The organism is Erwinia tracheiphila (assembly GCF_021365465.1).
GTDB classification, from domain to species: Bacteria; Pseudomonadota; Gammaproteobacteria; order Enterobacterales; family Enterobacteriaceae; genus Erwinia; species Erwinia tracheiphila.
This window is the reverse complement of sequence record NZ_CP089932.1, coordinates 1,037,734-1,264,029: the sequence shown is the minus strand read 5'-3', so window position 1 is coordinate 1,264,029 and position 226,296 is coordinate 1,037,734. Positions and strand designations below refer to the sequence as shown.

Genomic DNA, 226,296 nt, shown 5'->3' with positions numbered 1-226,296 from the left:
CAGCTGGCGGCGCTGCGCCCGGCATTCACCGTGGCAACATGCTCAAACCAGCGGGTGGTGTCCAGCCCCTGCTGTGAGGCCAGCCGCTTATCCCGTTTTACCCAGCCCAGCCCGCCGTTGTATCCCGACAGCGTCATGGCCATACGTTCGCAGCTGTTGGCGGCGCTGATGCGCTGCCACAGCCAGCGGTCATAGCTGACCAGCGCCCGGATGGCCCATGCAGGATTAAACGGCTCACGGCTGTTCAGCCCCGGCATCAGCTGACTTATCCAGTCAGCGGTGACGGGCATAAACTGCGCCAGCCCCAGAGCGCCAGCCGGCGAGACCGCATCAGGTCGCCAGCCACTTTCCTGATGCAGCTGCGCGGCGAAATCGGCCACCGGCGCAGACAGCCCCCATTCAAGCCGGGCATTACGGATCACATCGTCGCGATACTGCAGCGCGGACTGCGGAGGCTGGGCTGCGCGGGCCTGACTGAAGAAGCCGCCACACCAGAGCAGCCAGGTAATCACCAGGATGCCAGCAAGCTGCCACCAGAAGCTGTATTTATCGTTGCGTGGCTCGCCATGCCTGATGGCGGTTACGCCCAGACCAAAGGCGAGCAGGATGATGAAAGTGATTTGGGGCCAGTTCATGGTCACAGCCCCGTCGCTACGGCCAGACAGACTGCGGCAACGATCAGAGCACGGCGGATTAGCGCAGCGGAAAAGACCAGGTGAAGGCCAGTCTGAACGGGGAAGCGACCATCAGCCATCAGCCTGTCATCGTGCTTCAGATACTGACCTGGACGGGCTTTGGGGAATAGAGAACGATCAAGCCAGTAGCCCAGCACTGCTGCCAGCGTGATGAGCGACAGCTTGTAGACAACCACCGGCAGCTGCTGGGGCGATACCAGACCGATGGTGCCGAGCAGCAGCACAGAGGTCAGCAGCCAGCCGCTGAGACGGGGCTTTTTAACAGGGGGAATGAATTTTTTCAGGTTTTTCATGGGTGTCTCCTTGTGTAGTGGAGACAGCATCACAAATGTAGCGGGATACGGATTTTAAAGCGCGTTATAAGTGTTCGCAGAGGGAAGCGGCCAGAATGGTGGCACACAAAACACAGGGGAGGCAAGCACGATGACTGAACCGAAACAGCCCGGTTTTAAAAAAGGGTTCCTCTTTGGGATCAGAACCGGAGAGAAAAATAAAACTTACACGCTAAGCGTGGATGCATGTTGCCCAACCGAAGCGATTGCAGAACTGAAAAACGCGCTGGATGCACTTGAAGAGGGAAGAAGTCATTTCGCCAGCGGAGAAAACAACGTCATGATGATTGGCAATGTGGCGGCGACATCACGATTTAAAGCCGCATCTGATCCTGCTACTCAGTTATCCTGCGACCAACGAATACTGGAAGCGGAATCAGCAGTTCCCAGAACGGTTCTTCCTCACCAGTCTTAACCGGGGCCGCTTCTCCCGACCAGTAAAGCCAGGCCCGGTGATACAGTTCCAGCACCGGGCAATCACTGTTCAATAACCTCATATCTCCGCGATGCACCGGCTCATCTGTGATGACTTCATATATCGGTGCCGTTCTGATTTCCTCTTCGCCTCTCTCATCGGCCAGTAATCCCCGGAACTTCCTGACTTCACTCAGATGCTGACAGGCAAACAGTGACTGATAACGGGAGGGTTTGTCAGGAAAATGGCTACGGCGAACTAACTCAAACACCAGACCGACCAGCAGACTTCTGCTGACTCCGCTGTCATCTTCCATTTTAGGGCCGGGATTATAGAGATAGTTATGACCGTGCCTGGAAAGACCATCGGGATACATCTGATGAAGGAAAGCGGCCAGCTCCGGCACTTCAGGTTCGTATTTTACGGTAATTACATGGCAAGGCGAAGGCAGACGATTAGCGGAATCAAGTGTGTAATACGTTCCCATTCAGAAAACAATCCTTATCGAACAAACACTGCACGTAGGTTACACATCCAGTAAATTGCGTTAATAGAAAACAGTTATCCATAAATCTCATCCTGACAGTGAAAGAACGACCAGCCCGGTGCTCGAACACCGGACTGGTCATCAACCCACAGGTATGCACTGTGAGCCGACCAGGGTTCAGTCAGTCTTGCGAGACCAGACTAGCCTGCCATATTTTCACTGATTGCAAAAGGCTTACGGATAATGAAAGAACAATCTTTACCCATCGTTCCCTGGATTGGCGGAAAACGTCGTCTGGCCAGACACATTCTGCCACTGTTCCCGGCCCACACCTGCTACGTGGAGCCGTTCTGCGGCGCAGCGGCGCTCTATTTTCTCAAGGTACCCAGCAAAACCGAAGTCATCAACGATATCAACGGCGAGCTGGTGAACCTCTATCGGGTGGTAAAACATCACCTGGAAGAGTTTGTCCGCCAGTTCAAGTGGGCGCTGGTCAGCCGTCAGATATACAATTGGCTGCAGGATACGCCGGTAGAGACACTCACCGACATTCAGCGGGCGGCCCGGTTCTACTACCTGCAGAAACAGGCGTTTGGAGGCAAGGTCGCCGATCACACTTTCGGTACCTCCACCACCAGTGTGCCGCGCTTCAATCTGCTGCGTATTGAGGAGGAACTGTCTATGGCACACCTGCGCCTGTCGAGAACGCTGATAGAGCATCTGGACTGGCACCAGTGCATAGAGCGATATGATCGCCCCCACACGCTTTTCTACTGTGATCCACCGTACTGGGGAACGTAAGGCTATGGCGTGGATTTCCCTATAGGTAACTATGTCCACATGGCGGAGCTGGCGCGGAGCATCAAAGGTAAAATGATTATATCGGTGAACGATATCCCGGAAATGCGGCAGACGTTTAACGGACTAAACATTCAGACAGTTGATATCAGCTACAACTTGAAGGTCACAGGTAAAGCTACGCCAAGGAAAGAATTGGTGATTTGTAATTTTTAATTAAATAAAATCGTTAATAGGCCGCCGAATTTGAACCCACTTACAATGGATAACGCTATGAAATTTAAGACTGCTGTTCTGATTTCTACCTTTTTAGTCGCTGGAAATACTATGGCTGATAGCGTTATGAAAGCTGAATTTCATTCATTACAAGAATGTCTGTCAGCTATAAAGGCAAATGGTGGCGAACCACTCAAAATCATTCAGGATAAGCCAGACATGGTGACTGGACGATTGCCAAACGAGAAAATGTTCGCCTGCGAAAAGAAAGAGACAGGGTCTAAAGGCACTTACTTTGAAGGTTGGTTTATGGTCAAAGATTAACAGTTTTGTCGTGGCAAGAGCTTAGGCCTTGCCACCTTACTTTTTTTTGATAAGCCTTTCCCGATAAGCAGTTAACTCAACCACATTCCCTTTACCGTGAAATTCTTATAAGCCCTCTCCCTACCCAGCAAACTTGCTTGGTTTTGGTTGAGTGAGGACTTTGCCGACCTCAAGAATAGCCCTCCGCTGCTCAGGACTCATATCATCAAACGCATCCATCAGAGCCTGTTTCTCCGTTGATATACCCTGCACTGATTTAGTCCCATCTCCCAAGATAAATTGTTCACCAACACCTGTGAGAAGCCAATTGAGGTTTATACCCAACTGTGTGCATAGCTTCGTTAGGCCTGCAATATTAGGTTCCCTGTCGCCATTCAAATAGCTTTGAGCGGTACGGTAAGGTAGCTCGCAAATCTCAGCGAACTTTTTGATTGAGCTGATTTTCTTTTCTTTTAGTACTTCTTTTAATCGCTCAGCTATACACATTTGCGTCTCTTTCGTTGCTTTATACACGTTTGCGTATATAATCTATCACACATAAGGCAAACATCATTGCATCAACAAAGGAGACAACGATGACTGCAGAACAAGTCAAATCACTCTTCCGACAGCGCGGGGTCACTTTCACCCGCTGGGCTGAAGAAAACGGCTACAGCCGCAATGAGGTCTACCGGGTTCTTAACGGCTTCACCAAAGGTCGTTACGGCAAATCACACGAAATTGCCGTGAAGCTGGGTCTGAAACCAGATTCAAATGCGGCATAACGTTTTAGCCCGTGTAACAGATTATCACATATCGCAAAAAGGGGAATGTGACATGAGTAAGGCAAATGTATCCAGTTCTGGCTCCCGCATCCTGCGCGTTCTTAAAGCACTGCGTGGCCACGCTCTGAACGGTGTTTCTAACGGTGAACTGGCATCGGATCTGGGTGAGTCACCGGCGAATATCAATCGTGCGCTTAATACCCTTATCGAAGAAGGACTGGCCCTGAAACTGGATAACGGACGTTTTGCCCCTGGAGTCCAGCTTTTGCAAATCGCCATGGCGCACAGTACCGAAATGGCGCGGGCACAGGATCGTATCAATGAAATTAACCAGCGTGTTATGGCTGGCAGTCGCTAAGGAGTTGAAATGGGACGAACAAAATCACAACCAGTTGAACTAGTGGAAGATGCTCCGCTGAGTGATGACCTCAACGTTAAACTGAGTGCTATGGCCGAACATCATGCATTGATTCTTCAACAATTCGGCGATGGATTACCATTTGACTCACTGCGTTATGAAGACAAAATTCGGGGGCATCTGTCACGAAGTGCTGAAGAAATACTGTCTGCAGGCCGGGCGCTTATTGTTTCTAAAGAACTTCTTCCTCATGGCGAATGGTTAGACTTTTTAGCTCGGTTGGGTTTGGATCGGACGGTTGCATGGCGCATGAGCCAAGCTGCAATAAAGTTTTCAAATGTTGCTGCGCCACAACATTTGCTGGAGGCAGCTGGTACTAAAACCAAGTTGTTTGAACTTATGGTTTTGGATGATGAAGAACTTACCGAGTTGAATGATGGCGGCACTGTTGCCGGGCTTGAACTGGATGATATCGGGCGGATGACCAGCCGTGAACTGAAGGCTGCTCTGCGCGAAGCCCGCGAAACCAACGCTGCACAACAGTGTGTTCTCGCTGACAAGAATGAGAAGATTGACGCGCTCTCCACCAAACTGGAGAAAAAATCCCGCATTCAGCCGCCTAAGCCTGATGAAGAAGTGAAGAAGCTCCGGCTGGAGGTCGCGGCTATATCTACGGAAGCAGAGTCCGCTATCACTGTTCGTCTATGGGTCTTCCCCTGTTGTGGTGGCTAAGGGCATTATGATGGCAGTCTTGATTTTCTGAGGAGTCTGCCATGGACGAAAAGTCCCTCTATGCCCATATCCTTAACCTGTCCGCACCGTGGCAGGTAAAATCCCTTTCTCTTGATGAAAAATCTGGTTCAGTGACTGTGATTGTCGGCATTGTCGGGCACACTCAACTGACCTGTCCAACATGCGGTAAATCCTGCCCCATACATGACCACCGGCGTCGCAAATGGCGTCACCTCGATACCTGTCAATTCACCACGCTGGTTGAAGCTGATGTACCCCGCATTGACTGCCCCGAGCACGGTTGCCAGACACTGCCGGTTCCGTGGGCGGGGCCAGGCAGCCGCTACACCCTGTTGTTCGAAGCCTTTGTTCTTTCATGGCTGAAAATTAGCACCGTGGATGCTGTCAGAAAGCAGCTCAAACTCAGTTGGAATGCCGTGGACGGCATCATGATGCGCGCAGTAAAACGAGGCCTGGCCCGGATAAAACAACCCTTATCGGCCCGTCATCTCTGCGTGGATGAAGTCGGGTTCAAAAAAGGACACCAGTACGTCACCGTTATCTCTGACAGGCAGGGACGCGCTTTGCAACTGACCGACGATCGCGGTGTAGAAAGTCTTGCCAGTTATCTGCGTAGCCTGAGAGATCACCAGCTTGAAGAGATAAAAACGCTGTCTATGGACATGAACACGGCCTATATCAGTGCTGCACGCATCCATCTCCCCAATGCCGTGGATAAAATCGCCTTCGATCACTTCCATGTGGCAAAAATGTTGTGCGCCATCGTTGATAAAACCCGTCAGGCTGAGATGAAACAGATCCCGTCGTCAGACAGGAAAGACGCCCACCGCTCACGCTACTTATGGTTTTACAGCAAACAAAATCGCTTTGGGCGCCGCGCTGAGAGGTTAGAAGTTGCCCGGCTGGTGTTACCGCAAACGAACCAGTGCTGGGTAATGAAAGAGCTTGCCCGCGATCTGTGGCACCGCCGCTATGACGACCATAGCCGTAAGTTGTGGCAGGAATGGATGGCGATGGCTAAAGACACCGGCATACCACTCATGGTCAGCATTGCCCGCATGGTGGCAAAGCGGCTTTACGGCATTCTGAATGCGATGAAAAACCGGGTATCGAACGGCAATGCGGAGTCTCTGAACAGTAAAATACGGTTGCTGAGGATCAAGTCACGGGGCTTCAGGAATAAAGAACGGTTCAAGCTGGGCGTAATGTTCCACTACGGGAAGCTGAACATGGCGTTCTGAGTCTCCCACCATGATCGGGGAAGTCCCTCGTCTATACAGCGCTTTCGAAACCCTTTGCGCTTACTGCTCAGATAACCAAATTGATACGCCAAGGGATTTTATGGCCGGGCTTATCTGCGAGCTGGAATACGCGGCCCGCAGCCTGCGCTCTACCTTTGACCTGCCTGATGAGCCTACTGGAAATGCTGCCCCGTCCTGGCTGACCGAACCTGAACCAGAGATAAAACGGCAGGAGGCATAACCGATGAGTGCCGCCCTGACTGAACGACTGGTATCTGTTGCCCGCGCGGCGCGTGATGCGGGGCACGGTAATCGTGGTGCGATATACGATGCTGCCTGCGCTGAACTGTGTATGTCCCGCGCAACGTTGCTGCGCAAGCTGAAGGAGGTTTCCGTGACTGATAAACGTAAAAAGCGCACCGACGCCGGACAAAGTACGTTGACCCGTAAAGAGGCTTCACTGATATCCGCCACGCTGCGCGAATCTACACGTAAGAACGGCAAGCGCCTGTATTCCATCGCTGATGCGGTGAAGACCCTGCGCACTAACGGCTTGATTACTGCAGGTCGAATGGATGAAGAAACCGGCGAGTTCTTTCCGCTATCAGAGGACACCATCAGCCGCGCCCTGCGTAACTATGGCCTGCACCCGGAACAGTTGGACGCCCCGGCCCCGTCATCCGAAATGGCCAGCCTGCACCCCAATCACGTCTGGGAGATTGATGCTTCACTCTGCACGCTTTATTACCTGAGCAACGGCCATAAGGGATTGCAGGTAATGGACAGCGCGCAATTTTACAAGAACAAACCCGCCAATATCGCCCGCATCGCCAGTGACCGCGTATGGAGCTATGAGCTTACCGACCACACCAGTGGCTGGATTTACGTTGAGTACGTGATGGGCGCGGAGTCCGGTGAAAACCTTTGTTCCGTTCTTATCAATGCGATGCAGGAACGCGGCGGCGCTGACGTGCTGCACGGCGTGCCAAAAATACTCTACCTCGACCCCGGCTCTGCCAACACCGCTGGCATGACGAAAAACATGTGTAAGTCGCTGGGCATTGAGTTGATCGCACATAAGCCGCATAACGCCCGCGCAACAGGTCAGGTGGAGAAGGCTCGCGACATTATCGAACGTAAATTTGAGCCGGGCCTGAAATTCCAGCCTGTTAATAGTCTGGAAGAGCTCAATGTAAAAGCTGCGAGGTGGCGTAGCCACTTTAATGCCACGGAAATACACAGCCGCCACCGTAAAACCCGCACGGATATCTGGCTGAAAATCAGCGCTGAGCAGCTGAAGAAAGCGCCGTCTGTTGAGGTATGCCGCGAACTGGCGGTGGCCGCGCCGGAAAGCCGTAAGGTCACATCAAAACTGCGGGTGCCGTTCCGGGGCGCTGAGTTTGATGTTTCGACGGTGCCTGGCGTCCTGGTCGGCGAAAAACTGATGATTACCCGCAACCCATGGCGCAGCGATGTGGCGCAGGTAGTGCTGACCGGCGAAGACGGCCACGAGACGTTCTTCCTGGTTGAAGAGGTCAGAAAGAACGAGTTCGGCTTTGCCGAAAGCGCGGCGGTATTTGGCGAAAGCTACAAAGCCCTGCCGGAGACCCCGGCACAGACAGCGGCCAAAGAAATCGAAGCGCTGGTCACCGGCACGGATAACGCCGCCGATGCCGCAGCGGCCCGCAAGGCGAAGGCGCTGCCGTTCGGCGGGCGACTTGACCCGTATAAACATATCGACGACACCACGCTTCCGGCCTATATGCCGAAGCGCGGCCAGGCTTCAGACGTGCGCGGGCCGCGTATTGAGCAGCGTCCGCTGACCCATGTGGAAGCGGCAAAAATCCTGCGCGAGAAGTTCTCGGCCTGCGGGCAGACGTGGACACCAGAGCATTATCGCCAGTTAGCGGCACAGTACCCGGATGGCGTACAGGAAACCGCACTGGACGAAGTGATGACCACCCTGACCGCTCCGGCCCACAACAGCGTTATCAGCACTGTTAACGGCAACTGAGGAGGAAGACATGCTGGTACTGAAGCAACAACTGAAAGAGGCCCGCATCCCGCAGGCGGCAGTGGCAAGAGCCGTCGCCGTTTCCGAGGCCACGCTGGCCCAGATTGTGAACCATAACGAGTGGCCCCGCACCAGCCCGGAGGCGGTGCGCCAGCGTCTGGCGTCGTATCTGGAAAGTCAGGGGATTGATACAGCGAAGAGTTTTGATGCTGTACAGGGCGCAGCCACGCCCCGTACAGCGGGGACTACCGATAAAACCAACCTCAGTGAGGCAGAGAACATGTTACTCAAAAAGCAGGTGTTATTTCCAGCAACCAAAAAAGCGTTTGGCCTTTTCCGTGACCCGTTCGCCGATGAAGCCATGCAGGGCGCGGACGATGTGTTCACCACGCCGGATATCCGCTACGTGCGTGAGGCACTGTTCCAGACCGCCCGTCACGGTGGTTTCCTGGCGCTTATCGGCGAGTCCGGCGCGGGTAAATCCACGCTGCGCCGAGACCTGATTGAACGCGTCAACCGCGAGAACGCGCCGGTGATTGTTATCGAGCCATACATCATCGCCATGGAAGACAACGACGTGAAGGGCAAAACCCTGAAGGCGGCTGCTATCGCCGAGGCCATTAACAGCACCATCGCGCCACTGGAGAGCATCAAACGCAGCCAGGACGCCCGCTTCCGTCAGTTGCACCGCGTCCTGAAGGACAGCAGCCAGGCGGGCTTCAGCCACGTTCTGGTGATTGAGGAGGCCCACAGCCTGCCCATCCCGACACTGAAGCACCTCAAACGCTTCTTTGAGCTGGAATCGGGCTTTAAAAAACTGCTGTCCATCGTGCTGATTGGCCAGCCGGAGCTAGCCGACAAACTGTCCGAACGCAACATGGAAGTCCGTGAGGTCGTCCAGCGCTGCGAGGTGGTTGAACTGCTGCCGCTGGACAACAGCCTGGAAGAGTTTCTGACGTTCAAACTGCAACGTGCCGGTAAGCAGCTGGCCGACATCATGGACGCCAGCGCAGTGGAAGCCATCCGCGCCCGTTTGAGCAATGCGGGCAGTAACCGTAAAAGCATGGTCAGCCTGCTATATCCGCTGGCCGTCAGTAACCTGGTGATAGCGGCCATGAATCTGGCCGCTGAAATCGGGGTTCCGCAGGTCAACGCCGACGTCGTCAGGGGGGGTTTAACCATGAAATCCATAACCGATATCAACCAGCAGCTGGTTAGCCTGCAGTCCGCAATAGCTGTGCTGAACGCAATGCACGCCACCGTGCAGAGCGTGATGATTTTGGGTGCCATGCCGGTAATCCGCATCGCCAGAAATGGCCAGTGTGTCCGAATGATCGAACAGGGTAAGGCAAGCTACAGCTACATCGGCCATAACGGCACGGGGCGGTTTCGTCAGGGAACATTTCCTTTGTACGGCTGCCGTGTCTTCTGGTCGGAATCGTTAATTAACTGAACCGGAGAACCAAAACGATGAGCGAAGTAAATAAAGAAGACTACATGAAAGACCGCAAGGGGCGTCTGGTACCGGTTGACCAGGTGTCTGACTATGACCTTGCAATGGATTCTTTCGTTAAAGAACAGGTTGCCGCCGCGAAGGTTAAACGCGACGAACTCAGCGACTTCAAGCGTCGTGCCTTTGATGAGTGCTATGCCTGGCTAGACCTTGTGGCCGAGAAATACGGCAGAACGCGCGGCGGTGCCAAAGGCAACGTAACCTTCAGCAGCTTCGACGGTGGCCAGCAGATTACCATCCGCGTGCAGGAAACCCTGACGTTCGGGCCAGAGCTGCAAATTGCCAAAGACCTGATAGACGAGTGTGTCACCGAGTGGTCGGAAGGCGCGAACGCCAACCTGCGGGCCATCATCAGCGATGCTTTCCAGGTGGACAAAGAGGGCCAGCTTAATACCGGGCGTATTCTTTCCCTGCGCCGCGTCAAGATTCAGGACGAGCGCTGGAACCGGGCAATGGAGGCCATATCGGAATCGCTGCAGGTGGCCATGTCCAAAACCTATATTAATTTCCGGGAGAAAGATAAAGACGGGAGGCTGATTAATATCCCGTTAGATATAGCTGCCATTTAATTTTAATTCATTTTCTTTTTATTTCGGCGTCAGCGCCGTGGGCTTCTGCACGCCGAAAACAGCCCGAGGAATATTTATGTCTATCAAATGCATTCACTGTAAAGAAGAAGTTGAGGACATGGTTGCAGTGCAAACAACGCTCATGCAGTCATCAATTGATAATGACTGGCACGTCGACTTAATTCTTGCCTGCACTCACTGTGGCCAGCAGTACAACACCTTTGTATCGGTCATGGACTTTGAACCACTGGGGGCACCGGATGAACATTAATGTGCCAACAACGTGTGAAGATGCAACACGCTGCCTTGCTCGACTGAACTCTTTGAACGCCATCAACCAGCGTGCGGTCATGATTAATCTCGGTGTACTTAAGGCGGCCCGCAGTGAAATTCTTGCCCACGTTGAGCTAAACGGAAAAGGTATCATGACTGATTTGGTTCTCAACGCACTAAACAGCGCTATTAATGAGGGCCAGTAACCATGTGGGTACTTATTTTCTGGATGGCATCCCCATTCTCTATGACTTTGAGTGACGCCATGCAACCGACTCTGACATTACATACGCAGGAATTTAACAGCGAAAAAGCCTGTCGGGATGCTTTCACCGCTATCAAAAAACTCAATGATGGCGATTACAAACTTCGTGGTGTATGCACACCAAAGGACTAAACCATGCCAATGACTGATAAAGAAAAAATGCTGGAGAAGTTAAAAAAAACTGCTGGCGCTGGCTAAATCCGATAACCCCCATGAAGCTGCACTGGCCCTGCAACGCGCCCAGAAACTGATGCAGGCGTATAACATCACCCAGGCTGACCTCGCGCTCAGTGATATTGACGAAAGCGTCAGTGACTACTGGGCCGCAGGTAGCGTTAATCCGCCACGTTACATGTTGGGTCTGCTGGATATTATCCAGGTAGCATTTGGGGTTAAGTCTATTATTCATTCCGGTTTTAACTCCAGCGTTGGCTTTTACGGTAATAAAGACCGGGTCGAACTGGCCTCGTATACATGGGAAGTACTGGCCAGACAATTAATCGTGGCCCGTAAAAACTATATCCAGCAGCAGAATAAAAGAATCAAAAGCACGACCAAAACCAGCCGTGGTGACAAATTTGCCGAAGGCTGGGTACTGGCCGTGCGCAGTGAAGTTCATCTGTTCGCGATGTCCCGTGAGGAATGGGAACTGGCCAGCCTCTGGCTTGAGAAAAAATACCCCGACTCAGGTACAACCACGGGCCGTGGGGCCGGAAAATCCCGTGACGCAGACATGTCCCGCCACGTCGGTTACAAAGAGGGAGAAAACGTCCGGCTACATCAGCCTGTCAGCGGGCAGGAGCAGCGGAAACTGGGGAGCAGCTTATGATGGCTGAATCTGTTGTATGCACCCTGTTCTGGTATAGCTGCGTAGGCTGGTGTACTGCCGAACTGCATCGTCATTCGGGTTTTTACTCACGTTACAGCGGTGCCAAATACTGGATTAGCTGGGCGGTGATGTTCCTGTGCTGGCCTGTGGCCCTTCCTTTATATGTTGACTACGTAAAGGGACAGTCAAAGGGGGGAGATCTGTGATGACTAAACAGCGCCTCATACAGCTTATTCATATTGCCCGTAACGATCTGCAAATGGACGAGGACACCTACAGACAGATGCTGCAGGGGCTGACAGGCAAAGCTTCCACGAAAGGAATGGACGTTACCCAGCTTAACCGCGTAGTGGAATCCATGAAGAAAAAGGGCTTTCGTATTAAACCTGCGGGAAAAGCCAAGGCCGGTTTACCGCTGGATACCCACCCACAGTCGAAAAAAATCCGTGCACTATGGCTTGAAATGGCCTCAGCGGGCATCGTCCGTGACAGTTCAGAGCAGGCGCTGGCGCTGTGGGTTAAACGGGAAACAGGCATCAGCGCGTTACGCTGGCTCAGCAATGAGCAGGCCAGTAACGTTATTGAGAAGCTGAAGAAGTGGCAGCGCAGAGCTGCGGGAGGTAAGCAATGAGCGACCTGAATCAGTTTCGTAGTAAAGGGCCTGAACTGTTGGTGGAACTAGCTCAGCACACCTCTGAAACCGTGCGCGAGATTATTGATATTGAACCCGCGATTGCCGACCAGATTGGTCAGGCCGTTGCTAACCGCATGATGCAGGTCTGGGGAGGGCAAAACGTCTATTTTCCGATGGGGATGGTCTGGAAGGTCAGCCAGCGCGATCGGGAAATCTTCCTGGAGTTTGACGGGCGCAACCATCATGAACTGGCCCGCAAGTTTGGCGTTTCGCTACAGTGGGTCTACAGCGTGGTGAAGCGGGTCAGAAAAGAAGAAATGGATCGGATGCAGGGCAAACTGTTTGATGGTGAACCCGATGCCGATACGGGGAAAAAGGAGTAAATTCTGGAATCAGGCTGGTGCGAATTGTGTTTTTTTTCGGGCCGGTCTGATTTTCACATACTGTAACGTGTACTAGCTCAGACCTGATCTGACAGTTACCGGTTATTTATACAGGTGTCTGTCAGATTACATCTGGTTCAGATTTTTTTCTGCCCAGACTCGTTTACCATCAAGTAACGTGGCCATTGGCGTACGCCCGCAGCACATTTTTCCCTGATGAGTTCGCTCATTATTGTAATGCCACAACCAGTTGTCCAGATCCGTTTGCAGGCTCTCCAGGTCTTCGTATAACTTCTTACGGAACGTAACCTGATAAAAATCCTGCAAAATAGTTTTATGGAAGCGCTCGCAGATGCCGTTCGTCTGCGGAGACATCGCCTTCGTTTTTGTATGGTCGATATCGTTGATGGCCAGATACAGCTGGTAATCATGCTGCTCCACCTTACCACAGTACTCCGTTCCCCTGTCGGTCAGGATCCTCAGCATCGGCAGTCCCTGAGCCTCGTAGAACGGCAGTACGCGATCATTGAGCAGGTCTGCGGCGGTGATCGGCGTTTTACTCGTATACAGCTTGCAGTGTGCCACTTTCGAGTACGTATCCACGAACGTCTGCTGGTAGATACGACCCACACCTTTCAGATTGCCCACGTAGAAGGTGTCCTGCGACCCGAGATAACCCGGGTGAGCAGTTTCGATTTCTCCGCTGGCCTCGTCATCGTGGGCCTTCTTCTCCAGCGCTGCGATTTGAGCGTCGGTAAGCACGATGCCTTCTCTGGCGACCTTTTCCTCAAGTGCCTTCAGGCGTTTACGGAAGTTCTCCAGGTCGTGCCGTTGCCAGATGGAGCGCACGCCGCTACCGGAGATAAACACGCCTTTTTTACGCAGCTCATTACTGGTCCGGTGTTGCCCGTGGGCCGGGAACTCAACGGCATATTCAACAACAGCGCGTTCAGTGGCTTCGTCGGCGCGGTTCTTCAGGTTGGGGACGCGGCGGTTCTGGTTAATCAGCGCATCGATGCCGCCTTCAGCAGCCAGTTCCTGATAACGGTAAAACGTGTCGCGTGACACGCCCATGATCTTGCAGGCTTTTGATACGTTACCGAGTTCTTCGGCGAGATTGAGCAGGCCGGCTTTGTGTTTGATGATGGGATTGTTAGTATGAATCATGAGAGTTACCTCGCGTTTTGTTTAAGGATTAGACACCCATATCAAAACCGGTAACTCTCAACCTTTCAAGGTCCAGTGTCAGATCAAGTCGCGACTAATACATGTAACGTTATTACATATTCCGTCCAGTCTCTTCCCATGTTGACCCAGTTTTTCCCATAATTATCTCACTTATTCCCTGTCATTTATCTCAAGTCTAATCAATTGATGATGCCGAGGGCCTGGGAAAGTTCCATTTAAAAAGGGTTCCATGATGAACATAGAACCCTTTTTACCGCATAAACCGGATCGGTCAACCGATCCTTAAATGATCGGCATTAACCCTTGACCCGACGATGTTTCTCCAAACGTTCAAAATCCTCCTGAAGGGCTTCTCGTTGAGAACCATCCAGACCAACCTGTTTCAGGTACAAATAAAAAATCCCGGGTACGGTTATAAAAATAAAACCAGAAACAAGATGAACCCGCGCACCGACGGAATTGATGGGGATCTCATTAGAACTGAGTCCATCAGCTAACCAACGCCAAAAGACCTCTCCGGGAGTTATTCCCCCATCGCCTTCATTGCCCTGTTTTTGTAATAGTGAAGGAGCGAGGTCAGTCGTTTGAGGGGCACAAAAGTCGGATGTTGAAAATGCCGCTTCGGGAGCGATATCATCGATGGCGTCTGACTCCTGGTTTATTTCGGCAACCTGAACTACCTGAGCCACTTCAGCAGTAAGTACAGGATTATCGGCAGGCATAGGGCCTTCATCTTCGTGAGGGCCGTCCCCGAACTCCTGTTCTGTCTGGTTCACCGAAACAAACACCTCAACCGCCATTAATGACAACAGAGCCTGCATATCTTCCTCAACGCCGACCACCGTTTCAGGCGCCAGGACCGTCTCAGCCAAAGGTTTATTGTTGATCGGCGAATCCAGAGCTGAGCTTAGTAACACCTCCGTTGCTGACGCTGTATTTTCTTTGGGCTGATTTAATGTCTCTGCCGGCAGCTGCTCCTCAACGAGCGGAGAGTCGGTGCTGCTGACTGCACTTTGCAAATCAACAACGGGTACTGAAGAGGTGATATTTTCTGTAGTCGGCGCCACCGACGGTAAAGCTACTGTCAATGTGTCGGAGATGGATGCCGGTGAGGGCGCTACGGACAGGCTATCGCCGCGCGCCAGTTTAGTCGCTTCCTGAATAATGTCGTCTATTACAGATAATGCGCAGGGTTGTCGGGAAGCAATCGTCATCAACGAGTGTGTAGCCGCTGGCAGTGTTGATAGCCAGTCGAGGACCTCTGCAGGCAGTAGCCGTGCCGCAATCATTGCACTTTGGCTTGTTGTCAGGGGCGGGGCTGGCGAGGTCGACCTGAAACGAAAACGGTAGGGTTCACTCGGTACCGTCAAACCTGGTAACCAGGCGCGACCACTCCGGAACTCCCCCTGCAGCTGGCTCAACAACGGCAGGTAGTGCCAAAGCGCAGCGTAAAACACCACGACATTCCATTGTACATTCTGGGCCGATTGTTCTTCCGGTGCCGCCCCAGGAGGCAGCATGTGCCCTTTGGCCAGGCGCACCGCATATGTCGTCGTCTGCAATGTGACATCAATCAAGCCCCCTTCCCTGGCATACTCACCCTGCAGCGTTGCCGGCAATACCTGCATCAACGTCATGAGCTGTTTCAATGGCTGAAGATAGAATTGTTCATAGAGGTCTTTGGGAAGCGCACAATTTTCCCATAACTGCTGTAAGCATTGCTTACGCGGTGCCGTGCTCAAAAGCTGCTCTGCGGACGCGGGCATATAGTAACCAGCAGGCCCTCTTGAGCCTGAAGTGCTTGCCGTCGGCTTTGCCGGCATATCCCGGGTACCAACAAGCAGCTCTTTGATGGCCTTCAGCATGCCAGGCCTCCAGCGATATCTCCTTCGCTGTCTATCAACACCTGCAGTAAATCATTCAGTACCAGCGTTTGCTGGGCACGGGTTACAGCGACATACAGCAGATTGGTTTCATCGGTACGTTCGCTGTCGGCCATCAGGGGATCCGTAATATCCGCAAAGTCATGGTTCAATACCACCACAGGCCACTCCAGTCCTTTGCTGCGATGTGCAGTCGAAACGGTTACCTGAGCCTGACTTTCCTCAATGACTGCATGCTCACGCATAGCCTGCAGCTTTTGTGGTAGTGGGAAGTACTGATCAAGTAACCGAAGCCCTTGGTTCATTTCGACATCTTTGGTCGCTCTGGCAACCGACTCAAACTCCTCAAAGTTACGGTATTCTCGTGCCAGCAATGGGGATTGCATACGCTCAGGCATATCAGCCGAGAACCAGTACAGATCCTCCAGTTCTTCTGTTTTGTAGCCGGCGATACCGCCAACCCAATACACCTTTTTCCCCGCTAGGCTGGCTTCAAGCGCTACTCCAATCACGCCTGCAATCGTCCGACTAAGTACGGCCACGTGTTGTGACCAGTCCTCTTCCGATAAACTCGCCACTACGTTGTCTTCTCCACCGTTACCGACCACGGACAGTGTTTCTCCCTGCCGTTTAAGCAGCATATTCGCGACCCTGGCCACTGCTGGACCAAACCGAAAGCTGTGCGTCAGACAAAGTTGATCGGCGTCAACCAGTTGCTCAGCGTCGAGCGCATTCTCAGCCCCCCGGAATCGGTAAATTTGCTGATGGCGGTCGCCGACCATTACTACGTTACATTGCTGTGTCAGCACCAGAGCTTGTGTCACAGGATTAGCGTCCTGTCCTTCATCAAACAGCACCGTATGCCAGCGTTTGGCGAGATCGGGTTGTGAAAGCTGATACAGCTTGAGGTAAATGTCATGGGTGACAGGAAAAGAGCCATCCTGACGGACCGACTCGCGCCAGAGCAGCTGCGCCGCCGCCAAAATTTTGTCAGCGGACAGGCCACTACGTGCCTCTTCATCAGGAAGATGCTGAAGCCCGAATTGGCTATCACCACTGCAGAGGAATGCATTGAAGGTCGTGATGGCCACGCGAGCTAGCGGCCAATGGCGCGTATTGAGTTGACGGGCAACATCAGTGATCCGCAGGTTGGCCGTCAACCGCCGTTGATAATGGCGCCCAAAATTGGGCCAAGCCAGTTGATGAGATGTCTTGCATTCAACGTTAAATGGGAATTTTTGTTCTGCTTCATCTCTCACCGCCCGGTTATAGGCAAGGTAAAGCATCCTGCAGTCCGGGTTCGCCTGCGCAAATCGCACCAGAGTGGATGTTTTGCCAGTACCGGCGAACGCCCTGACCACAAGGCGATGGCCAGACCAGCCGATGATGGCGGCCTGTTCAGGTGTATCAGAATAAGACATCAGCAGCACTCCGTAATCACATAACCGACACTATCCTGCTCAGATCAAGACGATATCCACCACAAGAAAACCTTTTCTCAAAAAGAAAAGATTTCTATGGGTGGGTAGCCTTACGTTGCATTACTCTTGCTGTAGCCTTAAAAAAACGCTGAATACCATGGTGTACGCACCATTAATATTCAGCGCCTAATAACATTGCAGATATATAATTAATACACTTGCCCGACATACGGCTTTTTTCGACTGCAGGTTGTTGTAGAACCCGCCGTTCAGGAAGGTCTTCGACCCCAACCACTCGATATCACGCAGCGTGGCCTTGTCCGTCGTCTGCCCCTGGTCGCGGTTCTGCCAGGTATACAGTGCCAACGCGTAACAGTCGTTGGTGAAGTCCTGCAGCTCCTTCGCCAGCCCTGGGTTGTTGACCCGGCTGTGCTGGACCTCAAAGCGGACCTGCCGCAGGTCCGGCCGGCACGGGATGGTAGCCACGGCCGCCGATGTGATCCCCTTCGACAGCTTATGCACCACCAACCACCACACCGGCACCTTCGCCGTCTGGCCGTTCATGCTCGACATGATGTTGGCGTATCCGGTTTCATCCGGCTTTTTGGGTGTCCAGGTACCGCAGGTTGCCGCCCGGCTGCTGTCATATTTGATGGTATCCAGGCTGACATTCATCAACGGCAGGCAGCAGGCAAGCATCACGAAGAACGCACCATAAAGCAGGTTCTCGATGCGTGGCAGGGACAACATCCCTTTATTGCCCTCATCCTCACCTTCCTCACGCACCTTCAACCAAATGGAGACCACTTTGAACAACAACGGCAGCACAAACAGCCCCGTACTGACCAGCAGCTCCCACAGGCCGTTGTTAATCAGCCAGCCGAGCAGCGTCAGGAAATACTCCAGATAGCTGTTGGTCATCATAACGTCAGCCCTCCGCCAAAGAGGCTGTATTCACATGCCAGGGCAAATACCGCGCAGGCGATGGCCATGCGCTTGAGGGGCTGTCGGTATTCCGGTTTGCAGTCCGGCGCGTGCCAGATTTTCCAGAATCCCCAGGCCAGCACGGCGTATAGCGCCAGGCGCCAGCTCAGCCAGCCATAACGGGTGCTATGCACCCAATCACGCAGCGCGGCACTCTCTCCTGGGTGATTGACACCCCAGTGGGCCATGCCCAACGCCACTATCATCGCAATCACCAGCATGCCCAGCATCTGCAGGACACGCTTTGCCCGGTGACCGAGCCGGCCGCCCCTGCGGGGCGACACACCTTGTTTATCTGTTCCAGTCATTGATGCATCCCCACGATTACTGGTCGCTTTCCGGTACGGCCAGCTGGTTGAACTTGGTGTCCGGGCTGTCAACCGACTGACGCTGCGGGTTGGTTTCCGCACGGTTGTTCTCGCGATCGATGATGGTCAGCACCGCGTTACGGGAAATCTCGCGTTTCATCTCCATCTCGTTTTTCAGCGCCGTGATTTCGCGGTCCAGCGCCTCGATACGCCGATCACCCTCTTCCATCGCCATTTTCTGGACTGCGGCATTGGGCTCTGACATGCCGGTGGTGACCATACGGCGCATGATAAAGGCCGTTTCAATGGTGTCCGCCATCGCCAGTTCACTGGCCAGGCGGCCGACCAGAGCAGCATTATCCGGGTCGCGCTGCAGTGCCTTGATGACACCGGCGGTCACCGCCAGGCTGCCTGTTTTGAGTTTGGCCAGGTTGGCCGAAGTGGGTTTCTCTGCCCCGTTGACCAGTTTGGCCAACTGCTCGTTATTCTCCTTCGTCGCCTCTTCCAGCATCGGGGCAAAGCCGGTGCCGGCCACGGTACTGCCTGGCTGTTCGCTGCCTTCCCCGCTGGTGCATTGTGCCGCATCTTTACAGGTGCGCAGGGAGGAATCCCCCAACACCTTCACCACGGCAGCTGCCGCTTCTTCACTGCTGGCATATTTGGCACAGGCACCACCGGTGCAGCTGCTGCCGGATACGCTGGAGGTACTGGTGACCGGCAGCGCATTCATCATGTTGTAGCCGTCGGCCGCCAGGTCATGCGTGGGCTTGATGGCCGGCTGGCCGGCGCCACCCCGCTTCTGACCACCGATCCAGGTCTGGCCGGATTGTCCAGTCACTTTCTCCGTGGCATTCATCGACCGCACCGCATCGGCATCCCCGTTATTGATCAAGCTTTTCGCTTCCTCCATCGCAGCGGCCTGACTCCAGCCACCGGAGTCCGCCATATCCATCATACGTTTGGAGAGGTTCTGACAGTTCAACTGCGCCTTGTCGAATGCGACACCGCCCTGCAGCACCCCATTGGTCAGCATTTCATACAGTCCCGGGTTGGCACGCTGGATAGCCATCGCTGGCAGGCTGGCCACCGCGCCGGTGGCGCCCTGAATGACGGTGCCCATCAGGTTCTTGAAACCGTCGGTGACGCCATTAAGCTGATTACCGATCGTCGTCTTCAGGTCAAAGTTGCCGCACATCAAATCCGAGCTCCAGCCCAGGTTCATACCCAGCCGCTGCATGTTGCCGCGCGTCGCCGGCTGTGAAATCACCGAACCGCCACCCAGGGAGTAAAACAATTTGTCCGAAACCGCGCCGCTGGCGCTCTTCCCGTACCCCACGTTGCTGTCATTCACCTGGGGCAACGAAATGCCAAACAGGGTGCCGTCATTGTCATCAGCGTGCGCGTTCACGCCGGCCAGCGTCAGGCTGCCGGCAATCAGCAGAGACAGCAGGCTACGCCGTCCCCAGAGAGATTTATTCATCGTGTTATTCATCGTTCATGCCTCAAAAGTCCGTGCTGTAGAGGAAACGCTGCCCGCGGCGCTGGCAGCAGCTATAGGGTTGCCACAGGGCAAAGGCGGCATTGGCATCTGCTGCCGGCGGATGGTCACCGTCCGGGAACACGGCGCAGGACTGGCTAAGCTGCGGCGCCAGGCGCTGCCATTTGTGGTTGCTGGTTCCGGTATTTTCCTGAACGGCACCCGGTGGCCAGTATCCCTCCGAGCGCTGGCCCATCAGGGGCTGGTAGACGTGGGGCTGGCCAGAACGGGTGATGATGTCCGCCACCCGCTGCGCCACCAGGGCACCGGCTTTGTCGTCATCGACCTGGGTCACAAATCCCGACCGAGGATAGACGTTGCCCCACATATTCGCGGCCGCCTGACTGCCAACCTCACGTTGGCCAGGCACCAATGCTTCGGGATAGAGGGATTCGGGCATACCGGTACGCCATGCCAGGCTGTCCAGCGTGCTGAGGAAATACGGCACAAAAGGGGTCGCGGCGGTGCGGCACGAATAGCCGGCAATGCTGCCGCCAATCAGGGACGTCGCCGGATGGCCAATGGCATCGGCATACTTGAAGTGGAGGTTGGTTTTACGTTGCCCGGGCGTTTTCAGCTCGTTGTTGCCACCGCCGGCAGACACGCCGCTCAGCGTACTGGTAATACTGCTTTCCAGCCCGCCGGCTGCCTGGCTCACCATCGACATTTCACTCCAGGGATTACCTCCCTGGGTGTTATACGCTGACACCACGGCTTCCGGGATAAAGTGGGTGACCTTGACGGAGGTCCGCACCTTGCAGCCAAACGGCGTACACAGCAACCAGTAGCAAATGCCGCTGACGCGCCAGCTGATGCAGGCCTGCGATACGGCACTGGCAACAATCTGCGCGCTGTTCAGCGCGGCGTTCGCCGCCGGCACGCTGGCGGCAGACAACATAATGGCCACGCTGAGGGATTTGAGGGTAAGCCGAGGTTGCCCCGCAGGCACACCATAAAAAGGGGTTCGCTGCATATCACTGCCCCCCCGATGACTGGGCGCGCAGTGCCAAAGCCTGGGCTACGTCAGCCGTGCCATACACCACATCCCTGTTGTCAAACACGACGGCCGGTACTTTTGTCACGCCCAGTTCCCAGGCACGCACCACCGCACGGTACACTGTGGCCAGCTCCTGTTCATGAGCTTGCCATTGCGGTGATTGCAGCACAGCTTTAGCCTGGCGTTCTGCGTCATCAGGGTTCGACGACAGCTCACCAAACGTCTGCGCCTGCAGCTGCTCTGGGCCATCGAGATAAATAACAGATACCGAGGCATCATTGTTGATCGGGGGATGGTGAGAATCGGTATAGAGTACCGTGCCGGCAAGCACCGATGCCGGCATCAGCAGAGGGAACAACGTCAGCAACGTGCTGATTTTCATGGCGTGCACTCCTGCATGGATAGAATCCACACAGGGTGCTACGACGTGGTCAGAAAGGCAGCAAAGAAGTCTTTATGAAATTTTGATAATTATTTTCAGAAAACAGCCGCCTTACGCCTTAGCTGACGCCAGCCTACGTGCCGGGAGAAGATACTGACGTTCAACGACCATACTGATGAGCATTTACGCAGCCTCCGTTCCTTTAACGTTCCCGGCATGCCAGATAATGTAGAGCGCATCGGCGGATACACTACCGGTCTCGTAGGCGTAAAATGTTTCCATTAATTTTCGCGGCACGTGACGAAGGTTCGCCGATAAACGATCTTTTGTAGTAAGGTAATAGTTCTCTTCTGAGGATTTGATGTAATTATCCTCTATATAGTCTTCAATATCCTTATGATTTGACATAAACCCTTGACCTGATGGTGCCGGAAATGCAACAGCAACGCACCCGGTATCCTGTGCGATACGAATTGCCACATCAAAATAGCACTCAACAATCGAAGAGACGTCATGTGATGCCATCGCCGCCTTTACTGGATTTATAGCACGTATTACTAACGTCTTTTTATCATGATCCACCCTGGAAATTGCCTCAAAATAAAGTAACGCCATTCCCTCAAGCTTTTTCCCTTCAGACGGGAATACAAGTAAATGTACGTTACGCGCTTCCTGCCACATTTCGGTATTCCCAGCAGAACACAAGCCAACGGCCTGTTTAGCAAAGAATGCCGCCGGAGATTGTGATACAACAGCCCGCATCGTACTGTTTATTCCGCTCATTTTAGTCTGAGCGAAACGTTTTTTCTGCCCCACGGCCCAGTGTAAATATATTTGAAATACCAGACGTCGGGTTCGCTCAATCGCCTGAACGAGCCGTGCTTTTGGCGTCACTGTTTCCACGTCTTTGGCTCGGTCCAGCCGCGAGGCCAGAAAAGTAGCATCAGCGTCACTTAGTGCCCCGACGAACTCCGCTACCCGCATGTCCAGTGCATCACCAAGCTCCAAATTAAAAAGATTAACGAGCGACTCTGTCATCTGATGAGCCAGTAACCCGACATCCTCCCGGATTTCAGTTTGTTGACCTTCGTCGCCATAAAATTCCGCACGAATACGGGCATCACACCCGGATATTGCTAGCAGTACGCCAAGATGCTGAGACAGTCCCCAGACATCCACCGCCTTATCACCCAGTCGTGCAGCTTTGAGATGACGACAGGCTCCGCGCATATCCTTCCTGAAACTGGCGTTAAAATTCGCGGAGAACGCCAGCGCAGCGGACAACGCCTGCAAACCCCGCGGATCTATTTCCACACTGGTCTCAAGCTCTGTTTGCTGCCAGATCATTGGGTAAGTTAAAGCACAGGGATTTCCAACGACGTCCGACGTTTTGCCGGTCACCTTTGGCCAGCGTGCTTGTATGGTTTCCGCATCAGTACGGTAAACCAGTGCCACCATATCCGCTTCCTGCAGAGTCAGTGTCGCGTTATCTGGCCCAAGCCCCATAAGAAGCCCGTCCAGTTGTAATTTAAGCTCAGCGATTCTGTTGCGCAATTGCTCCGGTGATTCATCAATATGAATCAACAGACTGTGCAGCAATATTCCTCCGGTCATTTCGAGGATAATTTTTAATTTTGGCGCAAGGCGTATCTTCATACTTTGCCGCACAAGTTGGCTTTGCCTTCTGTATTCTTCTCTCTGCGCGTCGTTCGTATCAAATGGAAACCTGCCGAGAGTATCACTCTCATGCTGTCTCAGTAGACTTTCCACACACGCCATATTACCCTTTAATAAAGTAAAATCCTTACGTTCAAAGGCGTCGCCCAGTAACACGCGGCTGACGACATCATTACTGTACCAAAGACCTATCTCCCTGATACCCATGGCGTCGTGATAATACCAGTTGAGTAAAAATGGCATTCCGGTAATCCCGCGTTCCTCACGGACATACCTCAATAAAACAGGACCGAGTGGCGCAAGCTTCAGGGCCTGCTGGAGATGAGAAAAGGTCTGTAATTCCCCTGCTGCCAGTAAGTACTGGAAAGCGTCAATGTATCCCCCTGCTACCGCCTTAGTGAGCCATTCAGCAATATCGTCCACTGATTGCCCGACTGCGGGTTGCGCAGCAATGTGCAACCATGCGTCAAGGCTGGCAGCACATAGCTGTCTGTAGCAGCATTGCAATGCCAGCACAGCCCCTGCATGACCATACCCGTGAGAGTCAAGTACCCTCAAGTAGGCGTCAAGATCACGGTATGCAAAAAGGTAATCCTCTGCTTTAGCCAACTGGCAAAAAGAGAGCGCGTACGGTTTCGCCAGCAACGCGATCAGATTCCGGACAGGTGCTGATTTATCATCCCCTTCTGCCTCACGAAGGATGAGTTTTTGGCATGCTTCCAGAGCATCGATATCAGCACCATGTTGCAATAAGGCGAAGGCAAAGGCATGGTTACATTTTTTGTCAGACCAGAGTAACGTTTTAAACCGAACCATATCGTGGGCGCTTCGGACATTCAGCGCCTCCATCAAAAATACCCACCGGTCCGGCTCAGCGCGCATCACCTGATCAGCCATCTTTTCGACAATAATCGACAGTTCATTGTCTCTGAGGCTCAGTCGGCTCAGGTTCTCCGTCAATCGCTGCACATCAAACATCCACAACGGCAACTCGATAAGTCTGACTATCCAGAGCGATGCAACACCGGCATTTCGGAACAGAGTAACAACCTGACGAAAAGCCCGGATCTCATCATAAGATGCCTTTTGAGCATATCTGGACTGGCTTTTGTCTTTGGGGAGCAATTTCAACTCATCAACAGACCTGATAATTTGCAGTTCAACCAAAGCAAGAACCAGCTTTCCATTAGCTCGATGGTTCCAAAAATCATTGTATAACTGGTCGATTACCTTTTTTTGCTCAACGCCTAATTTTATAAATACGCGCATCCAAGGAATATCAACATGTCGCATACGCTGCCCGACACTAAACATTCCCTCCGTCGGTAGATGCCTTATGGCATAATCGAAGGTCTCGCTGTAGTCTTCGCCAAAGAATGTCCGCCTAGCGTTAAGGCGATAGACGACAGCCCGACCTTCGTAAGAACCCACCGGGCAGATTAACATTTTTGCCCTGAAAGCCAGAAGCCGATCAGGCAGGAAGCCCATCAGGTACTGTCCGAACTTCATCATTTTCGTCACACGGAGGGGAATCTGCTGCGGGATGCGTAACGCCTTGCGTATGTGGTCTTCTGCTTCAGGGGTGTTCTGAAGAATGGTCTCGGTGTAATAGTCCAGATGCTCCCGAAACGCTGTAATGGTGTCTCGCAGTTTTTTGAACAGATGCATCTGCTCATAGGCATATAACTGACGATCCCTCCGGCTTAATTCACTGATGACTTGTGTTCGAAACTCACGGTAAGCCACGTGCTCCACTGAATTTTTCACGAAAAACTCCTCAATCTGTAATTTTGTGGCGTACTCTTCCTGATATTTCACATAGCAATCAACGAATTGAATACATAGCCAGAGCTAACTAGCATCCCGAACGACTAGAACACAACCTGGAACCTGCTGCAGTAACGCGTCGTCCATCGATTCCCCCCCTTCAGAACCCGGCCTTTGAGGCTGTGGGAAATGAGCCTGCCAATGTTTCATGAGGCTGAAGGACATATCACGGACGTATTCAAGGGGGAACGTTCATCGCTGACCAGCAGTACGTTGACGGTGAGGTCACGACAACCTTCTGGCAGAGGCATGCAGCCTTCGGTAAAGGCACAACGCGAGAAATCAGGCATAGCAGAGTCCTTTTGCTTAACGAAGGCTTAAGCATCGCATAAGAAAAGTGCAAAGGAAAACCTCCTGGTACCAACCACACTACAATCAGTCGTTCAGTACTGCAAAAACGGCTTCTTTGATAAACACCACCGTGTCTGTTAAAAAAGGAGATACTGACACCGACTGAGCATCTTCAAATCTGCCAGTTTGACGTCTGATAAATTTTGCCTCAATGACATGACTGTCCCGATTAACCACTTCCATAATGATGGTTTCATTAAATTTATCGCTAATTCCATCGGTAAGCTGAATTTTTATTAGCGAACCTTTTGTTATAGAGGCGAGAGTTACTTCATCGAGTAAAGGTTTTGGCTCGGCCAACTGCTCAAGTTTCATCTGCAATGATCCTCGCTGATTATTTAACCATGGCAGTATAACAGGATGCTACATCAGGTTACTGATATCCCCAACGCATTAAAAACCGGCCCAAAGGCCGGAAAAAAAGCTATGCATCGTCTTTAGAGAGGAAGAGTCTTCTCGCCTCAGGGTAGACCAAAACTACGTAACCCGAAATCGCTCGCACAGCTCGCTCAGGTGGAGAAGCAGGTACACCACATCCGCCGCATCAGGCACGGTGACATACCAACGCGGATGATCGTACTCCTCCGGCTGGGGCCACAACGTACTGCCGGTCACCGTGATCAGCACATCGATGCAACGCCCCAGTCGGCCCTCGAGATGCAACGCAACGCTGGTACGACTCCCGATGCGATGCGGGTGGGCCGTAAGTTGGACCGGCCCCAAGAGCCGATCTCGGATAGCCGCACAGAACGTCTCAAGCCGCCGCGCATCCGTTTCGCTTAAGGTGGCCACACCCTGCGGAGGAAGGGTAAACAACGACGGTTCACGACAAATCTGGCCATGCGGTCGAACAACAGGTTCCGGGTATTTCAGGGTCATCATGCTACCGCTGCCTCCCCGTTCGCCGTCAGGCCACGCAGGCGGTCAAGCTTTTGCGCCACCTTGCGGGCCGCCTCGAGCTCGCTGCAGCCAAATTCCTGCATCAGCGCGCGTCGCTCGGCCTTCTCTTCTTTCTCGGTCATCCCCAGCGCCAGGTACAGGCTCGGCGGTACCGCACGGAACAGCGCCTCGAGTTTTTTCGACAACACCACGCCTTCGGTATAGCACCCGGACAGCTTACTAGCTGACAGCAGTACCGCTTTTTGCTCCTCGGTCAGGGCTTTGAAACGGGCAATGTCGTTGACCTCCTCCGGCGGCATGGTCAGACAGACCCACCACTCCGCCATGTTCAGCATCTTCTCGGCAATGTCCGGGAAGTCTTTTAAGTTCTGTGTCGCCAGCCACAGCCAGGCGCCGAGCTTACGCCACATCTTGACGATTTTGGTCATGTACGGTGCCAGCAGCGGATTCACCGTCACGATATGCGCTTCATCCACCGCAAACACGATGTCCCGCTCCGAGTACTGGTCCCGCTCGGCAATGTTGTTGATGGTGTTGGTCAGGCTCACCATCGTCAGCGCCATCTGCGCCTCATAACCCTCACGCGCCAGATGCCCCAGGTCAATCAGGGTGACATCCGCCTCTGGCCACAGGCTACCTTCACGGTTAAACAGCTCCGCCTCGAAGCTGCCTGCCTGGGTAAACATGCCCAGCGCTTCCGCCATTTCGGCCGCTTTGGCCCGACGCTGTGGATTGCGCTTTTCGTTGGCCGTGTCGTTAGAAATAGCGTACAAGGCGTTCTGCAAATCAGACGGTAACATCTGGCACTGTTCGTCAAAGGCGCTTTTCGCCGCCATCAGCAAGGCTTCGCGGATCATTGCCCGGTCAGCCCGTTTTAACTCCGCTTCTTCCTTCTGGTCACCGCCGGTGATCATCATGCGCGCCGAGATCTCCATCTCCCCCAGATAATCGCGTTTATCCTCATCTTCGTCGTCCGCATCGATATCACGCAACTCACTTTCATCCAGCTCCAGTGAACTCAGCTCCTCGATAAGCTTATGTGCGAAAGAGAACGGCGGCAGAGACACGCCACTGCCCGGTTTGATGCTGATTTTATTGACCGTCAGCCCCTGGCTTTCAAAGTAATCAGCGAGCAACCCAAACGAGTTGCCCGCTTCAGCAATGAACAGACGAGGCCGATGTATCACCATGGTTTGCGTCAGCGTGGCGCACAATGTCGCAGACTTCCCCGCGCCGGTCGGCCCAAAATACAGCATATGGGCATTCTGGCTGCGGTCATGCTTGTTGAGCGGGTCAACCGTCAGAATATCACCACCGCGGTTGAAAAAACTCAGTCCGGGATTGCCCGTTCCCGTTTCACGCCCGGTCACCGGCAGCAACCCCGCCAGGTGCTGTACCCAGGTCAGGCGGGTGTACCAGTGTTTCTTGTCCGTCTCCGGGTTAAAACACATCGGCAGCGCCCGCAGGTAGGTATTGAGCGGCGCCACATCAAACTCCGGCCGTACCGGTTGCAGGCCGGCGCCAAGCAGCACGTTGGTCAGATCGACACGTTTGTGATTGAGCGTGGTCAGGTCGCCGGCACGCAACAAGAAAGTGATGCCGGCACGGTACAGCTTATGACGATTACCCAGGAATTCCTTGACCTGTGCCACATCCTGACGCACGCGCCCGGACTCGGTATTCTCACCGACTGCGTTCTTGGACAGCTTGTTAAAATCGTTTTCCAGCGTGTCCTGCGGCTGCACCACGATGGTCATACAGACCATTGTCCCTTCCGGGAACATATCCATCAGCGCGTTGATTTTCTTCTCGCCACGCTTCTTCTCACCGGTGATGGTGCCGGGCTCTGGCGGCCGGCGCAGCTTCTCGACCGGAATGGCACAATGCGCCTGATTATCGAACCACCACACCCCCTGGTCCGGATCGGACACGGGCGGGGTGAACAGCAGGGTTTCGGCAAAATCGTTCTGCACCGGCATGGCACCTTCCGGCGTGTCACGACTGTCAAAATAGGCGGCGTCACGGTACAGCGTCCCTTTATCCACCCACTCAGGGCTGGGATTAAAATGACGCAGCAGCCAGTCGTGAACCTGGCCGCCATTTTGCCGCACACACACCACGCCTGCCCCGTTCAGCGCCCCCGTCACGCGCTCACAGGTCTGATTCAGCATGGCGATCGGCGGCATCGGGTCGGTATTGCCCTTGCCAATCCAGCGATACACCACCATGCGGGTCCGGCGTTGCTGCCCACGCCATGGTTGATCGGTGATCAGCGTATCCTTGAACAAGCCTTCCGGACGGGCAATACCGCGCATATGGCGCTCGGTTTCTTTCAGCCAGGACTCAGACAGTTGAGAGCCCTGCGCATGCGACTTGATATACCCTCTCAGCCGGTCAAGGTACGCATCGACGTTGTTCTCATCCTGGCAAAAGAACTGCACTACCCAGGGGTTTTCGTCATGCTCGTCAAATGAGTCCTGCAGCGCGTCTTCCACCGTGTCGCGCATTTGCTCCAGGCGATCGTCAGTGCGTCCTTCGGTTGCCACCGGCGTAATATCAAATACGGCCCCGGCGGACACACCGTCATCCAGCAAAATACACTGCTCACGGTCGAGAAACTCCGCCCAGGGCAGGTAATCAACGATGGAAGGATTGGCGTGATACACCTGTTTCTCATCCTTTACCGTCATCTTGCCCGGGCGCCGTAACGATTCACGTCCGTCAACGGACAGCGGCACGCCGTCCTCGGTGGCGATCACGGTGTCCTGGACAACTGTTGCCGGCACCGCCGGCGTCTTGCGCGTCAGGCGCTTTTTATCAAACAGGGAAAATCGCATCAATAGGCCTCCGTCCGTTCACCCGGCATCGCATACTGCACCTGGCTGTAGAACGGGAACACAGTGCTGTACCCCGGCACCGGCGCGTTTCCGTCCGCCAAGTGCGGGAACACGTACATCACCAGGTCGGGGTTCGGCAACCGTGGGAACTGCTGGCTGATTTCGCTTTCCTGCGTGCGGCTGTTGCCTGGTTTTCGCTCTCGGTGAGCGGCCGGAGCAGACTGTCGCGCGCTGCTACAGCATTGCGCGCCGTTCCACCGCCATCCTCACCCTGCCACAATTCCAGCATCGAGCTGTCGCCCGGTGGCAGCATTTCCTCTTTCGATGTCGAACAGCCGGCCAACGCCATGACGCTGACGATGGCAGCGGTCGCCAGGACTCGGTTAAACAGGTTTTTCCGCATGATTATCATTCTCTTATAAGCAAACGTTAATCCAGCCCGCCGGTGCTGCCGTCTTCGCCAGGCAGGCTGAAGTCGTCGTAACGCACCTTGCGCCCTTTGGTCTCAAAGTCGATCGCCAACTGGCGAGTAATGTGCACGGCCAGCTTCTGACCCGGCGGAACGTACACGGCGTCGAACATCATGCCGTAGCTCTCACGCACCCAGTCGGCGGTCTCTTTCATCCCGCCGGACAACGCCTTGCCCAGCACCGCCTGACCGGCATTACCGGTCATGGTCGAGGTGATGCCATTCACATTGTTTTGCGTGGTGTATTGCCCCTGACTGATCCCTTCCCCGGCGGCGCTGGCGGCCGACAAGGCGGCGATCGTCGGCAGGTAGGTCGAGGCATTAGACTTACGCTCTCCACCGATGCACGGAATGCCGTTGTCATCGGAGATCCAGCCAATGCCGGCGGTGGTGCTGACATCCTTCGCATTACTGCCGGCATTATTGTTACTGCCGTTGGCATTCATATTGGTGTTGGGTTTTGGCAGGGTTCGGACCGTCCCGTCCGCAAACACGAAGGTGATGCTGTTGACCTGGCCGCGCACACACGACAATGTCCAGTCCCCGCTGGCGGTCCCCGAGACAATCGCCCCTTCCACGTCCGGCAGCTCAATGCCGTTCGCTGTCAGGTTGTCTTTGCCAATCATCAGCTTGAAGGGATAGGGATCGGTCACCGTGCCGTTGATCGGCACGCGGCCCAGCAGCGCCGTCATGGACCGACTGCCCACCAGGGTGGAATTCTCTGGCAGGGTAAACACCGGCTCGGCGTTCTCCTCCGCCCCTTTTTCATTGGTGTGGCCCTTCACCTGCTGCTCATAGGCAGCTTTTTGGCGCGTGATCGCATTGTCGGACAGGAACGACGTCGGGAACTGCGGGCCGTCTTTCGCGCTGTTCGGATTGCGTGGGTCGGGTTCTTTCATGTCCTTCGGCCCGACCCACATCAAGCCATCCTGGCCTGGGGCGGCACCACCTTCCCCCGCGCCCACGCCATCCAGCCCCAGACCGAGCGGGATATCACTGTCGCTTTTCGTCTTGTCTTTGTTTCCGGCCAGTTGGTCAGTCAGCGTCTGGATTTTCCCCATCAGCGTCTGCTGCTCCTGCTGAAGCTGCTGCTGACGTTGCTGCGCCTGTTTCTGGTAGCCGGCCACGGCCTCGTTGACCTGGCCGGAGACATTGGTATTGCGTTTGCGGAGCGCTTCGTTTTCTTTCAACACCTTGTCGATGTTGCTCTGCAGCTCGGCCTGCTGAGTCCGGGTGGTGCGCAGGGTGCCGACCAGGGTACGTAGCGTGTCTTCTGGGGTATCCCCTTCAACGCCCAGGGCGCGCAACTCCTCCGGCGACATGTTGGCCAGGACGTTATGCGCCTGCTGGGGCTTCTCCGGCGTTTTATCGTCTTTACAGGCTTTGAGCCCGACGACAATGGACGCTGCCAGCACGCCGATCACAATCACCTTCGGCAACATGTTGGATTTCACATCAGCCATGGTTTGCCCCCTTCTTCGCCGCTTTTACGGCTTTGCGAACCACTGACGGCTCCGCAACAAACGCCCCGTCCGGGCGACCGGCAGTGACTAGGTACAGCGTGGTGGTGTCCTCCGGGGTTCCCACCGGACCGAGATAGCGGTGCTGGAAGGTCGCCGTCACAAATTGCCCCTGTAGCACCCGCGGGTCCAGTGTGATTTTACGGCTGGCGGTGTTCTGCACTTTTAGCGCCACCACGTTGCGACTGCCAATGCCCCAGCCGCCCAGCGGCGTGATGGTCACCGGCTCTGACGGGTACAGGGTCGCGATACGTTTCGGCAGGTGCGGATTAACCGGGTGAATGCCGGGCACCGCTTCAACCGTGCGTACCGGGCCGTACAGGCTTTGTGCCGCGTAACGTGTCAGTACCACCGGCAGTGGCGCGTTATATTTGATTTTTTTACGCTTCGCCTGGGTGCCATCATCCCCCCCGGGTGTCGCGTTGGTTCCCCCTGAAGCCGCAGGCGTGTCGTTACTGCTGCTGACCGATGTCACATCACCGCTGTAGACAATGCGCACCGGCTCGGCGGAGCCTTTGTCCGATGCAGTCACATCGAGGAGAATAACCTCCCCATTTTCGACGTCCTGCAGCTGCAGACGCGTTGGCGGAAACGCGCTGTCCGCCTTCAGGTAAACCGCACCACCGCTGCTTTGCACCCGCAGCTTGCCATTCAGCGCCGGCGGGAAGCCGACACGGACATTTTTATCGGCAAACAGCACCCGCTCCTTGCCGACGGCCAGCGGGATTTGCAACGGGATACGCTCCCATTTCATCAGCTCTTCCGCCTGGGCAATCGGCACGGTGAACGTCGCCGCCAGGGGAAGCACGCTCAGGGAAAGCGCCAGAACACGTGCTTTCATCATTGGAATACTTCTTTTTTCTCAGGCGTGGGTTCCGCCGGCGCCGCAGCCAGACGCTGTGGCATGCTGTCGTAACAATCCAGGGCCAGACCAAACTCATTGCGCTCCGGGTCCCCTTCTGCGCGCACCACTTTCAGCGGGTAGCGTGTCAGTGCGCGCTTCACCGGTTCGCCGGCAAAGGACTCGTCCGCCACCAGGTCAAGGCGTACCACCCAATTATCACGGCCTTTCACCGTCACCGGACTCTGGTTATAACGGCCGTTGTAACCATGCTCGGGAATTTCGAACACCACGCGCGTCCTGCCGGCAAGCTCGCCGCTTTCGCTGCGCTTTTTGGCGTCCGCCTTCAGGAAGCGTGCGCAGGAGTCCGTCAAATAAGGGGACAGCGCGGCAATCTTGGCCGGGTAATCCGCCTCACCGTTCTTTGGCCAGGCATTGAGCTGTTGGAAAATGTAGAAACCAAAACTGTAAACCGTGGAGGGAGGAACCTCCCACCAGGCACGGGTAGAGCCGCTGCGCAGGTCGGGGGGATTGTGGATAGTCAGGTTATCCGGCGCCCGCATCCAGCCGATGCTGGCCACCAGAAGGAAAACAACCAGCACGCCGCAGGCAATGCGCAACGTGAGAATGTGCTGGTCGCGGTTTTTAACCGCATGTCTGAAACGGCTCATTGGGACCTCTTTACAACGCGGCTGCGACGCAACGACCAGCCCTGTTTGTCGATAATCAGGGTGGGATCACCCCACCCCATGCGACGTTTACGCGCCTCGAGGCGCTGCCAGATATAATTCTCCGGTTTACCGCGATTAAGGCGCGTCAGCCGGCTGCCACCAAACCAGATGACGAGGAGGGGTGTCACCACCATGCCGGTGGGTATCACAACCCAGCCGGCAAGGGGGAAAAAAGGCAACGACACGAGCAGACCCAGCCCTACACCCGCCAACGCCGCCAACCCCATTTCCGGGGTGGTAAAGCCCCGGAAGACAACAGGTTCAGCGTTAAGACGGTCAGGCAAAAAACGGATAGTCTGCATCGCAGGCCCCCCTTAGAACAGGATTTCGGCAGACTTGCCAACCAGCCAAATAACAGTCACCAACAGCACCACACCGACCAACACAATGGCGCCGAACTTGGCCCAGGTTGCTTTGCCATCACGTACTTCAGCAAAGGTGTGAATGGCGGCATTGGCGACAATCAGGAAGGCCACCGCAGCAGCGACCAAACCAATAATGATGATCCCATCCTGGAAATAGCCTTTGATGGTATCCATCAGACCACCACCACCACCGGAGGACGGGGGTTCAACAGAGGGTAAGGCCGCTTGTGCCGGCTGACTGGCGGCATAGGCCAGGGAAGTCGCCACCGTGACTCGGGCAGATAAATGACGGAAAAAACCAACTACAGCATTCATAAAACTTTCCTTTTGCAGTGTGAAAATAACAACGTGTAAAACTGTCCTGCGTCGCGCTCAGGTCAGGTCAGCTGGCAAACATCCAAATCGAGACAACCAACAAAAGAACGGTTTTGATGACGAAGTGAACCAGTGCCCCATTCCGTACTTTTTCGTTGCTCCACCCCTGGTACACATCGATCAGTGCCCAGGCCGCCCAAACAAACAGCGTAGCCAGCAAGCCGCCGATGCAAATCAGCGACAGGATATTGACTTCAATCCCACCGCTCGCCGCATTGAAGGCCTGTTCCTGTGCACCGGTCATGGCCATCAGGGACGCTCCCGCCGGTAGTTGCCGGCCACGGCGCTGCCATCACGGGGTTGCGCGCGTGAAGGCTCGAGGTAACGATCGATACCGGCATTGATGGTCTTGAGGTCGGCAGTGGCGCGGGCATAGTCAAAGAAGAAACGGCCACGCTCAGACGGATCAGCCTGAACGGCGGCAACACGTGCACGTTCAAGCGCCGCCTGCACCTGAATCAACATGCGCTGGGCAGAAGCCAGCTCATCTTTTTCAGCAGCCTGGGCAGGCAGTGCGGTCAGGAGAGTCATTCCCAGCAAACAGCTGGCACCGAGACCGCGAACAACGGAGATAGTCATACACAAGCACTCCTTAACGATTTAGGGTGCTGTCAGGGTGCGATAGATGGGGCGAGAGGTCAGTGGATAACTCTTTATGGAATTTTGATAATTTTTACTCACTTCGGGGGGCCGGGGAGGCTGAATCTATTCAGAGGAGTTGTAATCAACTGACGCGCCGCTACGCGCCTTGTCTGCTGACGGCAGCGCACAAAAGCCAGTTTTGTACGCCGCCGTCCAGCCCGGTTTTCAGGGCTACAGGTATTTTTTGAAGGAGGCCGTGGTCACTGTCACCGCAACACCGAGCAAAATAGCCGCCGGCAACAACAGCAGATTGGGGTATACCGCCGTTGACCACGACAGATACAGCATGCAGGGGATGTACACTGCTGGCTTTACCATGCGTTTAGCATGATGGTAGACAAAGCTCGATTCATAGCCGGCACCATAACGCCGAACATCACGCCGCCCCAGGCCTTCCGTCAACGCGACTAACACCACCAGTATAAACAGCGGGATAGATAGCACCAAAATAGTCGTCCGCACCAGGGTGATGACGGTGACATAGACCGTCGCCACCAGGTACTCTTTGAGCGTGGCGGCCAACCAACCACTCCAACTGTTCAGCTCCCTGGCAACCGCATTCTGGCTGTGTACCTGGGTGTCATACGCCTGCTTAATCCAGTCCAAAAAGCCACTGTCCACGAAGGTCCATTGATACGCCATCATAATCCAGCGGGTGACAGTCACCGAAGGTTCAGACAGCAGCAAGCTGCGCGTAAACTCCGATGACAGGTACCCCAACTCGGTGTTCATCACGGCTTCACTGTGCGACGCACCCAGCTCTGGCCAGAAGAAGGCCATCCCGACATATTCAATCACCAGGCTCACAAACAACGAGGCAAAAAACATCCCGATCAGCATCCATGGCCAGCCCCACAGCAGGTTGTATAACAGCCCATGTTTGCGGGGTTGTACGGGCTGCTGAGGCTGATTATTCACCGTTTGTGGCATTCAGCCCTCCTTGGATGGCAACATCCGGCATTACCGTGCTGGCTGACCACCAGGACTCGCTGGTACGATAGTTGCGCTGCATCTCCTCGGCAATCTTCTGCAGGTTGGCAGGCATAAGCGCATCATCCCTGTCACCGCTGGGCAGCGGCATCCGAATTTTCCACAGTTGACCGCCTTCCAGTAGCGCGAACGCCTGTCCTTTCGGCAGGTTAATCACATCCGCCGGGGCAAGCAGTGGGGCTTTTACGGTACCGACGCGGTCCTGGGTATTGGAAGTAAAATCCTGTCCCTTCTCCACATCGGCCGTATCGGCATGCCCTGATACCAAGGTTTTGGTGTAGATATCCACTTCCGGCAACTGTGTGGTGAGTAACTGCGCGGTCCGGTTCTCACGCACGCGGAGCATGATCAGGGTATTGAAGTTCCCCGTGACCTGAGCCGCCTTGGCGGTACTGCCGATGCGCGCCTCGATATCCGACTCGGTTTGCGTGTAGGCCGTCACCTGCATACCGGCGCCACCACCTTTGTTGATAAGAGGGATAAATTCGTCCCCCATCAACTCATTGAACTCGTCACAGTGCAGGTTGATCGGCAGTTTACCGTCTGCCCGGGTCGGCAACCCGCCGTGCATGCCGTGTTTATAGATATGGCCGGCCACCGACACCAGGTCGGCAAACATGCTGTTGCCGACGGCAGAGGCGACCACCCCGTCCGACAAGGCATCCAACCCCACGTAGACAATACCGCGCTTGCGGATGACCTGCTCCCAGTCAAAAATGGGCCTCGGATCGCTCATATCCATATAGTTTGGCGCCAGGAGTTCGGCGGTCTTGCCAGTGGTAAGTTTTTCCAGCAGCGGCAACAGGGACGCCACAATTTTATCGAAGTAGGTACGGTCATAACGGACGGCTGACCGCAGGCCATCGAGAATGGGGTCATACAGCTGCTTGCCGGCCTCGGAACTCAGCGCCATTTCCACCGCCATGATTTTTATCGCGTTCGGCTGGCCCTGCATATTGCGCGGTACATCGTCCTCCGTCAGTACCTGCAGGCTGTTGTCGATTTGTTGCTGCAGCGCCGGCATACGTGCTTCTATCACTTTCTTCGCGTAGGTCTCATACAGTTCACTGATGTTGTTCACATACCGGGTGATCAACTGATAGTCCGGACGCTGCCCCAACGCGACCAGGGCACGCGCCACAATATTGACGAATCGCCAGGCAAACTCACGGAACGCAGCACTATTGCCCTCCCCGCTCAACTGCCCGGAGATACGGCCAGCGACCTCAGAGACGCGTTCAAAACGTCCAACGGCGTTATAGCGTGCCGAGATATCCGGCCAGCCCAGATGGAAGATGAACAGCTCTTCCCCGCGACCGGCGCGGTGGGCTTCAGCCCAGACACGCCGCAGCAGGTCAGCATCCCCTTTTGGATCAAACACGATGGTGATATCGCAGCGGCGTATATCCTGGGTGATAAGCAGCTCTGCCAGGCGGGTCTTGCCTACGCGGGTAGTGCCCAGCACCAGGCTGTGGCCCACACGTTCGCCCAGCGCCATCGAGACATCAAGCTCATCGGGTTCAATGCCGTGAATGGCCGGGTTTCCTCCAACCGGTGGCAACGGCCGCACCGGGTTCAGCGGGGAGTCCTTGCGCAGCAGCTGGGACAACCATGGCAGGGTGTATTCGGTTTTGAGCTCCAGACGGCGCGCCATCTGGTACAACTGCGGCGGTTGGACATATTTTTCCACTTCCGGCCGACGGGTATCCATCAGGCGCTGGGTGTGCTTTTGCTGCCAACGGAAACCCCGCCCCAGGAACAGCCGCTGCCTGCTCACCGGGATCTGTCGGCTTTCCATGACATAGCGCGGTAACCGACGCAGATTACGGCGATAACGGACCACCCGCAGGCCCTGCCGTGCTCGTACTGCGGACAGAACAGCAAACCCGCCGGCGGTGACATAACTCACTGACGGCGCCAGGGCGACCGACCAGGGAGCAACAAAACAAATCGCAGCCGCAGCACCGGCAACGATCGCGGTATTCAATTCTACCGCCGGGCGCAGCAGCGCTTCCATCACATGGCGATTACTCATGCGCCCTCCTTGCCAGGAGCAAACAGGCGTTTCCACCAGGAAACGGTCTTCGGTGTGGCACCCGGTTCGAGGTAACGGATTTCAAGCTGGCGACGTAACTGCTCAGCATCCCCGGCCTGATGCAGGACAAACCGCTGCTCCCCGTCATTGCCGGTCGTATCATCCAGTGTCACCGTAACCTCAGTGTGCCAGGTGTCCACTTTCCAGCCGGGAGTATCATCACGGGAAACCGACACCCGGCGTGCTGACAGTGCCAGATACACGCCCCGCGACCGCAATACCGACACCATAGCTGACAGGGCCTCACACGCTGTCATAAATGCGTGGTCGACCTGATACTGGCTCAGAGAGACATTGTGTAGTTGCGTCACGCCATACCCCAGCAGATGGAAATAAAAACGCGCCAGGCAGCTGCGGTGATTGCCATCCGCGCTAACATACCAGTCCAGTCCGTCCAGGCTGACAAAGCTCATCCCGTTATGGGGTTGTGTGGCTTCGGTGTAATAATCCGGGTTGCTTTCAATAAGCGGGATGTTGATATCCATGCGTTTGCCCCGGTGCAACAGGTCAAGCCAGCTCATCCCGGCATACTGCGGGTGGTCGGTGCCCACGATACGGAACACATTAAGGCTCCCCCGATCAGTCCAGTAATGACGGGTGATAAAATCTTCGGCCTGCCGGTACCCAACCCGACTCCAGGGCTCAATCTGCGTATCGGCCCAGGCCGGCTTATTCGCTGACACGAGCTCAATAAAAGGCTTGTCGTTCATGACACTCTCCCTTCAGAGACATGGGATATACTCCGTTTGGTTACCGTATTTCCGGATAAAAAAGACAGCCACTCTGTATTGCCGGCAAGCAACGCAAGCAGCTTTCGGCCACTGACCAGGTGGACGTGGGGATGGTTCTGCAACAACACCCGGCTCAACTGGCCGGTACGGCCGGTATGAATGAAAAAACCGTCGCAATGGTGATGTCGCAGCAACGCACCAAAACTCGTGATATGGGACGGTGTGATAGCCCGGCCGTAACGTTTGGCCTGGATCAGGTATTTTTGGTCACCGATGATGACCTGACCGTCCAGACCGCCGTCGCTGCTGTAGGAGGTATTGCGGATAACTGCATACCCCTGACGTTCAAACGCCAGAAGCAACAGCTCTTCAAATACATAGGGGTTGATTTTGCGCAGATAGGCCAGACGCTGGCCATCACCGCCCAGCAGCGGTAAGCGCGCCAGTACCCGCGTGGCCGTCGCCTGATATCGGCGGTGGCGCCGACGGCTGGCTGTCTCCCGGCCACGGCAGTTCAGCCCCACCATAACAGCAACAAACAACACAACCAGCACAACCGTCAGCACAGGGTTTACCATTAATGCTGCGGCGATGTGTTGCGCCGATATCATGGTGTGACCTGCTGGGACAAACCGGTATCAGTGATGAGTACCGGGTAATTCGACAGCTGCAGCCGGCGCGCCAACTCACTGCCGGAGGCCGGCGCCATCGGTACCCCCGGCGCCAGCTCACGCAGTGCCTGCAGTGCAGGCAGGTTACTGACGTTAACGACGAGACCCGCAGCATGCCGGGATTTGAGTTGTTCCGCATTCGCCTGCAGCCAGAGACGACTGGCATCGTCATCACCCACAATAAACAGCGAACCAATCCCGGGCAGTTGCAGCGGGCGCGCCTCTACCACACCCGGCGTCAGCTCCGGTGTCATCACCGGCAATACGGTCACTTCAACTTCATCAGCAGAGGCAGGGGCTTGCGGCATGGCCGGCGGCGCTGCCGCGACACCCTGCCGATTAATCCCCTCAAAATAAGGTGATGCGTCATCGCCACCGACATCGGCGATCACGTTCAGGTTGGCCAATGCCGTGGTGGTCACCAGACTCAGGCCGAACAGCAGAAAATTCATTTTTTTCATGATTATGGGTTCCGTGGTTCAATCCAGGTCAGCGCCGCCGTTTGTGCCGGTAACACCGTAGCCGTGGGAGTTGTACGGGCTCCCCTGACCGGGGCGGTCCCCCTGCCATTCAGGCGTGCCAGCTTGCCACTCACGATGGATTTATACCGGGCTGCCGGGGCGCCGCCGGCGGGGTGGTGATAGCACCCGGCGGCAACCAGCCAGCTTCCGGGATTACGGTCATAGCATTCCCGCAGGATGGCCGCTACCGCGTTGAGGTTGGTGTAAGGGTCAAACGCCTCCCAGGTCGACGTGAAGTGATGGCCGTTCCAGCCCAGATTGACCTAGGCAATCCCGACATCGATGCGCTTGCGAGGATGCGTTTTCAAAAAGTGCTGCAGCGCTTCCCAGGCCTGCAGGCGGCTGGCGTAACGATACCCTTTGCCGGCCACGTTAATGGTCCAGGGCCAGGGACGCTCCACATCCGGGGCCGGGCCGGCCCCGCGGGTCACCAAGATGATGCTTTTCGGCGCCATCGATGTCTCGGCCAGCGCCACCGAATACAGGGACTCCGGCGGCACCCCGTGACGCAGCGCCACCTCCCGGTAACCGGAAGGCACCTGTTGGGTAGCAGCATGAACGACGCCACCGCTCACAACGGTGAGGAGGGCAAGCAAGGGCAACAGCCCCCGGGTCAGAACGCGGCGAGTGTCCATCCGTTTTCCCCTTGTTGCAGCACCACCGGCATCAGGCCGTTGCCGAATTTCATCCAGCGGCCACCGTCATGATTGAGCGTGATTTGACGTGCGCGCACCTTGTCGACGGGAATGTGATGCGCCTTCGCCCACTCGCGCAGCAGACTGTCATTACCCTTGCTGTCAACCAGGTAAATGTCGACCGGCCGATTATCTGCCAGCACCGCCGCCAGTCGTGCATCACACTGACCGCAGTCCTTCGCTTGCACGAACAACGCCAGTCGCCCGCCGGTGTCATGTGCGATACCGGCCGCATTCCCCATGTTCACCGGTAACACACCAAGGCGCTGCCAGGCCGCATCTACCTCACGCTGGAACTTGAGTTCTTTCTCGGTGCGGGCGAACTCCTGCTTTACCCACAGCTGCGCGTACTTTTTACGTTCGGCATCGCTCTGTGCCTCGATGCCAAGGGCAGTTAACGGATCAAGCCCCGGAGACTGCGTCCCGCGAGGGCCATCCATCAACTGCTGATAACGCTGGTACTCTTCCCCACTGAGGCCCCACTGCCTGCCCTGCTGCGCCGTCTTGTTGGCCTGGCTCTGCTGAATCTCGCTCAGGGTAGACTGGCTGTTCTCAATCGTCGTCTGCTGCGCTGCCTGTGATAACGGGCTCAGCAGCATCAGGGCAATCACGCTGTATTTCAGTTTCATCATCTTCTCCTTACTGAGCGCTGACGGTCTGCAGGCGGCCGTTCACACGAAATGTCGCCTGCCCATAGCCGGCACTGACCAGGGTCCAGCCGGCGACCGACTCCCCTTCCCCGATTAACCGCACCTGCGACAAATCACTGAACCCCAGCGGCGCCACAGCCGCAAAGGCCGATGTCCCGCGCTGCTCCACCCCGGTCAGCACGAATGGCGCTTTGCGCGCCACACGAGGTACCGCATTACGCGGGGAGGATTTGATTGGCGTGGGCTTGTGCTTTGGGATGATTTTGGCGGTGGCTGAAGGTGCGGCGGGTACGTCCGTTGAGGGGGCTACAGTCGGTACAGGCTTTTCAGTCGCTGACTTTTTCACAGACTCAATGCTGTCTTTCAACGCATTCAGCTCGACCTGTTGCGCCTGCAGCTGCTGCTCAAGTTTCTACGGTAGCCCATTGGTTAGCGTCAGCGCCCCAACCTGCCGCATGAGCGAGTCCTGACGCTCAGCCAGGCTTTTAAGCTGTTTAGCCTGCGCCTGAAGCTCATCGGCCATAGCGTTCATGCCATCCTGCGGCGCCAGTGCTTTCTGTGCCTGCTCAAGCAGGGCAATACGCTGGTCCACATGCCTGATAGTCCCTGAGCCGACAAGGCCTGCAACCAGGACAACAACGACGCCGGCCGTTGCCCCCAGAAGGTTTGGCTTCGCAGCAACCCTTTTTTTGCCGGTGTCATCGGCATCATTTCGTCATTATGCTCAGTCATTTTTTCAGCCACCCGCCGGTTGTCGGTACCGCGTTAACGGGCTGAGGTGCAATGACCGTCGCAGCAGGATGCGCTGAAACCGCCCTGGCTGGCGCCACCGCCACCGGCGGAAGCTGTGTCGCCGGCAACTGATACCCGTCACGCAAACTGTGGCAAACAACACGCTGTACGTCGTCTACCTCAAGCTGCCACGCGGGGCCGGCCAACACTTGCAGGGCAGTACGCAAACGCATCGGCCCCAGCTGGTACTGCACCGCCGGCAGCGCCTGGCGGTACAGCACGCCGTTTGCCGGTCCGGTCGCGCACAGTGAATAGCCCGACTGGCGCAGCGCATATCGCAACGCGTCAGCCACCGTCGGTTTTACTGATGCCGGAATACGGATATCGATGATTTGCGAGAGCGGATCACGCTGAACGGCCGCCGGGTCGGTGCTGACCAGTAAATAACGGTCATAGCGCACGACCTCCGGCACCTGCCCGTAAGCATCCGGGCTGACCGGTTGAACGTTGCGGGTGACGGTAACCGAAGGCGTGATAGGGGAAATATCGCGCTGCTGCAGTGGCTGCTGAGTAACGCACCCGGTCAGCATGAGTGCTGCCAGGGAAGAGACGAGAATTGTTTTTTTCATCCGGAAGGTTTCCTGTTCAGTGACTATTGACAGGTGTCACTGTGCGGTTACCGCCCGGGAGGCTCAATTAACAACTCTTTATTACAAAATAAAAAAAAGCGCCAACCAAGGGTCAGCGCTCATACTGTCGCTCCTGATTTACTGCTCTGGGTAGAAGTCTTCATCCAGGATCTGAACCGAAGACCAGACACAATTATCAGGGAAACCATCGAGGCCGGTCTCTTCTGCCGCACTTGCGACAGCATCAGACCACACCTCTTCGAGCCATTCCGCGTCTGCAAGGCAGACTTTCAGACTTGGCGTTTTACTTATACGCAAGCGTACTGATTTACGCTGCTCTTTTATTGTTCGCTGCCAACTTGAGCCACGACGCCCCGGCTGAAATTGCCACTTCAGAAGGTGAGCCAGTAAAACCGCCATCCGGCTGGCCAGTTCGCGCTTTTCACTCTTGCCCACGTCCTCAATCTCCTCGGCAATGTTTTCAATATCCAGTTGGCTAAGTTTACCGGCACGCAGTAACGCCGCCTGTTCATTCGCCCAGGCGACCACGTCGGTATCGTAACGAGTTCCCATGGGAGCCTCCGGTATAGTAGATAGAAAAACTGCACACAGCAGACGCTATGTGCAGTATGTCAATGAATGCCATCCAGGTCAAAATGGGATGTCATCATCAAAGTCCATCGGCGGTTCATTGCCGGCAGACGCCTGAGTGGGTGTGCCACTGTGGGTCGGTTGCTGAGGTTGCCCCCAACTACCAGACGTTGAAGGCCCCGGGTTATCGGTCTGACTACGACCACCCAGCATCTGCATCGTGCCGCCTACGTTAACGACTACCTCGGTAGTATAGCGATCCTGGCCGCTCTGATCTGCCCATTTACGCGTGCGTAAAGCCCCCTCAATATAGACCTGCGAACCTTTACGCAAGTATTCGCCGGCAATTTCAGCGAGTTTGCCAAACAGCACCACACGGTGCCATTCGGTTTTTTCTTTCTGTTCGCCGGATTGTTTATCACGCCAGGTCTCGGAAGTCGCAAGCGACAGGGTGGCAACCGCGCCACCATTTGGCATGTAACGGACTTCCGGATCCTGGCCAAGGTGGCCAATCAATATGACTTTGTTAATTCCACGTGAAGCCATGATGCTTTCTCCTTATGCCCACTCACGTTGAGTCCAGGCACCAGTGGTGAACGCCTGAACCACTTTTTTATGGGAACTGAAGTATTCTTCAGACTCACGGGAAACAGGTCCCTCATGATTCGCCGTACCGACATAATAACCGCGACCACTTTTGAGCACCTGTAAAGGTAAAGTAAAACCGGACTCTGCTGCCAGAATTCCTGTTGAATTATTCATGATGTGTTTCCTTAATAAAGAAAACAGACCTCCCTGAAGGAAAGTCTGTTATTCAGGGAGGTAAGGGTAAAAATAACTCAGAAAGAATTTTCAGCGTATTGTTGCTGTGCGGAACCTTGCTGAGGCGGCGTAGAGTCGGATTTCTCAGCCTGATACACCTTTTCCTGACCGATTTTGATCCAATCGACCTTGATAAGGCGGGCTTTCAGGCTGACGCGCTGTTCACCGGCATGTTCGCCGCTATTGAGCGTGAAGATGTCCGTTTTGGGATTGTTGAGCACAAAACCAATCAGGACTTTTTTGTCTTCATCAACTGACTTTTGACAGCGGTTGATCAGGCTGCTGGCTTCTTTACCGGCGACCGTCACATCAAAACGCGTGTAACTGGCGTTATCGGTAGGACCCGAGAGTCCATTGACGACACAGCTGATAAAAGTGCCATTCGGGCCATTGACTTGACGAATGTTGCTGAGGTACCCCATGCCCTTGATAGTCAGGTTGAAGTATTCAGTTTTGGTGGATGCTTGTTGAGTTTGAGTAGACATGATGTTTTCTCCAGGAGTAAAGATTCGGTGACGGAGAAAAACACCTTCCCTGACGGGAAAAGTGTTTCCCGTCGGGAGTCTGCAAAGTCGTACGTCAGTGCAGACTGTCTTGATTGTGAAATGGACCTTCATCACCGCTAAGTGATCTCCGTTCTCAAAGGCTAAACGGAGTTACCGCCACATGGGCTTCCTCTTTCAGGCTACGAGGCTATTGGCAGTCACCCGAAGGTGCTTCTCACAGAGTGCTGAAGCATTGGCTGGTTGTCCGAAGACAACAAGTAAGCCTGTTCATTTTTAATGCAAGCACCGAGAGTGTCAACCGTAATGCTTTCTGGAATCGACGCCCGGGGCGCGATACCGAAGTCTGCCGGGGCATTCTTTCTTTTGATGCCGCTTTTGAGCAGAGCTATCAGGAAAGCGCCGTGCGTAAGGCCACCGCAGAGCAGCGGCACCTGTTACTGCTGCCGTCCGAGGCCGTCACCGTAAACAATGGCATCTTTGTCCTGAAAGCGGGCGGGAAATTGCAGGGCCGCGAGAATCGCTACCACAACGAGCAGCTACTGAGTATCAGGCCCAATAAGATTGTGGTGCGCTTTGACCCGGCGCAGTTACACGCCAGCGTGTTGTGTTACACCCTGGACGGACGCTTTATCTGTGAAGCCGCCTGCATTGAGAAAGCCGGATTTGGTGACACTCAGGCCGCCCGTGAGCATCACCGTAACCGTAACCGTTTTGTTAAGCGTACCAAAGAAGCAACGGCTGCACAGCGCCGCATGACCGCGCTGGAAGTGGCAGAGCGGATGCCCGATACCTTGCCACCGGAACCCCCTGAAAGCCGTGTTGTAGAAATCTGTCGTCCTGCCGGTAATACCGTGCGCCGTGAATGGGCAGAGGAACAGCCTGAGACCGGCTACGACCATGCCTTTGAAAATGCCGTTGCCTGCTTACACGAGCAGCAGCAGAAAAATAATCTGGGAGTATAACCATGAGTAACGTACTGGATTCAGCTCACGCACAGACCGCGATGGCGGATGTCCGCGCCGCAATACGCGGGACGGTTGAGCGTGACGATGTGACCTACAGCACCATCGCCCGTGAAAGCGCGATTTCATCAACGGCACTCTCGCAGTTTATGAATGAAAGTTATCCGGGTGATAACAGCAAGATTGCCGGTCAGCTCTCCGTCTGGCTGGAGAATCGCAGCCGCCGGGCAAATGAAATGCCGGAAGCGCCTGATTTTGTAAAGACCAGAACCGTCCGACAGATATGGAGTGCGCTGCAATACGCCCAGCTGGCCCAGTGCATCACCGTTATCTATGGCAGCCCCGGCGTGGGCAAGACCCGTTCCTTACAGCAGTTTGCGGCAGAGCGTCCGAACGTCTGGTTAATCACCGTCTCGCCTTCCCGCGCCAGCATCAGTGAAGCACTGTATGAGATGGCGCTGGAGCTGGGTGTCGGTGACGCGCCGCGCCGGGCAGCTGGGCCGGGCTGTACGCAGGAAGCTGCGCGGAACGCAGGGCCTGCTGATTATTGACGAGGCCGACCACCTTGATTATCCGGTACTGGAAGAGCTGCGCATCCTTCAGGAAGAAACCGGTATCGGGCTGGCTCTGGTGGGCAATCATCAGGTGTACGCCAGGCTGACGGGCGGCAGTTCCCGCAGCGTTGATTTTGCCCGCCTGTTCAGCCGAATCGCCAAAAAAGTGGCCATCCTGAAGACAAAACGGGATGACATCACGGCGATTGCCGATGCCTGGGGACTGACGGGTAAGGCCGAACGCGCACTGATCCATACGCTGTCAGAACGCCCGGGCGCATTACGCACCGTTTCCCATACGCTCCGTCTGGCCACCATGTTTGCCAGAGGGAGCAACGAAGCCCTGACGGAGAAGCATATTCGCGCCGCCGTCAAAGACCTGGAAGGAGTACACGCATGAGACGTAAAGCAACACAGTTGGTTAACGCGGTGGGATGGCTGGAACGCCGTAACGTTCAAATCAGACGGGTCAGTACCGAACGCGCCAGACCACTACTGGAAATTGTGCTCCCGTGTCTGGACCTTATCCGACGGTCTAAGGAACTGACTGTTACCCGCAATGGCTGCATGAGCAAAGCGTATACCGCTATGGTGCAGGGCTGCATTATTTACTGGAGTAAGGAGAGTCATTATGAATAAAGACACTGAACAGACTGGCTACCGCCAGAACGCTCAGGGCCATCTGGTGCCGCAAAACCTGATCCGTCCGATTGATATGCTGCGTGATGATGTCGTGATGAATATTGTCGAGGCTGCCAGGGCATTGCGTCAGGCTATGGCAGATTTCAAAGCCGCATCCATGAAGCAAATCGGGGACTTTATTGATTTGTCATCCAGAGAGTACGGCGTTGAATATGGCGGTACAAAGGGAAACGTCACCCTGCCAAGCTTTGATGGCCAGTTCAAAATTATGCGTGCGATTGGCGATCACAGGGTCTTTGACGAGCGTATCCAGGCGGCTAAAAAACTGATCGATGAGTGCGTGGTTGAATGGTCTGACGGGGCTAACGTCAATCTGATAGCGATGGTCGATCATGCTTTCCGCGTCAACAAGCAGGGGCGTATTGATATCAATCAGGTTCTTGGATTGCGCCAGCTGGCTATTGACGACCCACGCTGGAACGAAGCCATGTCAGCCATTGCCGATGCCATTCAGGTGACGGGAACCAGTCAGTACCTGCGTATCTATCTGCGCCAGCCCAGTGGTAAATATGAACAAATCAGTCTGGATATATCGGGGGTTTAGCATGAGTAAGGAAAAGCAATTTGTTGAAGATATGATCCGATGCCGTGGCATAGATTTTGCCCGACTTGGCATGATGGTTGAAGTGTACGGCGAACCGGGAACTATTGTTGGCATGAATGGCAGTGCTAATCTGGATGTTGTTTTCGTTAATCAGTTGAAATACGGAAAGAAAAAACACAACTGCCATCCGACCTGTGGAGTTAAGTATTTTGACGCAGAAGGGAATATTATTGCCGATTACACAAAGAACGGCTCATATTAGCCTTTAAAGTTTCCACGCTAGCGACTTAATTCTTATCACCCTGAGTTTTTATTGGCGTAATCGCGTCGGGCACACTTACGCCAGAATCAGACATCAAGAGGTATTTATTAATGGATAAACCACAATTAATCAGGCTAATCCATGTAGCCAAAGGAAAGCTGAAACTGGATGATGAAACCTATTGTTTATTGCTGTCTAATACGGCTAACGGTAAATCCAGTTGCAGTAAAATGAGTCACGGCGAATTATTAAATGTTTATTCGGAACTGCAACAGCGGGGATTTAAACGCTCTTTTAAAAAGAGTTCAGTGCGGGTTAAACCCAATTCAAAGGGAAAACCACGCACTGAGGAGATTGCTAAAATCCGCGCCATCTGGGGCACCATGTTTCGTCACGGTTTCGTCAGCAGCGACGGCGAACTGGCGTTAAATGCTTACGTTAAGCGCATGACCTCTCAGCTCAACAACGGTGAAGGCGTTGCCGAGGTGGGCTGGCTTGATGGCTGGCTGGCGTACCGGGTACTGGAGTGCCTTAAACAATGGCATATCCGGCTGATGCTGGCGTTTCTGACAGCACGCCGCGTGGCTCATCCGGTGAATCCGGTTACCGGGAATGCATCGCGTGATTACGACATCATTACCGATGCTTACGAGGCCAGCTTATGAAACTGTCCCGCTGTCCTGTCTGCCACACTGACTGGCACCTTGAGGCGTTGTGTGAAGATGATGCCAGCCGCCAGTTGCTTAAAACGCTGGCTGACCTGCCCGGAAGCTGTGCCCGCCATCTGGTGGCCTATATCGGGCTGTTTCGCCGTGAGAAAGCCAATCTGAGCAACAGCCGCGCATTGAAACTGGCCACTGAGGTACTGGCGCTTTACAAGCCCGGGCGGGTGCTCTCACATGCGTTGAGTGAAACGGTAGACCGTATCAGAGAGAAACGGCTACAGGGAGATAAGAAACCGCTGTCAAACCATAACTATCTGAAAACCGTCTATCAGTCATCAGAGCAGGTGTTTGCGCAAAGCAGTAGCGTCAGCGCCCGGGAAAAACAGCAGCCCGGCAACGGTTCTGACAGCAATGAAGCCTGGTTCAGGCAAATGGAAAGGATGGGCGTTGATGTCAGCACGCTGCCCGGCGGCAGCGAGTGGCTCAGACGTCAGGAGGATGTATGAACGATAATCTACAACTGTTTGATGATGACCATGCTGAACTGGGGCAACTGCTTGACCGGATGGACACGATCCCAACAGGGGAGCTGCACGCACGCTGGCCCCAGTTGCTGGCCGATATGGTTGATCTCTTCTGTGCCGAGCTGCAACGACAGGGATATGACGAGGTGGCCGCCCGCCTGTCAGCCGGTAAACTGGTGGGGGCGCTGGCAAATTATTATGGGGGCCGGGCGGTTTATCTGCCAACCGGTGACGCACTTCGCGCAGCATTACGCGATAATCAGCTGTTCGATGAATGGAGCCGTTCGCGGGGGAATGTGGATGTTCTGGCCAAAAAACACACGCTAACGCATTCCACCGTGTATGCTATCCTGCGTCAGCAGCTGGCCCTGCACCGTAAACGATATCAGAGGGATCTGTTTACTTCCGATCCGGAATGAAAATAAATTCCCCGGCAATTAAAACACGCTTATCCTGGCGGGTTTTGTTTGACCCGCCACAAACCCACCTGACCATCCCCCCGCGTAATGATGAGCTACCGATTATCAACAGGTAGCGATTATGATCCCCTACAGCGTTACATTTATTCATGCCATTGATTATATGCTCACGGCGGAAGGCGGCTATGTTAATGACCCTGCTGACCGTGGCGGAGAAACAAAATTCGGCATCAGTAAACGCAGCTATCCCGCACTGAATATCGCCGAACTGACACAAGAGCAGGCGAGTGAAATTTACTATCGTGATTACTGGCTAAAAACCGGATGTGATCGGCTACCCGCCGGTATTTCCCTTGCCGTGTTTGATGGTGCCGTACAGCACGGGTACAAAACCGCTATCCAGCAGCTACAGCGTGCCCTGCGCGTGGCTGACGATGGCATTATCGGTGCCCGAACGCTGGCGGCGACAGAAGCTATCCAGCCTTTGTTACTGTTCGTCCGCCTGATGAACCAGCGTTCACAAACCTATGCCCGCATTATTGCGCATTCACCGGTTCAGATCCGCTTTATGAACGGCTGGTTTAACCGCCTGGACAAGCTGACAGCGTCCGTTCTGGAGGTGCTTTAATGACCTCGCCCACCATGTCGGTCTGCCTGCTGCAAAAGCTGCTCCCCGAACTGCGTAATCCGCGCTATCGCCGCACCTATTTTGAAGCGCGTGAACGCTGCCTGCATCTCGCACTGGCGGGCGAGTCTATTGACGTGGTGCCGCTCTACAGCCATAACGCCACTTACCAGTCTTTTTATCGTCAGGGCTGGCAGAGCGTGACCGCTCAGGATATCCGCCTGGCTAAAACGGTGGGAATAAGCGCTGAAGTGGCCCGACAGAAAATTGAAAAACTCATTCGGGAACAACATGCTGACTAATCTTAAACAGCTTATCAGTAACCCTGACGGCCACCTTTCAACCTCAGACACCATGCTGTGCGGAGCCTTTATAGCCAGCACTGCCGTGCTGCTGTGTTCTGCATGGCAGGGGAACCTGGATGAATGGCTCTATATTGGCTATCTCACCGCCTGGGTCATCAACACTCAGGCATCAAAGCAGGCCTCCATTAAACGTCATCGTGAGGTCGGCCTTGATGATTAGTCTCTTACGCTCCTGCGGTGGCTATATCGTCGCAGGCATTATCTGTCTGATATCCGGTTTTAAGCTGGGTAACACCATGACCACCGCCAGGCTGATGCCGCAGATTTCAGCCGCTGAACGCGCATTAAGTGACGCCCGGTATGCCTTTTCTGAAGACCAGAAAAATGCAGCCGAACTGCATAACCGGACGCTGCGTGAGGCAACGGACAGACTGAAGGCGCTGGATACAGCCAATGAGCAACTTACCGCTGATTTGTATGCCACCACTCAGGTGCTGGCAGAGGCAAAACAGCAGTATGACCGGAGTATTCCCGATGCGATTAAAAATGATGGCAAAACTTATACCGGCCTTGGCCCTGACAGCCTGCGGGTCTATATCACCGCCTTTGGCTACGAAACCGCTACCGGTAATAACCGTCTGTCCCCGACTACCGAACGCCATGACTCAAATTCCTCTCAAGCCTCCACCGCCGACATCGGGAAGTCCCCAAGCACTGCTGATACACGCCAGCCGCTACGGGGAATGGAGCCAGAATCTGGAGAGCAGGCTGAAAGCCATCCGGCGCTGGCAGGAAATCAATCAGGAACCGAATAATGGCTGACGAAGCAGATTATGCCAGCGTTCTGGAACAACGGACGCGTGATCACATTATCGCAGCACACATTGGCCGCCCCGTGCTGCATGGTGATGGCATATGTATTGATTGTGGTGAGGATATAGCACCCCAGAGGTTAACCATTGACCCTGGCTTTACCCGCTGTGTCCGGTGTCAGACATTGACAGAAAAACGGGAGGCCCGCCTTGCTGGACATGATTAAAGAACACTGGGCCATTCTGTGTGCGGTTGCCACGATTGTTTTCAACATCCTCATTTTTATCCTGGCCAAAACCTACGCCAGACGTGATGAGGTTGAAGTCCTGAAAAACCGGGTCAGCCTGCTGGAGAATGCTTTCTCCACGTTGCCGAATCAGAAAGAGCTGCACGCCCTGCAACTGGATATGGCGAACCTGCGCGGAGACCTGAAAGCGGCACTGCCGGAACTGCGACAGTTACGGCATATGAGCGACCTGCTGTTACAAAACGAACTGAAAGAAAAGGGGTGAATATGCGGGAGATTTTAAACGCAGACCAGCGACTGGTGGTCTTGCGCACGCTGGTTGAGTGTGGTGGTGACGCTAACGAGTCGGTGTTGCAGACCTGCCTGGATGCCTGGGGGCACCGTGTCAGCCGCGATATGGTGCGTACCCACTGTCACTGGCTGACAGAGCAGGGACTGGTGTCTGTCAAAGATGTTTCCGGATGTCTGGTGGTGACGTTATCAGAGCGCGGTGCCGATGTGGCCGAGGGACGCAGTACCGTACCTGGCGTAAAACGTCCACGCCCGAGGGGATAACATGCAGGATAAGCGCACCCGTGGCCGCCCGTCTAAAATCGATCTCCTGCCGTCCGTTATTCGCGATCAACTGCACGGGTTACTGCGGGATAAACGACATACCCAGGAAGATATCCGGGCGGCGGTAAATGAGCTGATTGACGGTCATGGCCTGGGCGATGACATGAAACTCAGCCGTACCGGATTAAATCGCTATGCCAGCCGGATGGAAGAAATTGGCTCTAAAATCCGCCAGTCGCGTGAAGTGGCGGAAGTGTGGTGTGCAAAACTGGGCGATGCGCCGACCTCCGATGTTGGTAAGCTGTTGCAGGAAGTGGTCAGAACGCTGGCGTTTGAAACCGGTATGGCCATGAGTGAAAACGGGGAACCCGTTGAACCTAAAGCCATCAGCCAGCTTGCCCTTGCCATCCAGCGGGTTGAGCAGGCTGCGATGACCAGCCCTAAGCGTGAGAAAGAGATCCGCGCCGCGTTCGCGGCTGAAGCGGCGGATAAAGCCGAGAAAATCGTTAAACAGGCGGGGCTGACCGCCGATGCCGCTGCTGATATTCGTCGCCAGATTCTGGGGATCGTCTGATGCTGACTGCCGAAATCTCCCCCGCCGCAGAGTTTATTATCGATGCCGTCCAGGGGGGTGGGGCCGACAATAACGATGTTCTGCTGGCCTATCAGAAAAGGTGGATAGCCGACGATTCTCCGTTAAAAATTGCCGAGAAGTCGCGCCGTACCGGGTTGACATGGGCGGAAGCCGCTGACGCCTCGTTAACCGCCGCGAAGTCCCGTGAAGCGGGCGGGACGAACCATTTTTATATCGGCTCTAATAAAGAGATGGCGCGGGAGTTTATTGATGCTGCCGCCATGTGGGCCAGAGCCTACGGACTGGCGGCGGGTGAAGTGGGTGAGGAAGTCTTTGAGGACGAAGACAAAGACATCCTCACCTTTATCATCTACTTCGCCAGTGGCTATAAAGTGCAGGCGCTGTCCAGTAACCCCAGGAACCTGCGCGGTATGCAGGGTAACGTCACCATTGATGAGGCCGGTCACCATGATCGGCTTGCGGAGGTGCTTAAATCCGCGCTGGCGCTGACCATGTGGGGGGCTAAGGTTCGTATTATTTCCACCCACAATGGCAATGAAAACCTGTTCAACGAGTTGATCCAGGACTCCCGCGCCGGGAGAAAACGCTATTCTGTTCATACGATCACGCTGGATGATGCCTGTAATGACGGGCTGTACCGCCGTATCTGCCAGGTATCAAAACAGGTCTGGTCACAGGCGAAAGAGGATGAGTGGAAAGCCAATCTGCTCAAAGATACCGCCACCGAAGAAGATGCTCTTGAGGAATATTATTGTGTACCGAAACAGGGTTCCGGTGCCTATATTCCCCGCGTGCTGATTGACCGTGCCACCCGCGAAGAACATCCGGTTCTGCGCTTTACCATGCCGGATGGCCATATGGAATGGACCGAAGAGGAACGGCACCGGACGGTAGCCACCTGGTACGAGGAGGCGTTAGCCCCACTGCTGATGCTGCTTGACCCCGATACCCGTCACAGCGTCGGAGGCGACTTTGCGCGTATCGCCGATCTGTCCATTTTCAGCATATCCAGCATCGAGCAGGACACCCGCCGCCGTTTGCGCCTGACCGTGGAGTTGCGCAGCGTTCCCTACAACCAGCAGCGGGAGATCATCTTCTTTATTCTGCACGGTACGCCCCGACTGGTCGGGGTAGCGCTGGATGCCGGGGGGAACGGTGGCTATCTGGCTGAAGCCGTTTTGCTTCACTGGGGCGAAGACATGGTAGCGGCTGTCCAGTTAAGTGAGAACTGGTATCGGGAATGGGCACCCAAATACAAAGCCCTGTTTGAGTCCGGCTATATCGAAATTCCAAAGGATGAGGACATCATCACCGACCAGCGTCACCTTCAGGTGATACGCGGTGTGCCTAAAATTGACAAAAATCGCAGTACCAGCGCGGACGGAAACAAGCGACATGGCGACAGTTGTGTGTCTTACATGATGGCCGTCAGGGCCAGCTATATGGATGGTCAGATTATTGAATTTACCCCTTTGCCAGGCAAACACACGATTGCCAGCGAGGATGATAATTTACCTGCTTTTGAGAGGGGATGCTGGTGAAAATGCTCACTAGACTGGTTGACGCCTTTGGGCGTCGTTTCTGGTTTCAAAATGAGTCGCAAACCGGGTCGGGTGATTCACGTCTGGGTCAGCTGCGCCGCCACTACAGTGACCACCCCGTCAGCGGGCTGACGCCTGCCCGTGCCGCTGAGATCCTGGTGGATGCTGAACGGGGGCTGTTACCTGACCAGTGCGATCTGGCCGAAGACATGGAAGAGAAAGACTCTCACCTTCAGTCAGAGCTTGGGAAACGCCGCCGGGCTATACAGTCACTCAAATGGACCATTAAACCACCGCCGAACGCCAGTCGCGAAGAAATCAAAGACGCCGAACTGCTGACGGAGATCCTGCTGGATGCCTCATGGTTACCCGATTGCATCTTTGATGCCACCGATGCCATCCTGAAAGGCTTCTCATGTCAGGAAATTGAATGGGAGAACGTTGAAGGACTGCTGATACCGCGTGAAGTCGAGTGGCGCGATCCGGCGTGGTTCCAGACTCACCCCGATGATCGGAATCTTCTTCGCCTCCGGGATGGCAGCTACCACGGAGCCGATCTGCAACCTTTTGGCTGGATACAACATTATGCCAAATCAAAGTCCGGCTATCTGGCCCGCACCGGGTTGATCCGCACGCTGGTCTGGCCGTTTATCTTTAAAAATTATTCGGTCCGTGACCTGGCTGAGTTTCTGGAAATTTACGGCCTGCCTATCCGGGTGGGGCAATATCCTGCCGGGGCCACCGATAAAGAGAAACAGACTCTGTTGCAGGCGGTAATGTCCATTGGCCACAATGCCGGGGGGATTATTCCCCGCTCAATGATGATTGACTTTAAAAACGCCGCTGACGGCACGGCTGACCCTTTTCTGTCGATGATGTCATGGGCAGAACTCAGTATGTCAAAAGCCATTCTGGGTGGCACGCTAACCAGCCAGGCTGACGGAGCCAGCAGCACCAACGCCCTGGGCAACGTGCATAATGAGGTGCGGTTTGAGGTGCGATCCAGCGATGCGACCCAGGTCGCGGCCACGCTGACCCGTGACCTGGTCTTTCCGCTGTATGTGCTGAACTGTCAGTCGTATAACAATCAGCGCCGCCATCCCCGTTTTGAGTTTGATCTCTCCGAACCGGAAGACGTCAGTGCCTATGCGACAGCTCTGCCAGCCCTGGTGAGTATGGGGATGAAAATCCCGTTGCAGTGGGCGCACGACAAGCTGCAAATCCCGATTGCCGCGAAGGATGAGGATTGTCTCAAGGCCGTAGCACCATCCCCTGATTTCTCTCAGGCATTGCTCAGTGCCCGTGACGTTCGCCCCGGTTACGCACTGCTGTCAGCCATACCCCAGCCGACGGATGCTATGCCGGATGCCGTGAGCGGCGAGCAGTGGCAGGCAGCCATCGACCCGTTGTTAACACCGGTTATTGAGGCGCTGAAAACGGGTGGTTACGCAGCGGCCAGAAACAAAGCAGCAGAGCTGTATCTGGATATGGATGACGCACAAATTGCGGATATGCTGCACCGGGCTATGTTTGTTGCCGAGACGTGGGGGCGACTGAATGCCACAGCCGGTTGACCTGGGCTATGCAGCAACGCTTGAGCCAAAACTTGCCGTCGACTATTTCCGCTCGAAAGGCTATGACATTACGTGGAACTGGCAGGAAGCCAGTGCGGTGACCCATGCACGGGCGTTTACCGTGGCTAAAGCGGTGCGCATGGATGTCCTGACGTCCATCAACAGCGAGGTTGATCGGGCGTTGAGTGAAGGCACCACAGAACGCGACTTTATCAAAACCCTTACTCCACGCCTTCAGGCACAGGGTTGGTGGGGAAAACAGATGATCGCTGACAGCAATGGGGAAATCGAAGAGGCACAGCTGGGCAGCCCGGCACGTCTGTCCACTATTTACCGCACCAATCTGGCCACATCCTACCAGGCGGGACGTTATCAGCAGCAGCTTGCCAGTGCAAAAGCTTCCCGTACTGGCAATATCTCGCCATCCTGGATGGCAATACCCGTAAAAGTCATGCGGCCATGCATGGCCGGGTGTTCCGCTTTGACGATCCCATCTGGGATACTTTTTATCCGCCAAACGACTGGGGATGCCGTTGTCGCGTCCGGACACTGACCGCCGCACAGGTCAAACGTATGGGGCTGACGGTTGAATCCGGTACCGGGGCCATTACCACCCGGACGGTGGAAACCGGCGTTGATAAGCGAACCGGTGAAGTGTACGACGCTGACGTTACCACCTTCAGTCGGGGTCAGCAGCGGATGACCACCGGTGCGGGCTGGGCGCACAACGCCGGACAACTGGCGGTGGGCAGTGATGTGGCTATGACGCGTAAGCTGACAGGGCTGCAAAACCGGGAACTGCGTCAGCAGGTGATCCAGTCTCTGAATAATGCCCCGGCCCGACAGAATGCGTTTTCGCAGTGGGTGGGCAATGTGCTGACCACCCGCAGCCCTGGCAACAGCGTGCAACCAGTGGGCTTTATTGCAGAGGATATTGCCGCAGCGATTGAAGCCCGTACCGGCAAACCGGCGGCACTGCTGCTGACCATCAGTGAAAAAGAACTGGTGAAGGCCGACAGCCTGAAGCGCAAATCGAAAGGACTGGCCCTGACGCTGGCGGAGTCTCAGGCTTTACCACATGTGGTCGCCAGGCCATCGGCGGTACTGTGGGACTCGCAAAGTCAGCGCCTGCTTTATATCAGCAATAACGAGGACAGCACGCTGAAAACCGTGGTCAGTGCGCCGTGGCAAATGGCCCGAGCGGATACGCTGGACGTGGCGGTGATGCCACAACGTGTTCCTCTGTCGGCGCTGAAGAAAGGCATGGACATCGGGCAATACGAACTGTTACAGGGAGCACTGTAAATGCAGATTGACCACAAGTTTGATGACCGCGGTATCGTCAGGGCGTTTAAACGGCTGGAAAAGCTGGGGCGAGATACCACCCCAATTACCCGCGCGATTGCGGCAGTACTGGCCAGCGAGAGCGAAGACGCCTTTGCCACGGAGACTGACCCGACAACCGGTAAAAAGTGGGCACCGTTAACAGAGGGTTACAAAGCCCGGCTGGCGAAGAAGGGTAAAACCGGCGGTATGCTCCAGCGCAGTCAGGGTGGGCTGGCGATGTCACTGTCTGTCGATTATGATGCAGTCAGTGCCGCCATTGGCACCAGTAAAGTGTATGGACCCATTCACCAGTGGGGCGGCTTACCAAATATGCCACCCGCCCCGGCGGCCGTTCCGGCGCGTGAGTACATGGGGCTTTCTCCGCAAGGGGTTAAGGATATCCTCACCATCATCAATGAACAGCACGCCAGGGCGTCAAAGGCGTAACCGGAACAGATTCACAGTAAAAAATTGTTAAACGCGCCACGGCGTTTTTAAACGGGGTTTAAAGGGGGTATAGTGCCCCCGCCTCCGCAACAACTCCCCGTGATGGTGTGACCCATCACAAACCCACCTTCAGTACCGTACCGCCGACAATGACGGTATGAAAACGAAAAAGCCCGCCCACCCACGTTTAGCCATCCTCAATTCGACCTTAGCGGACCCGAATGACGGCTGGTATCAGTTACTACCCGCCGGCCATTTCAGCGCCCGGGATGGTCGCCCGGAGGATGTTGCCAGCGGCACCTGGTTTATGGATGCAGATATCGCCCGGGCGTTTATTGAAGCCACTGCCGCTGTCAATCAGCCGGTACTGTTTGATTACAACCACGTCACCCTGAAACAGGATACCGATGCCAAAGCGGCCCGCGAGGCTGTAGCTGCCGCCTGGTTACGCAATCCGCGGGAAAACATGCAGTGGCGTGAGGGTGACGGGTTGTACGTGCGTCCTGAGCTGACCCCTGCCGCACAGGCGGCCGTTGATGCCCGTGAGTGGGGCTATCTTTCTGCCGTTTTCCCCTATGACGAACAGGGCCACCCACTCTTTCTGCGAATGGGTGCCCTCACCAATGACCCGGGCCTGACCGGTATGTCATCCCTTGTCGCACTTGCGGCGCAATTAACCGATGTTTCTCCCCAAAAGGTAACGGTAATGAATGACTACATTCGCCAGCTGTTAGAACGGCTTGGCATAGAACTACCCGAAAACCCGGACTCTCTCACCGAAGAGGACCTGGGTGAACTGTGGCAGCAGGCACTCAGTGCGCTGGATACTCTGTTATCGGCGGCTGATGTGGCAGTAGATGCACAGAGTGCTATTGAAGATGCCACCAGTCCGGATGATGCCCTCACTGAGGTGATGGACGTGGTTGACGGAGCGGCGGCGGATATTGTTGAAGCTGAACAAATCCTCGAAGACGCGGCACTGAACGGTGTGGATCTGACCCGGTTTGTCCCGGCTAAAGCGTATCAACTGCTGGCGCGTCGTGCGGCAGTGCTGTCTGCCCGTAGTCAGGGGAGTAATGTGGAATCGGTTATCCAGAATGCGCGTCGTTCCGGGCGCGTGACGGCAGCGGAAGTGCCTTATCTGCGTGCGCTGGGTAAACAGCACGGCGTGGCCGAGCTGAACGCCGCTATTCAGGGCCGGAAGCCCGTCGTGGCACTGACCGCCCGTCAGACCCGTGGTCTCAACAGGCCCACCCGCCTGGCCGTTCTCTCTGTGGCTGAAAAAGACGCTGCCCGTCTTCAGGGACTGACTGAGGCGGAATATCTGAAACGTAAAAAAGGAGCCGCCCAAATAATGGCTATCGTTACCCCCGCACTTATCAAGGCGCTGTTTACCGGCTGGAATGGTGATTTTCAGAACGGTCTTGAGCAGGCCGACAGTCAGTATGAGAAAATTGCCACCATTGTGCCAAGCACCAACAAAATCCAACACCTACGGCTGGCTGGGGACAGTTCCCGGAATGCGTGAATGGATTGGCGATCGCGTCATTAAAGATATGCAGGCACACGGCTACCAGCTGGTTAACCGTCCGTTCGAAAGTACCGTAGGCGTTAATCGTGATGATATCGACGATGACAACGTGGGCATTTACTCTCCGCTGTTTACCGAAATGGGCCGCGCCGCTGGTGTCCAGCCTGACGAACTGACGTTCGGCGCACTGTCGCAGGGCTTTGACACCCTGTGTTATGACCGCCAGAACTTCTTTGATACCGATCATCCTGTTTATCCCGCCGTGGATGGCACCGGCACGGCGGCCAGCGTCAGTAATATTCTGGCGGCAGAAGGCTATAAAGGTCAGCCCTGGTTTGTCCTGGACTGTTCCCGCGCCATTAAACCGGTCATCTTTCAGAACCGCAAGTCGCCGGAACTGGTGGCGATGGACAAGGTTGATGATGAAGATAACTTTATGCGCAAGCTTATCCGCTATGGGGTCGATGCCCGTTGCGAAGCGGGTTATTCCTTCTGGCAACTGGCTTATGCTGCTAAAGCTCCCCTCAATGCGACAACGTATGGCAGGTCATTCAGTCAATTGCGCTCAGTGCGTGCTGATGGTGGCCGCCCGCTGGCCATTCGTCCGACACATCTGGTTGTTCCGCCGTCAATGGAAAACAGGCAACACAATTGCTTGAGCGTGAACTCACTATCGACAGCGACGGTGGCACGGTCAGCAATGAAATGAAAGGCCGTCTGGAACTGATCGTGGGCGACTACCTGTAAGCCCGGGACGTTTTTTTATCTCCCTTTAAACAGGGTGTGAATCCTGTTTAAACCTCAGCCAAAGGAAAGTGAATGTCATGCCAAATCAGAATGCAAATATGGAATATGTCGATATGGTCGGCATTAGCGTGGTCAATACGGCACATGACGGGTATCGCCGGGCGGGTTTTGTTTTCGCCCGGGGTGACAATATTTTACCGCCGGTCACTGCGCAGCAATGGCAGACCCTGGCCGATGACCCGCGTCTGTCTGTCACGATTATTTCGGCAGCTACGGATGATTTGCCGTCGCGGGGGCTGGGTAATACCCCGTTATCTGACGCGGTAGACGACAACGCTCTGAAACCCGGTGATCCACAGTCAGTCAAACCCACCCGTGCCGAGCTGCTGCTGGGGGCGGTAATGTGCTCAGAGCTGGAGTCAGATCCGCTGATTTTCTGGACCAAAAGCGGCAGTCCCCGTCTGGAACACTGGCGATCAATTGTGGGTGACGATCTGACGGCAGAAGAAATCACTCAGGCACTGGACGGAGGTTCACAACCATGAGTTACGCCACCCTGACCGACCTGTACAGCCGTTACAGCACGGATGCTCTGCATACTCTGGTGGATGCCAAAATTGCTGACTGGCACCAGCTGGATGCTGCGGAACTTACTACCGCACGGAAACAGTTACTACAGATCGCTCTGGATGATGCATCGGCCACCATTGATGGCTATATCGACAGCCGGGCAACCCTGCCGTTAAGAACCGTTCCACAGGTGCTGATCAGGGTGGCGTGTGTGCTGGCCCGCGTTGCCCTCGAAGACGGTGCGGCCACGGAAAAAGCAACCAAAGACAATGAAGATGTGTTGCGACTGCTGGAAAAAGTCGCCACCGGTGATATCAGCCTTGGCCTCAGTAAGGAGGCAGAACGGCCTGACGGTGGTGATGTCGCCATGATGAGCAGTGCGGGCAGTGTCTTCAGTCGCAGCAAATCCAGGGGGTTTATCTGATATGACGATCCCATCTTCTGTTACGACTGAAATCTCTGACGCGCTGCTTGCAGGGATCAGACATCTGTTTGCCAGTACCCCTGCGCAGAGTAGATACGCACCCGGGCCAGTGGAGTGACAGCGCGGTGAAAACCATTATCAACACCGCCCCAGCCGTTTATGTCGCCTGGCTGGGTGGGCGTCCTGGCACGGTACGGCAGACGATGGTCAGTACCTGGGGAATATTTATCAGTGCTCAGGTACTGAATGGCCGTACCAGTGATTCGCCCGGTATTTATCAAATCGTTGAGCGCCTGACCGCCTGGCTACACGGGAGACGCCTTGCCCCGGCAGGTCGCTTTATGCTGACTCAGGCGGGCAATCTGTGGAGTGATATCCAGAGTGCGGGCGGCGTGGCGGTCTACGGCCTGTATTTTGAAGCACCACAGCAATTGCCGGATGCGCCTGACCTCAATGACGATGATATCGGTGACTACACCACCCACTACCAGAAATGGGCTGTACCTGTCGGTACACCGGAGCAGGAGGCGCTGATTTCTCTCCCTGTCCAGGATAAACCACATGACTGAGTTATATATCAAACCGGTCCCCGGGCTGACAGTTCGGGACCCTGATACTTACGAACCACTGGCTGTCAATGGCGAAAAGAAACCGTGTACCGGCTTCTGGTTGCGCAGGCTGAAGGATGGCGACGTGGTTGCAGTTACGGCTGGCACATCAAAGAAAGGAGCCGATAAATAATGGCGATTTCATTCCAGGATATCCCGGACAATATTCGTGTCCCCCTCTGTTATATTGAGTTTGATAACAGTGCGGCAGTAAAAGGTACTCCTCAGACGCTGCACAAAACGCTGCTGCTGGGTCTGCGCCTCAATACCGGCAGCGTCCCGGCAGGTCAGCCGTTTCGTATCACCTCAGCCAGTGCTGCCGAATCGGCATTTGGTCGGGGGTCAATGTTATCCACGATGGCCGGTGCTTTTATTAAGGCCAATACCTACAGCGATCTGTGGGCTGTTGCCGTTGATGACGATGAGAACGGCATCAGGGCAACCGGAACCGTTACGCTGTCAGGCCCCTGCAAAACATCAGGTCAGATTGCATTGATGATAGCCGGAACCTCTGTGCGGGTGACTGCACTGGCCGGGGACACTGCCACCGCTATGGCCCGGAAAATTGCCGCCGCCGTCAATGCTCTCAAAACACTGCCGGTAACGGCCACTTCAGCAGAGGACAAAGTGACGCTGACCGCCAGGTGGAGCGGCGTAACCGGCAATGATATTGATATCCGGGTGAACTATTACGACGGCGATATGCTGCCAGCCGGGGTCGGATGTACCTGTAGCGTCATGACCGGCGGTGTGGGTAATCCTGACCTGTCTGATGCCATCGCCGCTTTTGGCGATACATGGTGGAATTACCTGGTGAACCCGTTCACCGATACAGCCAACCTTGACCTGCTCAAACTGGAGCTGGTGAACCGCTGGGGGCCACTGCGCCAGATTGATGGTCAGTGCTTTATGGGATTCAGGGGCACCCATGCCGCCACCAGTACCTTTGGTATCCGGCGCAATGATTACCTGTTTTCGACCCACCGGCACCGGTCTGGTGCCACAGCCCCCGTATATCTGGGCCGCAACCGTAGCCGGTGCAGCCGTCGCTTCCCTGAGCACTGACCCGGCACGACCTTTGCAAACCCTGCAACTGCCCGGATTGTTGCCACCCACCATAGGTGAACGCTGGGCGTTGAATGAACGTAATGTGCTGCTCTATGACGGCATTTCAACCTACAGCGTGGCGGCGGGCAATGTGGTGCAGATTGAACGGCTTATCACCATGTACCGTGAAAACAGCTTTGGCGATACTGACCCGAGTTATCTTGATGTGGAAACCATCGCCACCCTGTCATATCTGCGCTATTCCACCCGCACCCGCATCACACAAAAGTTCCCCCGCCATAAGCTGGCCAGCGACGGTATCCGGGTCAGCCCCGGACAAGCCATCGTGACCCCGGCAGTGGTTAAAACGGAGCTGCTTGCCCTGTTTACCGAACATGAGTGGGCAGGGCTGGTTGAAGGATTTGATGACTACAAAGCCACGCTGATCGTTGAGCGTGACGAAAATGACCGTAACCGACTTAACGTGCGTGACAACCCTGACCTGGTGAATCAGTTCAGAATATACGCGCACGCTATTCAGTTTATTTTGTAAGGACAACAGATGACCAGTCCATATCAGTATACCGGGGTGGCCTACGTCCGCCTGAACGGTAAGGAATACCCGACCAAAGAGGGGGCCACCCTGACACCGGGTGGCATCAGTCGCCAGCCTGTGGTGGGTGCCCGCGTCTACGGCTGGCAGGGAAAGCCGAGGGAGGCCAAACTCAGTTGCACCATTCCACAGGGGCCGGGGATCTCTCTTTTTTATATCAATAATCTCACCGATGTAACTGTCGAGTTTGAAAGCGATACCGGCGAACGGTTTCTGATGGCCAATGCCTGGAGTACAGGCGAATCCACATTAACGGATTCGGGTGATATCGCAGCGGCTTTTGATGCCATTGAATGCAGGGAAATTTAAGTCATGCAAATCCAGCTGATACACGGTCTGTGCTATGGCCAGGGCGATGATATGGTCAGGCAGTTTGACGTCGAGTTAAGGGAGCTGAATGCCGGTGACCTGATTGAAGCAGAACAGGCCAGCGAAAAAATGGTAATGACCCCGAAGGGTCCGGCGCTGCTCTCCAGCCCGGCCATGATGGGTTATGAAATGGTTCGTCGCAGCATTGCACGTATTGGTGTCATTCAGGGGCCACTGTCGATGGCGCTGCTGAAAACCCTGCATCAGGACGATCTTGAACTGTTGCTGAAGGCAACTAACCTGCAAAGCGATGCTGCCATCACCACGGTAAATCGGGTGACTGACGAGGGGCGATAGTTTGCGGTGCGTCAGGGACATCGAACGCACTGCACTCCATATCGGTATTATTTTGAAAGGTGGCCCGGTCTGGGCGCTGGGGCTGCCTCTGTCAAAACTTATTCTTTATCAGCACTGGACGAAGAAGAAATAAATGGCCACTGAGAATCGCGCGAAATTCATTATTGATCTGGTGGGTAACGTTTCTCAGCGTGCCCGTAACTTTGGCAGCAGCATCCGCCAGTTAGGCAGGGACGGCAGTCTGTCAATGCGGTTGCTTTCCCGTTCAGTCAGCGGCGCTAACGGCATTCTGGACAAGTTTGATAACAGGCTGGTCGGATTTGCCACAGGCGGTGGTCTGGTGATGGCGGGTAAACGGGTTGGTGAGCAGAGCCAGTTGCTTACCGAACTTGGCACGCGCTATAACCTGACGGCTGACCAGGTTAATGCATTTAATCAGGCGGTGTGGCAGAACGCGGGTAACCGCAAGACAAACTATACCGACCTGATTAATGCCACCGGGAAATTTCTGGAGCGGACGAACGATCTTGATGGCGCTGTCACGCAGATGGATAACATCGCTCTGGCCATGAAAGGCATCGGATTAAGTGCTGAGGATGCCGGTGATCTGGTCAGCGCATTCTGGCTGAGTGGCACCAGGGATGCCAGGGCAATGACGCGGGCGTTAGATGGGTTATCATCCGTCTCGCTGACCGGCACCGGCAATTTATCTGAACAGGTTAAATCGGTGCCCGGCATGATCAAAAGCACCTCATGGAAAACGCCTGAGGATATCGCGCAGATTGTGGGTATGCAGAGGCTGGCCAATGAACAGTTTACCGATCCATCTCAGGCTGCCAGCGCGGTAAACGATTTTTTTGAATCAGTTAAAAATAAAGACAATCAAAAAATACTGAGGCGTAATCACGTCGAGGTTTATAAGGACAGAAAAAGAGGGATTTATAAGTCAGCACCGGAACTGGCTCTGGAAATAGGTAAAGCAGCAAAACAGAAAGAACATAATTTCAGGGATATATTTAACGGCAATGCCCTGCAAATGATGATGGGATTTACCAGTAAAGATAAGCAGCAACAACTTAAAAGCTTAATCAATCCGGCTAATGTTAAAGATGGCTTTACCGACGAGAAAGCCACCAGGAATATCCAGACGTTAAATAGCGCATTAACATCACTGGCCAATGCCGGTGATAAATTCGCCCAGCTTAAACTGGCAAAGCCAGTGCAAGACCTGGCTGACGCCATTAATGACCTGTCCGCTGAAGAACTCGATAAATACACCGGTATTCTGGAAAAGGCCACCTGGGCCATCGGTGCAGCCGTTGCTGCCCGCTATACCTGGCGAGCCGGTAAATGGGGTAAAGACCTCCTTATGGGACCCGGTAAAAAGGGGGCAGGCAGGGGTGAACTGGGGGGCGACGGTTCGGTCGTTCCTGTCTATGTCACCAACTGGCAGGATGGCGGCAACGGTAATGGCGCGGGACCTGGAAGTGATACCCCCTTTAATAAAGTCGGGCCGCGTGCTTCCGCCATGAATAGCACCATCCAAATCATGGGGCTTTTGCCTACAGAGGATGAGTTAAAACAGCGGCTCGAACAGTTGCGGAAGGAGCAATATCCTGATGGACGCCAGCCGAAATATGCCTGGCTTCCTGCCCCTATTGATAACTGGTTACAGGACAGGGATAAACGGCTGAGTGAGCGTGGCCCGGCAATTTCCCCTTATTTGCGTGGGGGGACGATGGGCGAACAGTGGGAGCAGGCACAAGCCACCGCACCCACTGAGGCCCGTGATTTCCGTAAGGCAATACAGCCGCCGGATGGCAAAATTACCATAGAAGTTTCTTCAGCTAACCCTGACCTGAAGGTAAAAGCCACCGAGGTCAAATCACGTAATATCGGGCTGCGGGTTAACACCGGTTACACATGGGGCGGGGGCATATAATGGATATTAACGCACTGTTTAACGATACCTCATGGCGTGGCCGTCTGGCTGATGGTAAAGGCTCTTTTCGGGGTGTGCCGTTCCGGATGATTGAAGACACGACGCTGACCGGAGGACGCCGGATTGTGCGCCATGAATACCCCCTGCGTGATGAGGGGCTGACCGAAGATATGGGCCGCGCCCTGCGTCAGTATGCTTTTACCGCTGTTGTTGTGGGGGATGACTACTTTGACCAGCGTGATGCGCTGATTAACGCGCTTGAGGCCAGGGATGTGGGGGAACTTGTTCACCCGAACTGGGGCACTTTAAACGTCCGGATTGAAACCTATACGGTACGTGAATCCTGTGGGGCACAGGGCAACGCCATTTTTTCCATTACCTTCTCGCCAGCAGAGGATGACACGGCACCGACTGAGGCTGAAGATACCCTGCTCAACAGTGACAGTCTTGCCGTCAGCCTGCTAAACGATGTTCAGTCGGGCTGGGCCACGGTTACCCAAACAATGGCTGATGCTACGGCGGCGATAAATGAAGTGGAAAAAACGCTTAATACCATTACCAACGGGATCCGCGGACTGACCTCCAGTTCTGGCGGTGCCTCATTACTGGCGGCAGCACTGGCATTAAAAGGCTCTGTCAAAAATCTTATCAATACCCCCGGGCAGCTTTTTTCGGAAATGTTCGCTCTTATCAGCGGTGTGGTACAAACCGGCACCTCTGCGGTATCGGTTCGGGCGTTGCAGAAAACACGGGGCGGCATACAGACTCAGTTCACGTCGAATGATCCGACGGTTGCCCGCATCCAGACGGTGATGAATACCACCGTTACCACATTTACAGCGGCTGAACTGGCTAAAGTAACCCTGACGGCCGCGAAAGAAAGCATCATGTCATCTTCCCGTTCAGTGGTATTAACCGGCAGCAATGACAGTCTGTCATTAACTTCACCTGCAAAGACGCAGGCCTGTACCTCAGCTATAGAAACGCTGGAAGACTGCAACGCCGCGATGACTGAACTGGGGGACATCCTGCTGGACGCACTGACAGATACCGGCGATATGGGCTGGTTTCAGACATCCATTCAGGTGCGAATTTTCCGACTGACCTTTATTCAGTACATGAAATCTGTCGCGCAAAACCTGCCTGCTGCCAGAACGATACAGCTCACCGGAACAGAACCCGCGTTAGTCGCGCTGTACCGTCACACCGGTGACGTCCACCATCTTGACCGCTTTATCCGCCGTAACGGTATCCGTCACCCGGCCTTTGTCACCGGTAGCACAGACGTGGAGATCATCAATGACACATCGTATTGAACTGTATCTGGGTAACCGGATTTACAGCGGCTGGAAAGAACTGAGCGTTACTCGCAGCCTTGAGGAAATCGCCGGACAGTTCACGCTGGGCGTCACGGTTACAGGCGGTGATTCACCACTGGTATCAGAAGCCGGTATGGCCTGTAAGCTGGAGATCAATGGTCAGCGTGTGATTACCGGCTATGTGGATACGATGGATACCGATGTCGACAGCAAAAACCGCACCATTACGTTGACCGGACGCGATAAGACCGGTGATCTGGTGGATTGTACGGCAATTCATGTCCGGGGCCAGTGGCGTGACGTCACGCTGGCCACGATTGCCAGAGACGTCTGTCAGCCCTTTGGTGTTGAGGTCATCTGGCAGATTGAACTGCCTGCTGCTGCCGCAAAATTCCGGGTCTGGCAGATTGAACCCGGGGAGACCGTCTTTGATATGCTGTCACGGGCAGCACGCCATCGCGGTGTGCTGATCACCAGCAACGCACAGGGCGACCTTGTCTTTACGACAGCCAGTAAAAACCGTGCGGGCACACTGATTTTAGGGCCTGACGGCAGTGATAAAGATGCGTCAGGCACCCGAATGTTATCGGTTAAAACCCACCAGTCATGGGCCGAGCGCTTCAGCCTGTTTCGCGTCAAAGGTGGTTGCAGTGGCGGCGGGCTATGGGGAGAGACCCAAACGGCCAGCCAGGCAACGTCAGTGTATGTTGATGTGGCAGACCCTGATATCACCCGCTATCGCCCGACCATTATTATTGCTGATGACAACTTCACCAAAGCTAAAGGTAATGCGCGGGGAAGCTGGGAGCAGAAGCGCTCAATGGCCCATGCCACCACCGCCATTGCAACGGTACAGGACTGGTTTAATCCGCAGGGTAAGCTCTGGTCACCCAACCAGCTTGTAACCGTCAGGGCCAGGGCGGCGGGATTTCCTGAACGGGATTTACTAATCACAACCGTCACCTTTAATTTGACGCAGGAGGGAGGCACGGTCACCGAACTGGAACTGATGCCCCGTGAAGGTTTCGAGGAACCGGCGCAGCCAGACGCGAAATTTTATGATGGTGTATGGCGATGATCAGACAGATAAATAAAATCACCGCCGGTTTACAACGTCGTCTGCGCCTGTTGATTTCCCGTGGTGTGGTCAATATGGCCAATGACAGTCTCAGGACGCAGAACCTACAGGTCACCATGCTGGCCGATGAGACAGCAGATGATGTCGAGCGCTTCCAGAACTACGGCCACAGCAGCGTGCCCCCGGTGGGCAGTGAAGCCATCGTTTTATCGGTGGGCGGTATCCGGCAGCATCTGGTGGCCATCGCCGTTGATGACAAAAACTCACGACTGGGCAACCTTGAACCTGGTGACAGCGCCGTCTATCACCTTGAGGGACACCGTATCGTGCTTACCAAAGATGGAGTTATTAAGATTGCCTGCAAGCGCCTTGAGGTCGTGGCGGAGGATGAAATCCTGTTTGACTCACCCCAAACCCGCTTTACCGGTGATGTTGATATCGTTGGCATCAGTCAGGCCAGTGACCATCTGTCTGGCGGGATTAGCGGCGCGAACCACATCCACCCTGAACATGATGGCTACAGCTCCGGAGGGCCGAAGGCATGACAGATATCGCACTAATCTGGCAAACCAACGGCGCTGATATAGCCGTGGGCAATGCGGATATTCTGCTGGATGATTCACTGAGTACCGCCGTCATTATTTCATTATTTACTGACCGGCGGGCGCTGGATTCTGATGAATTACCCGCCGGGCCGGATACAGATAAACGCGGTTGGTGGGGAGACGCCTTTCAGTCCCGTCAGATGGGAAGCCGACTGTGGTTGCTTTCCCGTGAAAAACAGATGGCATCCGTGCTGATACGGGCCAGAACCTACGCCTGCGAGGCGCTGGCCTGGCTGGTTGATGACGGTCATATCAGGCATGTTGATGTGACGGCATCGGCTCCCCGCACGGGATTTCTGTTGCTTACGGTAATGCTGACGCTCCCGGACGGCAGCACCGTCCCGCTGGCGTTTAACACCACTTTAAACGGTATTTAAATGGCTTATACCCCTCCTGCATTATCACTACTGCTGGCCCGTGGCCAGGCAGACATTGAAAGCCGGTTACCCGGTACGTACGCCCGCCCCCGCTTCAGCGTTGCAGGAGCTGTTGCATTTGCCAATGCCGGTAACGCCGCAGCGCTGCATGACCATTTAGCCTGGACATCGCGCCAGATAGTTCCGCATCTGGCGGATGAAGATAAGCTGCTGGAACACTGTGAATTCTGGGGGGTATGGCGTAAACCTGCCGCCAGTGCCAGTGGGGAACTGTTGGTAACGGTGAACGGTGACACCGTAATCCCTGAGGGCACCCGCTGGCAGCGGCCTGATGGCACGATGTTTGAGTCAGTTGCTGAAATCAGAGCCAGAGCCGGGCGTGTCGCTGTTTACGTTGTGGCCATTGAGACGGGTAAAAACAGCAATACCGCCGAAAATGTAACGGTGGAACTCATCTCACCCGTTGATTTTGTCCAGAGCAGTGCCGTTGTCAGCCAGACCACAATCAGTGGCGGTGCTGAACTGGAAAGTATTGATTCACTGTGCGTACGATTACTGTTTCGCGTGCAGTATCCGCCATCTGGTGGTAATCAGTTCGATTATGTCCGATGGGCGCTGGAATGCGCTGGTGTTACCCGTGCCTGGTGTATTCCACGCTATCGGGGCTATGGCACGGTGGGAGTGATGTTTGTACTGGATGAGGAAGTTGATATATTCCCGACGCCAAACGATCTTGCCCGCGTCAAAGAGTATCTGACCGCACATATCAACCCGGTAACAAATCAGGTTGAAGGTAAGACCGTTGGGGCTGAACTGATTGTTGAAAGCCCGAACCCCTTACCCCTTAACCCCGTTATCCGGCTGGTGCCTGATACTCAGGACGTCAGAACGGCAGTCAGTGACAACCTTAAAGCCTGGCTTGCCACCCTTCCTCGTGGTGGCACAATGCTGTTGTCCCAGCTGCGGGCCACCATATCCAGTGCCCCCGGGGAGACGGATAACACCGTTATTTCTCCTGTTTCTGACCAGTATGCGGCCGAAAATGAGCTGTTTGTCCTGGGTGATATCGTATGGCGATGACCGCGCAGGACTATCAACAGTCAGGTCTGAAACTGCTGCCGAATGGTAAAGCCTGGACAAAAAAACCGGACAGCCAGCTGGCACGACTGATGCTGGCCACTGGCGAAGAATTTGCCCGGGTTGACAGCATCAACGACGCATTGCTGAATGAGATGCATCCTGACCGGGCATTTCTGTTGCTGGACAGCTGGGAAGATTTTGCCGGGCTACCCGATTGCAGCATCGACAGGGACGCGCCGATTGAGAACCGCCGTAGCGCTCTGAAGACCAGGCTGACGATGGCCGGGAGCCTGTGTATCCCGTTTTACGAGCAGCTGGCTGCTTCCCGTGGTTACAGCATAAGGCTGGTTGAGCGTTATCCGCACCATTGCCTGCGGAGCTGCATTTACCCCATTCATCCGGAAACTAACTGGTTTCGCGTCTTTGTATATGTGGCATCGACGGTCACACATTACTCAACGGTGCTGGATAACTGCACGCAGCGTTTACGGGTTGCCGATGCGGCTGACCTTGAGTGCCTGCTTGAACGCTATACCCCTGCTGAAACTGAATTTATCTTTATTTATGAGGACTGATTATGTACGGACTGGATAACAACAGCGGTGTCAGCGTGATGCCTGCTATTGCGCCCACATCCAGCGCAACACCGTTATGGTTTACTGAAGGAGGGGCAAATCAGTCGCCCAGCTATCCCGGACAGGACTGGTTTAACCAGGTTCAGGCAGAGCTTCTGAATGTACTGACAGAAGCCGGTATCGCCCCCGACAAAGCGGATAACACTCAACTTTCCAGAGCGATCTCACAAATTATTGCCGCCAGCGCTAACGTTATCCCTGTCGGTATACCCCTGCCGTGGCCGACAGCGACAGCGACAGCCCCCGCAGGCTGGCTTAAATGCAACGGTGCGGCGTTTGATAAAGCCAAATATCCCGCACTGGCGGTGGCGTACCCCTCAGGCAGTTTGCCCGATCTGCGAGGTGAGTTTATCCGTGGCACGGACGATGGTCGGGGCATGGATGCTGGCAGGTCTGTTCTTTCCGCACAGAATGATGCAATGGGTGTGAGCTATGCCTCTAACGGGTTGACGGTAAAAAACATTCTTGTACTGACTAATCGTACAGGTTCGGGAGCCGATGCCATTGATGGCCTGGCAGCCGGGGACGCATTCACTGACGGTGGGCAAACTTCCTCCGCTCGTCTGTCTGTTCGATCAGCAAATGAAACCCGCCCGCGAAACATTGCGTTTAACTACATTGTGAGGGCCGCATAATGGCAACGGCAAAACTGAACAGCGAACTGATTTCCATTGAGGCGGGAGATATTACCGTATTTAACTACGCTGGCGGGACCCGTGAATATCTTTCAACGTCTGTTGAGTATCTTGCCCCGGGGGTGGGTGTTCCTGCTAACTCATGTACTGACGCACCGGGCAAAAGTAAAGATGGCTTTACCATCTGTCGGACTGTGGATTTTACTGCATGGGAATACGTAGCAGATCATCGTGGGGAAACCGTTTACAACATTAAAACAGGCGAAGAGGTCGCTGTTACTGTGCCGGGCGATTACCCGGAAGGCACCACCACGCTGGCACCAGCCACACCATACGACAGGTGGAACGGTAGCGAATGGATAACAGATTATGAAACACAGCATATTGCGGACGTGAAAGCAGCAGAGCAGCAGAAAGCGGTGTTACTGGCTGAAGCGCAGGCCACAATTAGCTTGTGGCAGACGGAACTCCAGTTAGGCATTATCAGCGACGAAGACAAGGCAAGTCTGGTTGTGTGGCTGAGGTACATTAAAGCAGTGCAGGCAGTGGATACATCGAAAGCGCCGGATATCATCTGGCCAGTCCGGCCAGTTTAAATTTCAATCAAAACAAATCGCGTATAATGAGAAAAAAAACACTGTTACCGATTTATCAATTTAAGTGTACTAGCTCAGACCTGATCTGACAGTTACCGGTTATTTATACAGGTGTCTGTCAGATTACATCTGGTTCAGATTTTTTTCTGCCCAGACTCGTTTACCATCAAGTAACGTGGCCATTGGCGTACGCCCGCAGCACATTTTTCCCTGATGAGTTCGCTCATTATTGTAATGCCACAACCAGTTGTCCAGATCCGTTTGCAGGCTCTCCAGGTCTTCGTATAACTTCTTACGGAACGTAACCTGATAAAAATCCTGCAAAATAGTTTTATGGAAGCGCTCGCAGATGCCGTTCGTCTGCGGAGACATCGCCTTCGTTTTTGTATGGTCGATATCGTTGATGGCCAGATACAGCTGGTAATCATGCTGCTCCACCTTACCACAGTACTCCGTTCCCCTGTCGGTCAGGATCCTCAGCATCGGCAGTCCCTGAGCCTCGTAGAACGGCAGTACGCGATCATTGAGCAGGTCTGCGGCGGTGATCGGCGTTTTACTCGTATACAGCTTGCAGTGTGCCACTTTCGAGTACGTATCCACGAACGTCTGCTGGTAGATACGACCCACACCTTTCAGATTGCCCACGTAGAAGGTGTCCTGCGACCCGAGATAACCCGGGTGAGCAGTTTCGATTTCTCCGCTGGCCTCGTCATCGTGGGCCTTCTTCTCCAGCGCTGCGATTTGAGCGTCGGTAAGCACGATGCCTTCTCTGGCGACCTTTTCCTCAAGTGCCTTCAGGCGTTTACGGAAGTTCTCCAGGTCGTGCCGTTGCCAGATGGAGCGCACGCCGCTACCGGAGATAAACACGCCTTTTTTACGCAGCTCATTACTGGTCCGGTGTTGCCCGTGGGCCGGGAACTCAACGGCATATTCAACAACAGCGCGTTCAGTGGCTTCGTCGGCGCGGTTCTTCAGGTTGGGGACGCGGCGGTTCTGGTTAATCAGCGCATCGATGCCGCCTTCAGCAGCCAGTTCCTGATAACGGTAAAACGTGTCGCGTGACACGCCCATGATCTTGCAGGCTTTTGATACGTTACCGAGTTCTTCGGCGAGATTGAGCAGGCCGGCTTTGTGTTTGATGATGGGATTGTTAGTATGAATCATGAGAGTTACCTCGCGTTTTGTTTAAGGATTAGACACCCATATCAAAACCGGTAACTCTCAACCTTTCAAGGTCCAGTGTCAGATCAAGTCGCGACTAATACAATTTATCGTTGCAAACGTATCTGTTTCATTGACTGGCGAAATGCATCTGAATGAAATATTAATTTCATCAGTCACTGTTTCTGCCATGTTGATCTGCTCTATATTCAGAACTGAAAGTACATATAATTGTATAACGCAATTTTTATTCATGTTAAACCTCTGCATATGTAAATCGATTATCGACCTGAAATACATTCCTTCGATATACGTTCATCTTCCGTCACAATGACCAAAGCCTGTTGATGTCAACCTCCTCGAATTATTCCCGACTGGAATTTTTTAAGCTAAAAATTAAACGTACCTTTAGCGTAGTTAAAACGCAAACCGTATGACGCCTCATCTCAACCTTTAATTTTTTAGCGCATTCCGGATTTATCACCTTATTTTAAATGAAAAGTCATTCATCACCCTCAACACTATTAACGCCTTTAAAATAAACCTGCTTCACATACCGCCCTCGCCCATCGCCATGACCTAAATCCATCGAAACCTGCGCGTAAATTTCACTTTCAGTAAATCCTTTTTCTTCATAAAACTTTTTTGCATCCTGAGAAAACTGATAACGCATGCTGTGTGGTGCTTTTTCCCCCGTCAGTCCGACACGACGGAGATGATAGCGGTATTTATCTATCGCTTTTCTGATATTGGGTTTATCGATAAGTTTACCGTTACTTTCCCGTATAACTTTTTCAGCATAACTGATGGCATACTTTAAGGCGTCCCTGTCAAGAATCACCGTATCTCTTGGACGGCCGCCTTTTGAGCCAAAAACAACCCTGACAGAATGCTGACCACTCTCCAGCGCTTTTTTCCAGGTTGGAATCGATTTGCAGGATTCAACCGCTTCTTTTGTTCGTAATCCCAGCGTATGGGCAAGTAGCATTGTTGCGGCAACCCCTTTATCTTTTTTTTCCACCTCAATAAATGCCTGCCGGAATTCCTCTGCCGTCAGGGGGGATTTGGTTCCATTACGACTGCTGCTTTCGAGCCCCAGGGTTTTATTACTGAGTAGCGGATTATCAGGATCGGCTAATGATTTTTTTCCGAGACTGCCAAATACTCCCCTGAGCGCGGCCCTTTCATTACAAACGGTTCTTTCGGAAATGCCTTTTTCTTTTCTGCTGAGAAGATAACCAGAAAAGTGACGCGTCTTGATACTGTCTGCATGCCGTAATTTAATTCCGTTATCCCTGAGGTAATTAAGAAAATATTTCGCAATACGCATCCTGTCCGCTGTTGTCGCATACCCTCCGGACACGCTCCGGGCATGGGTGATGAAGTTCTTCCTGAAAATTTCGATTTTTGATCTTGCCGATTTTCTGCTCATTTTCTTTCTGTTCCCTGCGTATAAAGCACCTGAATGAAAAAATGCATCTGCTTACGCCGATCGGCCTTACAGACCGTGCGGAGTAAGCAGACGAAATGCCAGATTGTTAGTTTTTCGTCGTCACAGACGTCTCTGCGTGTCGGTTTGTTTGCCATCCTGGCTCGTTTGATATTGTGTAGCAGAGCTAATCTGTGTTGAGTTTTTGCAGGAGATCGATTGCTACCCATTTCAGGGTGGCATCGGGTATTACTCCCCGTCAGTCCCAGTCTGACGCCTCAATATCGAAACAAATTTTCCTTTTATCATAGGGTTAACGCTTTCCGAGGCAGGAAGTCGTTAATTAACGTTGATGGTATTCCCGGCGCGGACGTCCGTGAAAACGGACGCGGCGGGAATGAGAGACACGTACTCTGCCTGTCAGCTTTACCGTACGACACGCGGTAAACCTGTTATCAGATACGTCTTAAAGCCGCGTTATTAGCGGGCTGGACGTATGCCGCTTTGCGGCGTCACTTGGTGTTCACTTCGTTCGCACGCAAGTGACGCCGCGTTCTTCTGCTTACAATGCCGTCGTGGAAGATGCCCAAATGTTCCAAATGGTCATAACCACGTCGCAAAGTTTGCATCGAATGCAGTCGTCAGTATTCGGGACGAAACGAAGTGAAACAGACCTGAACGGTCCGTAAAGAAGCGCTGCGAAAACAGGCTGATAGTGAAGTTAAATCCTTTATCGCAGTTAACGCGATCCCCATTTTCAAAGGCTGACGGGTTTACCGCCCGAAGGCGTCGTCTCTCAGGTTTTGACAACTTTGGCATGCAATCACCCGAAGGCGTCCCTCTCAGATTGCCGGGACATTGGCATGTTGCGTATTGCAACGGTACATCGGGGCAGATAGTAGATCGGACGGGAGTTCTTTTTCAAGTGGAGTTTTAAATTTATTAAGAGACTTTGCATAAAAAATGAAACTTTTTGAACGGGCTGAAAATTATTTCAGCCCCCTATATGGCGCTTAAGCAACCGTGGCATCAGAATGGTTTTTATTTTCCGTGCTATTTTTTATTTTAATAAAACTGCGTCGAGGTAATATCAATACACACACACCGAAAATCAATGCACTAATGGAGAAAAAAACACCCCCATAAAAATCATTCAGATAAGCGCCCGAAGCATGTTTTCTGAGAAAGTCATCGTAGATTAGAAATGGTTTCCTGAAGAAAATGTAAACCACATTACCCATATCTGCACCGGTAACAAAACAGTCGCGACCACATTTTTCATAAGGTATCGTACCAAATATTACTGAGGCATTTTCCTTCTGATTATGCTGCATCATATAGTGAACAACGGCCAGTTTTTTATCAACTGAGGTAAAATCAGTATTAAGAAGTGAAATTATCAACTGCGCTTCATCTCTGGTTATTTTCTTTTTCTCATCACGAGCACTGAAATACCAGTCTGAAATAATGGCATTATCTCTATTATCATTGTAGAGCCTCGCTATATCCACCCTGACCTGAGATTTGGTGTAGATAAGTGCATTATAGATTTTTTCAGCCTTAACATCATTTACAGGCGTGTAATAAGTGCGTTCAAATGCTTTGTCATAGAGCTTATCACTCAGACTTGCCAGTTGACCTTTATTATTTCCGGATGTGGTTTCCCAGTAATTTAAATTACCGAATGAGTCTTTCCATGCCAAAAAGGCATGCCCAGGCGCGTAAATAATATACGCATATCTTCCCTTCATTTTTAGCGCATCCATCATCAGATATGTATTGGTATCACAATCAGAACGATGAATGGCATAGTTATTTGACACATCTACGCTGGGAGTATAATAAAAAATATCATGCAACCGCTCATTTGCACATGCAACATAACTGAAAACACCCTTGTCTGTATCCTGCCAGGGGCATTTATTGCTGACCTCCTCCAGAAACTGATTTACATTGCCCAATGCTTTTTGCTGTATCGGAACTGTTGTTATTCCGTAATTTAAATCCATTTTGATGAGACGGTGAGTCAAATACCCATCATTAAAAGTAACATTTGTCACTTCAGGGCTTAAATAACGTTTTACGAAATCACGCTCGTTGCTTTTACTATCCAGCAGGCTTGAAAAGAAAATTTCGAAAGCAATCCATGCACAAAAAATGCAAAATGATAGCATTCCAGAGGTTTGAAAAGCCCATTCAAACCATTTCTTAGTAAATTTCCCGACGCCGTCCATTATCTATTTTTGCCTCTGTTAAACCTGATTAAAATTCTGCCGGATTCTAAACAGTCGGTATATCGAATGCCACATCTTTCATAAGCGTTCTGAATACATACAAGCAAAGGCTGACGGAAGCATATGTCAGAACAGCCACCGAAAATGCTCAAAAAGTTGCCAACCCACCCAGTTTCAAGTAACCTGGATACATAAGTGGTTCGGTAGTAATGTCGATGTAAGCTTCAGATAAGACCATGCAGGTAACGATATGAGTGGAAACGGCTTTGACCCAAAAGATGTGGCGGAGATTTGCTCGCGTAAAAAGAGTAAATTCCGGATGAAGAAGGCTGATTTCAAGGAGTTGGGGCGTAATGCATTAGTTGGAACATTCGATGTAATTTTTAGTGCGGTGAAAGTGGCAGAAGTTATCGCTCGTAGCCAATCCTCACAAACTAAATCTAAAAATGAGTACAAATCTCCTATAACGTATAGCTGGGAGAAAAGAGGCATTTTTAGGGACAAGGATGGGTTCTAAGCAGCGGTGCATGAACTATATACACCGCCTCTTGAACATCATCTATTTCATGGCCCCCTTAACCCCCCCAGTTGCTGAATCAATAGCCATTCCTTGAGCTTTTTTTCCTGCCTCAGCACCAGCATCCATAGATATTTTAGCTCCGTCAGCCATATGACTGGCCATCGATCCTATCCTTGCTCCGGCCCAACCCAGCATACCCACCCAGAACGCCGGAAAAACCGCATACATCATCCCCAGCACCACGTTCATCATCCAGCCATCAGATGTTGAACTGAAAAATCCGGCAAAGGGGATGGAGCTGTTTGCTATCCCCTGCTCCGCCATATTGTCATACAAAATGGTGATCAGCCGGTCATCCAGCCAGCCCGCCAGCTCCCACCAGAAGGTGATGAACTGGAGGGCAAACTGCGCAAATGAAATAGTCACGATAGTTTTCGGCTCATAAGCGCTGAACATCATCAGCACCGGGATAACGGTGATGATCATCATCTGTAACAGCGCCTGTATCATCGGCAGCGCCTGCTTCAGCGCATCGAATCCCGGCAGTGCCTCCGCCTGCTTCAACCCCAGACCGATGGTGGACGTCAGACGCGTCAGGTTACCCGCCACCCCGGTGGTGTTATCGGCGCTGCCCACCGCATAGGTTGTGCCACCGCCGGATAACCCGGCATTGCGCGGGCTGACCAGCCACTGCAACGCCAGGGTTTCCCACTGCGTCCCCGGGAACTGGCGCTGCATCTCCTTACGGGTGTCCTCACTGAAGCTGGCCAGCACGCGCTGTCGCAGTCCGGATGAACCGTCCGACCACCAGGTTTTGCAGGTGGGATAGCCACCCTGACCGGTATCCGGATACCCGCTGTCGCGGGCGCTGTCATACGGCCACTGGCTGCGCGGCGTCATCGCCGTGTAGTAATCGTAATAGCCGGAGGTGTTGAGAAAATAGTCGCTGCCAATCCAGCCCACCGAGTTGATGGTCGCATCGCTCAGCTGGCTGTTACTGTTCTTCAGCCGGAAGTACGCCCGCGAGTAGCACTGGTTGGCAAAGTCCTGCACCTCCTGTAACAGCACCGGGTCACGCAGCTTTGTGTTCTGCACGTCAAAACGCATCTGGCGCAGCTGCGTGCCGCAGGGGATCGACGCAATCATTGCCTGCGTGGTGCCTTTTGACATCATATGCAGCAGGTACCACCAGACCGGCACCTCCGCCGTGCGACCGTCAAAATCATTGACCAGCCCCTTGTAACCGGAGTTCTGCGGCGTGGGTACGCTGACGCCGCACTGCTTCGCCCGCGAGCTGTCGAATTTTATGGTGCTGATATCCACCGGCAGCAGCGGAATGCAGCAGAACAGCATCACCAGAAAGGAGACGTAGATAGCGTGCTCGATGCGCGGCAGTGCCAGTATTCCCTTGTTGCCCTCGTCCGCGCCCTCTTCCCGCACCTTCAGCCAGACGCCCAGCACCTTAAACACCAGCGGCAGCGCAAAAAGGCCGGTGCTGCTGAGAATGCTCCACATGGCATTGTTCATCACCCAGCCAAAGAGGACGAGAAAATACTCCAGAAAACTGTTCGCCGTCATGCTCGTCTCCTCACGCTGCGCCGGACCAGGCCACGTACTCCGTGGCCAGAATAAACAGTACCGCCAGCGCTTCGGTGCGCGGCAGGCGTGAGCGGACCTGTGGCCAGCGGCGTAACACCCGTGGCCGCACCCTGCACAGCCAGACTGCGGCCAGGCCGGTACAGAACGTCAGCCGCCAGGCGAACAGCCACCAACGGCTGTCATGCAGCCAGTTGCGCGTCAGGTGCCCGTCCGGGTCATACGCCATAAACACCGACGCCACCGCAAACATCCCCGCCATCAGCAGCAGCATGGATAAGATAAGGAGGGCCACGCGGGCGGCGCGGCCTTTCAGGTTCAGCACCATATCAGTTCGCTCCTGAGGATGACGGCTGGCCCATCTGGCTGAAGCCCTGGTCCTGACTGCCGGTTTTCTGCTGCATCTGGTTGTCCTGATTACGCGCACCCTGACGGGCCAGCGTGGTCAGCAGGCTGTTGCTGCTGATGGATTTACGCAGCTCCATCTCGTTACGCAACGCATTCAGTTCACGGTCGAGCGCGTCCACGCGGCGGTCGCCTTCGGCAATCGCTTCCGGCTGTTCGGCGGCATTGGGTTCAGACTCACCGGTGGTCAGCATCCGGCGCATGGTCAGCGCGGTTTCCACCGTATCAGACATCGCCAGCTCGCCGGCCAGTCGCTGAACCAGTGCGGCTTTGTCGGGGTCGTCGCGCAGCGACTGGATAACGCCACGGGTCACCACCAGACTGCCGGTCTTAAGACCCGCGAGGTTGTCCGTGGTGGGCTGGAGCTGACCGTTGACCAGCTTAGCGAGCTGCTCCAGGTTGGTTTTTGTCGCATCCTCCAGTACCGGAGAAAAACCGGTGCCGGCCACTGCACTGCCCGGCTGGTTATCGGTTCCGCCACTGGTACATTCGCTGGTTTCCCGGCAGGTGCGTATCGAGCGGTCGCCCAGCACCTTCACCACCGCCGCTGCGGCGTCATCGGAGGTTTTCCAGCGCTGGCAGACGGTGCCGTTGCAGCTGTCGGTGCCGACACTGCTGGCGCTGGTGACCGGCAGGCTGTTCATCATGTTGAAACCAGCTTTTGCCAGGTCACGGGTTGGCTGGATGGCCTGCTGCCCCTTACCGCCGCGATTCTGGCCCCCCACCCAGGTGACACCCTCCTCACCGGTGGCTTTGTTCAGCTTCTGGTCGCCGGAGACGGCGTCTCCGGCGCTGGACGCCACGATATCCTTGTACTCTTCGGCTACCGCCGCCTGCTGCCATTTGCTGCCCATCGTGTAATCAGCCAGCTTTTTCGACATGTTCTGGCAGTTGAGCTGCGCCTTGTCAAAGTTCAGGCCCGCCTGAAGCACCCCGTTGGCCAGCATTTCATACAGCCCCGGATTGGCGCGCTGAATGGCCATCGCCGGCATACTCATCACCGCGCCGGTCGCGCCCTGAATGACGTTGCCCATCAGGTCCTTAAAACCGCTGGTGACACCGTTAAGCTGATTGCCGACGGTGGTTTTCAGGTCGAAGTTGCCGCACATCAGGTCACTGCTCCAGCCGCCGTTCAGGCCCAGACGGGACATGTTGCTGCGGCTGGCCGGCGGGGAAATAACTGAACCGCCGCCGATGGAGTAGAACAGACCATCATTGACCGCACCGCTCACCGCCGCGCCGCCAGACGAAAGCGACGTGTCCAGGGCGATGGCCGGAAGAGAGAGCAGGATAAGCAGGGCGAAAGGTGCCGGGTAAAAACGCCGTAAAGGGTGACGTGTCATCATCAGTATCCTCAGGAGAAGTCGGTGCTGTAAAGGAAGGTCTGGCCGCGTCGTTTGCAGCAGCTGTAAGGCTGCCAGAGCGCCCAGGCGTAGTTGCCGTCTTCAGCGTTCTGTCCGCCGACGTCCGGGAAGACCGCACAGCTCTGAGAGAGCTGCGGTGACAGACGCTGCCACTTGTGGTTTTGCGTGCCGGTGTTTTCCTGTACCGGGTCTGGTGGCCAGTAGCCCGCCGAGCGCTGGCCGGTCAGCGGCGTGTAAACATGAAGCTGGCCCTGACGGGTGATGATGTCGGCAACACGCTGCACCACCACGGCGGCGGCTTTGTAGCCGTCGGTCTGGGTGACAAAGCCGCTGCGGGGATAAACGTTGCCCCACATGTTGCCGGCAGACGTGCTGCCCAGTTCCCGGCTGCCGGGCACCAGCGCCTCCGGATAGAGCGCTTCCGGTACGCCGGTGCGCCAGGTCAGCGCATCAAGGCCGCTGGCAAAGTACGGCATAAAAGGCGTGGCCGCGCTGCTGCACGAGTAGCCGGGTACCATACCGCCGATGAGTTTTGTCGCCGGATGACCCCAGGCATCACCATAGTAAAAATGCAGGTTCTGCTTACGCGTGCCGGGTATCTTCATCTCCTGCCGCCCGCCGCCGGTGGCCACGCCCGCAGCACCGCCCACGAGCGTACTTTCCGCGCCGTCCGCCGTGCTGCTGACTGGCGACATCTCCGTCCACGGACTGGCACCCGGACTCAGATACGCGGACACCACCGCTTCGGGGATAAAATGCGTCACCTTTACCGAGGTTCTGACCGTGCAGCCAAAGGGGGTGCAGAACAGCCAGTAGCAGATACCGCTGATGCGCCAGCTGATGCAGTCCGGGCTGACGGCGCTGGAGAGCAGCCCGGCGGTGTTGACGCTGGCCAGCGTGCCGGTGCAGGCAAACAGCGCGGCGAGCGTCAGACGGCGCGGGCGGGCAAGGGCCATGTTCATGGGTGACTCTCCCGCCAGACCGTCAGCTGCCGCGTGGCCACGGTGACATCGGTGGTGCCGTACACCACCCATCTGTCGTCGAAGACCACAGCCGGATATTTTTCCAGCCCCAGAGACCAGGCGTGAACCACGCCGGCATAAGCGCCGGCCAGCGCCTGCTGATTTTGTGTAAAGTCCGGGGAAGCCACCACCGCCCTCGCCTGCCGTTCAGCCTGCGCCGGGTCGGCGGGAAGTGGGCCAAAGAGCTGCGTCTGAAGGTGGTCCGGGGCATCGAGCAGGGTGACCGTTAAGTCGGCAGGCAGGTCAGCCGCCACGGGGTGGGCGCTGTCGGTGTAGATCACCGTGCCGGCGCTGACGCCGGTGGAGAAAAATAATGCTGCAAGGCATGGGAATAACCGCATAGTGAAACGCTCCCTGAGTGAGAATTCTGCTCAGGGTGCGCTCAGGCGGTGACGGGTTCAGCAATTAACTCTGAGCCGGAATCGGAAGATTAATCCGTGACCACCGTGTGGTTGACAGAACCTGCAAAATGCCTCATCTGGCCGGTTGAGAGAACGGCGTTTATGCACCGTCACGCCACGGTGCCGCCGTCCTGTCGCCATTGCAGGTAGTCATCGACGTCAAAAAACCCGGCCGCCGCCGCGTTACGCTCCAGGCTCCAGCGGGTTTCACCCTCGCGGACCAGCGGCTTCCAGCGTTCCGGAAGCTGTTCAGCTTCCGCCGCCGGACGGTACGGCCCTTTCTGCTGCCAGGTCCGTCGCGCCCACGCATCCAGCTCATCTTCTTCCGTGGTCGTGCTGTGAATCAGGTACCAGACCACGTAATCCGTCAGCAGCTCTGCGGTCGCGCCCGGGAGTAGCGTAAGATAGCGTGCACGCTGTTCCTCCACCATCTCATCCATCTCGTCATCATCGGGCGGCGGACCCGCTTCTGCCATTTCCGCCTCCTGTGGATCCAGCTCGCACATGTACGCCTCCCATTCACTCTCACGGATCTGACGCTGTTGTGTCTGCTCCGTCTGTTGTTTCAGCGCCCGATCAATCCCTTCTTTCACCACCCGCTCCCAGTCCGGTTCGGCGGGCGCGGCGGTATCAGCGCCCGTCAGCTTCGCATTGAGTAAAGCCAGACGGGCGCTGTCTTCAGGTTCCTCCGGTTCACTCAGCGCCTTCGCCATACCCTCGTCGCTGATCATGCCGGGCAGACCTTTCTTCTCCCGACCGGTGCTGGCCCGCTCGGTCAGATAACGCTCCCGCCATGCGGACCTGCCCGCACGTTTTCCTTCGGCCTCCAGACTGGTGGTGTATTTCATCAGCCAGACGTGGAGATAACGCTGACGATCGGATGCGTAAAGCGTGCTGATATCATGAAACCGCTGATAAAAAGCCTCATCGTGGCCACAGTCCAGGCTGTCGCCCTGATGGGCCACCTCATGCTCCGTCAGGCTGAACAGCCTGCTGGCGGTGAGTAACGGGTCCGTTTTCAGGCGACGGACGATATCGATATTAAAGGCGATATAGGTCTCACCGTCGGTCCAGGCCTCTGAGGTGGTGGACTCACCCAGCAGGATTTGAAAGCGCGTCCCCCCATGCGTATACGCCTGCCAGGTCTTTTCTGCACCGGAACACAGCGCGGCATAGTGCTTCAGGCACCAGCGTAACGCCGTCCAGGCCCGCCGGGTTTCTTTGTCCAGACGTTTTTCACTGACGAGCAGGGTGCGGTCGATGAAGTTTTCACTCAGCGTGGCGAAATCAATCAGCACGACGTCAGCGTGCCAGCCACTGCCCCAGCGTTCAGACCGCGTCAGCCCCTCGCGATACGCCAGCAGGTTACTGCGGATACGGCTCAGGCAGGCCATAAATTCGTCTTCTTCATAGCAGCCAAAGCGGGTCAGGGTGACGGGATGCAGTACCGGCGCAATGCCGGCACGCGCAATCAGTTCACCACGGGGTACGTCGCGTGCAGAACGCGCCAGGCTGAAACCCCACTGTTCATGCGCTGATGAGACGCGGCGACAACGGCGTAATAAGGCCTCCAGGGTAACGTGCTGCCTGCCCGGCAGCAGGGTGATCACCTCCTCACCGTTGAACAGTGCCTGAAGATCGCCCTCCCCGGCCAGCAGCTGGCGGGCTGATTTTTCCCGACGTGACTCTGTTTTACGGTGACTGCCCTGCGTATTCGTGAACGCACCCGCCATCACAGCAAACCGGGCCGCGATGGACTTCCATACCTGGCAGCTTTTGCGCAGAATTTCAGTACGTGAGACGTTAAGCGCGAGGGGCTTTTTGCTGACAATAAGCCCGCCGACGCCCCACTGATGCCCGGGGTCGTGGCGGACCAGCACACCCTGATTGTAGATGGCTACGGCACCCTCCTCTCGCAGGCGATACCAGGCCTCATCGTCTTCCGCGTCCCATTTTTCCAGCGCCGGCTGACGGGTGATAACCGCTCCGTTCAGGCTGACGATGACCGGCGTGTAACGCACCAGATCACGAATTTCCTGGAGGCAGGAGAGGCGCTCCTGACTGCTCAGCGACTCGTACCATTCGCCTCTCACTGAGCAGCCCGGTACGGCGGTTGTCAGCTCATCAAGATCGTAGTGATAGCCCATTTCCCGTGTGTCCACCGACATCTGCCAGAGGTTTGAACGCCACAGCGTGCGGGCATGGGCCATAATCTGGCCCCGGCCCAGTCGGAAGCGGCCATAGGTGGCATCCCCCTCCTGATGTGGCGTGCCAAACCGGCCAAAATAGCGTTTCACATCCTCATGGGAGGCAAAGCCCCGGCCATCGTCACGGCAGACAAAGCCTTCGGCGGTGATCTCAACGCTCACCTGTTTCGCGCCGGCATCGACGCTGTTCATGATAAGTTCGATAACCGCCTTGCCGATGGAACCGGCCTGGCTGTAAATGATGTGATGGATAATCTGAGGGTCAAGTTCAAAGGGACAGCGCATGGAAAGACTCCGTTGTGGGGGGTTCCGGCGCTATTTTCAGGATTTGTGTCTGCGGTTATATAAAGAACTGTGACCGCAATTATGAAAGAATCCTCGCAACAATGAGAATGGCCGTGATGGCATGTGATGGAATTGAGAGATACGCTGGCAGAATGCCTGGGGGAAAAAGGGCCAGTGGCGGAGAGGAAAACAGGTAGTGCGGGATATTTCTGTTCTTTCCGACATCTATTTGAATGATGTTATTACCTTGATCAGAGCCAGAATAGGCGCCGGGCGTTTAACCCTGCGGAAAGCTGACCAGCAGCACGGTAACCAAAGCCGGTGAAGCATTCAGCCCGGCCCTAGCGAAGCTGTCCGCCATCATTTGGTTAAACGCAGGCTCTATCGCACAATGTAGCGGGATGGCATCAGGAGCCAGAGCCAGCAGGTGCACACATTCGTGAGCCAGCCGATAAACCGTGCCTAGGCTGTCTAAAAATGTTGCCTCCCCCAGCTGATGGCAATGTGTTTTCGGGGGGGGGGGCACGTTTCATGACTGCCCGGGAACCACATCTGCGACTGATAAGTGTGAAACTCAACACCCACAAACGTCCAGCTTCGACCGCGGCTGGCAATGAGCCGTTTTATTGTTAAGTTCGATGATCATCTGAACGATCACCTTTAATACGATAGCAGTTACACAGAATTACTGTCAGGCTCAATTCTGGCGGCTTTCCGCTTACAACCCCTTATAGGATGGAATCATCCTCAGAAGAGGCACTATCTGTATCAAACGAATAATCCTCCACCATCTCTCGATGCGAAGCCTGTAATTTTTCAGGATTTTCATAAAAACGATCTCTGATAGCAATACCTTTGGCAAGCGCTTTTCCTTGATCAGCATCGAGACCTTCGATGGCAATATGTTGCACCTCATCCCAAAAAGCCATCCCGATGCGCTGAGTTGATCTATGCAGTACAAACTTTTCGCTTTTAGGATCAAATAATCCATCCGGCCCCTTAGCCTCGCTTTCAACTTCAGAGCATGCTGCGCAAGGCACATACTTTCCAGCAATAGGAACAATTACATGCTTTCCCTCTTGCAGTCCAAGCTTTGCTATTAGCTCTTGATACTGGCATTCTTTATCGCCCGCCAAAGCCTTCTGAATGTTCTGCTCTGCATGCATGGTTTGATTGATCCCATCGGGTAATATTCCATCAAGACTTGCATCTCTGAATGGAGGGTGAATAATCAAGTTTTCGAATGACGGATTCGACTGCGAGGCAGCCCGAATCACCTTCTGCAAAATATGCAGCGCAGCAATAGCTTGCTCAGAGAGCTCCTGACGTGAGAGGTTATTATCGACTGGGCAACCCAAACCTCTGGCTATCTCGGAAACAGTATTCTGCTTCAATACCTCAAACCTATCTTGGTTAAGGAAATCTTCCTTGAGTTTTACGACATGGCGCCTATTTCTGCTTTCCTCAACCTGCGCTTTAGATCCTCTATTTACCGGATAGGGGATTGGGCGTTCTGTATCTCTCGTTAAAGCAAAATGCAATGATTCCCGAATGTGCTCACTGTGGAAATTTGAAGATACATGCAGCTTTCCATTAATAACAGATGCTTGAACTTCGATAGGTCTCAACGATTTAAGGCCTATCATGCCCCAGTTTACAGAAGTTGCAATATGACGTAATGACTGACAAATGCGATTAAAGCCTTGGTACCGTTTTGGTAATGATGGAGGAATGCTCGTTCGCGGAATAGCCTCGACCATCGTCTGGCTTGCATAAAAAGCTGGTCTTGAGCCAGTAAAAGAACTGTTTTTATGGGCCGAAGCTTCTGGCTCCTCTGACGATGGCGGCCCAATTACGAGCCGAGAAGTACCGGGAACGTTATTTTGAACCTGCTCTTCATCCCCAGTATTAGCAAGATAATGAGATCTGTTAAAAGTATTTACCTTAAACATTTTAATTTCCTACGGCCGACCACCTACAATACTGGAGTTCGCAGGCGTACGGCCTCCAACGCAGAAACTGGACCGTCGCTATATTTTGCGCACGCGCTGCAGTTAAGGCCCTCAGAAGTCGTCGTCAGAATCTGACTGCACTTCCCGCAGTAATCGTCCCGCTTGCTTGAGAGAGACATCATAACCCGCTTCGCCCATTTCCTTTTTAAAAACTTTGGCATCATCTTTTGGCGCGCTATGTTTTGATCCAACTACAAACTTTGACGGAATGGATGAGGTTGTCCTGCAATTATACGGAAAAATTTCTCCATCAGGGCCTTTACTGTCAGGATCCAGCTCAATTGGAAAGTTGTTCTTTATGCCTATAGTTCTAACGAGAACGGGGTTGTCTGGATCTGTTCGATGAGCATATTTTTTTGCAGATACCGGATAACTAGTAAAATAATTATGCTTTTCCGTATTTTTCACGACATCCGGGTTTAATTCGTAGCCAGCCTGGAGAGTTGCGTCTACAGCACCTGAACGCCTCCGCTGAAAACCATTATCTCTGAGATCTTGCAAATAGCTTCCCGAAGTGCCGTGCCAGAGCCTACTATCGTGATATACTTCCGCTGCAGCACGTGAAAGAAAATCTTCCCGTGCCTCTTCGGAAAGATGAGATGCTGAGGTTAGGGCTTGGCCACCTGCACTGTACACTGGTGTTGATGAACCAGATACATTTCGAGGGCTAACTGGCGGACTATACACATAATGGGATCCAGAAGTCCCACAAATATTACCCATAAATACACCTATCACTTGAAATTGAATGACTTTTTAATTTCGACTGCCACACTTAGCAAATTCTCAAAGATTTTTCGCATTTCGACACTGTCAACTTCTACCAAAGGAACGCGCCCATGTAGTTCTCCGACGTCTCCCCTACTCAAACCTAGTGTAAGGAATGGTTTTTTAAAACTGAAACTGTTGAAGTGTAGCATTCGTCCCAATGTATCGGCATTAGTATCGACGACCTGACCAATTTCGGCAACAAAATACACCCATCGAAACTCATCTTGATATATCTTTATTGATACGCCGATCTCAAACGAAAAGTAGTAAATTTCGTGCTCATTTTTTTTTCAGGAAAACTGGGCATACGATATTCACTTGCAAGCCCATCAATTAGATGGTCAAACGAATTCTTCTTCATGAAATACCTCTATCTGGTGATGCTGGGTGATGAAATACCTCTATCTGGTGATGCTGGGTGGCCATAACAACATATTTAGTTCCATCAATATTTTTGGCTCTGTTGCAGAGTTCGTGACGAGGTCGCCTTTTATATTACTGAAAGGTCTTACATTTCAAAGACTCTGCTTACATGACGCATCCCGCCCAAGGGATCCCCTTAATCGGGGTTTGAAGTCCAACGGAACGGAAACGTACTATTAGGGCTTCCCCAAACATAAAATTAATACCTCATCATTCTGAAATAAGGAGAAAACGCTATGGATTCCGCATTACTGTCAATGATGCAGTCGGGCGGGAGGAACAGAGCCTGGGCTGAAACAATGGTTAATATGGAAGCCCGCAAGCTGGTCAACCTGGCAAGCCAGCTGTCAGCTTTTCATCTGTCTGACGACCTGACCCGGATAAAGTTTTGTCAGGAAATAAAAGACGTCGTTGAGCAGCAGTTCGCGCTTGCCCGTAGGGCCAAATCAGACGAGGAGTGCATTGCCTGCATTTCCGCACTGCGTGACGAGCAGGATAACCTTTATGAGCAGAGCCGGTTGCTGCGAATGAAAGCGGCAAAGCTTTACGCAAAGGTTGAATTTATCAGAGAAAATAACAAAATTGTTGGGTATGTTATTTCAGCTGTAAATATCGTCATATCCGGCGTAGCCATGTTTGGCGGAATGATCATGATGTCTACCATGACACCAATTGGTGTTCTTGCCGGAGCGATACTTTTTGTTGATGGTGTAAATGGAATAACTAAAGAAGCGGCACATCTTCATTACGGTCAGCAATTTAAAACGGAGGGAATCGTTGCCGATGCAAGCATGGGTGCTGCCAGTTATATGGGCTTTAAACCTGAATCGGGTCTGGCATTTTATGATGCTGCTACCCTTGGTGCAAGCGTTTACAGTATATTCGGGCTTGCGAAAAAAGCAGGCGCATGGCGATTATTCAGATGGCTTCCACGAGATTACTATCGCAAAGTAGATACTATGAGCAGACCTAAATTAACGATGAAAATTGTCGAATATGGGGTTAAGGCTAAGGTTGTTTTTGACCTTATATCTACAGATCACAACGATCAATAATCTCTGTTTCTTCTTCTGTATCGCCATGACTTCCAGGCGAGAATTGGCGGTTGTACGAATACAGCAACCGCAATACCGCAAGAAAGGCCTATTGAACCGGAGAACAAACTTTGCTCAGAGCCAAAAAAGAGAAGTAAAACAAAAACAGCCAGGCAACAGCCTATAACGCCTGCTGCGATGATGAAACGGTTGGCCAGATCCTGAATCGCCTCGCCCAGCGTTCCGCCGTAGCTTTCCGTGTTATTCCTTATCTTCCTGAGATCTGCGGCGCTGAAGCCAGCGTGCAGTAACGCCTCTTCACTTATTTTCATCGTCTCTCATCCATAACGCATCACCTGCGAAGGTATACCAGAAATCCGCCGGCACATCACGATAAAATGCCACAGATAAGCGTGGCAAAAAGGTCCTTCTCTCGCGGGCTCTGTGCCGCCCGCCCCCGCAACCTGAGGCTTGCGCAGGCAGCAAACCGCGCTGCCCGCATAACCCACAGGCCCGTTTAACTGCACACCACGCCGCAGGCCACCCGGTCAATCTCCTTCAGCACCCACAGCATATCGGTGGCATCCGGCACGCAGATATTCCAGCGAATACCGGTCCTGAACTCACCTTCTCCCGGCCACAGCGTATTGCCGGTGACGGTGATGAGAATATCCAGCGTTCTGCTCCTGCTGTCTTCCAGATGCACCGCCAGACAGCTGCGACGCCCCACCCGGTGTGGGTACGCCGACAGCAGCACCGGTTTTTCCAGTCGGTTGAGTATTTCCTCCCGGAGTTGTCCCAGCGCCACGCTGTCAGACTCGCCAACTGATGCCAGCCCCTGCGGGGGAACAGTAAAGATGACGGTGGCAATCAGCGCCCTGTCAGGGACGACCGACGGCGGTTCCATAATCAGTTTTTTCATGCTGTCCCCTGTTCAGTATGCAGACCACGGCTCTCATCCAGCCGACGTGCTACGTGGAACGCCGCCTCCAGTTCGCTACAGTGCATCTGATTCATGATCTCACGGCGTTCGGCTTTTTCCTCTTTCTCCGTCATCCCCAGCGCCAGACAGAGACTGGGCGGCACGGCACGAAAGAGCGACTGTACCTTACGCGAGAGGATCACCCCTTCGGTATATTTCCTCGGGAGTTTGGTGGCCGACAGCAGCATGGTTTTCTGCTCGTCGGTCAGCGTTTTAAAACGGGCAATCTGCTCCACCTCATCCGGCGGCATCACCAGGCAGATCCACCACTCCGCCATGTTCAGCATTTTTTTCGCCGTATCGGGAAAGTCGGCCAGGTTCTGCGTAAACAGCCACAGCCATGCGCCGAGTTTACGCCACATTTTCACAATTTTGGTGGCATAGGGACCCAGCAGCGGATTGGCAGTGACGATGTGCGCCTCATCGATGGGCACGATAGTGTCGCGATCGCTGTACTGCTCGCGTTCGGCGATATTATTGATGGTGTTCAGCAGGGAAATCACCGCCACCGCCATCTGCGCCTCGTAGCCTTCGCGGGCCAGGGTGCCCAGATCGACAATGGTCACGTCGGCTTCCGGCCACGGCGTGCCGGGGCGGTTGAACAGCTCCCCCTCAAAGCCCTCGGTAAACATGCGCAGCGCTTCGGACATTTCCTCCGCACGCGCCCGCCGGGCGGCGGTCCGTTTCTCACGGCCATCCTCCCCGATGCTGACGTCACGGGCAATGTTCTGTAACGCAAACATCAGATCTTCGGGCAGCATCTGCCGGTTCTCCTCATGCACCCGACGGGCGGCAATCATCATCGCCTCACGGATCATGCCCCGGTCGGCGCGGGTCATCCTCCCCTCTTCCGCAGCTTCACCGCCGGTTATCATCAGGCGGGCCGCTATTTCCATTTCGCCCGGCACGTCACGTTCTTCATCCTTATCGTCGTCATCGCCCCCGTCCTCATCAATATCCGGCAGATCCTCTTCGCTGACCATCAGCGCATCCGGTCTGACCCGCATCAGCAGGTGCGAGTCGGCAAACGGCGCGAGCGAGATGACTTTACCCGGCTTGATGCTCACCCGGTGGACCGTCAGGCCCAGCGAGGCGCAGTAGTCGCCAAACAGCCCGAAGCTGTTACCGGCCTCCAGCAGGAAGATGCGCGGCCGGTAGATGGCCATCATCTGCGCCAGCTCACACAGCGCCGTGCCCGACTTACCGGCCCCGGTGGGGCCAAACAGCAGCTTGTGGGCGTTCTGGGTCCTGTCGTTCTTGTTGAGAGGGTCAACGGAGAGCGGTCCGCCGCCGCGATTGAAAAAGGTGAATCCCGGATTGCCCGTCCCGGTATCGCGCCCGTAAACCGGTGCCAGGCAGGCAAAATGCTGCACAAACATCAGGCGCGTGTACCAGTTATGGCGGTCCTTCTCCGGGTTAAAACACATCGGCAGTGCACGTAGATAGCTGCTGAGTGGCCCAACGTCATGCTCCGGGTTGACCGGCTCCAGCCCGCAGTTCAGCAGCGTGCTGCTGAGATCCAGATAGCGCCTGTCCAGCGTGGCAATATCACACGCCTTAATCAGCAGGGTCACCGCTGCCCTGTAAAGCTTGTACCTGTTGCCGAGGTAAGTACGCGCCGTGGCCGCGTCCTCACGCGCACGCAGCGAGCCCACGTTCTCACCCATTGAATCCCGGCTCAGGCGGGCAAAATTTTCCTCCAGCCTGTCCTGCGGCTGAATAAGCAGCGTCATGGTCAGCACCGTACCTTCCGGCAGCAGGTCCATGATGGCGTTAATGTTATCGCCCCGCCGGACCTCGCCGGTCAGATGCCCGGTGGACGGAGCATTACGCAGGCGGGCCACCGGCACCGCCCGGTGCGCCACCTTATCAAACCACCACACCCCGTTTTCCGCATCGCTGCGGGGCCGGGTAAACCACAGACTTTCGCTGAAATCATTCAGCAGCGGCAGCTCGCCGGGCGCGTCGTCGCTGTGCCGGGCGCAGCGGTACAGGGTCGCTTTATCCACCCACGTCGGCGAGGGATTGAACCAGCGCAGCAGCCAGCTGTGGATCTGTTCACCGTTCTGCCGCTCGCTGCGGATACCGGCCCCGCTCATCGCCGAGGTCAGCCGATCGCAGACCTGCTTCAGCAGCACCTCCGGGGCCAGAGGATCGCGGTAAGGCGTCTCCACCCAGCGGTAAATCACCATCCGGGTGCGACGGATTTGTCCGCGCCACGGGGCACCGGTGACGGCATCATCCAGAAACAGACCCTGCTCAACGGCGACGTTTTTCAGATGACGCGCCTGCTCGTCAAGCCAGGCGCGGGTAAATGCAGTCCCCTGCGCACGGGGTTTAACGTAGCCGCGCACCCGGTCCATGTACGCGGTCAGATCGGACTCATCCTGACAAAAAAACTGAACCACCCACTGGTGGGAATCCAGCTCCGGCAGGCTGTCCTGGAGGGCATTCTCCATGACGTCGCGGATTTCATCCAGCCTGGAAGCGGGACGGCCTTCGGTGCCGACCGGGGTGATTTCATACACCGCCCCCACCGACACGCCGTCATCCAGCAGAATGCATTGGTGTTCCGGCAGATACTCGCCCCAGGGGATGTGGTCGATTATCGAGGGTGCGGTGTCGTACAGCCTTGCCTCATCGGCGCGGGTCACCCTGCCTTCCCGGGTCAGTGGCTCATGGCCGTTCACCGAAAACGGCCCGTCACCGTGCTGATGCGGATCCTGCGAGCGTGAGCGGCGTCGAAACAGTGAAAACGTCATCACAGATCCTCCGTGCGTTCACCGGGGAGCGCGTACTGCACCTGGCTGTAAAAGGGAAACACGGTGCTGTAGCCGGGCACCGGGGTGCTGCCATCTGCCAGATGCGGATAGACGTACATCACCATGTCCGGATTAGGCAGCCGGGGAAAAGTCTGCTGAATTTCATTTTCCTGGGTGCGACTGTAGCTCTCACGGGTCTGCTGCGAAATCACCCGTTCACCGTCGGAAACGGGCCTGCGCAGCGTGGCCCGGCTCTCCGTGGTGGTGTGCGTGACCGACGCGCCGTCATTCCACATATCCAGCATACTGCTGTCGCCCGGGGGCAGCATTTCATCTTTGGAGGTGCTGCATCCGGTAAGCGTCACCGCCAGCAGGACAGCGGCCAGCGTTTTAAACCTGGTCATATGGGACCTCCGCACCTTCAGCGTCACAGAAAAACGCGGAAATTCTTATACAGCGGTTATCCGGAAGCGGAAAGAGGATATCATTGCCCTCGCGTGACAGTTTGAGACCGACCGCCAGCATCGCCCAGTCGGTGACATCATGCGGCTTGCCCTGCCATTTGCCGTTATCCCGTCGGATGAGACCGCTATAAAGGCGACCACTGAGCGGCGTGTAAACGACGCGGTATTCCAGGTTATCGTTGTGCATTGGGTTCCTCATCAGTCCATGCCCGTGCCGCTGCGGGCCAGGCTGAAGTCGTATTTCACCTTGCGGCCTTTTTCTTCGTAGTCGATGGCCAGCTGGCGGGTAATGTGCAGCGCCACCTTCTGGCCCGGCGGGACGTAAATGGCGTCGAAGGTCTGGCCGTAGCGGGCCTTCACCCAGTCCACGGTTTCACGCATTCCCCCGGCAAAAGCCTTACCCAGCACCGCCTGGCCCGCGTCCCCGGTCAGGCTGGAAGTCACGCCACCGTAGCCGTTGGTCTGACTGGTGTTCTGATTCGCCGCCAGCGAATCGCCGGCTGACGTGGCAGCGGCCAGGCCGGCAATGGTGGGCAGGTAGGTGGAGGCGTTACTTTTGCGCGTACCGGAAATACACGGAATACCGTTATCGTCAGACAGCCAGCCGATGCCGGCATTATTACTGCCGCCGTTGCCGCTGCCCTGTGCGCCCTGACTCCCCCCGCCGTTCTGTCCGTTGGGTGACGGCAGGGTACGGACCGTCCCGTCGGTAAAGACAAATGTGATGCTGGTAATGGAGCCGCGTACGCAGGAGAGCGTCCAGTCGCCGGTGGCGGTGCCGGACACCACAGCGCCCTGCACGTCAGGCAGCTCAATGCCGTTGGCAGTGAGGTTGTCCTTACCGATAAGGACTTTAAACGGATAGGGGTCAGTGACCTTGCCGTCGATCGGAATACGTCCCAGCAGCGCGGTCATCGCCCGGCTGCCGACCAGCGTCGCGTTCTCCGGCAGGGTGTAAACCGGATCGGTATTCTTCTCCGCCTCATTCATGGCGTTCTGCGCGGCCGTTGTGGTTTTAGCCGCCGCCTGCTGTGTGGCATCAGCGGCCTTATCGAACGACGTCGCAAAGGCAAAGCCTGTGGCGTTGTTTTTATTACTGTCCGTCACCGGTTTTCCACCGGAATCGGTGGCCACGCCGTCCTTTGGCTCCACCCATTGCAGGCCGTCCGAAGCCGGTGCGGACGTCGCGCCATTCTGGCCGCCGTCATACCCCAGCCCCACCGGGATATCACCGCCCGGCCCGCCGTTTTTGGTGGATGACGTGGTGTCGCCGCCTGCGTTTTTTTGCTGCATCTGATCCATCAGTCGATTCACCTGTGCGCCAAGCTCCGCGACCTGACTGCTGAGTTGTGAGCGTTTCTGCGCCTCTTCATTACGTGCCGTGCTGACCGCCTGGCTTATCTGCGTGTCAACATTACCGTTTTTGGTTTTCAGGGTGTTGTTTTCATCACTGAGCTTTTTATTGTCGCCTTCGAGGGTGTTAAGGCGCTCCTGCACGCGGCGAAAGTTACCGACAATGGTGCGCAGCGTATCCTGCGGCGTGTCGCCCTCAACGCCCAGCGTGCGCAGGTCTTCCGGCGTCAGGTCTTTCAGCGTGCCGCCGGAGGCTTTCTGCGTCTGGCTGCTCTGGTTTTCCTTCCCCGAACAGGACTTAACGGCCACCACCACGGTCCCGGCCAGCAGCACCGGCACCGCGACTTTTACAAGCAGGTTGGAGGAAGGCTTCATTATTTCTTCTCCTGTCGGGCACGTTTGCCGGCCGGTCTTTCCACCGACGGCTCGGCGATAAATGCGCTCTCCGGTCGCCCGGAGGTAACCAGATACAGTACGGAGGTGTCCTCCGGGGTACCGGCCTGCCCCAGCCAGCGGTGCTGAAAGGTGGCGGTGGTGAACTGACCTTCGATAACGCGCGGATCGAGGACGATTTTCCCGGCAGAGCGGTTGCGCACCTGTAAAGCCACCACGCTGCTCCCCTGAAGGCTCCAGGCGGCCATCGGTGTCACCGTTACCGGCTCGGACGGCATCACGGTGGTGAGGTTCGACGGCAGCTTCAGCGACACCGGGCTGATACCGGGCACCGCTTCGACGGTGCGCAGCGGCCCGTAAAGATTCTGCGCCGCATAGCGGGTCAGCACCACCGGCAACGGCGCGTTAAGCTTTGGCGGTTTGCGGCTGGCGGGCGTGCTGTCACTCTGCGCCGGCTGACGGCCAGCGCTGTCGCCATCACCGCTCACCGTCTGTTTGTCGCTGGCGGCGGCGGTGGCCACCTCTCCGTCATAGACGATCTTCACCGGCTCCGGCGTGGTTTTCCCCGTCGCTGCCGTGACGTCCAGAAGAATGATTTCGCCGTTCTCCTTGTTTTGCAGCTCGATACGGGTGACCGGAAACGCCGATTTCGCATCGAGATACACCACGCCGCCGGTGCTCTGAATACGCAGCAGGTCATTCAGCGAGGGCGGAAAACCGACGCGAACGTTCTTATTCACGAAGACGATGCGTTCCTGCCCGACGACAAGCGGGATCTGCAACGGAATACGCTCCCACTTCATCAGCTCAACGGCCTGACCCGCAACGGATGCCAGCAGCAGGGCTGGCGCTATCAGTATGCTGATCCTCACGGTTTTGCTCCTGACGTTTTCTCCGGCTCCGGCAGGGAGGCTGCTTCCAGCCGCTGCGGCGTACTGTCATAGCAGTCCAGCGCCAGGCCGAACGGGTTACGTTCCGGATCGCCCTCCCAGCGCACCACTTTAAGCGGGTAGCGGACCATTGCCCGCTTCACCAGTTCGCTGTGGACGTACTCATCGGCCACCAGATCCAGCCGGACCACCCAGTTGTCGTTATCAATGACTCTGACGCTGTTCGCACCGTAGCCCCGGCGGGGTATTTCATAGACCACCCGCACGCGGTCGCGGAGTTCCCCGGTGTTTTTACGCATCTCCGCATCTTTATTGAGAAAATCCAGGCAGGCGGGCGTCAGGTACGGGTTCATCTGGGCAATTTTGGCCGTGTAATCCACATCGCCGTTGTGCGGCCATGCATTCAGCTGCTGGAAAATATAAAACCCAAAGCTGTAAACGGTGGGTGGCGGGATAACCCACCAGGCACGGGTGCTGCCGGAACGTAAATCAGGCGGGTTATGAATGGTCAGCATCGAGGGCGCACGCATCCAGCCCAGTGAGGTAATAAGCAGCCCCGCAAATAACAGCATGTATGGGGGGGTAATCATTTTGATACTGATCGTGCATGCCTCAAGCAAGCCGCCAACCTTTTACTGGCGCGGCATTGGTCGAAATCTGGGGTTTGATACTCGTCGCGAAAAAATGACTCAAAACTGATTTTTTCGAACGATATTTGATACTCGAATGATTGCTACTTGTGTGAGTTTGAACTGCGTTTAAATCATTTTTGATTTTCGTTTAAGCAAGCGGCTAAAAAAGTTGGCCGAACTCAATAACCTCATAAAAATTATGCATTACACCTGTGCGCAAGCATCTGCCTACGCTTACTTAACTCAACCTGCCCGCTTAGCTTCCTGAGCTAGGCTATCAGTGCTGTTCACCTCACCCTCTTCAGATGCCCCTTTTTTAGCTTCTACATGCGCGTCGATGAGATCTATTGCTCTCTCTTTCAACTCTGGCGGGAGTAGCATAAAAGTCTCGTCGAGGGTCGTATCATGTTCAGCTAACTTGATGATACTACGTGCACCGCCGTTAATTATGATTTTCAAAAGGGCTTCCGCCTCAGCTTTCCCCATAAACTCAAAGGCAGTCGCCCAAGCGGTGCGGAGATGTTCTTTGTCCGTACTATCACTTTTGGCACTAGTGCTATTTCCCTGCTGTGGGCCTTCAGTAGAGTGATTCACATTTGAATCACCAAGGCCAAATGCCAGCCAATCAAGAGAGATGCCCTCAGCAAACGCTATAGCCTGCATAGCCACGAATGATGGCTCTGTTCCACGTGTGATGTAGTTATTCAATGTTGAGAATGACAGCCCCCACTCCTTTGCTGCAGCTCTTATGCTTCGTTCGCCAATTACAGATTTTAAGCGCCGGATGAAGCTTTCTTTTCTGACCTCATCAAAAGCAAATTTGTTTTCTTTCCGGTATTCCATTTTCTTTTCCACATAACCTATTGATTTTAAGAAGATTGATTCAAATTTGAATCAGCAAAGGCAAAAATCACAAAGAAAGTGGGAAATTTGCTTTACATGAGGGAAATATGGATCAATACTTTTATCCGAAGAGATAACCTACGGTTTATCCTTCGGGATAACTTTTTAGGATAGATGAATGATGAATCGAAAAGAAGATCTGGTTTCTGATTGGCACTCTGAGGATGTCATCCGCGAGCTACACAAGCGTGGTTTGTCCCTCGCTGAACTGAGCCGCAGGAATGGTTACGCAGCAGGCTCCCTGAAGTCTGTATTAAGAACAAAATGCAGGTCTTATCAGGAGATCGTAGCTGCTGCACTGGACGTTGCGCCGGAAGAAATCTGGCCCAGCCGTTATCAGACCAAAAGCTATATGCGTAAGGCGTCCTGATTATGTTCGTTACGGTGAATGAGTTAATTGGCCTGCCGGGGTTGCCTGGTACGGTTCAGGGAGTGCGGTACACCCTGAATAAGTGTGCTGCTGGTTTGCCGGAAATGATGCGCCGCCGCCAGGGTACGAAGGCCTACGAGTACAACGTTGATTGTCTGCCGGACGCCGCCCGCGAAGCTGTCCAGGCTCGTTTAGCGCGTCAGCTGCTTGCGCAGTCTGCTTCCCTTCCGGCCAGGGCGACCACCGCAGGTGAACTGGTCACGGGAGCCGGTGGCGAGAAAGTTCAGCGCGAGCTGGCGCTGTACCGCAAATGCCCGGCCCTGCAGGAGAAGAAGCTGCGCGAGCTGACCGACAGCCAGAAAGCAGTCGGCGATGCGCGGATGGTGCTGGTTCAGGAGGTGTTACGCCTGATGGACAGCAGCGGCAACGGTGGTCTCAGCATGAAGCGCAAGCAGGCGGTCGAGTTTATTGCCGACGCTTCTGTCGCCGGGACGCTGCCGGATTATGTACAGCGGGCCGCCGATATCGCCAACGCCCGCAAAGGTGCCACCCGCGCCGGGGTCAGCGTGCCAACGCTGCAGCGCTGGCTGTCAGCCTGGATGGCTGCGGATACAGTGGGTGGACGCATGGCGCTGCTGGCACCGGGTAAGGTCAGCAAAAAAGAGGTGTTCCAGTATTCATGGATGCCGGACTTTATGCGCTTTTGGCGCGATACCAATAAACCCACCGTCATGATGGCATACGAGAAGTTTGCGAAGTGGTGGATTGAGCAATACGGGGACAACGAGATCATGTTATCCATGCTACCCAAAGTTGACACGGTGCGCTATGCGCTGGACAAGCTGCCTGTTGCCGAGCGTGAGCGCGGACGCGCAACCGGCTCCGACTACAAGAAGTACCTGCCGTTCGTGCGCCGCGACTGGTCTGTTATCCCGGTTAATGGTGTGTGGGTCGGCGATGGCCACGGCATGAAGATGGAAGTGATTAACCCTGAGACGGGCAAGCCGTTCCGGCCTGAGATTACGCTGGTGATCGACGCCCGCACCCGCGTGGTGGTTGGCTGGAGTCTGTCCATGTCCGAGAGCCAGGTCGCCGTAGGCGATGCCATCCGTAACGCAGTATCACGCTACGGCGTACCGCTGATGTATTACTCCGATAACGGTGGCGGTGAGAAAAACGCCGTATTCGATGCCGATATTACGGGTATTTTCTCCCGCCTCGGTATTGAGCACCCCACCGGTATTCCGGGTAATCCACAGGGGCGCGGCATTATCGAACGTCTTAACCAGGAAATACCGAAGCGTGCCGCGATGGCCTTTGGTTCCTGGGTGGGTAAATCTGGTGACCGGGAGGCGCAACGTAAGTACCGCAAGGCGGTGGATTCAGCCGTCAACGCGCTGGAAAAAGGCCGTTCACTGAATGAGGTGCAGGCCATGGCCATGCGCAAGGTGCCGACGATGGAGCAACTGGTCGCGGAGATTGAGCGCCAGATAGAGCGGCATAATAACCGCCCGCACCGCAGTCTGCCGGAGCGCGACAGCGGACAGCACTGGTCGCCGCTGGCCTACCGCAATCACGTTATCAAACAAGAGCAGGAAGAAATTCAGTTCCTGACCAGCTCGGAACTTCATGAAATGTTCCGGCCAGAGCAGATTTGTACGGCCAGACGCGGCGAGATACAGCTATTCAAGAATATCTATTTCAGCACCGAGCTGGCCTGCGTCGAAGGCGAAGAAGTCCGGGTCTGCTTTGATATTCACGACCCCCACAGCGTTATTGTGCGCCGTATGGACGGCTCCTGGATATGTGATGCTATCTGGAATGGCAATAAGGTCGATGCCTTCCCGAAAGCCCGTATCGAGCAGCTTAAAGAGAAGCGCGTTAAACGCAGCGTCAAGAACCTGGAAGACAAGGTGCGTCGCAAGCAGGAAGAGCTGCGGCCTGCGCTTGAACAGCGACCGGAGATTGACGTTACGATGTTCGCGCCAGTGCGAAATAATAACGAACCAGAAAAGGTTTATTTATTCGAATCGGAATTTGAAAGCGATTTAAAGAAAGCCAGTAATCATCAATAAGGTTATTTAAATGAACATCAAAGATAAATTAATCCACTTGCTGGAGGGGACTGGCTACACCCAAAAAAAGGTAGCCACTAAAACGGGCCTGAGCACAGCGGTTATTTCTCAGTATCTGAAAGGCGTCTATAACGGCAATATCAGTAACGTCGAGTCGGCTATCGCTGACTTTATCAGCCGCGAGGAAGAACGCGCCCGCCGCCGTGAAGTTAAAGAGTCCTTTGTTCAGACCCAGCTGGCCGGGCTGGCGCTGGGTTTAATCAGCAACACTCATATGGACAGCGATATCGGCGTTATTTATGGCCCGGCAGGTATGGGCAAAACTATGGCGCTGAAGCGCTATGTGGAGATGAATAAGGGCGCGATCCTGATTGAGGCCGACCCCGGCTACACCGCCAAAGTACTGCTGCAGGAACTGTGCGCCCGCCTGGGGGTGAAAAAGACAGGCAATATCCATGAGTTAAGCGAGGAGTGTATACAGGCGCTGACGGGCACCGGCTGGGTTGTCCTGGTGGATGAAGCCGAGCTGCTGCCTTACCGCGCACTGGAGGTACTACGCCGCATCCACGACCGTTCTGGCGTCGCCATCGTGCTGGCAGGCATGCCACGTCTGCTGATTAACCTCAAGGGGTCTCGCGGTGAGTTTGCGCAGCTCTACAGCCGCGTAGGCATGGCGTTAGACCTTGAGGCCCACAAGAGCAAGTCCGAGGTTGAGGACTTCAATACCATCCTCGCCAGTCTGCTGCCGGAGGACGATGTCCAGAGCGCTATCCATATTCCAGGAATAGCGGAGGCATTTCTTAAATATTCAAAGGGTAATTATCGCCGCATGTTCAAACTGGCGCGGGGCGTGGTACGAGCCAGTGCTATCGGCAACCAGGGGATTAGCGTGAAGTTAATCGAAACCTACGCGCAGATGCTGATTCATTAAGGGGTAACAAACAATGGAAAAACAAGTCATTAACTGGCGGCATTCCCGCGCCCGGTCGGAGATCCATACCCACGGTGGCCGTGTTACTGGCTGGCATCGTGCTCTGCCGATCGTCTATGCCCTGCCGCCCCTGAGCGGCCCTGTGTGGCCAGTAATGGAAATGGTGGAAGTATCTGGTGGTGTCCGCAAAGTTACCCGGACATCAAATATCGACGGTTGTACGGTTATCTGGAGTTAGCTAAATGTCTGTAAAACTAATCGTTACGCTTAAGAGCAACAGCGATGGAATAAATTTTAATGCTGAAATTGACGATTCAGAAAAAATTGACGTTATCAAAGAAACTCTAGCCCAGTACCTACTGGCAGCATGCATTAAGGAATTAGGTTGCATTCGAGATGAAAATAATCATGAGGGGGATTAAATGGCAATAGTAATGAAAATTATCGTTGAGCAGGACGACACTGGCGTTGGTACCCGAATTATGGGCGAAGGGTCATGTACTGAGGCAGAGGCCAGAGAAGCCGAGTTTATTCATAAAGCGATAATTACCGCACTGGAAAGCCGCAAAGGTTTTAAACGCAATGATAACGATATTTGTGAAGTAAAAGAAATTATTAAATCCACCACAGAAGGTAATAACAATGTCCACTGAAATTAAGGAAACTACTATCCCTGCTGGCTACTGGAAAGACGCGCGTGGTGTTCTTACGCCGGAAAGTCTGGTGAAACCAGTTGATAAGGAGCGCGATGCACTGGTGCGGTCCATCGTTGCGCGGGCAGTCCCTCTGAGTCAGTCCCTGCGCGATTTTAAGCAGGATACCTTTGCGGATATTCAGGCGCTGGTTGACCTCTCTGCCGAACAGTATGGTGCCACCATCGGGGGTAAAAAGGGCAACGTCACGCTGTATACCTATGACGGGCGTTACAAGGTACAGCGAGCCATGCAGGACAGGATAGCGTTTGACGAGCGTATTCAGGCGGCAAAGGAGCTGATTGACGCCTGCGTGGCGGAATGGACGCAGGATGCACGACCTGAGCTGCTGGCCATTATCGACCGGGCGTTTTCCACCGACAAAGAAGGCGAGATTAATCCGGGCCGCGTACTGCAGTTGCGCCGTCATGACATAACCGACCCTCGCTGGCTGCGGGCAATGGATGCTCTGGCAGAGGCTGTGCAGGTGGTCAGCAGCAAAAGTTACATCCGCATCTATGAACGCGTGGGTGACAGTGACCAGTACACGCCCATTTATCTGGATATGGCCGGGGTATGACATGAATAACAGAGCTGAGAGCGCAGCACGAAATAATTACGGTCTCTATGCAGTGGGGGCGGGACGCGCCGAGCGCAGCGGCGAATGGGAAAAAGCCTCGGACCTGTGGCGCAAAGCGCTTGAGTATGCCCGCAGCAGTGGCTGTCGAAAATGGGCTGAGTCCCGTATGGCCTACTGTGCTAACGCGGTAGCGCGTGGATGGAGTGGTCGCGATGAAAGCTAAAGCGTTTAATCAGACACACGCTGTCGGTAGCCACTTTATCTATCAGCCCTGTAAAGTCCTGCGCGGCGGCTATCCGGTCAGAACCGTTGCCGGGGCGAGAGACTTTAACTGCGGCACTATTGTGGAAATCGACCGTGAACCTTTTTTTGTTAAAACAGAAACACTGACGCCTGCGGGCTGAATTTAAATACGATTTAAACCGAAATAAACCTTCGTTTAATTATGGCGTAAACCGTCAGAGGCTGACTTACGCCAAATTTAAGGAAAACGAAATGAAACAATTAACTGTTGATATGGGGGCGATATATGTATCTCTGCGTCTCTGGTTGTGAACATCGGGACAATGGCGCTGAACGAGTCTATCTCCTGAACGATGGTAGTTCTGTCGTTGAGCACCCCGGACTGCCAACCGTGTCCCGCTGGCAGTTCTGGGACAATCATAATCACCGGATATTTAAAAAATCTGTGCAGTCTGCAATGAAACAGGCGGCAGAGCGGCATAAAAAAAGGTGGAAATACGTATGAATATGCAAATGAATAACGTGATGATTGATATAGAAACGCTGGGTAAAAAGCGCGGGTGCCCTGTGCTCTCCATCGCCGCTGTTCAGTTTGATCCTCAGACCGGCAACACAGGGGATGCTTTCTATGAGCGTATAAGCTATGACGCCGCCATTAGCTACGGCATGCCAGAAATCAGCACCATTCAGTGGTGGGACAAGCAGAGTGAGGAGGCGCGTGATGCAGCCTTTAATGGTAATCGTCTTCCCGTTGATGTCGCGGCAGAGTTAAGGGCATTCCTTCATAATGTCGGCGGTGGTCGCTGTATTCCCTGGGGTAATGGGTCAGTTTTTGACATCACTATTCTTGAGGGTTGGTTTGACCGGGTTAATCCCCTGACAGACGCTTACGGTGAAGATATCTACCCCTGGAAATATAGGAATATTGCTGATTTGCGCACGCTGGTGCGTGTTTCGGGGATCAACGTCAAAGACATTCCAGTCACTGGCGATAAGCACAATGCCCTTGCTGATGCGCTGCATCAGGTGAAAATCGCTCATAAGGCATGGCAATATCTCTTTCCGGGAAGTCGCTCCCACTATCAGCGTTGCCAAATCCGTACCGCGCCGCTGTTACCCGATGAGGCCGAATATAATCTTACGCTGGCAGACTGTGAGCAGGTACTGAGAACGCTGGGAAACTGGCCAATACGGCCCTGTCCGGGTGAAATGAGTATTTATCCATTCGGGCAGCATACTCATGGCTGTAGAACGTTTCTCTGCAATCTGGGACATAACCACATCGGTGAGTATATGTTTGGCCCTAAGACTGGCAATTGTAGTCATGAGCATGAGTAACAATACTTATTGTGAACACCTGAAACTGGCACGTGGTCAGTTACGCCGTCTGGCAACTGCGGAACGTCATTTTCTTGAAATGGCTGAAGCATGGGAGGATGTGGACAACGCTTTAGTCGGTGATTTCAGTCGAATGGCTGACCAGCTTGGCAGTCTGGTCCAATTGTTACATGAGCTGATGGCAGACGGGAAAAACGGCAGCGAGTGGGATGGTGAATGATGGGAAAAATAACGTTTGTAGTTGATTTTCCAGATGATAAGGAGCCAGCGGTAAGTGCTGCTACTGATATCCTTGGTGGAAAGTTGATCTCGGTTGCTTTCAGCGACCTGCGGGAATAGTGGGCGTGGCGTTCAGCATCCGATACGCCACCACCAGAAGGTGAGTATGTCGCTGTTTCTGACGGTGAATGCTGCTCTGTCGGGCGCTTCGTTTCGGGGGAATGGCGAGCCAGTGGCGGTCGTAGTTTTCTGAATCCAGTAGTACACTGGATGCCGTTACCTGAAATTGATGATTCAGAAGGATGTCAGAATGTCAGATAAGTTGAAGACTTTCAGGGATGTTGCGATTGGAGGAATTCTTTTCGCTACCGGATGGAATATGATTCGTGGCTTATTCGCTGACAATCAGTTTGAGCGAATTGCCAATGGGATCGATTTGATGGCCGGGGTTGTCGTGGTATGCGCACTCGTCTGGTTGTATTCCCTCAGATTCCAATATCCTGAGTCTTTCAAAAAAAAGGAAAAAATCACCTGCTCACAACCCGTCTCCACTGAGTCAGTAGTGGAACCAGTAACCAAAATCGCCACAACTGCTGAAAAAGCAGTAAACGCTGAACTTTGGCGTGATAAACAGTAGTTTCGTTGACTTGGTGAGATGTTTGTGATCCAATTAATTCATTAAAGCTGTTCACGACAATTTGAAACTGGTTCAAGCCCCGCCCTGTGCGGGGCTTTTTCGTTCTGGCACTTCCTGTTTTTCACCTCCATCTGAGGCGCACTAATGAAAGCGAATCTGATCCGCATTATTCATACCGGCAAATCATCCCTCGGCTGGGATGATGAAACCTATCGCGACGTGCTGGCCTGCCAGACCGGTAAGCGTTCGGCGCGTGACTGCACTACCGCCGAGCTTGAAAAAGTGGTGCTGTACATGCGTACTCAGGGCTTTGCGCCATCTTCCCGTGGTCGCCGTCCCCGCGTGGCAACTGGCCGTAAAGCTATGTTAAGCAAGATAGAGGCCATGCTGGCAGAGGCTGGCCGTCCGTGGAGTTATCTGGAGGGTATCGTGGAGCACATGCTGGGCGAGAAAAAGCCGGTTGAGTGGCTGAATGACGATCAGGTGCGTAAGCTGATGCAAATGCTGATTGTTGACGCGAAACGTCACGGGAGGCTGTGATATGCGCGAGTTTGACCTTGAATCCCTCGAAGAGCTGCTGCCGGACACCGCCCGTCAGATTGCCGATGTGATAGGTTTTCCCTCCACGCAGCGGCTGATTGAGCGCTTTGGCGGTGCCTGCTTTCCGGTCGGTCGCGGCCTGCGCGGCACCGGTGAGCGCCGTCTGGCCATGCTGCGGGAGGTTATCGGCGACGAGAATACCTGCCAGCTGGTTAAGCGGTTCGGCGGTGACAGTTCGCTGGTGATACCCCGCTGTGCCGGTGCCCTGCGCGAGTGGCGCAACCGCTGTTTTCTCGCCGAGGTTGACAGCATGCTGGCCGATGGCGAATCATTACGCATGGCGCTCACGGTACTCGGCCCGAAATTCGGCATCGGCAATACCCGTGCCTGGGCCATTGTGGCCAGCCGCCGACAGGCAACCTCCTCCCCGGCACAGGGGGCACTGTTCTAATGGCATACCGCTTCACCCCCGTATCACGCCCTGAGTTACGCCTCCCGGCACAATAACCCTCACAAACTATGTGAGGGTTTTTTTATGTCTCTTAGAACCAGCGAAAACGGCATTGCGCTAATCAAACGCTCTGAAGCGTTACGCCTTGATGCCTATCAGGATGCAGTCGGTGTCTGGACGATTGGTTACGGCTGGACGGAACCGGTTGAGGGTATCCCCGTTCACGGCGGGATGTCCATATCCCAGGATACTGCTGAAATACTGCTGCGAAACGGGCTGCTGCAATACGAGCGGACGATAAACCAGCTTGTTACCGCAACACTAAATCAGAACCAGTTCGATGCGCTGGTTAGTCTGGCATACAACATCGGCCTGGGGGCTTTTGAGCGTTCCACGTTGCTGAAAAAACTTAATGCCGGAGATATGGACGGCGCAGCAGCAGAGTTTCTTCGCTGGAATAAGGCTGGCGGCAAAGTTCTGCCGGGACTGGACACACGCAGAAAGGCCGAGGCCACGCTGTTCCAGACGATTCCCGGATGATTCGGGGGATTGTACTGATGGCACTCTTTAACCGCCTGGGCGAGCTAATCACCAACCCACAGGGCCGACTGTCCACCACCGACGCCGCCACGATGGTGGCACTGGTTGTCAGTTCGCTGGCGTTGATTATCTGTGTCGTGATGGACAGGCAGCCCGATGCCGCGCTGGGCCTGTATCTCGGTGCCTGGGTAACGCATGCAGGCGTACAGGTTCACCAGAAGCTGAAGGTGCCTGTTGCCCAGCCAGCGGGAGGCAAGGATGAACAGCGTAGTTAAATGGCTTTTAACCCGTCTTTTACCTGGCGTCGTGCTTTGCGCGGCGCTGGCCGGAGCCGGATGGTGGCTGCACAGCGCTGGCTATGACTCCGGCCACAAGGATGCGAAAGCAGACGGCGATACGACGCTGGCCAATGAGAAAAAAGCCCGTGCGGATGAACGCCAGCAACTGGCACAGGCCGGGCAGCAGGCGCTGCTGCAGGCAAGGGATGACGAGCGCCAGCAGCGTGAGCGGGCTGACCAGCTCGCCCGGCAGCTGGCTGATAAAGAATTTGAGCTGAAGCAGACCAGCAGTCTGCTGCAGCTGAATATCAGTAAGGTGGTCAGCGATGACAATCAGGACAAGCAGACTTCTGGCTGTGGCTATAACGGGATTGGGCCTCACAGCCTGCAGCTCTATACCAAAGCCCTCGGATACGCCGGTGGTGGTAACACCCGCGCCGGTAGTCGTTCAGGACAGTAAGCCCCCACGGGCGATGGTCACGGTGGCCCCGATGCCACCCGCGCCCGGCGCGTATGCCGGTAACAGTCCGGGCCTCTCCCCGGACGCCCTGCTGCGGCATGCCACCGACTACGGAGCCTGGTGCCAGACGAACGCCGCAAAACTTTACGCCCTTGAGGCTTTTTTCTGGCCCGTGCCGGATAAGGACAAATAGAAATGGACGCAAACCCTCTCGCTGATTTCTGGCAGACCGCTCTGCTGGGGGTGTTTTCATTCGGTTTTACCTTCTGGATCAAAACGCTCCACTCCACGATTAACCGGTTGTGGGAGGAAAACCGCCAGATGTACACCGTGTTTCAGCTCAAATCCGATGCCCTGCGCGATCAGGAGCAGATTATGGCCATGCTCTCGGAAATTAAGCAGTCGATTGAGCGTATGAACGACCGTATAGATCGCCGCACCGATGCCACGGGGGGCCGCTGATGGCGCACCCGAAAGCGGTCAGGGATGCCGTCAGGCGTGATTACATCGCCCAGGGCATCGCCCCCGAAGTGCTGGGGCCGATGCACGGGGTCAGCGTAGCGTCAGTTATCCGCTGGCGTCGTGAGTCGCGGGAGAACGGCGACGACTGGGACAAGCAGCGTGCGGCCCGTCGCCTGTCGTCCGGTGTGCCGGAGGATATCACCCGTGACCTGCTGCTGGAGTTCCTTGAGCACCATAAGCATGCGATGGAACAGCTGCGCAAGGCTCGTGAAGGTGAAGACGGTCAGGCCGCGCTGCCAGCCGATGACTACGCCAGTCTGCTGGCGAAGCTGCAGGACGGCTTCAACAAGATGATCGCCGCCAGCAAGCGCATTTTGCCGGAGACCGATCGTCTGATCGTCGCGGCGGGCGTAGTGGAAGATTTAGCGGCCTTTCTCAGCGATAAGCACCCGGCGCTGATGGCGGGCTTTCTGGACGTGTTACCTGAGTTTCAGCAGATAGTGGAGAAAAAATATGGCTGAAGTTATCAAACCCGTTAAGCAGTTTATTACCCTGAACGATCGCAATGCTGTGCGGGCCGATACCATCGTTCGCGTATACGTGCAAAGCGATTATCTGATGGTACAGACTGAAGATGGCGAGATTCACCAGGCCGATGGTCTTTATGGCAAATCGGTGTGGTACGCAAAATCCGCGTTGCTGGAGCAGATTGAGGCGGCGCTGGCGAACCGCAGCCAGGACTGAGGGCAGATAAGTGTCGTCCAAATCATCGCTTAAAGCCTTCCGCGAGAAGATTGCCCGTATTCAGGGTGAGCTGCGCGACCGCATAGAGAGCGCAAGCTGTGGTCTGGACAGCAGCCCGGAGGCGATACAGGCTCGCCGGTTACAGGTCAGCGACCCGGTGACCGGGTTTCGCTTCTTCGTAAACACCTACTTTAAGCATCACCTCCATCACCCGGAAACCAGTGCGCTGCACGAGTATCTGTATGAGCGCCTGCCGCAGATTGTCACCAGCCCTGAGAGTGAGAATGACGTTATTGCCGCCCCGCGCGGTGAGGCAAAAACCACCCTCGGTCAGCAGCTGTTTGACCTGTGGTGCGTCGTTCTTGAGCTGAAAAAATTCATCATTATCGCCTTCGACACGTCCGCTCAGTCGGCGGAGTCTCTGGAGGTTATCAAGGCCGAGCTGCTCTATAACGCCGGTCTGGCGCTGGATTTCCCGGAAGCCTGCGGCCAGGGGCGCGTGTGGCGTATCGGTTGCATTTTGACCGCGTCGGGCATCAAAATTGAGTCGGCTGGCCAGGGGCAGAGTTTGCGTGGCCGTAAGCACGGCGCATATCGTCCTGACCTGGTTCACCTCGATGACCTCGAAAACGACGAGAACGTGGTGACGCCAAAGCAGCGTGACAAGCTGGAGAAGTGGCTTAACAGCACGGTGCTGCCACTGGGCGGGGCCGGGGTCAAGCTCGATGTTATCTACGTCGGGTCAATCCTGCACTACGATTCCGTGCTGGCCCGCACGATGAAAAACCCGCTGTGGAACGCGAAGCGCTTTCAGGCCATCCTCGCCTGGCCAGAGAATCTGGCGTTGTGGGATGAGTGGGAAGCGGTGCTGCGTGGTAAGGGTAAGAATGCCGCAAAGGCGTTCTATAACCGTCATGAAAAAGCGCTGCTGAAAGGCTCCCGCGTTTCGTGGGCCGCTCGTCCACTGCTGGCGCTGATGTTGATCCGTGTGCGCGTCGGCACCCGCGCCTTCGACGCCGAATACCAGAATGACCCTGTCAGCGGTGAGCATGCCATCTTCCACGGCTGTATCCATGAGTGGCGGGAGCTGGAGCCTGACCTGATTTACTTTGGCGCCTGCGACCCGTCGCTTGGCAAACATAACAGCCGGGGCAACGACCCCAGCGCTCTGCTGATTGGCGGCTGGCACCGCATCAAAAAGGTGCTCAAGGTTGTCCGCGCCGATATCCGCGTGCGCCGCCCCAAAAAGATTATTACCGATGTTATCCAGCTGCAGCGCGAGTTTGGCTGCGTCGCCTGGGCGTTTGAGTCGGTGCAGTTCCAGGACTTTCTACGCGAGACGCTGATTGAAGAATCGCTGAAAGCGGGCGTGCCCGTACCGGCCCGTTCTGTTATTCCCACCACAGACAAATTCGGGCGTATCGAGTCGCTACAGCCGTTTATGGAGAATGAGCGCATTCTGATTGGCCGCATGCTGGCCACCCTGCGGGAGCAGCTAATGCATTTCCCGATGGCAGACCACGATGACGGCCCGGATGCCCTGCATATGCTTTTTGCAATAGCGTCCACAAGCGTGGGCAACTTTGAATTTATTTCGGTCAGCCAGCTGGAGGCGGTAGAGCCGGATTCACCTTCGCGCCGCAGGCATGACGATGATGACGACTATGGCTCTGACGGGTTCGGAGCGGGAGGATGGTAAATGGACATTAAAACCGCGTTTAAACGCTTTTTTACCCGCGATAAAACGCAGGGCATGCAGAGCGCTGGCGATGATTTTCTGTACGGTGATACCGCCACGCATCCCTCTACGGGGCTGGATATTCAGCGGGTCTATGCGCTGTTCAGCGCCGCCGAGCAGGGTGACATTCAGGCGCAGAGCGACCTGTTCACCGATATGGAAGAACGTGACGGCCACCTGTTTGCCGAACTGTCGAAGCGTAAGCGTGCGCTGCTGACGCTGCCGTTCTCCGTCAAGCCGCCGCCGGATGCGACAGAGGCGGAGAAAAAAGTGGCGGCGGAGGCCGACTGGTGGCTGCGCCATTTGCCAGGGTTCCGCGAAATGCTGATGGATATGCTCGATGCTATCGGCCACGGTTTTTCCTGTATCGAAATTGAGTGGAGCCGGAAAGGCTCGCTGTGGCTTCCGGGGGCTTTTCACAAGCGACCGGCGCGGGCCTTTACCATGCCGCAGACTGACCTGGACAGCATCCGGCTGAACCGGGGCAGCGTGGGCGGCGAGGAGCTGTGGGACATGGGCTGGATCGTGCATAAGCACAAATCCAAATCCGGCCCGGTGGCGCAGAGCGGCCTGTTCCGCGTGCTGGTCTGGACATACCTGTTCAAGAACCTGTCCGCCCGCGACTGGGCGCAGTTCCTGAACCTCTACGGCCTGCCGTTTCGCATCGGTAAATATGATTCTACCATGACCGACAAAGAGCGCCTGGATCTGCTGCGCGGTATTCGTATGCTGGCCCGCGAAGGTGGGGGGATCATTCCCAACACGGCTGACATTAAATTTGAATCGCCTGCTGCCGGTCAGAGTGCGCCGTTCTTCGATATGGTGAGCTGGTGTGAGAAAGTGCAGTCGAAGGTGATCCTCGGCGGGACGCTGACCAGCCAGGCCGACGGGGCCAGCTCCACTAACGCACTCGGCAACGTGCATAACGAGGTGCGTCACGACCTGCTGGTCGGTGATGCATGGATGTCGGCGGAGACGCTGACGCAGCAGCTGCTGTGGCCGGTGCTCGCGATGAACGGCCGTTTCAACCCGGAGCGTGCGCCGTATCTTGAATTCGACGCCCGCGAGTCCGTCGACCTTGAACGCCTGATGAAGGTAGTGAATCGCGCCCAGCTGGCGGGATTTGACATCACCGCAGACTGGGTTTCGGAGAAAAGCGGTATCCCGCTGCCGCAGGAGGGGCAGACCATCCTGAAGCCGCTGGCCCGCCAGCAGGCTGGCGATGCTGCGCTGTCTCAGGTGATGCAGGCCCGCCTTGCGGCCCTGTCCGTGCCGCAGAGTGGGACAGACAGCGTTCAGCTGCAGCTGGATGCTGCACCGCAGCTGCTGGCAGCACAGGCCAGTGCCGCCGCTGAAGCGATGCTGAAACCGCTGATTACGCAGGTAAAGGCAGCCCGTAGCCCGGATGAGGTTTATGAGCTGCTCGCGGCCAGCTACCCGTCGCTGGATGACATGGCCCTGCAGGAGCTGGTCGGTCAGGCCGTGTTTGTTGCTGACGTTATGGGGCAGCAGTATGGGTGAGGTCAATGCGGGGTTTGCCATGACCCTGCCACCGGCGCGGGCGATAGCTTACTTCCAGTCAAAAGGGTTAACGCCCACCCTGAGCTGGAAGGACATGCAGGACGAAGCCCATGCGGTCAGGTTCGTGGTGGCCGGTATCACGAAACTCGATGTACTCAGCGATATCCACAACGGCCTGACGCGCTCGCTGACGGAGGGAGCAACCTTCCGTCAGTTCCAGGACGAGCTGGAGCCGCTGCTGCAGCGTAAGGGCTGGCTGGGGCGCGGGCTGGTTGCCGATGAGGATGGCGTGTTGCAGGGCAAAAAGCTGATGCCCTACCGGCTTGATACCATTTTCCGCACCAACATCCAGTCCGCCTATGCAGCGGGTCGCTATCAGCAGCAGATGAGCAACGTTGCTGACCGACCCTACTGGCAATACAACGCGGTGATGGACAACCGCACCCGTCCGACGCACGCGGCACTCAATGGACGAATTTTTCGCTGGGACGACCCGATATGGCAGACCATCTACCCACCGAATGGCTACAACTGCCGCTGCTGGGTTCGCGCCCTGACTGAAGCGCAGATGACAAATCACCCTGTGGGCGTTGAAACCAGCGACGGTCGACTGGTAACCGTGCAACAGCCTTATGGGCTGGATGGCGGGATGCGCCCGGTCAAAGCGTATCGCGATCCTGAGACCGGCCAGATGCTGGTGCCGGACGCGGGCTTTCACCTCAATCCGGGGCGCGGATATCTGGCCGGGCTGGGTCAGTCCCTGCTGGAGAAAAGCGTGGATGCTCCTCCGCGCCTTGCCGCGCAGGCGGTGTATGAAACGCTGCGCAATAACCGGCTGACCACGGCAGTGAACCGTGCCCTCGATGGCTGGGTACGCTCGCTGCCTGCGCGTCCCGGCAAAGACTTTCGGCGCGTGGGCGCACTGTCGCCGCTGGTGCTGGCGGCAATCAGCGAGAGCGCGACCCTGCCGTCGCCGGCGATCACCTTAGCGGCGCAGACGGTGGTCAGCCTGCGCGATGCCGGAGTAACGTGGCTGGCACGGATTGCCTCAGCGTTCCGTTACCCGGTAGCCGTGCTGCAGCGGGGTGACACCATTCTGGTTGTGGCAGAGGATTTAACGGGCTACAGCGTGGTCACGCTTGTCCGCAGCGCTGATGGCTTTGAGCCGGTATCCTCGGTGCCGTGGTCGCCTGCCGCTGTTACGCATGCACGCCTGATTGACGGGGTACTGCCGGAGGATGGCGCATGAAACTTGATATCGATATCTCTGATGGGTTCCGTGACTGGCTGAACAAGCTGGCCTCGCGCTGCCAGCACCGTGAGCCGCTGATGAACAAAGTCGCCGGTATCATGCTCGATGCGGTGGATGAAAACTTTGTGCAGGGCGGGCGTCCTGCGTGGAAGCCCCTGCAATATCGTGACGGTAAACCGCTGATTAAGACCCGACGCCTGCACGGCTCCATTGAACCGTTCGCCGATAACGATCAGGCGGTGGTGGGTACCAACCTGGTATACGCCCGCATTCACCAGCAGGGCGGGAAAACCCGCCCTCACATTATCCGTCCCCGCAACAAAAAAGCGCTGCGCTTTAACGGGCGCTTTGCCAGCCAGGTCAACCACCCCGGCTCGGATATTCCGGCCCGTCCTTTCCTCAGCCTGACGGAGGATGATAACGACGCCATCCGCCAGGCCGTCATTGACCACCTTGGTGGGGAAGACTGATAAGCCCACAAAAGCACGCTGTGGCGTTTTTCTGCTTTCAGGGGTAACGTATTACCTCTCCTTCGTTTTAACGCCATTCTGCGCGATTTAAACGGGTTTTAAACGGGGTTGCGCCGAGCAGCCACGGTGTTACTGTTTTAACCCCTCTGATTCCTCCCCCTGTTCTTACCGCTTCACCCCTGTAACTGTCGGGCTGTCAGCCCGCCGCCTATTCTGTCCTCACTTTGACAGTTTCAGGACGCAATACACCGATGTGGAAGCTCGCCACGGCCTCACTTGCAGGCATCAACAAGGACAACGCCGCCCGCATTCAGCTGTTTCCGGCTGGCTGGTTCGGTGCGCCGTCAGGTGGCCAGCGCTGGTTTCTGGATGCAGCGCTGGCGCAGCGTCTGATTGATACCGCTAACAGCCGGGTAAACGACTACCCGTTTGACTATGAACACCAGTCCCTGAATGCCCCGAAGGCCAGCGGCCCGGTGCCTGCGTCAGGCTGGTTCAGGACCCTGAGCTGGGTGGAAGGCGAAGGCCTGTTTGCTGACGTCAGGTGGACGGAACGCGCCGCCTCGCTGATTCAGGCGGATGAGTACCGCTACGTGTCACCGACCTTCCGCTATGACGAGCAGGGGAACGTGCGCGAACTGGTTAACGCCGCGCTCACCAATATGCCGGTGCTGGACGGGATGCGTCAGGTGGCTGCGTCCCTGATGTTTTTTGATAACGGAGAACAACCGATGAACGAAAACCTGCGTCTCGTCCTCTGCGCCATTATGGGGCTGGGTAATGAGGCTGATGAGGCTGCTATTCAGGCAGCGGCTGAAGCGCTCCAGAAGGGGCAGCTTAAAGAGGCCAACTGCTCCAGCATCAGTGCGCTGATCGAGGCCCACAAGGCTCAGCTGACAGCAAAAGACCAGTCCATTCAGGAAGGCCAGACGAAGATTGCCGCGCTCTCTTCCGGGCAGCAGAACGGCAAGCCCGACCCGACCCAATACGTGCCGGTGGCCGTGGTGGACGACCTGCGCACCGAGCTGGCATCGCTCTCCTCACAGATTCAGGGCGATAAAGTGGAAAACCTGCTGACCGCCGCACTGAGCGACGGGCGCGTAATGAAAGGTGCAGACGAGGACAATCTGCGCGAGCTGGGCAAGAGCAACTACAGCCTGATGGAAAAGATGATCGGCACCCGCAAACCTATCAAAGCCCTGTCACAGATGCAGTCTGACGGCATGACGTTTGATACCGGTAAGCATAACGACAACGTTGAGCTGACCGCCGACCAGCTGGCCATCTGCAGCCAGATGGGCCTCACCGCTGAAGACCTGACCGGAGGGAAAAAATGACCGCGATCACCGCACCCCGTGACACCCCGTGGCGTGACTGCATTCTGGTGCCGTTGCCCGTCGCCAAAGGCGAGGTTATCCCGATGGGGGCCATCGTCTGCGTGAGCAAAACCGGCTTTGCCGTCAACGGCACGGAGGATGCGACTCTGAAATACGCAGGCTGCGCCGACGAGTCGGTGGATAACAGTGCCGGTGAGGATGGCGCTCAGTTCATCAACGTCCGCGCCAGTAAGGCGTTCAAGTGGGCCAGTGACGGCACCATCACTCAGGCGAGCCTGCTTACCCGTGCTTACATCCTGGATAATCAGACGCTGTCTGCTGAGAACGGCGGTACACCTGCGGACGGTGAAACTCCGGCTGGCGATGCCACCCGCAGCAGCGCCGGAAAAATCATCCTGATCGAAAGTGACGGCGTCTGGATTTACTGATTTATAAGGAAAATGATTATGGCTGCAATCAACAAAGCCAACCTCAGCGTGCTGTTTATGAGCCTGAAAAAGTCGTTTCAGGGCGGGCTGAAGCTCGGTAAACCGCAATGGCAGCGCGTGGCAACCCGCATCCCGTCCACGGGGGCGGCAAACTACTACGCCTGGCTGGAAATGTTCCCAAAAATGCGCGAGTGGATTGGTGAGAAGCAACTCACCAAGCTGCTGGAGCATGACTTTACCGTGCCCAACAAGGATTTTGAGGCCACGGTGGTCGTCAAACGTAACCATATCAAGGATGACCAGCTGGGCATCTATGGCGTACAGGCGACGGCTGCAGGTCAGAGTGCCGAAATGTGGCCGGATGAAATGGTCTTCGAACTGCTGAATAAAGCCTTCACCGCCAAGTGCTATGACGGCCTGCCGTTTATCAGCAACAGTCACAAAATTGGTGACAAGACCTACAGCAACATGGGCAAAGCCCCGCTGTCGGTTGCCACACAGGATGCGGCTAAGGCCTCATTCGGCGCGGCGCGTACCAGCATGAAAAAGCTGAAAGACCGCCACGACCGTCCGCTGAACATCAATCCTGATCTGCTGGTCGTGCCTCCGGCGCTGGAAGATATTGCAAAGGCGCTTGTGACGGTTGAACGCCTGGAAGACGGTAAGCCCAACCTCTACCGGGGAGCTGCTGAGGTGATCGTGGTGCAGCACCTGACCTCTGATACCCAGTGGTTCCTGCTGGACACCTCGCAGGTTCTGAAGCCGCTTATCTATCAGGACAGGGAAACGCCTGATTTTGTCTCCCAGACCAATATGGACTCAGACGACGTCTTTATGCGGGCGGAGTACAAGTTCGGCATCGAGGCGCGTGGGGCCGCTGCATTCGGCTACTGGCAGATGGCTTACGGCTCCACCGGTACGGGGAACTGACCATGAGCTATGCCACCCCGGAGGACTACAAAGCCTGGTTTACCGAGCGCGATGCCGTCAGCGTGTCAGCGCCCTGGCACAGCGATAAAGCGGATGACAAGCGCATTGCGTATCACCTTCGGGCGGCGAGTGGCCGGATTGATGCCTATATCGGTGCCCGCTATCGTCTGCCGCTGCGGCAGGTGCCGGATGCGCTGCGTGATTACTGCTGCGATATCGCCCGTTACCTGCTGACCGGTAACGAGCATACCTGCAATGAAGTGATCCGTCTGCGCTACGAGGACGCAATCAGCTGGCTGAAGCTGGTCGCCAGTGGCAAGGCCGGTATCGGTTCAAACCCGGAGAACGGCGGCACCGTCGATGCGTCGACACCAACCGTCGAGTTTTATTCCGGTGGCGACGATCTGTGGAGCCGTAACCGCACGGGTGGAGGAGCGTACTGATGATTACCACCATCGAAAAAGCGCTGTGCGAGCGTCTGCAGCAGGGGCTGGGCCGGATGGTTAACAGCCCGGTGGTAACCTGGAACGTGCTGGCCACGGATATAGGCGTGGCGCTGCGGCAGCTCCCCGGCGTATGCGTGGTGTTTTCGGGCATCACCAGCAGCAGGGCGCACGATACGTCCCACCGCCGCTTCCTCGTTACCGGTCGGTTCAGCGTGTTTGTCGTGGACTACAACCTGCGCAGCAATGAGGCGCTCCGCCACGGCGGGCCGGGGATTGAAGAGCCGGGATGCTATCGCCTTATTCGCAGCGTGCGTCGCCTGCTTACCGGGCAGGACCTGGGGCTGAAGATTGATTTTCTGAAGCCCGGGGGCGTGCGCCCCGTAGCCGGGCAGGCATTTAACGATAAGGGCGTGGCGGTCTACGAGTGCATGTTCGGCACGCAGTGGATGGAAGACGCGCTGGATAACGGGCACTGGCCCGCACCGGAACTGCCGACCGATGAAGACGCTGACTTCGTTCTCTGGAAAGGACGCATCGAAAAACCGCTGCCGTGGCATGAAAGCACCCGTATGGCTTACATCCAGCCAGGTGAATCCGCACCGGTAGCCGAAGATATCATGCAGAACAGGACTGACAACGATGATTAAGGTGATCGCCCGTAAGGGTATTCAGGTGCCGGTGGAGGGTCGTTCAGACCGTTACATCACCGACAAAGAGGCCGTGGAGGTGCCGGAAACAGCCTACTGGCTGCGCCGCCTGCGGGATGGCGATCTGTTGCTGTATGCCGGACAGGCTAAATCCGCTGCAGCTGAGGCTGCTGATGTTAAACCATCCGGTAAAAATGCAGAGATATCTGCTGCTCCGGCAGCTAAGGCGGATAAATGACTATGGATATGACAACTATTCCGAACCCGATTTATAAGCCCGGTGCTTATTTCGCGTTCAATACCACGCTGGCCTCACATGCGCTGGCCACCAATGACCAGAAGCTGCTGATTATCGCACAGCGTCTGCACGACAGCGCTACGGTCGACGCACTGACGCCGGTGAACGTCTTCAGCGACGATGAGGCGGCGCTGTACTTCGGACGCGGCTCGCAGGCCCACCGTATGGCCCGCGCGGCGATTAAAGCAAACCAGTACATTCAGCTGACGGTTGTCGGGCTGGATGATGCTGAAGCGGGCGTGGCGGCAACCGGCTCACTGGTGGTTAACGGCACCGCAAGCGGTTCAGGTCAGGTGCGTCTGGATATTTGCGGCACCACCGTTGCCGTTGCCGTCAGCCAGGGCGATAAAGCCGGTGATGTGATGGCTTCTCTGGCCAGTGCTATTACGCTGCAGGATTCCCTGCCACTGAGCGCGACGGTCGGTGAAATTGATGGCCCGCCAAATGGCGACGATCCACCGGAGAAAATCAAGGCGCTGGTGCTGACCGCCCGCAACAAGGGCAGCGCCGGTAATGAGTGCGGTCTGACCCCGACCATCACCGCCAGCGGCCTCACGGCTACGCTGACACCCATGAGGGGCGGTCAGGGTGACCCCTCGCTGGATGCGGCATTCAGCGCCGTGTTCGCCTCCGGGCACACGCTGATCATGCTGCCTTACACCAGCGATGACGCGCTGGCAAAGCTGTCCGCTCATCTGGATAACGTCTCCGGGCCGCTTGAGCAGCGCAGCGCGGTGGGGGTTACCGGCTGGAACGGGACGCTTGCCAGCGGCACCACTCTCACCGGCAGGGTAAATGCCCCACGCATTACCTGTGGCTGGTATGCCGGTTCGGCGCTCCCGAACGGCGAGCTGGCGGCGATTTATGGTGCCATTATCGCCAGTGAATCCGATCCTGCCCGACCGCTCAACACTCTGACGTTACCGGGCATGGATATCACGGCGCAGGATAACTGGCCGGGGCGCACCGAGCAGGAAAATGCGCTGATGAACGGCCTGACGCCGTTTGAGGTGGACGGAAGCGTGGTGCGCATCGTGCGCTCGGTCAGCACCTATGTGAAGAATGCCGCTGGCGTGACCGACCGCTCCCTGATGGATATTACCATTATCCGTTCGCTCGACTATGTGCGTCTTGCCTGCCGGACGCGCTACACCCAGCGCTTCCCGCGTGAAAAGCTGACCGATGCGCGACTGGCGCGTATCCGCTCCGAGCTGCTCGATGTGCTGTATTCGCTGGAGCAGCTGGAAATTGTGGAGAACGTCGACGCGCTGAAAGACCAGCTCAGGGTGACCCGCTGTCTTCAGGACGATACGCGGGCAGAGGCGACCATTCCGGCAGCGGTCGTGCGCGGTCTGCACATCTTCGCCGCCGTCATTTATCTGATGTAAGGAGACGACAATGGCCCTTGAATACGTTGGTTCTATTGTCCTGGACGTTAACAGCGTGGAGGTTGAAGTCACTGACTTCAACCCTACCGAGACAACCGGGAAAAAGCTGGTCAAGACTATGAACAGCACTGGCCGGGCGAAAGGTTATACCCAGGGTATTGCCACATGGGAGCTGTCCATCACGGCGGTGGTGCCGAAAAACACCAATGTCAACTGGGCGCAGATTGCCGGTGCAAAACTGACCCAGACGCCGCTCGGCAGCGGCAAACGCACCACTTATCAGGATGTGTTTGTCACGCAGGTCGGTGAGCAGTACACCGTGGATAACGAGGCGCGTATCAACATCACCGCCTTTGCGCTTAACAAAATTGAGGAATAATGATGTCCGGGAACATTACCTGCACAGGTTCACTGCCGGTTGGCATTCTGTTTGATGGCAAACTGCACCAGGACGTGGTGCTGGGTCTGGCAACGGTCGGGGATGAGATTGCCGTGATTGAAGACGGCGTCTCCGATGCAGGCGTGCCAATTGCGGTGCTGGCCCGCACGCTGACCAAGATTGGCGACATTCCGGCGCAGAGCATCACCTATGAGCTGCTCTGTGACAATCTGGTGTCCGAGGATTACGCCTACCTGCGCACCCTGCGCGACGAGGTGAAAAAAAAGCTCAAATCCACGAGCAGCGCTTCACCGAATACCGGTACACGGTTATCCGGCTCGGACGATACGGCATCTCAGAAGAAAAAATCCGACGCGCCAGCACTGTAGAGCTGGCCGGATGGCTGGACGCCATCACCCGCCGGGAAAACCCCAAAGCCTGGCAGAAAAACCGCACCGTTATCAGCCTGCGTCGCCCCCGCAACAGGGCACGCAGCGCTGCTTCCCGCTAAGAGGACTGCCCCGTGGCCCGTGATTTTGATACTCAGATTAAATTCGGCGTGCAGGACAATGCCACGCCCAAAATCCGGTCGTTATCCGAAGAGTTTCGTCGACTGTCCCGCGATCGTGAAGCTCAGGGAATCAGGTCCGAACAGAGCATACAGCGCGAAATCCTGCGTACAATCAGCGCCTGGAACCGGCTTGAAAGCAGCGGCACCCTGTCGGCAAAGGGGCAGGAGCGTGCATACCAGCAGATGATCTCAACAGTCGGCCGACTGCGTAATGAGATGGCTGAAACGATGCGTGCCCAGAAGGACACGGCTCCAGTGCTGCAGGAGTACCGGCGTATGGCCAGCGCCCGTGAAACGCTGGGTATCCGCTCCGAGCAGTCCATCCGGCGCGAGATTAACCAGACGATGGCCGCGTACAACCGCCTGTCCCGCAGCGGCACCATGAGTGCCGGCGAGCAGAGCCGCGCATGGAACCAGACGCAGGCTACCGTTGCGAGGCTCAGACGCGAACTGGGCGAGACAGAGCGAAGCTATCAGCGCCTTGCCTGCGTGGGAAAAACGGTGGGCGCTATTGGCGGCGGTCTTGTTGCCGGTGCGATGGTGATGCGTAAGCCCATCGAAAATCAGATGCAGTACGATTCCGAGCTGCGTAAGGTGGCCAACTTCGCCTACAAGCATGACAACCTCGCCGGACGACAGTCGGGGATGACGGATATCGACGGTGCGATCAAAACCGCGTTGCGTGAAGGTGGTGGCGATATCAATGGCGCTTTTCATGGTCTGGAGGTGATGCTCCGCTCCGGGACCATGACAAGAGAGCAGGCTTTTCGTGCGTTGCCTGGCGTAATGAAGAACGCAACCGCAACAGAGACCGATGCGGCCTCTGTTGCCAGCCTGCAGTCCAGCGCGTTTAACTTCGGTCTGAATGAGAAGGACGCCCGTGCGGGCCTTAGCGTGACCACCACAATGGCGCAGAACGGCATGGTGGATGTACCTTTGCTGGCCAAAGAAATGCCAAAGGCGCTGGAGTCCGCCAAGTCCATTGGTCTGCATGGCCGTACCGGCTTCTCACAGGTTGCTGCACTCTTCGAGGCAGCTGCACGCGGTGCTGGCTCTCCTGAAGAGGCAGCGACTTTCACCACCAATCTGCTCTCTGAACTGTCCTCACCGACGCTGGCCAACAACTTCAAGCAGATTAAAGTCGGCAAGCGCGGGCTTGATATACGTGCCCTGATGCGTGCCGACGCGGCAAAAGGGCTGACGCCGCTGGATACTGTTGATCGGGCCATTAGCAGCATGGACGATCACGATCCTCAGTTCGTGGCCCTCAATAAGCAGATTGCCCGCACGGCTCCCGGTGAGGCCAGAGCGCAGCTGGAAGCACGCCGCGATCAGATTCATGGGCAGAATGTTGGACGCATCTTTACCAATGAATACTCCCGCATGGGCTTCCTGAACTGGGAACGCAACAAGGACTACTATCACAAGCTGGTCGGGGAAGGTAACGAGCAGTTTGATATGCCTGCCGGTAAAACCTCTGCCGATCTTGATTTTGAACTGGTGAAGGACAGCCCGGCATTTCAGGTCAACAAGGCCAAAAACGAAGCGGCCTTTTCGTCTAATGATACTGCCTCTCCTTTCTCTAAGTGGGTTGGGGAGGCTGCTGATAAAGCGGCTGAGCTGGCACAGGAGTTTCCGAAATTAACAACCGCTATCAGCGGTGCTTATTCAGCCATTCAGGGGCTGGGGGCTATAGGCGGAGCCGGACTCGGTGGCGCTGTGGCGCTGGGTGGGAAAAAACTGTGGAGCGTTCTCCGTGGTGGGTCTGCTGTTGCCGCTGAAGGGGCAGAAATCGCTGCCTCTGGTGGCATAGCCAGCCGCGCCGGGAGTGTTTTAAGCCGTGCCGGAGGTGCAGTTGCGCGTGGTGCTCACTGGGCCGGTGGTGTTCTTGAGGACGGACTGCTCACGCGTGGTGCCGGGTTGATTAACCCCTGGACAGTTGGTGCGCTTGCACTTACGCCCGGCAGCACAGTCAGTAACAGTAGCGAAATGGGCGAACTGGCGCGGTTAAAGCAGCACAATCTTCAGCAAAACAGCGCCGTGGATATCCCTGTTGCGCTCGATGCGCTCAATGAAATGAAGCACTTCATGGAGCAGCACAACTCTGCAACGTCTGCTGGCGCAGGTGGTGGTGCTGCATCTCCGGCTAAAACCCCGCCGGTACCCGTTCTTAACGCAAATTTCTATCTCGACGGGCGCGCGCTTACCGACGCGGTGTTGCGCCGGGTTGACGTTGATTCAAGGAGGCAGTAATGGCGGATGCTATCAATGAAATCGCTTCGGCGCTGGGCGTCGACCTGCTGATGCCGGCCTCGTTCCGGGGCGTGGAGTTCGACTGTCTGTTTACCCGCGACACGCTGGCAAAGGACACCGTGTCCTACGCTTACCCGTACCGGGACGGCGAAGAGGTGGAAGACCAGGGGCTGAAAGCGGTGAACTTCCGCCTGCAGGCACTCTTCTGGGGCAATCGCTATCAGACGCAGCTTAAAGCCTTTTTAAACGCCCTTAAAACGGCGGGCACTGGCGAACTGGTTCACCCGGTATATGGCTCGGTGCCGGACGTGCAGTTTCTGGAGGCCGGGGTATTCCATGAGGTGGAGCCGGTTAACGCCGTCACCGTAGACCTGGTCTTTGTGGAGAGCGGCAAGCCTGATGCGCTGTTTGCCACCACCCATTACGAGGCAGACGGCGACAGTATTTTCGACAGTGCCGTCAGCTGGTTCGGGGACGCAATGGATACGCTGCGCGACATTCAACAGGATATTGCCCGCGTCACCAATATCATCGCCTCAGCCGAGTACGTGGTCAACGCCCTGGCAAACGAAGTGCAGTCCACTATCGGCAGCGCTCTAAATTACCTGGACTATCCGACCGCCTTTATCTCCGACCTGAAGCACCTGACCGGCGCATTCACTGACCGGCTGTCACTGAGCGAAGCTTCCCGCCTGTCGGACTGGAACGCGCTGACCGGGCTGAAGGACACCATGCTGACATTACCGGCGCAGCGCACCACCGCGCAGCAGACCATGTCTTCCGGCAGCGTGTTCGCCTCCACCCTGCGCCGCGCCAGCGTGATGCCACAGAGCGATACGGAGATGATTAACCAGGCCATCCGCCTGGTGGCCGTCAGCGAAATGACTGATACGACCAGCGATATTTTTGTGAATGAGACCGCCTCCCCGACGCTGTCCTCGACCGATATCGAGCGCATCACCGGCGACGTGCGCACCCTGATTGTGGAGGCTATCGCCGCCCAGCGGGCGTCCGTCTCGGCGCGTATGGCCACCGCCGTTCGCGAGCAGGCCGGTACGCCGGATACCCGTCAGGATCAGGCCATCATTGCTGCGCTGCAGGAAAGCGCCGGGCACCTGCAGGAGCAGGCTCGCGGGCTGATACTGGCGCTGCCGCCGCTGGTACAGCGTCAGGTGACGCGCCGCTGTAATCTGCCCTTGCTGGCGTTTGAGTGGTACGGCGACGCTTCCCGCGCCACGCAGCTGGCCCGCCTCAATCCATCACTGCGCCAGTCCAATAACCTGAATCCGGGAGATGTGCTGTATGCCTGGGCAAGATGAGCAGCGCCTGACGCTGCGTATCGGGGGCCGGTCGCATGACGACTGGGAGCGCTTCGAGGTGGATTCCGACCTGCTGACCCCTGCGGGCGGCTGGCAGCTGTCGGTCGGCACCGCAGAGCCGGTGTTGCCCACGAATGTGGAAGCCGGAGCCAAAGCCGAGCTGCGCTACGGCGACAGTACCATCATGACCGGCATGATTGATGAGCTGAGCCATGACGTGAGCCGTGGCCAGCATATGCTTGAGCTGAACGGTCGCGATGCAGCGGCGGTACTGGTGGACTGTTCGGCCCCCATTTTTACCGCGCAGGAAATGACGCTGCAGGAGGTTATTTCGCAGGTGATTAAGCCGCTGGGCGTGACCGCTATTCGCATGCAGGCTGAGAACCCCGGCAGCGTGAAGAAGGTCAGCATCGAGCCGGGCGACAGTGCGTGGGATGCGCTGAAGCGCGTCGCTGAGATGAGCGGCCTGTGGCCGTGGATGGCCCCGGACGGCACGCTGATTATCGGCGGGCCGGACTATAGCGCCGCGCCGGTGGATACGCTCATCATGCACCGTGATGGCCAGAACAATAACCTGCTCAGGCTGGGCAAGCGTACCGATATGAGCGGGCGTTACTCTCAGACCACGGTACTGGCGCAGGGGCACGGCACCGGGCATGAGGACGGCAAGGCCAACCGCAAATGCACGGTGAAAGACACCACCATGACGCTCTGGCGCCCGCGTATCGTGGTGGAGGGTGATTCGCAGAGCGATGAAGAGGTGCAGTTCCGCGCCCGCAAGCTGCAGGCGGATGCGAGGCTGAACGGTTTTGCGCTCTCGGCCACCCTGCGTGGCTTCACTACCGCGAGTGGCACGCTGTGGGCACCGGGTCAGCGGGTTTTTGTTAAAAGCGACGTTCACGGGCTGGATGACGTTTACTTCATCATGCAGCGCACCTTCCGGGGCGGACGTGGCCAGCGGCAGGAAACCACGCTGCTGCTACGTGAGGACGGTATCTGGTTGCCGGATGCATATCCGAAGTCCGGGCACCGCAAGGGGCACCGGCGCGGCAAAAAAGACAAGGGACTGTGGACAACATGGGAGCAGGTCGATAATGCCTGATTTTTCTGGACTGGTGGATAAACGCATCCGTAAAGCACTCAGTGGGCTGCGGCTGGCCTTTCGCGGCGTGCTGACCCGTATCACTACCACTTGCGGCGTACAGACCGCCCAGGTGGCCGGACTGGCCCCTGAAGGGCTTGAAGGCATCGAAATGTTCCAGCAGTATGGCTTCACCACCGTTCCGCCAGAGGGCGCGATGGCGATTGTACTGCCGCTGGGTGGGCGTACCAGCCACGGGATCGTAATTGCCACCGAACACAGCAGCTATCGTCTGCAGGGGCTGAAGTCCGGCGAGGTGGCCATCTATACCGATGAGGGAGCCAGCATCGTGCTGAAACGTAACCGAATCATCGCCATCACCTGCGACGACTGGGAGCTAGACTGCAAGCGCATGAAAGTGAATGCCTCGGAGTCGGTGGTATTCACCACACCGGAGCTGAGTACGTCAGAAAAACTCACTGCGCAGGGGCTTATCAGCGGCAACGGCGGTATGGCCATCAAAGGCGGTGACGGTGGCGTAACAGCCTCGTTTGAGGGTAATATCAGCCATAAGGACGGCACTATCACCTCGGTGGCAGTCACCATCAACGGTGTTAAAATTGGGCCTCACATCCACGACACCCCGGATGGGCCGTCAGGCCCGCCCAAAAACGCATAACCTCACCGGGGCATCCCCGCCCCGGACTTAGCCGCTTCACCCCCGTACCTTCCTGCCTTACCGCTCCTGCGGCATTCTGACCGCTATGGACGCCTATATCGATCACACCACCGGCGATTACACCGGACAGCGCTGTACCGACCTGCATAACGCGGTCTGGCTGCGTCTGCGTATCCGCAAAGGCACGTACTGGGCTGACCCGCAGATGGGGTCACGCCTGCACGAACTGGCCCGCGCAAAGGATACGCCGCAGACCCGCACGCTGGCTCGCCAGTATGCCGAACAGGCGCTGCAGCCGCTGATTGATGACAAACGGGCGACCGTTGTGGATGTGGCTGTCACCTCGCCTGAAACCGGCTGGCTGTTGCTTTCCATCACGGTCACCAGCGCGGGCGGGGATGTACTCACCTTCCGGCATCCGGTCAAAGTGGTTTAAACGGGGAATTATGGCACGCAGCGTACCGGCACTCACCGACATTACTCAACAACAGCTACGGGATATCCGCAACCAGCTCCCGGATGCGGACGTCTCCGGGGACAGCGACTATGCCATCCGGGCGAACGCCATCTCCGGCGTGGCTCAGGGGCTGTATAACGACCAGGGCTGGATACTGCGCCAGATATTCCCTGACACCGCCGACCATGACTGGCTGGTGATGCACGCCCGCTCACGTGGTCTGTCACCCAAACCCGCCAGCGCGGCAAGCGGTCAGGCGATATTCACCGGTTCGGTGGGCCTGAAAGTGGCCAGCGGTCTTCAGTTCCGTCCACGCGGCGGCAATGTGCTGTACCAGACCACGGCAGAGGCCACGCTCAGCGATAAAGGCTCCGTCACCGTGAGCGCCAGCGCCATGACACCTGGCGTCATGGGCAACCTCAGCGACAACACTGCCGCCACGCTGCTCAGTGCGCCGCAGGGCATCGACAGCTCGGTGACGATTAAGACCATGCGCGGTGGCACGGATGCCGAGAGCGATGACTCGCTACTCTCGCGTCTGCTGGAGCTGATGCGCCGCCCGCCTGCCGGGGGCAACAAATACGACTACCGCCGCTGGGCGATGGAGGTCAGCGGCGTATCAGAGGCTTACGTTTACCCCCTGCGCCGGGGCTATGGCACCGTGGACGTGGTGATTACCGCCAGCGGCGGCCTGCCCTCCGAGGAGACCCTCAAGGCGGTGCAGGCCCATATCGACGACCAGCGCCCGGTGACGGCGAAAGACACGCTGATAATGGCTCCTGAGCCGCTCAGTACCGATATCTCTGTCAAAGTCAGCCTTGACGGGCTTTCGCCCGATGAGGCCAGGGCACAGATAACCCTGGTGCTGACGGATTATTTCAGCCGTCTGGCTCCGGGAGAGATTGCGGTCAGAACCCAGATGGGTGCGCTTATTTCCGATATCACCGGCGTGGTGGATTACGAGCTGGTGACGCCGACAGGTAACATTGTGCCGGAAGTCAGCGACAAAACCGTGCAGTGGATACGTCCGGGCACTATCACCGTGGACGAGCTGAAATGACCGGGAACGACTACCGCGAGCTGCTGTATCTGCTGCTGCCTGATGGCTATGCCCGTAACGGCCAGCGCCTGAACGCGGAGCTGCAGGCCGAAGGTAACGCGCTGGCAAACGTCGAGCGTGGTGCTCAGGACGTGCTGAACGGCGTGACGCCTTTCACCGCCGCCGCGCTTCTGTCGGACTGGGAGCGCGTGCTGGGCTTATCGGTCAGCAGCGGGATGACCATTCAGGCCCGCCGCCAGCAGATTATGGCGAAGCTGAACGAAACCGGAGGGCTGAGTCGCAGCTATTTTATCCGCCTGGCGAAGTCGCTGGGCTATGACGTCACCATCGACGAGCCGGAGCCGTTCCGCTGTGGCCGTAACCGCTGCGGGGACAGGCTCTGGATACCGGAAATTGTCTGGGTCTGGATCGTGAATATTCAGGATGGTCAGGTGCCGGTGTACCGCTTCCGCTGCGGCAGTTCGGCTACGTGTGAGCGCCTGATGTCATTTGGCCAGAATATGCTGGAGAGCATATTCCGCGATTTAAAACCTGCTCATACACAGGTTGTATTTAATTACGTGGAGAATAGAACGTAATGAAAGATATTATCGAGCCGGTTGATACCGACGATGGATTATTTCACGATGGCGACCCGTCAACCGGCGCGGAAGGCACCATCGTTTACGCCAAAATCATGAATGCGCTTCAGGGCGGCATTATTGATATTCAGACCGAGAATAAAAATATTCTGGCTGAAGCTCAGATGGTGCCTGACCCGTCGAAGAATAACCAGTTGCTGACGGCCATAAAAGCCATTGCCACAGCGATTGCGGCTGCAGCTGCATCGGTTGCTGTGCCTGTGGGGACTCCGCTCTCGTGGCCGACAACCACACCGCCTGACGGCTACGCCATCATGCAGGGGCAGACATTTGACACCGCCAAATACCCTAAAACCGCTGCGGCCTATCCATCCGGCAAACTGCCCGATATGCGCGGGCAGACCATTAAAGGTGCGCCTGACGGTCGTGCATTATTAAGTCTCGAAGCTGACGGAATTAAGTCTCACGGGCATACCGCAACGGCGTCAAATACCGACCTCGGCACCAAGACCTCAGCCGCCTTTGATTATGGTACGAAAACCACGTCAAACACGGATTTGGGGACAAAAGCGACCACGGCATTTGATTATGGAACAAAGACTACCAATAGCGCAGGGGCGCATACCCATACTTATACAGCACCTTATTTCCCTAGAGGAAATGGAGCATCTGGAAGTAGTTATGTTTTAAGTGGTAAAAGTGCTACGACTTCATCCGCAGGTGCACACACTCATACCGTCGCTATCGGTTCGCATACCCATAACGTGGTTCTCGGTGCCCATGCCCATACCGTGGACATCGGTGCACATACTCATACCATTGTTATGGGCACACACGGTCATACTATTACGGTCGCCGCAGCCGGTAATGCGGAAAATACCGTTAAAAACATCGCATTTAATTATATTGTGAGGCTCGCATGACTTTCAAAATGTCCGATAACGCTCAGACCATTAAAGTATTTAATTTACGTGCAGACACCAGTGAGTTTATTGGTGCCGGTGATGCGTATATCGCACCGCATACAGGATTACCCGCCAACTGCACAGAAATAGCGCCACCGGCAATTCCCGTCGACCATGCTGCTATTTTTGATGAAGCCAAACAGGCCTGGTCGCTCACCGAAGACCATCGCGGTGTTACTGTTTATGATATCACCTCCGGGGCATCTACTGTGATTGACTTGCTGGGGCCACTGCCGGAGAGCGTGGTGACGACAGCTCCCTCCGGGCAGTACGAGAAGTGGGACGGGAAAGCCTGGGTTAAGGATGAAGAGGCTGAGAAAAATGCCCTGCTGGCTGAAGCAACAGCCAAACAGAACCAGTTAATCACTGAAGCCCGCCAGGTTATCGGCGAATGGCAGACTGCGCTGATGCTGGGTTCTCTCTCTGACGCTAACAAAACCAAATTACAGACCTGGCTTGACTATATCGAGGCACTGAAAAATGTCGACCTCAGTAAGCCAGAATGGCCAGAAAAACCCGCTCAATAAGAATCAACTCGAAAAGGGGATAATATCATGAGGCTTCATTCATGGATTTCCTCCGTATTTAAATGCAAATCAAATGAGGTAATAAAAATGGCAGAAATTAAAGATATTGTGAATGACGATCTGGTGAAAAAAGCGCTTCTCTCTGACCAGGTAAAAGAAGCGGTTAAAACACAAATCAAAACTGACCTGGATAGTCAGATTGATGGTGCTGTAGATACCGCTCTGGCTGACTTGCTGGGCAGCAGCGAACAACAGTAAGCAATCGCACTATTTATCACTTGATGCGCCAGAAACGGCGCATCATTCTTGCTACATCATTTCAGGAATGGCAAATGACATTGGTTCAAACTGCATTACTTTATGGCTGCACTGCTGTTTGTGCGCTCTATCTTGTTGCCGGGGGCTATAAAACCATCCGTGCTTATATTCGCAAAAAGATTGACCAAGCGGCTGAAGCGAAAGCTGTGTCGGCAAAATCTACTTAACCAGACCATATCTCTCTGGCAGAGACTGGATTGCAAAGAAAACGCCAGTTCGCTGGCGTTTAGATAATCTCAAGATACAAGTTGTTTTATGAGTTTAGCAGGCGAGCCAGCATATAGGACGTTTGGTGGGACATCACAATTGACTACACTATTGGCACCAATGACGCTGTTATCACCAATGGATACACCAGGTAAAATTACCGTCCCAGCACCAATCCAAACGTTATTACCTATCCAAATAGGTTTAATGACATTAATATGCCTATCACACGGATTGACAACGTGAGTAACGGTACAAATATTAACATTAGGACCAATTAACGTATTATCTCCAATATTTATTGGCGCATTGTCCAGAAAAGTGCAGCCTGAATTAATGTAAAGATTTTTCCCGATGGATATCTTTCCGAATTCATAATAAAACGGAGCGACAATAGTAGACTTCCCTTCAAAGACAATACCTGTTTTTAACAATATTTTATTTTCTTTTTTTCTGCCATGTGGCTGCTGTTGAAGAAGGCTCTTGCTCTTCTTACAGAGATATGCCTTGAACAAAGAAGAAATAAATATTCTAACATTTAACCGGCACCTTTCAATTGAAGAAAGCAAACGATAATACATTGCTGCACTGTAATCAAAGAGTTTACCCCCCACTCAGGCAAAGCACAGGATGAGTGCTACCTGAGCATAGCAGGCCATGAACTATAACTATGCATATCATCGGGTTTAGCGATCAATAAATTCAAATTGATCAGCAATTCTGATAATGGAGTTAGTTCAATGGTTACAACAGTCATTCCCTGGGTTGGAGGTAAGCGTAAACTGGCTAAGTCTCTCTTGCCTTTGTTTCCAGCGCATACCTGCTACGTTGAGCCTTTCTGTGGCGGTGCTGCGCTTTTCTTTATGAAAGAGCCATCGAAGGCCGAAGTACTGAACGATATTAATAGCGACATCGTTAACCTTTACCGGGTTATCCAGAATCACCTCGAAGAGTTTATAAAGCAGTTTAAATGGGCTTTAACCAGCCGCGAAATATTCCAGTGGCTCAAAGATACGCCCCCTGAAACGCTGACTGATATACAACGAGCGGCTAGGTTCTACTATCTGCAAAAATTATCCTTTGGAGCCAAAGCAGAGGGGCGAACATTTGGCACCAGCGCTACAGGCCCTTCGAAATTAAACCTGTTACGGCTGGGAGAAACGCTGTCAGAGGCCTGGCTGCGTCTGCATCGGGTAACAATAGAACATCTGGACTGGAAAACATGTATAACCCGTTACGACAGGCCAGACACGCTGTTTTACCTTGACCCGCCGTACTGGCAAACGCAGGGTTACGGCGTACCGTTCGGTCTTGAAGAGTATGCCGCAATGGCAGAACTGGCACGCAGATGCCAAGGGAGGATGATTATCTCAGTTAACGATCACCCGGACATGCGCCGGGTGTTTGAAGGGCTGGAGATGATGACAGTTAATACAACGTACTCAGTAGGCAGTAATAACGGCCATAAGGCGTTTGAGTTGGTTATATGCAACTTCAGCCTTGAGATTGATGCATCGAGGCTTTAAACCCTTCTGAAAGGCACCACAGGCCGTTATTTTCGACGGCTACATCAAACACCGCCATTTGCTCAAGTATGAAGCGGGTGGCGTGTTCACGTTGTCCGGTTATGTAGGCGATGGCCTGTAGAGTCAGTGAGGTCGTCTGACCGAAGGTTGAAATAACGTCATACGCATCGTCAGTCATGGTCTGGCGAATCTGATTAAAGTTCATGGTCAATTCCTTCTAAGCGACTAAGAAATCTACAGGCCTGTAGTGCGGCGCACACTAACTCGACGGGATCGGACAGTCCAGTGGAAGGAAATATAGAAGGTTAGAAGTGGTTTTATCGGTTGAAAATTGCGCTTATTTGGAAGGTATTTGATATTAGCCGGAGGGGTATCACCGCGAATCAAATGTACTAGCTCAGACCTGATCTGACAGTTACCGGTTATTTATACAGGTGTCTGTCAGATTACATCTGGTTCAGATTTTTTTCTGCCCAGACTCGTTTACCATCAAGTAACGTGGCCATTGGCGTACGCCCGCAGCACATTTTTCCCTGATGAGTTCGCTCATTATTGTAATGCCACAACCAGTTGTCCAGATCCGTTTGCAGGCTCTCCAGGTCTTCGTATAACTTCTTACGGAACGTAACCTGATAAAAATCCTGCAAAATAGTTTTATGGAAGCGCTCGCAGATGCCGTTCGTCTGCGGAGACATCGCCTTCGTTTTTGTATGGTCGATATCGTTGATGGCCAGATACAGCTGGTAATCATGCTGCTCCACCTTACCACAGTACTCCGTTCCCCTGTCGGTCAGGATCCTCAGCATCGGCAGTCCCTGAGCCTCGTAGAACGGCAGTACGCGATCATTGAGCAGGTCTGCGGCGGTGATCGGCGTTTTACTCGTATACAGCTTGCAGTGTGCCACTTTCGAGTACGTATCCACGAACGTCTGCTGGTAGATACGACCCACACCTTTCAGATTGCCCACGTAGAAGGTGTCCTGCGACCCGAGATAACCCGGGTGAGCAGTTTCGATTTCTCCGCTGGCCTCGTCATCGTGGGCCTTCTTCTCCAGCGCTGCGATTTGAGCGTCGGTAAGCACGATGCCTTCTCTGGCGACCTTTTCCTCAAGTGCCTTCAGGCGTTTACGGAAGTTCTCCAGGTCGTGCCGTTGCCAGATGGAGCGCACGCCGCTACCGGAGATAAACACGCCTTTTTTACGCAGCTCATTACTGGTCCGGTGTTGCCCGTGGGCCGGGAACTCAACGGCATATTCAACAACAGCGCGTTCAGTGGCTTCGTCGGCGCGGTTCTTCAGGTTGGGGACGCGGCGGTTCTGGTTAATCAGCGCATCGATGCCGCCTTCAGCAGCCAGTTCCTGATAACGGTAAAACGTGTCGCGTGACACGCCCATGATCTTGCAGGCTTTTGATACGTTACCGAGTTCTTCGGCGAGATTGAGCAGGCCGGCTTTGTGTTTGATGATGGGATTGTTAGTATGAATCATGAGAGTTACCTCGCGTTTTGTTTAAGGATTAGACACCCATATCAAAACCGGTAACTCTCAACCTTTCAAGGTCCAGTGTCAGATCAAGTCGCGACTAATACAAATCAAATACCCTTCAAATCAGTATCAAACAATTTTCGCGGCTACAGGTCGCCATCACTTTGCTGCCTTTACGCACGATAAAGCCCCGTTTCAGAAGCTGCTCAACGATACCGGCGCGGGTCGCCTCCGTACCCAGACCGGCGTTCTCTTTCAGCACCCGTCTCAGGGCCAGATCGGTCACAAAGGCGGATGCGTTCATCATCGCGCCGATTAACGTGGCAAAGGTGTAATGTGCAGGCGGCCGGGTCATCATCTGGGCCACCTCAGCACTGTTTACGCCACAACGCGCCTCTTTCTCCAGCGGAGGAAGCACCGCCGTGGCCTCATCTTCATCGGCCCTTTCATCGTCTCCCCCTTTATCAAAAAGCAGCCTCCATCCTCTGACCACTTCGGTCCGGCCTGTGGTGCGAAACAGCTGTCCGCCAATGTCAAACTCTGCGCGGGTCATATCCGACTCGTTCAGCGGCAGAAATTGCGCCAGATAGTTGCGGCGGATGAGCGTGAAGACGCGGCGCTCATCCTCATTCAGCGCCGCAAGCTGGAACGCATTCCGGGTGGGGATAATGCCGTGGTGGGCAGTGATTTTTTTATCATTCCAGATGCGGGAAACAAACGTCGGATCGAGCCCCGATAAAACCGGCATACACTCCGGGTCGGTACGGCTGATAGCGTCAAGCACGCTGCCCACCTCCTCGCGCATCGAGTGAGGCAGATAGCCACAGTCGGTTCGTGGGTAGGTCGAGGCTTTGTGCTTTTCGTACAAACTCTGCGCGATGTCCAGTACCTGCTGAGGCGACATGTCCCAAAGCCTGCCACACGCCTGTTGCAGGGTGCCGAGAGAAAATGCCAGCGGCGCGGGCGACTTTTCCCGCCGGGTTTCACACTGCGTGACCACCGCCACGCCGGTCTGCCGACACAGCTGCGCCACCTGCTGCGCGATATGTTGATTAACACAGCGCTTTTCCTCATCGGTATAGACCGCCGCCGGCACCCATTGTGCAGGGAAGGTCATGCCCCCCGCACTCAGCAACGCTTTCACCTGCCAGTAGGGTTTTGGTACGAATGCCGCTATCTCCCTGTCACGTCGTACCACCAGAGCCAGCGTCGGCGTCTGCACCCGGCCAACCGAGACAACGTCATCAAACCCCGCCTCGGCCGCACGCAGCGTATAGAGGCGTGAAAGGTTCATGCCGGTCAGCCAGTCGGCGCGGGCGCGACCCAGCCCCGCATGATACATGCCCAGCGTCTCCGCCCCCGGACGCAGGTTGTTGAGCGCCGCACGGATACTGCTTTCATCCAGCGCCGACAGCCACAGCCGCTGTACCGGCCCTTCCCAGCGGCAGTATTCCAGCAGCTCACGCGCAATCACTTCACCTTCACGATCCGCATCGGTGGCAATGACCACCTCATCAACCTGTCGCAGGAGGCGCTCAATCACTCTGAACTGATCCCGCGTCTCCTTTTTCACCACCACCTGCCAGGGGGACGGCAGGATCGGCAGTGAGGATAGCGTCCAGGGTTTGCCATACTGCTCCCCGTAGGCTTCCGGGGGTGCGTTTTCCAGCAGGTGTCCCACCGCCCAGGTCACGGTGACACCGGTACCGGCCAGAAAGCCCTCGCCCCGTCTGGTCGCACACAGGACGCCCGCCAGATCGCGCCCCTGTGAGGGCTTTTCACAGATAAACAGCCGCATGTCCTCCCTCCTGCGGTCAGCCAGCCGGGTAAGACTGACGCAGAAGAATGATACTGGCCTGATCGGCCGGCGGCGAAAAGGCCGAACGCTTTTCACCAAGCAGTACGCCCCTGTCAGGCTCACCGATTGCTTCACATGCCTGCTTCCAGGCCTCATTATTCAGCACCGCATCATCCCGGGTGGCGCTGACCTGGCGATAGCGAAGCACACACCCGTAGATTTCGCGCAACAAGCGGCTGCCATCGCCCAGCAGCTCATAACGCTGGTTGCGGGAAATAACTCCGTAGTGAGCGGCCTGGAGCACCTTTTTTGCGAACTGGTCGAAGCCCATCAGCAGGAACACACAGCGGTAGCCCAGTGGCGTACTGCTGAATACGGACAAATCGAGCGTTTCTGCGGCCTGCGCATCGCTGATGCTGACGCCAGAAGGCACCACGCGCATCTGTTTCTCCAGCGTGTCGATCAGTTGAGCCATTTGCTGACTGGCATACTCCAGCTTTTCTTCCAGCGCCAGCATGACCGCATCGGCCCAGGGATTATTTTGCAGGGAATCCCTGTTAATCAGCGTGGCACGATGGAGAAACTGTGGCATCCCCATGATCGGCTGCTTTCCTTTTTTACCATCATCCCGCTTTTCAGCCCTGCGCCCTTCCCACAGCCCAATTGCATAATTGGTGTGGAGTTCAATACGGAGTTCGGACTGAAGGGCTCCGGCCCGGTTTTTCTTTTCTGCCATCGTTGTCACCTGTGTTCAGTTAAGATCCACAGGCATGGTCCTGAAACAGCAGGGTTTGCAACAATGTGAAACTGATAACCGGTGGACTGAAATTATACGCTGTACATTTTTTGCTCTTGTTGCGGGCCGCAACAAGGTCGTTTTTTAACCACATTCACAGATCACACCACTGAATGTTATACAACTGCATGCTGAAACAGTAGGGTTTGCCACAATGTAATTCTGATAAACGGTGCGCTGAAATTATAATCTGTACATTTTTTAGTCTTGTTGCGGCCCGCAAAAAGGTTATTTTTTAAGCAAATTCATGGGCCGCACTACTAGCTGCTACTGGGCAACTGTTTGCTGCCGGATCGCAGCAATTGCCGCCCTGACCTGTTCCTGTGACGCCCGCCTGGCTGGCAGACCGGAAACGGTTTTATCAGCTGGCTCAGGCCGTCTGGCTGCCTGAGCAGGCTGCTGTCGGGGCTTGTCACCGGCAGGCTCTGCCACCTTCAGGTCGCCATTGCGGGCGCGACGCAGCATGGCAAACATCCAGCCAACCGGATTTGACAACTTCCGGCTGGCAAGCTGTTCACTGAGCAGCCCGGCCAGTATCTTCGACGTGTCCGGCGGCAGGGAGTCCATTTGCTCAAGCAGCATCTGCCGGTCGTCAGCGTTCAATTGGTTGATAAACGCTTCTGGCAGTAGCGACAGCCCCTCGCCCGCTTCGTACGTTTTTTTATTCACACTCTGTGTGAAATTACGTACGTTACGGTCCGGATTTCGGACTCCGGTGTAACTCATTGATTTATGACTGAGTCCTGATTCCGGACCCGGCTTATTCTTCTCCGGATGGGCACTGAGTTCATTTTTCGAACCCGGTGTTTTTTGCCTGTTTTTCGTGCTTTGCTGCCCGGGTCCGTTTTCCGGACTCCGCGATTTTCTCTTACCCTGATAAGCCATTTCTGCGGGCGTGGACGGTGAAGCCAGGCGGCCTTCAATCAATACCAGACGACTGTGACGGTGACGCATGCCGGGGTCCTGCAAAATATCATTGACCACGGCCAGCGCCGTCATGCGGATGGACTTATTTTTACTCAGGCAGCTCTCTTCTACCAGCGTCAGCCATTCCGGATCGAACGTCTCAGCATCACGGTAGCCCAGTGGTTCATCATGCTGGGCATATATATTGCCGCGCACACGTCCCAGATTGTCCCGAACCCGCTTGCAAAGGCTCAACCAGCCGGTAAGACGCAGCATCAGCAGAACCCGACTGACCGTGTCCCGCGACGCCTTATCGGAGTGGGCTGAAGCCAGCTGCACCTGCAACTCGTCATAGGTGGGAAAAATCGCGCCATCGTTCTGCTGCGCGTAAAGTCGGATCATCACCCACGCGGTTTTATCGAGCGGCGACAGGCGCGTGTCCAGAAACAGCCGGCGAGGAAACGCATCATGTACGTTCCCCATAAACAGCAGGCCACTGCGCTCCTGGCTGACGTCACCCGTGTCGGTTCGCTGCTCAAGGTTGCGCAGCATACGTGACAGCGTATGCGCCACGATACTGTCTGGCGGAATGGTCATTTTTTACTCTCCTTCTCAGACTGAGACGGCACAGTGCCGGGATAAACCCGGCACCGGACGGTCTTCAGCAGTATTCCGTTACCGGCGTATTTCCCGGTTATACGTCTCATGGTCCATCAGCCACCACCGGTGACCGCCGTCTTTGCTCAGAATGCGCCAGAAGGGCCCGACATCAATTTTCAGATAGCCATTGAGGTTCAGTCGCCGGTAGACCTTTTTACCGGTCCGGGCGGCGTTGAACAGCTGGTGAGCGCGGCGGCGCACGGCCGGTGAGACCTGCTGACGAACGGAGAAATCACGCATTTCCATCATGCCTCCCTGCGCCGGGATGCATCCGGTTTGCGGGAAATGTTCACCTCACGACACCACTGGGAAACGCGGGTCCAGACCGCCGTCAGTGACAGACTGTACTGTTCCGCAGCCAGCATCATCGCTTCCAGCGCCTGATGGGAGTCCGGCGACGTGAGGCCGGCCACCTTCCATTCCGCCCAGAGCGCCGTATCCTGCGGCTCAGTCAGCGACTGGGTACGTCCCTGACGGGTTTCAATACCCATCAGGCGACGGCGGGCACTCACCTCAGAGGGTGACATGCCGAAGTATTTGTCCATCAGGTCCATTGACCCGCCCAGTTCAAGCGCCCGGTCAATCATCAGCATGCGTTTCTGTTCATTACGCGCCTGATTGAGCATCAGCCGAAAATTTTCGTGATTGATGGTAACGTCCAGCACGGAGACGTGTGACTGGCTCAGATAGTGCAGGTCATCGAGGCTCAGCTGGCTGAGTGCGCGTATCTCATCGACGGACATACCCAGTGACTCACAGCGCCGTATATTGCCGTTTTTCACATCCATCAGCAGCGAGGAGAGGATGGTCGTTGTAGCCTGTGACAGATTATGCTGGCTCATAACACGCCTCCTGACATCGCCTGACTGGCAACGAGAAAAGCATCAAAAAGCCAGCCGGCAACGCAGGCACCCCATAACAGAAAATCAATCATGCGCAGACCCTCCCGCTGAAATATGATGTGGAGCCTGCGCTCCGTTAACCCCATGATGAACGTCGGCATCACGTCCCGCTAACACACCCGCCAGGCGGGCCGTCATGTCGCCGCGATAGCGCCCCGCCTCACGCACGTTCAGCTGGCACAAAGAATTCTCTTTGTGCCGCCGGGCCAGCCAGCATTTGAGCATCGCCTCCTCTTCTCCTGCTGAGGAAAATGACTGCAACACCTGCCAGACGCCGGCCACCCAGCCTTCGCGAAACTGATCGGCCCGGCGGCGAAGAGTTCGTGGCAGAATGCGTCGTGAGCGGTAGCCAGCCATGTGGCCGTCAGTCGCTGCCCGCAGCTGGCGTTGAAGAACCGTAAAAATATAAAGCGCCACCTCCGGCCTTTCGCTGAAGCCATAAAAATGCAGCGACCGGCGAAGACTCTTCACACCGCCGAGGGTGGTGTGCACATACCAGCCAAACCAGCAACGACAACCGGTGGCCATGCAAACCACCGTGGCCAGCGAGTTGAGCCAGGCAGGCACGCTCTCTGCATTGCTGTTCAGTCGATGACACACCGTCTCAGCAACGTCGTGCAGCGAGAGCATGTCGGGGGTCAGGCCATGACGCTGCATCAGCCGCTGAGCCAGCGCCACGGCGCGTGCCGACTCGTGCGGGTTGCTGTTGCGGGTCCCCAACGCCATCAGGCGACGAATACGTGTAAGAAGTTTGTTATCCACCATAGCGCAGCCCCCTTTTTTGGGCTGAACGGTGCCGCTGCTGGCGCTCCCTGACGTCCTGACAGCCTGCGCACAGCGACACGCCTGGCACCGCGATTTGTCTGGCAGGCGGAATATCTGCACCGCAATATTCGCAGGTGTCTTTTGATGGCAGCGTGGAGTGAACCTGCGCCCGGATGGCATCAATACCGCGTTGCGTGAACAGTGCCGTGCTGGCCTGGGCCATTTCATCATTCAGGTCATCAGACATGTTTACCTCCTGTTGCAGCCTGGCGCTGTAACTCACGCAGACGTCGGATAATCCGGATAAGACGCAGGGTTTTCACCACGGTGATATCATCAAATACCGGCGTATCCGCCGGTTTCTCAGAGCCAAAAAAGTTCAGGCAGAACATGAACATGTTAAACGTTTTGTCGGGCAGCGAGCCGGAGAGCCCGGCCAGAAAGAGGCCGAACTCACGGGCGCTTTCTGAGACAAAAAAACCGGCTGAAGTCGGCTTTTTATCTTCAACGACGCATGAGTGGCACCCCATCCCTTCAGCAATTTCGTAGGCCAGCCGGTAAGCCATATCCTGGAGGTGCTCTACATCATCCTGAAGCGTTGTGATATGCCAGATATCGCTGACCGGCTCCAGTCCGGTCGCCGCAAAGGCAACAGAGCTTTCCATGCTGACGCCTGGCGTATCGTGATCAGTGAAGGCAGATGCCAGTAAAGCGGTTCCCGATTGCGATGTGCCTGTCCGGGCGTCATCGGCGGTAATGCCGGTTTCTCCCGATATCACCTGACGTCCACCAAAGAGATCGTTCTGAACCTCCCGACGTGGCTGGCTACCCGCCTTCGTGCCCGGATCATCAGAGAGTCCGGTTATTCCACTGAATTCTTCAGTGAGGATGGGTTTTTCAGGTGCCGGTTCAGGGCGGGTTGATGTAATAAGCGTACCGCTGCGCAGGCCGGTTTCCGGAGTAGACGATGAGGTGTCAGGAGGAAGAACAGTAATGACGGGCTCATTGCCCTGAACTTTACCGCCCTCCACACCTGGGGTCGGCAGCAAAGGTTTTTGCTGGCCTGTATTTGTCAGTAGTGGTGCTGACGGCGGCTCTCCGAACTGCTCCCGGCGCTTCTGCTCTTTCGGGTCCAGTTCAATAAGCCAGCGGTCATAATTAAGGCTGGGATGTGGTAAAGCCTTAAGAAGCTGACCTATCAGTTCATCGCGAAAGACGCCCAAAGAGTAACTGTCAGGATCATCAAACACCCGACAGACAGCACCGAAAATATCATCAGCATCACAATCCGGATTAACCTCACCGCTGAACGATTTCCATACTTTGATGACGGATGACCGGAGACTCAGAAGCGGTATGACCTGACTGCGACTCATGCCGCTTTCGAGCTGTCGTGGCATGTGGGGATAGAGATAACTGAGCGTGTCCTCCATACGACTCACACTCGAATGATCGATAGGATAACCTTCACTCCCTAATAAATCAGACAGCTCTCTGAGCGTAACGCATCGTCCCAGCTGTTCTTCATGAATGATACGGGCCTTATGAATGCCAAAAGCCTTTTCAATGTAAGTCAAATCACCGCGCACCTCATTTTCCGCCAGATGTCCTACCAGGCATTTCAGGCGTCCCGGCCACGGCTTGAATATGGTATGAACGCGGAAATAACGCTCATCCCCGGTTTCCTGCCAGAGTTCGCAAAGGATTTGATAACGGGTATTACCGCCATCACTGAAGATATAGACGTCCTCACCATCCGGATCGCGGGTCACTTTAGGTATCGAGTCCAGCCCACGGGCGCGAACTGACGCCTTGATTTCTTCATAGCGCGGGTTTCGTCCCTTGCGGGGATTGTCAGGATTGGGCCGCAGCTGCTCCAGAGTCAGCACCATTGCCATTTCGCTGACGGGTAAGGGTGCTCCAGAGGACGGTTCGGCGTTCTGCGCGGGCGATTTACCCCGCTGAAGCATGGCGGCCCCAAGATTCAGGTTACGGACGTTGCTCATGCATACCTCCTGACCTGACAAGTCTGCTCTGTGATAAAGCGCGTGTACCGCCCCTCGAATTGCAGGCGGATCGTTCCGGTCGGCCCCTGACGCTGCTTGCTGATAATGAGTTCAGCGCGTCCTTTATCCTCTGAATCGTCGTGATACACTTCATCCCGATAGATAAAGACAATCACATCCGCGTCCTGCTCCAGGGCACCGGAGTCACGGAGGTCGCCGTTATTGGGACGTTTGTCAGCCCGACTTTCGAGCTGGCGATTGAGCTGGGAGAGAGCAACAACCGGGCAGTGCATCTCTTTTGCCAGTGCCTTAAGGGACCGGGAAATCTCTGCAATTTCCTGGGTGCGGTTTTCCTGCCCCGGACAGCGCATAAGTTGCAGATAATCCAGACCAATAATAGATGGGTGACCGTAGCGGCGGGCATTACGCCGCGCACGGATGCGCAACATGGCGGGGGAAAGTGCGCTGGTATCATCAATTATCAGGCGGTGCTTTAAATCCCCCATCAGCAACGCGGAGGCGTTCGAGACTTTTGCCCAGTCCTCATCATCCATCAGCCCGCTTTTGAGACGCTGTAACTCGACATTGCCAAGAGATGACACCATGCGCATCAGGATCTGCTCAGTGGGTTGTTCAAGACTGTAGAACTGCCCCACCGCTTCGGCTCTGTTCATCAGTGAATTAAGCATCATACTGATGAGAAGGGCCGTTTTTCCCATTGAAGGTCGGGCAGCTATCAGGATAAGGTCGCCAGCCTGAAGACCGCTGGTCATGGCATCAAAATCGTCAAAACCGGTCGCCGTACCGGTTATGCCATCAGGCGTCTGACAGCGCCGCTCAAGTTCGCTCAGCAACCTTTCCATACCATCCAGCAGGGTGACCGCCTGCTGCGGTTCAGTAGACTCAGCCAGGCGGGTGATTTTTTGCTCCGCCGTCTCCATAATCAGCGCAATGTCAGCACCCGGTTTGTTGACAGAATCCGTGATGTCATTACCGATCGCTGCAAGCTGGCGACCACGACTGTACCGGGCCACGATTTCACTGTAGGCAACAATATTGGCAGCGCTGGGCGTGTTCTTTGACAATTCTGCCAGGTAGGCAAATCCTCCAACCTGTTTCAGCGCCTCTTTGCCTCGGTTTTCAATACTGTCGTGCAGCGTGATCAAATCAATAGGATGCCCTGCTTTAACAAGGCCGGCCATTTCGTCAAAAATAACGCGATGGACCCGGTGAAAAAAATCATCGCTGTTCAGCAGCAACGCGACGTCATCCCAGCTCTCGTTATCCAGCATCAGCCCACCCAGCACACACTGTTCTGCATCCCATGAACAAAGACCGGCATACTTTTCGCTAATTTCAGTCATGTAATTCTCCCGTGCCATTAAACGCATCGAAACGGGGTTTCCACTCAGGAAAAAGTTCGCAGGCAAGCTGATACATTGAGTCAAAGGCAGAGTCGCTTTTACGCGAGGTTCTGCGCTCCAGGCGATGGACAGGCAGACCTGAAGCATGGCCCTGCTCGTAGATATCCAGTTGATAGATGCAGGTTTTCAGCATCTCAATGTCGATTTTGTCCGCGTGCTGACTGTATTCACGGTGAGAAATGATATGTCTCGCCTGTTCAACTGTAGAGTGCGCGAGGACGGTATACTTCATGCAGTTCACGAGCATGCGGATGCGCGGCAGGCTGATACCAAATGCCGTGTAAGGCAGTAAATCCTCCATCAGGGCTACCGTGCCACGCATAAACTCACGAATGTCTGCCAAAGCGGGTTTGACCATTCCAATCATATCGCCCGTTGACGCGAGGATTATCAGTTCAGACATGACCGAACGTGACCCCTGAGAGTCAATCAGGATAACGTCATACTGACTGAAAACAGGAGTCGATAAGGCATTACGCAGGCGCACACGCCCGTCAGCAACATTCAGCATATATGTCGGCAACAGGTTACGCGGGTCGTTAGAGACTATGACGTCCAGATTATTGATATCGGTATGGGAGATAATATTTTCTGGGCAGGAAAGGTCCACCGTTTGCATGAGTAATTCATACAGACCGCAGGGGGCTTCATAAGTGAATGGGTACATGCTGCTGACGGTGGGTTGCGCGTGATCCCCGTCGATGATGAGCGTTTTAATGCCGGCATCGGCGAGAAAACCACCAAGGTATGCGGTCTGGGTTGATTTACCCTCACCGCCTTTGGTAGAAACTACCGGGAGGACTTTAGTTTTTTAATGCATTTCGTCACCTGAATAACTTTATTCAGATGAGAACGAGTGCTCCATTCTGTGATTTCCACAAACACGGGGATTGAAAATCCCCGTGTCCTTGGTTCGATTCCGAGTCCGGCACCACTTCTTCAGAGCCTGTTCGTTAAGGGATGAGATCCTTAACGGGCAAGATAGCGGTCATCAGCATGATGTTGGTAGTTCACTTACCGCACCATTGTTGAACACGGGACTGTAAGTCCGGAGGATGTTCAAGCATCCTCTGGACTTCTCACATCCATTAAAAATACTTCACGAACGTATTTACCCTCAGATCCTTTCTTTGTCAATCTTTTGTAAAGCGTTATGTCCTTTTTTTTCCATATTGATAATCATCGACTTAGATTTGACTTAAGATTTATCCTATGCCGCATCCAGCTGTTCAAGCACGCTTCTGACCTTCTCGATATCACTTTCCACATACTGGAGTGTCACCGCCGGCGTCGAGTGTCCCAGCAGATCCTGCGCCATCTTGAGGTTACGTTCAGGCAGACTCATCAGGTTAGTGGCAATCGTATGTCTGAAACGGTGCGGGCTGACCACAAAACCACATTCGTTAGACAGCCTTCTGAAGAAAGCCCTCAGCGGCGGATGATCCATATTCTCACTCACCTCGTTCCGCCGACCGTCAAAGCGGGTGAGATTAAAAAGCTGGTCGTGCATCTTTGCATCGCGCTCAATCGAGAGATTGTAAAGCCTCTCCAGTCCGGGCCGGAGATGCCGGGTGATGGGGACGCGATGCTCCCGGTGATTTTTGGCCCCCTCCGGACGCAGGCTTATCCAGTTATGTTTTAAATTGACGTCGCAGAGCCTGATGTGGAGCAGCTGATTCTGTCTCATGCCTGTCCGGCGAAGAGTGTCCACAACGGTCAGCCAGAACCAGGCCGGGCTCAGAGCATTTCTGCGTATTCCCGTTCGCCCGGTATATTCATCGGCAACTCTCGCCTCCATCAGCAAATAAATCCGTTTGATTTGCTCATCGGTCAGCGTTTTTTTGCGTTTAACATCCGGTCGCGCTATCGCGCCATTAAACGAATTATCCTTTGAAGATATAAATCCCTGACTGATGGCAAAATTAAATATTGCCCGCATGTGCGTCAGCTTATTATTCCAGGTAATTTTGGTCAGTCCCTCATCATTAATAACCCGACGCCGCCAGTTCAGTACCATACGTCTGTCCACATCCTCTGGCATAATATTTTCACCAACCCAGGTCGAAAAAGAATGGACGACCTTACGATAACTCCATTCCGTTGCCGGACGGAGTGATTTACTGAAAAAATATTCCGTCAAAATATCCTCAAACGTCATTCTCTGCTCCATATTATTCCCGTATTATCACGTTAAAAATCACGCATTATTTCTTTGCGGAAAACCATATGCTGTCTGCGGGACAGCTTTCTTTTTTTAAAATAAGATCAGCGCTAATCATGTAGCCTGACACTCTGGTGTAACGCCCGCTTTTATCCGGCGAATCGTACTGGTGATAATGAAACAGCCCCTTACCTTTTCGTGAATGATGTATCCCCAGCGCCTCAAAGCTTTTCTGTAACGCATCCTTGTCCGTGGTAAGGCTGCCGTCAGAGGCGGCGTAGCGGTAGAAGCACCCCGGTGACACCATAAATACAAACTGCGCCAGGACGGGCAGGATGCTGTCCTGCCCGTTGACCGTCAGCGTGCCGTCCTCAACGCCCGCCCTGAGCCAGGCCAGAAAGGCGTCGCCAAGACTGTCTGCCTCAGGCCGCGTTGCCTCGATGGCGTTCTCCACGACAAGCGGAGCGCGCGTTTCGTCCGGATCAGCTGTCACCGCTCCGTCAGGGTCGGACACGTTTTTACCCTCCGCCATCAGGTCAAGCAGGGAAAGCAGTCCCCTGGTATCCGGCCGTCCATCCTGCCCCTCACCGGCGCTGTCGCCGTTTTCAGTCGTTGGCCTGACTGCCTCATCAGCGCCCAGCGCGGACGCCAGTGACGATACGGAAGCTGTATCCGGTAACGCGCCCTGATTGCTTTCTGGTAAGAGAGTGCAGGTATCCGCATCTGTTTTTATCGGTGCTGAAGGCGGCAATGCATCAGTAATGCCGGACCCCGATTCAGCGGCGGTTTCAGATAGTTTGTCCTGAGACATGTCCATGCGCATCCCACAGCTGGTTAAGGCATCGCTGATAATGCCGTTCAGAATGCCCGACCGTGCACGCTGCCCGGAGAGAAACGTCAGCAGGCTTTCTGACAGCGCCGGCCAGCGCTGGAGCCAGACCAGACCGTCGGCGGGCAGCAACGTGAGAGCCATATAGGTCCCGCGCATCGGGCGGCTCTCTGTCCCCGGCCGCACGCGCCAGGCCGCCTGCGGAAGGGTCAGCCCCGGATACCAGGCACGCCCGCCCTGCACCTCACCCTCCATCTGCGTCAGCCAGTCAAGGTGGTGCAGCAGCCCTGCCCAGTAAACCGCACAGACCCAGCCTGGTCCCTGTTCCGACTGCGCCTCCGGCGTGGCACCCGGCGGCAGCATCATGCCCCGCACCAGACGGACCGCCCGCACGGCCACGTTCAGGCTCAGGTCGGTAAAGCCGCCCGGACCGGAGAACGGCCCGCTCCAAGCCGCCGGGCACGCCTGCACCCTGGCGGCCAGTTCTTCCAGCGGACGCAGCCACCATGTCTGAGTGAGCGGCCCGGACAGCGGGCTGTTGTCCGACAGCATCCGGATAAGACGCTGCCGCTCACTGGTCTGCATCATGTCCCTGCCCGACCGCACCGCATAAAACCCTGACGCCCCGCCCTGACCAACCTGCGTCCCCGTGGCGGGTGTGCTCACCGCCTGCCTGCCCCTGCCCGTCAGCCACCCCGGTATGCGCATCATCATCACCCCCCACCCCCCGTTTCCCCGTAAAAAAGCCGTTACGCTAAAAGCCGGGGGAAGAATTGCAACGAAAAAGCCGGAGCGCGGGCGGGTATAAATCCCGCTTGCGTAAATGTTCAGGCACGGATATCGGGTTTATCGCTGCTGTATCAACCGACAGATGCTTTGATGACACCTCCTCACACTCAGAGAAGTCATATGCAGCGGCGCATCGTGTTTTTTGTTCTCTTCACCTGGCTGACGCTCTGCGGCGCGGCCTGCTTTGCCCTGACCGCCGCTGATGACACGCAATTCTGGCTGGCGTGGCCGCTGATGTCCGCACTGCCCTTTCTGCTGCGTCCGCTGGGCCGGGCTGAACGTCTGCTGCGGCCCGGCCTGACGCTGGTCAGCCGACGTCGCGGGCGGGCATGGGTGCATCTCGCCCCGTGGCAGCCGACCGTGGGACTGGAAGCCTGGCAGGTGAGCGCCTTCTGGCAGGCCATCAGCGTATCGACCTGCGCTGCCCTGCGGCATAACGATACCGTCATCGTTTCCTCTCATCTTCTGACAATGGCACGGCTGCGCCGGCTGCATGGCGAACTGACGGACAGCGGCCAGCCTTTCCAGTGTCGGGTGTTCAGCGTTCCCTTCACCCCGTCGGCCAGGACCGTCATGCAGATGGAAATCCTCTTTCGCCAGTGGCGCTGGCGCTCTGCATTCAGGGATGACTGGGCCGTAATGGTTATCTGCCGGAAATAAGAACTGAGCCAGGAGGCCAACGAAAAAGAATGCGTCGTTGGCTTAACCTGCCATTTCACTTATCAGGTATCGCACAGCACAGCGTGAAAAATTTTCGCCACTTAGTTAATTTAATATTGAAAGAAATATCGCCGACCGACCTTATTTTTATAAAAAAAATTGAAATGAATGGTTTTCATTCTATTTTTAGAATAGCTTATCTTCATTTGTCTTGGCTGTCATTGAAATACTAATTTTTAAAAAAGCTTAAATATGCAATGATGACAATTGAAATCTTGTCCACCTTTAAATTTCAGGTGTAAATATATTAAAAAAATTTTTTGATTTCTGATATTGCAGTAAAAAACTTCTTTATCGTGAAAATTATTTAATTGGTTTTGTGCAAATATGATTCTTGATTTAACGGGTTAAATAAATGTCGCGTAGTAGTTCTGCCGACTGTCTGCAAGCCCCCCACTCTGACTGTTATCACCCCCTCTGTTTTCAGAATCGCTTTATCGCAATAAGGCATAACAGGTCATAATATAAGTTACCCTTCCCGGCGGAACTTTATAAGGGTGTTCCGTCCGGGCAGGGTGTTCCCTGGTGTTGGCTGTTTCATTGCCTAGCCTGAAAGGCAAGGTTTTTTGTACCTGAACAACGAAACTGATTGTAATCGGGGTGGAATGATAAGTAAGCTGTACTTAAGTTTTAAGTTAACTGTACTTAAGTATAGCTGCTGTATTAGATAGCTGGGAAAAATTGCATGGAGCCTGAATGTTTTCAATTTTTCGTGAAAATAAGACGCTGAAAGACACGCTCAGGGGTTACATAGACAGGAAACTATCTCCATTTGGGTGCATGGAGTATGCGTATACTGTCGTCAGTAAGAAGAATCCTTCCGACGTATTGATTATTTCAACTTACCCTGATGAATGGGTGCGGCTTTATCATGAGGGGCAGTTTCAGTTAACCGATCCGGTGGTTCTCACCGCTTTCAGAAGGACTTCACCGTTTTCCTGGGATGAAAACATCACACTTATGTCAGAGCTGCGTTTCACACGTATTTTCTCCTTGTCCAGGCAATACAATATTGTTAACGGATTTACCTTTGTGTTGCACGATCATATGAATAATCTGGCGTTGCTGTCGTTTATTATTAAGGGGAACGATCAGGGAGGACTTGAGCAACAGCAGCGATTGTCTTCTGAGCAGGGGGTTCTTCAGATGCTACTTATTGATTTCTGTGAGCAGATGTACCGTCTCGCAGGCCCTGACCTCTCCGGGACAATGCATACCGCGCTTGCAGAAGATAAAGCCATTTTTTCACCTCGTGAGAACGAAGTTTTTTATTGGGTCAGCATGGGAAAAACCCATGCCGAAATCGCGGTCATTGCGGGAATATCTCTTAGCACGGTCAAATTTCATATGAAAAATGTCCTGATCAAGCTGGGCGTGAATAATACGCCCCAGGCCGTACGTCTCGGCATTGAACTCGGCCTTATTAAATCGGTAGCATCAGTGGCCAGGTAGTCAGCGAGTTGGTTTCACACTTTGTCTGAGCAAAAATTACTTGTGCAAGCTGGGTCTGTGCCTGCTCTCCGGCGGGCAGCTTCAGCAGGTAAATACGCTCCCGTTCACTGAGAAAAGCCTCCTTCAGCACCGTAAACTGCCAGCCCGAGCGGTTTACTATGGTCAGCATGGGACGGCTGACAATGGTATGTATGTGGTCGTGACCGCTTCGTTGCGCCCAGTTCACCATTGCAAGAAACAGAACCTGACTGACGGGAAATCTCTCACCAAGCAGAGCACGAGCGCGGGCCTTATCTACAAAAAAACGGCTGGACTCAATCCCCGTGTCCGGTAGTTTGACAGTGTTGAAACAGGCGTTAAAAGTGTGTGTGATCATGTTCGGCCGCTCAAGCCCAGTAAATCTCACGCTGCAAACCAGCGTGTCCCCAGACAGGCCAAGAATATAGCGTGTCCCGTCCCCGTCAAACTCATCTGATTCCATTCCCTGGGTGCACAATACTTCCCACCCGAGTCGGTCACTAAAGGTTGTTTTCCGCAACCGGTAGAGTTCTTCTGACCGTGTGGTTTTCAGTTCGTCATAGCTGACATCAAAGAGTTCAAGCATTCCCTGTTTCCTTATTTGAACGTACTGGCCTGGTATGCAGAATTCTACAATTTTTTACCTTTAGGGTCAGCAGGCTGGAGCATGTGAAACGGTGACATAATTAGCCGTCCGAACCGGCAATAGCCAGTGGCGCTGGCGTCCGGCCTTCCGGGAAGCCTGGCCGGTGATGGTTATCCGCCGGAAATCTTTCAGCAGCAAAAAATAATTTCGCCTGTTGAAAACATTCAGGCTTCTTCACACTGGCTACATGAATATAGTCGATCTGAACGATCGAATTTATCCGTTATACAGGCGCTGACCGGCCTGGTAGTGTCATCACAGCGGATACAACCGGGGCGCACGGCCTCAGCGCAGGATACGGACCAACACCAGGGGAACTATGAACCGTCATAATCTTACCACCCTCATCTCCCGCATGGCACTGGGGCAGAATGAGGAGATGCAGCAGCTGGTCCGGCGGGTTGCGGACGGCAAAAAAACAGCCGGCGCACCGGTTGCTATCCGCTTTCGCCCCGCCGTCAGGACGTTTATCACGGAGGTATCGCGCAATCTGGGCATCTCAGCCGCCGAGCTGGTGAATACCCTGATGGAGGGCGTGATGACCGAGACGTTGATGCCTGAACTCGCGGCGATCACACGCATTTATGACCGGTTCTGGCAGCTGATGGACGCCCACCGCCTGAGCGTACACAGCGTGGCCACGATGCTGGCAGAGCTGAATATCAGGCTGAGCGTGCTGGAAAGCCGCGAAAGTACGCTGGACCACCTGACCGCGCCGGTCATCAGGCAGATTGCCGCCTGGACGGGCGTGTCATCCGCCTGGCTCGACGGCACGAACGACCGCCCCGTCAGGCCGGTCGTCATATCAGACTGGCGGGAGGTGGCCACACACCTGTCTTCTGAAGGGGAACCCGGTATCCCGGAAATCCGCCTGGTGCGCCGTGACAGAAAATTCCCGCAGCCGGGCACAGGCACTGATGATATTGCGGTCAGTATTTTTCGTCTGAAGCAAATTAATGGCATCTGGCTGCGTGTGAATGTCTTCAGCGGATTAATGCACAATGCCGGTGAGGAAAATAAAGGCACGGATGCGTTTCTGGCCTTTTGTGAAACGCTGAGAAGAGAGGCATGGCTGGGAGACGTCAGCACCCGGCTGGCACCGGAATATCTTTACGCCCGACTTAAAGATGGCAGTGAAATACCCTTATCCATCTCTGATGCGCTGGATAAACATTATGAAAACCGGTATTTCGATTCCCTCTGGCAGGATGATGAACTGCGGGGAATTAAAAACCCGGAAGCGTATATAACGCCGGAATGGGAAAATTACGCAGAAAAATTCATTTAAAAAGTTCGGTCATAAAAGAATAAAAATAAACCATTAGCAAATATTTAAAAATTGGGTGCGTCAGCATCAGGGAATCCCCTTGTCGAAAATAATAAAAGGTCACCGTTGATGAAAATAAAAATGATGATGCACGGCATTACCCCGGCGCTGATAGCATCCGCAGCGCCGACTATCCTCACGTTGATGCTCTCACTGACGGGGTGCAGCAGTATTCCTGATGATTTCAGGCTCAACGATATTCCCCGACGGCTTAATCCCGGCACTCAGCAACATACCGGCACAACAGAAGAATCGCCGGCACGCAACGAGGTCAGCTGGCAGTCCGGTACGATACCTGTCCCCGTGGATACGGTGGCCATGCGCCTCAAGGAACATTACGGGTTTGTATCAGAGGATGACGTCACCGCCGCACGTAACAGTGGCCAGGGCAACGCCGGCTGGTCGGCATCCGCCATTTCAGAAGGGACGAGCTGGCAGGCGCGGCCGGGCAGTTACTACCGCATGAGCAGGAACCGGGCAGGAGACGATCGGCTGACTCTGGAGGTGACGGGAAATGGCCGGACCAGCGTAATTACGGCGCACTACCGCTCATCCAGTCCTGCACATCTGAAAGAATCATGGACCGCAAGATTGTGGAAGCAAATTCCGGACGTGGCGCGTCATGGCGGGTAGACACTTCTGAATCCAGAAAATTTAAATCATGAGGTCAAAGAAATGGCTGCAATTAGCATCAAAATCGAAATTAACGGGTTGATGTATGACAGTAACAATTCCCGATGCAAATGTATTCTGTCAGACAGTCAGTCCAGATTATATGCATTTATTCAGGTAATCGATGGCTCTGTAATAAAACGTTATTGGGGAGAGTACAGTCATAATCACCCGGAAGAGTCTATAAAGGCAATTATGGAAAATGGAGGGAAATGGCCATTACTTCACCCCAAATAGATACCTGAGAGTTTTATTTCCTGTATCACGCCTGAAAAATAATGTGCTCTGAAACTTCTTTAGACTGATGAGCAAAGTTCGCCCATGAGAACAAAAACCAGAGATTCAGTGAAATGGAAAAATATTATATAGCCAGCGTTAGAGCTGACGCTGACGGTCATTATGAAAACTGCTGCGGTGATAAAGCGCAATTCTGGCGCGTTTATACGCAAAAAGAGAATGGCCAGAGTCAGTGCATTCTGGACTGCCATCACAGATTATCCTCAGCGACAGGGGTGCATGCTGTTGGGTGGGGTAGCGGGGCTGAAGTCTGCTCATCAACAGCCTTTAGCCCCTGATGATGGGTGCGATCCGGTAATACAAAAACAACTTGATGATGGCTAACTCAGTGACGGGTCTACGAAATGAATATTGATACTGGTGTATTACGCAGCCTTGTCTTTATCAAAGAAAGAGGAACATTCCTATCGGCTGCTACAGAACTCAATCGTACACAATCCGCATTATCACAGCAGATGGCACTATTTGAAGAGCAACTTGGAAAGCCACTGTTTATCAGAAAGGGGCGCAATAAAGTTCTCAATGATGAAGGTATGCGTATATACAAAATTGCAAAATTAATTATCCAGCTGACAGACGAAATTAAAACTTCCCCAGCGGAAATATAAAATAACCATATCAGCACCTCTCAGAGGGAGAGATGAAATGAGCACGGCAATTAATGACGTTATTGCTGAACGCCAGCGTCAGCATTCAGTAAAAGGATATTCAACTCAGCATGATGATACTTATGTTGGCAACGAACTGGCAGCGGCGGCCATCAGCTATATCGAACCGATGGAGGCTGAAAATTACTGGCCAGCTGACTGGCATGATGGTTGCTTCAAACCGAAAGATTACCGCCGTAACCTGGTGAAAGCGGCGGCGTTACTCCTGGCTGAAATTGAGCGATTAGACCGCGCGCAGGGAGGCGACGATGCCTGAATATTTTGACCACGAGAACGTTTATGACGAGCAGATTGCTCCGCTGATGACGCAAATCATCACGATCTGTAAAACTTACCGGATACCGATGATGTGCTCTTTTGCTTACAAAAACGATGATGAGACAGAGATGAATTTTTGTTCCACCGCGTTGAATGCGTTCGAAGACAGACTCGTGCCTGAATACACCCGGGCAGTGCGTGTTCTGCGTGGCAACGATTACGCAATCGCAATTATGTCCGGGGAAAAAGGTGATGTGCATGATTAAATTCGGCGTCCCCTGCCCCGCAACCACAGTGGCATCAGTTCATGGGCACACCATCCTGGACATGTGCTGTGGTTCGCGGATGTTCTGGCTGAATAAGAAAGACAAACGCGCCGTATTCACTGATATTCGTTGTGAGCATCATACGCTGTGCGATGGCCGTAAACTGCACATCATGCCGGACGTTATTGCTGACTTCCGTGCTTTGCCTTTCGCTGACGGTTCATTTTCCCAGGTAATCTTCGACCCGCCCCACCTTATGCGCGTCGGCAAAAAATCATGGATGGGTAAAAAATACGGCGCGTTAAATCGGGAGACCTGGCAGGACGATATCCGGCAGGGTTTCAGCGAGGCATTTCGGGTATTACGCCCCCAGGGTACGCTCGTATTCAAATGGAATGAAACGCAAATCCCCGTCAGCATGATTATCGCTCTGACACCGCAGCAGCCTTCGATCTGGCAGCGCACCGGCAAAGCGGATAAGACCCACTGGCTCCTTTTTCTGAAAGACTCTCAGGAAATGAGCGCAACAGAAAAAGCCATCAGCGTTCTCATGGTCAGGGCAGATGCGCTGAGAAAAGAGGGGCTACTGGCTGAAGCTGATGCAATTTCATACGCATTAAGCCTTCTTAAAGAGGACACTGAAAATGCCTGAGCGCACATACTATAAAACTCAACCGCTGAGCCAGCAGCCGTAGCTTTTCACCGTACCGGAGAAAAAATAATGAAACCCTCGCCCGGCATATCAGAACGCTGCCGAAAACTGAATAATGCAGATATTAATGCGTTACTGGCCCATATTGAGACGCTGGAAAGCATTGTCAGCGCAGAACTGTCAGGCCCCGAAACGAAAAGGGATAAACCATTCATGTACGCCATCATGAATCCTCAGGGCGATGCATACTTTGATGATGACTGTGTGTCCGGAGAAAAGGCGCTGCTTGAGGAAAACATTAATAATCTGGATTATGCAGTCGGGTAAAATTTACCCTCCACGATTCTGGCGTTTTTTCGGGGTAAAGCGGTGTGTTCTGAGGCTCGGAGCGGTTTTGCGCCCTGAGCGCGTTTCAGCGGTACCGGTAAGAGATGTTATGTAAAAAAGCCATTGCTATTTTATAGAATACGCATAACAAAATAAATTTATTATGCGTACCTTATTTCATTTATTTTATAATACAGCTATCTTCATCTGCCTTATCATTCCATATCCAGCGAAATGCATCTCCAGCCAAAGAGGCCATGTGAACATAATTGTGTCCCCCATCACCTTGCTCAAATCTATAGTCATAGCCCTTATAATCCAAAGATGATGCCATTTGTTCATTGGCTAATTTCCAGTTACCAAAAACCGTATCGATCTCATTTTTACCATCCTGTAAAAACACTTTTATAGGTTTTTTTTCTTCTTGCCTTACTGCAGAAATATAATAGTCAGAACCACGAATATTAACATAGCTACCTATTGAGGAAATAACTTTCCTGAAGGCATCAGGCCTATGCCAGGCCACACCAAAAGCTCCAGAACCTCCAGAACTAGCCCCCATGACTGCACGACACTCAGGATCTTTAGCTATATTGTATCTACTCTGAACCAGAGGCAAAACCTCATCAACTAAGAAGTTAGCATATTTTCCATCAGCTGAGTCATACTCCAAACTTCTATTATCCTTGCCGCCATAAATAGGTAGCCCATCCCCTTTACTACCTGGATCAATAAATACCGCTATAACTGATGGGATTTGTTTTTGATAAATCAAATTATCTAAAGCATTAGGTACTGGAAATGAATACTTCTTATCCTTTCCATACTCTAAATAAGATTTACCATCTAAAAAAACCATCAGCCTTGTGGGTTTTTTGTCATTATAATTAGCTGGAATATAAATCCAGTATTTATGTTCTGCATCAGGGTAAGCTTTACTTCCCACTAAAGTATGCTCGGTTATTTCCCCCTTAGGAACACCACTCAAACTTAAAAGTTCAGGCGCTGGTTTATAGTTACCAGCATCTTTTAAGTACTGCAACACATCCTTATCAGGAATACCTGGAAAATCAGATTTAAAATGCTCTCTAACCTCATTAAATTCTTTATCATTCATGATATCAACCTGAGCTAGTGAAACTTGTGATAGTATGGAAAAAGATAAAACTGCCATAAAAGCTATTTTTTTTGAAGACTTCATAGAAACCTCAACTTTGAGAATAAATTATTAATCTTTTTTTACATATCTACTCATTTTCATTGAGCTCGCATCAATACTATTCATGATTTTTTTTGCGGCCGGGGCGTCAATAAATGAACTCATAGACGCCTCTGCATCCTTAACGCTATCCCAATGAACAATAACCAACCAATCATGGTTATCTCCCACAGCAGACCCCCTTGAAATAAAACCATTTTGTTTGGAAATTAGCTATTTTCATTTAAATCCCTATTTTTTGTTTAGAACAAACTCCTGGCTGGATTCAATAATAAAAATCAACTCCTGTAACTTTATAGCGACATCTTTACCAAGTGTTGTAAGGGAATACTCCACATGAGGGGGGATTTCATTAAATGAATGCCTTATTACCATACCATCACACTCAAGTAACTGTAAGTTTTGGGATAGTATTTTTTCACTTATGCCATCAATTTTTCTCTTCAAACTACTAAACCGATGCGTCTCTGATAACAAAGCAACAACGATAAGAGAGCCCCACTTACTACTTAGGTGCTGCAAAACAGTTCTCGATGGGCAACCTTTAGCCATAACATCACAACGAATCCAGTCGCTTTTTTTTATTTCATTTTCAGTCACTTGCTTCTCTTTGCTAGCGTTCAATTATACTTACCTTTTTATAAGTACTTACCAATAATTTCATTTCATGTATATTAACCAATGAACTGTAAGAATACAACGAAAGAACGATAAATGGAGATGACATGAAAATTGCGATTACAGGATCTACCGGAAAGTTAGGGCATCTGGTTATTAACAAACTGAAAGAAAAATTAGCGCCATCACAGATAATTGCTCTGGCAAGAACACCTGAAAAGGCTGATGCTTTTGGCGTCACTGTTCGTAAATTTGATTACACGAAGCCAGAAGAACTGGTTGATTCACTAAAAAATATTGATACATTACTAATTATTTCAGCCACTGAAATTGGGAAGCGTGCAATCCAGCATAAAAATGTTATCGATGCTGCAGTAAAATCCGGCGTGAAGCATATTGTTTACACCAGCTTCTTATATGCTGATAGCTCACCATTAAATCTTGCTCCGGAGCATGTTCAGACAGAATTAGATATTAAAAACTCAGGGATTGATTACACGATCCTTCGTAATGGCTGGTATTCAGAAAATTATACTGATTCAATTAAAACTGCACTGCAACTCGGCGCATTCTATGGCTGTGCAGGTAACGGAAAAATATCATCTGCGCCTAGAAAAGATTATGCTGAAGCTGCAGTCATCGCTTTAACACAAGGCGGGCATAAGGGAAAAACTTATGAGCTTGCTGGGGATGATTTCTATACACTGACAAATCTCTCCGAAGAAATAACCAAGCAAAGTGGAAAAGAAACACCTTACTGTAATCTTTCAGAAGATGATTATTCTTCAGCTTTGAAAAAAGCTGGTCTTCCAAAAGACTTTGCTGATGCAATTGCATCATGGGATACTGGAGCATCAAAAGATGCACTATTCAATGATGAACGAAATCTATCAAAATTAATTGGAAGAAAAACAACGCCAATCTCAGATTGTGTAAAAGAAGCGCTGAGTGATATTTAATAAAACAATTTAATTATTAAGTTATTTTGTTTTAAATGGAGAGCTGAGCTGCCCCCTCTTCACTCCATCTATTGCGATAAGTAAAAATAACGGTTCTTTATGAGCCGTTATTTTATTTTTTGATAATCATCCAGGTATTCTCTTTATCACCATATGTAGTGCGAGCATCCACCTTAACGCAGGGCTTCCCATCACAACGCGATATATCAGCCAGTGGGGCTTTTTTCTGCCAGACGGCTTCCATACGCTGCATTTCGGCAATCTTGCTGTACCCATCATTCATAAACCACGTAAATGCAGTCATACAGCAAGCCATAACGAAGAATATCGTCAGAACATAGCGCCCTTACAGGGCGAGCGTCACGGCTCTGCCGTTCCGAGGGTGTTCATGACCGGCTCACAGCTTTATACTCTGCGGTATGTTAATTTCTCAGGAAATCATTCACATTGCCCGTAGCAAAGCCCCCAGAAAGCGTAAACCCACGCCCTCGTCCCGACGCGCTATACCCGGATATCCTAAGCGTTTTCTGGTGTCCATTCCGCCCCGGAGCGATTATGACGACCCCGACGAGTTTTTTTACGACACTCCGCAGGATGCCATTCGTCACTGTGTCCACCTGGGGCCACAGTTTTTCCTCGATACACACTTCGACCCGCCTCTCGTCTGCATCATCCGCGGCTTTGAGCCGCCTGACTCACCCGACGGCGATGTCGTCCTTGAGTCCATGCCAGCCGATGTGTTTATTATCGCCACAGAATCCGGCATGCTGCCGGTGACCTTCGCTCCCTGGGATAAACACACCGACAACTGGGCCGATGACTGTGACGACTGGCACTATAATACCGGTGCCACTGCAGAGCGATAATCCGCCGCATGTATATCCCGCGCCCGGCAAAACTGCTGTTCACCACTGATGACGCCTGGAACCGGTATATGGATAAACACGGGGACACCCTCAGCCCCTGGACCGTACTCTGCGTCGAGCGCATGCTCGCCTGCGGCACTGCTGCCATGGGGGTGAAGCGATACTGCTGCGCCTCCCCGGACTGCACCCACACCCGCTTCTTCTGCCAGACCTGTAAATCAAAAGGCTGCAGCTCCTGCGGACATAAGGCCACGGAGCAGTGGATTACAGAGCAACAGCAAATTCTGCCCGACTGCGACTGGCAGCATATCACCTTCACCATGCCCCATCTGCTGTGGCCCTTTTTCAACAATAACTGGCCTCTGCTCAATGCCCTGTTCCGCGCAGCCACCCGCGCCATGCTCCGCTGGGCCAGAAAACAGGGTGTGGAAGTCGGTATCTTCTGCGCCCTGCACACCTACGGTCGCCAGCTCAACCAGCATCCCCACATTCATCTCTCCGTCACCCGCGGCGGGCTTGATATTAAACACGGCGTATGGCGCGACCTCTTCTTTAAAAAGCATGCCGTGGAGGAAATCTGGCGCGGAGCCGTCATCCGGCTGCTGCGCCACAGCTATGACCTGATTAACCCCGGCAGGCTGCCGGGGCTGGGGCATATCCACGACAAAAAACAGTGGCTGCGCTATCTGCAGGCGCAGTACGGGCGCCGCTGGAAGGTCCACTTCGCGAAGAAGACCCGGGGGGCCTGGCGGAGCGTCAAATATCTGGGCCGGTACCTGAAACGGCCCCCCGTGTCGGCGGCGAAGCTGAGGCACTACAGCGGCGGCGCGGTGGTGCACCACTATTACGACCACCGTACGCAGCAGTACCGGCAGCAGACGCTGACGCAGGAAGATATGATCGGACGTTATATCAGCCATATCCCGGCGAAGCATTTTAAGATGGTGCGTTATTACGGTTTTTTATCAAACCGTAAACGGGGTAGCCTGCTGCCGAAGGTGTATGAAGCCCTGGAGATGGAAGCGCGGAAAAAACCGGAGAAGCCCGGCTTCGCCGCGCTGATGAAAGAATTTCTGCGCACGGATCCGTACAAATGCATTCTGTGCGGCAACCGACTGCGCTTCAGCAGTGCGCAGGCCGGGAGGCACGCGTCGGAGTTGGTGGCAGAAAGACTGCATAACATCGACCGGAAACGATGGCTTCTGGCACAGACTGCGGGATAAGTGCGTCTGAAAAACAGCTTTCAGGTTAAAAACGCGCCGCAAATGCCATTTTATGACCATAACGTTCCCGATGGCACATCATTACTGCATTACAGACACTGCTGCTCATGGTCAGGAAATTTTTAAAACGATGATTCAGTTTCCTAACCATCAAGTGGTATGTCTGAATGAAGTATCCGTCCTGCCTGCCGGACTTTTTTATATAAACGACGATGGCATCCTGATTTGCCGTAATGACAAAGTATTCAGGTTTGGGGGGGAGAAGAGAATCATTGACGCATTTAATCGTGCTGTAAGTCAGCGTGATTACCGAAGTTCAGGTGGAAAACCCACACCGACCTCTTCAAGGCAGCTGAGGAGAGGAGGCACACAGCCAGTGATTTATGAAACCGCAGGAAAAACTCTGAACAGTAAGAATGTCGGGAGGCTGCTGGCTGCCGGCGGTATCTATAACGGTAATGTTGAAGGATTCCGTAAAACTGCCGAACAGCTTGACGGTGATGCAGTTAAAGGATACGACGGAGTTTTAAACGAAACCACGTCAGGCCTGATGGTAGCTGCTGCTTCATTGCTAATTATTAAGAAACCGCTGGCAGCAGAAGAACTGACAAGCTATTTGGGAAAATACAAAAAAGCACATGTTCTAATGGATGATATGAATGTAACTCAACTTGACTACCTGCGGCGCGACCGCACTGAGTACCATGCCTTACGCGGACAGTTCAACAGCTCTGTGCGATCTGGTTTTCTTAAATCTCTTTCCAATCATCCTGATGCGCTATCAACGTTTGATTCCAGCAATTTACAACGTCTGGCGAAAGGAAAGGTGCCGCCTGGCTGGCAGGTACACCATAAAATTCCTCTGGATGATGGTGGTACAAATGCGCTTGATAACCTGATACTGATACAGAACTCGCCTTATCATTCTGCTCTGTCAAAGGCACAGGCGATAATTACTAAAGATCTGCCTTACAATTCCAGCACAAAAGTCTTATGGCCTTCGCCAAACGGCGTAATCTACCCACCGGGGAGGTAAGAAACGCATATGAAAAATATAAATCAACTGCTTGCCATTTTCAGCACTCTGATGACTACGGATGGTTACCCTGTAGCACGTCCCGTTGATCCAGACGTACTGGCAAACCTGATAAATAAATCGTCTCCCGAAGATTGGGACGAATTAAAAAAAACCGTTTATGCGGATATTCAGCGTCTGATGATAAACCGACCGGACTATTCAGAAATGTTTAGCGTCATGGACGGTCTGGAATACAACGGGCTGACGCTGTACAGCGTGGTACAGGCGGAAAATGGTCAACCCCTATGGTCAAATATCTACATCCGTAACGTTGAAGCACGTGACAATCAAATCTATGTTGACCCAAACCTCGCAGATGGAGTGCTGATTGGCGAGGATGGCATGTCGCTGTTCACTTACCATCTGACTGAGGATTGCTTTCAGATACTTGATAAAGCTTCAACTGAATATATCATTGAATCCCATCAGGATTTTAGCGGATTTTTATCAGCCATTATTGATATTGTAAATTAACTGTAAGCGATGCAATTCGTACCACATGCCTGCTTCTGGAGCATCTGCCGGGACGGTTTTGCAGCCATCCCCTTTATGTAACGCAGAATTTCCGGCGCCGATCATTGAATCTATCCTGACAAACTGAACGCGGGCTCTTTGCCGCCCGCAACCGCAACCTGAGGCTTACGCAGCCAGCAAACCGCGCTGCCCGCATAACCCACAGGCCCGCTTAACTGCACACCCCGCCGCAGGCCACCCGGTCAATCTCCTTCAGCACCCACTGCATATCGGTGGCATCCGGCACGCAGATATTCCAGCGAATACCGGTCCTGAACTCGCCTTCTCCCGGCCACAGCGTATTGCCGGTGACGGTGATGAGAATATCCGGCGTTCTGCCCCTGCTGTCTTCCAGATGCACCGCCAGACAACTGCGACGCCCCACCCGGTGTGGGTACGCCGACAGCAGCACCGGTTTTTCCAGTCGCCTGAGTATTTCCTCCCGGAGTTGTCCCAGCGCCACGCTGTCAGACTCACCAACTGACGCCAGCCCCTGCGGCGGGACAGTAAAGATGACGGTGGCAATCAGCGCCCTGTCAGGGACGACCGACGGCGGTTCCATAATCAGTTTTTTCATGCTGTCCTCTGTTCAGTATGCAGACCACGGCTCTCATCCAGCCGACGTGCTACGTGGAACGCCGCCTCCAGTTCGCTACAGTGCATCTGGTTCATGATGTCACGCCGTTCGGCTTTTTCCTCTTTCTCCGTCATCCCCAGCGCCAGACAGAGACTGGGCGGCACGGCACGAAAGAGCGACTGTACCTTACGCGAGAGGATCACCCCTTCGGTATATTTCCTCGGGAGTTTGGTGGCCGACAGCAGCATGGTTTTCTGCTCGTCGGTCAGCGTTTTAAAACGGGCAATCTGCTCCACCTCATCCGGCGGCATCACCAGGCAGATCCACCACTCCGCCATGTTCAGCATTTTTTTCGCCGTATCGGGAAAGTCGGCCAGGTTCTGCGTAAACAGCCACAGCCATGCGCCGAGCTTACGCCACATCTTTACAATTTTGGTGGCATACGGTCCCAGCAGCGGACTGGCGATAACGATATGCGCCTCATCGATGGGCACGATGGTGTCGCGATCGCTGTACTGCTCCCGTTCAGCGATATTATTGATGGTGTTGAGCAGAGAAATCACCGCTATCTGAGCCTCGTAGCCTTCGCGGGCCAGCGCACCCGGGTCGACAATGGTCATGTCCGATTCCGGCCACGGCGTGCCCGGACGGTTGAACAGCTCCCCCTCAAAGCCCTCGGTAAACATGCGCAGCGCTTCCGACATCTCCTCCGCCCGCGCCCGCCGGGCGGCGGTCCGTTTCTCACGACCATCCTCCCCGATGCTGACATCACGGGCGATATTCTGTAGCGCAAACATCAAATCTTCCGGCAGCATCTGCCGGTTCTCCTCATACACCTTACGGGCAGCAATCATCATCGCCTCACGGATCATCCCCCGGTCGGCGCGGGTCATCCTCCCCTCCTCCGCAGCTTCACCGCCGGTTATCATCAGGCGGGCCGCAATTTCCATTTCGCCCGGCACGTCACGTTCTTCATCCTTATCGTCGTCATCGCCCCCGTCCTCGTCAATATCTGGCAGATCCTCTTCGCTGACCATCAGCGCATCTGGTCTGGCCCGCATCAGCAGGTGCGAGTCGGCAAACGGCGCGAGCGAGATGACTTTACCCGGCTTGATGCTCACCCGGTGGACCGTCAGGCCCAGCGAGGCACAGTAGTCGCCAAAAAGTCCGAAGCTGTTACCGGCCTCCAGCAGGAAGATGCACGGCCGGTAGATGGCCATCATCTGCGCCAGCTCACACAGCGCCGTGGCCGACTTACCGGCCCCTGTGGGGACAAACAGCAGCTTGTGGGCGTTCTGGGTCCTGTCGTTCTTGTTGAGAGGGTCAACGGAGAGCGGTCCGCCGCCGCGATTGAAAAAGGTGAATCCCGGATTGCCCGTCCCGGTATCGCGCCCGTAAACCGGTGCCAGGCAGGCAAAATGCTGCACAAACATCAGGCGCGTGTACCAGTTATGGCGGTCCTTCTCCGGGTTAAAACACATCGGCAGTGCACGTAGATAGCTGCTGAGTGGCCCAACGTCATGCTCCGGGTTGACCGGCTCCAGCCCGCAGTTCAGCAGCGTGCTGCTGAGATCCAGATAGCGCCTGTCCAGCGTGGCAATATCACACGCCTTAATCAGCAGGGTCACCGCTGCCCTGTAAAGCTTGTACCTGTTGCCGAGGTAAGTACGCGCCGTGGCCGCGTCCTCACGCGCACGCAGCGAGCCCACGTTCTCACCCATTGAATCCCGGCTCAGGCGGGCAAAATTTTCCTCCAGCCTGTCCTGCGGCTGAATAAGCAGCGTCATGGTCAGCACCGTACCTTCCGGCAGCAGGTCCATGATGGCGTTAATGTTATCGCCCCGCCGGACCTCGCCGGTCAGATGCCCGGTGGACGGAGCATTACGCAGGCGGGCCACCGGCACCGCCCGGTGCGCCACCTTATCAAACCACCACACCCCGTTTTCCGCATCGCTGCGGGGCCGGGTAAACCACAGACTTTCGCTGAAATCATTCAGCAGCGGCAGCTCGCCGGGCGCGTCGTCGCTGTGCCGGGCGCAGCGGTACAGGGTCGCTTTATCCACCCACGTCGGCGAGGGATTGAACCAGCGCAGCAGCCAGCTGTGGATCTGTTCACCGTTCTGCCGCTCGCTGCGGATACCGGCCCCGCTCATCGCCGAGGTCAGCCGATCGCAGACCTGCTTCAGCAGCACCTCCGGGGCCAGAGGATCGCGGTAAGGCGTCTCCACCCAGCGGTAAATCACCATCCGGGTGCGACGGATTTGTCCGCGCCACGGGGCACCGGTGACGGCATCATCCAGAAACAGACCCTGCTCAACGGCGACGTTTTTCAGATGACGCGCCTGCTCGTCAAGCCAGGCGCGGGTAAATGCAGTCCCCTGCGCACGGGGTTTAACGTAGCCGCGCACCCGGTCCATGTACGCGGTCAGATCGGACTCATCCTGACAAAAAAACTGAACCACCCACTGGTGGGAATCCAGCTCCGGCAGGCTGTCCTGGAGGGCATTCTCCATGACGTCGCGGATTTCATCCAGCCTGGAAGCGGGACGGCCTTCGGTGCCGACCGGGGTGATTTCATACACCGCCCCCACCGACACGCCGTCATCCAGCAGAATGCATTGGTGTTCCGGCAGATACTCGCCCCAGGGGATGTGGTCGATTATCGAGGGTGCGGTGTCGTACAGCCTTGCCTCATCGGCGCGGGTCACCCTGCCTTCCCGGGTCAGTGGCTCATGGCCGTTCACCGAAAACGGCCCGTCACCGTGCTGATGCGGATCCTGCGAGCGTGAGCGGCGTCGAAACAGTGAAAACGTCATCACAGATCCTCCGTGCGTTCACCGGGGAGCGCGTACTGCACCTGGCTGTAAAAGGGAAACACGGTGCTGTAGCCGGGCACCGGGGTGCTGCCATCTGCCAGATGCGGATAGACGTACATCACCATGTCCGGATTAGGCAGCCGGGGAAAAGTCTGCTGAATTTCATTTTCCTGGGTGCGACTGTAGCTCTCACGGGTCTGCTGCGAAATCACCCGTTCACCGTCGGAAACGGGCCTGCGCAGCGTGGCCCGGCTCTCCGTGGTGGTGTGCGTGACCGACGCGCCGTCATTCCACATATCCAGCATACTGCTGTCGCCCGGGGGCAGCATTTCATCTTTGGAGGTGCTGCATCCGGTAAGCGTCACCGCCAGCAGGACAGCGGCCAGCGTTTTAAACCTGGTCATATGGGACCTCCGCACCTTCAGCGTCACAGAAAAACGCGGAAATTCTTATACAGCGGTTATCCGGAAGCGGAAAGAGGATATCATTGCCCTCGCGTGACAGTTTGAGACCGACCGCCAGCATCGCCCAGTCGGTGACATCATGCGGCTTGCCCTGCCATTTGCCGTTATCCCGTCGGATGAGACCGCTATAAAGGCGACCACTGAGCGGCGTGTAAACGACGCGGTATTCCAGGTTATCGTTGTGCATTGGGTTCCTCATCAGTCCATGCCCGTGCCGCTGCGGGCCAGGCTGAAGTCGTATTTCACCTTGCGGCCTTTTTCTTCGTAGTCGATGGCCAGCTGGCGGGTAATGTGCAGCGCCACCTTCTGGCCCGGCGGGACGTAAATGGCGTCGAAGGTCTGGCCGTAGCGGGCCTTCACCCAGTCCACGGTTTCACGCATTCCCCCGGCAAAAGCCTTACCCAGCACCGCCTGGCCCGCGTCCCCGGTCAGGCTGGAAGTCACGCCACCGTAGCCGTTGGTCTGACTGGTGTTCTGATTCGCCGCCAGCGAATCGCCGGCTGACGTGGCAGCGGCCAGGCCGGCAATGGTGGGCAGGTAGGTGGAGGCGTTACTTTTGCGCGTACCGGAAATACACGGAATACCGTTATCGTCAGACAGCCAGCCGATGCCGGCATTATTACTGCCGCCGTTGCCGCTGCCCTGTGCGCCCTGACTCCCCCCGCCGTTCTGTCCGTTGGGTGACGGCAGGGTACGGACCGTCCCGTCGGTAAAGACAAATGTGATGCTGGTAATGGAGCCGCGTACGCAGGAGAGCGTCCAGTCGCCGGTGGCGGTGCCGGACACCACAGCGCCCTGCACGTCAGGCAGCTCAATGCCGTTGGCAGTGAGGTTGTCCTTACCGATAAGGACTTTAAACGGATAGGGGTCAGTGACCTTGCCGTCGATCGGAATACGTCCCAGCAGCGCGGTCATCGCCCGGCTGCCGACCAGCGTCGCGTTCTCCGGCAGGGTGTAAACCGGATCGGTATTCTTCTCCGCCTCATTCATGGCGTTCTGCGCGGCCGTTGTGGTTTTAGCCGCCGCCTGCTGTGTGGCATCGGCGGCCTTATCGAACGACGTCGCAAAGGCAAAGCCGGTGGCGTTGTTTTTATTACTGTCGGTTACCGGCTTTCCGCCGGAATCGGTGGCCACTCCGTCCTTTGGCTCCACCCATTGCAGCCCGTCCGAAGACGGTGCGGACGCCGCGCCATTCTGGCCGCCGTCATAGCCCAGCCCCACCGGGATATCACCGCCCGGCCCGCCGTTTTTCGTGGATGACGTGGTGTCGCCGCCTGCGTTTTTTTGCTGCATCTGGTCCATCAGTCGATTCACCTGAGAACCAAGCTCCGCGACCTGACTGCTGAGTTGTGAGCGTTTCTGCGCCTCTTCATTACGTGCGGTGCTGACCGCCTGGCTTATCTGCGTGTCCACATTACCGTTTTTGGTTTTCAGGGTTTTGTTTTCATCACTGAGCTTTTTATTGTCGCCTTCGAGGGTGTTAAGGCGCTCCTCCACGCGGCGAAAGTTACCGACAATGGTGCGCAGGGTATCCTGCGGCGTGTCGCCCTCAACGCCCAGCGTGCGCAGGTCTTCCGGCGTCAGGTTTTTCAGCGAGCCGCCGGAGGCTTTCTGCGTCTGGCTGCTCTGGTTTTCCTTCCCCGAACAGGACTTAACGGCCAGCAGCACCGGCACCGCGACTTTTACAAGCAGGCTGGAGGAAGGCTTCATTATTTCTTCTCCTGTCGGGCGCGTTTGCCGGTGGGTCTGGTCACGGACGGTTCGGCAATAAATGCGCTCTCCGGTCGCCCGGAGGTAACCAGATACAGTACGGAGGTATCCTCCGGGGTGCCGGCCCGCCCCAGCCAGCGGTGCTGAAAGGTGGCGGTGGTGAACTGATCTTCAATAACGCGCGGGTCAAGAACGACCTTATCAGCAGAGCGATTACGTACCTGTAAGGCCACCACGCTGCTGCCCTGAAGGCTCCACGCCGCCATCGGTGTCACCATTACCGGCTCGGACGGCATCACGGTGGTGAGGTTCGACGGCAGCTTCAGCGACACCGGGCTGATACCGGGAACCGCTTCGACGGTGCGCAGCGGCCCGTAAAGACTCTGTGCCGCATAGCGGGTCAGCACCACCGGCAACGGCGCGTTAAGCTTTGGCGGTTTGCGGCTGGCGGGCGTGCTGTCACTCTGCGCCGGCTGACGGCCAGCGCTGTCGCCATCACCGCTCACCGTCTGTTTGTCACTGGCGGCGGCGGTGACCACCTCTCCGTCATAGACGATCTTCACAGGCTCCGGCGTGTTTTTCCCCGGCGTCGCCGAGACGTCCAGCAGAATGATTTCGCCGTTCTCCTTGTTTTGCAGCTCGATACGGGTGACCGGAAACGCCGATTTCGCATCGAGATACACCACGCCGCCGGCGCTCTGAATACGCAGTCGGTCATTCAGCGAGGGCGGAAAACCGACACGCACGTTTTTATTCACAAAGACGATACGCTCCTGCCCGACGACAAGCGGGATCTGCAACGGAATGCGCTCCCACTTCATCAGCTCAACGGCCTGGGCGGCAACGGATGCCAGCAGCAGGGCTGGCGCTATCAGCATGCTGATCCTCACGGTTTTGCTCCTGACGTTTTCTCCGGCTCCGGCAGGGAGGCTGCTTCCAGCCGCTGCCCAGCACGCTGGCCCCCGCCGTCATAAACAGCTCAGGCGTGGTAAACCCCTTGAACACGATGGGTTCCGCATTCAGCCTGTCAGGCAAAAAAGTGATAGTCGCCATACCTGTCCGCCTTATCCGACGATGACCGTGGCGGCTTTGGTTGCCAGCCAGATAACCGTGACCACCAGAACGATACCGACCACAACCAGCATGCCGAACTTGGCCCAGGTGCATTTCCCCTGCTGAACCTCAGCAAAAGTAGCAATAATGGCGCTGGCAACGACCAGTAGCGCTACAGCGGCCAGAATCAGACCGCCCAGCACAATGCCATCGTTAACATAGCCGGAAATCTGACCGTAAAACGAACTGTCAGTGCTGGTTTTCGGGCCTTCGACCGTGGGTAGCGCTGCCTGTGCTGACGTAACTACGCCCACAACCAACAGTGCCGCTGCCTGGTAAGCGCAACGGGTCATTCGACGAAGACAGGAGAAAAGAGAGTGAAAATTCATCGTTGTTTTCTTACAAATTAAAAGAAGAATTACGGGTTAACTGGCGAACAGGAACAGACTGACCAGTAGAAAAATAACGACACGTACCGCAATGCGCTGAAGCGCAGAGGCTTTAACGTTCCCCGCTGCATATCCCAGGTAAACATGAACCAGCCCCCACCCCACCTACAGAATGAGCAGGGCAAGCAGTGAACCAATAAACAGCAGATTCAGAACCGTAGGTTCCACGTTGCCGGTGGCGGCTTTAAATGCGGAGGGCTGGGCGCGTGAAGGTTCAAGGTAAAACGCGATCCCACGGCGCATCGTGCTGATGTCCTTTGTCGCCCGCAGGTAGTCAAAATAAAAACGACCATCATGGCCGTTCTGAACCGACACCACGCGGGCGCGTTCCAGGCTGGACTGAAGCTGATCGAGTTGTTTCATGAGCAGCGCCAGCTCGTCTTTCTCCCCGGCGTAAAGGGGTAACGAGCTGAACAAACAACCAGCCAGACATACCGCCCGCAGCGGTGTGATGTGCATATAAACCTCCTTTTATCAATGGATGCAGGCCAAGACGGGCGAAAAGGAGAGTGAAGGTCAGCAAACAACCAGAATGGAGAATTTGAAAATTTCAGGATGAATCCATAGCGTGGCGCGTCTCGCGCCATCGGGGTTCTTTGCCACCCCGGCACAAGCGGGCTTGCGCTCCCCGCAGGCCACGGCAACCCGGTGAAAAGACGCGCAGGCTTGCTATTTCACCGAGTTATCCCGGCTTGGACTAAAGGGCGCAAAAGGCTATACTGGTCAAAAGGCCAGCAGCATAAGGAACGAAGAAAATGACCACTAAACTGTCCCCCATCGTGTCTGAATTTGAGACTCAGGAGCAGGCTGACAGCTATGATCGCTGGTTCCGGGCTAAGGTTCAGGTCGCGCTGGACGACCCACGTCCGGGTATTCCTCACGATGATGCAATGGCAAAGCTGGAAGCAATGCTGGAAGAGAGACGGACCTTGAGGGCAAAGCGTGCAATGGGTTAAATGGAAGGAATCAGCGCTCAACGATTTAGCCGACATTATTGATTATATTGAACAATATAACCCTGTTGCGAGTCGAAAATTACATCAACAGATAGTACATGTAGCCGAAAACCTCCCTCAGCATCCTTATCTTTATCGTCCTGGCAGAGTTGCTGGCACTCGCGAAATCGTTGTCCATCCGAACTATTTAGTTGTCTACCACATTGATGATTTTGAAATAGAAATTCTGCGGGTATTGCATGCTCGCCAGGAATATCCGTAACCAGCCCTACATTATGGAGACATGGAAAAGTGAAAAAAACGTTATGCTGCATATTATTAAGCACTATATTGGCTCTACCTCAGTAGTTGCGGCCTGCCCGGATGAGGAATCAGGTCGTGACGCAGATTTATTGATAATGATGAAGAGTAAGATACCAACCGATGATCTTATCGCGCATTTCCTCTGACTTCGAAAAGCAAATTGTTCTGCGGGTCAGTCGTTTGATATGTGTGCGAAGATTAAGATTATGTCGTTCTGTCCGTTGGGTATATTTCTTGCTCACCACGTGGCTTGTTGCACTTAACAGAACTTTATAAACCGGCCAGGCATCTGTCATATAAAAGGCAAGGTTAAATTTGCTTAACAGGGCCAGCAATCGTCGCAGGGTCGGGGCATTTCTCGGGCCGAAGACATGGGCCAGAGCACGTTTGCGGATACGGTCATAAGCATAGAACAACCACCGGGGATTGCTTTTACACCGCACGTAAGACCATTGTTCACCGGCTTCACAGCAGATAACAACCTCCGTTTCGGGGTCGATATTCTCAGCTACCTGCTTTGGGGAAATTTTTTTACGTGCCGCAGAACCGTATTGAGGCTGATACCGAGAACCCGTGCGGTATCGCGACATCCGGAACCATTCATGGCCATATTAACAATGGTCTGGTGTGTGTCTGGTTTGGCACCGGAGTAGCTAAAATTGAGCAGAAAGGTCTTTGAACAATGCTTGCAGATGTAACGTTGGGCACCGGATGCTGAATGTCCGTTACATCGTACAGCATGAGTTTCATTGCACTGAGGGCAGACGACATCAACTTTAGCCATATGTTACATCCAAAGCGCAAAGCATACGTGATCAGCAAGTCTGCGTCACGACCAGATTTTCGGTGCCCCCACTGCTGAAGGCACCGTTCAGGTTAGTCCACCAGCAGCCGCAGCATGCGACGCAGCGGTTCAGCCGCGCCCCAGAGCAGCTGATCGCCCACGGTGAAGGCAGAAAGGTATTCCGGCCCCATGTTCAGCTTGCGCAAGCGGCCCACCGGGGTGTTTAACGTGCCGGTTATCGCAGCTGGCGTCAGCTCACGCATGGTCAGCTCGCGATCGTTAGGCACCACCTTCACCCAGTCATTATGCGCCGCGAGCAGCTGTTCGATCTCCGTCATCGGGATGTCTTTCTTCAGTTTCAGCGTGAAGGCCTGGCTGTGGCAGCGCAGTGCACCGACGCGTACGCACAGCCCATCGACCGGAATAGTGGCGGCTGGCTGCAGAATTTTGTTGGTTTCTGCCTGCCCTTTCCACTCTTCGCGGCTCTGACCATTTTCCAGCTGCTTGTCGATCCATGGAATCAGGCTGCCCGCCAGCGGAACACCAAAGTTATCGGTCGGCAGCACGCCGCTGCGGCTCATTTCCGTGACTTTGCGTTCGATATCGAGTATAGCGGATGCCGGATTTTGCAGCTCTTTTGCTACATGATCGTGCAGCATACCCATTTGACTCAGCAGCTCGCGCATATGGCGTGCACCACCGCCGGAGGCCGCCTGGTAGGTGGCGACAGACGCCCACTCGACCAGGTCATTAGCAAACAGACCGCCCAGCGACATCAGCATCAGGCTGACGGTGCAGTTACCACCGGCAAAGGTTTTAATACCGCGGCCCAGCCCCTGGCGAATAACATCGTGATTAACCGGGTCAAGAATGATCAGCGCATCGTCCTTCATACGCAGGGTGGACGCCGCATCGACCCAGTATCCCTGCCAGCCTGACGCACGCAGTTTCGGATAAATATCGGTGGTATAATCGCCGCCCTGGCAGGTGATGATAATATCCAGCGCCTTCAGGGCATCAAGATCGTAAGCATCCTGCAATACGCCAGCGGAGTGCCCACCAAAGTCCGGTGCGGCCTGGCCGTGTTGTGAAGTGGAGAAAAAGACCGGGTGGATCGCGTCAAAATCACGCTCTTCTGCCATACGCTGCATCAGCACGGAGCCAACCATGCCGCGCCAACCCATAAGTCCTACTGTTTTCATTTTGTACCTGCTCCAGACTGAATTTATGGCCATGTTACTTTCTGGCAGTGTTCGCAGGTCTCACAGTGAAGATGTGCGTTGGTGAAAAGCAAACTAACTGCGACAGTGACGTTGGCCTGTTACAATAAATGTCATAAGAATCCGATAGGGTGGATACCTTACAAAATGCTGAAAAAGTGGCAAGTGAATTAAATCGATTAGCGATGAATTTTCAGCAGAACTGCTTATAACCTGCATAGAACCGTATAAATTAAGAGAAAAATCACGATGAATGAAATGATCTCCGCCACAATATTATTATTGCTGATGATGGACCCGCTGGGCAATCTGCCCATTTTTATGTCGGTTTTAAAGCATCTGGAGCCAAAACGTCGCCGGGTGGTGCTTATTCGCGAGATGCTGATTGCCCTGGTGATTATGCTGCTGTTCCTGTTTACCGGCGAAAAAGTTCTGGCTTTCCTCAATCTGAGTACCGAAACAGTATCAATTTCCGGCGGTATTATTCTGTTCCTGATTGCTATCAAAATGATTTTTCCCTCACACGAAAACAGCAGCAGCGGCCTCCCGGCCGGAGAAGAACCCTTTCTGGTGCCGCTGGCAATTCCGCTGGTTGCCGGGCCATCGCTGCTGGCCACGCTAATGCTGCTTTCACACCAGTACCCGGAGAAAATAATGTCGCATCTGGTCGGCGCATTGCTGATTGCCTGGGGCGCAACGGTAGTGGTATTGCTGCTGTCAGGACTGTTCCTGCGCCTGCTGGGGGAAAAAGGCGTCAATGCGCTGGAGCGCTTGATGGGATTGATTCTGATCATGCTGGCAACACAGATGTTTCTCAACGGCATCCGCATCTATCTTAAAATCTGACCTGCGCTTTGCCAGGCAAAAAACCGGTCCCGCAGACCGGTTTTTTATACAGAAACCAGAGCAGATTGCGTTTAGTCAGCTTTCAGCCCCCACCTAATGCACATCTCTGAATAAAAACACGTAACAGGATATTCATTTAACGATATGAATTTGTTAACACTTCGTGTGATAGCACAAGTATTCTCTGGCAGTTATCCATAGCGCCCCACCGCGCCGCTGCGTATATCTGAAGCATTGTTCATCACCTGGCAGGTAAGGCATCATGGCCCGACATTATTTTGAATTATCCGCAGATCGCGCCGATGCTGTCCGGCCGCATTATCCCGATACTGAATCCAATCGACCACGCCACCGTTATTTTTATAAAAAACGACAGCAAGCCGATGTCGGTATCAGTCCTTCCCTGTGCGGCATTTTCTTTATCGGCTATGTACTTTGAGGTAGCCAACAGTATGATGCTAAAGGCATTGATGGCCCGCATAGAAAAGCTTAACGCATTGTATTGCGCACTGTCGGATAAAAACCGTAATGATGCGCCCGGTACGCCGCGTTTGATTAATCACTGGCATTTTGATGCCCACCGTCCCGCCCTGTTGCGCAAGGAAAGAGTATGAGAAAAAGTCTGTACGCGGCCGCATTACTGGTTGTAAGTGGGTCTTCCCCTGTTGTGGTGGCTAAGGGCATTATGATGGCAGTCTTGATTTTCTGAGGAGTCTGCCATGGACGAAAAGTCCCTCTATGCCCATATCCTTAACCTGTCCGCACCGTGGCAGGTAAAATCCCTTTCTCTTGATGAAAAATCTGGTTCAGTGACTGTGATTGTCGGCATTGTCGGGCACACTCAACTGACCTGTCCAACATGCGGTAAATCCTGCCCCATACATGACCACCGGCGTCGCAAATGGCGTCACCTCGATACCTGTCAATTCACCACGCTGGTTGAAGCTGATGTACCCCGCATTGACTGCCCCGAGCACGGTTGCCAGACACTGCCGGTTCCGTGGGCGGGGCCAGGCAGCCGCTACACCCTGTTGTTCGAAGCCTTTGTTCTTTCATGGCTGAAAATTAGCACCGTGGATGCTGTCAGAAAGCAGCTCAAACTCAGTTGGAATGCCGTGGACGGCATCATGATGCGCGCAGTAAAACGAGGCCTGGCCCGGATAAAACAACCCTTATCGGCCCGTCATCTCTGCGTGGATGAAGTCGGGTTCAAAAAAGGACACCAGTACGTCACCGTTATCTCTGACAGGCAGGGACGCGCTTTGCAACTGACCGACGATCGCGGTGTAGAAAGTCTTGCCAGTTATCTGCGTAGCCTGAGAGATCACCAGCTTGAAGAGATAAAAACGCTGTCTATGGACATGAACACGGCCTATATCAGTGCTGCACGCATCCATCTCCCCAATGCCGTGGATAAAATCGCCTTCGATCACTTCCATGTGGCAAAAATGTTGTGCGCCATCGTTGATAAAACCCGTCAGGCTGAGATGAAACAGATCCCGTCGTCAGACAGGAAAGACGCCCACCGCTCACGCTACTTATGGTTTTACAGCAAACAAAATCGCTTTGGGCGCCGCGCTGAGAGGTTAGAAGTTGCCCGGCTGGTGTTACCGCAAACGAACCAGTGCTGGGTAATGAAAGAGCTTGCCCGCGATCTGTGGCACCGCCGCTATGACGACCATAGCCGTAAGTTGTGGCAGGAATGGATGGCGATGGCTAAAGACACCGGCATACCACTCATGGTCAGCATTGCCCGCATGGTGGCAAAGCGGCTTTACGGCATTCTGAATGCGATGAAAAACCGGGTATCGAACGGCAATGCGGAGTCTCTGAACAGTAAAATACGGTTGCTGAGGATCAAGTCACGGGGCTTCAGGAATAAAGAACGGTTCAAGCTGGGCGTAATGTTCCACTACGGGAAGCTGAACATGGCGTTCTGAGTCTCCCACCATGATCGGGGAAGTCCCTTGTAAGTACACCGTTAATGGCGCAAACCTTCGTTTATGTTTCTGAAGCCGATGACGGCACTGTTGCCCGCTACGCGCTTAACGAGCAAAACGGCGCATTGCAATTGCTCGACCATACCGCCGCTGGTGGCAAAGTTATGCCAATGGCACTCAGTGCCGACGGTCACCTGTTATACACGGCAGTCCGTAGCACACCGTTTAAGCTGATGAGCTGGCGTATTAACCCGCAAACCGGGGCGTTGAGCAAAGATGGCGAGGTGCCTGCTGCCGCAAGTTATCCCTGGGTCAGTACCGATAAGCAGGGCCGCTTTCTGCTGACAGCATCCTACGACAGTGATGTGGTTGACGTCTATCGTCTGGCAGAGAACGGTCAGGTGATTGCGCCACCGGCTGGCCGCTATAAAACCGGACATGCCGCACATTCCGCCGTGGTTGATGCCAGCGGAAAAAATGTCTATGTCGGCAACCTCGGCACCGACCGGGTGCTTCAGCTAACACTGAGTCAGGAGGGTGAACTGTCGGCGCTGGGCAGTGGCTTTGTCAGCACCGCCGCAGAAAACGGTCCGCGTCATTCGGTGATGTCACCGGACAATCGCTATCTTTATAATCTGGGAGAAATGGGCGGCATTATTACCCAGTTCAAACGCGCAGCCAACGGCAAGCTGGTAAAGGTGATGGAAACCGCCAATGCCGTTGCCGCACAGTATCATCTTGCACACGGGATCGAACGCACCGCCAGCTACAACGATACCACACCGCGTATCTGGGCAGCAGATATTCATATCACCCCTGACGGGCAGTTTCTTTACGTCAGCGAACGCACCAGCAGCACCATAACAGGGTATCAGGTTAGTCGCAGCGATGGAAAACTGACGCTGGTCGGTAGCTGGCAGGTGGAAAAACAGCCTCGCAGCATGGACATTACCGCCGATGGTCGCTGGCTGGTTGCCAGCGGGGAGAAAAGCGCGGTCATCGGCAGTTATGCCATTGATCCGCAAAGCGGTGCGCTGAAACGCGTTGGCGAAGCGCCTGTCGGCGGCGATGCCAATTGGGTAACTACCGTAACATACTGATAAAAATGGAGAAAATTCGCAGTCGCTGCGGTAATACCGTGTCTTTGTCGGGCGGTAAGTCATGCCGGGGTGCCTGTTTGCATAACGGTAAGCCCAGCCGCATTAACTGTGCTGATATATTTTTGCAGAGTGTACTGACATACCATTTACCGCATGACTGGCTGACCGTGACGTTTTTCACTTCGCCAATGACTTCACGACTGTTGCGATAACGAATCCACCCTAACCTGGGCAACGAGATACGACTATTGGCTTTATCGAGCTTCACGCCTTGCGGGTACCGCCCACAGGATAATGTCGCGCTGAAAATGCCGGCCTTTGAATGGGTTCATGTGCTGCTCGATCATCAAAAGGTGACGATACGTTTATTACCTGCAGATTTTTGCAACAGTGCCAGCTGAGCCGCTGGCTGAAGGCCGGACTGAAAATCCGGCCGGAGACCGACGAAATCTACAAACCCGTTTCGCGGCGGGTCAGGGTTCCGGCGGCAAGCTCCGGGGTTTTCCTGTCTGACAGTCTACGCGAGCGCCTCACAACGCTTGCCGCTGGATGACATGCTGAGTGCCTTGGTGGAGCGTGAGGAGCTGCGTCGCCAGCTTGCTCCGGTTCCGGCCGGTGAAGATGCCATTCATGGTTAGGAGATTGAATCGCATCCAGTGATGCCGGGGATCTAAGTGGGGTTTTGTCTAACAATGCCATCGTCGTCGGATTTTTAACCTGGGGTTCTACGCCGGAACCGCCGAAATTTCCGTTACCCCTGTTTCAGCCCGGCAACCAGTGCATCCATGCACCAACGCCCAATAGAGCCGTTCAAACTGCCTGCGTTAGTCAGGACGAATGCCGGACAGCCATCCTTCTTAAGTCAGTTCGCTGTTCCATCGCTCCCCGAACCCCGCTCATGCCTGCACGAGACTCTGCGGCGTCTTTGTTATTGCCTGGTTTGGATTTGAAAGCCGGCGCTGTCATTGCCAGGGCCGGGACGTTCTCCTCCTCCCAGTCGTCGATCTCATCGCACTCTGGCGGCGAAGGCACGAGTCTGAAGGCGTCTCGAGCGGGCGCCTGCACTTCTTGCTGCTCAGCCAGTGAAGCCCCCTGAAGCTGCAGCGCGTGGTTGCGCTTGTAAAGATTGTGGAACTGCTCCTTGAGTTTGAAGGTGTCGGGCGTGTGAAACTGGATCTCCCAGAGCGCGCCTTCGGGACTGCGCAACGTGACGTTGACCGCTTTGAAGGCCGGTCGGTGCTTGGCAAACAGGTTGTTCAGCTTGACGCGCCCATGGCCCTGATCGTCCAGCGAGGCCAGCACACCGCGCAAGCCAGCGGTGAAATCCGGCGGTTCCAGTACCACGCTGTACCGCAGCGCATCGTTCACGCCGGCCACGGCATCTTCCAGCATCTTGTTTTTCAAAGCCATCTGCTGCTTTAACTTTTCCTTCAACGAGCTGACCGACTTCAGTTGATGGTCCATGCCCACCAGTTGCCCGGCATGAGACTCGGCGACACGCTTCAGCATGTGAGTGACCTCAGGTTCCATCTCGCGAGCACGCGTCAGTAAAGCCTGCGCCTCAAGCGCAATGTCCTCAGGCTGCACGGTGCGCAGGCGCTCTGCGGGCGGCGGCGGTGGGGCGAGCAGGCCAGCTTGCTGCAGCGAGTGTAGCGCGTCTTGCATGACGCCCGCTGCCATCGTCGGAATGTTCTGCAGGTGCACCCTGGTCCGCTCGGCGTCGAAGCGACCATCATGCATGTCACGAGCAGTCACCTTGCCATACGGTACGCTGCGAACTCGATCAGCGAACCCTCGCTCGGATCGTTCGCACGACTCCACTATCTTGGCGAACAGCGCCGTGCCGGTATCGGACTTCAGCGCATCGGTGCCTACCTTTATCGCGATAGTGAAGAGGTTGCGCATGCTCAGTTCCGGTTCGCCGTGGATGAGCCCCGGTTGCCCGTCCGGGAACTGCGTGTGCGAGAGCCTGCACACCGGGTAGTTGTCGATGATGGCGTGAATCCGTGCCTCAGTATCAGGTGCCGCAAGGTACGCCTGGGCGAGGCTCGGGAAGGCCTCGCCCAGCGCATCCGGCAGCAGCGGCGCGTCGGCACGCAAGGATGTCCCCTGCTCCAGTCGAAGCAGTTGCTCATGCAGAAGTTTGGCGGCTTCACGTGCTTCGGGCTGGTGGGCGAGCCCGATGGCGTTGTGTGCCTGATTGCGCAGTTCCTTCAACACCCGGGGATCTCTGGCTTTGCCGTCAAGTGCCACACGTAGACCGTTACGCAGGTCACGCTCAATGCCGTCATAAGTGCCGAACATCATATTGCGCGCCATTGCCTCACGCAGGTGGTCAGGCTGCGCCATGAAGCGCGCCGCCAGGGTGCTGGCCGCCCCCATGATCCGGCCGCCACGCTGCAGCGCCATGATTTCGGACAGCCGCCCCGCCTGGTAGTGGCCACTGTCAGGATCAATGGCCGGCGTGGCCGTCTTCGGCGGCTTGAAGGAACGTGGCTGGCCGCGGCGTAACTCGCGATCGGCCATCTCGCGCGAAATCAGCGCGGCAAGCCTGGGGTAGCCTGCGTACACGAACGCGTCGTCGCCGTCGGTGTCCATGTTGCGCTTGCGCAGTTCCGGGATAGGCAGTGCGCCCATGCGTCCGGGCTCCACTATGTCCTTAAGCCTCAGGCTGCCGGTGCTGAGCATCTCCTGCGGTACGGCACCGCGGTCGCGACCAGTCGTCCAGCGCGACAGGGTCTTGAGGTCCTCCTTCGAGCAGGCCAGGTCCATGTCCTCGAAATCGGCCGGCCAGTTCTTTGATGGCACCACGATGAGCATCCCCTTGCTGTGCAGCATCTCGGCATCGCTGCCCGATCCGTCGTTGAAGCCAGTGTAGCTGTACTGGATACCAAAGGACTGCGAAAGGAATTCGGCGGTGGCGTCACCCTGCGCCACTGTCGAGACGCGTTCTTCCGGCACGGGCAGGAGGTTCTCCTTGTCGTAAGGCGGCTTGCCGATCAGCAAGGCACCGCCTGCGGCGTCGAAGGCCTGGCTGCGCTGGCTCGGTAGGTGCACCTTGTCGTCGGCAGCAGGCACCGCCCTGACTCTTTGGCCCTGGTAGCCACCGCCGGTGGCCAGTTCGTACAATGTGAGTTGACTCAACCCCGACGGCAGCGCCTGCAGCCGCCGCTGCATCGCATCGTGCGCCTCCTGCAGTGTGGCCTCGTCACGTGGGAAGTGCTGCAGCGCCTGAGGGGCCATCCGCGTCGGTCCCTTATCCCTGGCAATAAGGTCTCGCTGCTCCTGGCTGGCCTCACCGGCCTGCACTGCCTGCCAGGCAGTGAAGTACTCACGGAAGGCAGGTATGCGTAGTGCCACCTCCAGCTTCAGGAAGCCGCAGCCATCGTTGGGGCACAGCGCCAATGCATGCCCGTCCGGTGCTGTTGGCTTGAACGGGTGCGCCGTGCCGCTGACGTCTTCAAAAAATCCCAGACGCAGTGTGCCCTCAATGACGTGATCGGCCGACACCATCTCCAGTAGCGAGCGCTGCATCCGCGACCAGTCTTCGCGTTGCGGGGCAAGCCTGGCGATGAGCTGCATCAGGGGACTGCCCGGTGAGGTGTCGCTATAGCGGATTGCCGGCAGCAGCGACGGCGCTCCGGATGTGCCGCCGGACAGCAGCTGGGCGGGGCTCATCCTGCCTCGCGTGGCGCGGCTGCCGCCGAACATGTCAAAGCGCCAGGGTTCGTCTTTGTAGGTGAGCGTACGCGCGAGCATGAACGTCGAAATCGCCCCAGGCAGCTGGACCTCTACCAACGGCAAGCCCGTCAGCCTTGTAAACAGCGAGTAAGGCTTGTTCGTCTCGGTCGCATTGCTCGAAACTTCCCTGCCATGCAGATCGACCACGATGTGGGTCGTGCTGCCGTTGCCGGGTGGCGGCGCGACGAGCTCGCCGGGGGCCGACCGCATGCTCAGGAGCCCGGCGCCAAGGTCGAACTGGCTCGGTGGATGGGCCTGCGTAATCTTCGGCGCTTCCTTCGCCATGCGCAGGTCCAGGGCGTCAAATACAAGGTCACCGGCCTCGATCTGCGCGATCAGGTTCCAGCTCATCTCGCCGAGGTCCCCCTCGATGGCCGCGCGTGTCCGCTCCAGCGTACTATCAACCCATTTCCCCAACTCTTCGCGACGTTGGCGAATTTCCTGGCGCGAGCCTTCGACGTGGCGCGGCTTACATTGCCGGCTCACCATTGTGTAAGCCTTGAGCACCTGGAAGAAGGTCAGCGCCGGGCATCGTGTGGTGTACTGTTCGGGGTCGGTCGAAGACTGCGGGACACCGCCGCTCAGGTACAAGTCGATCTTGCGCCCGACGATGGGCTGCAACGTATTGAACACGCGCAATGCATGGCGCCGATGGCGAGAGGTCAACTCCGGGCTGCGGATCAATGGCAACAATCCCATGCACAGGCTGCCGAGACTCTCAAGGTTGGTTTCACGTAATCCGTCGTTCTGCGCGAGCACCGCAACCCGCTCCAACGCCTGCCGTGCCAGCGGACGCATCTGACGATGAAGTTGTGCCGATGAAAGGGCCTTGAAGAGCATCCCAATATCTTGCGCGCTGGCGGACTCAAAACGCGGGTGCAGCTCCAGGTGCCCGGCCATTGCCTGCAGTTTGGCGCGGCCCAAAGTCTGGAACTGTTCCTCATCCAGGTGCAGCAGGCGGGATATCGCGTTGGCCACCATGGGGATCTCCCGCGCCCCGAACTGCTGCCATGGCAACGCTGCCGAGCCGACGCGTTCGGCGAGCAGCAACGCTGCCGACTGACACGCCGACCTTCCGAGACATTTGCTCAGCGCATTGAGCGACACAGCCACGTGTCGCTTATCCATGGCTTGTCGCAGATCGTGGTCCTCCGCCAGCCGCGAGGCCAGCGCGCTGGCGGCGTCCGCGCAGTTCGGCGTGTCGGGCCATTTGCTCAGGGCGTTGAGCGCGTTGGCCACGCCTTGCGGGTTGAGAGTGTCGCACAGCCCGGGATCACTGGCCAGCCGCGAGGCCAGCGCGCTGGCGGCGTCCGCGCAGTGCGGCGTGTGGGGCCATTTGCTCAGGGCGTTGAGCGCGGCGGCCAGTTCTTGCGGGTTGAGGGCGTTGCGCAACCCTCGCTCGTCGGCCAGACGCGAGGCCAGCGCGGTGGCAGCGTCCGCGCACTGCGGCGTGTCGGGCCATTTGCTCAGGGCGTTGAGCGCGTTGGCCACGCCTTGCGGGTTGAGGGCGTTGCGCAAGCCGCGATCACTGGCCAGCCGCGGGGCCAGCGCGGCGGCGGCGTTCGCGCAGTTCTCACGCCCTGGCCATTTGCTCAGGGCGTTGAGCACGTTGGCCACGCCTTGCGGGTCGAGGGCGTTGCGCAAACCGCGATCACTGGCCAGCCGCGAGGCCAGCGTGCTGGCGGCGTCCGTGCAGTGCGGCGCGTCGGGCCATTTGCTCAGGGCGTTGAGCGCGGTGGACATGTGTTGCGGGTCGAGGGCGTTGCGCAACCCTCGCTCGTCGGCCAGACGCGAGGCCAGCGCGCTGGCGGCGTCCGCGCACTGCGGCGCGTCGGGCCATTTGCTCAGCGCGTTGAGCGTGTTGGCCACGCCTTGCGGGTCGAGGGCGTTGCGCAAACCGCGATCACTGGCCAGCCGCGAGGCCAGCGCGCTGGCGGCGGCAGTGCAGTGCGGCGTGTCGGGCCATTTGCTCAGGGCGTTGAGCGCGGCGGCCACGCCTTGCGGGTCGAGGGCGTTGCGCAAACCGCGATCACTGGCCAGCCGTGAGGCCAGCGCGCTGGCGGCGGCAGTGCAGTGCGGCGTGTCGGGCCATTTGCTCAGGGCGTTGAGCGCGTTGGCCAGTTCTTGCGGGTCGAGGGCGTTGCGCAAACCGCGATCACTGGCCAGCCGTGAGGCCAGCGCGCTGGCGGCGGCAGTGCAGTGCGGCGTGTCGGGCCATTTGCTCAGGGCGTTGAGCGCGGTGGCCACGTGTTGCGGGTTGAGAGTGTCGCACAGCCCGGGATCACTGGCCAGCCGCGAGGCCAGCGCGCTGGCGGCGTCCGCGCAGTGCGGCGTGTGGGGCCATTTGCTCAGGGCGTTGAGCGCGGCGGCCAGTTCTTGCGGGTTGAGGGCGTTGCGCAACCCTCGCTCGTCGGCCAGACGCGAGGCCAGCGCGGTGGCAGCGTCCGCGCACTGCGGCCTGTCGGGCCATTTGCTCAGGGCGTTGAGCGCGTTGGCCACGCCTTGCGGGTTGAGGGCGTTGCGCAAGCCTCGCTCGTCGGCCAGACGCGAGGCCAGCGCGGTGGCAGCGTCCGCGCACTGCGGCCTGTCGGGCCATTTGCTCAGGGCGTTGAGCGCGGCGGCCAGTTCTTGCGGTTTCAGAGCGCTGCGCAAACTGCGCTCGTCAGCCAGCCGCGAGGCCAGCGCGGTGGCGGCGTCCGCGCTGGCCGGCATGTGGGGCCATTTGCTCAGGGCGTTGAGCGCGGTGGCCACGCCTTGCGGTTCGAGGGCGTTGCGCAACACGCGATCACTGGCCAGCCGTGAGGCCAGCGCGCTGGCGGCGTCCGCGCACTGCGGCGTGTGGGGCCATTTGCTCAGGGCGTTGAGCGCGTTGGCCACGCCTTGCGGGTCGAGGGCGTTGCGCAACCCGCGCGCGTCGGCCAGCCGCGAGGCCAGCGCGGTGGCGGCGTCCGCGCAGTGCGGCCTGTCGGGCCATTTACTCAGGGCACTCAATGTGTTTCCGAATTCTTGCGGTTTGAGGACGTTGCGCAATTTGCGATCATTGGCCAGCCTCAGGGCCAGTGCGCTGGCGGCGTCCGCGCACTGCGGCGTATGGGGCCATTTGCTCAGGGCATTGAGCGTGAGCGTGACGCACTGCCCATCCATCGCATGACGCAACCGGCTGTTGCTGGCGAGCATATCAGCAAGCAAGTACGCCATGGATTGGCAGTCCGTATTATCGGACCACTTGCTGAATGCATTAAGTACCAGGCCGATGTTCCTCGCGTCCAAAGATGGCCGGGCCTGGTGGTTACGTTGCAGGTGACGTGCCAGACGAGCCACCGCGCGTTCACACCTGCCGCTGTTGAAGTTTTTCGTGAAGGCATTCAGGAGCAGGACTGAGTGGAGGTCATCCAGTCCCGACAGATCGTCGGCCTGCCTGAGTTGTTCGGCGATCCACGCGATTGCATCCATGCACGCTTGCTGGTTAGGGTGCTTGCTCAGCTTGTTGCCCAAATGGGCCAGCTGCTTCAGCGATGCACCTCCGAACCACCCGGTCTTGTAGAGATACTGTGCCGCAACCTCCGTGCAATGATCGAGATCGCTATGCGTTAAGTCTGCGCCTGTGGCCCGCCTCGCACTGGCAATCATCCGAAGGTATTTGTCGAGCCACTGCGCATTGGTTTGCGCGTTGGCGTTCTCATCCAGGAAGGGCAGCGCCAGCCCGCAACGAATGTGATGCGCCAGCGCGTTTTTCCGTGCCATCGACACGCACAGTGCAGCGTTATGGTTCTGAGCCATTTGGTTGGGTTCACTCAGCCACTTCCGATACTGCTCTCGCTGTGTCTTCAACTGCTTTTTTGCAGCCGGATCAAGCTGATGTTCGGCCCGGCGAAGTTCAGCCACCGTCAACTCCATGCCATGCACTGGCCGCTTTGACTGCCGATACGACTCCTGCTCTTCCCGAGGCCGTTTTCTTGCTGCCCGGTCGAACTTTTGTTCGGCCAGGGGGGCCTCCCAACCATACCCTGTTCTTTGTGACCCACTATGTGATATCGATGCACTGACGTCAGCGGGCATTCTGTCCGGGTGCGGCCCGGTACGGTGTCGGTCGGTGAGCTCATTGCGTCGGTGCGGGGGAATGGCAGACTGTTGCTGGACATCCCTGCCTCGTGCGCCTCCACTGGTTCCAGTTTGTGCATTCTTGTACAAGAGTTCACTGCGTTGCAGCACCGTCCTGGGTTCATCCTGCTCCACCCGTCGGCGTTTTGCCGGCTGCCGCTCATTGCAACGGGTGCCGGTACTGCCTGCAGGCTGCTCCCCGGTATTCCTGAGCGGGTCCTCCTCCGGGAAAGACCGGTTTGTGCTCAATGTGTTTAGATTAACGCTGGAGATTTTCATGCCTGTAATTTAGTCCATCCGACTGCAGCCGTTGTCACAATTGAATCGCACCTGGTCGTAGTTCCTGACGGTCAAGACCTCATTGGTCTGCCGCAATTCGATCTGGTGCACCGGATGTTCATACCGTCGCAGGTCCCTGAACGAGGCTCCGCTCCCCCAACAGGGCCACCTCAGTGGCGCGTGCAGTCAAGGTGACGTTTGGCCGCTTCGCGTTCGCGCTGCAGTGCTGTCTCGGCGCACTGCAGCTGTGTACTGGGCGAGCCAGACTCTTGACGGGCCTGCTGAACGGTTGGCTATTTCGCAGCGTCTATTTAAAGGTTTTCGACCGCTGACGCTGAAGTGATGCAGCCACCAAATTTTCATCAAAATGCTCGAATTGTGTGGCCTTTGGGACGGATTCGGTTCCATCCAAACGTGGGCTTTATTTGGCACAGTTGGGGCGTTGGTGCATGGATGGCTAAAGTTTTGACATCCTCCCCGCCCTGAAGGACGGGGATTCCTACAGCGTTCAGACCGGAGCCTGAATCACCCCGGCGGGTTCCTGCTTCAACGGGCGGTCTGACTGCACCATCCCTCCACAGGCAAGCACGGCATGTCCTGCCGCTAAAATGTTACGAGCACCGTTGATATCCGCATTCTCGGTATATCCGCACTCAAGGCACACAAATTTACTTTGTGACAGGCGGCTCGATTTCTCTGTATGACCGCAGCAGGCGCAACGCTGGCTGCTATAGGCCGGAGGTATCGCAAGAACCTGACCACCGCGCCAGAGTTACTTGTACTCAAGCTGCCGACGCATTTCATACCAGCCCTGATCCAATATCGAACGGTTCAGACCTGATTTGGCTTTGACATTGCGACCGTGTTGCTCTGCCGTACCTTTTGCCGACTTCGACATGTTACTGACCTTCAAATCCTCAATAACAATCATTGCGTGGTTTTTGCTGATTTCACTGGTGACTTCGTGAAGGTAGTCGCGCCGGATATTGGCAACATGCAAGTGGTGACGCCGGATTTTTTGTTTTTGTTTCTGCCCGTTGGCACTGAATTTAACTTTGCGGCTTAACTGGCGCTGGAGCATCACCAGCTTACGCTGACCTGATTTAAAACTGCTGACGGGCTGATATATCGTGCCATCAGAAAGCGTGGCGAGTTTCGTTATTCCGGCATCGAGTCCGACCATCAACTCTGCGTTGTGAACCGGATAAGCCACTTCGTATTCCGTCTGGATACTGACATACCATTTACCGCATGACTGGCTGACCGTGACGTTTTTCACTTCGCCAATGACTTCACGACTGTTGCGATAACGAATCCACCCTAACCTGGGCAACGAGATACGACTATTGGCTTTATCGAGCTTCACGCCTTGCGGGTAGCGGAATGCGTCATTTTGACCGCGTTTTTTGAAACGAGGAAATGCAGCACGCTTCTGGAAGAAATTTTTGTAGCCGCGTTCCAGCTCTTTCAGTGACTGCCGCAACGGCTGCGAGGGGGATGCTTTCAGCCATTGTGTTTCAGGGGATGCTTTCCAATCAATGAGCCATGAAGTCATTTTTGTGTAGGGAATGAATTTTCCCCCTGACTCAGGGTTCTTATTTTGAAGATCCAGTGCACGGTTAAAAACGAAGCAACAAGCCCCTGCGAAGCGCCGCATATCGCGCTCCTGCTGACCATTTGGTCTTGACTGGAATTTGAAGGCTTGAAGTCGTTTAATGGCTATCATTATACTTTGGTCTATGACAAAAGAAACTGATATTCGCCGTGGAAGACACTGTGTTTTCCTAATGCACGTTCACCTGGTGTTTGTAGCCAAATATCGTCGAAAGATATTCGATCAGGATGCCATTGAAAAGCTACGCAGCTACTTTGCCAGCGTCTGCGCTGATTTTGATGTTGAACTGGTTGAGATGGACGGAGAATGCGATCATGTGCATTTGCTAATCAACTACCCGCCAAAGCTCGCAGTATCGAATATGGTCAACAGTCTTAAAGGCGTATCCAGCAGGCTGCTTCGCCGTGACCGGCCAGATATCGCCCTACGCTATTACTACAAAGGCGTTCTGTGGACACCGGGCTACTTTGCAAGTAGTTGCGGTGGTGCGCCGATTTCGATCATCCGGCAATACATCGAACAGCAGCAAACACCAGGTTAGTCGGAAAACCGCGCCTTATATCCCCGCCCTGAAGGACGGGGATATAAGGCGCACTGGGTAAAAAAATGATCTTAATTATGGCACTCGTCTTTATGCTGGGTTCACCGGGCTGTGCCATGGTGCCCAATGTTGCCATCATGATCGCTTTCCACTTTATTCCTGGACTTGCAGTCGGTGCCGCAGCGGCCATTGCGCCCATTTATCTCGCTGAGATTGTATCGGCAAATCGCAGCTGGCAGTTTGTCACCCTCCGGGAGCTGATGATTGTCTCCGGGTAACTTATTGCTTACACCAGCAATGCCGCCATTAACGAAGTCTGGGGTGGTGAAACAACCTGGCGCTGGATGCTCGGGGTTGCCTGCATCCCGGCGGTTATTTTATGGGTTGGCATGCTATTTCTGCCTGATACACCGCGCTGATACGCAATGCATGGACGTGATCGCGAAGCACGAGATATCCTTGAGCGCACGCGTCACTCGCGGATGGTTGAACGTAAGATGGCGGAAATCCGTCAGTCAATGGGCCAGAAAAGCCAGAAAAATGCCCGTCGGCAAAAAACCATTTCAATGTGGATGAAACGTCTGGTCGCACCGGGGATCGGCATTGCCATGCTCCAGCAACTGTCTGGCGTTAATACCATCATGTTTTATGCTCCAACCATGCTGCAGGCCACGGACTCGGAACCAATGCCTCACTGCTGGCAACTATTGCTAACGGCCTGATTTCAGTAATCATGACTTTCGTGGGCATTATGCTGTTAAGCTGTTTTGGCCGCCGACCGCTGTTGCTGACGGGGCAGATTGGCTGTACCTGTAAGCTGTTGGCAATTGGGCTGGTGACATTACTAATGCCCGAGACGGTAAGGTCATCCTGATGTGCTGCGTAGTTATCTGGTGCTCGCGGGTATGCTGATTTTTTTCTGCTTCCAGCAGGGAGCATTGTCACCGGTCACCTGGCTACTTTTGTCAGAAATGTCCTCAATGCAAATTCGCGGTATGGCGAACGGCATTTCGGTTTTTGCTATGCAGATGACCAATTTCTCGATTGCTTTCATGTGACCCATTCTTCTGGAACACTTTGGCCTGACCATGACATTCTTTGCTTTCGCGGCGATTGGCATTGCAGGTGGCATTTTCGCCGTGCTCTTTGCGCCAGAAACAAGAGGTAAAACGTTAGAACAAATTGAAAAGCTTTTTAAAAAGCACCTACAGGACGAACCTGCCCCTCAGACAATTGGTTAAGTTACCTCAGGCACCAGGGAAGGCGCATCCCCGCAGTGCCAGACGCGACACTACCTGACCTGCGGGGAACAATCTGTTATGCCAGTAGCAGCGTCATCAGCCAGAAGCCGGCAACCGTCATCAGCAACGAACCAATAACGTGAACCAGCACCGAAACCATAGCCCACATCGCTTTTCCAGCCTGAAGCAGGGTGACAATTTCCAGTGAGAAGGTCGAAAACGTGGTCATACCGCCACATAACCCGGTGGTGATCAACAATTTCCAGGACGGGTCGATTTGCGGATTGCGCATGAACCAGGCCATTGCCGCCCCAATAATAAAACCGCCCACAAGATTCACCAGCAGCGTACCGGGCGGCAGTTCAGGGAATAACGCATTTAGACGGATGCCCAACAGCCAGCGGATCACACAGCCAGCCGATCCACCAATAATGACGGCGATTAACGATTTGATCATGATGTCCTCAAAGACGTTTTGCACAATACATTTTCTGGCAGGGTGCCGGAAACACATTGAAGTTCTTAATGAAAATAAGTGTTATCAGGCGTCATCAGCCCCTTGCGAACAGGGCGGTTGGGAAAGGTGGAACACCATCACCTTGCGAAACAGCCTAATCAGCCACGTTGGGTTTTGCAATCCCCCGGAGCAGGGAGAAAAGGCGTTTTTGCGGAGGTCTTGTGAGGAGACTCTGCACAGGAAAACGGTGCAATATTCAGATCACTTTGTCAGCATCAGGCCAGGCCTTGTCTGTTATCAAACTTTTGTCTTTCGCCAAAATTGCTCTCTTGTAAACTGTTTACTCCGTCATTTTAAGAGCCTGTAAGCCAATGCCAGCTTCTTCACAATTAAAATATGATGCCTTGCTGGGTCTGTGCTATATGCCGGCGATTGTGGTTATTTGTCTGCCCGACTTTATGTTTGATCGGGTTCCCGCAGCAAGCATTATCGCAAGTGGTGCACTGACGATGACCTTTGGTACAAATAAGACCTGGGGGGATTCTACCTGTCGCTGCTGCTGGCAACCACCTCAGGGCTGGCATTCTCCTCATGGCCAGGCTGGCTGGCAATATGTTGCCGTTTTATATCGCTGGCACCATGCTCTGTGCCGGGCTATACACGATGATGGCTAACGTTGATAGCCGTGTCTGGTTACTACGCAGGTTCGTTGAGCATGCCGCAGACAGGACGGTGATGGTGGGTGCAGGTGGCCTGATACAAATACTTTTTTTGGCTGTATTGTTTCGCCGTTATCATTTTAATCTTCGCGAGGTGCCCCCCCCCCCGCAGCTGACTGGCATTTATGCGGGCAACCACCCGCGAATACCCGCACCAAATCCATCTGCAATGGTCGATCATCTTTGCTGTGCTCACCATGGGACTGGCGCTAAGGACGGTTGAATTTTTACATCTTAAGAATGGTTATTGGGGATCATGATGGGCAGTATCTGGCTGCCATACTGCTGCACTATTGGTACACTCCACTGAGTGGATTGAAGCGGCAAAATCACGGCTGCTGGCATAGTTTTTTCCGTCACCCGGACGGGTGGCTAACAGGCTCGCCGTTACCGGCCCGATACCGGGAATGGTCAGCAGGCGCTGCGCGGTTTCAGCCTCCGCAAGATGGGTTTTCAGTTCTTTATCGATTTCATCAATTTCCCCGACAGGGTAAATATACTGGCTGTGGAGTCTGCTCAGAACCCTTGCCAGATAAGGCGGGAAGCCATTTTCTTCCAGCACGCTGGCCAGACCTCGTATCACGGCAACACCGCACGGCAGACTGACACCGAACTCCAGTAAAAAAGCGTGCATCTGGTTGGTGGTTTTAACGCGTTGCCGTATCAGCGAGTCACGGACCCGATGCCGGGCAGCCATTACCTGCTGCTCTTCCGTCCGGGGTTTTACAAAACGCATGGCGGACCGGCAAGCCGCCTCACAGATAGCTTCAGCATCGACAAAATCGTTTTTGTTGCTCCTGACAATAAAGGCGGACAAACTGCGGAGAAATCATCTTTGTCTCATGACCTGAATCAGCAATCCGGCGTGCCATGAAATGCGCCCCGCCGCTGGACTCCATCACCACGGTTGCCTTCTTGCAGGAACCGAGAAAATGAATACGCTGAGTGCGGGAAAACTTTTTGCGCAACAGGGCATTATCTTTTTCGTCCTGACAGTGAACGTGGAAGGAATGTTTACCGGGAGCAATACCAATAAGCATAACGTGTTGCATGATGGTTCCCTCTGAAATAAAACACCCTGCCAGCGTACCGCTCACAGGGTGGGGGTGAGCATCTCATTAACCCGTCTGCTGTGTACTGAATCCTATCAGACTGCTGTAAACCGGTACCATGCCATAAAAGGAGCTAAAAGCCATACCGGTTATGAACACACTCACCAGAATTGTGGGAATTGTACGGAAAAGGTATCCCAGCTCCACAGGAGCAGGCGTCATCGGTTGGGCATTGGTGCGGGTAGTCAGCGCGATAGGCACCAGGCACAGGGCAAAACAGGCACGGTGTCCTACACGAGCGATAAGGTTGTGCCCTACTTTACCGCCAATGACCAGCCCAATGTAGTTGGCAGCCGTAATACCGCCAATTATTCCCCCACTGACGTGTTCATGGGCCAGGCGAAGTGAAACGTACGTTGTAAGCAGGCCCGAGCCGAGCAGCATCAACAGAGTCGTGGTATAGAGGGGAAAAGTGCCCAGAGCTTTTTTCATGGCGGCTCCCTGTCGTCTGCCTGTCGGGAAGATGTCTTTTGAAACAGAACCGTAGACGTTCTTTCCCATCTGACGCAAGGGAGCCGTATCGCTGGTAGAGAACTCTCAGTCGTCGCCGTCTAATACGGTAGAAAAATCAGTCCATTACAGGGCTTCGGATCTATTTCTGTCCATAGTAAGCATTAGGACCGTGTTTACGCGTGAAGTGCTTGTTCAGTAAGTAAGAATCCATCACCGGCGTTTGTCGATTAAGCGTACCGGTTATCCACGCCATTTTGGCAACTTCTTCCAGAACCACCGCATTTTGTACAGCAATTTCAGGCGTTTTCCCCCAGCAGAAAGGACCATGCTGTGATACCAGAATGCCCGGCATATGCAGGGGGTCCGTGGTACCAATAGTTGCGGCAATTACCCTGCCTGTTTCCAGTTCATAATCCCCGTTGACTTCCTCGCGACTTAAGGGGCGTGTGCAGGGAATCTCGCCCGCAAAATAGTCTGCGTGGGTGGTACCCGATGCAGGAATCGGTGCCCCGGCATGTGCCCAACTTGTTGCCCAGGTTGAATGTGTATGAACGATACCACCGACGTCAGGAAAACGCGCGTACAGCTCAAGATGGGTGGCAGTGTCCGAAGAAGGGTTACGGCTTCCCTCGACTTGCTTTCCTTGCAGATCGACCACAACCATGTCACTGACTTTCATCTCCCCATAGGGCACGCCGCTTGGCTTGATCACCACCAGCCCACGCTGACGATCAACAGCACTGACATTTCCCCAGGTCAGTTTCACGAGGCCGCATTCAGGCAGGGCCATATTAGCCCGGTAAACACGGTGTTTAAGACGTTCTGTCATGCCGCAACCTCACTGTTTATTCCGGCCTGCTGCATCTGCCGGACAATCCACGCACGCGCTTTTCGCACTTCCTCTAAGGGGTTTTCTGCCGACTCACTCCACATTTCAATGAGATAAGGTCCGCAATAGCCAATATCCTGCAACGTTCGAAAGCAGTTGCCGAAATCGACCACCCCCTCTCCAAAGGGGACATTTTTAAACACCCCTGGAAGCGTATCCTTAAGATGGACAGCAACAATATGTCCGGCACCGCTGACCAGCTCCATCTGCACATCGTTATCCCATGCGGACAAATTCCCGATGTCTGGGTAAAGCTGAAACCATGGATTTTTGAGATAGTGGCTGTAGCCCATCGCCTTATTGACAGCATTCATGAGCGGATAGTCCATGATCTCCATAGCCAACATCACCTGCGCCCGACTGGCCATTTTTACCGCAAGTTTCAGCCCTTCCCGAAACCGTTCGCGGGTGCGGGAATTAGCCTGCTGATACCACACATCGTAGCCTGCCAGTTGAATAACCCGGATCCCCAGGTCCTGGGCCAGCACGATCGCTTTTTGCATAATGTCCAGGCCGCGATTGCGCGTTTCGTCATCCTCCGCACCCAGCGGAAATCGACGATGCGCACTGAGGCACATGGATGGAATACGGACTCCGGTACAGGCCACGGCGTTGATCACTGCCATGCGCTGTTCGGCAGACCATTCCAGCCTCGCCAGGCGCGCATCGCTTTCATCAACGGACATTTCAATAAAATCAAACCCCAGCGTTTTGGCATGAGTGAGGCGCAAAAACCAGTCATCACCTGCAGGCAATGCTTTTTCATAGATTCCCAGAGTAACACAGTTGTCTTTCATCTCCCCCCCTTATCCCCATAATGACGCGATGGACGCTTTAAACTGCCTGGCAGCATCAACCGGGTCCGCTGCATCGCGAATACTCCGTCCGGCAATAAAGACGTGTACAGGAATTGTGCTGAACAGGGGGAGGTCCTCCAGCGCCAGCCCGCCGGTCACAGTCACCTTGAATCCCATCTCTGACAGGCGATGGATAGCGGAAATATCACTCTCGCCCCAGGCAATGCCTGCGGCCTGAGCATCACGGCTGCGATGATAAACAACCTGGCTGATTCCTGCCTCACGCCAGTCCTGCGCCTGCTGCCATGTCCAGTGCCCGGTTAATTCGATTTGAACATCACCGTCATACTCTTTTGCCACCTCAAGCGCGCCTTTGATTGTATTGATGTCAGCGCAGCAGATCACTGTGACCCAATCAGCCCGTGCATCAAAACACATGCGGGAGAGAATCTTTCCGGCATCGGCAATTTTGGCATCGGCCAGCACAATTTTTTCGGGATAGAGTGCTTTTAAATCTCGCACTGCACGAACGCCCTCAGCCACACACAAAATTGTTCCCACTTCAATAATATCGACCTCTCCAGCTATCAGCCGGGTGGTACGGTAAGCGTCATCCATTGATTGGTTATCTAAGGCAATTTGCAACAGCGGAAGCGATTTTTTCATCATGAATTCCTTTTACTAAGGCTGGGTGGCGTGTGGAGCAGCAGAGGTATGGTCAATTAAATCAAGCACCTGTCCAGCGGTGGTACAGGCACGGAGTCGATCAAAGTTTGCTTCATCTTCAAACAAATTCACTACCTGCATGATGCCGACCTCCTGATGCGTATTGGCATCCTCTGCCGCCAGCGTGATCAAAATATCAACAGGATCGTTATCTTCGTGATTGAATCTCACCGGTTTTTTCAGGGTGACTAACGAAAAACCGGTTTTCAGGACGCCCTCTTCCGGGCGAGCATGTGGCATTGCAAGTCCCGGTGCGATAACAAAATACGGCCCGTAGCGCCCGACGCCATCAAGAATGGCCTGATAGTAACGCGGTTCGACTACCCCGGCCTCCGTCAGTAAATCCACACCAGTACGCACAGCCTGTTGCCAGTTATCGACGTCGACCTGCAGTCGTATTGACCGATTTTCGGCTAAAGAATCGCGTAATTTCATCTGTACTCCCTGTGTCTGTTTGGTTGGGGAAAGCACATTTTCGCCCCAGCACAACACTCAATAACTGCATGGAAGAGTGCCCCACTTTTGGTCAGCCCCGGATAAGACGTTGAGGCTGTTTTCTCTGCCTGTCCGCGCTGCGCCGTGCCGGGCAGTAAACGGCAGAAGTAGCGGTTTCCGGCACAGTCAGTTAGTTCACCAGAGAAGAAGAGAACTTTTCTTTTATGACATCCATTATTTTGGGGCCAAAATCCTCTGCCGAAAGCATATTGCGTACGCCAATAACGTATTTACTGTCACTCACGGTGATTTCACTTGCGACATGGGTTGACGCCACGATGATATCTGCGCCCGCCAGCTCCGATTTGTATTCACCTACGGCACAGCTGTTCAACGTATGTTTAACACCTTGCTGAGTCAGAAATTGTCCAATTTTCATTTTCATAATCATTGAACTACCTTGCCCACAACCGCACACTGCCAGAATTCGTACTGTCATTTGTCTTTCTCCATGTTAAGTGAACCGACTGTTCAGGACGATGACGATGCTGGTTGCTTTATTGCCCGCTTTTCAGTGTCTTCTTCAAGACGGAGGCTTCGTCCGGCAAAAAACATATACAGCAGCGCAATGACACCCACCACGCCCATAAAAATCATGCCTGTACTGACAAAGCCCTGCATCAATGGTGGAGCCAGAATTGACCAGTCAGCCATTCCCATCCAGGCACTAAGCGACGTCAGCTTAATTGCCCATACACAACCAAAAATCTGCAACATGCCCATCACCAGGCAAATCTTCATGGCAGCACGCCAGCCACCATAATGGTTGGCAAAGACGCCGATAGTCGCATTGGAGAAGAACATGGGAATAAAGCCAGGAATGATCATAATGCCCGACCCCATTGCCATCAGTATGCCAACCGCAATCAGTTGCCCGATGGTGCCCCACATAAATCCCCAAACCACAGCATTGGGTGCAAAGCTGTATATTGCTGCACAGTCAATCGCCAGCACCGCACCGGGGATCAATCGTTGAGAGATGCCGTTGAATGCCTCACTCAGCTCGGCCACAAACATACGGACGCCCTGAATGATGATGAAAATCGCTACGGCAAACATAAAGCCGGTTTGCAGGATGTAGATTGTCCAGTGGGTTTTTCCGGCCATCTGTTGCAGCGTATCAAGGCCGAATGAGCAAAGAATGGCACCAAAAAAGACCGTCATTACGATGGCAGTCGAAACAATATTGTCATGAAAGATATTCAACCAGCCTGGCAGCTTGAGGTCTTCAACACTTTCCTCACGTCGCCCTACATAAGGAGCAATTTTACAGGCCAGCCATGAAGCAAACTGCTGCTGATGACCAATGGAAAACCCGCTGTTTTCCGTAACAGCCTGGGTGGGTTTGAACATAGCGCCCTTACAGGGCGAGCGTCACGGCTCTGCCGTTCCGAGGGTGTTCATGACCGGCTCACAGCTTTATACTCTGCGGTATGTTAATTTCTCAGGAAATCATTCACATTGCCCGTAGCAAAGCCCCCAGAAAGCGTAAACCCACGCCCTCGTCCCGACGCGCTATACCCGGATATCCTAAGCGTTTTCTGGTGTCCATTCCGCCCCGGAGCGATTATGACGACCCCGACGAGTTTTTTACGACACTCCGCAGGATGCCATTCGTCACTGTGTCCACCTGGGGCCACAGTTTTTCCTCGATACACACTTCGACCCGCCTCTCGTCTGCATCATCCGCGGCTTTGAGCCGCCTGACTCACCCGACGGCGATGTCGTCCTTGAGTCCATGCCAGCCGATGTGTTTATTATCGCCACAGAATCCGGCATGCTGCCGGTGACCTTCGCTCCCTGGGATAAACACACCGACAACTGGGCCGATGACTGTGACGACTGGCACTATAATACCGGTGCCACTGCAGAGCGATAATCCGCCGCATGTATATCCCGCGCCCGGCAAAACTGCTGTTCACCACTGATGACGCCTGGAACCGGTATATGGATAAACACGGGGATACCCTCAGCCCCTGGACCGTACTCTGCGTCGAGCGCATGCTCGCCTGCGGCACTGCTGCCATGGGGGTGAAGCGATACTGCTGCGCCTCCCCGGACTGCACCCACACCCGCTTCTTCTGCCAGACCTGTAAATCAAAAGGCTGCAGCTCCTGCGGACATAAGGCCACGGAGCAGTGGATTACAGAGCAACAGCAAATTCTGCCCGACTGCGACTGGCAGCATATCACCTTCACCATGCCCCATCTGCTGTGGCCCTTTTTCAACAATAACTGGCCTCTGCTCAATGCCCTGTTCCGCGCAGCCACCCGCGCCATGCTCCGCTGGGCCAGAAAACAGGGTGTGGAAGTCGGTATCTTCTGCGCCCTGCACACCTACGGTCGCCAGCTCAACCAGCATCCCCACATTCATCTCTCCGTCACCCGCGGCGGGCTTGATATTAAACACGGCGTATGGCGCGACCTCTTCTTTAAAAAGCATGCCGTGGAGGAAATCTGGCGCGGAGCCGTCATCCGGCTGCTGCGCCACAGCTATGACCTGATTAACCCCGGCAGGCTGCCGGGGCTGGGGCATATCCACGACAAAAAACAGTGGCTGCGCTATCTGCAGGCGCAGTACGGGCGCCGCTGGAAGGTCCACTTCGCGAAGAAGACCCGGGGGGCCTGGCGGAGCGTCAAATATCTGGGCCGGTACCTGAAACGGCCCCCCGTGTCGGCGGCGAAGCTGAGGCACTACAGCGGCGGCGCGGTGGTGCACCACTATTACGACCACCGTACGCAGCAGTACCGGCAGCAGACGCTGACGCAGGAAGATATGATCGGACGTTATATCAGCCATATCCCGGCGAAGCATTTTAAGATGGTGCGTTATTACGGTTTTTTATCAAACCGTAAACGGGGTAGCCTGCTGCCGAAGGTGTATGAAGCCCTGGAGATGGAAGCGCGGAAAAAACCGGAGAAGCCCGGCTTCGCCGCGCTGATGAAAGAATTTCTGCGCACGGATCCGTACAAATGCATTCTGTGCGGCAACCGACTGCGCTTCAGCAGTGCGCAGGCCGGGAGGCACGCGTCGGAGTTGGTGGCAGAAAGACTGCATAACATCGACCGGAAACGATGGCTTCTGGCACAGACTGCGGGATAAGTGCGTCTGAAAAACAGCTTTCAGGTTAAAAACGCGCCGCAAATGCCATTTTATGACCATAACGTTCCCGATGGCACATCATTACTGCATTACAGACACTGCTGCTCATGGTCAGGAAATTTTTAAAACGATGATTCAGTTTCCTAACCATGAACATCATATTGGCGGTGATCCCCCAATACAGCGAAACCAGGATGGCCGTTGCCCAAATGGTGGTCCACATTGGATAGCCAAGGATGTAGAAAAACACCGCAATCAACCCCGCCTGCTGGAACATAATATGCCCGGTGAGCATGATGGTGCGTATGCCCGTCACCCGACGCAAAAAGACATAAAGAATGTTCAGCGCAAGTGCAATCAGCACGGCATAACCAACCCAGCTGTATGCCTCCCCCATATGTTCAACCGTTGCCATCATTGAGGCATAGGTATCGGATATTGCGCCATTAATGCCATAAATCTCAGATAACTTGACCACCAACGGCTTGAAAGTTCCCGTCAAAATGCCGGATCCGGCACCAAGTAACATAAAACCGATAATGGTTTTTATTGTGCCTTTAACTACCACGCTGATGCTTTTTCTGAGCAGGATGTATCCCAGCATTGTCACAATGCCCAACAGCAAAGGCGCATTGGTCATTACCTGATCAAAAAAAACGGTGAATACGGTGTAGAGCCATTCCATATTGATCTCCGTTACCCCCGGCACTTTGTGCAGGCACCACGCCTGATTTCACGATCACACACTAAACCGGGATGTCAGGCACTTTATCGTCGACACAAAATCATTAAAAGATTAAAAATGATTATTTGTGATCATAATCGCAAGACACCGGATTGCAATCTGCTGAAAAATGCTAAAAAACCTGCTCAATCTCAAATATATACAAAAAACAAAATCAGAAACGATGAAAATTAACTTATAGCTAAAACCGTTAACATCATATAAAACAATATAATGTAAGCAATCGCAATTGCATTCGATTATTTGCAATGTTATCCTGGCCATGAAAATCACGAAATGATCATTTATGATTACAAATAATATCTGACACCGATAAGGGATTAACATGAGCAAAGTTGAAACCATTAGTCGCGAATCATGGATACTTAATACGTTTCCAGAATGGGGAACCTGGCTAAATGAAGAGATCGAGCAGGAGCGGGTCGCTGCGGGTACATTCACTATGTGGTGGCTGGGCTGTACCGGCATCTGGCTGAAGAGCGAAGGCGGTGCAAATCTTTGTGTCGATCTGTGGTGCGGGGTAGGTAAAAAAAACCATGCTGAGGCGTTGATGAAAAAGGGGCATCAGATGCAGCGCATGGCGGGCTGTCAAAAGCTGCAACCAAACCTGAGAACCACCCCTTTTGTAGTTGATCCTTTTGCCATCAGGGAAATTGATGCCGTTCTGGCTACGCACGATCACAACGATCATATCGATGTCAACGTTGCCGCCGCCGTCATGCAAAACTGCGCATCCAGCGTGCCGTTTATTGGCCCACAAACCTGTGTCGACCTGTGGATAAGCTGGGGTGTTCCGGCGGAGCGCTGTATCGTAATGAAACCGGGCAAAGTCGTACGTATTAAGGATGTTGACATTCACGCGCTGGATTCTTTTGATCGCACCGTGCTGATTACGCTCCCTCCCGATCAAATTGCAGCAGGAAAACTGCCTGATACCATGGATGAACGTGCCGTCAATTATCTGTTTAAAACTCCCGGCGGTAATCTTTATCACAGCGGTGACTCACACTATTCCAATACGTATGCGCAACATGGCAACGAGTATAAGATCGACGTGGCGCTGGGCTCTTACGGTGAAAACCCTCGGGGCGTCACGGATAAAATGACCAGCGTTGATATTTTACGTATGGCTGAATCTTTGAATACTAACGTTGTTATTCCTTTCCATCATGATATCTGGTCAAACTTCCAGGCCGATCCGCAGGAAATTCGTCAGCTGTGGGAAATGAAAAAAGATCGCCTGCAATACGGTTTCAAGCCCTACATCTGGCAGGTTGGCGGTAAATTCACTTATCCTGATGATAAAGACAACCTTGAATATCATTATCCCAGAGGGTTTGATGACTGCTTTACCATCGCCCCTGATTTACCTTTCAAGGCCTTCCTGTAAGCATAAACGGGCGGAAGTTACTCCCGCCCGTTTATGAAATGAATATTGAATGATTTCTTTGCTCAATTATAATCACGAAAAACACTCACTTTCTGCGGAGTTATCATGACGGAATTACAGCGCCATAATGCGATCCTTGAGCTGCTTCAGCGCATGGGACATATTTCTGTCAATGACGTGATCGAGAGTTTTGCTATTTCCCCCGCCACTGCACGGCGCGATATCACCAAACTTAACGAACTGGGAAAATTACGTAAAGTGCGTAACGGTGCTGAAGCTGTTACGTTGCCTCGCCAGAACTGGACACCGCTTAATATTCATCAAACCGATAATCTTGACGAAAAAATACGCATTACCAAAGCCGCTGCACGGCTTTGCAAGCCCAGTGAAAGTGTGGTGATAAACTGTGGTTCAACGGCCTTTTTACTGGGACAGGAAATCAGCGGGAAAGAGATCCAGGTAATCACTAACTATTTGCCGCTAGCTAATTATCTTATTGAACAAGAACACGAAAGTGTAGTGATCATGGGGGGGCAATATCATAAAAGTCAGGCCATTACCCTGGCTCCCCAGGATGGCGATGCCAGCCAGTATGCCGGCCATTGGATGTATACCAGCGGTGCAGGATTAACCCAGGATGGTTTATATAAAACGGATATGCTCACCGCGATGGCAGAGCAAAAAATGCTGAACTACGTGGGTAAACTCGTGGTTTTGGTCGACAGCACTAAAGTGGGTCAGCGCGCTGGCATGTTGTTCAGTCGCAGTGAGCAGATCGATATCCTGATTACCGGTGAAGATGCAGATACCTCTGTAATAACCAAACTTCGTGATAAAGGCGTTCAGGTTATTCTGGTTTAAAAAATGCGCTTCAGCCCGGCTCTTCCTTCTGTAGCAGCCTTATTAAGGCTCATCCTTTGCAGGAAAACGTGTCGGGTGCTGAACGCTTGCATTGGCGTGATTGCGCATCTCGCCAGTTCGGTATTTCATCTGCATCAGGCCGCTGGCCTGTTAGCTAACGTCACAGGCCTCTTATCACGCGAGGTCAGCACTGGCGGCGTACTGTGCCTCTAAAAATCGCGCGTGGTTGCCACGCTGTGTATTTACCCAATGCTTACTGCTTTATCATTCAACGCTATCGCTCATGGCAGTCTGTGTTTTTCTATTCAGTGCAAATGTGTTTATATCAACTTATCCGGGATGACCGCGGCGTCCTACTTTTCCCGCCTGTAGAAAATCTTTAATGATATGAATCCACGAGAAAAAATTGTCGAACAGTTCAACTCACTTTCGCCAGAATTCCAGTGCGTCGCCAAATTCATTCTGCAACATGCTAACAGGCTGGTGGTGCAATCCATACGGGCCTTTGGCGCTGAAGGCGACCTCAAGCACGCCACGCGACTGCGGCTTGCACAACGCCTCGGTTATCATGGATGGGGAGAGCTTAAAAGCGCCATGATTAACGACATGGGCTGCATAATGATACTTACGCTGCCAAAGCGGAAAAACTCCTCGCCAAAGGCACGCAACCTGAATGATACAACGAGGTTTTTCACGCATATCAGGCCAGCCTGACGTTTACACATTCGGAAAACCAACAAAAAATACAGCAGGCTATCACCGTGCTGGATGAGGGGGATAGCGTCTATATCTGTGGCTTTCGCGATATTCCCCGTTGCCTGGTCACTTTTCTATGCCTACAGATGGTTCAATCGTCAGGCCTCACTGATTGACGGACTGGCAGGCAATATCGAAGTCTTTACCCGAGAACTGACCGCCAAAGATTGTCTGCTGATAACCAGCTTCGCACCCTATTCCCGTGAGTCGCTGGCGGTGCTGGATACCGCGGTCAAAGCCAATGCGCGTATTATCGCCATCACTGACTCGCTGGCTTCTCCTTTAGCGCAGGCGGCTGAATGCACGTTACTGTTTTCAGTGGGCAGCACTTCATTTTTCCAGCCAGTGGTGTCGGGTATGGCGCTGGCAGAATGCCTTTTGTCCATGCTTTTCGCCCGCTATGGCCATGATGCCGAGGGCAAAATCGAGAATGCAGAACGCTATCTGATTGAATCAGGTGCGTATATCACCTCAGGCCACCCCCGAAAATGATCCATTTGTTTCCATCATAAAAAAATTAGAGGCCTTATCAGAACAGTCCGACGGTGAAGTCAGCGTGCTGCTGCACTATCAGGATGGCTGGCTGGGATGTGAAGTCAGCGACGATAGCCCCGGCATCGCCCCTGAACATATTGAGACAATTTTTCAGAAAGGATTCTCCACTAAAGGCGGCGAGCACGGCGTGAGCTTAACTCTTCCGCGACAACAGGCAGAACAACCTGGCGGCACGCTTACCGTTGAATCCGAGCCGGGTGTGTTTACCCAATTTTTTGTACAGTCCCCCTGGAGCAGCGGAAGGAAAAGTGCATGATAAATGTATTAATAGTTGACGATGATGCGATAGTGGCCGAACTGAACCGCGTCTGTGTCAGTCAGGTGCCAGGTTTTACCTGCTCTAGTCACGCCGCCACGCCGCATCAGGCAGAAGAGATGATCAACAACCCGGCGCTGCATATCGATTTAATACTGCTGGACATTTATCTGCAGAAGGATAACGGCCTTGATTTGTTACCGATCCTGCGAAGCGCAGTAGCCGCCATTGATGTAATTGTGATTTCATCCGCTTCTGACGTTACCAGCGTTCAGAAATCAAGACATTATGGCGTTGTGGGCTGCCTGCTAAAGCCCCCTCCAGTTTCCGCGTTTCGAAGAGGCATTAACCAGCTGGCGGGAGAAAAAGAAACTGACTGACTCGCATCAGTATTATCAACAGGCCGACGTGGACAGACTGATTCACGGCGGTACACCGATTATTGCCGATGTGCGCAAGCTCCCTAAGGGGCTGACGCCACAAACGCTGCGTACACTTCGCCAGTGGATTGATACGCATTCCGTTAACGAGTTTTCTACCGAGGAGTTGGCAGCAGCAGTAAATGCCTCGTGGGTTTCCTGCCGCAACTATTTGATCTGGTTAACGAAGATCGACATTCTTTTCACTACCATCCACTACGGTCTGACCGGACATCCTGTCTACCATTACCGCCTCAAGGTGGAACATCATGAACTGCTCAGACAGTACTGCCAGTCATGACCTGGTAATGATTGTCCACCAGGGTGAAAGAAAACTGGCTGGAGGAAGAAAGAATCACTTCACGCTGTTTGGTCACCAGTATCGCTTCAATTCCCGGCTGCAGGCGCAGATGCGTACAGCCCTTTTTCACGCCCATGCCAAAAATCAACGTGCTCCAGATGTCACCATCAAGTGAGTCCGTGGAAATAATGGTAACGCTGTCCAGCTCATTATCCAGGGGATACCCGGTTTGGGGATCGAGGATATGATGATACCGTCGGCCATGCTGTTCAAAGTAGCGTTCATAGACCCCTGAGGTCACCAGGGATTTGTCTCGCACGGTGATAACACCCACCAACGCATCATCGGCGGCAAACGGCTTTTTCAGGCCTACCGACCAGCCATCCGGCGGTGCGCCCAGCGTCTGCACGTTGCCACCCAGATTAATTAATCCTTGTGCTATCCCCTGCGATTGTAAATAGTCACGAACACGATCAGCAATAAAACCTTTGGCGATAGCGCCAAGATCAATTTCCATGCCGGATTCAGCCAGAAACACCGTGCGTGCGGCATCATCCAGAATAACCTGCTGTGGCCGGGTGCGCTGCAACAACGCCGCTATCTCAGCCGGCGGCGGCACACTGTCACCCTGAAAACCAATGCGCCAGCGTTTGACCAGCGGTCCGATGGTCAGATTAAAGCTGCTATCCTTTAACAAACTCGCCGCCAGTGCACACTTAATAAGCGCAAAAACCGGATCGCTGACCCTCACCGCATGGTGTCCAGCCGCAAGATTGATATCCATTACTTCGGAGCGGGCGCGATTAACGGTCAGCAGATCTTCATATTTTTTTATTAAGCGGAACGCATGAGCAGCCAGGGCCTCATCGTGCCTGAACAGTTTCAGCAGGATAGGAGACCCCATCAACACGGCAGAATAGCTGTAAATATGATGCTCAGAGGACATGTCAGTCTCCTTATTACCGTGCGCCTCGCTGGCGGGCGGGGCGCAAGAGCTTAGTGTTTCGCCCGGTTTGCCGCCTGCTGGCCCGCAAGGATGCCAAAGAGAATAATATCAGCAACAGCATTACCACCGTGCAGGCCGCCGACCACTTCCCCGGCGGCAAATGCTCCCGGAATAACCTGCTGCTGTTTATCCAGCACCGCCGCATCGCCGTTGATGGTCACGCCCCCCATGGTGTGATGGACGCCGGGCGCGATATGAATTGCGTAAAAGGGTGCTGCTTTCAGCGGGTGACGCATCGCCGTTTACGACCAAAGGCCGTGTCATCCTGCTGCTCAACGAAACCGTTGTAGCATTCCAGTGTGGCAAGGAAGCGATGGTGATCCATCCCCAGCCGACGCGGTGAATCCGCAACGACCACAAGACCCCGGGCAATATACTCATCGGCTGCTTTATTTTTACCCTGACGTTTTCATCAAAGACTATTCAGGCGTGTTTCTCCGGCAGCGCGATAATCTGTGCCGAGATGTGATCGCGGGTTTCCATTTCATTGCAGAAGCGATTGCCCTGCTGATTAACGAGGATAGCACCGCCGCCGCGAATAGATTCCGAAATCAGATAAGCGCTGTTTTGCTCCACCGTCGGGTGAATCTGAATCTCACCCATATCCACCGTATCCGCACCAATCTGTTCAAGTAACGCAATACCGCTCCCGGTTGCCTCCTTGTGGTTGATAGTAACAAACCCGGCCAAATTCGGGCGATATTTTACCACCATCTGGTGATTCGCACTGAAGCCCCCTGTCACCACAATGACGCTACGGGTACGAATACTTATCCGATCATTTTCATTATTCAACAGCTGCACACCGTACACTGCGCCCCGGTTGGTCTCAATGTCGGTGACGGCGGTATCAAGCATCACAGTGATATCACGACGAAACACATTGCGTACCAGTCCGCCGATCAGGTAGCTGCCCACTGCCGATCCATCTCTGGGCCTGTGGGTACGATCAACGCTCATACCGCCGGTGGTGATGTCCTTGAGCATGATGCAGTGCTTTGCCAGTCATTCGATCGCCTGCAGCCTGTTCTCTGTAAAACGATGCAGCAGCGCCGGATTATTTTTGCCACTTTTTAAGATTTCTGCGTAAAAGCTTGCCTTGCTGTCCTGAATGCCTTTCACCCGTTGAAAGCGGGTTTCTGCCGCATTCATTCCGGCAGAAGCCTTGATAGTATTGCCGCCCAGGGTCGGCATTTTTTCCACGATCAGCACGCGGCAGCGGCATCATGAACCTGACTCACCACGGCGAGTCAGGCACCGCCACTTCCAACAATCACCACATCAAAGGCCGCCATCGCCGTGTTATCGCCAGCTGTAATGCAGTGGATTTGAGCATAGTTCTGGAAACCGCTTTTTTTACGCTTCACTCTGCACGGTGGCTCCCGAAACGGCGTCAACATGGGGCTGTTGGCCGAAAGGATCCGGTTACGTATTTCGCCAAAGTGGGTAGTGAATTCAATATCGTCTGTCAGCCCTGGCATCAGCTCAATGTCAGTAATATGATCGGTTTCCAGATGAACGCAGATAGTTAAGCCGGCTGCATCGCCCTGCACTTTCTCTGTAAAGGTGCCGGGCTTAAAGGTTGCAGCGGCCATGCTGGTATCCCGAATCATCGCCTCTACCAGCGGGAAACACCATAGCGGTTCTGGAATGTGGTTCACCTTACGCTGCGTACTGTCGATAAAAAGCACCGGTTCTTCGCCATTAGCAACGCGATCAGCCCAGTCAGGACAGGCAATACAGGCACGGCCTGTGGCGACCAAATCATAACCATGTACCAGTGCCTGCCGCGCATCCGCCTCATTCACCACGCCGCCGACGTCCATAACAGGGATCTCAGCCAGCACCCCGGGCTGTTTAGCCAGAAATTTATCGATTAAAGGTGTCGGATCGCCAGTCTCCACGATGGAAGAACGGAGCAGTCGGCCCATTGAAAAATGCAGATAATACAGCCCGCACTGTGCCAGCTTTTCCAGTAGCCAGAGGGTGCCATCAAAGCGAATACCGGGAACCTCTGTTTCTTCTGGCGAGAAACGATAGCCAACGATGAAGGCATCGTCAGCATACTGGCGGACTTTCTACCGGGTGATCTCCAGCACCGCCAGCGGAAACCTGGCACGTTTGTCACGGCTACCGCCCCGCTCGTCGTCGCGCTGATTGGAATTGGGCGAACCGAACTGCCGGATTAAATAGGTGTTGGCACCATGAATCTCCACACCGTCAAAACCAGCCTGAATCGTGCGCCGTACGGCTTCACCAAACTTCACCTCCATATCGGCAACGGCTTCAGCACCCAGCGCGCTGGGTGCCACCGGTGTACGCTCACCGATAAGTTTCGGGTCAACCATGCGATCCCCGTGGTAAATCTGCAAGATCGCCTTTGAGCCTTCCGCTTTGATTACCCGGGCAATTTTTGCCAGTCCGGCAATTTTTTCATCATTGTCGATGCCAGTCGCATATGGAAAAGCCCGTCCTGACTCATCAATAAAACAGCATTCCACAATTACCGTGCCAATACTGCCCGCTCGCGCCTGATAATATTCCACACGCTCACTGCTGACCGTTCCATCATGGAATCTGGTGCAGGTTGTCATGGGTGCCATCATCAGATGGTTTTTCAATTCAATACCATTAGGTAAATTGGGTCGTGACGCAAATTTATTGATAATGATGAAGAGTAAGATACCAACCGATGATCTTATCGTGCATTTCCTCTGACTTCGAAAAGCAAATTGTTCTGCGGGTCAGTCGTTTGATATGTGTGCGAAGATTAAGATTATGCCGTTCTGTCCGTTGGGTATATTTCTTGCTCACCACGTGGCCTGTTGCACTTAACAGAACTTTATAAACCGGCCAGGCATCTGTCATATAAAAGGCAAGGTTAAATTTGCTTAACAGGGCCAGCAATCGTCGCAGGGTCGGGGCATTTCTCGGGCCGAAGACGTGGGCCAGAGCACGTTTGCGGATACGGTCATAAGCATAGAACAACCACCGGGGATTGCTTTTACACCGCACGTAAGACCATTGTTCACCGGCTTCACAGCAGATAACAACCTCCGTTTCGGGGTCGATATTCTCAGCTACCTGCTTTGGCGAAATTTTTTTACGTGCCGCAGAACCGTATTGAGGCTGATACCGAGAACCCGTGCGGTATCGCGACATCCGTAACCATTCATGGCCATATTAACAATGGTCTGGTGTGTGTCTGGTTTGGCACCGGAGTAGCTAAAGTTGAGCTGAAAGGTCTTTGAACAATGCTTGCAGATGTAACGTTGGGCACCGGATGCTGAATGTCCGTTACATCGTACAGCATGAGTTTCATTGCACTGAGGGCAGACGACATCAACTTTAGCCATATGTTACCTCCAAAGCGCAAAGCATACGTAATCAGCAAGTCTGCGTCACGACCGGTAAATTGAATAGGCTGAAGATACGCAAATTATTTCTCATAATGGTCAACTCCGGACGTTTAAGAAAATCAGAATTTATCTGCTAACGTAATTGTTATTTTTAGTTGTGTATCGATGGCATAGCACTAATATATTCCTGTTTCTAATTACTAAAGTAATTACATTAGTAATTAAACTATCGAATTATGCAATTGCGTTATACATCAGCAATGAAATTCATACTGAATCAAAAAATAACGCAGCTAAATATGAATAAAATATTAATTTGACACTTAATTAACAAAAATAAAGTAGTTAAATATCAAAAAAAATCATCATAATAAGCTTATAAAAAACATGAAAAACCCTAATCAATAACAATCATCACCATTTAATTTAACAAAACGAAAATATCAATCAACCAGACAGGGGAGGTGTTTTATTTATCTTTCAAAAAATAATCAAAGGTAATTACTTGATCTTGATCAAGTATCACCCTATCGAAAAGCGCAAAATATAACTATTCAGTTAATTTCACTCACCGCGATGTGCTTATTCACTGTTAATAAAAAGCAAGATAGGTCACTTTTGTACTGGGTAAATCCTGATCCTGGATAAAATTAACGGGCAGGCAGTTAAATAAATGACCGAATTAAAGTGACAGAAGACTTTAATTGTATTGCCAATAACCGCAGGTAAAAAATAAGCGGCTGAATCGAATATTAATACTACTGGCAGGCTTGTACTATGACTGATAAATCGCTTTCACTGCCGCTGAAAAAAGCGGGAAAAATACAGGATGGCACGAAAAACCGTCTGATGATGGCCCTTCCTGTCGTCATCACACTGTTGTTGCTGGGTGTGCCGGTTCCCGAGGGACTCGAGCCTCACGCATGGCATTTTTTCGCCGTTTTCATTGGGGTTATCGTCGGACTGATTTTCGAACCACTGCCGGGTGCGGTGATTGGTCTCACCGCCGTGGTGGTGATTGCCCTGGGCAGCCAGTGGTTGTTATTTAGCCCCGAGCAGCTGGCAGATCCCACATTTAAACTGGCAGGCCAGTCGTTTAAGTGGGCGGTGAGCGGATTTGGCAATGCTACTGTGTGGCTGATCTTCGGGGCCTTTATGTTTGCCGCAGGGTACGACAAAACCCAGCTTGGCCGCCGTCTGGCGTTGATTCTGGTCAAATACCTTGGTCGTCGTAGCCTGACGCTTGGCTATGCCATTACACTGGCCGATCTTCTGTTAGCCCCTTTCACTCCTTCGAATACGGCGCGCAGCGGCGGAACAATCTTCCCCATCATCTCCAACCTGCCCCCACTGTACGATTCCAGACCCAACGATCCCAGCGCGCGCAGAATTGGTTCGTATTTGATGTGGGTAGCCATCACGGCGGCCTGTATCACCAGTTCCATGTTCCTGTCTGCACTGGCACCTAACCTGCTGGCCCTGGCCCTGGTGAAAAGTATCACGGGCATCACACTTTCCTGGGGCACCTGGTTTATCGCCTTTCTGCCGCTGGGCCTGTTACTCATTCTGACCATGCCGCTGCTGGTTTACTGGCTGTATCCACCCGAAGTAAAAATCAATGACAATGTGCCGCAGTGGGCCAGCCGGGAGCTGAAAAAACTCGGCAAAATGTCGCGCAATGAAATGCTGCTGCTGGTATTTGTCTGTGCTGCACTGCTGATGTGGATTTTTGCCACGAGCTTTATTGAGCCTGCTCTGGCTGCACTTTTGGTGATTGTACTGATGCTGTGGACCGGCGTACTGGAATGGAATGATATTACCGGGAACAAAGCCGCCTGGAACACCTTCGCCTGGTTTGCCACACTGGTCGCATTGGCGCATGGGCTGTCCTCAACGGGATTTATTGCCTGGCTGGGTAAAGAAGGTGGTGCAATGATGCAGGGTATTTCTCCCGGCACGGCAACCATCGTCCTGCTTCTGGCTTTTTATCTGTTGCACTATTTGTTCGCCAGCACCACCGCGCACACCACCGCACTCCTGCCCGCTATGCTAACCATTGCTTCAAACATTCCTGGTATGAATATGCAGGTATTTTGCCTGCTGATGGTGACTTCGCTTGGTATCATGGGGATCATTACACCGTACGGCACTGGCCCAAGCCCTATATACTATGGCAGTGGCTATCTGCCGACCAGAGACTACTGGCGGCTGGGTACTATCTTCGGGGGCATTTTCCTTGTCGCCCTGCTGGTGATTGGTTACCCCTGGATGGCAATGATGTTCTGATAAGAAACCGCCTGATAGAGCCCTCCGGCGGTGACATTTTAGGAGTAGCGAGCGATGTCAAATAAGCCTTTTCATTACCAAGATCCCTTTCCCCTAACGCACGACGATACTGAGTACTATCTGCTCACGCGCGATCATGTTTCAGTCGCGGAATTCGAGGGGCACCCCGTGCTGAAAGTGGCACCAGAAGCGCTGACGCTGTTAGCAAAGCAGGCGTTTCACGACGCTTCTTTTATGTTGCGCCCGGGCCATCAACAGCAGGTGGCTGATATTCTGGATGACCCGGAGGCCAGCGAAAACGACAAATATGTCGCGCTACAATTTCTCCGTAACTCTGAAATTGCCGCAAAAGGCATTTTGCCAACCTGTCAGGACACCGGCACCGCAATCATTATGGGTAAGAAAGGCCAGCGTGTCTGGACAGGCGGCGGTGACGAAGCAGCGCTGTCGCAAGGTGTTTACAACACTTATATCGAGGATAATCTGCGCTATTCACAAAACGCCGCGCTTGATATGTACAAAGAGGTGAATACAGGCACCAATTTGCCTGCCCAGATCGACCTGTATAGCGTGGACGGTGAGGAGTATAAGTTTCTCTGTGTCGCCAAGGGCGGTGGTTCGGCTAACAAAACCTATCTGTATCAGGAAACCAAAGCGCTGCTTTCTCCCGGAAAGCTACAGGCTTATCTGGTTGATAAAATGCGCACGCTCGGTACCGCGGCCTGCCCTCCATACCATGTTGCCTTTGTTATTGGCGGTACCTCTGCGGAAGCCACGCTGAAAACGGTTAAGCTCGCCTCCACTCACTATTATGACAATTTACCCTGTGAAGGGAATGAACACGGCCAGGCGTTTCGGGATGTTCAACTGGAGCAGGAATTACTGAAAGAAGCACAAAAGCTGGGACTGGGAGCGCAGTTTGGCGGCAAATATTTTGCACATGATATTCGGGTGGTACGTTTGCCTCGCCACGGCGCATCCTGCCCGGTCGGAATGGGCGTGTCTTGCTCTGCCGACCGCAATATTAAAGCGAAAATCAATCGTGAGGGTATCTGGATTGAGAAGCTGGAAGATAATCCCGGCAAATTTATTCCTGGAAATCTCCGTCAGACCGGTGAAGGCGAAGCGGTCAGGGTCAATCTGAATCGCCCGATGAAGGAGATTCTGGCCCAGCTTTCCGACTTCCCGGTATCAACCCGCCTGTCGCTGAGTGGCACGATTATCGTGGCCCGTGATATCGCTCACGCCAAACTGAAAGAACGCATCGACAATGGTGAAAACCTGCCACAGTACGTGAAGGATCACCCTATTTACTATGCCGGACCGGCAAAAACCCCTGAAGGCTACGCTTCCGGTTCTCTTGGCCCGACAACCGCCGGACGCATGGATTCTTACGTCAACCTCCTTCAGTCACATGGAGGCAGTATGATTATGCTGGCTAAAGGCAACCGCAGCCAGCAGGTGACGGACGCCTGCCATAAACACGGCGGTTTTTACCTTGGTAGTATCGGCGGCCCGGCAGCTGTGCTGGCACAGCAAAGTATTAAGCGTCTTGAATGCGTTGAATATCCAGAGCTGGGTATGGAGGCAATCTGGAAAATTGAGGTGGAAGACTTCCCGGCGTTTATTCTGGTGGATGATAAGGGAAATGACTTTTTCCAGCAGATTAAAAGTGGTCAGTGCAGCAGCTGCCTGAAATAGTCAGCAAAAAATAGGCAACGGGCGCATACTGCGCCCTTTTCATCTGCAGTGAAGGTGGCGCTTTATGGAGTCCGTTTGGATATCGAAAGTCATTGTACGTTAAAGCTATTTTTGACTTTTCGACATTAGCTGGTCTCAGACGACGAAATCTAGCGGAAGCCGGTATCCAGTTGCTTTTCCAGATATAATTGCCTGTCAGATTGATGTACCGCCAGCCTGACAAGGGCACGCGCAGCAGCAGTTTCTCTTTAATTTTCAGAATCTTATTATTGATGACATCAACAGTCCTTTCCATGTACACAGTTTTCGACAGCGAGATCGCAGCCATTAACAGGGAGTGGAGACGTTAAAGATTGTTATAGGGCCAGTGTGGCCCTGAAATTTGCATACTGGCACGGGAAACCTTATTTCGTGCTGACATCTTTTCCGATGGTATAGATATGAAGAAACTAAATACGTTCGGGCTGGACAGTCTGATAGCCATTTGAAAAGATCGCCAGCATCCACCGTCCGGTTCAGTTTCATCTGTTATCGTCTTTCTCTCGGTGTCTTTGCCCTGTGGCACGCCTTACAGATTCCCTCAAGATTTGAGTCATCATTCGTCCCACCCTGATACTTAGGGATAATATGGTCCACCTCGGCTGCTGGCATGCCTGTATCGTTACGCCTGCAGTTCTGGCACAAATAGCCATCACGCCTGAGTATTCTTTCCCGGCGTATTTCCCAATGCCGAACATAACCACGTTCGTGCCTGCTCTTGCCAGGCTGATACCGCTTCCAACCGTCGCCAGCATGCAGTTGACGGTAAGCTGTGCAATGACCACTACCATCGTTTGTTACCGCAGCGCAGCCACGATAGCGGCAGGGGCGATTACCCGTGGCGGCACAAAGCATATAGAAAATAAATCCTAGGGCGATGCCTGCCAGTGAGATCTATCCCGCCTTACATCCCTGACAAATTGAACGTGAGATCAGGTAGATCATATTGGGGCCGGGCGTGAGTACCATGCCCAATGCAACCGCAGCAAAGGGCAGCAATTGAGAAAGCGAGACCATCAGGACGTTCCTTTTGACACTGCGGAGTGCCGTTACTTTTCTGACGGGCCAGAGCTACGTCCTGTGGCATTAGGTTAAAATGCTCAACTACGGACGGTATCGTTACCGAAGGCCACCCATTTGTAAGTGGTCAGCGCCTCCAGCCCCATCGGCCCACGCGCATGTAATTTCTGGGTACTGACCGCCACTTCCGCACCAAGACCAAACTGTGCACCATCCGTAAAACGTGTACTGGCATTAACATAAACGGCAGAAGAATCGACCTCGTTCACAAAACGCTCTGAGTTGTGAATGCTGCAGGTAAGAATGGCATCGGAATGCTGCGTGCCATATTCACGAATATGCGCGATAGCTTCATCAAGTGAATCGACCAGCTTAATGTTCAGATCCAGCGACAGCCATTCGTCCCGGTATTGTGCATCCGTGACTGCGTTGACTTCTGCCGGGCCATGCTGTAACTGCGCAAAGGCACGAGGATCGGCATGCAGTCTGATACCTTCCTGTTGCATTCTCTGGCTGAATGCAGGAAGAAAGTGATCGGCAATTGCTGCGTGTACTAACAGGGTTTCCAGTGAGTTGCAGGCACTCGGGCGCTGTTTTTTTGCATTAACAATCACGTTCAGCGCCGCTTCAGCATCGACATTAACGTCAACAAAGGTGTGACAGATGCCAATACCGCCAGTGATCACCGGGATGGTCGACTGCTCCCGGCAGAGCTTATGAAGACCCGCCCCGCCGCGTGGAATCAGCATATCCACATAGCGGTCCAGCTTAAGTAGCTGGTTGACCAGCTCACGGTCAGGACTTTCAATAGCATGAACGGCAGCGGCAGGCAGTCCATGCTGTTTCAGTGCATGCTGGATCACCCTGACCATCGCGCTGTTGGTGCGACAGGTCTCTTTGCCGCCGCGCAGAATGACCGCATTACCGGTTTTCAGGCACAGCGATGCAACATCCACAGTAACGTTAGGGCGCGCTTCATAAATCACGCCAACCACGCCCAAGGGCACGCGGCGACGCTCAATACGCAGGCCACTGTCCAGCACCCCCCCATCCATCACGCCGCCCACCGGGTCGGACAGTTGACAGACCTTACGCACATCATCCGCAATGCCTTTTAGCCGAACCGGGTTGAGCATCAGACGATCCAGGAGTGCCTCACTCAGGCCATTTTGACGGGCATCGGTCAGGTCACGTTCATTTGCTGCTAGGATTTCCGCACTCTGCACTTCAAGTTGATCGGCTATCGTCAACAACACCTGATTTTTTTGCGCAGCAGAAAGTACCGCCAGCTGATACGCCGCCGCCTTTGCCGCTTTTCCCATTTCTTCAAGCATCATGTGCCCGGCTCCTTAACTGACAATCATATCGTCGCGATGTACCGCGACCGGGCCGTATTCATAGCCCAGAATTTCATTAATCTGCTTAGAGTGCTGGCCAGCGATTAAGCGCATTGCATCGCTGTTATAACGGCATACTCCATGCGCCACGTCACGGCCATCAAGGCTACGAATTCGAATCACCTCACCCCGGGAAAAGTTTCCACTGATTCCACGGATCCCTTTCGGCAGAAGTGAACTGCCGCGCTCAAGAATGGCGGAAAGCGCACCGTCATCCACGATAATTTCTCCGGCAGGCGGCGCACCAAAAATCCAGCGCTTACGATTTTCCAGCGGCGTCTGCATCGCGTGGAAACAGGTGCCCACTGGCTCATTGGCAATCACATCCCCAATCACACCGATGCGGCTTCCGGCGGCAATAATAGTGTCAATGCCGGCACGGCAGGCCACATCGGCAGCCTGTAGTTTGGTGGTCATACCGCCCGTTCCTAGCCCTGATACGCTGTCTCCTGCCAGCGCGCGCAATGCATCGTCAATACCGTGAACGTTTTGAATCAGCTCTGCCTGGGGATTGTTACGAGGATCGGCGGTAAACAGACCGGCCTGATCGGTCAACAGCAGCAGTTTGTCCGCACCTGCCAGAATGGCTGCCAGCGCCGACAGGTTGTCGTTATCACCAACCTTAATTTCTGCGGTCGCCACCGCATCATTTTCATTGATTACTGGCACAATATGGTTATCCAGCAATGCTCTTAGCGTATCCCGCGCATTGAGAAAACGCTCGCGATCTTCCAAATCGGCGCGCGTCAGTAGCATCTGACCTATATGAATGCCGTAAATGGAAAACAGCTGCTCCCACAGCTGGATTAAGCGGCTCTGTCCCACCGCAGCTAACAGCTGCTTTGAGGCGATGGTCGGTGGCAATTCCGGGTAGCCAAGATGCTCTCGTCCTGCGGCTATAGCGCCGGATGTGACGATCACAATGCGGTGCGCAGCCGCATGCTGCTGCGCACACTGGCGGACCAATTCAACGATATGTGCCCGGTTAAGCCGACGCGATCCGCCTGTTAATACGCTGGTCCCCAGCTTGACGACCAGGGTCTGGCTGCTGCTCATTATTTCCTGCCGTGACGTAAATAAAGATAAAGCAGTCTTTGTATCAGGTGTGTCCACGGAAGCCAACAGGCGCAGCGGATAAAAAGCGTAAAAACTGTCTGGTGGGGATTATAAAAAAGTTAATTATCAGGTAGCGCAATTGTAATAAGTCTGCAATATTCGCACGGTAATATATTACATCTTTAAGATTTTTCTTAAAAAAACAATAACAATTTACCTGTTTGGAATTGATAGCAAAATGAAGAAAAGCGCTACTGGCCATTATCATTGCAGCACTGGCTCTTTCGGCTGCTGCACAGTCCGCTGAAATTTATGCTAAAGATGGCAAAAAACTGGATTTCTACAGCAAAGCTAAAGGCATTCATTATTTTTAGTGATGGTAACGCTCATCACGGCGACACCTCTTATGTGCGTATTGGCTTCAAAGGTCAGACGCAGATTAACAACCTGATGACTGGCTATGGCCAGACCAAGGGCAAAGACATTGAAGGCGTGGGTGATGTTTACCTGGTTATACATCGATGTGGAGACCACTTACTATTTCAACAAGAACATGAATACTGACGTTGATTACAAAATCAACCAGCCTGGCGAAAAAAACAAGCTTGCGCTAAACAACGATGATGTTGTGGCCGTGGGCATCGTCTGTCAGCTCTGAGTCGTTACCTCAATATGTGTGTGTAATGAACGTAGCACGCCTTTGGCGTGAGCGGCCCTGCTGCGCAGCTTCGGGTGTTTGCATGACCGGCGCTCCGCTTTATACTCTGCAACCATGCATATCCCCCGCCCCGCCAAACTCCTCTTCACCGTCGATGACGGCTGGAACCGCTACCTCGAAAAACACGGCGACAACATCAGCGACTGGACCCGACTCTCCGTTGAGCGCATGCTCGCCTGTGGCACCTGCGCCATGGGCGTACGCCGCTACTGCTGTGCCTCGCCGGACTGCACGCACTCCCGCTTCTTCTGCCAGAGCTGCAAGTCAAAGGCCTGCAGCGCATGTGGCATGAAATCAACTGAGCAGTGGATAGCCGGGCAGCAGCACGTCCTGCCCGACTGCGAATGGCAGCACATCACCTTTACCATGCCCCACCTGCTGTGGCCCTTCTTCAGCAACAACTGGCCCCTGCTCAACGACCTGTTCCGCTGCGCCACCCGCGCCATGCTGAAGTGGGCGCGTCGGCAGGGTATAGAAGTCGGTATCTTCTGCGCCCTGCATACCTACGGCCGGCAGCTGAATCAGCATCCGCACATCCACGTTTCCGTCACCCGCGGTGGACTTGACGTAAAGCACGGCGTCTGGCGCAGCCTTTTCTTCAAAAAGAAGGCCGTGGAGGAAATCTGGCGGGGTGCCGTTATCCGCCTGCTGCGCAGCAGCTATGAGCGGGTCAGTCCCGGCACCCTGCCGGGACTGGGACATATCCGCGACGGGGAGCAGTGGCGGCGTTACCTGAAGGCACAGTATGGCCGGCACTGGAAGGTACACTTCGCGAAGAAGACCCGGGGAGCCTGGCACAGCGTTAAATACCTCGGACGCTACCTGAAACGGCCACCAGTGTCGGCTTCACGACTGCGACACTACGCCGGTGGCGCGGTGGTTCACCACTATCTCGATCACCGCACGGGAAAGCATAAACGCCAGATGCTGAGCCAGGAAGAGATGATCGGGCGCTATATCAGCCACGTTCCGGCGCGGCATTTTAAGATGGTGCGCTACTCCGGCTTTCTGGCCAACCGCAAGCGGGGCACGCTGCTGCCGAAGGTTTACGAAGCGCTGGAGATGACGGTACGGGAAAAACCGAAGCGGCCCGGGTTTGCGGTGCTGATGAAAGGCTTCCTGGGCACGGATCCGTACCAGTGCATCCTCTGCAAAGGCCGGCTGCGTTTTGCCGGCGCCGTGGCGGGTGATCACGCCACAAAAATGCTCTCTGACAGGCTGTATCAGATGGCGAAAAAACGATGGCTGCGGATGCCTGAGCTGGATCGGTGCGCCTGAAAAACAGGTTTCAGGTTAAAAATACGGCGAAGATGGCATTTTCACATCAAAACCCACACAGATCAGCAGCAGCAATGGAGTAGATCGTGCCACTTTTCATGGTCAGGCGATCTCAAAAGAGGCGATTCAATCTCCTAACCATCAAGGCTGGCATTTGCCAGTCTTTTATTTTGAAAGGCATAACCAGTGCCAACTCACGCGGTCAGTCGAACCGGCTCATCGGCAAAGTCTGCGGCAGGTTTCAGCCTAAGTTCCATCTCTTCCAGCTGGGTTTTCAGTCGCACATGGAAATTACGCAGTGTCTCTGCAAGACGTTCGTTGTTTTCCTTTCCTTTGACGGTCGAGGGCTTCCAGTTTCCTTCTTTGTCATACAGTCCAAAGTAATATTCATAGGTGAAATGATTGTCCTGCGCTTCCAGCTCCATCCACCAGCCCCAAAATTCACGCAGCTCCGGCGCGGGCTTTACGTTGACGCAAACAGCAAGACAGTCGAAGAAAAAGTGGTTTTCCCCACACTTAGCTTCGCGGATGTACGGCCCCAAAGCGCCAAAGCGCTTCATAAACCGACTTTTAGGATGCCCACCAGGTAACGCCATCTTGTAACCTCCCGAAACTAAGTTTTGGTTTTTCCGTGATTTCAGAGGAATAACCAACCTCTGAGTCTAATGGGTATAGCAAACTCCTGAATTTTTGCCAGTCATCAACCTAATCGTTTCGCTAACCAGTCAGCAATATCGTGTAACGTGCTGTCAAAACGGCATAATGCAGGCGATCGTTTTATCATCAGCACCTTGCTCTGGGCAGAAGAGCGGGCAATCAGGTGGGACTCTTCTTCAGGACTGAAAGGATCGTCGGGCAAGTAAGCAGAGAGCATCGGCCTTGGGCTGCGCCTGCCTAGCAACCCCTGGGTTTTGAGGGAATAACGATTTAATTCTACCCGCAGCGCTGAATCTGCCGCCGTCGCCATCCCCAGGCGGCTGGCCAGCACATCCATATACATTTCCGGCACGCTGTCCTGCAATTGACGGTCAGACAACAGACTGTGCACAACAGGGCCAATACAGGCGACGACCTTCAGCCGGTGAGCTTCCAGATAACCGAGGCGCACCGCAACATTTGCACCAAAACGCAGGCCCAATGCCGCCACACGCGTGTGATCAACCCACGGAACCGTGGCAAGCTGCTGCAACACCTGCTGATGCAAAAAACTGGTGTCCTGAGTGAGTTTCCATTTTGCAGAAAAACCGATCGAGGGCATATCAATGGTCAGCAACGCGATACCTCGCGGTGCCAGGTAGCGCTGAAAGAGGCGATAGTGGTCACTTTGTAGTGAATCAAGGCTGCCACACAAAAGGACCGTGGGGTAAGGCGCACTGACGCGCACGGGCATGTGTAAAAAACCATAGATCGGGCTGCCGCCCTCAATGGCAAACTCAAGTTCCTTCAATTCCCCCGGCAGCCGTGACGCCGCTTTTTCATAGGCACGATTTGCCATTAACTGCGCCTGTTCCGCCAGTTCATCCCCCTTCAGATAGGGATAGCCAGCGATACTGAAAAATTGAGCAGCCTGTAACCAGCCGTTTCCAGAAAGCAAATCATCCTGTTCTTCAGAAGCCCTGTTCTGCCAACGCGCAGCCTGCTGTGACCATTCGTAGATCCAGTTGCCGCCGCGATAGCCCACCACGGTATCCAGCAGCTGTTCATTGGTGCGCTGACCATCGTTAGCGGCTATGCGGGCCAGCACTTCCCCCACCTCCAACGGTGCCAGGCCGCGCCAGGCCCAAAGTACGCGGTTAATCATCCGATACCAGCCGGTGTGGCTTTCGCCTTCCAGTACGGAATAAAGGGTTAAGGGTTGACGGTGTTGCAGGCGACGAACCAGCGATGATGTTTCAGGATGCTTGAAACGAGGTTTAAACAACTCCTCACTCAGGTTTTTTTTGTCATAACGTAGCTCTTCTCCGGCGTAATGAGTGCGGAGTAGTCTAGTCTAGCCTGCCATATGGCGCGAAATGCAAAAAGCTTAAAGCCCGGCTTAACCAGGCGTTGCCATGATGCAAGTCAATCAGCCTTTCACAATCGGTGGAATATAGACCACGCCCATATCCCAGGGCTGCTCAATCCAGGTATCTTGAGGAATATCAACTATGTAATCATCCACCAGCGGACGGCCTGCCGGTTTAGCGAAGATGGTTACGAAACGCGCCCTGGGATACATATCACGGATAGCCTGCGCCGTTCCCCCAGTGTCCACCAGATCGTCGATAACAATAAGACCTTCCCCATCACCCTCTGCGCGTTTCAGCACCTTCATTTCACGTTGGTTATCATGGTCGTAGCTGGAAATACATACGGTATCAACATAGCGAATGCACAATTCACGCGCCAGCAAAGAAGCAGGTACCAGCCCACCCCGGCTTACCGCGATAATTCCCCGCCATTGTTCAACAGGAAGCAGGCGCTGGGCCAGTTTGCGGGCATGAATTTGCAACATATCCCAGGTAACAACGTATTTTTCGCTCATAGAAAGAAGTTCCGGCCAGACTGACTGGCTTAAAATTGTACGATAGGTGGGGTTGCGCAGGATTATAAAGATCTGATTCAGTAAAAACCAGCGCTGGCCCGGCTTTTCCCGGCCTCAGAGAAGCATTACGCCAGAAACGATGATATTCTTGCCCGTATCGCGTCAGATTCGCTGGCGATCAATCAACTTATCGGCTCATTTCACCCTGCACTGTCGCTCATTGCCCGACAGTGCTGATACAGGAGAGTTAACGTGTCCGAACTGTCTCAATTGTCACCGCAGCCACTGTGGGACATCTTCGCCAAAATCTGCTCAATTCCCCATCCCTCTTACCACGAAGAACAACTGGCTCAGTATATTCTGTCATGGGCAGCGGAGCAGGGGTTGGTAACTGACCGAGATAAAGTGGGCAATATTCTGATTCGTAAACCCGCCACACCGGGCCACGAAAACCTTAAGCCAGTCGCCCTTCAGGCACATCTGGATATGGTGCCGCAAAAGAATAGCGATACCGTACATGACTTTACTACTGACCCCATTCAGCCCTGGATTGATGGTGACTGGGTAAAAGCGCGCGGAACCACACTGGGTGCGGACAACGGTATTGGGCTTGCTTCGGCACTGGCCGTGCTGGCCGATAAATCAGTGGAACACGGCCCACTTGAGGTGCTGCTGACCATGACCGAAGAAACCGGCATGGTGGGTGCTTTTGGTTTGCAACCTGACTGGTTGCAGGCTGAAATTTTGATTAACACCGATTCTGAAGAAGAAGGTGACATTTACATGGGCTGCGCTGGCGGCATTGATTTCACCAGCAGACTGCCTCTGCAACGGAAAGCCATTCCGCCTGAGTTTGTCTCACTCAAACTCAGTCTGAAAGGGCTGAAAGGGGGGCATTCTGGGGCAGATATTCATTTCGGATTAGGGAATGCGAATAAACTGCTCGCCCGTTTTCTGTTCACCCATGTAAAACAGCTCGATCTTTGCCTGAGCGACTTTAACGGCGGCACATTGCGTAATGCCATCCCACGTGAAGCCGTTGCCATACTGGCTGTTAACAAGGCAAAAGTGGATGAGCTGAAACAGCACGTTGTGGATTACCAGGCGACGTTGCAAAATGAGCTGGGCTTAAAGGAAAAAAATATCTGCCTGACGCTGGAAAAGACAACTGCCGAAGAACAGGCGCTGACCACCAGCAGTCGGGACAAATTTATTGCCCTGTTAAACAGCACACCAAACGGGGTGATCCGCCATTCTGACGTAATGAAAGGCGTGGTTGAAACCTCACTGAACGTCGGCGTGGTATCCATGACGTCGGATGAGGCAAAAATTAATTGTCTGGTTCGCTCGCTCATCGACAGCGGTAAAGATTATGTGGTTGAAATGCTGACGGCACTGAGCGAACTTGCTGGCGCACAAAACGTTGCCAAAGGCAGCTATCCGGGATGGCAACCGGATGCATCTTCACCGATTATGGCGGTGGTGGCAGAAACCTATAAAAAAATGTTCAATAAAACACCAAACATTCAGGTCATTCATGCGGGGCTTGAATGTGGGCTGTTTAAAAAACCCTATCCTGAAATGGATATGGTGTCGATTGGCCCTACCATCACCGGGCCGCACTCGCCGGATGAGCAGGTACATATCGTCAGCGTAGGGTTGTACTGGCAGCTGTTGACCGAGCTGCTGAAAGCTATACCCGCAAAATAAGATCCACAGGGAGAAAGACACTCCCTGGCTCCAGCGCCCCTGTCTGCATCGCTATGGATGAACGCTGCGACAGACCGGGGCTTCCGCTTGTGGTTGCGTTTAAGCTTTTCAGCCACGTGTTATGCCTGATGGAGAAAGCTGTTCCGCTGGCTCATCGCGGCCAGGGGTTACAGCCCCAGCACCAGCTGACGCTCCAGCTGCGGGTCCGCCAACATGACATGCAGCCCCACCAGCCTGACGCCGCGACCTGCGCGACGCTCATCCCAGCTTTGCTTCGCCACCGCCATAAAATCGTCTTTGTTCAACACGGACCACAAATGTTCCTGAGTGGTCTGCTGAAAATCATCAAATTTGAGTTTTACACCCTGTCGGGCAATCAGCCTGTCCTGTCTGATTTTTGCCAGACGTCGATCCAGCTCTTCGTAAAGCACCTCGATAATCGTCATGCACTGCTCCCAATGATGAATATCCTCGGAAAGCGTGCGTTCAACGCCGAGCGACTTGCGCAACCTGTCGGTAACGACTTCACGCTCGTCAATGCCGTGGCATCGCTCCCAGAGTCCGCAGCCAAACTTACCAAACCGCTTGAGCAACGCGGACAGATCGCTATTCTGCACATCGCCACAGGTGAGCAGGCCCATCGCCTCCAGTTTTTTTGCGGTCACTTTGCCCACGCCGGGGATTTTCACCAGAGGAAGCGTCAGCAAGATCGCGGGAATGTCTGCGGGGGTAATCACGAATTGTCCATCCGGCTTATTGAGATCGGAGGCAATCTTGGACAGAAATTTAACGGGCGCAATGCCAGCCGAGGCGCTGAGACCGAGTTCACGAAAAATAGTCTGGCGAATCTCCCGCGCTATCAGCGTAGCGGAGCCATAACAGTGGATACTGTTGGTTACATCCAGGTAAGCCTCATCCAGTGACAGCGGCTCAATCAGGTGAGTGTAGCGGGAAAAAATCTCACGAATATGGTGACTGGCTTCTTTATAGGCATCAAAGCGGCCAGGGATCACTTTCAGATGCGGGCAGAGTTTGATAGCCATTGCCGTGGGCATCGCGCTGTACACACCAAAGGTTCGTGCCGGATAATTAGCGGTACTGATCACCCCACGTTTCAGATGGCTGCCGCCGATAGCAATCGGAATATCACGCAGGCTGGGGTTGTCGCGCATTTCCACCGCGGCAAAGAAGCAGTCCATATCAATATGAATGATTTTACGCACAGGCCCTCCAGGAAACTGGGTAAATATGGGTCTTCCCCTGTTGTGGTGGCTAAGGGCATTATGATGGCAGTCTTGATTTTCTGAGGAGTCTGCCATGGACGAAAAGTCCCTCTATGCCCATATCCTTAACCTGTCCGCACCGTGGCAGGTAAAATCCCTTTCTCTTGATGAAAAATCTGGTTCAGTGACTGTGATTGTCGGCATTGTCGGGCACACTCAACTGACCTGTCCAACATGCGGTAAATCCTGCCCCATACATGACCACCGGCGTCGCAAATGGCGTCACCTCGATACCTGTCAATTCACCACGCTGGTTGAAGCTGATGTACCCCGCATTGACTGCCCCGAGCACGGTTGCCAGACACTGCCGGTTCCGTGGGCGGGGCCAGGCAGCCGCTACACCCTGTTGTTCGAAGCCTTTGTTCTTTCATGGCTGAAAATTAGCACCGTGGATGCTGTCAGAAAGCAGCTCAAACTCAGTTGGAATGCCGTGGACGGCATCATGATGCGCGCAGTAAAACGAGGCCTGGCCCGGATAAAACAACCCTTATCGGCCCGTCATCTCTGCGTGGATGAAGTCGGGTTCAAAAAAGGACACCAGTACGTCACCGTTATCTCTGACAGGCAGGGACGCGCTTTGCAACTGACCGACGATCGCGGTGTAGAAAGTCTTGCCAGTTATCTGCGTAGCCTGAGAGATCACCAGCTTGAAGAGATAAAAACGCTGTCTATGGACATGAACACGGCCTATATCAGTGCTGCACGCATCCATCTCCCCAATGCCGTGGATAAAATCGCCTTCGATCACTTCCATGTGGCAAAAATGTTGTGCGCCATCGTTGATAAAACCCGTCAGGCTGAGATGAAACAGATCCCGTCGTCAGACAGGAAAGACGCCCACCGCTCACGCTACTTATGGTTTTACAGCAAACAAAATCGCTTTGGGCGCCGCGCTGAGAGGTTAGAAGTTGCCCGGCTGGTGTTACCGCAAACGAACCAGTGCTGGGTAATGAAAGAGCTTGCCCGCGATCTGTGGCACCGCCGCTATGACGACCATAGCCGTAAGTTGTGGCAGGAATGGATGGCGATGGCTAAAGACACCGGCATACCACTCATGGTCAGCATTGCCCGCATGGTGGCAAAGCGGCTTTACGGCATTCTGAATGCGATGAAAAACCGGGTATCGAACGGCAATGCGGAGTCTCTGAACAGTAAAATACGGTTGCTGAGGATCAAGTCACGGGGCTTCAGGAATAAAGAACGGTTCAAGCTGGGCGTAATGTTCCACTACGGGAAGCTGAACATGGCGTTCTGAGTCTCCCACCATGATCGGGGAAGTCCCGTAAATATACAGTAAAAAGAAACTTTAGCAATGCTTCTGTTGACCAACAAAGCACGGCAGACGGCGGGCTGAGAGCACTTTGCTTTTTGCCCCAACTCTCTTGCTAAAAAAACAGACAATGCTAATGTGGCGCTGCTCTTACGGAACATTCCGAAATTGCATAGTCAAAGCGTCTGCGGACCTTGTATTCATCCACCTACCATCAAGGACATCAGAATGGGCAAAATCGCACTGTTGTTTGCGATGTTTTTTCTGCCAACCGTTGTATTTGCCAGCGTTCCTGCCACACAGGTCGCGCCACTGGCACCGGTAAGGAAAGAATTTAAAAAACAGTTACTTGGCGCACCCGTGTATCTTCAGATTTTTAAAGAAGAACGCGTGCTTGAGCTGTATGGCAAGATCGGTACCGAATATCGCCTACTCGACAGCTATCGCATCTGCAATTTTTCAGGAGGCCTGGGGCCAAAACGCCACGAGGGTGATTTCAAAAGTCCTGAAGGGTTTTACAGCGTCGGACTTTCCCAACTGAAACCAAACAGCCGGTTCTACCGCGCCATCAATGTGGGATTTCCTAATGAATACGATCGTCAGCAGGGTTATGAAGGGAAATATCTGATGATCCACGGTAGCTGCGTGTCGATTGGCTGCTATGCCATGACCGACAGCAACATTGATGATATTTACCATTACGTCGAAGCAGCCCTACGCAACGGTCAGCCGCAGGTGGAAGTGAGCATTTATCCCTTTCGCATGACCGACAGCAATCTGCAACGCCATCGCAATTCAGTCTATTACAGTTTCTGGCAGCAGCTACAGCCCGGCTATGCCGAGTTTGTGCAGAACCACCAGCCACCAATGATGAGCGTCATGGCGGGCCGCTATGTACTCAAAAGCGCGCTTATTAACGGCAAAGTTGCCAGTGGTAATGGTTCAGCGCTGGCGCTCTCCGAGACAAAATAATGCCCATTCGCCTGGCTCAATCTTGTGCCAAGTTTCATTGCCGGTCAGAGGCTGAGTGGCAATCACCGTGACCACGTCGTCCGGCGTGGTCTGCTTCTGAAAATCGATTTCCACATCCTGATCCAGCAGCGTTGCCTTACCAAAAGGTGCCCGCCGGGTTATCCAGAACAAATTGGTCGAACAGAAGGCCATAAGATAGCGTCCGTCTGACAGCAGCATATTGAATACCCCCTTTTGACACAGCTGCATCGCCAGTTCAGCAATGTAGCGAAACACCGCGGACCAGTTAGCCGGCGTTCGAGGATAGCGCGACGTCAGCTGATGCAGCAGCCAGCAAAAAGCATGCTCACTGTCCGTCTCGCCAACAGGGCGATACGGCCCGGTATCCAGGGTCCGATAGCCTTTTAATTGACCGTTATGGGCATAGGTCCAGTTACGCCCCCATAGTTCGCGGGTAAAAGGATGGGTATTTTCCAGCGAAACCTGCCCGCGATTAGCCTGGCGGATATGCGCCACCACCGAGCAGGATTTTATGGGGTACTCCTGCACCAGTCGTGCAATGGGCGAATTAAAGCTGGGCTGGGGATCTTTAAATGTGCGACAGCCTTTTCCTTCATAAAAAGTGATGCCCCAGCCGTCCTTGTGCGGGCCGGTTCCTCCCCCCCGCTGAACCAGCCCGGTAAAGCTGAAACAGATGTCCGTTGGGACATTCGCGCTCATCCCGAGCAGTTCACACATAGATTTACCTCATTCAGTGAACAGTAACCCCAGGCCGGAACCTTTATGCCGCCATCTCTTTTTCGATAAGCAGAATCAGGATATGGATCACTTTGATATGAATTTCCTGAATGCGGTCGGCATAGCCAAAGTGCGGCACGCGAATATCCACATCGGCCATACCCTGCATTTTTCCACCGTCTTTACCAGTCAGGGTAATCACTTTCATTCCCTGCACCCGGGCCGCTTCGATCGCTTTAATCACGTTGGCAGAGTTCCCGGAAGTCGAAATTCCCAACAGCACATCGCCCTGCTTACCCACTGCATCCAGATAGCGCGAAAAGACATGATCGTAACCGAAATCGTTGCTGACGCACGAAAGATGGCTGACGTCAGAGATGGCAATACCAGGATAGCCCGGACGGTTTCCGCGATAGCGCCCAGTCAGCTCTTCGGCAAAATGCATGGCATCACAATGCGAACCACCGTTACCACACGAAAGCACTTTTCCGCCCGCTTTAAAAGAATCGGCGAGCAGTACGGCAGCACGCTGGATTGCGTGAATATTGGCGTCATTACTCAGAAAATTATTCAGCGTATCTGCTGCTTCGTTAAGCTCGGCACGAATGATGTCCTGATACATAGGGGAGTCCTTTAAGGTGAGATCGGCGCCAGTTTATCAAGTTGCAGACCAGGCGAAAAGCGCCCTCTGCCAGCGGTGGTGTCCCTGGACCCGCGTGTTATACGGACAGCGATCATTATTGTAATAATTATGTAAACACATTACTAACAAAATACATCTCATCTAAACCTGTAGCTAACAGGTCAGACCATTTTCCATTTCCCGGAGAAAGATATGATGGTTCTCAGTTGCGTGACGACAATTGCGCTGATTGGCGCACTGTTTTATCACCGCATAAATTTACTGTTCAGTAACCTGATTGTGCTGCTCTGGAGTGCGGCAATGGCTTCTCTCTGGACACCGTGGTTACTGATTCCACTGGTTATCATCCTGCTGCCCCTGCGCAGAGTCATTTTTTCCAAACCCGCGCTACGCACCTTTAAAAAAGTGATGCCGCCCATGTCGCGTACCGAAAAGGAAGCCATTGATGCCGGAACAACCTGGTGGGAAGGCGATCTGTTCTGTGGACGTCCAGACTGGCAAAAGTTACACCGCCACCCGCAACTCCATTTAACCGCGGAGGAACAGGCATTTCTCGACGGGCCAGTGAACGAAGCCTGCCGGATGGCGAACAATTTTAAAATTACGCATGAAATGACCGATCTGCCGCCTGGGCTATGGGTTCATCTTAAAGCACATGTTTTTTCGCCATGATCATCAAAAAAGAGTACAGCGGCCTGGTGTTTTCCGCCTATGTGCAGAGCCTCGTGCTGCAAAAACTGGCAGGGATTTCAGGTATTCTGGCCATTACCGTCGGCGTGCCCAACTCCCTTGGTCCCGGCGAACTGCTGCAACACTACGGAACCAAACAGCAGAAAGATCACTACCTGCCCCGTCTGGCGCACGGTCAGGAAATTCTCTGTTTCGCCCTGACCAGCGCGAAAGCAGGTTCAGACGCCGGAACCATTCCAGACAGCGGCGTCGTCTGTATGGGCGAATGGCCTGCATCTGAAAACCCAGACGGTGGCTCCGGTAATTGCCGGAGGAATTGCTTCGCACCCCGGACGATGCCAGCGCGCCGGAAAACAACGCCGATGGCAGCTACGAACTGGCTAAGGATGAAGAACAGCCTGTCAGTGGAATGCACTCAATGCCACAGGGATAGGTTCATCAGCTTCTGCGCCCCGGCGCTTCCGGGAACGGAGAGACGCAGGTGTCTTCGGGCGTTTCTGGCAGAACGGATTACTGGCCTGTGAACACCCGGACGGCACGGACTGCTCATGGTTGTCGGTGGATGGCGGTATGACAACATCACCGCTGCCGGGACAAAAAACAGGACGCTACCCCACGGACACAGGGAAACAGGGCGTAAAGCCCAGTCTGATGACAGATACCGGCGGGCTTCCTCTGTCACGGGGCGTCGCAGCAGCAGACAGGCATGACATCAAACTGGTGGCGGACACACCCGGTGCTCTTCAGACGGGATGCCCGGGGCAAAAACCCGGACTCTGCCCGGACAAAGGCGACGGAGCGCCCGGGCAAAACAGACCGGTTGGGCCGTCGTGACGAGCCTTATATCCCGCCCCGTAAAGAGGAATGAGATGCCAGCAAAACCACGAGCTTCAGGGCCCGTCGCCGGGCAGTCGGGAGGACGCACAGCCGGATGAACCGGTTTCGCCGGCCCCTGACCCGACGGGAAAAGACGTCTGAAAATGACGGGGCCCTGTTGCATTTTTCCTGTGGTCTGATTGTCTGGAATAAAGTCATATTGAGACAGACTCTTAACAGAGACATAAAGGAAACACATCTTCCCGGCGGCAATCCATGTCGCCGGGAAGGAAAGGATCAGCCATTCTGCCGGATGCGGGCAATCAGCGCATCGCCATCAACAATATGATCCGCCGCCAGAATCAGCGTTCGGCCAAGCGTTACCGCCTGACGCACGCACTCACTACGCATCGTCTCATCGGTGATGTTCTTTATATCTGCCACCTGTGACATCCCCACGGTACGACGAATCACTTCGGTACCTGCGAACCCCAGGGTATCACGCCAGATTTTCGTCAAAAATGCTGCCGCATAGCCGGGGCAGGCCAGCGCACGATCCTGCGTTTTTTCCTCGGCCAGTGCCAGAAAAGACCCGCCAAAACTTTGCCATAGTGCAGAAACATCGCGCAGTCGCTGTTCGCGGACGGCGTCAGCCTCACGCGGGGCCAGCAGGCCCGGTAACGCACAGTAATTGATCAACAGGTTACCCAGCGCACTGCCCACATCAAAACCTGCCGGGCCATAAAAACCAAATTCTGCATCAATGACCTTCAGGTCCCCCTCAGAAACGAAAATCGATCCGGTGTGCACATCGCCGTGCAATAACGCCTCGGTACTGGACAGAAAACGGTGTTTCAAAGTCGCAACCTTTTGCCGCAATTCCACATCGTTACGCAGCGTGGCGATCAACGGCTCCAGCGCACGGGGATAGCCATTACGCTGATGTTTTTCGTAAGGTTCATTAAAAAACAGCGCTTCCGTAATGTCGCACAGTTCCGGGTTAGTGAAGCGGATAACATCGGCTTTTTTCCGATGAGGATGCTGATAAAAATCAGAGGTGTAAAACAGTGTTTGTGAGAGGTATTTGCCCAGCTGCGTTGCCGCCTGTGGATAATCGATACCTTTAACCTGTTCACCGCGCCAGATGGCGTGGCTGGAGAGATCTTCCATCACTATGACGGCCAGCTGCGGGTCGTAATGCAGGATTTTCACTGTATGCTCCGGGCATAAACTCCCGTGAATCTGAAGCACTTCAGCTTCGATGCGTGCACGATCGAGCGTCAACGGCCAGGATTCTCCCACGCAACGAACGTAGGGCAAAGCCTGCTTGACAATCACCCGGCTGTTGCCGTCGCGGTCAAAAATTTTGAATACCAAGTTCAGGTTACCATCACCGATTTCCTGCGAGTCAACCAGACTGTCCGGGTTGTCAATACCGCCAAATTGGCGTGCATATTTCACTGCATCCTGTGCAGTGAAGGTATGATATTGCGACATTAATCCATCTCACTCAAACGTTCTGGCCTGTAAGCCGTTGGCTGGTTATCCTGTCAGGATTTTAGCGAATAAGCCATGCAGACGTCTATACATCCAGAATGCATATTGGCACAATACAGCCGCACAAGGCAACCAGGATTTAACCCTCATGCAGACGCTAAGTACAACCAGCTTACAAGTTCGTGACAATCAGCTATGGATCCTTGATCAACAGGCGCTTCCTCAGAAAAAAATCTGGTGTGCGACGCCAGATGTTGCGGAACTGGTCGGTCACATTAAAGCGTTACGCGTACGCGGTGCGCCACTGATTGGTCTTTCCTCCAGCCTCTTACTTGCATTGCTGGCAGAAAACGGCATGCCGCACCCCGCTCTGGCAGATGCGCTGGAAATACTGCGGGCGGCCCGTCCTACTGCCGTTAATCTGATGAACAATCTTGACCGAATGAAGCAGGCGCTGGCACAACGCGATTTTGTTAGCGCTCTGACTGTTGAAGCATTACGTCTGGTGGCCGAAGATAAGGCGCTGTGTGACAGTATTGCGACAGCAGGGTCTGCTTTGATAAAACCGGGCAGCCGTTTACTTACCCACTGCAACACTGGTGGTCTGGCAACAGCAGGTACAGGCACCGCGCTCGGGGTTATTTCTCGTGGCTGGCAGGAAGGAAATGTGGCGCAGGTTTGGGTTGATGAAACCCGTCCGCTGCTTCAGGGTGGCCGCCTGACCGCCTGGGAACTCGGCGAACTCGGTATCCCTTACCGACTGATTTGCGACAGCATGGCAGCCAGCCTGATGGCGCAAAAGCAGGTGGATGCGATTTGGGTCGGCGCAGATCGCATTTCAGCCAACGGCGATGTCGCAAACAAAATCGGCACCTACAGTCTGGCCGTGCTGGCCCACTACCACGGTATCCCTTTCTATGTCGCCGCACCGCGTACTACGTTCGATCCACATTGCCCGACTGGCAATGCTATTCCAATTGAACAACGTGACGCCAGCGAGGTGACGGGTGTGGCTGGCAGTTTCGGGAAAGTTCAGTGGGCGCCAGAAGGAGCGCAGGTTTTTAATCCGGCATTTGACGTCACGCCCGCAGCGCTGATTAGCGGCTGGGTCCTGGATACCGGCGTTGTCCTGCCCAGCGCGGTCAATAACGGGATTTTTGGGCTGCCCCACCAGGGCTAACGCCTTCAGTGCCAGGGCATCGGGAAAACAGAGAAGGCAGCTTTTGACGTTAGTTTCATGCAATCACCGGTCTGTCCCCGGCAACTCCGGCGTTCTGCTTTTCAGCACGAGGATGAAGTCCAGGCGATCGGTATGGTATGTCCTTACAGGCTGTCTTAATCCGCCCTCGCCCTTCTGATCCCCTCTCCGCCGCATTTAATGCTCAGGGCAAACGCGGATAGGCGTCCGTAATCTTGTTGTCGGTGAAGTTTGCAATTCAGCCTTCCTGATTATCAAAAATGCGGAGATGATCCCATATCGAACCAGTGCGGTGCGTCCGCCGGGACCGAGATCAGATCGTTTTTCTCACACAGTACCTGATAGATATGCCCGTCCAGATGCAGACAAAACAGTCCTGCACCTTCCACAAAGAAACGCACCTCATCTTCGCCGTGGGTAGGTTCAGACAGAAACTTTTCGCGCAGCGCCTCTTTCTGCGGGTTGTACGCGCGCATGCTGATGACATTCCAACTCTGATAGCCCTTTTCCGTCACCAGTTTATCAATCGCGTGCTGGCAGGCACCGATCACCGTTTCGGGCTGCGGGTTTTCGCCCAAATCGCGATCAGCTTGCCAACGTTCAAAGCGCACCTGCTTTGCATTAAGCTGCTGACGAATCGCGGTGGCACCCACACTGTGCCAGATCGGTGTGTCAGGCTCATTATCGGTAAAAATGGTCAATGCACTCATAAGGAAACAGATCCAGGTTGATTTGATCAAAACCGGCGACCTGGCGATGATGGCTTTCTGCATCCGTTTCGCCACGCAACAACTGTAAGATATTCCAGCCTGCGTCCTGTGCGACATCCAGCTCCTGGTGTATATCTGATAAAAACAGCAAATCACCCGGCGGTAATGTGACGGTAGGATTCTGTGTGCCGTTTTGCACCAACGTGGGTGTCAAAATATCCGCTAAACAGAGATGTAACATCACCCGCATCGCTGTAGCTAAATAACAATTTTTGCGCTACAACCGAGTCTGAAGAATAGACATAGAGACCAATGTACTGCACTTTCCATTCTTTTAAGGCAGGTAGCACATCGGCATAAAGATGCCCGGTAAAGCCGCCGTTTAGATAACCTTCGCGCCAGATCATCCCCTGAAACATCGTGAGCGTTTGCAACAAGCGTATCCCGGAATGCCTGATTCAGTTCTGAATCAGGCAGTTATATTGTGGCGTGAAGCAACAGAGAAATATTAGTTCATCGCAACGTTTTGCTGCTTGCCAGTCGCGGAGTCATGCAATACGTCTGTTTTGGGCAATTATTCCTGACCATTGCCGATGCTTTTTCAGAGAAAAGATGGCATGACAGCACGCAATATCCGCGCTACGTACCCTGAGGTGCGTCGACAGTCCACTGAAAATGCATTGCCCCGACAGGGACGGTATTTCGTTGCGAATAAGGGTTGAACGGCCTCTTTCTTGCCGATGTTATCTGAGACGCCAGTCAGACGAAAAGGCAAATAGAATCATTGAGCAAAAAACGGCCACGGTTCAGGCGAGAAAGCAGAGATATTATCGAAAGAGGTACAGAATGATAAAGGGCCACGCTGGCAACCATCGTGGCCCTGAATGTTGGCGGAACGGACGGGGCTCGAACCCGCGACCCCCTGCGTGACAGGCAGGTATTCTAACCAACTGAACTACCGCTCCGCGATCTGTTCCTTACGGAACGCTCCGAATACTACGGTGGGGCTTGCACTGCGTCAATGCTTTTTGTGAGGTTGCGTGCGTAAGTGGGTGTTTTTTCACCTTAGCTAATCAATTTCAGGTAGTTAAGCGCGCCACAGGCAGCTTCCGCCCTTCTTCATAACCAAATCCAGACGCGATTCATGCGCCGCTACTTCATCTGTGCTGGCGGTGACCACCCGCAATCCCGAGGTCGGACGTACAATACGGTGAATCGTATCACCACCACTTTGCTGCTGACGCTCACCTTCCATGGAAAAGGTCAGCGATG

The 226,296-nt window shown here is 54.3% G+C and carries 238 protein-coding genes, 1 tRNA gene, 36 pseudogenes and 1 riboswitch (2 of these 276 cut by a window edge); of the genes and pseudogenes, 154 read left to right on the top strand and 121 right to left on the bottom strand.

Annotated elements, in window-relative coordinates:
* A protein-coding gene (locus LU633_RS06630; protein ID WP_016191695.1) for a transglycosylase SLT domain-containing protein crosses the window boundary here: on the bottom strand, positions 1–635 show its 5' portion. The gene continues 88 nt to the left of window position 1, outside the view; 635 of the gene's 723 nt are visible here — the first part of the coding sequence; the start codon lies at positions 633–635; its stop codon lies off the left edge, out of view.
* Between the two features lie 2 nt (positions 636–637).
* Positions 638–988 (bottom strand): putative holin, encoded by a 351-nt coding sequence (locus LU633_RS06625; RefSeq protein WP_016191696.1) that lies wholly within the window; start codon positions 986–988, stop codon positions 638–640.
* 130 nt (positions 989–1,118) lie between these two features.
* Between LU633_RS06625 and LU633_RS06620 the strand changes: the two genes are divergently transcribed.
* Positions 1,119–1,442, top strand: coding sequence for a hypothetical protein (locus LU633_RS06620; protein WP_071598929.1), 324 nt, complete (start codon positions 1,119–1,121; stop codon positions 1,440–1,442).
* Here the strand turns inward: LU633_RS06620 and LU633_RS06615 are convergent.
* On the bottom strand, positions 1,363–1,929 hold the full coding sequence (locus LU633_RS06615) for a DUF2441 domain-containing protein (RefSeq protein WP_016191698.1): 567 nt from the start codon (positions 1,927–1,929) through the stop codon (positions 1,363–1,365). The genes LU633_RS06620 and LU633_RS06615 overlap by 80 nt on opposite strands.
* A gap of 243 nt (positions 1,930–2,172) precedes the next feature.
* Here LU633_RS06615 and LU633_RS06610 point away from each other — a divergent pair.
* Positions 2,173–2,943 (top strand): annotated as a pseudogene (locus LU633_RS06610) (DNA adenine methylase).
* Between the two features lie 57 nt (positions 2,944–3,000).
* Positions 3,001–3,267: a hypothetical protein gene (locus LU633_RS06605; protein ID WP_016191699.1), complete on the top strand. Its 267-nt coding sequence runs from the start codon at positions 3,001–3,003 to the stop codon at positions 3,265–3,267.
* Between the two features lie 120 nt (positions 3,268–3,387).
* On the opposite strand, the gene LU633_RS06600 is transcribed toward LU633_RS06605, so the two are convergent.
* The gene (locus LU633_RS06600; RefSeq protein WP_016191700.1) at positions 3,388–3,753 is read right to left on the bottom strand and encodes a helix-turn-helix domain-containing protein; all 366 of its coding nucleotides are present in this window, start codon (positions 3,751–3,753) and stop codon (positions 3,388–3,390) included.
* 89 nt (positions 3,754–3,842) lie between these two features.
* Here LU633_RS06600 and LU633_RS06595 point away from each other — a divergent pair, with 89 nt between their 5' ends.
* From LU633_RS06595 to LU633_RS06525, 15 genes and pseudogenes are all read left to right on the top strand, one after another.
* A complete protein-coding gene (locus tag LU633_RS06595; protein ID WP_016191701.1) occupies positions 3,843–4,031 on the top strand; it encodes a DNA-binding protein in 189 nt (62 codons plus the stop codon).
* 52 nt (positions 4,032–4,083) lie between these two features.
* Complete coding sequence (locus tag LU633_RS06590; protein ID WP_016191702.1) at positions 4,084–4,389, top strand: helix-turn-helix domain-containing protein; 306 nt, start codon at positions 4,084–4,086, stop codon at positions 4,387–4,389.
* Positions 4,390–4,398: 9 nt separating this feature from the next.
* Positions 4,399–5,094, top strand: a pseudogene (locus LU633_RS06585) (DUF3102 domain-containing protein); the annotation flags it as partial.
* 68 nt (positions 5,095–5,162) lie between these two features.
* Entirely contained in the window at positions 5,163–6,383 is a 1,221-nt protein-coding gene (locus LU633_RS06580) for an ISL3 family transposase (RefSeq protein WP_046371806.1), read from the top strand.
* Between the two features lie 28 nt (positions 6,384–6,411).
* Positions 6,412–6,624, top strand: a pseudogene (locus tag LU633_RS06575) (DUF3102 domain-containing protein); the annotation flags it as partial.
* Between the two features lie 3 nt (positions 6,625–6,627).
* A complete protein-coding gene (locus tag LU633_RS06570; protein ID WP_016191705.1) occupies positions 6,628–8,397 on the top strand; it encodes a DDE-type integrase/transposase/recombinase in 1,770 nt (589 codons plus the stop codon).
* A gap of 10 nt (positions 8,398–8,407) precedes the next feature.
* Positions 8,408–9,568, top strand: a pseudogene (locus tag LU633_RS06565) (ExeA family protein); the annotation flags it as partial.
* Positions 9,569–9,867: 299 nt separating this feature from the next.
* Positions 9,868–10,479 (top strand): DUF3164 family protein, encoded by a 612-nt coding sequence (locus LU633_RS06560; protein ID WP_016191707.1) that lies wholly within the window; start codon positions 9,868–9,870, stop codon positions 10,477–10,479.
* Positions 10,480–10,555: 76 nt separating this feature from the next.
* Positions 10,556–10,750 carry a hypothetical protein gene (locus tag LU633_RS06555; RefSeq protein WP_016191708.1) on the top strand — a complete coding sequence of 65 codons (195 nt, stop codon included), beginning with the start codon at positions 10,556–10,558 and terminating at the stop codon, positions 10,748–10,750.
* On the top strand, positions 10,740–10,958 hold the full coding sequence (locus LU633_RS06550; protein WP_016191709.1) for a hypothetical protein: 219 nt from the start codon (positions 10,740–10,742) through the stop codon (positions 10,956–10,958). Before LU633_RS06555 ends, LU633_RS06550 begins: the two co-directional genes overlap by 11 nt.
* Before the next feature lie 2 nt (positions 10,959–10,960).
* Complete coding sequence (locus tag LU633_RS06545; RefSeq protein WP_016191710.1) at positions 10,961–11,149, top strand: hypothetical protein; 189 nt, start codon at positions 10,961–10,963, stop codon at positions 11,147–11,149.
* A 9-nt stretch (positions 11,150–11,158) separates the two neighbouring features.
* Positions 11,159–11,846 (top strand): annotated as a pseudogene (locus LU633_RS06540) (DUF2786 domain-containing protein).
* Positions 11,843–12,052 carry a hypothetical protein gene (locus tag LU633_RS06535; protein ID WP_016191712.1) on the top strand — a complete coding sequence of 70 codons (210 nt, stop codon included), beginning with the start codon at positions 11,843–11,845 and terminating at the stop codon, positions 12,050–12,052. The pseudogene LU633_RS06540 and the gene LU633_RS06535 overlap by 4 nt, the downstream one beginning before the upstream one ends.
* Positions 12,052–12,477, top strand: a complete 426-nt coding sequence (locus LU633_RS06530) for a gp16 family protein (protein WP_016191713.1) — start codon at positions 12,052–12,054, stop codon at positions 12,475–12,477. Before LU633_RS06535 ends, LU633_RS06530 begins: the two co-directional genes overlap by 1 nt.
* Positions 12,474–12,863: a Mor transcription activator family protein gene (locus LU633_RS06525; RefSeq protein WP_016191714.1), complete on the top strand. Its 390-nt coding sequence runs from the start codon at positions 12,474–12,476 to the stop codon at positions 12,861–12,863. The genes LU633_RS06530 and LU633_RS06525 overlap by 4 nt, the downstream gene beginning before the upstream one ends.
* 126 nt (positions 12,864–12,989) lie before the next feature.
* On the opposite strand, the gene LU633_RS06520 is transcribed toward LU633_RS06525, so the two are convergent.
* From LU633_RS06520 to LU633_RS06350, 35 genes and pseudogenes are all read right to left on the bottom strand, one after another.
* Positions 12,990–14,030 carry an IS481 family transposase gene (locus LU633_RS06520; protein ID WP_046371813.1) on the bottom strand — a complete coding sequence of 347 codons (1,041 nt, stop codon included), beginning with the start codon at positions 14,028–14,030 and terminating at the stop codon, positions 12,990–12,992.
* Between the two features lie 317 nt (positions 14,031–14,347).
* Positions 14,348–15,916 carry a TraI domain-containing protein gene (locus LU633_RS06515; protein WP_016191715.1) on the bottom strand — a complete coding sequence of 523 codons (1,569 nt, stop codon included), beginning with the start codon at positions 15,914–15,916 and terminating at the stop codon, positions 14,348–14,350.
* Positions 15,910–17,355: a UvrD-helicase domain-containing protein gene (locus LU633_RS06510; RefSeq protein ID WP_016191716.1), complete on the bottom strand. Its 1,446-nt coding sequence runs from the start codon at positions 17,353–17,355 to the stop codon at positions 15,910–15,912. The genes LU633_RS06515 and LU633_RS06510 overlap by 7 nt, the downstream gene beginning before the upstream one ends.
* A gap of 237 nt (positions 17,356–17,592) precedes the next feature.
* Positions 17,593–18,279 (bottom strand): annotated as a pseudogene (locus tag LU633_RS06505) (conjugal transfer protein TraG N-terminal domain-containing protein); the annotation flags it as partial.
* Positions 18,276–18,647 (bottom strand): hypothetical protein, encoded by a 372-nt coding sequence (locus LU633_RS06500; protein WP_016191718.1) that lies wholly within the window; start codon positions 18,645–18,647, stop codon positions 18,276–18,278. The gene LU633_RS06500 and the pseudogene LU633_RS06505, both read right to left, overlap by 4 nt.
* Positions 18,648–18,663: 16 nt before the next feature.
* Positions 18,664–20,139, bottom strand: a complete 1,476-nt coding sequence (locus tag LU633_RS06495) for an integrating conjugative element protein (RefSeq protein ID WP_016191719.1) — start codon at positions 20,137–20,139, stop codon at positions 18,664–18,666.
* Positions 20,140–20,149: 10 nt separating this feature from the next.
* Positions 20,150–21,157 carry a TIGR03756 family integrating conjugative element protein gene (locus LU633_RS06490; protein WP_016191720.1) on the bottom strand — a complete coding sequence of 336 codons (1,008 nt, stop codon included), beginning with the start codon at positions 21,155–21,157 and terminating at the stop codon, positions 20,150–20,152.
* A gap of 1 nt (position 21,158) precedes the next feature.
* Positions 21,159–21,563 carry a TIGR03757 family integrating conjugative element protein gene (locus tag LU633_RS06485; protein ID WP_016191721.1) on the bottom strand — a complete coding sequence of 135 codons (405 nt, stop codon included), beginning with the start codon at positions 21,561–21,563 and terminating at the stop codon, positions 21,159–21,161.
* A gap of 183 nt (positions 21,564–21,746) precedes the next feature.
* Complete coding sequence (locus LU633_RS06480; RefSeq protein WP_016191722.1) at positions 21,747–25,007, bottom strand: hypothetical protein; 3,261 nt, start codon at positions 25,005–25,007, stop codon at positions 21,747–21,749.
* Positions 25,008–25,237: 230 nt separating this feature from the next.
* Positions 25,238–25,357, bottom strand: a pseudogene (locus LU633_RS06475) (DcrB-related protein); the annotation flags it as partial.
* An 85-nt stretch (positions 25,358–25,442) separates the two neighbouring features.
* Positions 25,443–25,733 carry a hypothetical protein gene (locus LU633_RS06470; protein WP_016191723.1) on the bottom strand — a complete coding sequence of 97 codons (291 nt, stop codon included), beginning with the start codon at positions 25,731–25,733 and terminating at the stop codon, positions 25,443–25,445.
* Positions 25,734–25,895: 162 nt separating this feature from the next.
* Complete coding sequence (locus LU633_RS06465; protein ID WP_016191724.1) at positions 25,896–26,300, bottom strand: hypothetical protein; 405 nt, start codon at positions 26,298–26,300, stop codon at positions 25,896–25,898.
* The gene (locus tag LU633_RS06460) at positions 26,297–29,155 is read right to left on the bottom strand and encodes a conjugative transfer ATPase (RefSeq protein WP_016191725.1); all 2,859 of its coding nucleotides are present in this window, start codon (positions 29,153–29,155) and stop codon (positions 26,297–26,299) included. The genes LU633_RS06465 and LU633_RS06460 overlap by 4 nt, the downstream gene beginning before the upstream one ends.
* Positions 29,155–29,558: pseudogene (locus tag LU633_RS06455) on the bottom strand (TIGR03751 family conjugal transfer lipoprotein). Before LU633_RS06455 ends, LU633_RS06460 begins: the two are co-directional and overlap by 1 nt.
* Positions 29,559–29,584: 26 nt before the next feature.
* Complete coding sequence (locus LU633_RS06450) at positions 29,585–31,087, bottom strand: TIGR03752 family integrating conjugative element protein (RefSeq protein WP_016191726.1); 1,503 nt, start codon at positions 31,085–31,087, stop codon at positions 29,585–29,587.
* Positions 31,080–31,988, bottom strand: coding sequence for a TIGR03749 family integrating conjugative element protein (locus LU633_RS06445; protein WP_016191727.1), 909 nt, complete (start codon positions 31,986–31,988; stop codon positions 31,080–31,082). Before LU633_RS06445 ends, LU633_RS06450 begins: the two co-directional genes overlap by 8 nt.
* Positions 31,985–32,656 (bottom strand): PFL_4703 family integrating conjugative element protein, encoded by a 672-nt coding sequence (locus LU633_RS06440; protein WP_016191728.1) that lies wholly within the window; start codon positions 32,654–32,656, stop codon positions 31,985–31,987. The genes LU633_RS06445 and LU633_RS06440 overlap by 4 nt, the downstream gene beginning before the upstream one ends.
* Positions 32,653–33,018, bottom strand: coding sequence for a TIGR03750 family conjugal transfer protein (locus tag LU633_RS06435; RefSeq protein WP_016191729.1), 366 nt, complete (start codon positions 33,016–33,018; stop codon positions 32,653–32,655). The genes LU633_RS06440 and LU633_RS06435 overlap by 4 nt, the downstream gene beginning before the upstream one ends.
* 12 nt (positions 33,019–33,030) lie before the next feature.
* The gene (locus LU633_RS06430) at positions 33,031–33,396 is read right to left on the bottom strand and encodes a TIGR03745 family integrating conjugative element membrane protein (protein WP_016191730.1); all 366 of its coding nucleotides are present in this window, start codon (positions 33,394–33,396) and stop codon (positions 33,031–33,033) included.
* A gap of 67 nt (positions 33,397–33,463) precedes the next feature.
* A complete protein-coding gene (locus LU633_RS06425; protein ID WP_016191731.1) occupies positions 33,464–33,706 on the bottom strand; it encodes a TIGR03758 family integrating conjugative element protein in 243 nt (80 codons plus the stop codon).
* Positions 33,706–34,035, bottom strand: a complete 330-nt coding sequence (locus LU633_RS06420; RefSeq protein WP_016191732.1) for an integrative conjugative element protein, RAQPRD family — start codon at positions 34,033–34,035, stop codon at positions 33,706–33,708. The genes LU633_RS06425 and LU633_RS06420 overlap by 1 nt, the downstream gene beginning before the upstream one ends.
* 234 nt (positions 34,036–34,269) lie before the next feature.
* On the bottom strand, positions 34,270–35,028 hold the full coding sequence (locus tag LU633_RS06415; protein ID WP_016191733.1) for a TIGR03747 family integrating conjugative element membrane protein: 759 nt from the start codon (positions 35,026–35,028) through the stop codon (positions 34,270–34,272).
* Entirely contained in the window at positions 35,009–37,123 is a 2,115-nt protein-coding gene (traD, locus tag LU633_RS06410) for a type IV conjugative transfer system coupling protein TraD (protein ID WP_016191734.1), read from the bottom strand. Before traD ends, LU633_RS06415 begins: the two co-directional genes overlap by 20 nt.
* The gene (locus tag LU633_RS06405; protein ID WP_016191735.1) at positions 37,120–37,893 is read right to left on the bottom strand and encodes a hypothetical protein; all 774 of its coding nucleotides are present in this window, start codon (positions 37,891–37,893) and stop codon (positions 37,120–37,122) included. Before LU633_RS06405 ends, traD begins: the two co-directional genes overlap by 4 nt.
* Entirely contained in the window at positions 37,890–38,525 is a 636-nt protein-coding gene (locus LU633_RS06400) for a restriction endonuclease (protein WP_016191736.1), read from the bottom strand. The genes LU633_RS06405 and LU633_RS06400 overlap by 4 nt, the downstream gene beginning before the upstream one ends.
* Entirely contained in the window at positions 38,522–39,046 is a 525-nt protein-coding gene (locus tag LU633_RS06395; protein WP_016191737.1) for an integrating conjugative element protein, read from the bottom strand. Before LU633_RS06395 ends, LU633_RS06400 begins: the two co-directional genes overlap by 4 nt.
* A gap of 2 nt (positions 39,047–39,048) precedes the next feature.
* Positions 39,049–39,741 (bottom strand): annotated as a pseudogene (locus LU633_RS06390) (lytic transglycosylase domain-containing protein).
* Complete coding sequence (locus LU633_RS06385) at positions 39,720–40,430, bottom strand: TIGR03759 family integrating conjugative element protein (RefSeq protein WP_016191739.1); 711 nt, start codon at positions 40,428–40,430, stop codon at positions 39,720–39,722. The pseudogene LU633_RS06390 and the gene LU633_RS06385 overlap by 22 nt, the downstream one beginning before the upstream one ends.
* Before the next feature lie 10 nt (positions 40,431–40,440).
* Positions 40,441–40,797: a hypothetical protein gene (locus LU633_RS26135; RefSeq protein ID WP_232426882.1), complete on the bottom strand. Its 357-nt coding sequence runs from the start codon at positions 40,795–40,797 to the stop codon at positions 40,441–40,443.
* Positions 40,798–40,863: 66 nt separating this feature from the next.
* Positions 40,864–41,043 carry a hypothetical protein gene (locus tag LU633_RS26130; RefSeq protein ID WP_232426883.1) on the bottom strand — a complete coding sequence of 60 codons (180 nt, stop codon included), beginning with the start codon at positions 41,041–41,043 and terminating at the stop codon, positions 40,864–40,866.
* A 136-nt stretch (positions 41,044–41,179) separates the two neighbouring features.
* Entirely contained in the window at positions 41,180–41,812 is a 633-nt protein-coding gene (gene pilL2, locus LU633_RS06370) for a PFGI-1 class ICE element type IV pilus protein PilL2 (protein ID WP_016191740.1), read from the bottom strand.
* A 138-nt stretch (positions 41,813–41,950) separates the two neighbouring features.
* Positions 41,951–42,385, bottom strand: coding sequence for a DUF29 domain-containing protein (locus LU633_RS06365; RefSeq protein ID WP_016191741.1), 435 nt, complete (start codon positions 42,383–42,385; stop codon positions 41,951–41,953).
* Positions 42,386–42,463: 78 nt separating this feature from the next.
* Complete coding sequence (locus LU633_RS06360; RefSeq protein WP_016191742.1) at positions 42,464–42,949, bottom strand: single-stranded DNA-binding protein; 486 nt, start codon at positions 42,947–42,949, stop codon at positions 42,464–42,466.
* 12 nt (positions 42,950–42,961) lie between these two features.
* Positions 42,962–43,165, bottom strand: a complete 204-nt coding sequence (locus LU633_RS06355) for a hypothetical protein (RefSeq protein WP_016191743.1) — start codon at positions 43,163–43,165, stop codon at positions 42,962–42,964.
* A 77-nt stretch (positions 43,166–43,242) separates the two neighbouring features.
* Positions 43,243–43,710, bottom strand: coding sequence for an STY4534 family ICE replication protein (locus tag LU633_RS06350; protein ID WP_016191744.1), 468 nt, complete (start codon positions 43,708–43,710; stop codon positions 43,243–43,245).
* A gap of 242 nt (positions 43,711–43,952) precedes the next feature.
* Between LU633_RS06350 and LU633_RS06345 the strand changes: the two genes are divergently transcribed.
* The 41 genes and pseudogenes from LU633_RS06345 to LU633_RS06150 all read left to right on the top strand — a co-directional run bounded on the left by LU633_RS06345 (position 43,953) and on the right by LU633_RS06150 (position 70,864).
* Complete coding sequence (locus LU633_RS06345) at positions 43,953–44,693, top strand: Mu transposase C-terminal domain-containing protein (RefSeq protein ID WP_051124389.1); 741 nt, start codon at positions 43,953–43,955, stop codon at positions 44,691–44,693.
* Positions 44,694–44,695: 2 nt separating this feature from the next.
* Positions 44,696–45,244 carry a DNA transposition protein gene (locus tag LU633_RS06340; protein WP_016191746.1) on the top strand — a complete coding sequence of 183 codons (549 nt, stop codon included), beginning with the start codon at positions 44,696–44,698 and terminating at the stop codon, positions 45,242–45,244.
* Positions 45,162–45,647 carry an AAA family ATPase gene (locus LU633_RS06335; RefSeq protein ID WP_233482000.1) on the top strand — a complete coding sequence of 162 codons (486 nt, stop codon included), beginning with the start codon at positions 45,162–45,164 and terminating at the stop codon, positions 45,645–45,647. The genes LU633_RS06340 and LU633_RS06335 overlap by 83 nt, the downstream gene beginning before the upstream one ends.
* Positions 45,644–45,886: a hypothetical protein gene (locus LU633_RS06330; protein WP_016191748.1), complete on the top strand. Its 243-nt coding sequence runs from the start codon at positions 45,644–45,646 to the stop codon at positions 45,884–45,886. Before LU633_RS06335 ends, LU633_RS06330 begins: the two co-directional genes overlap by 4 nt.
* Positions 45,879–46,493, top strand: coding sequence for a DUF3164 family protein (locus LU633_RS06325; RefSeq protein ID WP_016191749.1), 615 nt, complete (start codon positions 45,879–45,881; stop codon positions 46,491–46,493). The genes LU633_RS06330 and LU633_RS06325 overlap by 8 nt, the downstream gene beginning before the upstream one ends.
* A gap of 1 nt (position 46,494) precedes the next feature.
* Positions 46,495–46,755, top strand: coding sequence for a hypothetical protein (locus tag LU633_RS06320; RefSeq protein ID WP_016191750.1), 261 nt, complete (start codon positions 46,495–46,497; stop codon positions 46,753–46,755).
* Between the two features lie 110 nt (positions 46,756–46,865).
* Positions 46,866–47,420 carry a gp16 family protein gene (locus LU633_RS06315; RefSeq protein WP_016191751.1) on the top strand — a complete coding sequence of 185 codons (555 nt, stop codon included), beginning with the start codon at positions 46,866–46,868 and terminating at the stop codon, positions 47,418–47,420.
* Positions 47,417–47,926 (top strand): hypothetical protein, encoded by a 510-nt coding sequence (locus tag LU633_RS06310; protein ID WP_016191752.1) that lies wholly within the window; start codon positions 47,417–47,419, stop codon positions 47,924–47,926. Before LU633_RS06315 ends, LU633_RS06310 begins: the two co-directional genes overlap by 4 nt.
* Positions 47,923–48,363, top strand: coding sequence for a Mor transcription activator family protein (locus LU633_RS06305; RefSeq protein ID WP_016191753.1), 441 nt, complete (start codon positions 47,923–47,925; stop codon positions 48,361–48,363). Before LU633_RS06310 ends, LU633_RS06305 begins: the two co-directional genes overlap by 4 nt.
* 121 nt (positions 48,364–48,484) lie before the next feature.
* Entirely contained in the window at positions 48,485–48,991 is a 507-nt protein-coding gene (locus LU633_RS06300; protein ID WP_016191754.1) for a glycoside hydrolase family 108 protein, read from the top strand.
* A complete protein-coding gene (locus LU633_RS06295) occupies positions 48,991–49,290 on the top strand; it encodes a hypothetical protein (RefSeq protein WP_016191755.1) in 300 nt (99 codons plus the stop codon). Before LU633_RS06300 ends, LU633_RS06295 begins: the two co-directional genes overlap by 1 nt.
* The gene (locus tag LU633_RS06290) at positions 49,280–49,513 is read left to right on the top strand and encodes a hypothetical protein (protein WP_016191756.1); all 234 of its coding nucleotides are present in this window, start codon (positions 49,280–49,282) and stop codon (positions 49,511–49,513) included. The genes LU633_RS06295 and LU633_RS06290 overlap by 11 nt, the downstream gene beginning before the upstream one ends.
* Positions 49,506–50,108 (top strand): hypothetical protein, encoded by a 603-nt coding sequence (locus LU633_RS06285; protein ID WP_016191757.1) that lies wholly within the window; start codon positions 49,506–49,508, stop codon positions 50,106–50,108. Before LU633_RS06290 ends, LU633_RS06285 begins: the two co-directional genes overlap by 8 nt.
* Positions 50,108–50,332 carry a TraR/DksA C4-type zinc finger protein gene (locus tag LU633_RS06280; RefSeq protein ID WP_016191758.1) on the top strand — a complete coding sequence of 75 codons (225 nt, stop codon included), beginning with the start codon at positions 50,108–50,110 and terminating at the stop codon, positions 50,330–50,332. The genes LU633_RS06285 and LU633_RS06280 overlap by 1 nt, the downstream gene beginning before the upstream one ends.
* Positions 50,325–50,618, top strand: a complete 294-nt coding sequence (locus LU633_RS06275; RefSeq protein WP_016191759.1) for a DUF2730 family protein — start codon at positions 50,325–50,327, stop codon at positions 50,616–50,618. Before LU633_RS06280 ends, LU633_RS06275 begins: the two co-directional genes overlap by 8 nt.
* Before the next feature lie 2 nt (positions 50,619–50,620).
* Positions 50,621–50,908 carry a VpaChn25_0724 family phage protein gene (locus tag LU633_RS06270; protein WP_016191760.1) on the top strand — a complete coding sequence of 96 codons (288 nt, stop codon included), beginning with the start codon at positions 50,621–50,623 and terminating at the stop codon, positions 50,906–50,908.
* A 1-nt stretch (position 50,909) separates the two neighbouring features.
* The gene (locus tag LU633_RS06265) at positions 50,910–51,482 is read left to right on the top strand and encodes a DUF3486 family protein (RefSeq protein WP_016191761.1); all 573 of its coding nucleotides are present in this window, start codon (positions 50,910–50,912) and stop codon (positions 51,480–51,482) included.
* Positions 51,482–53,044, top strand: a complete 1,563-nt coding sequence (locus tag LU633_RS06260; protein ID WP_016191762.1) for a terminase large subunit domain-containing protein — start codon at positions 51,482–51,484, stop codon at positions 53,042–53,044. The genes LU633_RS06265 and LU633_RS06260 overlap by 1 nt, the downstream gene beginning before the upstream one ends.
* On the top strand, positions 53,035–54,618 hold the full coding sequence (locus tag LU633_RS06255) for a DUF935 domain-containing protein (RefSeq protein ID WP_016191763.1): 1,584 nt from the start codon (positions 53,035–53,037) through the stop codon (positions 54,616–54,618). Before LU633_RS06260 ends, LU633_RS06255 begins: the two co-directional genes overlap by 10 nt.
* Positions 54,602–55,923: pseudogene (locus LU633_RS06250) on the top strand (phage head morphogenesis protein). The gene LU633_RS06255 and the pseudogene LU633_RS06250 overlap by 17 nt, the downstream one beginning before the upstream one ends.
* Positions 55,924–56,391, top strand: a complete 468-nt coding sequence (locus tag LU633_RS06245) for a phage virion morphogenesis protein (protein WP_016191766.1) — start codon at positions 55,924–55,926, stop codon at positions 56,389–56,391.
* A 157-nt stretch (positions 56,392–56,548) separates the two neighbouring features.
* Positions 56,549–57,661, top strand: a pseudogene (locus LU633_RS06240) (phage protease); the annotation flags it as partial.
* Between the two features lie 84 nt (positions 57,662–57,745).
* Positions 57,746–58,669, top strand: a pseudogene (locus tag LU633_RS06235) (Mu-like prophage major head subunit gpT family protein).
* 77 nt (positions 58,670–58,746) lie between these two features.
* A complete protein-coding gene (locus LU633_RS06230; protein WP_016191770.1) occupies positions 58,747–59,214 on the top strand; it encodes an HI1506-related protein in 468 nt (155 codons plus the stop codon).
* On the top strand, positions 59,211–59,663 hold the full coding sequence (locus LU633_RS06225) for a gp436 family protein (RefSeq protein ID WP_016191771.1): 453 nt from the start codon (positions 59,211–59,213) through the stop codon (positions 59,661–59,663). Before LU633_RS06230 ends, LU633_RS06225 begins: the two co-directional genes overlap by 4 nt.
* 68 nt (positions 59,664–59,731) lie before the next feature.
* Positions 59,732–60,232 (top strand): phage protein Gp37, encoded by a 501-nt coding sequence (locus LU633_RS06220; RefSeq protein WP_233485085.1) that lies wholly within the window; start codon positions 59,732–59,734, stop codon positions 60,230–60,232.
* Positions 60,225–60,404 carry a DUF2635 domain-containing protein gene (locus LU633_RS06215; RefSeq protein ID WP_016191773.1) on the top strand — a complete coding sequence of 60 codons (180 nt, stop codon included), beginning with the start codon at positions 60,225–60,227 and terminating at the stop codon, positions 60,402–60,404. The genes LU633_RS06220 and LU633_RS06215 overlap by 8 nt, the downstream gene beginning before the upstream one ends.
* Complete coding sequence (locus tag LU633_RS25745; protein WP_267921504.1) at positions 60,404–61,336, top strand: phage tail sheath subtilisin-like domain-containing protein; 933 nt, start codon at positions 60,404–60,406, stop codon at positions 61,334–61,336. Before LU633_RS06215 ends, LU633_RS25745 begins: the two co-directional genes overlap by 1 nt.
* Complete coding sequence (locus LU633_RS25740; protein WP_267921503.1) at positions 61,269–61,871, top strand: phage tail sheath C-terminal domain-containing protein; 603 nt, start codon at positions 61,269–61,271, stop codon at positions 61,869–61,871. Before LU633_RS25745 ends, LU633_RS25740 begins: the two co-directional genes overlap by 68 nt.
* A gap of 9 nt (positions 61,872–61,880) precedes the next feature.
* The gene (locus LU633_RS06200) at positions 61,881–62,240 is read left to right on the top strand and encodes a phage tail tube protein (protein ID WP_016191775.1); all 360 of its coding nucleotides are present in this window, start codon (positions 61,881–61,883) and stop codon (positions 62,238–62,240) included.
* Between the two features lie 3 nt (positions 62,241–62,243).
* The gene (locus LU633_RS06195; protein WP_016191776.1) at positions 62,244–62,597 is read left to right on the top strand and encodes a phage tail assembly protein; all 354 of its coding nucleotides are present in this window, start codon (positions 62,244–62,246) and stop codon (positions 62,595–62,597) included.
* Position 62,598: 1 nt separating this feature from the next.
* Positions 62,599–62,730: a hypothetical protein gene (locus tag LU633_RS25735; RefSeq protein WP_016191777.1), complete on the top strand. Its 132-nt coding sequence runs from the start codon at positions 62,599–62,601 to the stop codon at positions 62,728–62,730.
* Positions 62,731–64,539 (top strand): hypothetical protein, encoded by a 1,809-nt coding sequence (locus tag LU633_RS06190; protein ID WP_016191778.1) that lies wholly within the window; start codon positions 62,731–62,733, stop codon positions 64,537–64,539. It begins immediately after the preceding gene.
* Positions 64,539–65,855 carry a DNA circularization protein gene (locus tag LU633_RS06185; protein ID WP_016191779.1) on the top strand — a complete coding sequence of 439 codons (1,317 nt, stop codon included), beginning with the start codon at positions 64,539–64,541 and terminating at the stop codon, positions 65,853–65,855. Before LU633_RS06190 ends, LU633_RS06185 begins: the two co-directional genes overlap by 1 nt.
* A complete protein-coding gene (locus tag LU633_RS06180; RefSeq protein ID WP_016191780.1) occupies positions 65,839–66,936 on the top strand; it encodes a phage baseplate assembly protein in 1,098 nt (365 codons plus the stop codon). The genes LU633_RS06185 and LU633_RS06180 overlap by 17 nt, the downstream gene beginning before the upstream one ends.
* Positions 66,933–67,481, top strand: coding sequence for a phage baseplate assembly protein V (locus LU633_RS06175; protein WP_016191781.1), 549 nt, complete (start codon positions 66,933–66,935; stop codon positions 67,479–67,481). Before LU633_RS06180 ends, LU633_RS06175 begins: the two co-directional genes overlap by 4 nt.
* A complete protein-coding gene (locus LU633_RS06170; protein WP_016191782.1) occupies positions 67,478–67,918 on the top strand; it encodes a phage GP46 family protein in 441 nt (146 codons plus the stop codon). The genes LU633_RS06175 and LU633_RS06170 overlap by 4 nt, the downstream gene beginning before the upstream one ends.
* Positions 67,919–68,998 (top strand): baseplate J/gp47 family protein, encoded by a 1,080-nt coding sequence (locus LU633_RS06165; protein ID WP_016191783.1) that lies wholly within the window; start codon positions 67,919–67,921, stop codon positions 68,996–68,998.
* Positions 68,989–69,573 (top strand): YmfQ family protein, encoded by a 585-nt coding sequence (locus LU633_RS06160; protein ID WP_016191784.1) that lies wholly within the window; start codon positions 68,989–68,991, stop codon positions 69,571–69,573. The genes LU633_RS06165 and LU633_RS06160 overlap by 10 nt, the downstream gene beginning before the upstream one ends.
* Before the next feature lie 38 nt (positions 69,574–69,611).
* Positions 69,612–70,268, top strand: a complete 657-nt coding sequence (locus LU633_RS06155; RefSeq protein WP_407647036.1) for a phage tail protein — start codon at positions 69,612–69,614, stop codon at positions 70,266–70,268.
* Positions 70,268–70,864: a tail fiber assembly protein gene (locus LU633_RS06150; RefSeq protein ID WP_016191786.1), complete on the top strand. Its 597-nt coding sequence runs from the start codon at positions 70,268–70,270 to the stop codon at positions 70,862–70,864. Before LU633_RS06155 ends, LU633_RS06150 begins: the two co-directional genes overlap by 1 nt.
* Positions 70,865–70,987: 123 nt before the next feature.
* Here the strand turns inward: LU633_RS06150 and LU633_RS06145 are convergent, their stop codons facing one another.
* From LU633_RS06145 to LU633_RS06135, 3 genes are all read right to left on the bottom strand, one after another.
* Positions 70,988–72,028, bottom strand: a complete 1,041-nt coding sequence (locus tag LU633_RS06145) for an IS481 family transposase (protein WP_046371813.1) — start codon at positions 72,026–72,028, stop codon at positions 70,988–70,990.
* 499 nt (positions 72,029–72,527) lie between these two features.
* On the bottom strand, positions 72,528–73,457 hold the full coding sequence (locus LU633_RS06140) for an integrase domain-containing protein (protein WP_040465846.1): 930 nt from the start codon (positions 73,455–73,457) through the stop codon (positions 72,528–72,530).
* Positions 73,458–74,467: 1,010 nt separating this feature from the next.
* Positions 74,468–75,688 (bottom strand): hypothetical protein, encoded by a 1,221-nt coding sequence (locus LU633_RS06135; RefSeq protein WP_016192764.1) that lies wholly within the window; start codon positions 75,686–75,688, stop codon positions 74,468–74,470.
* Between the two features lie 250 nt (positions 75,689–75,938).
* Here LU633_RS06135 and LU633_RS06130 point away from each other — a divergent pair, with 250 nt between their 5' ends.
* Entirely contained in the window at positions 75,939–76,205 is a 267-nt protein-coding gene (locus LU633_RS06130) for a hypothetical protein (protein WP_016192763.1), read from the top strand.
* Between the two features lie 42 nt (positions 76,206–76,247).
* Here LU633_RS06130 and LU633_RS06125 read toward each other — a convergent pair whose 3' ends face one another.
* From LU633_RS06125 to LU633_RS26125, 9 genes are all read right to left on the bottom strand, one after another.
* Entirely contained in the window at positions 76,248–77,786 is a 1,539-nt protein-coding gene (locus LU633_RS06125) for a conjugal transfer protein TraG N-terminal domain-containing protein (protein WP_046372225.1), read from the bottom strand.
* A 10-nt stretch (positions 77,787–77,796) separates the two neighbouring features.
* Positions 77,797–78,132, bottom strand: a complete 336-nt coding sequence (locus LU633_RS06120) for a hypothetical protein (RefSeq protein ID WP_016192757.1) — start codon at positions 78,130–78,132, stop codon at positions 77,797–77,799.
* A 1-nt stretch (position 78,133) separates the two neighbouring features.
* Complete coding sequence (locus tag LU633_RS06115; RefSeq protein WP_016192758.1) at positions 78,134–79,552, bottom strand: integrating conjugative element protein; 1,419 nt, start codon at positions 79,550–79,552, stop codon at positions 78,134–78,136.
* A gap of 11 nt (positions 79,553–79,563) precedes the next feature.
* Entirely contained in the window at positions 79,564–80,535 is a 972-nt protein-coding gene (locus tag LU633_RS06110; RefSeq protein WP_016192759.1) for a TIGR03756 family integrating conjugative element protein, read from the bottom strand.
* A complete protein-coding gene (locus LU633_RS06105; RefSeq protein ID WP_016192760.1) occupies positions 80,532–80,936 on the bottom strand; it encodes a TIGR03757 family integrating conjugative element protein in 405 nt (134 codons plus the stop codon). The genes LU633_RS06110 and LU633_RS06105 overlap by 4 nt, the downstream gene beginning before the upstream one ends.
* 170 nt (positions 80,937–81,106) lie before the next feature.
* On the bottom strand, positions 81,107–83,488 hold the full coding sequence (locus tag LU633_RS06100) for an ATP-binding protein (protein ID WP_046372224.1): 2,382 nt from the start codon (positions 83,486–83,488) through the stop codon (positions 81,107–81,109).
* Positions 83,489–84,216: 728 nt separating this feature from the next.
* The gene (locus LU633_RS06095; RefSeq protein ID WP_198292549.1) at positions 84,217–85,440 is read right to left on the bottom strand and encodes a hypothetical protein; all 1,224 of its coding nucleotides are present in this window, start codon (positions 85,438–85,440) and stop codon (positions 84,217–84,219) included.
* A gap of 111 nt (positions 85,441–85,551) precedes the next feature.
* The gene (locus LU633_RS06090; protein ID WP_200896942.1) at positions 85,552–86,187 is read right to left on the bottom strand and encodes a type III effector; all 636 of its coding nucleotides are present in this window, start codon (positions 86,185–86,187) and stop codon (positions 85,552–85,554) included.
* Positions 86,188–86,234: 47 nt separating this feature from the next.
* Positions 86,235–86,504 carry a type III secretion system chaperone family protein gene (locus LU633_RS26125; RefSeq protein WP_407647035.1) on the bottom strand — a complete coding sequence of 90 codons (270 nt, stop codon included), beginning with the start codon at positions 86,502–86,504 and terminating at the stop codon, positions 86,235–86,237.
* Positions 86,505–86,930: 426 nt separating this feature from the next.
* Between LU633_RS26125 and LU633_RS06085 the strand changes: the two genes are divergently transcribed.
* A complete protein-coding gene (locus tag LU633_RS06085; RefSeq protein WP_016192750.1) occupies positions 86,931–87,749 on the top strand; it encodes a DUF4225 domain-containing protein in 819 nt (272 codons plus the stop codon).
* Here LU633_RS06085 and LU633_RS06080 read toward each other — a convergent pair.
* From LU633_RS06080 to LU633_RS06040, 9 genes are all read right to left on the bottom strand, one after another.
* The gene (locus tag LU633_RS06080; protein WP_016192749.1) at positions 87,743–88,060 is read right to left on the bottom strand and encodes a hypothetical protein; all 318 of its coding nucleotides are present in this window, start codon (positions 88,058–88,060) and stop codon (positions 87,743–87,745) included. The two genes, LU633_RS06085 and LU633_RS06080, sit on opposite strands and share 7 nt — an antisense overlap.
* A 185-nt stretch (positions 88,061–88,245) precedes the next feature.
* A complete protein-coding gene (locus tag LU633_RS06075) occupies positions 88,246–88,650 on the bottom strand; it encodes a hypothetical protein (protein WP_016192748.1) in 405 nt (134 codons plus the stop codon).
* On the bottom strand, positions 88,647–91,472 hold the full coding sequence (locus LU633_RS06070; protein ID WP_046372223.1) for a conjugative transfer ATPase: 2,826 nt from the start codon (positions 91,470–91,472) through the stop codon (positions 88,647–88,649). Before LU633_RS06070 ends, LU633_RS06075 begins: the two co-directional genes overlap by 4 nt.
* Complete coding sequence (locus tag LU633_RS06065) at positions 91,472–91,876, bottom strand: TIGR03751 family conjugal transfer lipoprotein (RefSeq protein ID WP_016193250.1); 405 nt, start codon at positions 91,874–91,876, stop codon at positions 91,472–91,474. Before LU633_RS06065 ends, LU633_RS06070 begins: the two co-directional genes overlap by 1 nt.
* Positions 91,863–92,123 (bottom strand): DUF7446 family protein, encoded by a 261-nt coding sequence (locus LU633_RS06060; protein WP_016193251.1) that lies wholly within the window; start codon positions 92,121–92,123, stop codon positions 91,863–91,865. Before LU633_RS06060 ends, LU633_RS06065 begins: the two co-directional genes overlap by 14 nt.
* 11 nt (positions 92,124–92,134) lie before the next feature.
* On the bottom strand, positions 92,135–93,667 hold the full coding sequence (locus LU633_RS06055) for a TIGR03752 family integrating conjugative element protein (protein WP_152664265.1): 1,533 nt from the start codon (positions 93,665–93,667) through the stop codon (positions 92,135–92,137).
* A complete protein-coding gene (locus tag LU633_RS06050) occupies positions 93,664–94,485 on the bottom strand; it encodes a TIGR03749 family integrating conjugative element protein (RefSeq protein WP_407647033.1) in 822 nt (273 codons plus the stop codon). The genes LU633_RS06055 and LU633_RS06050 overlap by 4 nt, the downstream gene beginning before the upstream one ends.
* Positions 94,486–94,550: 65 nt before the next feature.
* Positions 94,551–95,162: a PFL_4703 family integrating conjugative element protein gene (locus tag LU633_RS06045; RefSeq protein ID WP_046372367.1), complete on the bottom strand. Its 612-nt coding sequence runs from the start codon at positions 95,160–95,162 to the stop codon at positions 94,551–94,553.
* 285 nt (positions 95,163–95,447) lie between these two features.
* A complete protein-coding gene (locus LU633_RS06040; RefSeq protein WP_016192743.1) occupies positions 95,448–96,047 on the bottom strand; it encodes a helix-turn-helix domain-containing protein in 600 nt (199 codons plus the stop codon).
* A gap of 181 nt (positions 96,048–96,228) precedes the next feature.
* On the opposite strand from LU633_RS06040, the gene LU633_RS06035 reads away from it, so the two are divergent.
* The 45 genes from LU633_RS06035 (at position 96,229) to LU633_RS05815 (ending at position 127,479) form a co-directional block, all read left to right on the top strand.
* Positions 96,229–96,477, top strand: a complete 249-nt coding sequence (locus LU633_RS06035) for a helix-turn-helix domain-containing protein (RefSeq protein WP_040465859.1) — start codon at positions 96,229–96,231, stop codon at positions 96,475–96,477.
* 2 nt (positions 96,478–96,479) lie between these two features.
* Complete coding sequence (locus LU633_RS06030; RefSeq protein WP_016192741.1) at positions 96,480–98,552, top strand: Mu transposase C-terminal domain-containing protein; 2,073 nt, start codon at positions 96,480–96,482, stop codon at positions 98,550–98,552.
* A gap of 10 nt (positions 98,553–98,562) precedes the next feature.
* Positions 98,563–99,483, top strand: a complete 921-nt coding sequence (locus LU633_RS06025; protein ID WP_016192740.1) for an AAA family ATPase — start codon at positions 98,563–98,565, stop codon at positions 99,481–99,483.
* 13 nt (positions 99,484–99,496) lie between these two features.
* Positions 99,497–99,721, top strand: coding sequence for a hypothetical protein (locus LU633_RS06020; protein WP_016192739.1), 225 nt, complete (start codon positions 99,497–99,499; stop codon positions 99,719–99,721).
* Between the two features lie 4 nt (positions 99,722–99,725).
* Positions 99,726–99,905: a hypothetical protein gene (locus tag LU633_RS06015; RefSeq protein ID WP_040465842.1), complete on the top strand. Its 180-nt coding sequence runs from the start codon at positions 99,726–99,728 to the stop codon at positions 99,903–99,905.
* A complete protein-coding gene (locus tag LU633_RS06010; RefSeq protein WP_016192738.1) occupies positions 99,906–100,136 on the top strand; it encodes a hypothetical protein in 231 nt (76 codons plus the stop codon).
* Entirely contained in the window at positions 100,126–100,755 is a 630-nt protein-coding gene (locus LU633_RS06005) for a DUF3164 family protein (RefSeq protein ID WP_016192737.1), read from the top strand. The genes LU633_RS06010 and LU633_RS06005 overlap by 11 nt, the downstream gene beginning before the upstream one ends.
* 1 nt (position 100,756) lies before the next feature.
* On the top strand, positions 100,757–100,978 hold the full coding sequence (locus tag LU633_RS06000; protein ID WP_016192736.1) for an ANR family transcriptional regulator: 222 nt from the start codon (positions 100,757–100,759) through the stop codon (positions 100,976–100,978).
* Positions 100,968–101,159: a hypothetical protein gene (locus LU633_RS05995; RefSeq protein WP_016192735.1), complete on the top strand. Its 192-nt coding sequence runs from the start codon at positions 100,968–100,970 to the stop codon at positions 101,157–101,159. Before LU633_RS06000 ends, LU633_RS05995 begins: the two co-directional genes overlap by 11 nt.
* Before the next feature lie 340 nt (positions 101,160–101,499).
* A complete protein-coding gene (locus LU633_RS05990) occupies positions 101,500–102,336 on the top strand; it encodes a 3'-5' exonuclease (RefSeq protein WP_016192733.1) in 837 nt (278 codons plus the stop codon).
* Positions 102,329–102,556: a hypothetical protein gene (locus tag LU633_RS05985; protein WP_016192732.1), complete on the top strand. Its 228-nt coding sequence runs from the start codon at positions 102,329–102,331 to the stop codon at positions 102,554–102,556. The genes LU633_RS05990 and LU633_RS05985 overlap by 8 nt, the downstream gene beginning before the upstream one ends.
* 309 nt (positions 102,557–102,865) lie before the next feature.
* Entirely contained in the window at positions 102,866–103,192 is a 327-nt protein-coding gene (locus LU633_RS05980; protein ID WP_046372221.1) for a hypothetical protein, read from the top strand.
* 144 nt (positions 103,193–103,336) lie between these two features.
* Positions 103,337–103,732 (top strand): gp16 family protein, encoded by a 396-nt coding sequence (locus tag LU633_RS05975; RefSeq protein ID WP_016192729.1) that lies wholly within the window; start codon positions 103,337–103,339, stop codon positions 103,730–103,732.
* Position 103,733: 1 nt separating this feature from the next.
* Positions 103,734–104,183, top strand: coding sequence for a hypothetical protein (locus LU633_RS05970; RefSeq protein WP_016192728.1), 450 nt, complete (start codon positions 103,734–103,736; stop codon positions 104,181–104,183).
* A gap of 84 nt (positions 104,184–104,267) precedes the next feature.
* Positions 104,268–104,723 (top strand): lysozyme, encoded by a 456-nt coding sequence (locus tag LU633_RS05965; protein ID WP_016192727.1) that lies wholly within the window; start codon positions 104,268–104,270, stop codon positions 104,721–104,723.
* 17 nt (positions 104,724–104,740) lie between these two features.
* Entirely contained in the window at positions 104,741–104,998 is a 258-nt protein-coding gene (locus LU633_RS05960; protein ID WP_232426924.1) for a DUF2644 domain-containing protein, read from the top strand.
* Complete coding sequence (locus tag LU633_RS05955; protein WP_016192725.1) at positions 104,982–105,461, top strand: hypothetical protein; 480 nt, start codon at positions 104,982–104,984, stop codon at positions 105,459–105,461. The genes LU633_RS05960 and LU633_RS05955 overlap by 17 nt, the downstream gene beginning before the upstream one ends.
* Before the next feature lie 31 nt (positions 105,462–105,492).
* Positions 105,493–105,654 (top strand): hypothetical protein, encoded by a 162-nt coding sequence (locus LU633_RS05950; protein WP_233481999.1) that lies wholly within the window; start codon positions 105,493–105,495, stop codon positions 105,652–105,654.
* Between the two features lie 2 nt (positions 105,655–105,656).
* The gene (locus tag LU633_RS05945) at positions 105,657–105,923 is read left to right on the top strand and encodes a hypothetical protein (RefSeq protein ID WP_016169770.1); all 267 of its coding nucleotides are present in this window, start codon (positions 105,657–105,659) and stop codon (positions 105,921–105,923) included.
* Positions 105,923–106,444 carry a DUF1804 family protein gene (locus tag LU633_RS05940; RefSeq protein WP_016192724.1) on the top strand — a complete coding sequence of 174 codons (522 nt, stop codon included), beginning with the start codon at positions 105,923–105,925 and terminating at the stop codon, positions 106,442–106,444. Before LU633_RS05945 ends, LU633_RS05940 begins: the two co-directional genes overlap by 1 nt.
* Positions 106,437–106,667 carry a hypothetical protein gene (locus tag LU633_RS05935; RefSeq protein WP_016192723.1) on the top strand — a complete coding sequence of 77 codons (231 nt, stop codon included), beginning with the start codon at positions 106,437–106,439 and terminating at the stop codon, positions 106,665–106,667. The genes LU633_RS05940 and LU633_RS05935 overlap by 8 nt, the downstream gene beginning before the upstream one ends.
* Before the next feature lie 10 nt (positions 106,668–106,677).
* Complete coding sequence (gene terL, locus LU633_RS05930) at positions 106,678–108,366, top strand: phage terminase large subunit (RefSeq protein ID WP_016192722.1); 1,689 nt, start codon at positions 106,678–106,680, stop codon at positions 108,364–108,366.
* Positions 108,367–109,926, top strand: a complete 1,560-nt coding sequence (locus LU633_RS05925; protein WP_016192721.1) for a DUF935 domain-containing protein — start codon at positions 108,367–108,369, stop codon at positions 109,924–109,926.
* The gene (locus tag LU633_RS05920; protein ID WP_016192720.1) at positions 109,919–111,175 is read left to right on the top strand and encodes a phage head morphogenesis protein; all 1,257 of its coding nucleotides are present in this window, start codon (positions 109,919–109,921) and stop codon (positions 111,173–111,175) included. Before LU633_RS05925 ends, LU633_RS05920 begins: the two co-directional genes overlap by 8 nt.
* Complete coding sequence (locus LU633_RS05915; protein WP_016192719.1) at positions 111,172–111,648, top strand: phage virion morphogenesis protein; 477 nt, start codon at positions 111,172–111,174, stop codon at positions 111,646–111,648. The genes LU633_RS05920 and LU633_RS05915 overlap by 4 nt, the downstream gene beginning before the upstream one ends.
* A gap of 251 nt (positions 111,649–111,899) precedes the next feature.
* Positions 111,900–112,985, top strand: a complete 1,086-nt coding sequence (locus tag LU633_RS05910) for a phage protease (RefSeq protein ID WP_016192718.1) — start codon at positions 111,900–111,902, stop codon at positions 112,983–112,985.
* A complete protein-coding gene (locus tag LU633_RS05905) occupies positions 112,982–113,413 on the top strand; it encodes a hypothetical protein (protein WP_016192717.1) in 432 nt (143 codons plus the stop codon). Before LU633_RS05910 ends, LU633_RS05905 begins: the two co-directional genes overlap by 4 nt.
* Before the next feature lie 18 nt (positions 113,414–113,431).
* Complete coding sequence (locus tag LU633_RS05900) at positions 113,432–114,343, top strand: Mu-like prophage major head subunit gpT family protein (protein WP_040465838.1); 912 nt, start codon at positions 113,432–113,434, stop codon at positions 114,341–114,343.
* A 2-nt stretch (positions 114,344–114,345) separates the two neighbouring features.
* Positions 114,346–114,786: a gp436 family protein gene (locus LU633_RS05895; protein ID WP_016192715.1), complete on the top strand. Its 441-nt coding sequence runs from the start codon at positions 114,346–114,348 to the stop codon at positions 114,784–114,786.
* Positions 114,786–115,436, top strand: coding sequence for a phage protein Gp37 (locus LU633_RS05890; protein WP_016192714.1), 651 nt, complete (start codon positions 114,786–114,788; stop codon positions 115,434–115,436). The genes LU633_RS05895 and LU633_RS05890 overlap by 1 nt, the downstream gene beginning before the upstream one ends.
* Positions 115,429–115,674 (top strand): DUF2635 domain-containing protein, encoded by a 246-nt coding sequence (locus tag LU633_RS05885; protein WP_016192713.1) that lies wholly within the window; start codon positions 115,429–115,431, stop codon positions 115,672–115,674. The genes LU633_RS05890 and LU633_RS05885 overlap by 8 nt, the downstream gene beginning before the upstream one ends.
* Positions 115,671–117,122, top strand: a complete 1,452-nt coding sequence (locus LU633_RS05880) for a phage tail sheath C-terminal domain-containing protein (RefSeq protein ID WP_016192712.1) — start codon at positions 115,671–115,673, stop codon at positions 117,120–117,122. The genes LU633_RS05885 and LU633_RS05880 overlap by 4 nt, the downstream gene beginning before the upstream one ends.
* 10 nt (positions 117,123–117,132) lie before the next feature.
* Positions 117,133–117,501: a hypothetical protein gene (locus LU633_RS05875; RefSeq protein ID WP_016192711.1), complete on the top strand. Its 369-nt coding sequence runs from the start codon at positions 117,133–117,135 to the stop codon at positions 117,499–117,501.
* The gene (locus tag LU633_RS05870; protein ID WP_016192710.1) at positions 117,501–117,890 is read left to right on the top strand and encodes a hypothetical protein; all 390 of its coding nucleotides are present in this window, start codon (positions 117,501–117,503) and stop codon (positions 117,888–117,890) included. Before LU633_RS05875 ends, LU633_RS05870 begins: the two co-directional genes overlap by 1 nt.
* Positions 117,891–118,024: 134 nt before the next feature.
* Entirely contained in the window at positions 118,025–120,325 is a 2,301-nt protein-coding gene (locus LU633_RS05865; protein ID WP_016192709.1) for a phage tail tape measure protein, read from the top strand.
* Positions 120,325–121,644: a DNA circularization protein gene (locus tag LU633_RS05860; RefSeq protein ID WP_016192708.1), complete on the top strand. Its 1,320-nt coding sequence runs from the start codon at positions 120,325–120,327 to the stop codon at positions 121,642–121,644. Before LU633_RS05865 ends, LU633_RS05860 begins: the two co-directional genes overlap by 1 nt.
* Positions 121,628–122,746 carry a phage baseplate assembly protein gene (locus tag LU633_RS05855; protein ID WP_016192707.1) on the top strand — a complete coding sequence of 373 codons (1,119 nt, stop codon included), beginning with the start codon at positions 121,628–121,630 and terminating at the stop codon, positions 122,744–122,746. Before LU633_RS05860 ends, LU633_RS05855 begins: the two co-directional genes overlap by 17 nt.
* Complete coding sequence (locus LU633_RS05850; RefSeq protein ID WP_016192706.1) at positions 122,739–123,404, top strand: phage baseplate assembly protein V; 666 nt, start codon at positions 122,739–122,741, stop codon at positions 123,402–123,404. The genes LU633_RS05855 and LU633_RS05850 overlap by 8 nt, the downstream gene beginning before the upstream one ends.
* Before the next feature lie 85 nt (positions 123,405–123,489).
* Positions 123,490–123,840 (top strand): phage GP46 family protein, encoded by a 351-nt coding sequence (locus tag LU633_RS05845; protein ID WP_016192705.1) that lies wholly within the window; start codon positions 123,490–123,492, stop codon positions 123,838–123,840.
* Between the two features lie 10 nt (positions 123,841–123,850).
* Positions 123,851–124,921 carry a baseplate J/gp47 family protein gene (locus tag LU633_RS05840; RefSeq protein ID WP_016192704.1) on the top strand — a complete coding sequence of 357 codons (1,071 nt, stop codon included), beginning with the start codon at positions 123,851–123,853 and terminating at the stop codon, positions 124,919–124,921.
* Complete coding sequence (locus LU633_RS05835; protein ID WP_016192703.1) at positions 124,918–125,499, top strand: YmfQ family protein; 582 nt, start codon at positions 124,918–124,920, stop codon at positions 125,497–125,499. Before LU633_RS05840 ends, LU633_RS05835 begins: the two co-directional genes overlap by 4 nt.
* The gene (locus LU633_RS05830; RefSeq protein ID WP_016192702.1) at positions 125,499–126,425 is read left to right on the top strand and encodes a phage tail protein; all 927 of its coding nucleotides are present in this window, start codon (positions 125,499–125,501) and stop codon (positions 126,423–126,425) included. The genes LU633_RS05835 and LU633_RS05830 overlap by 1 nt, the downstream gene beginning before the upstream one ends.
* On the top strand, positions 126,422–126,994 hold the full coding sequence (locus tag LU633_RS05825) for a tail fiber assembly protein (protein ID WP_016192701.1): 573 nt from the start codon (positions 126,422–126,424) through the stop codon (positions 126,992–126,994). Before LU633_RS05830 ends, LU633_RS05825 begins: the two co-directional genes overlap by 4 nt.
* Positions 126,995–127,081: 87 nt before the next feature.
* Positions 127,082–127,252 carry a DUF826 domain-containing protein gene (locus tag LU633_RS05820; RefSeq protein ID WP_152664264.1) on the top strand — a complete coding sequence of 57 codons (171 nt, stop codon included), beginning with the start codon at positions 127,082–127,084 and terminating at the stop codon, positions 127,250–127,252.
* 74 nt (positions 127,253–127,326) lie between these two features.
* A complete protein-coding gene (locus tag LU633_RS05815) occupies positions 127,327–127,479 on the top strand; it encodes a DUF1378 family protein (RefSeq protein ID WP_016192699.1) in 153 nt (50 codons plus the stop codon).
* A 69-nt stretch (positions 127,480–127,548) separates the two neighbouring features.
* Here the strand turns inward: LU633_RS05815 and LU633_RS05810 are convergent, their stop codons facing one another.
* Complete coding sequence (locus tag LU633_RS05810) at positions 127,549–128,133, bottom strand: sugar O-acetyltransferase (protein WP_016192698.1); 585 nt, start codon at positions 128,131–128,133, stop codon at positions 127,549–127,551.
* Positions 128,134–128,259: 126 nt separating this feature from the next.
* Between LU633_RS05810 and LU633_RS05805 the strand changes: the two genes are divergently transcribed.
* Positions 128,260–129,045 carry a DNA adenine methylase gene (locus LU633_RS05805; protein ID WP_016192697.1) on the top strand — a complete coding sequence of 262 codons (786 nt, stop codon included), beginning with the start codon at positions 128,260–128,262 and terminating at the stop codon, positions 129,043–129,045.
* On the opposite strand, the gene LU633_RS05800 is transcribed toward LU633_RS05805, so the two are convergent.
* The 14 genes and pseudogenes from LU633_RS05800 to LU633_RS05735 all read right to left on the bottom strand — a co-directional run bounded on the left by LU633_RS05800 (position 129,014) and on the right by LU633_RS05735 (position 143,490).
* Positions 129,014–129,250: a hypothetical protein gene (locus tag LU633_RS05800; RefSeq protein ID WP_040465837.1), complete on the bottom strand. Its 237-nt coding sequence runs from the start codon at positions 129,248–129,250 to the stop codon at positions 129,014–129,016. The genes LU633_RS05805 and LU633_RS05800 overlap by 32 nt on opposite strands.
* A gap of 241 nt (positions 129,251–129,491) precedes the next feature.
* Positions 129,492–130,532 carry an IS481 family transposase gene (locus tag LU633_RS05795; protein ID WP_046371813.1) on the bottom strand — a complete coding sequence of 347 codons (1,041 nt, stop codon included), beginning with the start codon at positions 130,530–130,532 and terminating at the stop codon, positions 129,492–129,494.
* A gap of 148 nt (positions 130,533–130,680) precedes the next feature.
* Positions 130,681–132,327, bottom strand: a pseudogene (locus LU633_RS05790) (DNA topoisomerase III); the annotation flags it as partial.
* Positions 132,328–132,343: 16 nt separating this feature from the next.
* Positions 132,344–133,063, bottom strand: a complete 720-nt coding sequence (locus tag LU633_RS05785) for a PFL_4669 family integrating conjugative element protein (RefSeq protein WP_016192694.1) — start codon at positions 133,061–133,063, stop codon at positions 132,344–132,346.
* A gap of 327 nt (positions 133,064–133,390) precedes the next feature.
* On the bottom strand, positions 133,391–134,626 hold the full coding sequence (locus tag LU633_RS05780; RefSeq protein WP_016192693.1) for an STY4528 family pathogenicity island replication protein: 1,236 nt from the start codon (positions 134,624–134,626) through the stop codon (positions 133,391–133,393).
* Positions 134,627–134,704: 78 nt separating this feature from the next.
* Positions 134,705–134,935, bottom strand: a complete 231-nt coding sequence (locus LU633_RS05775; protein WP_016192692.1) for a ParE family toxin-like protein — start codon at positions 134,933–134,935, stop codon at positions 134,705–134,707.
* Entirely contained in the window at positions 134,935–135,531 is a 597-nt protein-coding gene (locus LU633_RS05770) for a DUF2857 domain-containing protein (RefSeq protein ID WP_016192691.1), read from the bottom strand. The genes LU633_RS05775 and LU633_RS05770 overlap by 1 nt, the downstream gene beginning before the upstream one ends.
* Before the next feature lie 84 nt (positions 135,532–135,615).
* On the bottom strand, positions 135,616–136,356 hold the full coding sequence (locus LU633_RS05765; protein ID WP_016192690.1) for a DUF2786 domain-containing protein: 741 nt from the start codon (positions 136,354–136,356) through the stop codon (positions 135,616–135,618).
* Positions 136,346–136,603 carry a TraR/DksA C4-type zinc finger protein gene (locus LU633_RS05760; protein WP_016192689.1) on the bottom strand — a complete coding sequence of 86 codons (258 nt, stop codon included), beginning with the start codon at positions 136,601–136,603 and terminating at the stop codon, positions 136,346–136,348. Before LU633_RS05760 ends, LU633_RS05765 begins: the two co-directional genes overlap by 11 nt.
* Positions 136,596–138,362: a ParB family protein gene (locus LU633_RS05755; protein ID WP_016192688.1), complete on the bottom strand. Its 1,767-nt coding sequence runs from the start codon at positions 138,360–138,362 to the stop codon at positions 136,596–136,598. The genes LU633_RS05760 and LU633_RS05755 overlap by 8 nt, the downstream gene beginning before the upstream one ends.
* The gene (gene dnaB-PI, locus LU633_RS05750; protein WP_016192687.1) at positions 138,359–139,726 is read right to left on the bottom strand and encodes an SPI-7-type island replicative DNA helicase; all 1,368 of its coding nucleotides are present in this window, start codon (positions 139,724–139,726) and stop codon (positions 138,359–138,361) included. Before dnaB-PI ends, LU633_RS05755 begins: the two co-directional genes overlap by 4 nt.
* A pseudogene (locus LU633_RS05745) lies at positions 139,719–140,597 on the bottom strand (ParA family protein); the annotation flags it as partial. The pseudogene LU633_RS05745 and the gene dnaB-PI, both read right to left, overlap by 8 nt.
* 399 nt (positions 140,598–140,996) lie before the next feature.
* A complete protein-coding gene (locus tag LU633_RS05740; RefSeq protein ID WP_016192685.1) occupies positions 140,997–141,944 on the bottom strand; it encodes a tyrosine-type recombinase/integrase in 948 nt (315 codons plus the stop codon).
* A 46-nt stretch (positions 141,945–141,990) separates the two neighbouring features.
* Positions 141,991–143,490, bottom strand: coding sequence for a TraI domain-containing protein (locus LU633_RS05735; RefSeq protein ID WP_016192684.1), 1,500 nt, complete (start codon positions 143,488–143,490; stop codon positions 141,991–141,993).
* Between the two features lie 195 nt (positions 143,491–143,685).
* Here LU633_RS05735 and LU633_RS05730 point away from each other — a divergent pair, with 195 nt between their 5' ends.
* Together LU633_RS05730 and LU633_RS05725 are read left to right on the top strand one after the other, a co-directional pair.
* Entirely contained in the window at positions 143,686–144,225 is a 540-nt protein-coding gene (locus LU633_RS05730; RefSeq protein ID WP_016192683.1) for a hypothetical protein, read from the top strand.
* A 756-nt stretch (positions 144,226–144,981) separates the two neighbouring features.
* Positions 144,982–145,737 (top strand): helix-turn-helix transcriptional regulator, encoded by a 756-nt coding sequence (locus LU633_RS05725; protein WP_040465835.1) that lies wholly within the window; start codon positions 144,982–144,984, stop codon positions 145,735–145,737.
* On the opposite strand, the gene LU633_RS05720 is transcribed toward LU633_RS05725, so the two are convergent.
* The gene (locus LU633_RS05720) at positions 145,709–146,341 is read right to left on the bottom strand and encodes an acyl-homoserine-lactone synthase (RefSeq protein WP_016192680.1); all 633 of its coding nucleotides are present in this window, start codon (positions 146,339–146,341) and stop codon (positions 145,709–145,711) included. The two genes, LU633_RS05725 and LU633_RS05720, sit on opposite strands and share 29 nt — an antisense overlap.
* A gap of 379 nt (positions 146,342–146,720) precedes the next feature.
* Between LU633_RS05720 and LU633_RS05715 the strand changes: the two genes are divergently transcribed.
* The 7 genes and pseudogenes from LU633_RS05715 (at position 146,721) to LU633_RS05685 (ending at position 150,868) form a co-directional block, all read left to right on the top strand.
* Positions 146,721–147,689, top strand: coding sequence for a hypothetical protein (locus LU633_RS05715; protein WP_016192678.1), 969 nt, complete (start codon positions 146,721–146,723; stop codon positions 147,687–147,689).
* Positions 147,690–147,797: 108 nt separating this feature from the next.
* A complete protein-coding gene (locus LU633_RS05710; RefSeq protein ID WP_016192677.1) occupies positions 147,798–148,361 on the top strand; it encodes a hypothetical protein in 564 nt (187 codons plus the stop codon).
* Positions 148,362–149,041: 680 nt separating this feature from the next.
* Complete coding sequence (locus tag LU633_RS05705) at positions 149,042–149,305, top strand: LysR family transcriptional regulator (RefSeq protein WP_016192675.1); 264 nt, start codon at positions 149,042–149,044, stop codon at positions 149,303–149,305.
* 37 nt (positions 149,306–149,342) lie between these two features.
* Positions 149,343–149,621 carry a hypothetical protein gene (locus LU633_RS05700; RefSeq protein WP_016192674.1) on the top strand — a complete coding sequence of 93 codons (279 nt, stop codon included), beginning with the start codon at positions 149,343–149,345 and terminating at the stop codon, positions 149,619–149,621.
* Positions 149,614–149,889, top strand: a complete 276-nt coding sequence (locus LU633_RS05695; RefSeq protein WP_016192673.1) for a hypothetical protein — start codon at positions 149,614–149,616, stop codon at positions 149,887–149,889. Before LU633_RS05700 ends, LU633_RS05695 begins: the two co-directional genes overlap by 8 nt.
* Positions 149,882–150,394 (top strand): annotated as a pseudogene (locus tag LU633_RS05690) (class I SAM-dependent methyltransferase); the annotation flags it as partial. The gene LU633_RS05695 and the pseudogene LU633_RS05690, both read left to right, overlap by 8 nt.
* A gap of 216 nt (positions 150,395–150,610) precedes the next feature.
* Positions 150,611–150,868, top strand: a complete 258-nt coding sequence (locus LU633_RS05685; RefSeq protein ID WP_016192671.1) for a hypothetical protein — start codon at positions 150,611–150,613, stop codon at positions 150,866–150,868.
* A 181-nt stretch (positions 150,869–151,049) separates the two neighbouring features.
* On the opposite strand, the gene LU633_RS05680 is transcribed toward LU633_RS05685, so the two are convergent.
* Positions 151,050–152,069, bottom strand: a complete 1,020-nt coding sequence (locus LU633_RS05680) for an alpha/beta hydrolase (protein ID WP_016192670.1) — start codon at positions 152,067–152,069, stop codon at positions 151,050–151,052.
* Between the two features lie 249 nt (positions 152,070–152,318).
* Entirely contained in the window at positions 152,319–152,711 is a 393-nt protein-coding gene (locus LU633_RS05675; RefSeq protein ID WP_016192668.1) for a winged helix-turn-helix transcriptional regulator, read from the bottom strand.
* 101 nt (positions 152,712–152,812) lie between these two features.
* Here LU633_RS05675 and LU633_RS05670 point away from each other — a divergent pair, with 101 nt between their 5' ends.
* Positions 152,813–153,664, top strand: coding sequence for an SDR family oxidoreductase (locus tag LU633_RS05670; RefSeq protein ID WP_016192667.1), 852 nt, complete (start codon positions 152,813–152,815; stop codon positions 153,662–153,664).
* A gap of 112 nt (positions 153,665–153,776) precedes the next feature.
* On the opposite strand, the pseudogene LU633_RS05665 reads toward LU633_RS05670, so the two are convergent.
* A pseudogene (locus LU633_RS05665) lies at positions 153,777–154,001 on the bottom strand (mobilization protein MobX); the annotation flags it as partial.
* A gap of 193 nt (positions 154,002–154,194) precedes the next feature.
* On the opposite strand from LU633_RS05665, the gene LU633_RS05660 reads away from it, so the two are divergent.
* The 4 genes from LU633_RS05660 to LU633_RS05645 all read left to right on the top strand — a co-directional run bounded on the left by LU633_RS05660 (position 154,195) and on the right by LU633_RS05645 (position 157,305).
* Positions 154,195–154,530 carry a hypothetical protein gene (locus tag LU633_RS05660; RefSeq protein WP_052734695.1) on the top strand — a complete coding sequence of 112 codons (336 nt, stop codon included), beginning with the start codon at positions 154,195–154,197 and terminating at the stop codon, positions 154,528–154,530.
* 8 nt (positions 154,531–154,538) lie between these two features.
* On the top strand, positions 154,539–155,753 hold the full coding sequence (locus LU633_RS05655; RefSeq protein ID WP_046371879.1) for an IS91 family transposase: 1,215 nt from the start codon (positions 154,539–154,541) through the stop codon (positions 155,751–155,753).
* Positions 155,754–156,129: 376 nt separating this feature from the next.
* The gene (locus tag LU633_RS05650; protein WP_040465833.1) at positions 156,130–156,789 is read left to right on the top strand and encodes an HNH endonuclease signature motif containing protein; all 660 of its coding nucleotides are present in this window, start codon (positions 156,130–156,132) and stop codon (positions 156,787–156,789) included.
* Between the two features lie 9 nt (positions 156,790–156,798).
* Complete coding sequence (locus LU633_RS05645) at positions 156,799–157,305, top strand: YrhA family protein (RefSeq protein WP_046372219.1); 507 nt, start codon at positions 156,799–156,801, stop codon at positions 157,303–157,305.
* A gap of 211 nt (positions 157,306–157,516) precedes the next feature.
* Here the strand turns inward: LU633_RS05645 and LU633_RS05640 are convergent, their stop codons facing one another.
* The 9 genes and pseudogenes from LU633_RS05640 to LU633_RS05595 form a co-directional block, all read right to left on the bottom strand.
* Entirely contained in the window at positions 157,517–157,921 is a 405-nt protein-coding gene (locus LU633_RS05640) for a hypothetical protein (protein WP_016192662.1), read from the bottom strand.
* Entirely contained in the window at positions 157,918–160,737 is a 2,820-nt protein-coding gene (locus LU633_RS05635; protein ID WP_046372218.1) for a conjugative transfer ATPase, read from the bottom strand. The genes LU633_RS05640 and LU633_RS05635 overlap by 4 nt, the downstream gene beginning before the upstream one ends.
* Entirely contained in the window at positions 160,737–161,141 is a 405-nt protein-coding gene (locus LU633_RS05630) for a TIGR03751 family conjugal transfer lipoprotein (RefSeq protein ID WP_016193250.1), read from the bottom strand. Before LU633_RS05630 ends, LU633_RS05635 begins: the two co-directional genes overlap by 1 nt.
* The gene (locus LU633_RS05625; RefSeq protein WP_016193251.1) at positions 161,128–161,388 is read right to left on the bottom strand and encodes a DUF7446 family protein; all 261 of its coding nucleotides are present in this window, start codon (positions 161,386–161,388) and stop codon (positions 161,128–161,130) included. The genes LU633_RS05630 and LU633_RS05625 overlap by 14 nt, the downstream gene beginning before the upstream one ends.
* 11 nt (positions 161,389–161,399) lie before the next feature.
* Complete coding sequence (locus LU633_RS05620; protein WP_152664262.1) at positions 161,400–162,914, bottom strand: TIGR03752 family integrating conjugative element protein; 1,515 nt, start codon at positions 162,912–162,914, stop codon at positions 161,400–161,402.
* Positions 162,911–163,789: a TIGR03749 family integrating conjugative element protein gene (locus LU633_RS05615; protein ID WP_016192659.1), complete on the bottom strand. Its 879-nt coding sequence runs from the start codon at positions 163,787–163,789 to the stop codon at positions 162,911–162,913. Before LU633_RS05615 ends, LU633_RS05620 begins: the two co-directional genes overlap by 4 nt.
* 70 nt (positions 163,790–163,859) lie before the next feature.
* Positions 163,860–163,964 (bottom strand): annotated as a pseudogene (locus LU633_RS05610) (DUF3487 family protein); the annotation flags it as partial.
* Positions 163,965–163,975: 11 nt separating this feature from the next.
* Positions 163,976–164,317: a TIGR03745 family integrating conjugative element membrane protein gene (locus LU633_RS05605; RefSeq protein WP_407647032.1), complete on the bottom strand. Its 342-nt coding sequence runs from the start codon at positions 164,315–164,317 to the stop codon at positions 163,976–163,978.
* A 201-nt stretch (positions 164,318–164,518) separates the two neighbouring features.
* Positions 164,519–164,872: an integrative conjugative element protein, RAQPRD family gene (locus LU633_RS05595; protein ID WP_016192655.1), complete on the bottom strand. Its 354-nt coding sequence runs from the start codon at positions 164,870–164,872 to the stop codon at positions 164,519–164,521.
* A 296-nt stretch (positions 164,873–165,168) separates the two neighbouring features.
* On the opposite strand from LU633_RS05595, the gene relB reads away from it, so the two are divergent.
* On the top strand, positions 165,169–165,369 hold the full coding sequence (gene relB / locus LU633_RS05590) for a type II toxin-antitoxin system RelB family antitoxin (protein ID WP_016192654.1): 201 nt from the start codon (positions 165,169–165,171) through the stop codon (positions 165,367–165,369).
* Entirely contained in the window at positions 165,356–165,631 is a 276-nt protein-coding gene (locus LU633_RS05585) for a type II toxin-antitoxin system RelE/ParE family toxin (RefSeq protein ID WP_016192653.1), read from the top strand. Before relB ends, LU633_RS05585 begins: the two co-directional genes overlap by 14 nt.
* A 127-nt stretch (positions 165,632–165,758) precedes the next feature.
* Here LU633_RS05585 and LU633_RS05580 read toward each other — a convergent pair.
* A protein-coding gene (locus tag LU633_RS05580; RefSeq protein ID WP_233481998.1) for an IS1 family transposase occupies positions 165,759–166,456 on the bottom strand; the annotation gives its coding sequence in 2 pieces (ribosomal slippage) (positions 165,759–166,207 and positions 166,207–166,456; 699 coding nt in all).
* A 92-nt stretch (positions 166,457–166,548) separates the two neighbouring features.
* Positions 166,549–167,658, bottom strand: coding sequence for an aspartate-semialdehyde dehydrogenase (gene asd, locus LU633_RS05575; RefSeq protein ID WP_016193253.1), 1,110 nt, complete (start codon positions 167,656–167,658; stop codon positions 166,549–166,551).
* A gap of 267 nt (positions 167,659–167,925) precedes the next feature.
* Here asd and LU633_RS05570 point away from each other — a divergent pair, with 267 nt between their 5' ends.
* The 5 genes from LU633_RS05570 to LU633_RS05550 all read left to right on the top strand — a co-directional run bounded on the left by LU633_RS05570 (position 167,926) and on the right by LU633_RS05550 (position 171,562).
* The gene (locus tag LU633_RS05570; RefSeq protein WP_016193254.1) at positions 167,926–168,522 is read left to right on the top strand and encodes a YhgN family NAAT transporter; all 597 of its coding nucleotides are present in this window, start codon (positions 167,926–167,928) and stop codon (positions 168,520–168,522) included.
* Between the two features lie 262 nt (positions 168,523–168,784).
* Positions 168,785–168,961: a hypothetical protein gene (locus LU633_RS05565; RefSeq protein ID WP_161796999.1), complete on the top strand. Its 177-nt coding sequence runs from the start codon at positions 168,785–168,787 to the stop codon at positions 168,959–168,961.
* A gap of 13 nt (positions 168,962–168,974) precedes the next feature.
* On the top strand, positions 168,975–169,136 hold the full coding sequence (locus tag LU633_RS05560) for a hypothetical protein (RefSeq protein WP_161796998.1): 162 nt from the start codon (positions 168,975–168,977) through the stop codon (positions 169,134–169,136).
* Positions 169,137–169,241: 105 nt separating this feature from the next.
* Positions 169,242–170,462, top strand: coding sequence for an ISL3 family transposase (locus tag LU633_RS05555; RefSeq protein ID WP_046371806.1), 1,221 nt, complete (start codon positions 169,242–169,244; stop codon positions 170,460–170,462).
* Positions 170,463–170,506: 44 nt separating this feature from the next.
* Positions 170,507–171,562: a lactonase family protein gene (locus tag LU633_RS05550; protein ID WP_046372216.1), complete on the top strand. Its 1,056-nt coding sequence runs from the start codon at positions 170,507–170,509 to the stop codon at positions 171,560–171,562.
* Between the two features lie 133 nt (positions 171,563–171,695).
* Here the strand turns inward: LU633_RS05550 and LU633_RS05545 are convergent.
* From LU633_RS05545 to LU633_RS05535, 3 genes and pseudogenes are all read right to left on the bottom strand, one after another.
* Positions 171,696–171,845: pseudogene (locus LU633_RS05545) on the bottom strand (RNA-guided endonuclease InsQ/TnpB family protein); the annotation flags it as partial.
* Positions 171,846–172,390: 545 nt separating this feature from the next.
* On the bottom strand, positions 172,391–179,683 hold the full coding sequence (gene xopAD, locus LU633_RS05540; RefSeq protein WP_082103826.1) for a XopAD/skwp family type III secretion system effector: 7,293 nt from the start codon (positions 179,681–179,683) through the stop codon (positions 172,391–172,393).
* A 508-nt stretch (positions 179,684–180,191) separates the two neighbouring features.
* Positions 180,192–181,400: pseudogene (locus LU633_RS05535) on the bottom strand (RNA-guided endonuclease InsQ/TnpB family protein).
* A 22-nt stretch (positions 181,401–181,422) separates the two neighbouring features.
* On the opposite strand from LU633_RS05535, the gene tnpA reads away from it, so the two are divergent.
* The 5 genes and pseudogenes from tnpA to LU633_RS05515 all read left to right on the top strand — a co-directional run bounded on the left by tnpA (position 181,423) and on the right by LU633_RS05515 (position 183,080).
* Entirely contained in the window at positions 181,423–181,839 is a 417-nt protein-coding gene (tnpA, locus tag LU633_RS05530) for an IS200/IS605 family transposase (protein WP_016192838.1), read from the top strand.
* A 65-nt stretch (positions 181,840–181,904) separates the two neighbouring features.
* Positions 181,905–182,258: pseudogene (locus LU633_RS05525) on the top strand (MFS transporter).
* A 6-nt stretch (positions 182,259–182,264) separates the two neighbouring features.
* Positions 182,265–182,561 (top strand): MFS transporter, encoded by a 297-nt coding sequence (locus LU633_RS05520; RefSeq protein ID WP_233481997.1) that lies wholly within the window; start codon positions 182,265–182,267, stop codon positions 182,559–182,561.
* Positions 182,562–182,572: 11 nt separating this feature from the next.
* Entirely contained in the window at positions 182,573–182,713 is a 141-nt protein-coding gene (locus LU633_RS25730) for an MFS transporter (RefSeq protein WP_252120232.1), read from the top strand.
* A 31-nt stretch (positions 182,714–182,744) separates the two neighbouring features.
* A pseudogene (locus LU633_RS05515) lies at positions 182,745–183,080 on the top strand (MFS transporter).
* A 76-nt stretch (positions 183,081–183,156) separates the two neighbouring features.
* Here the strand turns inward: LU633_RS05515 and crcB are convergent.
* Positions 183,157–183,537 carry a fluoride efflux transporter CrcB gene (gene crcB / locus LU633_RS05510; RefSeq protein ID WP_233485094.1) on the bottom strand — a complete coding sequence of 127 codons (381 nt, stop codon included), beginning with the start codon at positions 183,535–183,537 and terminating at the stop codon, positions 183,157–183,159.
* A 78-nt stretch (positions 183,538–183,615) separates the two neighbouring features.
* Positions 183,616–183,688, bottom strand: a riboswitch (Fluoride riboswitch).
* A gap of 440 nt (positions 183,689–184,128) precedes the next feature.
* On the opposite strand from crcB, the gene LU633_RS05505 reads away from it, so the two are divergent.
* Complete coding sequence (locus tag LU633_RS05505; RefSeq protein WP_046372213.1) at positions 184,129–184,479, top strand: hypothetical protein; 351 nt, start codon at positions 184,129–184,131, stop codon at positions 184,477–184,479.
* A gap of 93 nt (positions 184,480–184,572) precedes the next feature.
* Here the strand turns inward: LU633_RS05505 and LU633_RS05500 are convergent.
* From LU633_RS05500 to LU633_RS05465, 8 genes and pseudogenes are all read right to left on the bottom strand, one after another.
* A pseudogene (locus LU633_RS05500) lies at positions 184,573–185,308 on the bottom strand (IS110 family RNA-guided transposase); the annotation flags it as partial.
* 69 nt (positions 185,309–185,377) lie between these two features.
* Positions 185,378–185,800, bottom strand: a pseudogene (locus LU633_RS05495) (hypothetical protein); the annotation flags it as partial.
* Positions 185,801–185,960: 160 nt separating this feature from the next.
* Entirely contained in the window at positions 185,961–186,650 is a 690-nt protein-coding gene (locus tag LU633_RS05490; RefSeq protein ID WP_016193168.1) for an L-ribulose-5-phosphate 4-epimerase, read from the bottom strand.
* The gene (locus LU633_RS05485) at positions 186,647–187,507 is read right to left on the bottom strand and encodes an L-ribulose-5-phosphate 3-epimerase (RefSeq protein WP_016193167.1); all 861 of its coding nucleotides are present in this window, start codon (positions 187,505–187,507) and stop codon (positions 186,647–186,649) included. The genes LU633_RS05490 and LU633_RS05485 overlap by 4 nt, the downstream gene beginning before the upstream one ends.
* Before the next feature lie 9 nt (positions 187,508–187,516).
* Positions 187,517–188,173 (bottom strand): 3-keto-L-gulonate-6-phosphate decarboxylase UlaD, encoded by a 657-nt coding sequence (locus LU633_RS05480; protein WP_016193166.1) that lies wholly within the window; start codon positions 188,171–188,173, stop codon positions 187,517–187,519.
* Positions 188,174–188,188: 15 nt separating this feature from the next.
* Complete coding sequence (ulaC, locus tag LU633_RS05475; protein ID WP_016193165.1) at positions 188,189–188,668, bottom strand: PTS ascorbate transporter subunit IIA; 480 nt, start codon at positions 188,666–188,668, stop codon at positions 188,189–188,191.
* Positions 188,669–188,858: 190 nt separating this feature from the next.
* Positions 188,859–189,167, bottom strand: coding sequence for a PTS ascorbate transporter subunit IIB (gene ulaB / locus LU633_RS05470; RefSeq protein ID WP_016193164.1), 309 nt, complete (start codon positions 189,165–189,167; stop codon positions 188,859–188,861).
* A gap of 32 nt (positions 189,168–189,199) precedes the next feature.
* Positions 189,200–190,081, bottom strand: a pseudogene (locus tag LU633_RS05465) (PTS transporter subunit IIC); the annotation flags it as partial.
* 385 nt (positions 190,082–190,466) lie between these two features.
* Between LU633_RS05465 and LU633_RS05460 the strand changes: the two are divergent.
* On the top strand, positions 190,467–190,607 hold the full coding sequence (locus LU633_RS05460) for a hypothetical protein (protein ID WP_161796965.1): 141 nt from the start codon (positions 190,467–190,469) through the stop codon (positions 190,605–190,607).
* A gap of 8 nt (positions 190,608–190,615) precedes the next feature.
* A complete protein-coding gene (locus LU633_RS05455; RefSeq protein WP_046371879.1) occupies positions 190,616–191,830 on the top strand; it encodes an IS91 family transposase in 1,215 nt (404 codons plus the stop codon).
* 151 nt (positions 191,831–191,981) lie between these two features.
* Here the strand turns inward: LU633_RS05455 and LU633_RS05450 are convergent.
* A pseudogene (locus tag LU633_RS05450) lies at positions 191,982–192,515 on the bottom strand (PTS transporter subunit IIC); the annotation flags it as partial.
* A 385-nt stretch (positions 192,516–192,900) separates the two neighbouring features.
* Here LU633_RS05450 and ulaG point away from each other — a divergent pair.
* The 6 genes and pseudogenes from ulaG (at position 192,901) to dcuR (ending at position 197,113) form a co-directional block, all read left to right on the top strand.
* Complete coding sequence (gene ulaG / locus LU633_RS05445; RefSeq protein ID WP_016193160.1) at positions 192,901–193,965, top strand: L-ascorbate 6-phosphate lactonase; 1,065 nt, start codon at positions 192,901–192,903, stop codon at positions 193,963–193,965.
* 105 nt (positions 193,966–194,070) lie between these two features.
* The gene (gene ulaR / locus LU633_RS05440) at positions 194,071–194,826 is read left to right on the top strand and encodes an HTH-type transcriptional regulator UlaR (RefSeq protein ID WP_016193159.1); all 756 of its coding nucleotides are present in this window, start codon (positions 194,071–194,073) and stop codon (positions 194,824–194,826) included.
* Between the two features lie 75 nt (positions 194,827–194,901).
* Positions 194,902–195,039, top strand: coding sequence for a hypothetical protein (locus tag LU633_RS05435; protein WP_157275276.1), 138 nt, complete (start codon positions 194,902–194,904; stop codon positions 195,037–195,039).
* A 174-nt stretch (positions 195,040–195,213) separates the two neighbouring features.
* A pseudogene (locus LU633_RS05430) lies at positions 195,214–196,074 on the top strand (MurR/RpiR family transcriptional regulator).
* Positions 196,075–196,099: 25 nt separating this feature from the next.
* A pseudogene (locus tag LU633_RS05425) lies at positions 196,100–196,393 on the top strand (ATP-binding protein); the annotation flags it as partial.
* Positions 196,390–197,113: pseudogene (gene dcuR / locus LU633_RS05420) on the top strand (two-component system response regulator DcuR). The pseudogenes LU633_RS05425 and dcuR, both read left to right, overlap by 4 nt.
* On the opposite strand, the gene LU633_RS05415 reads toward dcuR, so the two are convergent.
* From LU633_RS05415 to LU633_RS05380, 3 genes and pseudogenes are all read right to left on the bottom strand, one after another.
* Entirely contained in the window at positions 197,091–198,059 is a 969-nt protein-coding gene (locus tag LU633_RS05415) for an FAD:protein FMN transferase (protein WP_016193155.1), read from the bottom strand. The pseudogene dcuR and the gene LU633_RS05415 overlap by 23 nt on opposite strands.
* Positions 198,060–198,109: 50 nt before the next feature.
* A pseudogene (locus LU633_RS26120) lies at positions 198,110–200,725 on the bottom strand (flavocytochrome c).
* Positions 200,726–200,777: 52 nt separating this feature from the next.
* Positions 200,778–201,475 (bottom strand): IS1 family transposase gene (locus LU633_RS05380; RefSeq protein ID WP_233481996.1). Its coding sequence is split into 2 segments (ribosomal slippage): positions 200,778–201,226 and positions 201,226–201,475, totalling 699 coding nucleotides; the frame shifts between segments, so codons are not numbered across the junction.
* Positions 201,476–202,255: 780 nt separating this feature from the next.
* On the opposite strand from LU633_RS05380, the gene LU633_RS05375 reads away from it, so the two are divergent.
* Positions 202,256–203,764, top strand: a complete 1,509-nt coding sequence (locus tag LU633_RS05375) for an anion permease (protein WP_016193148.1) — start codon at positions 202,256–202,258, stop codon at positions 203,762–203,764.
* Between the two features lie 54 nt (positions 203,765–203,818).
* Entirely contained in the window at positions 203,819–205,465 is a 1,647-nt protein-coding gene (gene fumA, locus LU633_RS05370) for a class I fumarate hydratase FumA (protein WP_016193147.1), read from the top strand.
* Between the two features lie 528 nt (positions 205,466–205,993).
* Here fumA and LU633_RS26115 read toward each other — a convergent pair.
* A complete protein-coding gene (locus LU633_RS26115; protein ID WP_407647030.1) occupies positions 205,994–206,116 on the bottom strand; it encodes an HNH endonuclease in 123 nt (40 codons plus the stop codon).
* On the opposite strand from LU633_RS26115, the gene LU633_RS26110 reads away from it, so the two are divergent.
* A complete protein-coding gene (locus LU633_RS26110; RefSeq protein WP_407647051.1) occupies positions 206,093–206,377 on the top strand; it encodes a hypothetical protein in 285 nt (94 codons plus the stop codon). The two genes, LU633_RS26115 and LU633_RS26110, sit on opposite strands and share 24 nt — an antisense overlap.
* Here LU633_RS26110 and LU633_RS05360 read toward each other — a convergent pair.
* The 3 genes and pseudogenes from LU633_RS05360 to proB form a co-directional block, all read right to left on the bottom strand.
* Positions 206,339–206,521 (bottom strand): annotated as a pseudogene (locus LU633_RS05360) (LysE family transporter); the annotation flags it as partial. The gene LU633_RS26110 and the pseudogene LU633_RS05360 overlap by 39 nt on opposite strands.
* 83 nt (positions 206,522–206,604) lie before the next feature.
* Positions 206,605–207,858, bottom strand: coding sequence for a glutamate-5-semialdehyde dehydrogenase (gene proA, locus LU633_RS05355; protein WP_016193144.1), 1,254 nt, complete (start codon positions 207,856–207,858; stop codon positions 206,605–206,607).
* Positions 207,859–207,873: 15 nt separating this feature from the next.
* Positions 207,874–208,977 (bottom strand): glutamate 5-kinase, encoded by a 1,104-nt coding sequence (proB, locus tag LU633_RS05350; RefSeq protein ID WP_016193143.1) that lies wholly within the window; start codon positions 208,975–208,977, stop codon positions 207,874–207,876.
* 254 nt (positions 208,978–209,231) lie between these two features.
* On the opposite strand from proB, the pseudogene LU633_RS26105 reads away from it, so the two are divergent.
* The 3 genes and pseudogenes from LU633_RS26105 to LU633_RS05335 all read left to right on the top strand — a co-directional run.
* Positions 209,232–209,445 (top strand): annotated as a pseudogene (locus tag LU633_RS26105) (porin); the annotation flags it as partial.
* Positions 209,434–209,635: pseudogene (locus LU633_RS26100) on the top strand (porin); the annotation flags it as partial. The pseudogenes LU633_RS26105 and LU633_RS26100, both read left to right, overlap by 12 nt.
* Positions 209,636–209,749: 114 nt before the next feature.
* Positions 209,750–210,973, top strand: coding sequence for an IS91 family transposase (locus tag LU633_RS05335; RefSeq protein ID WP_046371938.1), 1,224 nt, complete (start codon positions 209,750–209,752; stop codon positions 210,971–210,973).
* A gap of 194 nt (positions 210,974–211,167) precedes the next feature.
* On the opposite strand, the gene crl is transcribed toward LU633_RS05335, so the two are convergent.
* The 3 genes from crl to gpt form a co-directional block, all read right to left on the bottom strand.
* Entirely contained in the window at positions 211,168–211,569 is a 402-nt protein-coding gene (crl, locus tag LU633_RS05330) for a sigma factor-binding protein Crl (protein ID WP_016193139.1), read from the bottom strand.
* 104 nt (positions 211,570–211,673) lie between these two features.
* A complete protein-coding gene (gene frsA, locus LU633_RS05325; protein ID WP_016193138.1) occupies positions 211,674–212,894 on the bottom strand; it encodes an esterase FrsA in 1,221 nt (406 codons plus the stop codon).
* Positions 212,895–213,038: 144 nt separating this feature from the next.
* Entirely contained in the window at positions 213,039–213,497 is a 459-nt protein-coding gene (gene gpt / locus LU633_RS05320; protein ID WP_016193137.1) for a xanthine phosphoribosyltransferase, read from the bottom strand.
* 252 nt (positions 213,498–213,749) lie between these two features.
* On the opposite strand from gpt, the gene pepD reads away from it, so the two are divergent.
* The gene (gene pepD / locus LU633_RS05315; protein WP_016193136.1) at positions 213,750–215,207 is read left to right on the top strand and encodes a beta-Ala-His dipeptidase; all 1,458 of its coding nucleotides are present in this window, start codon (positions 213,750–213,752) and stop codon (positions 215,205–215,207) included.
* 167 nt (positions 215,208–215,374) lie between these two features.
* Here the strand turns inward: pepD and dinB are convergent, their stop codons facing one another.
* On the bottom strand, positions 215,375–216,430 hold the full coding sequence (gene dinB / locus LU633_RS05310) for a DNA polymerase IV (protein WP_040465929.1): 1,056 nt from the start codon (positions 216,428–216,430) through the stop codon (positions 215,375–215,377).
* 94 nt (positions 216,431–216,524) lie between these two features.
* On the opposite strand from dinB, the gene LU633_RS05305 reads away from it, so the two are divergent.
* Positions 216,525–217,745, top strand: coding sequence for an ISL3 family transposase (locus LU633_RS05305; protein ID WP_046371806.1), 1,221 nt, complete (start codon positions 216,525–216,527; stop codon positions 217,743–217,745).
* Positions 217,746–217,988: 243 nt separating this feature from the next.
* The gene (gene dpaA, locus LU633_RS05300) at positions 217,989–218,732 is read left to right on the top strand and encodes a peptidoglycan meso-diaminopimelic acid protein amidase (RefSeq protein WP_016193134.1); all 744 of its coding nucleotides are present in this window, start codon (positions 217,989–217,991) and stop codon (positions 218,730–218,732) included.
* On the opposite strand, the gene LU633_RS05295 is transcribed toward dpaA, so the two are convergent.
* Positions 218,703–219,470 carry a class II glutamine amidotransferase gene (locus tag LU633_RS05295; protein WP_016193133.1) on the bottom strand — a complete coding sequence of 256 codons (768 nt, stop codon included), beginning with the start codon at positions 219,468–219,470 and terminating at the stop codon, positions 218,703–218,705. The two genes, dpaA and LU633_RS05295, sit on opposite strands and share 30 nt — an antisense overlap.
* Positions 219,471–219,513: 43 nt before the next feature.
* Positions 219,514–220,092: a D-sedoheptulose 7-phosphate isomerase gene (gene lpcA, locus LU633_RS05290; RefSeq protein ID WP_016193132.1), complete on the bottom strand. Its 579-nt coding sequence runs from the start codon at positions 220,090–220,092 to the stop codon at positions 219,514–219,516.
* Between the two features lie 213 nt (positions 220,093–220,305).
* On the opposite strand from lpcA, the pseudogene LU633_RS05285 reads away from it, so the two are divergent.
* A pseudogene (locus LU633_RS05285) lies at positions 220,306–221,084 on the top strand (acyl-CoA dehydrogenase family protein); the annotation flags it as partial.
* Between the two features lie 109 nt (positions 221,085–221,193).
* Positions 221,194–221,842: pseudogene (locus tag LU633_RS05280) on the top strand (IS5/IS1182 family transposase); the annotation flags it as partial.
* Between the two features lie 74 nt (positions 221,843–221,916).
* Here LU633_RS05280 and mtnK read toward each other — a convergent pair.
* A complete protein-coding gene (mtnK, locus tag LU633_RS05275) occupies positions 221,917–223,116 on the bottom strand; it encodes an S-methyl-5-thioribose kinase (protein ID WP_016193128.1) in 1,200 nt (399 codons plus the stop codon).
* 148 nt (positions 223,117–223,264) lie between these two features.
* Between mtnK and mtnA the strand changes: the two genes are divergently transcribed.
* The gene (gene mtnA, locus LU633_RS05270) at positions 223,265–224,296 is read left to right on the top strand and encodes an S-methyl-5-thioribose-1-phosphate isomerase (protein WP_016193127.1); all 1,032 of its coding nucleotides are present in this window, start codon (positions 223,265–223,267) and stop codon (positions 224,294–224,296) included.
* Between the two features lie 256 nt (positions 224,297–224,552).
* On the opposite strand, the pseudogene LU633_RS05265 reads toward mtnA, so the two are convergent.
* The 4 genes and pseudogenes from LU633_RS05265 to dnaQ all read right to left on the bottom strand — a co-directional run.
* Positions 224,553–225,024 (bottom strand): annotated as a pseudogene (locus LU633_RS05265) (1,2-dihydroxy-3-keto-5-methylthiopentene dioxygenase).
* Positions 224,996–225,449, bottom strand: a pseudogene (gene mtnC, locus LU633_RS05260) (acireductone synthase); the annotation flags it as partial. The pseudogenes LU633_RS05265 and mtnC, both read right to left, overlap by 29 nt.
* A gap of 463 nt (positions 225,450–225,912) precedes the next feature.
* A tRNA-Asp gene (locus LU633_RS05255) sits at positions 225,913–225,989 on the bottom strand.
* Between the two features lie 122 nt (positions 225,990–226,111).
* Positions 226,112–226,296 carry the 3' portion of a DNA polymerase III subunit epsilon gene (dnaQ, locus tag LU633_RS05250; protein WP_016193123.1) on the bottom strand. Its footprint extends 550 nt past the window's final position, so 185 of the gene's 735 nt are visible here — the last part of the coding sequence; the start codon falls outside the window, past its right edge; the stop codon is at positions 226,112–226,114.

Coding starts and splice junctions, on each gene's coding strand:
- LU633_RS06625 (WP_016191696.1), bottom strand. CDS start 988: ATGAAAAACCTGAAAAAATTCATTCCCCCTGTTAAAAAGCCCCGTCTC.
- LU633_RS06620 (WP_071598929.1), top strand. CDS start 1,119: ATGACTGAACCGAAACAGCCCGGTTTTAAAAAAGGGTTCCTCTTTGGG.
- LU633_RS06615 (WP_016191698.1), bottom strand. CDS start 1,929: ATGGGAACGTATTACACACTTGATTCCGCTAATCGTCTGCCTTCGCCT.
- LU633_RS06605 (WP_016191699.1), top strand. CDS start 3,001: ATGAAATTTAAGACTGCTGTTCTGATTTCTACCTTTTTAGTCGCTGGA.
- LU633_RS06600 (WP_016191700.1), bottom strand. CDS start 3,753: ATGTGTATAGCTGAGCGATTAAAAGAAGTACTAAAAGAAAAGAAAATC.
- LU633_RS06595 (WP_016191701.1), top strand. CDS start 3,843: ATGACTGCAGAACAAGTCAAATCACTCTTCCGACAGCGCGGGGTCACT.
- LU633_RS06590 (WP_016191702.1), top strand. CDS start 4,084: ATGAGTAAGGCAAATGTATCCAGTTCTGGCTCCCGCATCCTGCGCGTT.
- LU633_RS06580 (WP_046371806.1), top strand. CDS start 5,163: ATGGACGAAAAGTCCCTCTATGCCCATATCCTTAACCTGTCCGCACCG.
- LU633_RS06570 (WP_016191705.1), top strand. CDS start 6,628: ATGAGTGCCGCCCTGACTGAACGACTGGTATCTGTTGCCCGCGCGGCG.
- LU633_RS06560 (WP_016191707.1), top strand. CDS start 9,868: ATGAGCGAAGTAAATAAAGAAGACTACATGAAAGACCGCAAGGGGCGT.
- LU633_RS06555 (WP_016191708.1), top strand. CDS start 10,556: ATGTCTATCAAATGCATTCACTGTAAAGAAGAAGTTGAGGACATGGTT.
- LU633_RS06550 (WP_016191709.1), top strand. CDS start 10,740: ATGAACATTAATGTGCCAACAACGTGTGAAGATGCAACACGCTGCCTT.
- LU633_RS06545 (WP_016191710.1), top strand. CDS start 10,961: ATGTGGGTACTTATTTTCTGGATGGCATCCCCATTCTCTATGACTTTG.
- LU633_RS06535 (WP_016191712.1), top strand. CDS start 11,843: ATGATGGCTGAATCTGTTGTATGCACCCTGTTCTGGTATAGCTGCGTA.
- LU633_RS06530 (WP_016191713.1), top strand. CDS start 12,052: ATGACTAAACAGCGCCTCATACAGCTTATTCATATTGCCCGTAACGAT.
- LU633_RS06525 (WP_016191714.1), top strand. CDS start 12,474: ATGAGCGACCTGAATCAGTTTCGTAGTAAAGGGCCTGAACTGTTGGTG.
- LU633_RS06520 (WP_046371813.1), bottom strand. CDS start 14,030: ATGATTCATACTAACAATCCCATCATCAAACACAAAGCCGGCCTGCTC.
- LU633_RS06515 (WP_016191715.1), bottom strand. CDS start 15,916: ATGCTGAAGGCCATCAAAGAGCTGCTTGTTGGTACCCGGGATATGCCG.
- LU633_RS06510 (WP_016191716.1), bottom strand. CDS start 17,355: ATGTCTTATTCTGATACACCTGAACAGGCCGCCATCATCGGCTGGTCT.
- LU633_RS06500 (WP_016191718.1), bottom strand. CDS start 18,647: ATGACTGGAACAGATAAACAAGGTGTGTCGCCCCGCAGGGGCGGCCGG.
- LU633_RS06495 (WP_016191719.1), bottom strand. CDS start 20,139: ATGAATAACACGATGAATAAATCTCTCTGGGGACGGCGTAGCCTGCTG.
- LU633_RS06490 (WP_016191720.1), bottom strand. CDS start 21,157: ATGCAGCGAACCCCTTTTTATGGTGTGCCTGCGGGGCAACCTCGGCTT.
- LU633_RS06485 (WP_016191721.1), bottom strand. CDS start 21,563: ATGAAAATCAGCACGTTGCTGACGTTGTTCCCTCTGCTGATGCCGGCA.
- LU633_RS06470 (WP_016191723.1), bottom strand. CDS start 25,733: ATGAAACTTGAGCAGTTGGCCGAGCCAAAACCTTTACTCGATGAAGTA.
- LU633_RS06465 (WP_016191724.1), bottom strand. CDS start 26,300: ATGATGACCCTGAAATACCCGGAACCTGTTGTTCGACCGCATGGCCAG.
- LU633_RS06460 (WP_016191725.1), bottom strand. CDS start 29,155: ATGCGATTTTCCCTGTTTGATAAAAAGCGCCTGACGCGCAAGACGCCG.
- LU633_RS06450 (WP_016191726.1), bottom strand. CDS start 31,087: ATGGCTGATGTGAAATCCAACATGTTGCCGAAGGTGATTGTGATCGGC.
- LU633_RS06445 (WP_016191727.1), bottom strand. CDS start 31,988: ATGATGAAAGCACGTGTTCTGGCGCTTTCCCTGAGCGTGCTTCCCCTG.
- LU633_RS06440 (WP_016191728.1), bottom strand. CDS start 32,656: ATGAGCCGTTTCAGACATGCGGTTAAAAACCGCGACCAGCACATTCTC.
- LU633_RS06435 (WP_016191729.1), bottom strand. CDS start 33,018: ATGCAGACTATCCGTTTTTTGCCTGACCGTCTTAACGCTGAACCTGTT.
- LU633_RS06430 (WP_016191730.1), bottom strand. CDS start 33,396: ATGAATGCTGTAGTTGGTTTTTTCCGTCATTTATCTGCCCGAGTCACG.
- LU633_RS06425 (WP_016191731.1), bottom strand. CDS start 33,706: ATGGCCATGACCGGTGCACAGGAACAGGCCTTCAATGCGGCGAGCGGT.
- LU633_RS06420 (WP_016191732.1), bottom strand. CDS start 34,035: ATGACTATCTCCGTTGTTCGCGGTCTCGGTGCCAGCTGTTTGCTGGGA.
- LU633_RS06415 (WP_016191733.1), bottom strand. CDS start 35,028: ATGCCACAAACGGTGAATAATCAGCCTCAGCAGCCCGTACAACCCCGC.
- traD (WP_016191734.1), bottom strand. CDS start 37,123: ATGAGTAATCGCCATGTGATGGAAGCGCTGCTGCGCCCGGCGGTAGAA.
- LU633_RS06405 (WP_016191735.1), bottom strand. CDS start 37,893: ATGAACGACAAGCCTTTTATTGAGCTCGTGTCAGCGAATAAGCCGGCC.
- LU633_RS06400 (WP_016191736.1), bottom strand. CDS start 38,525: ATGATATCGGCGCAACACATCGCCGCAGCATTAATGGTAAACCCTGTG.
- LU633_RS06395 (WP_016191737.1), bottom strand. CDS start 39,046: ATGAAAAAAATGAATTTTCTGCTGTTCGGCCTGAGTCTGGTGACCACC.
- LU633_RS06385 (WP_016191739.1), bottom strand. CDS start 40,430: ATGAAACTGAAATACAGCGTGATTGCCCTGATGCTGCTGAGCCCGTTA.
- pilL2 (WP_016191740.1), bottom strand. CDS start 41,812: ATGAAAAAAACAATTCTCGTCTCTTCCCTGGCAGCACTCATGCTGACC.
- LU633_RS06365 (WP_016191741.1), bottom strand. CDS start 42,385: ATGGGAACTCGTTACGATACCGACGTGGTCGCCTGGGCGAATGAACAG.
- LU633_RS06360 (WP_016191742.1), bottom strand. CDS start 42,949: ATGGCTTCACGTGGAATTAACAAAGTCATATTGATTGGCCACCTTGGC.
- LU633_RS06355 (WP_016191743.1), bottom strand. CDS start 43,165: ATGAATAATTCAACAGGAATTCTGGCAGCAGAGTCCGGTTTTACTTTA.
- LU633_RS06350 (WP_016191744.1), bottom strand. CDS start 43,710: ATGTCTACTCAAACTCAACAAGCATCCACCAAAACTGAATACTTCAAC.
- LU633_RS06340 (WP_016191746.1), top strand. CDS start 44,696: ATGAGTAACGTACTGGATTCAGCTCACGCACAGACCGCGATGGCGGAT.
- LU633_RS06330 (WP_016191748.1), top strand. CDS start 45,644: ATGAGACGTAAAGCAACACAGTTGGTTAACGCGGTGGGATGGCTGGAA.
- LU633_RS06325 (WP_016191749.1), top strand. CDS start 45,879: ATGAATAAAGACACTGAACAGACTGGCTACCGCCAGAACGCTCAGGGC.
- LU633_RS06320 (WP_016191750.1), top strand. CDS start 46,495: ATGAGTAAGGAAAAGCAATTTGTTGAAGATATGATCCGATGCCGTGGC.
- LU633_RS06315 (WP_016191751.1), top strand. CDS start 46,866: ATGGATAAACCACAATTAATCAGGCTAATCCATGTAGCCAAAGGAAAG.
- LU633_RS06310 (WP_016191752.1), top strand. CDS start 47,417: ATGAAACTGTCCCGCTGTCCTGTCTGCCACACTGACTGGCACCTTGAG.
- LU633_RS06305 (WP_016191753.1), top strand. CDS start 47,923: ATGAACGATAATCTACAACTGTTTGATGATGACCATGCTGAACTGGGG.
- LU633_RS06300 (WP_016191754.1), top strand. CDS start 48,485: ATGATCCCCTACAGCGTTACATTTATTCATGCCATTGATTATATGCTC.
- LU633_RS06295 (WP_016191755.1), top strand. CDS start 48,991: ATGACCTCGCCCACCATGTCGGTCTGCCTGCTGCAAAAGCTGCTCCCC.
- LU633_RS06290 (WP_016191756.1), top strand. CDS start 49,280: ATGCTGACTAATCTTAAACAGCTTATCAGTAACCCTGACGGCCACCTT.
- LU633_RS06285 (WP_016191757.1), top strand. CDS start 49,506: ATGATTAGTCTCTTACGCTCCTGCGGTGGCTATATCGTCGCAGGCATT.
- LU633_RS06280 (WP_016191758.1), top strand. CDS start 50,108: ATGGCTGACGAAGCAGATTATGCCAGCGTTCTGGAACAACGGACGCGT.
- LU633_RS06275 (WP_016191759.1), top strand. CDS start 50,325: ATGATTAAAGAACACTGGGCCATTCTGTGTGCGGTTGCCACGATTGTT.
- LU633_RS06270 (WP_016191760.1), top strand. CDS start 50,621: ATGCGGGAGATTTTAAACGCAGACCAGCGACTGGTGGTCTTGCGCACG.
- LU633_RS06265 (WP_016191761.1), top strand. CDS start 50,910: ATGCAGGATAAGCGCACCCGTGGCCGCCCGTCTAAAATCGATCTCCTG.
- LU633_RS06260 (WP_016191762.1), top strand. CDS start 51,482: ATGCTGACTGCCGAAATCTCCCCCGCCGCAGAGTTTATTATCGATGCC.
- LU633_RS06255 (WP_016191763.1), top strand. CDS start 53,035: ATGCTGGTGAAAATGCTCACTAGACTGGTTGACGCCTTTGGGCGTCGT.
- LU633_RS06245 (WP_016191766.1), top strand. CDS start 55,924: ATGCAGATTGACCACAAGTTTGATGACCGCGGTATCGTCAGGGCGTTT.
- LU633_RS06230 (WP_016191770.1), top strand. CDS start 58,747: ATGCCAAATCAGAATGCAAATATGGAATATGTCGATATGGTCGGCATT.
- LU633_RS06225 (WP_016191771.1), top strand. CDS start 59,211: ATGAGTTACGCCACCCTGACCGACCTGTACAGCCGTTACAGCACGGAT.
- LU633_RS06215 (WP_016191773.1), top strand. CDS start 60,225: ATGACTGAGTTATATATCAAACCGGTCCCCGGGCTGACAGTTCGGGAC.
- LU633_RS25745 (WP_267921504.1), top strand. CDS start 60,404: ATGGCGATTTCATTCCAGGATATCCCGGACAATATTCGTGTCCCCCTC.
- LU633_RS06200 (WP_016191775.1), top strand. CDS start 61,881: ATGACCAGTCCATATCAGTATACCGGGGTGGCCTACGTCCGCCTGAAC.
- LU633_RS06195 (WP_016191776.1), top strand. CDS start 62,244: ATGCAAATCCAGCTGATACACGGTCTGTGCTATGGCCAGGGCGATGAT.
- LU633_RS06190 (WP_016191778.1), top strand. CDS start 62,731: ATGGCCACTGAGAATCGCGCGAAATTCATTATTGATCTGGTGGGTAAC.
- LU633_RS06185 (WP_016191779.1), top strand. CDS start 64,539: ATGGATATTAACGCACTGTTTAACGATACCTCATGGCGTGGCCGTCTG.
- LU633_RS06180 (WP_016191780.1), top strand. CDS start 65,839: ATGACACATCGTATTGAACTGTATCTGGGTAACCGGATTTACAGCGGC.
- LU633_RS06175 (WP_016191781.1), top strand. CDS start 66,933: ATGATCAGACAGATAAATAAAATCACCGCCGGTTTACAACGTCGTCTG.
- LU633_RS06170 (WP_016191782.1), top strand. CDS start 67,478: ATGACAGATATCGCACTAATCTGGCAAACCAACGGCGCTGATATAGCC.
- LU633_RS06165 (WP_016191783.1), top strand. CDS start 67,919: ATGGCTTATACCCCTCCTGCATTATCACTACTGCTGGCCCGTGGCCAG.
- LU633_RS06160 (WP_016191784.1), top strand. CDS start 68,989: ATGGCGATGACCGCGCAGGACTATCAACAGTCAGGTCTGAAACTGCTG.
- LU633_RS06155 (WP_407647036.1), top strand. CDS start 69,612: ATGCCTGCTATTGCGCCCACATCCAGCGCAACACCGTTATGGTTTACT.
- LU633_RS06150 (WP_016191786.1), top strand. CDS start 70,268: ATGGCAACGGCAAAACTGAACAGCGAACTGATTTCCATTGAGGCGGGA.
- LU633_RS06145 (WP_046371813.1), bottom strand. CDS start 72,028: ATGATTCATACTAACAATCCCATCATCAAACACAAAGCCGGCCTGCTC.
- LU633_RS06140 (WP_040465846.1), bottom strand. CDS start 73,457: ATGAGCAGAAAATCGGCAAGATCAAAAATCGAAATTTTCAGGAAGAAC.
- LU633_RS06135 (WP_016192764.1), bottom strand. CDS start 75,688: ATGGACGGCGTCGGGAAATTTACTAAGAAATGGTTTGAATGGGCTTTT.
- LU633_RS06130 (WP_016192763.1), top strand. CDS start 75,939: ATGAGTGGAAACGGCTTTGACCCAAAAGATGTGGCGGAGATTTGCTCG.
- LU633_RS06125 (WP_046372225.1), bottom strand. CDS start 77,786: ATGACGGCGAACAGTTTTCTGGAGTATTTTCTCGTCCTCTTTGGCTGG.
- LU633_RS06120 (WP_016192757.1), bottom strand. CDS start 78,132: ATGGTGCTGAACCTGAAAGGCCGCGCCGCCCGCGTGGCCCTCCTTATC.
- LU633_RS06115 (WP_016192758.1), bottom strand. CDS start 79,552: ATGACACGTCACCCTTTACGGCGTTTTTACCCGGCACCTTTCGCCCTG.
- LU633_RS06110 (WP_016192759.1), bottom strand. CDS start 80,535: ATGAACATGGCCCTTGCCCGCCCGCGCCGTCTGACGCTCGCCGCGCTG.
- LU633_RS06105 (WP_016192760.1), bottom strand. CDS start 80,936: ATGCGGTTATTCCCATGCCTTGCAGCATTATTTTTCTCCACCGGCGTC.
- LU633_RS06100 (WP_046372224.1), bottom strand. CDS start 83,488: ATGCGCTGTCCCTTTGAACTTGACCCTCAGATTATCCATCACATCATT.
- LU633_RS06095 (WP_198292549.1), bottom strand. CDS start 85,440: ATGTTTAAGGTAAATACTTTTAACAGATCTCATTATCTTGCTAATACT.
- LU633_RS06085 (WP_016192750.1), top strand. CDS start 86,931: ATGGATTCCGCATTACTGTCAATGATGCAGTCGGGCGGGAGGAACAGA.
- LU633_RS06080 (WP_016192749.1), bottom strand. CDS start 88,060: ATGAAAATAAGTGAAGAGGCGTTACTGCACGCTGGCTTCAGCGCCGCA.
- LU633_RS06075 (WP_016192748.1), bottom strand. CDS start 88,650: ATGAAAAAACTGATTATGGAACCGCCGTCGGTCGTCCCTGACAGGGCG.
- LU633_RS06070 (WP_046372223.1), bottom strand. CDS start 91,472: ATGACGTTTTCACTGTTTCGACGCCGCTCACGCTCGCAGGATCCGCAT.
- LU633_RS06065 (WP_016193250.1), bottom strand. CDS start 91,876: ATGACCAGGTTTAAAACGCTGGCCGCTGTCCTGCTGGCGGTGACGCTT.
- LU633_RS06060 (WP_016193251.1), bottom strand. CDS start 92,123: ATGCACAACGATAACCTGGAATACCGCGTCGTTTACACGCCGCTCAGT.
- LU633_RS06050 (WP_407647033.1), bottom strand. CDS start 94,485: ATGAAGTGGGAGCGTATTCCGTTGCAGATCCCGCTTGTCGTCGGGCAG.
- LU633_RS06045 (WP_046372367.1), bottom strand. CDS start 95,162: ATGATTACCCCCCCATACATGCTGTTATTTGCGGGGCTGCTTATTACC.
- LU633_RS06040 (WP_016192743.1), bottom strand. CDS start 96,047: ATGGAATACCGGAAAGAAAACAAATTTGCTTTTGATGAGGTCAGAAAA.
- LU633_RS06035 (WP_040465859.1), top strand. CDS start 96,229: ATGAATCGAAAAGAAGATCTGGTTTCTGATTGGCACTCTGAGGATGTC.
- LU633_RS06030 (WP_016192741.1), top strand. CDS start 96,480: ATGTTCGTTACGGTGAATGAGTTAATTGGCCTGCCGGGGTTGCCTGGT.
- LU633_RS06025 (WP_016192740.1), top strand. CDS start 98,563: ATGAACATCAAAGATAAATTAATCCACTTGCTGGAGGGGACTGGCTAC.
- LU633_RS06020 (WP_016192739.1), top strand. CDS start 99,497: ATGGAAAAACAAGTCATTAACTGGCGGCATTCCCGCGCCCGGTCGGAG.
- LU633_RS06015 (WP_040465842.1), top strand. CDS start 99,726: ATGTCTGTAAAACTAATCGTTACGCTTAAGAGCAACAGCGATGGAATA.
- LU633_RS06010 (WP_016192738.1), top strand. CDS start 99,906: ATGGCAATAGTAATGAAAATTATCGTTGAGCAGGACGACACTGGCGTT.
- LU633_RS06005 (WP_016192737.1), top strand. CDS start 100,126: ATGTCCACTGAAATTAAGGAAACTACTATCCCTGCTGGCTACTGGAAA.
- LU633_RS06000 (WP_016192736.1), top strand. CDS start 100,757: ATGAATAACAGAGCTGAGAGCGCAGCACGAAATAATTACGGTCTCTAT.
- LU633_RS05995 (WP_016192735.1), top strand. CDS start 100,968: ATGAAAGCTAAAGCGTTTAATCAGACACACGCTGTCGGTAGCCACTTT.
- LU633_RS05990 (WP_016192733.1), top strand. CDS start 101,500: ATGAATATGCAAATGAATAACGTGATGATTGATATAGAAACGCTGGGT.
- LU633_RS05985 (WP_016192732.1), top strand. CDS start 102,329: ATGAGTAACAATACTTATTGTGAACACCTGAAACTGGCACGTGGTCAG.
- LU633_RS05980 (WP_046372221.1), top strand. CDS start 102,866: ATGTCAGATAAGTTGAAGACTTTCAGGGATGTTGCGATTGGAGGAATT.
- LU633_RS05975 (WP_016192729.1), top strand. CDS start 103,337: ATGAAAGCGAATCTGATCCGCATTATTCATACCGGCAAATCATCCCTC.
- LU633_RS05970 (WP_016192728.1), top strand. CDS start 103,734: ATGCGCGAGTTTGACCTTGAATCCCTCGAAGAGCTGCTGCCGGACACC.
- LU633_RS05965 (WP_016192727.1), top strand. CDS start 104,268: ATGTCTCTTAGAACCAGCGAAAACGGCATTGCGCTAATCAAACGCTCT.
- LU633_RS05960 (WP_232426924.1), top strand. CDS start 104,741: ATGGCACTCTTTAACCGCCTGGGCGAGCTAATCACCAACCCACAGGGC.
- LU633_RS05955 (WP_016192725.1), top strand. CDS start 104,982: ATGAACAGCGTAGTTAAATGGCTTTTAACCCGTCTTTTACCTGGCGTC.
- LU633_RS05950 (WP_233481999.1), top strand. CDS start 105,493: ATGCCACCCGCGCCCGGCGCGTATGCCGGTAACAGTCCGGGCCTCTCC.
- LU633_RS05945 (WP_016169770.1), top strand. CDS start 105,657: ATGGACGCAAACCCTCTCGCTGATTTCTGGCAGACCGCTCTGCTGGGG.
- LU633_RS05940 (WP_016192724.1), top strand. CDS start 105,923: ATGGCGCACCCGAAAGCGGTCAGGGATGCCGTCAGGCGTGATTACATC.
- LU633_RS05935 (WP_016192723.1), top strand. CDS start 106,437: ATGGCTGAAGTTATCAAACCCGTTAAGCAGTTTATTACCCTGAACGAT.
- LU633_RS05925 (WP_016192721.1), top strand. CDS start 108,367: ATGGACATTAAAACCGCGTTTAAACGCTTTTTTACCCGCGATAAAACG.
- LU633_RS05920 (WP_016192720.1), top strand. CDS start 109,919: ATGGGTGAGGTCAATGCGGGGTTTGCCATGACCCTGCCACCGGCGCGG.
- LU633_RS05915 (WP_016192719.1), top strand. CDS start 111,172: ATGAAACTTGATATCGATATCTCTGATGGGTTCCGTGACTGGCTGAAC.
- LU633_RS05910 (WP_016192718.1), top strand. CDS start 111,900: ATGTGGAAGCTCGCCACGGCCTCACTTGCAGGCATCAACAAGGACAAC.
- LU633_RS05905 (WP_016192717.1), top strand. CDS start 112,982: ATGACCGCGATCACCGCACCCCGTGACACCCCGTGGCGTGACTGCATT.
- LU633_RS05900 (WP_040465838.1), top strand. CDS start 113,432: ATGGCTGCAATCAACAAAGCCAACCTCAGCGTGCTGTTTATGAGCCTG.
- LU633_RS05895 (WP_016192715.1), top strand. CDS start 114,346: ATGAGCTATGCCACCCCGGAGGACTACAAAGCCTGGTTTACCGAGCGC.
- LU633_RS05890 (WP_016192714.1), top strand. CDS start 114,786: ATGATTACCACCATCGAAAAAGCGCTGTGCGAGCGTCTGCAGCAGGGG.
- LU633_RS05885 (WP_016192713.1), top strand. CDS start 115,429: ATGATTAAGGTGATCGCCCGTAAGGGTATTCAGGTGCCGGTGGAGGGT.
- LU633_RS05880 (WP_016192712.1), top strand. CDS start 115,671: ATGACTATGGATATGACAACTATTCCGAACCCGATTTATAAGCCCGGT.
- LU633_RS05875 (WP_016192711.1), top strand. CDS start 117,133: ATGGCCCTTGAATACGTTGGTTCTATTGTCCTGGACGTTAACAGCGTG.
- LU633_RS05870 (WP_016192710.1), top strand. CDS start 117,501: ATGATGTCCGGGAACATTACCTGCACAGGTTCACTGCCGGTTGGCATT.
- LU633_RS05860 (WP_016192708.1), top strand. CDS start 120,325: ATGGCGGATGCTATCAATGAAATCGCTTCGGCGCTGGGCGTCGACCTG.
- LU633_RS05855 (WP_016192707.1), top strand. CDS start 121,628: ATGCCTGGGCAAGATGAGCAGCGCCTGACGCTGCGTATCGGGGGCCGG.
- LU633_RS05850 (WP_016192706.1), top strand. CDS start 122,739: ATGCCTGATTTTTCTGGACTGGTGGATAAACGCATCCGTAAAGCACTC.
- LU633_RS05845 (WP_016192705.1), top strand. CDS start 123,490: ATGGACGCCTATATCGATCACACCACCGGCGATTACACCGGACAGCGC.
- LU633_RS05840 (WP_016192704.1), top strand. CDS start 123,851: ATGGCACGCAGCGTACCGGCACTCACCGACATTACTCAACAACAGCTA.
- LU633_RS05835 (WP_016192703.1), top strand. CDS start 124,918: ATGACCGGGAACGACTACCGCGAGCTGCTGTATCTGCTGCTGCCTGAT.
- LU633_RS05830 (WP_016192702.1), top strand. CDS start 125,499: ATGAAAGATATTATCGAGCCGGTTGATACCGACGATGGATTATTTCAC.
- LU633_RS05825 (WP_016192701.1), top strand. CDS start 126,422: ATGACTTTCAAAATGTCCGATAACGCTCAGACCATTAAAGTATTTAAT.
- LU633_RS05820 (WP_152664264.1), top strand. CDS start 127,082: ATGGCAGAAATTAAAGATATTGTGAATGACGATCTGGTGAAAAAAGCG.
- LU633_RS05815 (WP_016192699.1), top strand. CDS start 127,327: ATGACATTGGTTCAAACTGCATTACTTTATGGCTGCACTGCTGTTTGT.
- LU633_RS05805 (WP_016192697.1), top strand. CDS start 128,260: ATGGTTACAACAGTCATTCCCTGGGTTGGAGGTAAGCGTAAACTGGCT.
- LU633_RS05800 (WP_040465837.1), bottom strand. CDS start 129,250: ATGAACTTTAATCAGATTCGCCAGACCATGACTGACGATGCGTATGAC.
- LU633_RS05795 (WP_046371813.1), bottom strand. CDS start 130,532: ATGATTCATACTAACAATCCCATCATCAAACACAAAGCCGGCCTGCTC.
- LU633_RS05785 (WP_016192694.1), bottom strand. CDS start 133,063: ATGGCAGAAAAGAAAAACCGGGCCGGAGCCCTTCAGTCCGAACTCCGT.
- LU633_RS05780 (WP_016192693.1), bottom strand. CDS start 134,626: ATGACCATTCCGCCAGACAGTATCGTGGCGCATACGCTGTCACGTATG.
- LU633_RS05775 (WP_016192692.1), bottom strand. CDS start 134,935: ATGGAAATGCGTGATTTCTCCGTTCGTCAGCAGGTCTCACCGGCCGTG.
- LU633_RS05770 (WP_016192691.1), bottom strand. CDS start 135,531: ATGAGCCAGCATAATCTGTCACAGGCTACAACGACCATCCTCTCCTCG.
- LU633_RS05765 (WP_016192690.1), bottom strand. CDS start 136,356: ATGGTGGATAACAAACTTCTTACACGTATTCGTCGCCTGATGGCGTTG.
- LU633_RS05760 (WP_016192689.1), bottom strand. CDS start 136,603: ATGTCTGATGACCTGAATGATGAAATGGCCCAGGCCAGCACGGCACTG.
- LU633_RS05755 (WP_016192688.1), bottom strand. CDS start 138,362: ATGAGCAACGTCCGTAACCTGAATCTTGGGGCCGCCATGCTTCAGCGG.
- dnaB-PI (WP_016192687.1), bottom strand. CDS start 139,726: ATGACTGAAATTAGCGAAAAGTATGCCGGTCTTTGTTCATGGGATGCA.
- LU633_RS05740 (WP_016192685.1), bottom strand. CDS start 141,944: ATGACGTTTGAGGATATTTTGACGGAATATTTTTTCAGTAAATCACTC.
- LU633_RS05735 (WP_016192684.1), bottom strand. CDS start 143,490: ATGATGATGCGCATACCGGGGTGGCTGACGGGCAGGGGCAGGCAGGCG.
- LU633_RS05730 (WP_016192683.1), top strand. CDS start 143,686: ATGCAGCGGCGCATCGTGTTTTTTGTTCTCTTCACCTGGCTGACGCTC.
- LU633_RS05725 (WP_040465835.1), top strand. CDS start 144,982: ATGTTTTCAATTTTTCGTGAAAATAAGACGCTGAAAGACACGCTCAGG.
- LU633_RS05720 (WP_016192680.1), bottom strand. CDS start 146,341: ATGCTTGAACTCTTTGATGTCAGCTATGACGAACTGAAAACCACACGG.
- LU633_RS05715 (WP_016192678.1), top strand. CDS start 146,721: ATGAACCGTCATAATCTTACCACCCTCATCTCCCGCATGGCACTGGGG.
- LU633_RS05710 (WP_016192677.1), top strand. CDS start 147,798: ATGAAAATAAAAATGATGATGCACGGCATTACCCCGGCGCTGATAGCA.
- LU633_RS05705 (WP_016192675.1), top strand. CDS start 149,042: ATGAATATTGATACTGGTGTATTACGCAGCCTTGTCTTTATCAAAGAA.
- LU633_RS05700 (WP_016192674.1), top strand. CDS start 149,343: ATGAGCACGGCAATTAATGACGTTATTGCTGAACGCCAGCGTCAGCAT.
- LU633_RS05695 (WP_016192673.1), top strand. CDS start 149,614: ATGCCTGAATATTTTGACCACGAGAACGTTTATGACGAGCAGATTGCT.
- LU633_RS05685 (WP_016192671.1), top strand. CDS start 150,611: ATGAAACCCTCGCCCGGCATATCAGAACGCTGCCGAAAACTGAATAAT.
- LU633_RS05680 (WP_016192670.1), bottom strand. CDS start 152,069: ATGAAGTCTTCAAAAAAAATAGCTTTTATGGCAGTTTTATCTTTTTCC.
- LU633_RS05670 (WP_016192667.1), top strand. CDS start 152,813: ATGAAAATTGCGATTACAGGATCTACCGGAAAGTTAGGGCATCTGGTT.
- LU633_RS05655 (WP_046371879.1), top strand. CDS start 154,539: ATGTATATCCCGCGCCCGGCAAAACTGCTGTTCACCACTGATGACGCC.
- LU633_RS05645 (WP_046372219.1), top strand. CDS start 156,799: ATGAAAAATATAAATCAACTGCTTGCCATTTTCAGCACTCTGATGACT.
- LU633_RS05640 (WP_016192662.1), bottom strand. CDS start 157,921: ATGAAAAAACTGATTATGGAACCGCCGTCGGTCGTCCCTGACAGGGCG.
- LU633_RS05635 (WP_046372218.1), bottom strand. CDS start 160,737: ATGACGTTTTCACTGTTTCGACGCCGCTCACGCTCGCAGGATCCGCAT.
- LU633_RS05630 (WP_016193250.1), bottom strand. CDS start 161,141: ATGACCAGGTTTAAAACGCTGGCCGCTGTCCTGCTGGCGGTGACGCTT.
- LU633_RS05625 (WP_016193251.1), bottom strand. CDS start 161,388: ATGCACAACGATAACCTGGAATACCGCGTCGTTTACACGCCGCTCAGT.
- LU633_RS05615 (WP_016192659.1), bottom strand. CDS start 163,789: ATGCTGATAGCGCCAGCCCTGCTGCTGGCATCCGTTGCCGCCCAGGCC.
- LU633_RS05605 (WP_407647032.1), bottom strand. CDS start 164,317: ATGACCCGTTGCGCTTACCAGGCAGCGGCACTGTTGGTTGTGGGCGTA.
- LU633_RS05595 (WP_016192655.1), bottom strand. CDS start 164,872: ATGCACATCACACCGCTGCGGGCGGTATGTCTGGCTGGTTGTTTGTTC.
- relB (WP_016192654.1), top strand. CDS start 165,169: ATGACCACTAAACTGTCCCCCATCGTGTCTGAATTTGAGACTCAGGAG.
- asd (WP_016193253.1), bottom strand. CDS start 167,658: ATGAAAACAGTAGGACTTATGGGTTGGCGCGGCATGGTTGGCTCCGTG.
- LU633_RS05570 (WP_016193254.1), top strand. CDS start 167,926: ATGAATGAAATGATCTCCGCCACAATATTATTATTGCTGATGATGGAC.
- LU633_RS05565 (WP_161796999.1), top strand. CDS start 168,785: ATGGCCCGACATTATTTTGAATTATCCGCAGATCGCGCCGATGCTGTC.
- LU633_RS05560 (WP_161796998.1), top strand. CDS start 168,975: ATGATGCTAAAGGCATTGATGGCCCGCATAGAAAAGCTTAACGCATTG.
- LU633_RS05555 (WP_046371806.1), top strand. CDS start 169,242: ATGGACGAAAAGTCCCTCTATGCCCATATCCTTAACCTGTCCGCACCG.
- LU633_RS05550 (WP_046372216.1), top strand. CDS start 170,507: ATGGCGCAAACCTTCGTTTATGTTTCTGAAGCCGATGACGGCACTGTT.
- xopAD (WP_082103826.1), bottom strand. CDS start 179,683: ATGAAAATCTCCAGCGTTAATCTAAACACATTGAGCACAAACCGGTCT.
- tnpA (WP_016192838.1), top strand. CDS start 181,423: ATGACAAAAGAAACTGATATTCGCCGTGGAAGACACTGTGTTTTCCTA.
- LU633_RS05520 (WP_233481997.1), top strand. CDS start 182,265: ATGCATGGACGTGATCGCGAAGCACGAGATATCCTTGAGCGCACGCGT.
- LU633_RS25730 (WP_252120232.1), top strand. CDS start 182,573: ATGACTTTCGTGGGCATTATGCTGTTAAGCTGTTTTGGCCGCCGACCG.
- crcB (WP_233485094.1), bottom strand. CDS start 183,537: ATGATCAAATCGTTAATCGCCGTCATTATTGGTGGATCGGCTGGCTGT.
- LU633_RS05505 (WP_046372213.1), top strand. CDS start 184,129: ATGGCCAGGCTGGCTGGCAATATGTTGCCGTTTTATATCGCTGGCACC.
- LU633_RS05490 (WP_016193168.1), bottom strand. CDS start 186,650: ATGACAGAACGTCTTAAACACCGTGTTTACCGGGCTAATATGGCCCTG.
- LU633_RS05485 (WP_016193167.1), bottom strand. CDS start 187,507: ATGAAAGACAACTGTGTTACTCTGGGAATCTATGAAAAAGCATTGCCT.
- LU633_RS05480 (WP_016193166.1), bottom strand. CDS start 188,173: ATGAAAAAATCGCTTCCGCTGTTGCAAATTGCCTTAGATAACCAATCA.
- ulaC (WP_016193165.1), bottom strand. CDS start 188,668: ATGAAATTACGCGATTCTTTAGCCGAAAATCGGTCAATACGACTGCAG.
- ulaB (WP_016193164.1), bottom strand. CDS start 189,167: ATGACAGTACGAATTCTGGCAGTGTGCGGTTGTGGGCAAGGTAGTTCA.
- LU633_RS05460 (WP_161796965.1), top strand. CDS start 190,467: ATGCCAGCCGATGTGTTTATTATCGCCACAGAATCCGGCATGCTGCCG.
- LU633_RS05455 (WP_046371879.1), top strand. CDS start 190,616: ATGTATATCCCGCGCCCGGCAAAACTGCTGTTCACCACTGATGACGCC.
- ulaG (WP_016193160.1), top strand. CDS start 192,901: ATGAGCAAAGTTGAAACCATTAGTCGCGAATCATGGATACTTAATACG.
- ulaR (WP_016193159.1), top strand. CDS start 194,071: ATGACGGAATTACAGCGCCATAATGCGATCCTTGAGCTGCTTCAGCGC.
- LU633_RS05415 (WP_016193155.1), bottom strand. CDS start 198,059: ATGTCCTCTGAGCATCATATTTACAGCTATTCTGCCGTGTTGATGGGG.
- LU633_RS05375 (WP_016193148.1), top strand. CDS start 202,256: ATGACTGATAAATCGCTTTCACTGCCGCTGAAAAAAGCGGGAAAAATA.
- fumA (WP_016193147.1), top strand. CDS start 203,819: ATGTCAAATAAGCCTTTTCATTACCAAGATCCCTTTCCCCTAACGCAC.
- LU633_RS26110 (WP_407647051.1), top strand. CDS start 206,093: ATGGTCCACCTCGGCTGCTGGCATGCCTGTATCGTTACGCCTGCAGTT.
- LU633_RS26115 (WP_407647030.1), bottom strand. CDS start 206,116: ATGCCAGCAGCCGAGGTGGACCATATTATCCCTAAGTATCAGGGTGGG.
- proA (WP_016193144.1), bottom strand. CDS start 207,858: ATGCTTGAAGAAATGGGAAAAGCGGCAAAGGCGGCGGCGTATCAGCTG.
- proB (WP_016193143.1), bottom strand. CDS start 208,977: ATGAGCAGCAGCCAGACCCTGGTCGTCAAGCTGGGGACCAGCGTATTA.
- LU633_RS05335 (WP_046371938.1), top strand. CDS start 209,750: ATGCATATCCCCCGCCCCGCCAAACTCCTCTTCACCGTCGATGACGGC.
- crl (WP_016193139.1), bottom strand. CDS start 211,569: ATGGCGTTACCTGGTGGGCATCCTAAAAGTCGGTTTATGAAGCGCTTT.
- gpt (WP_016193137.1), bottom strand. CDS start 213,497: ATGAGCGAAAAATACGTTGTTACCTGGGATATGTTGCAAATTCATGCC.
- LU633_RS05305 (WP_046371806.1), top strand. CDS start 216,525: ATGGACGAAAAGTCCCTCTATGCCCATATCCTTAACCTGTCCGCACCG.
- dpaA (WP_016193134.1), top strand. CDS start 217,989: ATGGGCAAAATCGCACTGTTGTTTGCGATGTTTTTTCTGCCAACCGTT.
- LU633_RS05295 (WP_016193133.1), bottom strand. CDS start 219,470: ATGTGTGAACTGCTCGGGATGAGCGCGAATGTCCCAACGGACATCTGT.
- lpcA (WP_016193132.1), bottom strand. CDS start 220,092: ATGTATCAGGACATCATTCGTGCCGAGCTTAACGAAGCAGCAGATACG.
- mtnK (WP_016193128.1), bottom strand. CDS start 223,116: ATGTCGCAATATCATACCTTCACTGCACAGGATGCAGTGAAATATGCA.
- mtnA (WP_016193127.1), top strand. CDS start 223,265: ATGCAGACGCTAAGTACAACCAGCTTACAAGTTCGTGACAATCAGCTA.